At 70.9% G+C, this 203,876-nt stretch carries 172 protein-coding genes, 5 tRNA genes and 1 riboswitch; of the genes, 92 read left to right on the forward strand and 85 right to left on the reverse strand.

The window, feature by feature from the left end; genetic code table 11:
- Nucleotides 1-88: 88 nt before the first annotated feature.
- The gene (locus tag ACFVDP_RS18435) at nucleotides 89-1,612 is read right to left on the reverse strand and encodes a tetratricopeptide repeat protein (protein ID WP_383490625.1); all 1,524 of its coding nucleotides are present in this window, start codon (nucleotides 1,610-1,612) and stop codon (nucleotides 89-91) included.
- Between the two features lie 87 nt (nucleotides 1,613-1,699).
- Here ACFVDP_RS18435 and ACFVDP_RS18440 point away from each other — a divergent pair, with 87 nt between their 5' ends.
- A complete protein-coding gene (locus ACFVDP_RS18440; RefSeq protein WP_383490626.1) occupies nucleotides 1,700-3,070 on the forward strand; it encodes an FAD-binding oxidoreductase in 1,371 nt (456 codons plus the stop codon).
- 7 nt (nucleotides 3,071-3,077) lie between these two features.
- Here ACFVDP_RS18440 and ACFVDP_RS18445 read toward each other — a convergent pair whose 3' ends face one another.
- On the reverse strand, nucleotides 3,078-3,548 hold the full coding sequence (locus ACFVDP_RS18445; RefSeq protein WP_383490627.1) for an SsgA family sporulation/cell division regulator: 471 nt from the start codon (nucleotides 3,546-3,548) through the stop codon (nucleotides 3,078-3,080).
- Between the two features lie 245 nt (nucleotides 3,549-3,793).
- Here ACFVDP_RS18445 and ACFVDP_RS18450 point away from each other — a divergent pair, with 245 nt between their 5' ends.
- Together ACFVDP_RS18450 and ACFVDP_RS18455 are read left to right on the forward strand one after the other, a co-directional pair.
- Entirely contained in the window at nucleotides 3,794-5,110 is a 1,317-nt protein-coding gene (locus tag ACFVDP_RS18450) for an RDD family protein (protein WP_383490629.1), read from the forward strand.
- 325 nt (nucleotides 5,111-5,435) lie between these two features.
- Complete coding sequence (locus ACFVDP_RS18455) at nucleotides 5,436-6,122, forward strand: RDD family protein (RefSeq protein WP_383490631.1); 687 nt, start codon at nucleotides 5,436-5,438, stop codon at nucleotides 6,120-6,122.
- Nucleotides 6,123-6,179: 57 nt separating this feature from the next.
- Here ACFVDP_RS18455 and ACFVDP_RS18460 read toward each other — a convergent pair whose 3' ends face one another.
- The gene (locus ACFVDP_RS18460; RefSeq protein WP_383490633.1) at nucleotides 6,180-6,431 is read right to left on the reverse strand and encodes a hypothetical protein; all 252 of its coding nucleotides are present in this window, start codon (nucleotides 6,429-6,431) and stop codon (nucleotides 6,180-6,182) included.
- Nucleotides 6,432-6,776: 345 nt separating this feature from the next.
- Between ACFVDP_RS18460 and ACFVDP_RS18465 the strand changes: the two genes are divergently transcribed.
- Together ACFVDP_RS18465 and ACFVDP_RS18470 are read left to right on the forward strand one after the other, a co-directional pair.
- Nucleotides 6,777-9,122, forward strand: coding sequence for an immune inhibitor A domain-containing protein (locus tag ACFVDP_RS18465; protein WP_383490635.1), 2,346 nt, complete (start codon nucleotides 6,777-6,779; stop codon nucleotides 9,120-9,122).
- A gap of 134 nt (nucleotides 9,123-9,256) precedes the next feature.
- A complete protein-coding gene (locus ACFVDP_RS18470; RefSeq protein ID WP_383490636.1) occupies nucleotides 9,257-9,580 on the forward strand; it encodes a hypothetical protein in 324 nt (107 codons plus the stop codon).
- 47 nt (nucleotides 9,581-9,627) lie between these two features.
- On the opposite strand, the gene ACFVDP_RS18475 is transcribed toward ACFVDP_RS18470, so the two are convergent.
- The gene (locus ACFVDP_RS18475; protein ID WP_383490638.1) at nucleotides 9,628-10,218 is read right to left on the reverse strand and encodes an isochorismatase family protein; all 591 of its coding nucleotides are present in this window, start codon (nucleotides 10,216-10,218) and stop codon (nucleotides 9,628-9,630) included.
- 102 nt (nucleotides 10,219-10,320) lie between these two features.
- Nucleotides 10,321-11,649, reverse strand: a complete 1,329-nt coding sequence (locus ACFVDP_RS18480; RefSeq protein WP_383490640.1) for a nicotinate phosphoribosyltransferase — start codon at nucleotides 11,647-11,649, stop codon at nucleotides 10,321-10,323.
- A gap of 80 nt (nucleotides 11,650-11,729) precedes the next feature.
- Here ACFVDP_RS18480 and clpS point away from each other — a divergent pair, with 80 nt between their 5' ends.
- The 7 genes from clpS (at nucleotide 11,730) to ACFVDP_RS18515 (ending at nucleotide 16,559) form a co-directional block, all read left to right on the forward strand.
- On the forward strand, nucleotides 11,730-12,047 hold the full coding sequence (clpS, locus tag ACFVDP_RS18485) for an ATP-dependent Clp protease adapter ClpS (protein WP_383490642.1): 318 nt from the start codon (nucleotides 11,730-11,732) through the stop codon (nucleotides 12,045-12,047).
- On the forward strand, nucleotides 12,048-12,650 hold the full coding sequence (locus tag ACFVDP_RS18490) for a DUF2017 domain-containing protein (protein ID WP_383490644.1): 603 nt from the start codon (nucleotides 12,048-12,050) through the stop codon (nucleotides 12,648-12,650).
- Between the two features lie 318 nt (nucleotides 12,651-12,968).
- Nucleotides 12,969-14,429, forward strand: a complete 1,461-nt coding sequence (locus tag ACFVDP_RS18495; protein WP_383490646.1) for an amino acid permease — start codon at nucleotides 12,969-12,971, stop codon at nucleotides 14,427-14,429.
- 170 nt (nucleotides 14,430-14,599) lie between these two features.
- The gene (locus tag ACFVDP_RS18500; RefSeq protein ID WP_383490648.1) at nucleotides 14,600-15,016 is read left to right on the forward strand and encodes a Mov34/MPN/PAD-1 family protein; all 417 of its coding nucleotides are present in this window, start codon (nucleotides 14,600-14,602) and stop codon (nucleotides 15,014-15,016) included.
- 101 nt (nucleotides 15,017-15,117) lie between these two features.
- The gene (locus ACFVDP_RS18505; RefSeq protein ID WP_383490650.1) at nucleotides 15,118-15,219 is read left to right on the forward strand and encodes a putative leader peptide; all 102 of its coding nucleotides are present in this window, start codon (nucleotides 15,118-15,120) and stop codon (nucleotides 15,217-15,219) included.
- Nucleotides 15,220-15,309: 90 nt separating this feature from the next.
- Complete coding sequence (locus ACFVDP_RS18510; protein ID WP_383490652.1) at nucleotides 15,310-15,588, forward strand: MoaD/ThiS family protein; 279 nt, start codon at nucleotides 15,310-15,312, stop codon at nucleotides 15,586-15,588.
- Nucleotides 15,589-15,608: 20 nt separating this feature from the next.
- Nucleotides 15,609-16,559 carry a PLP-dependent cysteine synthase family protein gene (locus ACFVDP_RS18515; RefSeq protein WP_383490653.1) on the forward strand — a complete coding sequence of 317 codons (951 nt, stop codon included), beginning with the start codon at nucleotides 15,609-15,611 and terminating at the stop codon, nucleotides 16,557-16,559.
- A 231-nt stretch (nucleotides 16,560-16,790) separates the two neighbouring features.
- On the opposite strand, the gene ACFVDP_RS18520 is transcribed toward ACFVDP_RS18515, so the two are convergent.
- Nucleotides 16,791-17,225, reverse strand: a complete 435-nt coding sequence (locus ACFVDP_RS18520) for a type II toxin-antitoxin system PemK/MazF family toxin (protein ID WP_383490655.1) — start codon at nucleotides 17,223-17,225, stop codon at nucleotides 16,791-16,793.
- A 204-nt stretch (nucleotides 17,226-17,429) separates the two neighbouring features.
- Between ACFVDP_RS18520 and ACFVDP_RS18525 the strand changes: the two genes are divergently transcribed.
- Nucleotides 17,430-18,182, forward strand: coding sequence for an MBL fold metallo-hydrolase (locus ACFVDP_RS18525; protein WP_383490657.1), 753 nt, complete (start codon nucleotides 17,430-17,432; stop codon nucleotides 18,180-18,182).
- Nucleotides 18,183-18,282: 100 nt separating this feature from the next.
- Here ACFVDP_RS18525 and ACFVDP_RS18530 read toward each other — a convergent pair whose 3' ends face one another.
- Nucleotides 18,283-19,542, reverse strand: a complete 1,260-nt coding sequence (locus tag ACFVDP_RS18530; RefSeq protein ID WP_383490659.1) for a PTS transporter subunit EIIC — start codon at nucleotides 19,540-19,542, stop codon at nucleotides 18,283-18,285.
- Between the two features lie 248 nt (nucleotides 19,543-19,790).
- Nucleotides 19,791-21,077 carry a PTS transporter subunit EIIC gene (locus tag ACFVDP_RS18535; protein WP_383490661.1) on the reverse strand — a complete coding sequence of 429 codons (1,287 nt, stop codon included), beginning with the start codon at nucleotides 21,075-21,077 and terminating at the stop codon, nucleotides 19,791-19,793.
- 209 nt (nucleotides 21,078-21,286) lie between these two features.
- Here ACFVDP_RS18535 and ACFVDP_RS18540 point away from each other — a divergent pair, with 209 nt between their 5' ends.
- The 4 genes from ACFVDP_RS18540 (at nucleotide 21,287) to rdgB (ending at nucleotide 23,488) form a co-directional block, all read left to right on the forward strand.
- Complete coding sequence (locus tag ACFVDP_RS18540; protein WP_100593980.1) at nucleotides 21,287-21,520, forward strand: glucose PTS transporter subunit EIIB; 234 nt, start codon at nucleotides 21,287-21,289, stop codon at nucleotides 21,518-21,520.
- Between the two features lie 78 nt (nucleotides 21,521-21,598).
- Nucleotides 21,599-22,345, forward strand: coding sequence for a ribonuclease PH (rph, locus tag ACFVDP_RS18545; protein WP_383490662.1), 747 nt, complete (start codon nucleotides 21,599-21,601; stop codon nucleotides 22,343-22,345).
- 122 nt (nucleotides 22,346-22,467) lie between these two features.
- On the forward strand, nucleotides 22,468-22,860 hold the full coding sequence (locus ACFVDP_RS18550; RefSeq protein ID WP_383490664.1) for a hypothetical protein: 393 nt from the start codon (nucleotides 22,468-22,470) through the stop codon (nucleotides 22,858-22,860).
- Between the two features lie 22 nt (nucleotides 22,861-22,882).
- A complete protein-coding gene (gene rdgB, locus ACFVDP_RS18555; RefSeq protein WP_383490665.1) occupies nucleotides 22,883-23,488 on the forward strand; it encodes an RdgB/HAM1 family non-canonical purine NTP pyrophosphatase in 606 nt (201 codons plus the stop codon).
- Between the two features lie 57 nt (nucleotides 23,489-23,545).
- Here the strand turns inward: rdgB and ACFVDP_RS18560 are convergent.
- From ACFVDP_RS18560 to bcp, 4 genes are all read right to left on the reverse strand, one after another.
- Nucleotides 23,546-23,621, reverse strand: a tRNA-Leu gene (locus ACFVDP_RS18560).
- 845 nt (nucleotides 23,622-24,466) lie between these two features.
- Nucleotides 24,467-24,961: an HNH endonuclease gene (locus tag ACFVDP_RS18565; protein WP_383490667.1), complete on the reverse strand. Its 495-nt coding sequence runs from the start codon at nucleotides 24,959-24,961 to the stop codon at nucleotides 24,467-24,469.
- Nucleotides 24,962-25,227: 266 nt separating this feature from the next.
- Nucleotides 25,228-26,730, reverse strand: coding sequence for a glycine betaine/L-proline transporter ProP (gene proP / locus ACFVDP_RS18570; RefSeq protein ID WP_383490669.1), 1,503 nt, complete (start codon nucleotides 26,728-26,730; stop codon nucleotides 25,228-25,230).
- A 137-nt stretch (nucleotides 26,731-26,867) separates the two neighbouring features.
- Entirely contained in the window at nucleotides 26,868-27,335 is a 468-nt protein-coding gene (gene bcp, locus ACFVDP_RS18575) for a thioredoxin-dependent thiol peroxidase (RefSeq protein ID WP_383490671.1), read from the reverse strand.
- A gap of 160 nt (nucleotides 27,336-27,495) precedes the next feature.
- Here bcp and ACFVDP_RS18580 point away from each other — a divergent pair, with 160 nt between their 5' ends.
- The 3 genes from ACFVDP_RS18580 (at nucleotide 27,496) to sugE (ending at nucleotide 28,694) form a co-directional block, all read left to right on the forward strand.
- Nucleotides 27,496-27,831 carry a DUF3618 domain-containing protein gene (locus tag ACFVDP_RS18580; RefSeq protein WP_383490673.1) on the forward strand — a complete coding sequence of 112 codons (336 nt, stop codon included), beginning with the start codon at nucleotides 27,496-27,498 and terminating at the stop codon, nucleotides 27,829-27,831.
- Between the two features lie 43 nt (nucleotides 27,832-27,874).
- Nucleotides 27,875-28,216, forward strand: a complete 342-nt coding sequence (locus ACFVDP_RS18585) for a co-chaperone GroES (protein WP_018531818.1) — start codon at nucleotides 27,875-27,877, stop codon at nucleotides 28,214-28,216.
- A 54-nt stretch (nucleotides 28,217-28,270) separates the two neighbouring features.
- A riboswitch (guanidine-III (ykkC-III) riboswitch) is annotated at nucleotides 28,271-28,341 on the forward strand.
- A gap of 32 nt (nucleotides 28,342-28,373) precedes the next feature.
- Nucleotides 28,374-28,694: a quaternary ammonium compound efflux SMR transporter SugE gene (gene sugE / locus ACFVDP_RS18590; protein WP_383490675.1), complete on the forward strand. Its 321-nt coding sequence runs from the start codon at nucleotides 28,374-28,376 to the stop codon at nucleotides 28,692-28,694.
- Here the strand turns inward: sugE and ACFVDP_RS18595 are convergent.
- Nucleotides 28,639-30,927, reverse strand: coding sequence for a transglycosylase domain-containing protein (locus ACFVDP_RS18595; RefSeq protein WP_383490677.1), 2,289 nt, complete (start codon nucleotides 30,925-30,927; stop codon nucleotides 28,639-28,641). The two genes, sugE and ACFVDP_RS18595, sit on opposite strands and share 56 nt — an antisense overlap.
- Nucleotides 30,928-31,046: 119 nt before the next feature.
- On the opposite strand from ACFVDP_RS18595, the gene ACFVDP_RS18600 reads away from it, so the two are divergent.
- The 4 genes from ACFVDP_RS18600 to ACFVDP_RS18615 all read left to right on the forward strand — a co-directional run bounded on the left by ACFVDP_RS18600 (nucleotide 31,047) and on the right by ACFVDP_RS18615 (nucleotide 34,637).
- Nucleotides 31,047-31,859, forward strand: coding sequence for an ABC transporter permease (locus ACFVDP_RS18600; protein WP_383490679.1), 813 nt, complete (start codon nucleotides 31,047-31,049; stop codon nucleotides 31,857-31,859).
- Between the two features lie 79 nt (nucleotides 31,860-31,938).
- Nucleotides 31,939-32,715: an ABC transporter permease gene (locus ACFVDP_RS18605; protein WP_383490953.1), complete on the forward strand. Its 777-nt coding sequence runs from the start codon at nucleotides 31,939-31,941 to the stop codon at nucleotides 32,713-32,715.
- 30 nt (nucleotides 32,716-32,745) lie between these two features.
- Nucleotides 32,746-33,720 carry an ATP-binding cassette domain-containing protein gene (locus tag ACFVDP_RS18610; RefSeq protein WP_383490680.1) on the forward strand — a complete coding sequence of 325 codons (975 nt, stop codon included), beginning with the start codon at nucleotides 32,746-32,748 and terminating at the stop codon, nucleotides 33,718-33,720.
- A gap of 38 nt (nucleotides 33,721-33,758) precedes the next feature.
- On the forward strand, nucleotides 33,759-34,637 hold the full coding sequence (locus ACFVDP_RS18615) for a DUF1707 domain-containing protein (RefSeq protein ID WP_383490682.1): 879 nt from the start codon (nucleotides 33,759-33,761) through the stop codon (nucleotides 34,635-34,637).
- 254 nt (nucleotides 34,638-34,891) lie between these two features.
- Here ACFVDP_RS18615 and ACFVDP_RS18620 read toward each other — a convergent pair whose 3' ends face one another.
- Nucleotides 34,892-36,214: an SGNH/GDSL hydrolase family protein gene (locus tag ACFVDP_RS18620; RefSeq protein WP_383490684.1), complete on the reverse strand. Its 1,323-nt coding sequence runs from the start codon at nucleotides 36,212-36,214 to the stop codon at nucleotides 34,892-34,894.
- A gap of 225 nt (nucleotides 36,215-36,439) precedes the next feature.
- On the opposite strand from ACFVDP_RS18620, the gene ACFVDP_RS18625 reads away from it, so the two are divergent.
- The 4 genes from ACFVDP_RS18625 to ACFVDP_RS18640 all read left to right on the forward strand — a co-directional run bounded on the left by ACFVDP_RS18625 (nucleotide 36,440) and on the right by ACFVDP_RS18640 (nucleotide 40,876).
- The gene (locus ACFVDP_RS18625) at nucleotides 36,440-37,798 is read left to right on the forward strand and encodes a DUF445 domain-containing protein (RefSeq protein WP_383490686.1); all 1,359 of its coding nucleotides are present in this window, start codon (nucleotides 36,440-36,442) and stop codon (nucleotides 37,796-37,798) included.
- Between the two features lie 204 nt (nucleotides 37,799-38,002).
- Nucleotides 38,003-39,496 (forward strand): MFS transporter, encoded by a 1,494-nt coding sequence (locus tag ACFVDP_RS18630; protein ID WP_383490688.1) that lies wholly within the window; start codon nucleotides 38,003-38,005, stop codon nucleotides 39,494-39,496.
- A 22-nt stretch (nucleotides 39,497-39,518) separates the two neighbouring features.
- The gene (locus ACFVDP_RS18635; RefSeq protein ID WP_383490690.1) at nucleotides 39,519-40,496 is read left to right on the forward strand and encodes a GlxA family transcriptional regulator; all 978 of its coding nucleotides are present in this window, start codon (nucleotides 39,519-39,521) and stop codon (nucleotides 40,494-40,496) included.
- 5 nt (nucleotides 40,497-40,501) lie between these two features.
- Nucleotides 40,502-40,876, forward strand: a complete 375-nt coding sequence (locus ACFVDP_RS18640; protein ID WP_383490692.1) for a VOC family protein — start codon at nucleotides 40,502-40,504, stop codon at nucleotides 40,874-40,876.
- A 349-nt stretch (nucleotides 40,877-41,225) separates the two neighbouring features.
- Here ACFVDP_RS18640 and ACFVDP_RS18645 read toward each other — a convergent pair whose 3' ends face one another.
- The 5 genes from ACFVDP_RS18645 to ACFVDP_RS18665 all read right to left on the reverse strand — a co-directional run bounded on the left by ACFVDP_RS18645 (nucleotide 41,226) and on the right by ACFVDP_RS18665 (nucleotide 43,712).
- Complete coding sequence (locus ACFVDP_RS18645; protein WP_383490694.1) at nucleotides 41,226-41,534, reverse strand: hypothetical protein; 309 nt, start codon at nucleotides 41,532-41,534, stop codon at nucleotides 41,226-41,228.
- A 155-nt stretch (nucleotides 41,535-41,689) separates the two neighbouring features.
- Nucleotides 41,690-42,589 carry a maleylpyruvate isomerase family mycothiol-dependent enzyme gene (locus ACFVDP_RS18650; protein WP_383490696.1) on the reverse strand — a complete coding sequence of 300 codons (900 nt, stop codon included), beginning with the start codon at nucleotides 42,587-42,589 and terminating at the stop codon, nucleotides 41,690-41,692.
- A gap of 66 nt (nucleotides 42,590-42,655) precedes the next feature.
- Nucleotides 42,656-42,964 carry a hypothetical protein gene (locus ACFVDP_RS18655; RefSeq protein WP_383490698.1) on the reverse strand — a complete coding sequence of 103 codons (309 nt, stop codon included), beginning with the start codon at nucleotides 42,962-42,964 and terminating at the stop codon, nucleotides 42,656-42,658.
- An 11-nt stretch (nucleotides 42,965-42,975) separates the two neighbouring features.
- Entirely contained in the window at nucleotides 42,976-43,281 is a 306-nt protein-coding gene (locus ACFVDP_RS18660) for a hypothetical protein (protein WP_383490954.1), read from the reverse strand.
- A gap of 284 nt (nucleotides 43,282-43,565) precedes the next feature.
- Nucleotides 43,566-43,712: a hypothetical protein gene (locus ACFVDP_RS18665; protein WP_383490699.1), complete on the reverse strand. Its 147-nt coding sequence runs from the start codon at nucleotides 43,710-43,712 to the stop codon at nucleotides 43,566-43,568.
- Between the two features lie 228 nt (nucleotides 43,713-43,940).
- On the opposite strand from ACFVDP_RS18665, the gene ACFVDP_RS18670 reads away from it, so the two are divergent.
- The gene (locus tag ACFVDP_RS18670) at nucleotides 43,941-44,528 is read left to right on the forward strand and encodes a VanZ family protein (protein WP_383490701.1); all 588 of its coding nucleotides are present in this window, start codon (nucleotides 43,941-43,943) and stop codon (nucleotides 44,526-44,528) included.
- Between the two features lie 9 nt (nucleotides 44,529-44,537).
- Here the strand turns inward: ACFVDP_RS18670 and ACFVDP_RS18675 are convergent, their stop codons facing one another.
- The 4 genes from ACFVDP_RS18675 to ACFVDP_RS18690 form a co-directional block, all read right to left on the reverse strand.
- The gene (locus tag ACFVDP_RS18675) at nucleotides 44,538-45,461 is read right to left on the reverse strand and encodes a hypothetical protein (RefSeq protein WP_383490703.1); all 924 of its coding nucleotides are present in this window, start codon (nucleotides 45,459-45,461) and stop codon (nucleotides 44,538-44,540) included.
- 147 nt (nucleotides 45,462-45,608) lie between these two features.
- Nucleotides 45,609-46,130, reverse strand: coding sequence for a hypothetical protein (locus tag ACFVDP_RS18680; RefSeq protein WP_383490704.1), 522 nt, complete (start codon nucleotides 46,128-46,130; stop codon nucleotides 45,609-45,611).
- A 418-nt stretch (nucleotides 46,131-46,548) separates the two neighbouring features.
- Nucleotides 46,549-46,779, reverse strand: coding sequence for a DUF397 domain-containing protein (locus tag ACFVDP_RS18685; RefSeq protein ID WP_383490706.1), 231 nt, complete (start codon nucleotides 46,777-46,779; stop codon nucleotides 46,549-46,551).
- Entirely contained in the window at nucleotides 46,776-47,624 is an 849-nt protein-coding gene (locus ACFVDP_RS18690; protein ID WP_383490708.1) for a helix-turn-helix domain-containing protein, read from the reverse strand. Before ACFVDP_RS18690 ends, ACFVDP_RS18685 begins: the two co-directional genes overlap by 4 nt.
- A 194-nt stretch (nucleotides 47,625-47,818) precedes the next feature.
- Here ACFVDP_RS18690 and ACFVDP_RS18695 point away from each other — a divergent pair, with 194 nt between their 5' ends.
- Together ACFVDP_RS18695 and ACFVDP_RS18700 are read left to right on the forward strand one after the other, a co-directional pair.
- On the forward strand, nucleotides 47,819-48,427 hold the full coding sequence (locus ACFVDP_RS18695) for an ATP-binding protein (RefSeq protein ID WP_383490709.1): 609 nt from the start codon (nucleotides 47,819-47,821) through the stop codon (nucleotides 48,425-48,427).
- A gap of 156 nt (nucleotides 48,428-48,583) precedes the next feature.
- Nucleotides 48,584-51,739 carry a DUF3427 domain-containing protein gene (locus tag ACFVDP_RS18700; RefSeq protein ID WP_383490711.1) on the forward strand — a complete coding sequence of 1,052 codons (3,156 nt, stop codon included), beginning with the start codon at nucleotides 48,584-48,586 and terminating at the stop codon, nucleotides 51,737-51,739.
- 91 nt (nucleotides 51,740-51,830) lie between these two features.
- On the opposite strand, the gene ACFVDP_RS18705 is transcribed toward ACFVDP_RS18700, so the two are convergent.
- Nucleotides 51,831-52,877: a hypothetical protein gene (locus ACFVDP_RS18705; RefSeq protein WP_383490713.1), complete on the reverse strand. Its 1,047-nt coding sequence runs from the start codon at nucleotides 52,875-52,877 to the stop codon at nucleotides 51,831-51,833.
- Between the two features lie 82 nt (nucleotides 52,878-52,959).
- The gene (locus ACFVDP_RS18710) at nucleotides 52,960-53,421 is read right to left on the reverse strand and encodes a DUF3592 domain-containing protein (protein WP_383490715.1); all 462 of its coding nucleotides are present in this window, start codon (nucleotides 53,419-53,421) and stop codon (nucleotides 52,960-52,962) included.
- Nucleotides 53,422-53,565: 144 nt separating this feature from the next.
- Between ACFVDP_RS18710 and ACFVDP_RS18715 the strand changes: the two genes are divergently transcribed.
- The 6 genes from ACFVDP_RS18715 to ACFVDP_RS18740 all read left to right on the forward strand — a co-directional run bounded on the left by ACFVDP_RS18715 (nucleotide 53,566) and on the right by ACFVDP_RS18740 (nucleotide 62,837).
- Nucleotides 53,566-54,339: a class E sortase gene (locus tag ACFVDP_RS18715; protein ID WP_383490956.1), complete on the forward strand. Its 774-nt coding sequence runs from the start codon at nucleotides 53,566-53,568 to the stop codon at nucleotides 54,337-54,339.
- A gap of 11 nt (nucleotides 54,340-54,350) precedes the next feature.
- The gene (locus ACFVDP_RS18720) at nucleotides 54,351-54,572 is read left to right on the forward strand and encodes a DUF3311 domain-containing protein (protein WP_383490717.1); all 222 of its coding nucleotides are present in this window, start codon (nucleotides 54,351-54,353) and stop codon (nucleotides 54,570-54,572) included.
- Nucleotides 54,565-56,052, forward strand: a complete 1,488-nt coding sequence (locus tag ACFVDP_RS18725; RefSeq protein WP_383490719.1) for a sodium:solute symporter — start codon at nucleotides 54,565-54,567, stop codon at nucleotides 56,050-56,052. The genes ACFVDP_RS18720 and ACFVDP_RS18725 overlap by 8 nt, the downstream gene beginning before the upstream one ends.
- 404 nt (nucleotides 56,053-56,456) lie before the next feature.
- Nucleotides 56,457-57,008 carry a sigma-70 family RNA polymerase sigma factor gene (locus ACFVDP_RS18730; RefSeq protein WP_383490721.1) on the forward strand — a complete coding sequence of 184 codons (552 nt, stop codon included), beginning with the start codon at nucleotides 56,457-56,459 and terminating at the stop codon, nucleotides 57,006-57,008.
- The gene (locus tag ACFVDP_RS18735; protein WP_383490723.1) at nucleotides 57,005-58,207 is read left to right on the forward strand and encodes a hypothetical protein; all 1,203 of its coding nucleotides are present in this window, start codon (nucleotides 57,005-57,007) and stop codon (nucleotides 58,205-58,207) included. The genes ACFVDP_RS18730 and ACFVDP_RS18735 overlap by 4 nt, the downstream gene beginning before the upstream one ends.
- A gap of 46 nt (nucleotides 58,208-58,253) precedes the next feature.
- A complete protein-coding gene (locus ACFVDP_RS18740; RefSeq protein ID WP_383490725.1) occupies nucleotides 58,254-62,837 on the forward strand; it encodes an FtsK/SpoIIIE domain-containing protein in 4,584 nt (1,527 codons plus the stop codon).
- Between the two features lie 87 nt (nucleotides 62,838-62,924).
- On the opposite strand, the gene ACFVDP_RS18745 is transcribed toward ACFVDP_RS18740, so the two are convergent.
- Genes ACFVDP_RS18745 through ACFVDP_RS18755 form a run of 3 tightly spaced genes read right to left on the reverse strand, consistent with a single transcriptional unit; the run spans nucleotide 62,925 to nucleotide 64,576 of the window.
- Nucleotides 62,925-63,236: a WXG100 family type VII secretion target gene (locus ACFVDP_RS18745; protein WP_361548201.1), complete on the reverse strand. Its 312-nt coding sequence runs from the start codon at nucleotides 63,234-63,236 to the stop codon at nucleotides 62,925-62,927.
- A gap of 47 nt (nucleotides 63,237-63,283) precedes the next feature.
- Complete coding sequence (locus ACFVDP_RS18750; RefSeq protein WP_383490727.1) at nucleotides 63,284-63,595, reverse strand: hypothetical protein; 312 nt, start codon at nucleotides 63,593-63,595, stop codon at nucleotides 63,284-63,286.
- 42 nt (nucleotides 63,596-63,637) lie between these two features.
- The gene (locus ACFVDP_RS18755; protein ID WP_383490729.1) at nucleotides 63,638-64,576 is read right to left on the reverse strand and encodes a serine/arginine repetitive matrix protein 2; all 939 of its coding nucleotides are present in this window, start codon (nucleotides 64,574-64,576) and stop codon (nucleotides 63,638-63,640) included.
- A 243-nt stretch (nucleotides 64,577-64,819) separates the two neighbouring features.
- On the opposite strand from ACFVDP_RS18755, the gene ACFVDP_RS18760 reads away from it, so the two are divergent.
- The 7 genes from ACFVDP_RS18760 to ACFVDP_RS18790 all read left to right on the forward strand — a co-directional run bounded on the left by ACFVDP_RS18760 (nucleotide 64,820) and on the right by ACFVDP_RS18790 (nucleotide 81,270).
- Nucleotides 64,820-74,026, forward strand: a complete 9,207-nt coding sequence (locus tag ACFVDP_RS18760; RefSeq protein WP_383490731.1) for a hypothetical protein — start codon at nucleotides 64,820-64,822, stop codon at nucleotides 74,024-74,026.
- Nucleotides 74,023-76,656, forward strand: a complete 2,634-nt coding sequence (locus tag ACFVDP_RS18765; protein WP_383490733.1) for a right-handed parallel beta-helix repeat-containing protein — start codon at nucleotides 74,023-74,025, stop codon at nucleotides 76,654-76,656. The genes ACFVDP_RS18760 and ACFVDP_RS18765 overlap by 4 nt, the downstream gene beginning before the upstream one ends.
- A gap of 55 nt (nucleotides 76,657-76,711) precedes the next feature.
- On the forward strand, nucleotides 76,712-77,530 hold the full coding sequence (locus ACFVDP_RS18770) for a ricin-type beta-trefoil lectin domain protein (protein ID WP_383490735.1): 819 nt from the start codon (nucleotides 76,712-76,714) through the stop codon (nucleotides 77,528-77,530).
- A 111-nt stretch (nucleotides 77,531-77,641) separates the two neighbouring features.
- Nucleotides 77,642-77,959, forward strand: coding sequence for a DUF6412 domain-containing protein (locus ACFVDP_RS18775; protein WP_383490737.1), 318 nt, complete (start codon nucleotides 77,642-77,644; stop codon nucleotides 77,957-77,959).
- A gap of 88 nt (nucleotides 77,960-78,047) precedes the next feature.
- On the forward strand, nucleotides 78,048-78,812 hold the full coding sequence (locus ACFVDP_RS18780) for a YidC/Oxa1 family membrane protein insertase (protein WP_383490739.1): 765 nt from the start codon (nucleotides 78,048-78,050) through the stop codon (nucleotides 78,810-78,812).
- A gap of 133 nt (nucleotides 78,813-78,945) precedes the next feature.
- Nucleotides 78,946-79,803, forward strand: a complete 858-nt coding sequence (locus tag ACFVDP_RS18785) for a fumarylacetoacetate hydrolase family protein (RefSeq protein WP_383490741.1) — start codon at nucleotides 78,946-78,948, stop codon at nucleotides 79,801-79,803.
- Between the two features lie 81 nt (nucleotides 79,804-79,884).
- Nucleotides 79,885-81,270 (forward strand): choice-of-anchor A family protein, encoded by a 1,386-nt coding sequence (locus ACFVDP_RS18790; protein ID WP_383490743.1) that lies wholly within the window; start codon nucleotides 79,885-79,887, stop codon nucleotides 81,268-81,270.
- Here the strand turns inward: ACFVDP_RS18790 and ACFVDP_RS18795 are convergent.
- Together ACFVDP_RS18795 and ACFVDP_RS18800 are read right to left on the reverse strand one after the other, a co-directional pair.
- Nucleotides 81,254-81,730, reverse strand: coding sequence for a heme-degrading domain-containing protein (locus ACFVDP_RS18795; protein WP_383490744.1), 477 nt, complete (start codon nucleotides 81,728-81,730; stop codon nucleotides 81,254-81,256). The two genes, ACFVDP_RS18790 and ACFVDP_RS18795, sit on opposite strands and share 17 nt — an antisense overlap.
- Complete coding sequence (locus tag ACFVDP_RS18800) at nucleotides 81,727-82,809, reverse strand: Gfo/Idh/MocA family oxidoreductase (RefSeq protein WP_383490746.1); 1,083 nt, start codon at nucleotides 82,807-82,809, stop codon at nucleotides 81,727-81,729. Before ACFVDP_RS18800 ends, ACFVDP_RS18795 begins: the two co-directional genes overlap by 4 nt.
- A 56-nt stretch (nucleotides 82,810-82,865) precedes the next feature.
- Here ACFVDP_RS18800 and ACFVDP_RS18805 point away from each other — a divergent pair, with 56 nt between their 5' ends.
- From ACFVDP_RS18805 to ACFVDP_RS18855, 11 genes are all read left to right on the forward strand, one after another.
- Entirely contained in the window at nucleotides 82,866-84,038 is a 1,173-nt protein-coding gene (locus tag ACFVDP_RS18805; RefSeq protein ID WP_383490748.1) for an ROK family protein, read from the forward strand.
- 177 nt (nucleotides 84,039-84,215) lie between these two features.
- Nucleotides 84,216-84,962, forward strand: a complete 747-nt coding sequence (locus tag ACFVDP_RS18810) for a hypothetical protein (protein ID WP_383490750.1) — start codon at nucleotides 84,216-84,218, stop codon at nucleotides 84,960-84,962.
- A gap of 83 nt (nucleotides 84,963-85,045) precedes the next feature.
- Nucleotides 85,046-85,822: a GntR family transcriptional regulator gene (locus tag ACFVDP_RS18815; RefSeq protein WP_383490752.1), complete on the forward strand. Its 777-nt coding sequence runs from the start codon at nucleotides 85,046-85,048 to the stop codon at nucleotides 85,820-85,822.
- 191 nt (nucleotides 85,823-86,013) lie between these two features.
- Nucleotides 86,014-87,078, forward strand: a complete 1,065-nt coding sequence (locus tag ACFVDP_RS18820; protein ID WP_383490754.1) for an ABC transporter ATP-binding protein — start codon at nucleotides 86,014-86,016, stop codon at nucleotides 87,076-87,078.
- Nucleotides 87,071-87,943 (forward strand): 2-aminoethylphosphonate ABC transporter permease subunit, encoded by an 873-nt coding sequence (locus ACFVDP_RS18825; RefSeq protein ID WP_383490756.1) that lies wholly within the window; start codon nucleotides 87,071-87,073, stop codon nucleotides 87,941-87,943. Before ACFVDP_RS18820 ends, ACFVDP_RS18825 begins: the two co-directional genes overlap by 8 nt.
- Before the next feature lie 86 nt (nucleotides 87,944-88,029).
- Entirely contained in the window at nucleotides 88,030-88,827 is a 798-nt protein-coding gene (locus ACFVDP_RS18830) for an ABC transporter permease (RefSeq protein WP_383490758.1), read from the forward strand.
- A gap of 37 nt (nucleotides 88,828-88,864) precedes the next feature.
- Nucleotides 88,865-89,926, forward strand: coding sequence for a 2-aminoethylphosphonate ABC transporter substrate-binding protein (locus ACFVDP_RS18835; RefSeq protein WP_383490760.1), 1,062 nt, complete (start codon nucleotides 88,865-88,867; stop codon nucleotides 89,924-89,926).
- Nucleotides 89,927-90,063: 137 nt separating this feature from the next.
- On the forward strand, nucleotides 90,064-91,575 hold the full coding sequence (locus ACFVDP_RS18840; RefSeq protein ID WP_383490761.1) for an alkaline phosphatase family protein: 1,512 nt from the start codon (nucleotides 90,064-90,066) through the stop codon (nucleotides 91,573-91,575).
- Nucleotides 91,576-91,698: 123 nt separating this feature from the next.
- Entirely contained in the window at nucleotides 91,699-92,439 is a 741-nt protein-coding gene (locus tag ACFVDP_RS18845; RefSeq protein WP_383490958.1) for an HAD-IIA family hydrolase, read from the forward strand.
- Nucleotides 92,440-92,522: 83 nt separating this feature from the next.
- Nucleotides 92,523-93,104 (forward strand): hypothetical protein, encoded by a 582-nt coding sequence (locus tag ACFVDP_RS18850; RefSeq protein ID WP_383490763.1) that lies wholly within the window; start codon nucleotides 92,523-92,525, stop codon nucleotides 93,102-93,104.
- Nucleotides 93,105-93,111: 7 nt separating this feature from the next.
- The gene (locus tag ACFVDP_RS18855; RefSeq protein ID WP_383490765.1) at nucleotides 93,112-93,780 is read left to right on the forward strand and encodes a class F sortase; all 669 of its coding nucleotides are present in this window, start codon (nucleotides 93,112-93,114) and stop codon (nucleotides 93,778-93,780) included.
- 283 nt (nucleotides 93,781-94,063) lie between these two features.
- On the opposite strand, the gene ACFVDP_RS18860 is transcribed toward ACFVDP_RS18855, so the two are convergent.
- A complete protein-coding gene (locus tag ACFVDP_RS18860) occupies nucleotides 94,064-94,816 on the reverse strand; it encodes an ANTAR domain-containing protein (RefSeq protein WP_383490767.1) in 753 nt (250 codons plus the stop codon).
- Nucleotides 94,817-94,980: 164 nt separating this feature from the next.
- Here ACFVDP_RS18860 and ACFVDP_RS18865 point away from each other — a divergent pair, with 164 nt between their 5' ends.
- The gene (locus tag ACFVDP_RS18865) at nucleotides 94,981-95,985 is read left to right on the forward strand and encodes a glycoside hydrolase family 6 protein (RefSeq protein WP_383490769.1); all 1,005 of its coding nucleotides are present in this window, start codon (nucleotides 94,981-94,983) and stop codon (nucleotides 95,983-95,985) included.
- Nucleotides 95,986-96,077: 92 nt separating this feature from the next.
- Here the strand turns inward: ACFVDP_RS18865 and ACFVDP_RS18870 are convergent, their stop codons facing one another.
- The 3 genes from ACFVDP_RS18870 to ACFVDP_RS18880 all read right to left on the reverse strand — a co-directional run bounded on the left by ACFVDP_RS18870 (nucleotide 96,078) and on the right by ACFVDP_RS18880 (nucleotide 100,552).
- Nucleotides 96,078-98,018, reverse strand: a complete 1,941-nt coding sequence (locus ACFVDP_RS18870; RefSeq protein WP_383490771.1) for a galactose oxidase-like domain-containing protein — start codon at nucleotides 98,016-98,018, stop codon at nucleotides 96,078-96,080.
- A complete protein-coding gene (locus ACFVDP_RS18875) occupies nucleotides 98,015-99,976 on the reverse strand; it encodes a glycosyltransferase family 2 protein (RefSeq protein WP_383490773.1) in 1,962 nt (653 codons plus the stop codon). The genes ACFVDP_RS18870 and ACFVDP_RS18875 overlap by 4 nt, the downstream gene beginning before the upstream one ends.
- 502 nt (nucleotides 99,977-100,478) lie before the next feature.
- A tRNA-Lys gene (locus tag ACFVDP_RS18880) sits at nucleotides 100,479-100,552 on the reverse strand.
- Between the two features lie 207 nt (nucleotides 100,553-100,759).
- Between ACFVDP_RS18880 and ACFVDP_RS18885 the strand changes: the two genes are divergently transcribed.
- The 6 genes from ACFVDP_RS18885 to ACFVDP_RS18910 all read left to right on the forward strand — a co-directional run bounded on the left by ACFVDP_RS18885 (nucleotide 100,760) and on the right by ACFVDP_RS18910 (nucleotide 106,466).
- Nucleotides 100,760-102,061, forward strand: coding sequence for a peptidoglycan-binding protein (locus tag ACFVDP_RS18885; protein WP_383490774.1), 1,302 nt, complete (start codon nucleotides 100,760-100,762; stop codon nucleotides 102,059-102,061).
- A gap of 101 nt (nucleotides 102,062-102,162) precedes the next feature.
- Entirely contained in the window at nucleotides 102,163-103,284 is a 1,122-nt protein-coding gene (locus ACFVDP_RS18890) for an SPFH domain-containing protein (protein WP_383490775.1), read from the forward strand.
- A 133-nt stretch (nucleotides 103,285-103,417) separates the two neighbouring features.
- Nucleotides 103,418-104,014, forward strand: a complete 597-nt coding sequence (locus ACFVDP_RS18895; protein ID WP_383490777.1) for a lytic polysaccharide monooxygenase — start codon at nucleotides 103,418-103,420, stop codon at nucleotides 104,012-104,014.
- A gap of 132 nt (nucleotides 104,015-104,146) precedes the next feature.
- Nucleotides 104,147-104,590: a DUF3592 domain-containing protein gene (locus tag ACFVDP_RS18900; protein WP_383490779.1), complete on the forward strand. Its 444-nt coding sequence runs from the start codon at nucleotides 104,147-104,149 to the stop codon at nucleotides 104,588-104,590.
- A 67-nt stretch (nucleotides 104,591-104,657) separates the two neighbouring features.
- Nucleotides 104,658-106,328 (forward strand): AMP-binding protein, encoded by a 1,671-nt coding sequence (locus ACFVDP_RS18905; RefSeq protein WP_383490781.1) that lies wholly within the window; start codon nucleotides 104,658-104,660, stop codon nucleotides 106,326-106,328.
- A 64-nt stretch (nucleotides 106,329-106,392) separates the two neighbouring features.
- Nucleotides 106,393-106,466 (forward strand) — tRNA-Lys (locus ACFVDP_RS18910).
- A 229-nt stretch (nucleotides 106,467-106,695) separates the two neighbouring features.
- Here the strand turns inward: ACFVDP_RS18910 and ACFVDP_RS18915 are convergent.
- The 5 genes from ACFVDP_RS18915 to ehuB all read right to left on the reverse strand — a co-directional run bounded on the left by ACFVDP_RS18915 (nucleotide 106,696) and on the right by ehuB (nucleotide 110,772).
- Nucleotides 106,696-107,466, reverse strand: a complete 771-nt coding sequence (locus ACFVDP_RS18915) for an IclR family transcriptional regulator (RefSeq protein WP_383490783.1) — start codon at nucleotides 107,464-107,466, stop codon at nucleotides 106,696-106,698.
- Between the two features lie 172 nt (nucleotides 107,467-107,638).
- Nucleotides 107,639-108,463, reverse strand: coding sequence for an ectoine/hydroxyectoine ABC transporter ATP-binding protein EhuA (ehuA, locus tag ACFVDP_RS18920; RefSeq protein WP_383490785.1), 825 nt, complete (start codon nucleotides 108,461-108,463; stop codon nucleotides 107,639-107,641).
- Entirely contained in the window at nucleotides 108,453-109,100 is a 648-nt protein-coding gene (gene ehuD, locus ACFVDP_RS18925) for an ectoine/hydroxyectoine ABC transporter permease subunit EhuD (protein WP_383490787.1), read from the reverse strand. Before ehuD ends, ehuA begins: the two co-directional genes overlap by 11 nt.
- The gene (ehuC, locus tag ACFVDP_RS18930; protein WP_383490789.1) at nucleotides 109,097-109,849 is read right to left on the reverse strand and encodes an ectoine/hydroxyectoine ABC transporter permease subunit EhuC; all 753 of its coding nucleotides are present in this window, start codon (nucleotides 109,847-109,849) and stop codon (nucleotides 109,097-109,099) included. Before ehuC ends, ehuD begins: the two co-directional genes overlap by 4 nt.
- Nucleotides 109,846-110,772 carry an ectoine/hydroxyectoine ABC transporter substrate-binding protein EhuB gene (gene ehuB, locus ACFVDP_RS18935; RefSeq protein ID WP_383490791.1) on the reverse strand — a complete coding sequence of 309 codons (927 nt, stop codon included), beginning with the start codon at nucleotides 110,770-110,772 and terminating at the stop codon, nucleotides 109,846-109,848. The genes ehuC and ehuB overlap by 4 nt, the downstream gene beginning before the upstream one ends.
- Nucleotides 110,773-110,881: 109 nt before the next feature.
- Between ehuB and ACFVDP_RS18940 the strand changes: the two genes are divergently transcribed.
- Nucleotides 110,882-111,391, forward strand: coding sequence for a DUF3830 family protein (locus ACFVDP_RS18940; RefSeq protein ID WP_383490793.1), 510 nt, complete (start codon nucleotides 110,882-110,884; stop codon nucleotides 111,389-111,391).
- Between the two features lie 54 nt (nucleotides 111,392-111,445).
- Here the strand turns inward: ACFVDP_RS18940 and ACFVDP_RS18945 are convergent, their stop codons facing one another.
- Together ACFVDP_RS18945 and ACFVDP_RS18950 are read right to left on the reverse strand one after the other, a co-directional pair.
- Entirely contained in the window at nucleotides 111,446-112,843 is a 1,398-nt protein-coding gene (locus tag ACFVDP_RS18945; protein WP_383490795.1) for an amidase, read from the reverse strand.
- A 78-nt stretch (nucleotides 112,844-112,921) separates the two neighbouring features.
- Entirely contained in the window at nucleotides 112,922-113,896 is a 975-nt protein-coding gene (locus ACFVDP_RS18950) for a D-2-hydroxyacid dehydrogenase (protein ID WP_383490797.1), read from the reverse strand.
- 273 nt (nucleotides 113,897-114,169) lie between these two features.
- On the opposite strand from ACFVDP_RS18950, the gene ACFVDP_RS18955 reads away from it, so the two are divergent.
- The 3 genes from ACFVDP_RS18955 (at nucleotide 114,170) to ACFVDP_RS18965 (ending at nucleotide 117,139) form a co-directional block, all read left to right on the forward strand.
- Nucleotides 114,170-114,985: an aspartate/glutamate racemase family protein gene (locus ACFVDP_RS18955; RefSeq protein ID WP_383490799.1), complete on the forward strand. Its 816-nt coding sequence runs from the start codon at nucleotides 114,170-114,172 to the stop codon at nucleotides 114,983-114,985.
- 3 nt (nucleotides 114,986-114,988) lie between these two features.
- Nucleotides 114,989-115,720, forward strand: coding sequence for a decarboxylase (locus ACFVDP_RS18960; protein ID WP_383490800.1), 732 nt, complete (start codon nucleotides 114,989-114,991; stop codon nucleotides 115,718-115,720).
- A gap of 318 nt (nucleotides 115,721-116,038) precedes the next feature.
- On the forward strand, nucleotides 116,039-117,139 hold the full coding sequence (locus tag ACFVDP_RS18965; RefSeq protein ID WP_383490802.1) for an LLM class flavin-dependent oxidoreductase: 1,101 nt from the start codon (nucleotides 116,039-116,041) through the stop codon (nucleotides 117,137-117,139).
- Between the two features lie 52 nt (nucleotides 117,140-117,191).
- Here the strand turns inward: ACFVDP_RS18965 and ACFVDP_RS18970 are convergent, their stop codons facing one another.
- Together ACFVDP_RS18970 and ACFVDP_RS18975 are read right to left on the reverse strand one after the other, a co-directional pair.
- Nucleotides 117,192-118,607 carry an MFS transporter gene (locus ACFVDP_RS18970; protein WP_383490804.1) on the reverse strand — a complete coding sequence of 472 codons (1,416 nt, stop codon included), beginning with the start codon at nucleotides 118,605-118,607 and terminating at the stop codon, nucleotides 117,192-117,194.
- A gap of 15 nt (nucleotides 118,608-118,622) precedes the next feature.
- A complete protein-coding gene (locus ACFVDP_RS18975; RefSeq protein ID WP_383490806.1) occupies nucleotides 118,623-119,018 on the reverse strand; it encodes a nuclear transport factor 2 family protein in 396 nt (131 codons plus the stop codon).
- 79 nt (nucleotides 119,019-119,097) lie between these two features.
- Between ACFVDP_RS18975 and ACFVDP_RS18980 the strand changes: the two genes are divergently transcribed.
- Nucleotides 119,098-120,018 carry a LysR family transcriptional regulator gene (locus ACFVDP_RS18980; protein WP_383490960.1) on the forward strand — a complete coding sequence of 307 codons (921 nt, stop codon included), beginning with the start codon at nucleotides 119,098-119,100 and terminating at the stop codon, nucleotides 120,016-120,018.
- 22 nt (nucleotides 120,019-120,040) lie between these two features.
- Here the strand turns inward: ACFVDP_RS18980 and ACFVDP_RS18985 are convergent, their stop codons facing one another.
- Nucleotides 120,041-121,870, reverse strand: coding sequence for a putative bifunctional diguanylate cyclase/phosphodiesterase (locus tag ACFVDP_RS18985; RefSeq protein WP_383490808.1), 1,830 nt, complete (start codon nucleotides 121,868-121,870; stop codon nucleotides 120,041-120,043).
- Between the two features lie 319 nt (nucleotides 121,871-122,189).
- Here ACFVDP_RS18985 and ACFVDP_RS18990 point away from each other — a divergent pair, with 319 nt between their 5' ends.
- The gene (locus tag ACFVDP_RS18990) at nucleotides 122,190-123,449 is read left to right on the forward strand and encodes a M6 family metalloprotease domain-containing protein (protein ID WP_383490810.1); all 1,260 of its coding nucleotides are present in this window, start codon (nucleotides 122,190-122,192) and stop codon (nucleotides 123,447-123,449) included.
- Between the two features lie 206 nt (nucleotides 123,450-123,655).
- Here ACFVDP_RS18990 and ACFVDP_RS18995 read toward each other — a convergent pair.
- From ACFVDP_RS18995 to ACFVDP_RS19025, 7 genes are all read right to left on the reverse strand, one after another.
- Nucleotides 123,656-123,729 (reverse strand) — tRNA-Lys (locus ACFVDP_RS18995).
- A complete protein-coding gene (locus ACFVDP_RS19000; protein WP_383490812.1) occupies nucleotides 123,720-124,343 on the reverse strand; it encodes a bifunctional DNA primase/polymerase in 624 nt (207 codons plus the stop codon). Before ACFVDP_RS19000 ends, ACFVDP_RS18995 begins: the two co-directional genes overlap by 10 nt.
- Before the next feature lie 121 nt (nucleotides 124,344-124,464).
- On the reverse strand, nucleotides 124,465-124,815 hold the full coding sequence (locus ACFVDP_RS19005) for a hypothetical protein (RefSeq protein ID WP_383490814.1): 351 nt from the start codon (nucleotides 124,813-124,815) through the stop codon (nucleotides 124,465-124,467).
- Between the two features lie 302 nt (nucleotides 124,816-125,117).
- A complete protein-coding gene (locus ACFVDP_RS19010) occupies nucleotides 125,118-126,488 on the reverse strand; it encodes an AAA domain-containing protein (protein WP_383490816.1) in 1,371 nt (456 codons plus the stop codon).
- Nucleotides 126,485-128,083, reverse strand: a complete 1,599-nt coding sequence (locus ACFVDP_RS19015) for a hypothetical protein (RefSeq protein ID WP_383490818.1) — start codon at nucleotides 128,081-128,083, stop codon at nucleotides 126,485-126,487. The genes ACFVDP_RS19010 and ACFVDP_RS19015 overlap by 4 nt, the downstream gene beginning before the upstream one ends.
- Nucleotides 128,084-128,120: 37 nt before the next feature.
- The gene (locus ACFVDP_RS19020) at nucleotides 128,121-129,293 is read right to left on the reverse strand and encodes a hypothetical protein (RefSeq protein ID WP_383490820.1); all 1,173 of its coding nucleotides are present in this window, start codon (nucleotides 129,291-129,293) and stop codon (nucleotides 128,121-128,123) included.
- The gene (locus tag ACFVDP_RS19025; protein ID WP_383490822.1) at nucleotides 129,208-130,158 is read right to left on the reverse strand and encodes a phosphatase PAP2 family protein; all 951 of its coding nucleotides are present in this window, start codon (nucleotides 130,156-130,158) and stop codon (nucleotides 129,208-129,210) included. Before ACFVDP_RS19025 ends, ACFVDP_RS19020 begins: the two co-directional genes overlap by 86 nt.
- A gap of 269 nt (nucleotides 130,159-130,427) precedes the next feature.
- On the opposite strand from ACFVDP_RS19025, the gene ACFVDP_RS19030 reads away from it, so the two are divergent.
- Nucleotides 130,428-131,021, forward strand: coding sequence for a histidine phosphatase family protein (locus ACFVDP_RS19030; protein ID WP_383490824.1), 594 nt, complete (start codon nucleotides 130,428-130,430; stop codon nucleotides 131,019-131,021).
- Between the two features lie 241 nt (nucleotides 131,022-131,262).
- Here ACFVDP_RS19030 and ACFVDP_RS19035 read toward each other — a convergent pair whose 3' ends face one another.
- On the reverse strand, nucleotides 131,263-132,633 hold the full coding sequence (locus ACFVDP_RS19035) for a tetratricopeptide repeat protein (protein ID WP_383490826.1): 1,371 nt from the start codon (nucleotides 132,631-132,633) through the stop codon (nucleotides 131,263-131,265).
- Nucleotides 132,634-132,901: 268 nt separating this feature from the next.
- Between ACFVDP_RS19035 and ACFVDP_RS19040 the strand changes: the two genes are divergently transcribed.
- Together ACFVDP_RS19040 and ACFVDP_RS19045 are read left to right on the forward strand one after the other, a co-directional pair.
- Nucleotides 132,902-133,330, forward strand: coding sequence for a hypothetical protein (locus ACFVDP_RS19040; RefSeq protein ID WP_383490828.1), 429 nt, complete (start codon nucleotides 132,902-132,904; stop codon nucleotides 133,328-133,330).
- Between the two features lie 33 nt (nucleotides 133,331-133,363).
- Nucleotides 133,364-134,254, forward strand: a complete 891-nt coding sequence (locus ACFVDP_RS19045) for a spermidine synthase (protein WP_383490830.1) — start codon at nucleotides 133,364-133,366, stop codon at nucleotides 134,252-134,254.
- 91 nt (nucleotides 134,255-134,345) lie between these two features.
- Here the strand turns inward: ACFVDP_RS19045 and ACFVDP_RS19050 are convergent, their stop codons facing one another.
- A complete protein-coding gene (locus tag ACFVDP_RS19050) occupies nucleotides 134,346-134,966 on the reverse strand; it encodes a hypothetical protein (RefSeq protein WP_383490832.1) in 621 nt (206 codons plus the stop codon).
- A 99-nt stretch (nucleotides 134,967-135,065) separates the two neighbouring features.
- On the opposite strand from ACFVDP_RS19050, the gene ACFVDP_RS19055 reads away from it, so the two are divergent.
- The 3 genes from ACFVDP_RS19055 to ACFVDP_RS19065 all read left to right on the forward strand — a co-directional run bounded on the left by ACFVDP_RS19055 (nucleotide 135,066) and on the right by ACFVDP_RS19065 (nucleotide 138,762).
- On the forward strand, nucleotides 135,066-135,770 hold the full coding sequence (locus ACFVDP_RS19055) for a response regulator transcription factor (protein ID WP_383490834.1): 705 nt from the start codon (nucleotides 135,066-135,068) through the stop codon (nucleotides 135,768-135,770).
- Entirely contained in the window at nucleotides 135,767-137,167 is a 1,401-nt protein-coding gene (locus ACFVDP_RS19060) for a sensor histidine kinase (protein WP_383490836.1), read from the forward strand. Before ACFVDP_RS19055 ends, ACFVDP_RS19060 begins: the two co-directional genes overlap by 4 nt.
- 110 nt (nucleotides 137,168-137,277) lie before the next feature.
- Entirely contained in the window at nucleotides 137,278-138,762 is a 1,485-nt protein-coding gene (locus tag ACFVDP_RS19065; RefSeq protein WP_383490838.1) for a cellulose binding domain-containing protein, read from the forward strand.
- Between the two features lie 102 nt (nucleotides 138,763-138,864).
- On the opposite strand, the gene ACFVDP_RS19070 is transcribed toward ACFVDP_RS19065, so the two are convergent.
- From ACFVDP_RS19070 to ACFVDP_RS19100, 7 genes are all read right to left on the reverse strand, one after another.
- Nucleotides 138,865-140,514, reverse strand: coding sequence for a bifunctional aspartate transaminase/aspartate 4-decarboxylase (locus tag ACFVDP_RS19070; protein WP_383490840.1), 1,650 nt, complete (start codon nucleotides 140,512-140,514; stop codon nucleotides 138,865-138,867).
- A 50-nt stretch (nucleotides 140,515-140,564) separates the two neighbouring features.
- Nucleotides 140,565-142,268: an aspartate-alanine antiporter gene (gene aspT / locus ACFVDP_RS19075; RefSeq protein ID WP_383490842.1), complete on the reverse strand. Its 1,704-nt coding sequence runs from the start codon at nucleotides 142,266-142,268 to the stop codon at nucleotides 140,565-140,567.
- A 10-nt stretch (nucleotides 142,269-142,278) separates the two neighbouring features.
- Nucleotides 142,279-143,955, reverse strand: coding sequence for an aspartate-alanine antiporter (aspT, locus tag ACFVDP_RS19080; RefSeq protein ID WP_383490844.1), 1,677 nt, complete (start codon nucleotides 143,953-143,955; stop codon nucleotides 142,279-142,281).
- 126 nt (nucleotides 143,956-144,081) lie between these two features.
- Nucleotides 144,082-145,545 carry a GH1 family beta-glucosidase gene (locus ACFVDP_RS19085; protein ID WP_383490846.1) on the reverse strand — a complete coding sequence of 488 codons (1,464 nt, stop codon included), beginning with the start codon at nucleotides 145,543-145,545 and terminating at the stop codon, nucleotides 144,082-144,084.
- A 255-nt stretch (nucleotides 145,546-145,800) separates the two neighbouring features.
- Nucleotides 145,801-146,700, reverse strand: coding sequence for a carbohydrate ABC transporter permease (locus ACFVDP_RS19090; protein ID WP_383490848.1), 900 nt, complete (start codon nucleotides 146,698-146,700; stop codon nucleotides 145,801-145,803).
- A gap of 3 nt (nucleotides 146,701-146,703) precedes the next feature.
- A complete protein-coding gene (locus ACFVDP_RS19095) occupies nucleotides 146,704-147,705 on the reverse strand; it encodes a carbohydrate ABC transporter permease (RefSeq protein WP_383490850.1) in 1,002 nt (333 codons plus the stop codon).
- A 111-nt stretch (nucleotides 147,706-147,816) separates the two neighbouring features.
- The gene (locus ACFVDP_RS19100) at nucleotides 147,817-149,169 is read right to left on the reverse strand and encodes an ABC transporter substrate-binding protein (protein ID WP_383490852.1); all 1,353 of its coding nucleotides are present in this window, start codon (nucleotides 149,167-149,169) and stop codon (nucleotides 147,817-147,819) included.
- 265 nt (nucleotides 149,170-149,434) lie between these two features.
- On the opposite strand from ACFVDP_RS19100, the gene ACFVDP_RS19105 reads away from it, so the two are divergent.
- The gene (locus ACFVDP_RS19105) at nucleotides 149,435-150,490 is read left to right on the forward strand and encodes a LacI family DNA-binding transcriptional regulator (protein ID WP_383490854.1); all 1,056 of its coding nucleotides are present in this window, start codon (nucleotides 149,435-149,437) and stop codon (nucleotides 150,488-150,490) included.
- Between the two features lie 94 nt (nucleotides 150,491-150,584).
- Here ACFVDP_RS19105 and ACFVDP_RS19110 read toward each other — a convergent pair.
- The 3 genes from ACFVDP_RS19110 to ACFVDP_RS19120 all read right to left on the reverse strand — a co-directional run bounded on the left by ACFVDP_RS19110 (nucleotide 150,585) and on the right by ACFVDP_RS19120 (nucleotide 152,774).
- Nucleotides 150,585-150,657 (reverse strand) — tRNA-His (locus tag ACFVDP_RS19110).
- A gap of 134 nt (nucleotides 150,658-150,791) precedes the next feature.
- Nucleotides 150,792-151,394: an oligoribonuclease gene (orn, locus tag ACFVDP_RS19115; RefSeq protein WP_383490856.1), complete on the reverse strand. Its 603-nt coding sequence runs from the start codon at nucleotides 151,392-151,394 to the stop codon at nucleotides 150,792-150,794.
- Nucleotides 151,395-151,457: 63 nt separating this feature from the next.
- Nucleotides 151,458-152,774 carry a helix-turn-helix domain-containing protein gene (locus tag ACFVDP_RS19120; protein ID WP_383490858.1) on the reverse strand — a complete coding sequence of 439 codons (1,317 nt, stop codon included), beginning with the start codon at nucleotides 152,772-152,774 and terminating at the stop codon, nucleotides 151,458-151,460.
- 1,143 nt (nucleotides 152,775-153,917) lie between these two features.
- Between ACFVDP_RS19120 and ACFVDP_RS19125 the strand changes: the two genes are divergently transcribed.
- On the forward strand, nucleotides 153,918-154,442 hold the full coding sequence (locus tag ACFVDP_RS19125) for a universal stress protein (protein WP_383490860.1): 525 nt from the start codon (nucleotides 153,918-153,920) through the stop codon (nucleotides 154,440-154,442).
- Nucleotides 154,443-154,630: 188 nt separating this feature from the next.
- A complete protein-coding gene (locus tag ACFVDP_RS19130; protein ID WP_383490862.1) occupies nucleotides 154,631-155,221 on the forward strand; it encodes a GPR1/FUN34/YaaH family transporter in 591 nt (196 codons plus the stop codon).
- Nucleotides 155,222-155,425: 204 nt separating this feature from the next.
- Here ACFVDP_RS19130 and glmS read toward each other — a convergent pair whose 3' ends face one another.
- Nucleotides 155,426-157,243 (reverse strand): glutamine--fructose-6-phosphate transaminase (isomerizing), encoded by a 1,818-nt coding sequence (gene glmS, locus ACFVDP_RS19135; protein WP_383490864.1) that lies wholly within the window; start codon nucleotides 157,241-157,243, stop codon nucleotides 155,426-155,428.
- Nucleotides 157,244-157,289: 46 nt separating this feature from the next.
- Nucleotides 157,290-157,547, reverse strand: coding sequence for a hypothetical protein (locus ACFVDP_RS19140; protein WP_383490866.1), 258 nt, complete (start codon nucleotides 157,545-157,547; stop codon nucleotides 157,290-157,292).
- A gap of 195 nt (nucleotides 157,548-157,742) precedes the next feature.
- On the opposite strand from ACFVDP_RS19140, the gene ACFVDP_RS19145 reads away from it, so the two are divergent.
- Nucleotides 157,743-159,323 carry a purple acid phosphatase family protein gene (locus ACFVDP_RS19145; protein WP_383490868.1) on the forward strand — a complete coding sequence of 527 codons (1,581 nt, stop codon included), beginning with the start codon at nucleotides 157,743-157,745 and terminating at the stop codon, nucleotides 159,321-159,323.
- A gap of 73 nt (nucleotides 159,324-159,396) precedes the next feature.
- On the opposite strand, the gene ACFVDP_RS19150 is transcribed toward ACFVDP_RS19145, so the two are convergent.
- The 11 genes from ACFVDP_RS19150 to ACFVDP_RS19200 all read right to left on the reverse strand — a co-directional run bounded on the left by ACFVDP_RS19150 (nucleotide 159,397) and on the right by ACFVDP_RS19200 (nucleotide 173,474).
- Nucleotides 159,397-160,287, reverse strand: a complete 891-nt coding sequence (locus tag ACFVDP_RS19150; protein ID WP_383490870.1) for a DUF4429 domain-containing protein — start codon at nucleotides 160,285-160,287, stop codon at nucleotides 159,397-159,399.
- A 66-nt stretch (nucleotides 160,288-160,353) separates the two neighbouring features.
- Nucleotides 160,354-162,126 carry an IucA/IucC family protein gene (locus ACFVDP_RS19155; RefSeq protein WP_383490871.1) on the reverse strand — a complete coding sequence of 591 codons (1,773 nt, stop codon included), beginning with the start codon at nucleotides 162,124-162,126 and terminating at the stop codon, nucleotides 160,354-160,356.
- Nucleotides 162,123-162,683 carry a GNAT family N-acetyltransferase gene (locus ACFVDP_RS19160; protein WP_383490873.1) on the reverse strand — a complete coding sequence of 187 codons (561 nt, stop codon included), beginning with the start codon at nucleotides 162,681-162,683 and terminating at the stop codon, nucleotides 162,123-162,125. The genes ACFVDP_RS19155 and ACFVDP_RS19160 overlap by 4 nt, the downstream gene beginning before the upstream one ends.
- Nucleotides 162,680-163,957: a lysine N(6)-hydroxylase/L-ornithine N(5)-oxygenase family protein gene (locus tag ACFVDP_RS19165; RefSeq protein WP_383490875.1), complete on the reverse strand. Its 1,278-nt coding sequence runs from the start codon at nucleotides 163,955-163,957 to the stop codon at nucleotides 162,680-162,682. Before ACFVDP_RS19165 ends, ACFVDP_RS19160 begins: the two co-directional genes overlap by 4 nt.
- Entirely contained in the window at nucleotides 163,941-165,383 is a 1,443-nt protein-coding gene (gene desA, locus ACFVDP_RS19170; RefSeq protein WP_383490877.1) for a lysine decarboxylase DesA, read from the reverse strand. Before desA ends, ACFVDP_RS19165 begins: the two co-directional genes overlap by 17 nt.
- A 216-nt stretch (nucleotides 165,384-165,599) precedes the next feature.
- Nucleotides 165,600-166,466, reverse strand: coding sequence for a siderophore-interacting protein (locus ACFVDP_RS19175; RefSeq protein WP_383490879.1), 867 nt, complete (start codon nucleotides 166,464-166,466; stop codon nucleotides 165,600-165,602).
- A gap of 4 nt (nucleotides 166,467-166,470) precedes the next feature.
- Complete coding sequence (locus tag ACFVDP_RS19180) at nucleotides 166,471-167,520, reverse strand: ABC transporter substrate-binding protein (RefSeq protein WP_383490881.1); 1,050 nt, start codon at nucleotides 167,518-167,520, stop codon at nucleotides 166,471-166,473.
- A 184-nt stretch (nucleotides 167,521-167,704) separates the two neighbouring features.
- Nucleotides 167,705-168,865, reverse strand: coding sequence for an acyl-CoA dehydrogenase family protein (locus ACFVDP_RS19185; protein WP_383490883.1), 1,161 nt, complete (start codon nucleotides 168,863-168,865; stop codon nucleotides 167,705-167,707).
- Between the two features lie 5 nt (nucleotides 168,866-168,870).
- The gene (locus ACFVDP_RS19190) at nucleotides 168,871-169,818 is read right to left on the reverse strand and encodes a hydroxymethylglutaryl-CoA lyase (RefSeq protein WP_383490885.1); all 948 of its coding nucleotides are present in this window, start codon (nucleotides 169,816-169,818) and stop codon (nucleotides 168,871-168,873) included.
- Complete coding sequence (locus tag ACFVDP_RS19195; RefSeq protein WP_383490887.1) at nucleotides 169,815-171,836, reverse strand: biotin carboxylase N-terminal domain-containing protein; 2,022 nt, start codon at nucleotides 171,834-171,836, stop codon at nucleotides 169,815-169,817. Before ACFVDP_RS19195 ends, ACFVDP_RS19190 begins: the two co-directional genes overlap by 4 nt.
- Nucleotides 171,837-171,851: 15 nt before the next feature.
- Nucleotides 171,852-173,474, reverse strand: coding sequence for a carboxyl transferase domain-containing protein (locus ACFVDP_RS19200; RefSeq protein WP_383490889.1), 1,623 nt, complete (start codon nucleotides 173,472-173,474; stop codon nucleotides 171,852-171,854).
- A gap of 93 nt (nucleotides 173,475-173,567) precedes the next feature.
- Between ACFVDP_RS19200 and ACFVDP_RS19205 the strand changes: the two genes are divergently transcribed.
- From ACFVDP_RS19205 to ACFVDP_RS19220, 4 genes are all read left to right on the forward strand, one after another.
- The gene (locus tag ACFVDP_RS19205; RefSeq protein WP_383490891.1) at nucleotides 173,568-174,167 is read left to right on the forward strand and encodes a TetR/AcrR family transcriptional regulator; all 600 of its coding nucleotides are present in this window, start codon (nucleotides 173,568-173,570) and stop codon (nucleotides 174,165-174,167) included.
- A gap of 104 nt (nucleotides 174,168-174,271) precedes the next feature.
- Nucleotides 174,272-175,429, forward strand: a complete 1,158-nt coding sequence (locus ACFVDP_RS19210) for an acyl-CoA dehydrogenase family protein (RefSeq protein WP_383490893.1) — start codon at nucleotides 174,272-174,274, stop codon at nucleotides 175,427-175,429.
- 35 nt (nucleotides 175,430-175,464) lie between these two features.
- Nucleotides 175,465-176,334: an acyl-CoA thioesterase gene (locus ACFVDP_RS19215; protein ID WP_383490895.1), complete on the forward strand. Its 870-nt coding sequence runs from the start codon at nucleotides 175,465-175,467 to the stop codon at nucleotides 176,332-176,334.
- 20 nt (nucleotides 176,335-176,354) lie between these two features.
- A complete protein-coding gene (locus ACFVDP_RS19220; RefSeq protein WP_383490897.1) occupies nucleotides 176,355-177,353 on the forward strand; it encodes a cation diffusion facilitator family transporter in 999 nt (332 codons plus the stop codon).
- 235 nt (nucleotides 177,354-177,588) lie between these two features.
- On the opposite strand, the gene ACFVDP_RS19225 is transcribed toward ACFVDP_RS19220, so the two are convergent.
- Nucleotides 177,589-178,392 (reverse strand): phosphatase, encoded by an 804-nt coding sequence (locus tag ACFVDP_RS19225; RefSeq protein ID WP_383490899.1) that lies wholly within the window; start codon nucleotides 178,390-178,392, stop codon nucleotides 177,589-177,591.
- A 128-nt stretch (nucleotides 178,393-178,520) separates the two neighbouring features.
- Between ACFVDP_RS19225 and ACFVDP_RS19230 the strand changes: the two genes are divergently transcribed.
- Both ACFVDP_RS19230 and ACFVDP_RS19235 read left to right on the forward strand, forming a co-directional pair.
- On the forward strand, nucleotides 178,521-179,507 hold the full coding sequence (locus tag ACFVDP_RS19230; protein WP_383490901.1) for a DMT family transporter: 987 nt from the start codon (nucleotides 178,521-178,523) through the stop codon (nucleotides 179,505-179,507).
- Nucleotides 179,508-179,641: 134 nt separating this feature from the next.
- A complete protein-coding gene (locus tag ACFVDP_RS19235; RefSeq protein ID WP_383490903.1) occupies nucleotides 179,642-180,487 on the forward strand; it encodes a nitrilase-related carbon-nitrogen hydrolase in 846 nt (281 codons plus the stop codon).
- Between the two features lie 447 nt (nucleotides 180,488-180,934).
- On the opposite strand, the gene ACFVDP_RS19240 is transcribed toward ACFVDP_RS19235, so the two are convergent.
- Nucleotides 180,935-182,347, reverse strand: a complete 1,413-nt coding sequence (locus ACFVDP_RS19240; protein ID WP_383490905.1) for a helix-turn-helix domain-containing protein — start codon at nucleotides 182,345-182,347, stop codon at nucleotides 180,935-180,937.
- A gap of 193 nt (nucleotides 182,348-182,540) precedes the next feature.
- Here ACFVDP_RS19240 and ACFVDP_RS19245 point away from each other — a divergent pair, with 193 nt between their 5' ends.
- From ACFVDP_RS19245 to ACFVDP_RS19255, 3 genes are all read left to right on the forward strand, one after another.
- Nucleotides 182,541-184,019 (forward strand): sodium:solute symporter, encoded by a 1,479-nt coding sequence (locus tag ACFVDP_RS19245; protein ID WP_383490907.1) that lies wholly within the window; start codon nucleotides 182,541-182,543, stop codon nucleotides 184,017-184,019.
- 62 nt (nucleotides 184,020-184,081) lie between these two features.
- Nucleotides 184,082-185,077 carry an agmatinase gene (gene speB / locus ACFVDP_RS19250; protein ID WP_383490909.1) on the forward strand — a complete coding sequence of 332 codons (996 nt, stop codon included), beginning with the start codon at nucleotides 184,082-184,084 and terminating at the stop codon, nucleotides 185,075-185,077.
- Between the two features lie 46 nt (nucleotides 185,078-185,123).
- Complete coding sequence (locus ACFVDP_RS19255) at nucleotides 185,124-186,797, forward strand: thiamine pyrophosphate-binding protein (protein WP_383490911.1); 1,674 nt, start codon at nucleotides 185,124-185,126, stop codon at nucleotides 186,795-186,797.
- Here ACFVDP_RS19255 and ACFVDP_RS19260 read toward each other — a convergent pair.
- Nucleotides 186,794-187,606 (reverse strand): alpha/beta fold hydrolase, encoded by an 813-nt coding sequence (locus ACFVDP_RS19260; protein WP_383490913.1) that lies wholly within the window; start codon nucleotides 187,604-187,606, stop codon nucleotides 186,794-186,796. The two genes, ACFVDP_RS19255 and ACFVDP_RS19260, sit on opposite strands and share 4 nt — an antisense overlap.
- 34 nt (nucleotides 187,607-187,640) lie before the next feature.
- A complete protein-coding gene (locus ACFVDP_RS19265) occupies nucleotides 187,641-188,414 on the reverse strand; it encodes an alpha/beta fold hydrolase (protein WP_383490915.1) in 774 nt (257 codons plus the stop codon).
- Between the two features lie 137 nt (nucleotides 188,415-188,551).
- Here ACFVDP_RS19265 and ACFVDP_RS19270 point away from each other — a divergent pair, with 137 nt between their 5' ends.
- The gene (locus tag ACFVDP_RS19270; RefSeq protein ID WP_383490917.1) at nucleotides 188,552-189,451 is read left to right on the forward strand and encodes a LysR substrate-binding domain-containing protein; all 900 of its coding nucleotides are present in this window, start codon (nucleotides 188,552-188,554) and stop codon (nucleotides 189,449-189,451) included.
- Nucleotides 189,452-189,457: 6 nt separating this feature from the next.
- On the opposite strand, the gene ACFVDP_RS19275 is transcribed toward ACFVDP_RS19270, so the two are convergent.
- Together ACFVDP_RS19275 and ACFVDP_RS19280 are read right to left on the reverse strand one after the other, a co-directional pair.
- Nucleotides 189,458-190,252 carry an endonuclease I family protein gene (locus ACFVDP_RS19275; RefSeq protein WP_383490919.1) on the reverse strand — a complete coding sequence of 265 codons (795 nt, stop codon included), beginning with the start codon at nucleotides 190,250-190,252 and terminating at the stop codon, nucleotides 189,458-189,460.
- Between the two features lie 148 nt (nucleotides 190,253-190,400).
- Nucleotides 190,401-192,674: an ArnT family glycosyltransferase gene (locus tag ACFVDP_RS19280; protein WP_383490921.1), complete on the reverse strand. Its 2,274-nt coding sequence runs from the start codon at nucleotides 192,672-192,674 to the stop codon at nucleotides 190,401-190,403.
- Nucleotides 192,675-192,827: 153 nt separating this feature from the next.
- On the opposite strand from ACFVDP_RS19280, the gene ACFVDP_RS19285 reads away from it, so the two are divergent.
- From ACFVDP_RS19285 to ACFVDP_RS19295, 3 genes are all read left to right on the forward strand, one after another.
- On the forward strand, nucleotides 192,828-196,580 hold the full coding sequence (locus tag ACFVDP_RS19285; RefSeq protein WP_383490923.1) for an ABC transporter ATP-binding protein: 3,753 nt from the start codon (nucleotides 192,828-192,830) through the stop codon (nucleotides 196,578-196,580).
- 153 nt (nucleotides 196,581-196,733) lie between these two features.
- Nucleotides 196,734-197,153: a hypothetical protein gene (locus tag ACFVDP_RS19290; RefSeq protein ID WP_383490925.1), complete on the forward strand. Its 420-nt coding sequence runs from the start codon at nucleotides 196,734-196,736 to the stop codon at nucleotides 197,151-197,153.
- A gap of 126 nt (nucleotides 197,154-197,279) precedes the next feature.
- On the forward strand, nucleotides 197,280-198,674 hold the full coding sequence (locus ACFVDP_RS19295) for an aminopeptidase (protein ID WP_383490927.1): 1,395 nt from the start codon (nucleotides 197,280-197,282) through the stop codon (nucleotides 198,672-198,674).
- A gap of 46 nt (nucleotides 198,675-198,720) precedes the next feature.
- Here ACFVDP_RS19295 and ACFVDP_RS19300 read toward each other — a convergent pair whose 3' ends face one another.
- The 3 genes from ACFVDP_RS19300 to ACFVDP_RS19310 all read right to left on the reverse strand — a co-directional run bounded on the left by ACFVDP_RS19300 (nucleotide 198,721) and on the right by ACFVDP_RS19310 (nucleotide 202,771).
- Entirely contained in the window at nucleotides 198,721-199,344 is a 624-nt protein-coding gene (locus ACFVDP_RS19300) for a hypothetical protein (RefSeq protein ID WP_383490929.1), read from the reverse strand.
- 201 nt (nucleotides 199,345-199,545) lie between these two features.
- Nucleotides 199,546-201,375, reverse strand: a complete 1,830-nt coding sequence (locus tag ACFVDP_RS19305; protein ID WP_383490931.1) for a glycoside hydrolase family 3 protein — start codon at nucleotides 201,373-201,375, stop codon at nucleotides 199,546-199,548.
- Between the two features lie 487 nt (nucleotides 201,376-201,862).
- Entirely contained in the window at nucleotides 201,863-202,771 is a 909-nt protein-coding gene (locus tag ACFVDP_RS19310; RefSeq protein WP_383490933.1) for a LysR family transcriptional regulator, read from the reverse strand.
- A 112-nt stretch (nucleotides 202,772-202,883) separates the two neighbouring features.
- Here ACFVDP_RS19310 and ACFVDP_RS19315 point away from each other — a divergent pair, with 112 nt between their 5' ends.
- Nucleotides 202,884-203,813, forward strand: coding sequence for an EamA family transporter (locus ACFVDP_RS19315; RefSeq protein WP_383490935.1), 930 nt, complete (start codon nucleotides 202,884-202,886; stop codon nucleotides 203,811-203,813).
- The last annotated feature ends 63 nt before the right edge of the window (nucleotides 203,814-203,876 follow it).

Consider the following 203,876-nt stretch of genomic DNA (forward strand, 5'->3'; position numbering starts at 1 on the left):
AGTGGCTCTCCGCGCCTCCGGGAGCCTGTCTGCCCTCCCGGGGGGGGGCGGCCCCCCCCGCGACCAGCCACGACGCGACCGGTACCTTTCAACGGCGCGTGGGTGCCACCTGCTTCGAAGCGGGCGCCACCGGCGGCTTCGGGGGCCACATCTGCGGAACCCCACCCTCGGGCGGCGAGCCCACCGCGTTCAGGGCCTCCCGCGCAGCAGGCCCGTACAACGGCGAGAACCCGGGATTGATCCGCACCGCCTCCCCGAGATGCCGCCGAGCCGCACCATAGAGCCCCAACTCCCGCTCCACGGCCCCGAGATGGTACGAGTACGAAGCATTGCGCACCGTCCCGCCCTTCTGCCGATCGGTGGCCCGCCGCAAGAACCAGTGCGCCGCGTCCTCGTCCCCGGCCCGGTGATAGGCCCACCCCAGCGCGTCCGCGACAGCGATCCCCGGCGCCCGCGACCACTCCGCGCGCAACCGCGCCACCGCCGCCTCCGGATCCCCGTGATCGGCCTCGAACCGCCCGAGGACCAGCGCGTCGTCCACCCCGTGCGCCCGCTGCGCGGCGACCCGCGCCCGTAGCGCCGCGTACTGGGCGTCGGCGGCCCGCTCGTCGCCGAGCGACTCGTACAACTCGCCCAGTTCCAGCGCGTACCCCGGCTCCGGCTGCTTCGCCAGCGCGAGCTGATACGCCTTCACGGCCTCGGCCGTCCGCCCCAGCGAGGCCAGCGCCCGGGCCCGCCCCGCGAGCGCCGCGTGGCAGGAAGGATCGGCGGCGAGCGCCGCGTCCTGGTGGCGCAGCGCGTCGGCCGGCTCGCCCCGGTCCCAGGCGAGGTCACCGCTCTGCCGCAACAGCGCCGCCCGCTCCGCCGGAGTGCCGGCCCGCGCCGACGCGTCGGCCAGCACCGCGGCCGCGTCCTCCCGCCAGCCCCGGTCCCCGTACACGGCGGCCGTCCGCTGCGTCACCGACGTACCGGCGCCCGACGAAAGGCCGGTCAGCTTCTCCAGGGTGCGGTCGGCCGCCTTGTAGTCACCCGTACCGCGATAGGCGTCGACCAGCGCGACGTACGAGGACCAGCGCTTCGGCGCCACCTTGACCGCGGCCTCGCCGTACACGCGGGCCCCGCGCCAGTCGCCCCGGGCGGCCGCGAGGGCGGCGAGCCCGTCGAGCGCCTCGACGTTCCCCTTCGGCCGCGCCGCGAGCGAACTGCGCAACGCCCGCTCGGCCAGCGGATAGTCCGCGGTCCGCGCCGTCCGCGAGCCCCGCTCCACGTAGGCGGCCCCGAGCGCCGCCCACGACAGACCGTCCCGCGGATGGGCGCGCACCCGCGCCTCGCGCTCCCCGATCAGCGCGGTCAGATCCGGCAGCGCGGCCGGCGCCCCGACGGCGGCCGCGATCACCGCCCGCCCGGCGGGACCGGGCAGCGGCGCCGCCTTGTGCTCCTCGTCCGGCAGCAGCACCAGCACACCCCCGAGCACCGCGCACCCGGTGACGGCCGCGACGACCGCGCGCCGCACGGCGGGGGAGCGGCGGCGTGGGGCGGCGACGGGCTCCGGCACGGGCGCCACGGCCTGCGCGGAGGTCTGGACGTCCTCGGCGTTCTCGGCGATCTCCATGGCGCATACTGTGCGTCAATACGAAGAGCACACGGTGGAGGCCACAGACGGGTTCACACCGATGGCCCCGAGTGCGAGGCTGTGATCATGAGCCGCACCCTCATCGAACTGCTCGGCGACGGGCTGCCCGCCGAGGCCGTCCTCACCGACCCCGACATCACCGCGTCCTACGCGCACGACATGGCGAGCTTCTGCGACGCCGGGGCCCCGGCCGCCGTCGTCCTGCCCCGCACGGTCGAACAGGTCCAGCACGTGATGCGCACGGCCACCGCGCTGCGCGTCCCGGTCGTCCCGCAGGGCGCCCGCACGGGCCTGTCGGGCGCGGCCAACGCCAGCGAGGGCTGCGTCGTGCTCTCCCTCACCAAGATGGACCGCATCCTGGAGATCAACCCGGTCGACCGGATCGCGGTCGTCGAGCCGGGAGTCATCAACGCGACACTCTCGCGCGCGGTCAACGAGCACGGCCTGTACTACCCTCCCGACCCCTCCAGTTGGGAGATGTGCACCATCGGCGGGAACATCGGCACGGCCTCCGGCGGCCTGTGCTGTGTGAAGTACGGGGTGACGGCGGAGTACGTGCTCGGACTCGACGTCGTCCTCGCCGACGGCCGTCTGCTGTCCACCGGGCGGCGCACCGCCAAGGGCGTCGCGGGATACGACCTCACGCGCCTCTTCGTCGGCTCCGAGGGCAGCCTCGGCATCGTGGTGCGGGCGACGCTGGCGCTCAAGCCGCAGCCGCCCCAACAGCTCGTGCTGGCAGCCGAGTTCGAGTCAGCCGCGGCCGCCTGCGACGCCGTCTGCCGGATCATGGAGGGCGGCCACGTCCCGTCACTCCTCGAACTCATGGACCGTACGACGGTCAAGGCCGTCAACGACATGGCGAACATGGGCCTCCCGGAGACCACGGAAGCCCTGCTCCTGGCCGCCTTCGACACCCCGGACCCGGCCGCCGACCTCGCCGCCGTCGGCGCCCTGTGCGAGGCCGCGGGCGCCACCCAGGTCGTGCCCGCCGAGGACGCGGCGGAGTCCGAACTGCTGCTCCAGGCGCGACGCCTGTCCCTCACCGCGCTCGAAGCCGTCAAGGGCACCACGATGATCGACGACGTGTGCGTACCGCGCTCCCGGCTCGGCGAACTCCTCGAAGGCGTCGAGCGGATCGCCGAGAAGTACGCGCTGACCATCGGCGTCTGCGCGCACGCCGGCGACGGCAACACGCACCCCACCGTCTGCTTCGACGCCCAGGACGCCGACGAGGGCCGGCGGGCCCGCGAGTCCTTCGACGAGATCATGGCGCTCGGCCTGGAACTCGGCGGCACCATCACCGGTGAACACGGCGTCGGCGTCCTGAAGAAGGAGTGGCTGGCCCGCGAGCTCGGGCCGGTCGGCGTCGAGGTGCAGCAGGCGGTGAAGGCGGCCTTCGACCCGCTCGGCCTCCTCAACCCCGGCAAGCTGTTCTGACCGCCCCTCACTGGCCGTCCGACTCGTCCGACCCCCACGGGTCGCGCAGGTAGAGGTCGTCGGCCGGGGTGGGGGTGAGCAGCTCGGCGAGGCCGGCGTCGATACCGAGCCGCTCGGCCTCAGAGCCCGGGGGGACCGCCCGCAGCGTGCGCTCCAGCCAGGCCGAGACCTGCGCGGTCGGGGCTTCGAGCAGCGCGTCGCCGTCCGGCGAGGTCAGCGCCATCAGTACGACACTGCGCCCGTCCACCTTCGTCGGCCACACCCGTACGTCACCGTGCCCGCACGGCCGGAACACCCCCTCCACCAGCAGTTCGCGCGCGAACGTCCAGTTGACCGGGTGGTCGGACCCGACGTGGAACGTGATGTGGACGGCGTAGGGGTCGTTCGTGCGGTACGTCAGCCGGGCCGGGACGGGGATGCTCCGCTCGGGCGACAACACCAGCTTCAGCTCTAGTTCGCGTTCCACCACTGAAGTCATGTCGTGCGCTTCCTCTCGCCTTGTACGGGTCCAGGAGCGGGCCCGTACAAGGTGAGAGGCCGATGTGGCCGCGGCATTACGCGAGTTCGCCGAAGTTTTTTTCCGGCCACTCGGGAAGGGCCGCTCAAGCCGCCCGCGAATGCCCGGAAAGTGGTCCGTAACGGCGGAGCGGCACGGGCGGGCGCGGTGGTCTGATAGACGTAGAGGCCACAACAAGACCCCCGAGCAGATACGGGACGACGGACATGAGCGCCCCAACCCCGGCCCCCGGCGACGACAGGCCCCGCGAAGGCTACTACCCCGATCCGTCCATTCCCGGATATGTCCGGTACTGGAACGGAGCCGCCTGGGTCCCCGGCACCAGCCGCCCCGCGCCGTCCGACGGCGAACAGCTGCCGGCCCCGCCGGGAGCCACCGCCCCACCCGGGCCCGCGGCCCAGCAGTCCGCCGCACCCGTGGAGGAGACCGGACCGGTCTTCCTCGACGAGGAGCCCTCCGTACGGACGGAGACCGGACCGGAGACGGGCGCCGTCAGCAGCGTCGACGCCCCCGCCCCGCCCGAGCCCGCCTCCGCCTGGCAGGCCAACGCCTCGCGGCAGTCCGGATTCGGCGGTGAGCAGGACCGCCGGATCTCCTGGGGCTCTGCGGGCTCTGCGGGCTCTGCGGGCTCTCCGGACAGCGGGCAGGCCGCCCCCGAGCCGGCCGCCGACGAGTCGCAGCAGCGGCCCGACAGCACCGTCTCGATCCGGGCGGTGCGGCCGGGGGCCGCTGCTCCTGTGCGCACCGAGGGCACGATGGCGATCCGGGCCCTGCCGAAGCAGCAGGCGGCCCCGGCCCCGGCCCCCGCGCCCGCTCCGGAGCAGCCGCAGCCCCAGCAGCCGCAGGCCGGTTATGGCTACCCGCCGCAGCAACAGCAACAGCAGCCCCTGCCCACTCCGGTCACCCAGGGGCCCGGTGGCGGGCAGCCCTCCTGGGCGCAGCAGGTGCACCAGCTGGCGACGCCGGAGAGCGGCGGGCCTGTCACCCCGTTCAAGCCGGTGGCCACCGACCCGTTCCTCGCCGCCGCGCAGGCCGCGGCGAGCGCGCGGCCGGCCGGGCTCGGCAAGCGGTTCGCCGCGCGGCTCATCGACTCGGTCGTGCTGGGGGTCGTCACGGCGGTCGCCGCTGTGCCGTTGGGGGCGCGGGCGGCCGATCACATCGAGGACAAGGTCGACGCGGCCAAGGCGTCCGGGCGACAGGTCACCGTGTGGCTGATCGACGGCACCACGGGCGTGTACCTGGGCATCGTGCTCGGTGTGCTGCTGGTCTTCGGTGTCCTCTACGAGGCGCTGCCCACCGCCAAATGGGGGCGCACGCTCGGCAAGAAGGTGCTGGGCCTGTCCGTCCGGGACATCGAGGAGCACAGCTCCCCGACCTTCGGCGCCGCCCTCAAACGCTGGCTCGCCTACAGCGTCCCCGGTGTCCTGGTGATCGGCGTCCTCGGCGTCCTGTGGGGTGCCTTCGACCGCCCCTGGCGCCAATGCCTCCACGACAAACTGGCCCGCACTTTCGTAGCCGACTGACGGCCGGTGGGGGCTGGTCGCGCAGTTCCCCGCGCCCCTGAGGCAGGCGCTTCGCGCCGCCTCCCCTTTGAGGCTGCGCTGCGCGCGCCTCCGCCTTGGGCAGGTGGCGCGCCTCTGATGAGATGCCGCACGAAGTGCGCATCTCAGGGGCGCGGGGAACTGCGCGAGAAGCGGCCACCGGCCGTCAGCCGACCGACAACCCATTAAGGGGCGCGGGGAACCGCACGGTCGGCCTCACCCCCGGGTGGCCGGAACAAGGGCCCCGGGTCATCCGGACGGCGGCCCGCCGGGTGCGTTCGGCACGGGATCGCGGTCCACTCGGGCCATGAGTACCGAACCGCCGCCCAACGGACCCGGCCAGCCGCCGGACGACGACCCGTTCCGCAAGCCGCCGCCGACGAACCAGGGTGGCGGCTCGCCGTACGACAGTCAGCCGGGACAGACCCCCCAGAATCCCTACGACAACGCCTCCCAGAGCCCACCCCCGTACGGCGGCACACCTCCGCCCTACGGCAATGACCCGTACGGAGCCGGAGGCCCCGGCGCGGGCGACCCCCTCGCCGGCATGCCGCCCCTCGCCGAGAGCGGCAAACGCGTACTGGCCCGCATCATCGACATGGTGCTGATCGGCATCATCGTCGGCCTGCTGTCCTGGGCGTTCCACATCGTCAGCTTCAACACCGACGGCGACAGCATCAATTCGGGCAAACAGGCCGGCTCCTCGCTCCTGACGGCCGTCCTCTACATCGCGTACGACGTCATCCTGACGGCGAGGACCGGCCAGACTCTCGGCAAGCGGCTGATGAAGCTGCGCGTGGCCACCCTCGACAGCGGCGCGACGCCGAGCGTCCAGACCAACCTGATCCGGGCGCTCGTGCTGTGGGTCCCGTTCGCGTTCTGCTGCGCGTGCATCTGGACCGCGATCTGTGGTGGCTGGAGCTTCTTCGACAAGCCCTACAAGCAGGGCCTGCACGACAAGGCGGCCAAGACCGTGGTGGTCAGCAGCGGCTGACCGCTCGGCGAGACCGAGACGACCGAGAGGTCGCAGACAGGACGGCGGGCCCGTGTCTCACGGGCCCGCCGTCTCGTGCACCGGCTCCCGCTCGCGCGACTCCTGCGGCGGGGCGACGGGCTCCGGCGCGGGCGTCTGCTTCGGCTTGGGTACGTTGAGTGCCACGAACAGGCCCAGGATGACCGCGGACATGGCGATGACACCGACCCCCGGCCCCGAACTGGTCTGCGACAGCAGCAGCATGGCGAGGGTGGAGAGTACGACGGTGGCCGAACCGTAGGCGAGCTGTGCGACAGTCGGTCGAGGCATGGCGATGTCCGTCCTCGTGACAGCGGGGGAGCAGGGCGGGGCGTCCGGGGCTCGTGGCCCACCGTGCCCTTAACCTTAATCCGACGTGTGCCCGACTGGAACGACCAGTAAGCATGACCTTACCCACGGTGCAGGTGCATGGGGGGCGCACGGAGTCATTCAGTCCACCAAGTGGGCGTTCGAGCGCGCCCGTTGTACTGGTGGAGCCGTCCGGATACCGGATCGGCCGCGCTGCATAATGCAACGCACATGTCACAGTCAAGGTCTGTTAATTCTTTCCTACCTCCGGTCAAATGGCGTCACTTGTGATGCGTGGCTTTGCGCCACGGAGGAGGGAACACCCAAGTGACCTTGAAGAGACGGGCGTTGAGATCCGCCGCCGTACTCGTGACCCTGGCCGCCAGTGCGGCCACCGGCTCCATGGCGGCCACCACCGCGCAGGCCGACAGCCCGGCCGCACCGCCGAGCGGCTCGCACGGCGACAGCTACCAGGGCAAGGGCCATGTCATCGACGGCCCGTTCAGCCGGCAGCAGTCCGAGCAGCGGCAGACCGCCCTTGAGCAGGTGATCAAGGGCAGTTCGAAGGTCCAGGAGAAGAACGGCTCGAAGGTCGTCAAGCTCGGCAAGGACAAGTACGTCGAGCTGGGCCGCGAGCGCACCGACCAGATCTTCACGATCCTGGTCGAGTTCGGCGACAAGGTCGACAGCAAGTACGGCGGCGACACCGGCCCGCTGCACAATCAGATAGCCGAGCCGGACCGCAAGAAGGACAACAGCACGGCCTGGCAGTCGGACTACAACAGGGACCACTTCCAGGACCTGTACTTCGGCTCCGGCAAGGGCGTCGACTCCCTGAAGACGTACTACGAGAAGACGTCCTCGGGCCGCTACTCGGTCGACGGCGAGGTCTCCGACTGGGTCAAGGTCGACTACAACGAGGCCCGGTACGGCTCCAACTACTGCGGCGCCTCGAACTGCCCGACCGTCGAGGACCTGGTCCGCGACGGCGTGAACGCGTGGGTCGCGAACCAGAAGGCGGCCGGCAAGTCGGACGCCGACATCAAGGCAGACCTCGCCAAGTACGACCAGTGGGACCGTACGGACCACGACAACGACGGCAACTTCAACGAGCCCGACGGCTACATCGACCACTTCCAGATCGTGCACGCCGGCGAGGACGAGTCCGCGGGCGGCGGCGTCCAGGGCGAGGACGCGCTGTGGGCGCACCGCGGTTACGCCTACAGCCGCGACGACGGCAACACCGGCCCGTCCGGCTTCAAGGCGGGCGGCACCCCGGTCGGCGACACCGGCATCTGGGTCGGCGACTACACGATGCAGCCGGAGAACGGCGGCCTCGGTGTCTTCGCCCACGAGTACGGCCACGACCTGGGCCTGCCCGACCTGTACGACACCACGTACATCGGCGAGAACTCGGTGGGCTTCTGGTCGCTGATGTCGGCCGGTTCCTGGCTCGGCACCGGCAAGGAAGCCATCGGTGACATGCCGGGCGACATGACCGCCTGGGACAAGCTGCAACTGGGCTGGCTCAACTACGACAAGGCCAAGGCCGCCACCAACTCGGTGCACAAGCTGGGTGTCTCGGAGTACAACACCAAGCTCAAGCAGGCCCTGGTCGTCGAACTGCCCAAGAAGAACGTCACCACGAACATCGTGCAGCCCGCGCAGGGCAGCAAGCAGTGGTGGTCGGACTACGGCGACGATCTCGACAACACCCTGTCGCGCACGGTGGATCTGACGGGCAAGGCGTCCGGGTCCCTCGAACTCGACGGCTGGTACGACATCGAGAAGGACTACGACTACCTGTACACGCAGGTGTCCACCGACTCGGGCGCGAGCTGGCAGACGATCGACGGCACCGCCGACGGCCAGGCCATCCCGCGCGACGGCGGCGACAAGCCGGCCCTGACCGGCACCAACGGCAAGTTCCAGCACCTCGTGTACCCGCTGGACGCCTACGCGGGCAAGAAGATCGACGTCCGCTTCCGCTACAAGACCGACGGCGGCGTGGCCCAGATGGGCTTCGCGTTCGACAACCTCGCGGTCAAGGCCGACGGCGCGACCCTGTTCGCCGACGACGCCGAGTCCGAGCAGGCGGGCTGGACCGCGAACGGCTTCTCGCGCGTCGGCGCGTCCGTCAGTGGCGACTTCCCGCAGTTCTACATCGCCGAGAACCGTCAGTACGAGTCGTACGACAAGACCCTCAAGGTCGGCCCGTACAACTTCGGCTGGCGCGACGGCGGCGACAAGCAGAACTGGGTCGAGCACTACCAGTACCGTCCCGGCCTGGTCGTCTGGCAGTGGGACACCTCGCAGCGCAACAACAACGTCGGGCAGCACCCGGGCGAAGGCCTGATCCTGCCGGTCGACGCGCACGCGAAGCCGATGAAGTGGTCGGACGGCAAGCTGATCTCCAACAAGATCACCCCGTACGACGCCGCCTTCGGCTGGTACCCGGTGCCGGGCATGACCCTGCACAAGCTGGGCGTCGCGACCAAGATCAAGGCGCAGCTCGGCAACCCGGTCTTCGACGACCGCAAGGGCACCTACTGGTACGCGGAGAACCCGACCGGCAGTGTCAAGACAACTGACACCAACACGCGGATAACTGTCCTGAACCAGCCCCTGGACGGCTCCTCGATCACGGTGAAGGTGGGCCCCTCCACCCGCTGATCCGGTAAAACCGCAGGTCAAAGACGTATCGGCCGCGACTTTGCTAGCGAGGGCTAGCGGGTCGCGGCCGATCGTGTTTAGGTGCGTCCTGTGAGTTCCTTATTGACACGACGTCTCACGGGGGTGTGACAGGTATGTCCGCAGGAGGGTTCTGCAAGCTGCCCGGCGGCAGTGTGGTGGTGGCGCTGACGCTGCCCGCGCCCGGCCCTGGAGAGGGCGCCGTACGGGTCCTGGTCCACGCCGTGAACCGCGCCCGCGCCCTGACCCGCCTGCGCAACCTGGGCCTGCGCGCCGTCTACCTGCGGGGCAACCAGCACCCGCCGACCCCGGACGAGATCACAGCGGTCCTCCACCACCCGGACGGCCTGGTCTGGAAAGAGGCCCCGGACCTGACGGAGGCGGGCTACTGGAGCTCGATACGGACGCTGATGCGCGCACCCCACTCAAGCCCGATTTAAGCCCCTCCGGCGATTGAGGAGCGGGGTCCGGGGCAGAGCCCCGTGTCCTAGGCCACGACGGGCTGACCGGTGAGCTCGACCCCGGCATCCTTCATCTCGGCGAGCGCAGCCTCGGTGGTGGCGGCAGCGACCCCGGCGGTCAGATCGAGCAGCACCTGCGTACGAAACCCCTCCCGAGCGGCATCCAGCGCAGTGGCCCGCACACAGTGATCGGTAGCGATCCCGACCACGTCCACCTCGGAGATCTCCCGCCGCCGCAACCAGTCGCCCAGCGACACCCCGTTCTCGTCCGCCCCCTCGAACCCGCTGTACGCCGCCGCGTACGCCCCCTTGTCGAAGACGGCGTCGACCGCCCCGGAGGCGATGACCGGCGCGAAGTTCGGGTGGAACCCGACCCCCTCGGTCCCGGCGACGCAGTGCGCGGGCCACGAGTGCTGGTAGTCCGGCGCGTCCGAGAAGTGGTTCCCGGGCGCGATGTGGTGATCACGGGTGGCGACGACGTGCTGGTAGCCGCCACCGCCCGCCTGCCCGATGAGATCGGTGATCGCGGCAGCGACATCGGCACCTCCCGCCACCGCGAGGCTGCCGCCCTCGCAGAAGTCGTTCTGCACGTCTACGACGATCAAGGCGCGGCGCATGGGCGGTTTCCTTAACGAGACGAATAATCCGTGGGACTACGAGCGTAGAAGCTTCAAGTGGCTTGCGGGAGAGGGCAATTGGGGCACTGGGTGATGCGCGCCCTAGAGGTACTCCGTCGGGATCACGGCCTCGCCCCGCGAGAGCTGCGTCGCCGACAGCGGCAGCCCGTCGCGCGCGGCGATGTGCCGCTCGCGCACCGCGTCCAGCGGCTCACGGGCCACGACCTCGCCGCCCCTGACCAGCTCGACCAGGAGCTGGCGGTCGGCCAGCTCGGCCGGCACGGCGCCGGTGCCCAGGACCTCGGCCTCGGCGACCCCGCTCCGGTCGACCCGGCGCGCGGCCCACTTGCGGCCGCCGACGGACGTCTTGCCGCCCGCCGACTTCTTCGCGACCGCCGTCAGCGGCGCCTTCGGGTCGGCGGACTCGGCGCGCGCCACCAGCTTGTAGACCATGGAGCAGGTCGGGTGCCCCGAGCCGGTCACCAGCTGCGTACCGACGCCGTACGCGTCCACGGGCGCGGCCGCGAGCGAGGCGATGGCGTACTCGTCGAGGTCGGAGGTGACCACGATCTTGGTGTCCTTGGCGCCGAGGTCGTCGAGCTGCTCGCGCACCCGGTGCGCGACGAGCAGCAGGTCGCCGGAGTCGATCCGGACGGCGCCGAGCTTCGGCCCCGCGATCTCGACGGCCGTCTTCACGGCCTCCTGGACGTCGTACGTGTCCACGAGCAGCGTCGTGCCCTCGCCGAGGGAGTCGACCTGGGCCTGGAAGGCGTCTCGCTCGGAGTCGTGCACCAGGGTGAACGCGTGCGCGCTCGTGCCCACCGTCGGGATCCCGTACCGGAACCCGGCCGCGAGGTCCGAGGTCGTCGCGAAACCGCCCACGTAGGCGGCGCGCGAGGCGGCGACGGCGGCCAGCTCGTGGGTGCGCCGGGCGCCCATCTCGATCAGCGGCCGGTCCCCGGCGGCCGAGGACATCCGGGAGGCGGCCGCGGCGATCGCCGAGTCGTGGTTGAGGATCGAGAGGATCACCGTCTCCAGGAGCACGCACTCGGCGAAGGAGCCCTCGACGCGCAGCACGGGGGAGCCGGGGAAGTACACCTCGCCCTCGGGGTAGCCCCAGATGTCGCCGGAGAAGCGGTAGTCCGCGAGCCAGGCGAGGGTCGGCTCGTCCACCACGTTGCGCTCGCGCAGGAAGTTCAGGACGCCCGCGTCGAACCGGAAGTTCTCCACCGCGTCCAGGACGCGTCCGGTGCCCGCGACGACGCCGTAGCGGCGGCCCTCGGGCAGCCGGCGGGTGAAGACCTCGAAGACCGATCGCCGGTCGGCCGTGCCCCCGTGGAGGGCGGCCTGCAGCATGGTCAGCTCGTAGTGGTCGGTGAAGAGCGCTGTCGACGGAACATCCACCGGCAGGCCAAGGTCCGCTGTGTTCATGGTGAGGATGCTACCCCGAATTAGCGTCAGTGTGACGATTTCTGGGTCCGTTTGTGCGATGGACCCCTCCTGGTGGCAGCATGGGCCGTGTGACGGCTCCAGCACCCCTTGAGATCGAAAGCCCCGAGACGACGGAGGATCTCTCCGTGGTTCCCGAGCCGGACGTCCCCTGGATCACGCTCGTCCACAACGATCCGGTCAACCTCATGAGCTACGTGACGTATGTCTTCCAGACGTACTTCGGGTACTCCAAGGACAAGGCCACCAAGCTGATGATGGACGTCCACCACAAGGGGCGCGCGGTCGTCTCCTCCGGCAGCCGCGAGGAGATGGAGCGGGACGTCCAGGCCATGCACGGCTACGGCCTGTGGGCCACGCTGCAACAGGATCGGAAGTAAATGCCCGGGCACTTCGAACCGGTCACCGGCGGCGGCGCTGCCGTCGCCCTCGACGACGTCGAGATCTCCATCATCCGCTCGCTGGCCGTCCAGCTCCTGGAGCTGATCGGCCCCGGGCCCGGCGGCGAGGTGTCCGACGACCCGCTCGCCGAGCTGTTCGCCGAGGGACCCAGCGAACCCCCTGCCGACCCGGTGCTCCACCGCCTTTTCCCGGACGCGTACGGCGGCCCGGGCGCACCCTCCGGCCGGGACGCGCAGGCCGAACTCCAGGCGCATTCCTCGGAGTTCCGGCGCTTCACCGAGAACGACCTGCGGGCCGGCAAGCGCGACGACGCCCTCGCGGTGGTGCGCTCCCTCGACGGGCTCGGCGCGGCCGGCGACGGCGGCGCGGTCCTCCAGCTCACCCCGGACGACTCGGTCCGCTGGATGCGCGCGCTCAACGACCTGCGCCTCGCGATCGGCACCCGCCTCGACATCGTCGACGAAGAGGACACCGACCTCCTCTACCGCCTCCCCGACGAGGACCCGCGCAAGCCGATGGTGATGGCGTACCTGTGGCTCGGAGGGCTCCAGGAGACCCTCGTCGAGACGCTGCTGCCCTGACCCCGGCGTTCGCTCAGCGGACGCTCAAATCCGGATAACGATCAGGTCACCGCCCCTGCCTGGCTATGACGCGCCAGGGCCGCTTTGACCGCTTTTTCCTGTGCCGTAGGCCACAGTCGGCAGAGTCGATCACCGTGAACGGCGTGATAAATCTTCACGACCGCCCGGCGGACACCACCCCAGTCCGCCGGGGGCGCCCTTACCGGCTGACCCCGGTAGGCAACAGCTCCATCCGTCCAGGGCCCCACGCCCGAAGGATCGTCACAGTCGATCCGAGCCCCCCACGGCACGGATCGGCATGGAGAAAGGCGCAGCACCATGACCTCAGCGCAGGTCGAGCAGCACGGCAAAGACTCTGCCGGCAATGAGGCCGTACGGGACGACGAGACGTCCCCCGGGTCCGGCGAGGGCTATCAGCGGGGCCTCGGGTCCCGCCAGATCCAGATGATCGCCATCGGCGGCGCCATCGGGACCGGCCTCTTCCTCGGCGCGGGCAAGGGCATCTCCAAAGCGGGACCCAGCCTGATCCTGGCGTACGCCGTCGCCGGCGTCGTCATCTTCTTCATCATGCGGGCGCTCGGCGAGCTCCTCATGTACCGCCCGGTCTCCGGCTCGTTCTCGGAGTACGCGCGTGAGTTCATCGGCCCCTTCGCGGGCTTCGTCACCGGCTGGACGTACTGGCTGTTCTGGGTCATCACCGGCATGACCGAGGTGACGGCCGCGGCCGTCTACATGACGTTCTGGTGGAACATCCCGCAATGGCTGTCCGCACTGGTCTTCACGATCATCCTCTACGGCGCCAACCTGATCTCCGTGAAGCTCTTCGGTGAGCTGGAGTTCTGGTTCTCCACGGTCAAGGTCACCGCCATCATCGGCATGATCCTGATCTGCGCCGGCATCCTCACCATCGGTTTCTCCGACCTCGGTGACACCGCGTCCGTCACGCACCTGTGGGACCTCGGCGGCTTCTTCGCCGGCGAGAACGGCATCGGCTCGACGCTGATGACCCTCCAGATGGTGATGTTCGCGTTCCTCGCGGTCGAGCTCGTCGGCGTCACCGCGGGCGAGGCCAAGGACGCCAAGACCGTCCTGCCGAAGGCCATCAACACCGTGCCGTGGCGCATCGCCGTCTTCTACGTCGGCGCCCTGATCATGATCCTCTCGGTCGTGCCCTGGACGTCCTTCAAGGCCGGCGAGAGCCCGTTCGTCCACGCCTTCGACGAGATGGGCCTGGGCATCGGCGCCGCCATCGTCAACTTCGTCGTGCTGACCGCCGCGCTGTCCTCCTGCAACTCGGGCATGTACTCCACCGGCCGCATGCTGCGCGACCTCGCGCAGAACGGCCAGGGCCCGCGGCTGTTCACCAAGCTCAGCAAGAACGGTCTGCCGGTCATCGGCACCACGTTCTCCGCCGCGATGATGCTGGTCGGCGTCTGGATCAACTACCAGTGGCCGGGCGAGGCGTTCAACTACGTCGTCTCCTTCGCCACCATCTCCGGCATGTGGGCCTGGATCGTCATCCTGATCGCCCAGATCCGCTACCGCCTCAAGTCCGACCGCGGCGAACTGCCCAAGTCCACGTTCCGCGCCCCGGGCGGCATCTGGGCGAGCATCCTCTCGCTGGCCTTCATCGCCCTGGTCATCGTCACGATGGGCATGGACAAGGACAACCGGGTCGCCCTCTACGGCGCACCGGTCTGGGGCGCGATCCTCGCGGTCGCCTACCTGATCCTCAAGTCGCGGAAGCCCGCCGGCGCCGCGCCCGTGAAGCGCCCCTAAGGGGCGCGGGGCTGTATCGATCAGCGGCTCCGCCGCGGGGCGCGAGCAACCACGACGAGACGGTCGGTCGCACACGAAACGGAAGTCCCCGCCCCCATAGGCGTCTCACCAGCCGGGCTGTCACATATCGCACACCGATACGTGGCAGCCCGGCTGCTTATGCTGACGGCATGCTGACAATCTCCCAGAAGCTGTACGACCAGATCGTGGAACACAGCCGCAAGGACCATCCCGACGAGGCCTGCGGCGTAGTGGCGGGACCGGCCGGCGAAGGCCGCCCCGAGCGCTTCATCCCGATGCTCAACGCGGCCCGCTCGCCCACGTTCTACGAGTTCGACTCCGGCGACCTGCTCAAGCTCTACCGCGAGATGGACGACCGCGACGAGGAGCCGGTGATCATCTACCACTCGCACACGGCGACCGAGGCCTACCCCTCCCGCACCGACATCTCCTACGCCAACGAGCCGGGCGCCCACTATGTCCTGGTCTCCACCGCGGACACCGACGACGCGGGCCCCTTCCAGTTCCGCTCGTTCCGTATCGTCGATGGCACGGTGACCGAGGAAGAGGTCGAGGTCACCGCCTGATCCGGCCCTTTTGGCCTCCCGGTCTCGACCGGCGGACGCATTTCGACCGCATCGTGAGATCACACTCGGGAGACCCGGGCGGGAATCGATACGATGAGCCCATGGTTTTCCACGACGTGAGCGAAAAGACGCCGGGCATGCTGCTCGTGGCGCGGCTGCACGTCGACCTGTGCCGCCTCGCCGGCGCCATCTGTCCGCGCTGAGCCGCACCGCCGTACGTCCGGTCGCCCGCCTGTACGGAAAGCGCCCACGCGCGCACCCACTCGACTTCCGACTCCTGACAGGAGCCCAGCATGGCCATCGAGGTCCGCATCCCGACCATCCTCCGCACCTACACCGACGGCGCCAAGGCCGTCGAGGCGAGCGGGGACACCCTCGCCCAGCTCTTCGTCGACCTGGACACCCGGCATGCGGGCATCGCCGACCGCATCGTGGACAACGGCCAGCTGCGCCGCTTCGTGAACGTGTACCTGAACGACGAGGACGTCCGCTTCCTCGACGGCATCGACACCAAGGTCGCCGACGGCGACAACGTCACCATCCTGCCGGCCGTGGCCGGCGGCATGCGCTGAGCGCGGGAACGTAGCAACCCATGCGCTACGACAGCCCGTTGGCCGCGGTCGGCAACACCCCTCTGGTGCGCCTGCCGCGGCTCAGCCCGTCCGACGACGTACGGATCTGGGCGAAGCTGGAAGACCGCAACCCGACCGGCTCGGTCAAGGACCGCCCCGCGCTCCACATGATCGAGCAGGCCGAGAAGGACGGCCGGCTCAAGCCCGGGGACACCATCCTCGAGCCCACCTCCGGCAACACCGGCATCTCGCTGGCGATGGCGGCCCGCCTCAAGGGCTACCGCATCGTCTGCGTCATGCCGGAGAACACCTCGCAGGAGCGGCGCGACCTGCTCGCCATGTGGGGCGCCGAGATCATCCCCTCGCCGGCCGCGGGCGGCTCGAACACCGCCGTCCGCATCGCCAAGGAACTGGCCGGGCAGCACCCGGAGTGGGTGATGCTCTACCAGTACGGCAACCCGGACAACGCGGGGGCGCACTACGCGACGACCGGCCCGGAGATCTTCGCCGACCTGCCGTCCGTCACCCACTTCGTCGCGGGCCTCGGCACCACGGGCACGCTCATGGGCGTCGGCCGCTATCTGCGCGAGCAGAAGCCGGACATCAAGATCGTCGCGGCCGAGCCGCGCTACGACGACCTGGTGTACGGCCTGCGGAACCTGGACGAGGGGTTCGTCCCCGAGCTGTACGACGCCTCCGTGCTGACCACGCGCTTCTCGGTGGGGTCCGCCGATGCCGTGACGCGTACGCGGGAGCTGTTGCAGCAGGAGGGCATCTTCGCCGGGGTCTCGACGGGGGCCGCGCTGCACGCCGCCATCGGGGTCGGCAAGAAGGCGGTGAAGGCCGGTGAGTCCGCCGACATCGTGTTCGTCGTCGCCGACGGCGGCTGGAAGTACCTGTCGACGGGCGTCTACACCGCCGCCACCACGGAAGAGGCCATCGAGGTCCTCCACGGCCAGCTCTGGGCCTAGCCTCTCGCCGACGGGTGCGGGTGCGTGGGGGCTGGTCGCGCAGTTCCCCGCGCCCCTGGGCAGTTCTTCACGCGCGGGCCGGTGGCCGCTTCTCGCGCAGTTCCCCGCGCCCCTGAAGCGAGCTCCGCTCGCTCAGGGGCAGGGGAAGGCGCGCGCAGCGCAGCCTTCAGGGGCGCGGGGAACTGCGCGACCAGCCACGACGAGAGCCGCACCCGGCAACGCGCCCCCGGCTCACCACCCCAGACGCCGCACCTGATCCCACAGCACCGGATCAGCCACCCCGGCCCGCCGCCGAAAGTCCCGCACAGGCACCTCGCGCAGCTCGTCGGTCTCCAGGAAACTGGCCCGCCCCCGCGCATCCCCCACGGCCCCCGGCGGCAACGGAATCACCCCGGGCCGCTCCTCGTGATACCGGCTGGTGATCTTCGCGACGAGCACGGTGCGCCCCCGCGGATCGAGGACCAGGCAGGGCCGGTCCTTACCCCCGGGCCCGTCCTCGTACGGCACGAGCGCCCACCAGATCTCCCCGGCCGCGGGCCCACCCGCCACCCGCCCCCGCCGAGCGCCCCGCCGCACCCGCGTGCCGCGTCCCCAACCGTCCACCAGCGTGGCGACGAGCGCGAGCAGAACGACGGCCGCGAGCGCCAGCCACCATGACGTGTCCATACGGAGACGGTACCGGCGGGGCGCACGGGGCGCGCTGCCGGACCACCCCGCAAACGCACGCCCCCCGAACCGGTGACACCGCAGGTGAGTTCGCCCACAACAGCCGGTGACGGAGGAGCCACCCGCGCTTTTGCGCCTTACGCTCGACAGAATCCACAGGTTCCACCCCGCATCCCGACCGCCAGCGCGGAGGTTCCAGCTCCTATGAAGCTCACCGTCGTCGGCTGCTCAGGGTCGTTCCCGTCCGCGGAATCGGCCTGCTCGAGCTACCTCGTAGAGGCCGACGGCTTCCGGCTGCTCCTCGACATGGGCAATGGCGCCCTGGGCGAGCTGCAGCGCCACTGTGGTCTGTACGACCTCGACGCGATCTTCCTGTCCCATCTGCACGCCGACCACTGCATCGACATGTGCGCGTACTTCGTCGTGCGCTACTACCGCCACGACGGCGGCCGTTGCGCCCCGATGCCCGTCTACGGACCCGAGGGCACCGAGCAGCGCCTGACCACCGCGCACGCCGACACCCCCTCGGCCTCCGCCTTCAGCGAGGTCTTCGACTTCCACACCGTGAAGCCGGGCTCGTACGACATCGGGCCGTTCTCCGTACGGATGGAGAAGGTCTGCCACCCGGTCGAGTCGTACGCCATCCGCATCGAGCACGGCGGCCGCTCCCTGACGTACTCGGGGGACACCGGCCCGTGCGAGGCGCTGGACGAACTGGCCACGGACAGCGACCTGTTCCTGTGCGAGGCCGCGTTCACGCACGGCAAGGAGAACATCCCGGCCCTGCACCTCAACGGCGTGGAGGCGGGCGAGGCCGCGCAGCGCGCCGGCGCCCGCAAGCTGGTCCTCACCCACATCCCGCCGTGGACCGACCCGCAGGTGAACCTGGCGGACGCGCGCGGGGTGTACGACGGCCCCGTGGAGCTGGCCGCCCCCGGCCGGTCCTACGAGATCTGACCCCGGACACCGCACGGCGAAGGCCCCGGAACCTCATCGGTTCCGGGGCCTTCGCCGTCGTGCAGGTCGTACAGGGGGAGGGGTCACGCGTGAGCGGGGCTCACTTGGTGATGTCCTCGATCTCCTCCTCGGGCTCGCGGCCCGGGGTGGTGAGGTTGAACTTGGTGATCGCGAAGCGGAACAGCGTGTAGTAGATCGCCGCGAAGACCAGGCCGATCGGGATGATCAGCCATGGCTTGGTCGCCAGGTTCCAGTTCAGCGCGTAGTCGATGAAGCCCGCGGAGAAGGTGAAGCCCGCGTGGACGCCGAGCGCCCAGGTGATCGCCATCGACAGGGCGGTCAGCACCGCGTGGATCGCGTACAGCAGCGGCGCGATGAACATGAACGAGAACTCGATCGGCTCGGTCACACCGGTGACGAACGAGGTCAGGGCCAGCGAGACCATCATGCCCATCACGGCCTTGCGGCGCTCGGGGCGGGCGCTGTGCGCGATGGCGAGGGCGGCGGCCGGGAGGCCGAACATCATGATCGGGAAGAAGCCCGACATGAACTGTCCTGCGGTCGGGTCACCCGCGAAGAAGCGGTTGAGGTCGCCGTGCACGACCGCGCCCGTGGCGTCCTTGAAGTCGCCCAGCTGGAACCAGGAGACGGTGTTCACGAACTGGTGCATGCCGACCGGGATCAGCGCGCGGTTGATCAGACCGAAGAGGCCGGCACCGGCGGCGCCGAGACCCGTCATCCACTCGCCGAAGTTGGAGATGCCCTCACCGATCGGCTCCCAGATGAGGCCGAAGAAGACACCCATGATCACGCCGACGAAGGCCATGATGATCGGGACGAGGCGGCGGCCGTTGAAGAAGCCGAGCCAGTCGACCAGCTTGGTGCGGTGGAACTTCTGCCACAGCATCGCGGCCAGCAGACCCATGATGATGCCGCCGAGGACACCCGGGTTGTTGTACGTCGCCGCGACGTCGACGCCCTTGTTCGCGGTCGTGTTGACGACGGCGTCGGTGACCGGGAACGCCTTCAGCACGTTGCTGTAGACGAGGAACCCGACGAGGGCGGCGAGTGCGGTGGAGCCGTCGGACTTCTTGGCGAAGCCGATGGCCACGCCTATGCAGAACAGCATCGGCAGGTTGTCGAAGACGGCGCTGCCCGCGGTCGCGAAGACGGCGGCGACCTTGTGCCAGCCCAGGCCGTCGTCACCGAACACGTCCGGCTGCCCGAGACGGAGCAGGATGCCGGCGGCCGGCAGCACCGCGATCGGCAGCTGCAGGCTGCGACCCACCTTCTGGAGGCCCTGGAACAGGCCTGATCCCCGCTTCTTTGCGGGGGCCGCCGTAGCGGTGGCGGAGCTCATCAACTTCCTCCATGTGCTGGGGTGCTGCCGGGGACGGAAAGGAAGAAAAGGGGTGGGCAGCAGCCAGATGGTCTACACCACCTCAGTGGTGTAGACCTGTTGTAGCACGGTGAAGGTGAGATAAGGAACCCGTGTTTTTTGTGGTCTGGAACATATGTGGGGCGTACGACTCAAACGTGACGAAGGGCCCCCGGACCGATGGTCCGGGGGCCCTTTCGTTCAGGGGCGCCTGCCCTGTCAGGCCTGGCTCAGGCCTTGGTGATGTCCTCGACCTCTTCCTCGGGCTCACGGCCCGGGGTCTTCAGATCGAACTTCGTGATCGCGAATCTGAAGATCGCGTAGTAGAGCGCCGCGAAGACCAGACCGATCGGAATGATCATCCATGGCTTGGTCGCCAGGTTCCAGTTGATCAGGTAGTCGATCAGACCCGCGGAGAAACTGAAGCCGTCCTTGACGCCGAGCGCCCACGTCACCGCCATCGACACACCGGTCAGCACCGCGTGCACCGCGTACAGCAGCGGCGCGATGAAGACGAAGGAGTACTCGATCGGCTCGGTGATACCCGTGACGAACGAGGTCAGCCCCAGCGAGAGCATCATGCCGCCGACCGCCTTGCGGCGCTCCGGGCGCGCGCAGTGGTACATCGCCAGACAGGCCGCCGGCAGGGCGAACATCATGATCGGGAAGAAGCCCGTCTGATAGATGCCCGCGTGCGGGTCACCGCTCAGGAACATGTTGATGTCACCGTGCACGGTCGTGCCGTCCGGCTTGGTGTACGAGCCGAACTGGAACCACAGCGGCACGTTCAGGAACTGGTGCAGGCCGATGACCAGCAACGCACGGTTCGCGACGCCGAAGATGCCGGAACCGATGGCCCCCAGGTCCTGAAGCCAGTTGGAGAAGCTCTCCAGGCCGTCACCGATCGGCGGCCAGATCCACAGGCAGATCACGGCGAAGATGATGCCGACGAACGCCATGATGATCGGCACGAGCCGGCGGCCGTTGAAGAAGCCGAGCCAGGAGACCAGCTTCGTACGGTGGTAGCGCACCCAGAAGAACGACGCCAGGAAGCCCATGATGATGCCGCCGAAGACACCGGGATTCTGGAACGAGAACGCCGAGACGGTGTTGTCCGCGGCCTGACACCCCGTCGCCACCGCCTTCGCCCCGTCGGCGCAGTCGATCGGGAACTGGTGCAGCACACCCCGGTACACGAGGAAGCCGGCCACGGCCGCGAGCGCCGTGGAACCGTCCGCCTTCTTGGCCATGCCGATCGCCACACCGATGCAGAACAGCAGCGGCAGACCCAGGTCCGAGTCGAGCAGCGCGCCACCCGCACCTGCAAACACCTTGGCGACATTGGTCCAGCCGAGGCCGTCGTCACCGAAGACGTCCGGCTGGCCGAGCCGGTTGACGATACCGGCCGCCGGGAGCACGGCGATGGGCAGCTGAAGGCTGCGCCCCATCTTCTGGAGCCCCTGGAAGAAGCTGCTCCAGGGGCTCGGCCGAGGTGCGGCGGCAGCGTTCGTGCTCATGGGCGTCCTCCCGGAACAAGCCATGTGGGGCGGTTGTTGGATACTCTGGCAACTGGTGTAGACCAGTTGCACCAGTTGCGGGACGATCGGTCCGCGTGCTCGTCATCATTCGTCACGGGTGGGACAACCGCTCGTGAAGATGGGCCAACCGTGGGTTACCGTGACAAAGCGGCCCAAAGGCGGGCCCGGGACACAACAGGGAGAACGAAATGGCCACCAAGGCTGAGAAGATCGTCGCCGGGCTCGGCGGGCTCGACAACATCGAAGAGGTCGAGGGCTGCATCACCCGACTGCGCACCGAGGTCATCGACCCCTCCAAGGTCGACGAGGCCGCTCTCAAGGCCGCCGGCGCCCACGGCGTCGTCAAGATGGGCACCGCGATCCAGGTCGTCATCGGCACCGACGCCGACCCGATCGCCGCCGACATCGAAGACATGATGTGAGCGACACCAGCCACCGCTGAAGGCCCCACCCCTCCTGACGGGGGTGGGGCCTTCGCCGTACCGGATACGCTCGACCCCATGTCTCGCATCGACGGCCGCACCCCCGAACAGCTCCGCCCGATCACCATCGAACGCGGCTGGAGCAAGCACGCAGAAGGCTCCGTCCTCGTCTCCTTCGGCGACACCAAGGTCTTCTGCACCGCCTCCTTCACCGAAGGCGTCCCGCGCTGGCGCAAGGGCAGCGGTGAAGGCTGGGTCACCGGCGAGTACTCGATGCTCCCGCGCGCCACCAACACCCGCGGCGACCGCGAATCCGTCCGCGGCAAGATCGGCGGCCGCACCCACGAGATCAGCCGCCTCATCGGCCGCTCGCTGCGCGCCGTCATCGACTACAAGGCGCTCGGCGAGAACACCATCGTCCTCGACTGCGACGTCCTCCAGGCCGACGGCGGCACCCGCACCGCCGCCATCACCGGCGCCTACGTCGCCCTCGCCGACGCCGTCGCCTGGGGCAAGTCCAAGAAGCTCATCAAGGCCGGCCGCGAGCCCCTCACCGGCACCGTCTCCGCCGTCTCCGTCGGCATCGTCGGCGGCGTCCCGCTCCTCGACCTCTGCTACGAGGAAGACGTCCGCGCCGACACCGACATGAACGTCGTCTGCACCGGCGACGGCCGCTTCGTCGAGATCCAGGGCACCGCCGAGGCCGAGCCGTTCGACCGCGCCGAGCTCAACTCCCTGCTCGACCTCGCCGTCGCCGGCTGCGACGACCTCGCCGCCGCCCAGCGCAAGGCACTCGAAGGCGCCCTCGGAAAAGACCTCGCCTAGGTAAAGAACTCCCCAAGCAGGGTGGCAACCGCACAGCCACCGACTGCGTCACTACGGACAAGTGCACGGCAACGACACCGCACCGCCGCGCACTTGTCCGTACTTAAGGGGAGGACCGTTCCATGGCCGCGCGCCGTCACCGTCGCACCGCACTCTTCGCCGTCCTGGCGGCACTGATCGCGGTCCCGGCCGCCGTCGGCTGCTCGGCCGTCGACAAGGCGCTCGACTGCGTCCAGACCGCCGACTCCATAGCCGACAGCGTCAACGACCTCCAGCAGGCCGTCGACAACGCGTCGAACGACCCCGGCCAGGCCGACGAGGCGCTCGCCTCCATCGACCAGAACCTCGACAAGATCGGCGACAAGACCGACAACGCCGACGTGTCCAAGGCCGTCGGCGACGTCAACAAGGCCGTGGACAACGTCCGTACGGCGATCAGAAACGGCGACGAGACACCCGACGTCACCCCGGTCATCGACGCCGCCGGCGAACTGACCAAGGTCTGCACGCCGTAGCACTCCTCGTAGGCTGGGCTGCATGACCCGCCTCATCCTCGCCACCCGCAACAACGGCAAGATCGTCGAACTCCGCGCCATCCTCGCCGACGCCGGCCTGCCCCACGAGCTGGTCGGCGCCGACGCCTACCCGGACATCCCCGATGTCCGGGAGACCGGCGTCACCTTCGCCGAGAACGCCCTCCTCAAGGCCCACGCCCTCGCCAAGGCCACCGGCCTGCCCGCCGTCGCCGACGACTCCGGCCTCTGCGTCGACGTCCTGGGCGGCGCCCCCGGCATCTTCTCCGCCCGCTGGGCCGGCCGCCACGGCGACGACAAGGCCAACCTGGACCTGCTCCTCGCCCAACTCGGCGACATCGACGAGGACCGCCACCGCGGCGCCCACTTCACGTGCGCGGCGGCCCTCGCCCTCCCCGACGGCACGGAGCGCGTCGTGGAAGGCCAACTCCGCGGCGTCCTGCGCCACGCCCCGGAGGGCTCGGGGGGCTTCGGCTACGACCCGATCCTCCAGGTGGAGGGCGACACGCGCACGTGCGCGGAGCTCTCGGCGGACGAGAAGAACGCGATCTCCCACCGGGGGAAGGCGTTTCGGGCGCTGGTGCCGGTGGTGCGGGAGCTTTTGGGCTGAGGCCCGGGGGACGACGAAGGGCGCTCCCGGTTGTGTGGGGGAGCGCCCTTCGGTGCGTGGGCCCGGTGGGACTCGAACCCACGACATACCGGATCTAAACCGGCATCCTCTTAACCAGCTGGGATACGGACCCCTCCTGCCCACTGTACTGGGTGTGGCGGTCGCGGTTCGAGAAGGTTCGGGTCTGGCTGTGGCATGAGGGGCATAGGTACTGGAGGTTCTCTCGGCAGTTGTTCAGAGGGTCTCCGTCGATGTGATCGATCTCCAGGACCAGTCGCTTCCCCTGCCACAACTCGCCCTGGCCACAGGCGGAGCAGGCATGCGGCATGTTGATCTCGTCGAGAGCTCTACGCAGCAGGGTTGCTCGACATCGCGACGAGGCTGCCGGACGACGCACGAGAACTTCGTCGGCGGATTTGCGTGTTGGCGACGCGGCTCCGGCCTGATGCCCCTGCCCGGTGAAGTGTTCTGTCGAGAGCCCGTACTCATCGATACTGCGCTTTAGTTTGGCGCGGGCGGATCCGTTCGTCGGCGACAGCCCGAGGTGGCGCAGTACGTCGGCCAGCCCGCTGGACTCCGCGACGGCTTGCGTGAGTTCCGCCACCGGGAAGAGACTCTGGCCCACAGTTCCTCGACGCCATGTGAAGTGACTGGTCTCGATTCCGAACCTTTCCAGCTTGGTCTTCACCAGCCCATACGGTCCGTCCTCCGGTGGAATGCCCATGTACTCGAACATGCCCCGGATGCTGGTAGAACGGGCCGCCGCTTCGGCCAGAACCTCCTTCGAGTACGACCGCTTCGGACGCTCGGGCAGTGATTCGCCCTGGAAGTGGGACGTGTCGATGCCGTAGAAGAACAGCCGCTCGCCCAGGTAGCGACGAGGACCACTACACATGGGGGCACCGATCCGGCGCATGAGGTCGACCAGGCTGCGGGACTCGGCCGCAGTTCGCTCCAGGAGTTCTTGCGGATACTTGCTCATGCGAGTGCCCTCTTTCGGCCGCGATAGGTGTCGGTCACCGCATGGCAGTTGGGGCAGAGCAGGCGCAGGTTGTCCGGGCGGTTGTCCCACCAGTCCCCGCTGATGTGGTCGACTTCCAGGCACAGCGGCTTGCCGTTCCACTCCGGGCCCGTACCGCACGATGCGCACTTCTCCGGGACTCCGTGGCGCAGCAGCGCTCGACGGAGACGGGAACCGGGCACGCGGCCTTCGTCGCGTGAACGCAGGGCCAGCACCTCTCCGCAGGAGCCCTTCGGCCTGCCGCGCTGCACTACGAAGTGCGAGGTGTCGATGCCGAGAGCGGCGATCCGGCGGGCGATGTGGGCCTGATTACCTCCGACGTTGCTGATGCCCAGCCGCAGCACCACATCCTTGATGCTCCGCGATTCGATGACGGCAGCTCGCAGCACCGCCTCCGTATGCCGTACACCCCCGTGCTGAAAGTGCGAGACGTCGATCCCGGCCTCGGCCATCTTCCCGCTCAGGTACCGCTTGCTGTACCGCGTCGGCTCACCCCCGCACCACCGCACCGCCTCATCCCAAGACCCCGCATTCCGAGCCGCCTCCACCAGCAGCTCCCGCGTATACCGCTGCCCCGCCATGAGAACCTCCCCGATCCGATCCTCGGCCGTCAGTTCGCGGCCTCGTACGGGTCAACGAAATGAAAATCGGACTGTCACGCACGAAATGCGGGACAGTCCGATTTATGTGGCCGGGCCACATGAGGCGGGAAGAGCGGTCAGAACTTCGGGGCAGGCGCCTGGGATTCGACCATTTCCGCTGCCTCTTCATCCGTTTCCACCGAGGGCGGGGAACCGGCGAGGGGCTTCTGGGCCGTTTCCTTCATGCAGGCCACCGCGATGACGCCGACGAGGGCCGCGGCCATCGCGTAGTAGGCGGGCATCATGTCGGAGCCCGTCAGGCCGATCAGGGCGGTGATGACCAGGGGGGTCGTGCCGCCGAAGATCGAGGCCGAGAGGTTGTAGCCGACCGAGAGGGAGCCGTAGCGGACCTGGGTCGGGAACAGCGCGGGCAGGGCTGCCGACATGGTGCCGAGGAGGCAGACCAGGGACAGGCCGAGGAGCAGCATGCCGAGGGAGACGGCCCACAGGGCGCCGTTCTGGACCAGGAGGAAGGACGGGATCGACAGGACGAAGAAGCCGAGCATGCCGGTCATGAGGAGCGGCTTGCGGCCGAAGCGGTCGGAGAGCTTGCCGATCTGGCTGATGATGCACATCAGGAGCACCATCGTGGCGATGAGGATCAGCAGGCCGTGCGCCTCGGAGTAGCCCATCTCGTCCGAGAGGTACGTCGGCATGTAGGACAGGAGCATGTAGTCGGTGATGTTGTACGCGCCGACCAGGCAGATGCACAGGATCAGGGTGGGCCAGTAGTCGCGGAAGATCCTGGCCAGGTCGCCCTTGGCGGTGGTCTCCACGGCGGAGGCCGCGTCGGTGGCCTTGTGGGCGGACTCGTCCTCCAGCTTCTGGAAGGCGGGGGTCTCGTCCAGCTTCAGTCGCAGGTAGAGGCCGACGAGGCCGATGGGGCCCGCGACGAGGAACGGGACGCGCCAGCCCCAGGACTCCATGCCGTCGCTGCCGAGCCAGGTGGTGAGGATCGTGACGAGGCCGGCCGCGCCGACGTATCCGGCGAGGGTGCCGAACTCCAGGAAGCTGCCGAAGTAGCCGCGGCGCTTGTCGGGCGCGTACTCGGCGATGAAGGTGGACGCGCCGCCGTACTCGCCGCCGGTCGAGAAGCCCTGGATCAGGCGGAAGAGGATGAGGAGGACCGGCGCCCAGAAGCCGATGGTGGCGTACGACGGGATCAGGCCGATGGCGAAGGTACCGATCGCCATCAGGATCATGGTCATCGCCAGGACCTTCTTGCGGCCGATCTTGTCACCCATCGGGCCGAAGACCATGCCGCCGATCGGCCGCACCAGGAAGGAGACGGCGAAGGTGGCGAACGACGAGATCAGCTGGACCGTGTCGTTCCCGGACGGGAAGAAGACATGGCCGATGGTCACGGCGAGGTAGGAGTAGATGCCGAAGTCGAACCACTCCATGGCGTTGCCGAGCGAGGCCGCCTTGACCGCCCGCTTGACCGCCGTCTCGTCGGTGACGGTGATGTCGGTGCGGCGCAGGGGCGGGTTCTTGCGCCTTCTGACGGCGCGGAAGAGCGCCCGGTGACGCTTGACCGCCTCCGGGTCGGGCGCCTGCCCTTCCTCGGTGTCGGTGGTCATGGGGTGGATCCCTTCTGTGGACATGGAACGTATCCAGGGGATCACTTGCTCGATCGTGGCGCTTGCAAACGAAAGTCCCCGCCTGAGGGGACTTTCGTCACAACGTGGGTACCCGGCCGGGCTGGTTCAGATGCGGTTCAGATGCCGAGATCCTTGATGATCTTCGCCACGTGGCCGGTCGCCTTCACGTTGTAGAGCGCGTGCTCGACCTTGCCGTCCTCGTCGACGACGATCGTGGAGCGGATGACTCCGGTGACGACCTTGCCGTAGAGCTTCTTCTCGCCGAAGGCGCCGTAGGCCTCGAGGACCTTCTTGTCGGGGTCGCCGACCAGGGTGACCTTGAGGTTCTCCTTCTCGCGGAACTTGGCGAGCTTCTCCGGCTTGTCGGGGGAGACGCCGATGACGTCGTAGCCGGCCTCGGTGAACACGTCGAGGTTGTCGGTGAAGTCGCAGGCCTGCTTGGTGCAGCCCGGGGTGAGCGCGGCCGGGTAGAAGTAGACGATGGTCTTGCGGCCCTTGTGGTCGGCGAGGGAGACCTCGTTGCCGTCGGCGTCGGGCAGGGTGAAGGCGGGGGCTGTGTCGCCGGGCTGCAGTCGCTCGCTCATGTCGCTCGCTCTCCTCGCGGTGTGGGGGGTCGTACGTGGACTCCCGTCGGACTCCCGTTGAGCGTAATGGGGGTGCCGAGGGGTATCCGTGGCGGCGAGCTGACAGACTGTCCATCACCACACACACAGCTAGTTACGCAGCGACCACGGAGGCAGCGCGGTGTCGGACACGGATACGCCGGATACGCGGACGCCGGCGCAGATCGAAGCGGACATCAAGCGCCGCCGCGAGACCCTCGCCGAGACGCTCGACGAGCTCGGGGTGCGGGTGCACCCCAAGACGATCGTCGGTGACGCCAAGGCCAAGTTCGCCGCCCAGGTGGACCACACGGTCGGCCGGGCCTATGTCAGTGCCAATCGGCTGGTCTCGGACGTGAAGGGGCAGCTGGTCACGGAGGAGGGCGCGCCGCGCCTGGAGCGGCTGGTGCCCGCCGCGCTCGTCGTGGTCGGTGTGGTCGGGGTGCTCGCGCTGAGCGCGCGGCGTCGCAAGGGCTGACCCGAGGGCACCCCGCGCCGCGCCGGGCAGGTATTTTCGTGGCGTGAGCGAGAAGACCCAGCACGACAAGTTGCCCATCCGGATGCTGCACGACCGTGTGCTCGTGCGGCAGGACTCCGCCGAGGGCGAGCGGCGCAGTGGCGGCGGCATTCTGATCCCCGCCACGGCGGCGGTCGGCAAGCGTCTCGCCTGGGCCGAGGTCGTGGCGGTCGGGCAGAACGTGCGGGCGGTGGAGCCGGGTGACCGGGTGCTGTTCGATCCGGAGGACCGGGCGGAGGTCGAGGTGCGCGGTGTCGCGTACGTGCTGATGCGCGAGCGGGATCTGCACGCGGTGGCGGCCGACCGGTTCGAGGGGTCCGAGGACTCGACGGGCCTGTATCTGTAGCGGGCCGCGAAGCTGAGTGCGAGGGGCTGGTGACCATCGTCACCAGCCCCTTTTGCATGCTCTTTGCTACCTTTATGAGTACCCGACGAGACGCGCCGTACCGGGATCCGCAAAGACGACGCACCCCTGTTGAGAACCACTGACGGAGGTGCCAGTCATGGCCTGGATCCTGATCGTGATCGCCGGACTTCTCGAAGTCGCCTGGTCGATCGGTATGAAGTACACGGACGGTTTCACCCGGCTCTGGCCGAGCGTGTTCACGGGCGCGGGGATCGTCGCGAGCATGATGCTGCTGTCCTACGCCGCCAAGTCGCTGCCCATCGGTACCGCGTACGGCGTATGGGTCGGCATCGGGGCCGCGGGTGCGGCCATCGTCGGCATGTTGCTGCTGGGGGAGCCGGCGACGGCCGCGCGGATCTTCTTCATCGGCCTGCTGCTCGTGTCGATCGTGGGTCTGAAGGTGACGTCAGGTCATTGAGGACGCCGTTGCCGTCGCCGTCTCCGGGCTGGAACTCGTCGGGGCCGTCGGTCTGCGGGGCGTCGGGGGACTGGGGTGACTCGGTCGTGGGGGAGGCCGGTTCGCCGGTGGGTTCCCCGGGCGGCTCCTCGGTGGCGGAGGGTTCCTCCGACGCCGGGGCGGACTCGGTCGCGGGTGTGGAGACCGTCGGGACGGGCAGTTGCTCGGCGCCGCTCTCCAGGTTCAGGTCGAAGTCGGTGGCGGTGGTGCCGGTGAGGGCCTGCTTCGTGAACTGGGCCCAGATCTGTGCGGGGAATCCGCCGCCGTTGATCCGGGGCAGGCCCGCGGCCCCGTACAGCGAGGTGTGGGCGCCGGACTGCGGGTCCTGGCCCATGACGGAGACGACGGTGGCGAGGTCGGGGGTGTAGCCCGCGAACCAGGCCGCCGTGTCCTCCTCGGCGGTGCCGGTCTTGCCGGCGGCGGGGCGGCCGGCGGCCTGTGCGGCGGTGCCGGTGCCGGAGTCGACGACGGACTGGAGCATCGAGGTGGTGGTGTCGGCGGCTTCGCGGCTCACCACGCGGCGGGTGTCCCGCGCGGGCAGGTCGACCTTCTCGCCGTCCTTGGTGACGGAGGCGAGGATCGTGTACGTGCCGTGTTTGCCGTGGTTGGCGAGGGTCGCGTACGCCTCGGTCATGTCGAGGACGCTGGCGGTCGCCGGGCCGAGCGCGATGGACGGGGACGCGGTGAGGTCCGGGGTGTTCTCCGGGAGGCCGAGGTCGACGGCGGTCCGCTTGACCTTGGCGGGGCCGACGTCGACGGCCATCTGCGAGTAGACCGAGTTGACGGACTTGTCGGTGGCGGTCTGTACGGTGATGTTGCCGTAGGAGACGCCGTCCTCGTTCTCGGGGGCGTAGGTGCCGCCGTCCCAGCCCTGCACGGGGCGTTTGTCGGTGCCGTCGTAGATGGTGTTGGGCGTGATGGTGCGGCCGTCCTGGGTCGTCGAGCCGTTCTCGACGGCGGACGTGAAGACGAACGGCTTGAAGGTGGAGCCGACCTGGTAGTCGCGGCGGGTGGCGTTGTTGACGTACTGCTTCGTGTAGTCGACGCCGCCGTACATCGCGACGACCTTGCCGGTGGCGGGGTCGATGGCGGCGCCACCTGCCCGTACGTTCTTGTCGACGTCGCGCGTCTTCTTGTCGAGCTGGGACATCAGCTGGTCGTCGACGGCCTCGACGAAGGCGTCCTGCTTCTTCTTCTGCAGGGTGGTGGTGATGCGGTAGCCGCCGGTGGCGAGGGTGTCCTCGTCGAGGATCTTGTTGCTGGTGATGTAGTCCTTCACGGCCTGCACGATGTAGCCGCGCTGGCCGGACATCCCGGCCGCTCCCTTGGCCTCCTTCGGCACCGGGAACGTCATGTTCTGGCGGTCGGAGGCGCTGAGCCACTTCTTCGTGACCATGCCGTCGAGGACGTAGTTCCAGCGGGCGACGGCGCGGGCCTTGTTCTCCGGGTGGGCGACCACGTCGTAGGCGCTGGGGGCATTCAGCAGGGCTGCCAGATAGGCGCCCTGAGCGGTCGTCAGGTCCTCCACGTCCACGCCGTAGTACGCCTGGGCGGCGGCCTGGATGCCGTACGCGTTGCGTCCGAAGTAGCTGGTGTTGAGGTAGCCGGTGAGGATCTCGTCCTTGGACGCCTCGCGGTCCAGCTTGATGGAGATGAAGAACTCCTTCACCTTCCGCGAGACCGTCTGCTCCTGCCCGAGGTAGTAGTTCTTCACGTACTGCTGCGTGATGGTCGAGCCGGACTGCTTGCCCTTGCCGCGCAGGGTGTTCCAGGCGGCGCGGATCATGGCCTTCGGGTCGACGGCCGACTCGGAGTAGAAGTCCCGGTCCTCGGCGGCGAGCGCCGCGTGCTGGACCGCTTTGGGGATCTGGGCGAGCTGGACGTTCTCGCGGTTGACGTCGCCGTCGCGGGCGATCTGGGAGCCGTCCGCGTACAGGTACACGTTGCTCTGGGCGGTCGCCGCGGAGTTCGCCGGGGGGATGTCCACGAGGGCGTAGCCGAGGGCGAAGAGGCCGCAGCACAGCACGACGAAGGCGATGAGCGTGCCGAGCACCATCCGCCAGGTGGGGATCAGCCGCCGCCAGCCCTTGCGCTTGGGGCGCTTCGCCTTGCCCTTCGCCTTGCCCTCGGCGGGGGCCTGGTCCGGCCCGGGTCCTTGCCCGGGGCCCTGCGGGGGCGGCTCGTCGCTGCTCATGTCCTGTGGAACTCCTGATTCGCGTCGTACGTCACGTACGCCTCGTATGACACATAAGCCTCCTACATCACTGGAAAAATGCATGGCAGGCGAGGCCAGGCCGCCCTAGGCTGCCGCCAGTGGGAGCTCTTCGGCTGTACGCGGCGGTCGTCGCCAGTGGACTGCGGCGGTACGCCACGTATCGCGCGTCCACCGCGGCCGGCATCGTCACCAACACCGTCTTCGGCGTGATCATCGCCTACACCTATGTGGCGCTGTGGGACGAGCGCCCGCACCTCGGCGGCTACGACCAGTCGCAGGCGCTCACGTTCGTCTGGATCGGGCAGGCGCTCTTCGCCGTGATGATGCTCGGTATGCCGTCCGGTGTCGAGGCCGAGCTGATGGCGCGGATCCGCAGCGGGGACATCGCCGTCGATCTGTACCGGCCCATCGACTTGCAGTGCTGGTGGCTCGCTCTGGACCTCGGGCGGGCGCTGTTCCAGCTGGCCGGGCGCGGGGTGGTGCCGATGGTCGTCGGGGCGCTCGCCTTCCAGCTCGCGCTGCCGCACGACGTCCTGCGGTGGCTGGCCTTCCTGGTCGCGGTGGTGCTCGGCTGCGTGGTCAGCTTCGCGCTGCGCTATCTCGTGGCGATGTCCGCGTTCTGGTTCATGGACGGCAACGGCGCGGTGCAGATGTACGGCATCGTCGGCACGTTCTTCTCCGGGATGCTGCTGCCGCTGAACGTCTTTCCGGGCGCGATCGGGGACGTGGCCCGGGCCCTGCCCTGGTCGGCGCTGCTCCAGGTCCCGGCGGACGTGCTGATGGGCACGCATCCGGGCCGGGGCGTGCTGGGCAGCCTCCTCTTCCAGGCCTCCTGGGCGGCCGGGCTGCTCGGCGCGGGGCGGCTGTTGCAGCGGGCGGCGACGCGGAGGGTGGTGGTGCAGGGTGGCTGAGGGTGCGGTGGCCGAGGCCGAGTACGGGTCGGGCGAGCGTGTTCCGGGCCGGGCGCTGACGGCGTGGCGGGTGTTCCGCATGGTCAGCGGGGCGTGGATCCGCTCCACGATGACGTACCGGGCGTCGTTCGCGCTGACCGCCTTCGGCAACTTCGCGATGACGGGACTGGAGTTCTGCTCCATCCTGCTGATGTTCTCCCAGGTCGACCGGCTCGGCGGCTACACGCTCCCCGAGATCGCCTTCCTCTACGGCACCGCGGGCGCCTCCTTCGGTCTGGCCGATCTGGCCGCCGGTTCGCTGGGGAAGACCGGGCAGCGGGTGCGGGACGGGACGCTGGACGTGTTCCTGGTGCGGCCCGCGCCGGTGCTGGTGCAGCTGGCCGCGGACCAGTTCGCGCTGCGCCGGATGGGGCGGATCAGCCAGGGGCTCGTGGTGCTGGTGTGGTCGGCGGTGGCGCTGGACGTGACCTGGACGCCGGTGAAGGTGCTGCTCGTGCCGTTGCTGGTGATCAGCGGGGCCGCGATCTTCGTCGCCGTGTTCATCGCGGGCGCGGCCTTCCAGATCGTGGCGCAGGACGCGGCCGAGGTGCAGAACGCGGCGACGTTCGGCGGCAACACGCTGCTCCAGTATCCGCCCACCGTCTTCGGCGACAACCTGCTGCGGGGCGTCACGTTCGTCCTGCCGCTGGCCTTCGTGAACTGGGTACCGGCGCTCTACATCCTGGGCCGCCCCTATCCGCTGGATCTGCCGTGGTGGGTCGCCTTCGCGCCGCCGCTGGTGGCCGCGGGGTGTCTGGCGGCGGCGGGGTGCGCATGGCGGGTGTCGTTGCGGGGCTATCGGAGTACAGGGAGCTGAAGTCTGTTGTTGCGCAAGGAAGTCCGGCCGATGGCCGGGGAGCCGCTCATCGAGGTGGACGGCGTCGAGAAGGTCTTCGACGTGCGCCGCAAGGCGGGGTTCCTGCGCCGGGAGCGGCGCGAGGTGCGGGCGGTGGACTCGCTGACGTTCATGGTGCCGCGCGGCGAGATGGTCGGCTACATCGGTCCGAACGGGGCCGGGAAGTCGACCACCATCAAGATGCTGACCGGCATCCTGACGCCGAGCGCGGGCCGGCTGCGCGTCGCGGGCATCGACCCCTCGCGCGAGCGCGCCAGACTCGCGCACCGCATCGGCGTCGTGTTCGGGCAGCGCACCACGCTCTGGTGGGACCTGCCGCTCATCGACTCGTACCGGCTGATGCGCCGCATGTACCGCATCCCCGACGCCCGGTACACGGAGAACCTCGACCGCTGCGTCGAACTCCTGGAAATGGCGCCGCTGTTGGACGTGCCCGTGCGTCAGCTCTCGCTCGGCCAGCGGATGCGCGGCGACATCGCGGCGGCGCTGCTGCACGACCCCGAGGTGCTGTACCTGGACGAGCCGACGATCGGCCTGGACGTCGTCTCTAAGGTCAAAGTCCGGCAATTCCTGCGGGACTTGAACGCGGAGCGCGGCACGACGGTCCTCCTCACCACCCACGACCTCACCGACATCGAGCAGCTGTGCCGTCGCGTCATGGTCATCGATCACGGGCGTCTGATGTACGACGGTGATCTCGACGGGCTGCACGAGCTGGGCGGCGGTGAGCGCACCCTCGTCGTGGACCTGGAGCGTGAACTCCCGCCGATCGAGGTGGAGTCGGCGCGGGTGGTGAAGGTGGAGGGGGTGCGGCAGTGGCTGGCGTTCCCCGCCGCCGACTCCGCGGCGCCGCTGGTCGCCGCGATCGCCGGGCGCTATCCGCTGGCCGATCTGTCGGTGCGCGAGCCCGACATCGAGAGTGTGATCGCACGGATGTATGCCGGGAGCGCTTCTTTAACGTACTGACGCCGGTATCGGCGCGCTGACGCCCGTACGCTGAAAACATGACGGACGCAACGCTCCCGGACCGCCCCGACGAGTCCGGCCGCCCCCAGGACGACGGCCTCGATCTGCGGGCCTCCGATGCCGACCGCGAGCAGGTCGCCGAGCGGCTGCGGGACGCGCTGGCCGAGGGGCGCCTCGACATGGAGGAGTTCGGCGAGCGTCTTGAGGAGACGTACAAGGCGCGTACGTACCGGGAGTTGCTGCCCGTCACCCGCGATCTGCCCGGGGCCGGCACTCCTGCCCCCGCGCCCGCTCCGGTGAACCTGATCAAGGGCCCGCTGCCCGAGGGGGCGGTCGACTGGTCGACGCGGATCGGCGGCTCGGCGGGCGGTTCGGCGTGGGGCGTCGGCATCCTCTCCGGGTTCGAGCGCAAGGGGCGGTGGACGGCGCCGAGCCGGTTCGACTGCGTCGCCGTCATGGGCGGTGGTGAACTCGACCTGCGCGAGGCGAACTTCGAGTCCCGCGAGATCGTCATCAACTGCGTCGCGATCATGGGCGGCGTCAATGTGATCGTGCCGCCCGGTGTCGAGGTCGTCGTGCGCGGCATCGGCATCATGGGCGGTTTCGACCACAGCGAGTCCGGGGTACCCGGTGATCCCGGGGCGCCGCGAGTGGTGATCACCGGGTTCGCGTTCTGGGGCGGTGTCGGCGTCGAGCGCAAGCTGCCCAAGGCCGAGCGGCAGCGCCTTCGCGAGGAGCGGCGCCGTGAGCGGCTCGATCGCCGGGAGGAGCGGCGTGAACTCCTGGGCCGCCACGGTGACCGGCACCGCGGCCTCCACGACGACCACCTCGACCGCCACCGCGAACGCATCGAGGAGCACCTCGACCGCCTGGAGGAACGCCGGGAGCGGCGGCATCGGGGGCGGCACGGGGAGTAACGGTGCCTTGAGCGCGGGGCGCTTTCGGATGCGGGCTGCTATCAGCCCCGCCGGGGCACTGCGGGTGCGGGCTACTACCAGCCCGGCCAGGGGCGCGGGGAACTGCGCGAGAAGCCCCCACCGGGGCGCACCCGCGAACGGCGCTGTACTGGCCGCCGATTAGGCGCTGACCCCGCGCCGGGGTGCCGCCTTGCCCACCCTGCCGCCCCAGGCGGCAGATTGCCCAAAGCGGCGGGGGTCGGCCGACAGGCCGCCTACAGCTCGGCCCCGGTCGACCCCTTCAGTGAGGACAGATCGAAGGATTCGGCCATCTTCCGGTACCCGGCGTCGCTCGGGTGCAGATGGTCGCCCGAGTCGTACTGCGGCAGCAGCTTGCGCGGGTTGTAGGGATCCCGCAGAGCCCGGTCGAAGTCGACGTAACTGTCGTACACCTTCCCGGCCCGGATCTGCGCGTTGACCCCTTGCCGAACGACCTCGAGCCGAGGCTCGTACCCCCGGTGCCCCTGGAACGGCATGAGCGTCGCCCCGACAACCCGAAGCCCGCGCGCATGCGCCTGCCGCACAAGCTCCCGCAGCCCCTCGACGATCTTGTCGGGGTTCGTCTGCTGCGGATTGCGCAGGATGTCGTTGATCCCGAGGTCGATGACGACGGCCCGCACCCCGGACCGGTCGAGCGCGTCCCGCCCGAAGCGGGACAGCCCGCTCGGATTGTTGGCGGGGCGCCCGAGCCCGTCGGACAGCACGCGGTTGCCGCTGATGCCCTGGTTCACGACGCCGTAGCGCGGGGCACCCGACTCGGAGCGCAGCCGGTCGGCGAGGACGTCCGTCCAGCGGTGGTTGGCCCCCATGGTGGAGGTGATGCCGTCGGTGAGCGAGTCGCCGATGACGACGACGGTGCCCGCCGCCTCGTTGCTGAGCACGTCGAGCGCGGTGAGGTAGCGCCAGTACGGGCTCTGCTCGGTGTACCGGGTGCCGGTCGGGTCCTCCACGAGGTCGCCGCTCGCCACGTACGACATCTGCCGGGCCTGCGGGTGGTACGTGACCGGTCCCGACGCGGTCGGCGAGTACGTGGTGACGAGCATGTCCGAGTCGCCCGGAACCTGTATGCGTACGGCGTCGCTGACGATCTGCGAGCCGGCCGCGACGACCACCGAGGTGTTCCCGGAGAACGTCAGGCGGCGCACGGTGCCGGCCAGCGCCGTGGGGCTGTTGGGCGCAGAGGCCACGGCGATCGACGCGTGCGTGATGCTGAGCGGCTGCTGCCCGTAGAGATTGGAGAGCGTGACGCGGGCACCGGTGCCGCCGATGCTCGTGTGCACGATGTTGCGGACGGAGCGGCCGGAGAAACCATTCGTCTCCGTGCCGGGCTCGGCGCCCGCGGGGGCTGCCGACCAGCTGCCGGCCCAGGTGCCGGTGGAGGCGGGCGCGGCCGAGCTGCGCGGGTGGGCGCCACCCGCCTGAACGTTGTCGTCGCCGCTCCGAAGGACGCCGGAGAAGCCGACGTAGATAGCGGCAGAGATCACTACGGCGACCGCGACGAGCGCGGCCAGCAGCACATAACCGTGACGCCTGGTCATGCGGTGTGTCTCCTCGGGCAGGGGGAGCCCGAGGCTCCGGTGTGATCATCCCATGATGCGTCATGGGGCGGGACGGGGCCGACACTGCCCCCCTCCGCACATTCAGACGCCGGGAACTTGTGGTTCGTTCCGTTAGTAGGTCAGGAAGGGACAATGTGTGAGGGGGATGACATGGGAACGACGGATGCCGAAGCCGACAGTGGCGATGAGTGAGGCGGGCAGGCGATGAGCGATTTGGACAAAAGGGGTGAAGTGGACAGGGGTGGTTCTGGGCAGTATGCCCCTGAGCCCCCCGTCGAACCCCGTACCGCCCGCCGCTCCGTCACCGAGTTCACCGCAGCCGACGAGGAGAAGCGGCGCGGCGTACGCCGGATGAAGGCGACGGCGACGGGCCTGCTCGTCCTCGTCGCGGTCGTCTACGCCCTGACGACCTGGGCGGAGCACTCCGGGGCGGGCGCCTGGACGGGCTATGTCGCGGCCGCCGCCGAGGCCGGCATGGTCGGCGCGCTCGCCGACTGGTTCGCCGTCACGGCCCTTTTCCGCCATCCGCTCGGCATCCCCATCCCGCACACGGCGATCATTCCGCGCAAGAAGGACCAACTGGGTCTGTCGCTGGGTGAGTTCGTCGGCGAGAACTTCCTCTCCGGGGACGTGGTCCGCGAGCGCCTGCACTCCGTCGGCATCGGTTCCCGGCTCGGCGTCTGGCTCGCCGAGCCCAAGAACGCGGACCGGGTGACGGCCGAGCTGGCCACGGCGCTGCGCGGCGCCCTCACCGTGCTGCGCGACTCCGACGTCCAGGCGGTCGTCGGCGAGGCCATCACGCGCCGCGCCGACAACGCCGAGATCGCGCCCGGCATCGGCAAGATGCTGGAGAAGGTCGTCGCGGACGGCGGCCACAAGCGCGTCGTCGACCTGGTGTGCACGCGGGCCCACGACTGGCTCGTCCTGCACTCCGACTCGGTGATGGACGCGGTGCAGGGCGGGGCCCCCGGCTGGACGCCGCGCTTCGTCGACAAGCGCGTGGGCGAGCGGGTCTACAAGGAACTCCTCCGCTTCGTCACCGAGATGCGCGACATGCCCGAGCACCCGGCGCGCGGCGCCGTGGACCGTTTCCTGCGCGACTTCGCGGGCGATCTCCAGGGCGACTCCGACACCCGGGCCCGCGTCGAGCGCCTCAAGTCCGAGGTGCTGGGCCGCTCCGAGGTGCAGGACCTGATCGCCTCCACCTGGTCGGCGGTCCGCTCGATGATCGTGGCGGCGGCCGAGGACGAGCGCAGCGAGCTGCGCCTGCGCGTGCGGGCGTCGCTGCTCTCGCTCGGGCAGCGGATGGCGTCGGACCCGAAGGTGCAGGGCAAGGTCGACGGCTGGGTGGAGGGCGCCGCGGTGTACGTCGTGACGACGTACCGGGCCGAGATCACCTCCCTGATCACGGACACCGTGGCGAGCTGGGACGCCGAGCACACGTCCCGCAAGATCGAGGCCCACATCGGCCGCGACCTGCAGTTCATCCGGATCAACGGCACGGTGGTGGGTTCGCTGGCGGGGTTGGTGATCTACACGGTGTCGAAGGCGTTCGGGGCGTAGCGCCTCTGCGGCGGGCGGGGGTGCCGTGTTCGCCCGCGGGCCGGTGGCCGCTTCTCGCGCAGTTCCCCGCGCCCCTGGCGGGGCGCTCCGGCAGATCAAGCCCCTCCGGCGCTTGAGGAGCGGGGTCCGGGGCGGAGCCCTGTGGCGTGAGCCTCGATCGGCGGGGAACCCGGGGCGGGCCCATTCCCCCAGCGAGGAGGGCCCATGTCCCCGGAGCACCCAAAGGCCCCCGGCACCGACGGAGCCCCCGCCACCGTCACCACCGCGGTCCCGGCCCGCCTGGACCGCCTCCCCTGGTCCCGCTGGCACTGGACGGTGGTGATCGGCCTCGGCACGGTCTGGATCCTCGACGGCCTCGAAGTCACGGTCGTCGGCAACATCGCGGGCCGCCTCTCGGAACCCGGCAGCGGCCTGCCCATCTCCTCCGCCCAGGTCACCGGCACCGCGGCCGCCCTCTACGTGGCCGGCGCCTGCGTGGGCGCCCTCTTCTTCGGCTGGCTGACCGATCGCTTCGGCCGCAAGAAGCTCTTCCTCGTCACCCTCGCGGTCTACCTCGCGGCGACGGCCCTCACGGCGTTCTCGTTCTCCGTCTGGTGGTTCTTCGTCTTCCGCTTCTTCACGGGCTTCGGCATCGGCGGCGAGTACGCGGCCATCAACTCGGCGATCGACGAGCTGATCCCGTCGAAGTTCCGCGGCCGCGTCGACCTGATCATCAACGGCAGCTTCTGGCTCGGCGCGATCGGCGGCTCGCTGCTCTCGATCGTGGCGCTCGACACGGACCTGTTCGCGATCAACATCGGCTGGCGCCTCACCTTCGGCCTCGGCGTCGTCCTCGGCCTGGTCATCCTCCTGGTGCGCCGCAACGTCCCCGAGAGCCCCCGCTGGCTCTTCATCCACGGCAGGGGAGAGGAGGCGGATTCCCTGGTCACGGGGGTGGAGGACAAGATCCGTACCGAACGCGGCGGCGAGGCCCTCCCGCCGCCCGCCGGCGAGATCACCATCCACCCGCGCAAGAGCATCGGCTTCCTGGAGATCGCCCGTACGGTCTTCCGTTCCTACCCGCGCCGCACGACCCTCGGCCTCTCCCTCTTCATCGGCCAGGCGTTCCTCTACAACGCGATCACCTTCGGTTTCGGCGCGATCCTGACGACGTTCTACGACGTGCCGACCGGCTCGACCGGCTACTACTTCGCGGTGATCGCGGCCGGCAACTTCATCGGCCCGCTGCTGCTGGGCAAGCTCTTCGACACGCTCGGCCGCCGCATCATGATCTCCTCCACCTACCTGCTGTCCGGCCTGCTCCTCTTCGGCACGGCCTGGCTCTTCGACCGCGGCTCGCTCACGGCGACGACCCTGACGGCCTGCTGGTCGGTGGTCCTGTTCTTCGCGTCGGCGGGCGCGTCGAGCGCGTACCTCACCGTGTCGGAGATCTTCCCGATGGAGACGCGCGCGATGGCGATCGCCTTCTTCTACGCGATCGGCACGGCGGCCGGCGGCATCAGCGGCCCGCTGATCTTCGCGGACCTCACCAAGAGCGGCAAGGTCGCCGACACGGTGCTCGCCTTCCAGATCGGCGCCGGGCTGATGTGCGCGGCGGGCCTGGTGGCGGTGGCGTTCGCGGTACGGGCGGAGGGAAAGTCGCTGGAGGACGTGGCCCGCCCGCTGTCGGCGGTGACGCCGTCGGGCCCGTCCGGCTGACTCTGGTGGCAGCATCTGCTCCATGAGTACGCGGCACGCACGACGCACCTCGGTGGCGGTCCTGGTCAGGGACGGTGTCCTGCCCATGGAACTGGGCCTGGTCCACCAGCTGTTCGGCACGGCCCGCGATCCGTCGACGGGCGAGCCGCTCTACGACGTCCGTACATGCGCGCCCCGGCCGGGCAGGATCCGTACGGACGCCGATTTCCCGATCTACGCGGAACACGGCCTGGAGGCGGTGACGGCGGCGGACACCGTCCTCGTCCCGGCCTCGCACGAGACGGACGAGACGCTCCAACCGGGCGGCCTGGAAGGCGACTTGGCGTCGGCCATCGCATCATCGCGGGGCCGGGTGGCGTCCATCTGCACGGGGTCGTTCGTCCTGGCGGCGGCGGGTCTGCTGGACGGCCGCCGGGCGACGACGCACTGGATGTCGTCGGCGCGCTTCGCCCGTACGTTCCCGGCCGTCACGGTCGATGCCGACGTTCTGTACGTGGACGAGGGCCGGGTGCTGACCTCGGCCGGTGAGGCGGCGGGCATCGACCTGTGCCTGCACATGATCCGCGCGGACCACGGCGCGGCGGTGGCGGCCGAGGTCGCGCGGCGCACCGTGGTGCCCCCGTACCGGGAGGGCGGCCAGGCGCAGTACATCCGCCGCCCGGTCGAGGAGGAGGGCCTGACCTCGACGTCGGCCTCGCGGACCTGGGCGCTGGAACGTCTCGCCGAACCCCTCACCCTGGCCGACCTGGCGGCGCGCGACGGCCTGTCGGTACGCACCTACAACCGCCGCTTCCGCGAGGAGACGGGCGTCACCCCCATGACCTGGCTGACCGCCCAACGCGTCGACCGGGCAAGGGAGTTGCTGGAGCGGACCGACCACACGATCGACCGCGTAGCGGCCGAGACGGGCTTCGGCACGGACGTCTCGCTGCGCCAGCACTTCCGGCGGACGCTCGGGGTGTCGCCGGGGGCGTACCGGGCCACCTTCCGGGGACGATGAACGGCATGACGCAGATCCGCAGAGCTGTCCCGAACGTACAAGTGGAGCCCGGCGAGAAGGCCGCCGAGGCCAACCGCGCCTTCTACGGCACGCTCGGCTTCGAGGAGGTCATGAACCTCGGCTGGGTGACGACCCTGGCGTCCCCGAGCCACCCCGCCGCCCAGCTCACCTTCCTCACCCACGACGAGACGGCCCCGGTGGTCCCGGACGTGAGCGTGGAGCTGGGCACGGTGGAGGAGGTGGACACGGCATACGCGGCGATGCGGTCGGCGGGCGCCGAGATCGTCCACACCCTGCGCGACGAGGACTGGGGCGTCCGCCGCTTCTTCGTACGGGATCCGCAGGGCCGGGTGGTGAACGTACTGGCCCACCGGGCCTGACCCGGGTCCCGCCGAGTCCTCGGGATGCCGCACCTTCCCCGCGCCTCCCGGGATGCCGCCCCCTCACGGCACCTCTCGGGATGCGGCACCCTCACGGCACCCCTTGGGATTGTGGCACCCTCACCGCGCCCCCTGGGATGCCGCCCCCTCATCGCGCCCCCTGGGATGCCGCACGAAGTGCGCATCCTGGGGGCGCGGGGAACTGCGCGCCCAGCCACGACGAAACCCGCGCTGGACACCGCTTTCCAGGGGCGCGGGGAACTGCGCGAACACCCCCACCGCCCCGCGGGCGAACGACAACCCGGACCACGCCGGGCCGGACCCGGACCCGGACCCGGACCCGCCAGGCTCAGGAGGCCCGTCGATCCACCACGACATAGGACGCGGCGGCAACGGCCCCGGCCACCCCGAACACGGCAGGCCAGGCCCCCACCTTCTTGGCCAACGGATGCGACCCGGCGAACGCGGCGACGTACGCCCCGGTCAGAACCCCGGCGACCTTCCCACCCCGCACTTTGGTCCACTGCGTGGCGGCGGCCGCCCCGGCGACGGCGAGCACGGCCCCGCCCAGCTGCCGCTTCTTGGTGAAGCGCGCGGTGGCGTAACCGCCGATGAGGCCGGCGGCGGCGAGCGGAGCGGTGGGCAGGGTGCGGGCCATGGAATCTCCTGGTGGGCGGAGCGCCGGACCGGATGCCCGGCAATGCACTGAAGGGCGCCGCTTGGCGCCGTTTGCGAGGTTACGCCGTACGCCCGCAGGCGGGGCCGAGGGGGCGGCCTCTGTGCTCCGGCTCACTCGCCCCGGCCTACTGGACCTTACGTAGACCGGCCGAGCCCGGAACCCTCCCCGCCCGGAGCCGGACAACACCCGGCGGCGCCGGAGGCCGCCCAGGGCGCGGGCGAGGGAAGGTACCGATCGAGCAGCGGGGCGTCCCCCCGCACCCTCAACTCGCTGCGCGGAACGCGCTGCCAGAGATGCAGCATCAGATCGGACACCGACCCCGCCAGCTCGACCACACAGCACCCGCTGCCCTGATTGAGCAGCACGTCATCGGCGTCGACCTGGACGATCCAGCTGCGGAACCCGTCGAGCTGTGTGATCCGCAGCCGCTCGCCGCGCCCCGGCGGCGTCTGCCCCCAGGCCTGCCGCGCCGGGAGCATCACCTCGAAGGCGTGACTGACCGCGTCGGCGGCGAGCCAGGTCTCCACGGGCGCGGGCTCCCCGACGGCGGACTCGGCGTCCCACCGGTGCACGGCGGCCTCGATGGCCTGCAACCGCAGCCAGAACCCGAGAGTGCGCCCGCCGAACTCCGCGCCCTCCGGCACCCCCACCGCCCAGGACCACACGGGCTCCCCGGGGTCCCGGGCAGTGAACACCTTCTCCAGCCGGTCGGCCCCGTCCCGGAACCAGTCGAGCAGCCCCCGAGGCATCGGCCCGACCAACGGCCCCCGCCCCACCTCGGGCAACTGGAGCAGGGCCGGATCCCCGAGCCCCTCGGGCCGTTGCGCGGCCCCGGCCCCGACGATGTGAGCGACCTGCCGGTGCACACCCCCGAGATGCAGCACAAGATCAGCGACGGACCACCCGGGACACCCCGGCACGAGCGGAACGTCCCGCCCTTCCCAGGCCTCCACGCACCGCTCGAAGGCCGACACTTCCCGCCGAAAACTCACGACATGATCGACGCCCCACACCGGTGCCTCCTGCCCCTCCACACGGACCCGCCTCTTACTGAAGCTACGACTCCGGGCTCACCGGGATAACTGCTCCGACGAGTTTGCTCAACGCCAGAAACACTCGTCGATCACGATCTGTGGATCGGTCTCCCGCCTGGTGAACTCGTATCGCAGCCATCCCCGCCCATGATCGAAGTAGAAGACGTGCAGACCGCCGGGGCGGGTGGACTGGACGGGTTCGACGCTCATCCCGGAGGGGAGGTCCCGGTCGGCATCGAGGCCTCGGAAGTATGGGTCGGTGGCGGTGACCAGCTCGGCCCTTGCCGCCAGAACGAGGTCTCGTGCGACGTCCGGAAGGGCGTCCCGGTCTGCCTCGGCAGCTGTGGTCCAGTCGTCCTGCCAGGGCGGTCCCATGAATCCGTCGGTCACCGGCCGGGCTCGGCTTTCGCCGCTTCACGGCGCAGCTGACCCGCCTCTTCGATGAAGGCCTTCGCACGGGCGTAGTCGGCTTCCCGGCCCGCCGCGTCCTCCAGGTCGTGAACCCTCGCGGTCAGCTTCGGATCGCGGGCGAGCGCGTACTCGGCCCACCAGCGCGCCATGAAAGCGGGGACCGGCGCGAGGTCGTAGGCGTCGGCGATGTCCCGGCGCCAATGACGGTCGAAGTCGACAAGGAGCTGTGGAGCGTACTGAGCGATGGCGGCGCGCAGCGCCTTCGGCGTTCTGTCCGGCATCGGGGGCACGGCCTCCGATCCGGTGGGGGCGGTGGTCACAGGCGCTGATCCTCCGGCGGCGGTCGGGATGGCACGGGCTGGGGCGAGCGCCATCCCGTGATGCGTTGTGGACTCGTTCGTCCTGCTTCTCGCAACGGTATTACGAATCGGGGCGGCGGCGACGGGATACGCCGGGTGTTCACCCCCTCGACCGGCCGGGCGCCGGCCGCGTCCCGATGCGGTCCCCCTTGCGGCCTCTCTGACCAGCGCAGATGGCGTCGGCGTCGCTACCCGTCCGATCACGATCACCGCACCCCCACGCGCTCCCGCAGCACCCGCCGTACTTCGCCGTACCCACCACCGCTGCCCACGCCGATGTCCTTCTCCGGTCGGCCCGCGCACGACCGCCACGCCGTCCCCGCCTTCTGCCCCAGGGCAACGGATCGCGGCACTCGGAACACTCGAAGACCTCGCGCCAGACCCGCTCACGGCTCCCGGCCCGGCCGGATAACCGCTTCGACGAGTCTGCTCGCAGGCCGGGGCCGTATCTCCCCCGGTCGGGTGGTCCTGCACGTGAACGGCGACGACCACCGGCGCCCGACCACAACCATCTGCACCATGCCCCCACCCCGGACCACCAAGACCACCTCGACCACCTGGACGACACGCGAACGCCCCGCATGTGGCGCGTAGTTCTCTACGTCACTCCGCTGACGACCGGCCTGTTCGTCGTAGCGGCGGCAGCCCTGACGCTCGTACTGGCCCTGTGGCGCTCCCACGCCCCCGAGGCCGTCCGCCGAACGTCTCGCGCGCTGGGCTCGGCCTGGCTGCTCCTGGTCCTCGCGGCGACACTGCTCCCCACGCAGCCGCTGGGTTCGGGCGGCATGTCCGTGTTCCTGACTCCGGGGGAGGGCTTGTGGGGAGCGGAGATGTCCTTCGTCGACGCCGGCGAACGGCACATGATCCTGGCGCTCCAGATCGCCAACGCGGCCATGTTCGTCCCGCTGGGCATCCTGGCATCGACGTCCGCACGCCAACCGTCCGCGCCGAGAACCACCCTCCTGTGCACCGCGCTGAGCCTGTGCATCGAACTGGCCCAACTGCTGATGGCTGCGGGCCGGGTGGTCGACGTGGACGATGTCATCTTCAACAGCGCGGGAGCCCTGCTCGGAGCAGCTCTCGTCACACTGTCGACGCGCATGACGGCTGCTGCGAAGCCCTCGGGCAGACACGCGGCCCGACAGCGGCCGTGGCCGTTCCGAGTATGAGACGCCCGTCTACCGCACACGCTCCCGCAGCACGCGCCGCACCTCCCCGTACCCACCGCCTCCCGCGGCCGAGCACTGTGCGACGACGAATCCACCGGCCCTCGCCCCCGCCCCTGTCTCGCACGACGCACACCGGCCCGCCTCCTGCCCCCACGGCAACGGATCACGGCACTCGGAACATTCGAAGACCTCCCGCCAGGCCCGCTTGCGGGCGGGCCGCTTCCGCGTGAGCCGATCGGCGACGAGCCTGGCAGCCGAGTACACCTTGGCGGGCAGCCCGTCGGTGACGGCATCGACGACCTGGGCGGCGGAGGCCCCCCGATCGAGCCAGTCACAGACCTCGGGCACCAACTCCCGCACACTCCGCTCGGACAACCGCAGCCGCGCGTCCACGGCCCCGAGCTTCCACAAGATGCGGGCGCCTTCCGCGGCGCGGGGATCGGAGGCAGCCTCGGGCTGGCCCGGTTCGCTGGGCGCGGCGGGCGCGGCTGGTGCGGCCGCCTCGGCGGGAGGGAGGGGAGGGTTCTTCCTCCCGTCCTTTTCGCAGTAGTCCTCCCCGCCAGGGGAAAACGCTCCCGAGTCCCCGGTTCCCACCCGCCCGGGAACCGGCTCACCGGCACTCACGGAAGCGCGCAGCTCAGGATGCTCATACACGTCAACGCTGGACACGATGCGCTTGCTGCGACACTCGCGCTCGGTCCGAGTGACCCAATACCCCAGCTCCCGCAGCTCCTTGACCGCCTTGGACACGGCAAGCCGCCCCTGAGGGAAGCCGTCACTGAGGGTGCGAACGTTGACCTGGGCGCCGCTGGGCAGCGACAGAACGTAGACGAGGATGCCGCGAGCGGTATGGGAGAGCCGCGGATCGCGGATGGCTTTGTTGGCGATGACGGTGAAGTCCCGCTCATGCCGATGGATACGATGAACCTGCATGGGGAGTTGCTGCTCCTTGTGCCGGACCCCCGGAGGTTGCCGCCTCGCGGGGGTCGCCTGCTTAGTGTGAAGTTGTGTAGACGGAGAGTGACACAGGGATGGCCGAGCAGGCAATCTCTGCCCAAGGCTCATCCCGTGGCTGGCAGGTCAACAGGCATCGGCGACCGCGTCATCGAACTCCTTGCGCGACATGGCCCGATCGGCAGCCCAGACCTGCCCGGGCTTCAGCCCCTTGAGGTCCTCTGTCGAGAACCCTCCAATTCCGTTGTAGCTACGGAACACACCCCGCCCGCCGTAGAACATCAAGTCGTACTCGTACCCCGGCTTCAGTCGCTGCGAGCCATCCTTCGAGACGCGCCACGCCGAGGGCGGAGCGAACAGGGGAAACTCGAACGCGCCGCCCCGATGGGGATCTGCATTGGCGTCCCACGTCGTGAACGCGGCCGGGTCATCCGCGTCGGCTCCCTTCGAGCTGTCCGATGTGGCGGATTCCGTACGCTCACTGCCGAGCAGGTACATGCCCTTGACCTTGTCGTCCCCGCAGGGCTTGGCCAGCACCATCGGTGTTCCGTCGTCGTCCAGCCACCCGGCGATCATCGGGTACTGCGCCGGTGTACATCCCGACAGCAACACCCCACCGATGGCCGTGCCCAGCACCGACCACAACACACGCCGCATCATCGCCCCGCCCCCAGTCGACCATGTGCATCGCGCAAGTGTCCGCGAGTATCCAGGTCGCTCGCCCCACCAGTCCAGCCCCAGGCGAGGATGAGCACATGGCCCCCAACTGCGCCTGAAGCAAGCAGCATTGCAAAGCTCAACCCCAAGCCAACCCGCACCGGGCCCACCACGGCGAGTGGCGCTCAGCCCCCGAAGGCGCCCCTGTCCGGCTGACCCGCGCCCTGTCCCCAACGAATCCCAAGCCGACGAAAGCCAGCCCCAACCGGCCGTCAGCCAGCCGCGATACGGAGGGAGGCATCAGCAACCCCCCACCGTCACCAGCCAAGCAATCCAAGAGAAACCCACCGGCGTGCACCCGACTTGGCCCCACGCCCACCACCCCACCGGCGCCGGGCGCCGGACCCAGCTACTCCACGCTGCCGAGGCCGCCCAGGAAGCGAGCCCAGGCGCCCCCTCCAACGACGAGCACGGCCCCGTCCGCACACTTGGAGTCCCGCACAAAGACGGTGCTGTCCGCCCCGGAAGCACACTCGACGCACTCGCCCCCGGCGCCGTTGCTGTACGACGACTTGCGCCAGACAAGCCGCCTGGCGGGCACCGAACGAACTGCACCCTCGGAATGGCAATGTGCGGTCATCCTGCGAACTCCTTGACCAGGTTCTTGATCAGCAAGAGGGAGCGCTGCGGACTCTGGGCGGCAGCCATCAACCCGTCGAACGCTCGCGTGTACTCACGGACATGATGGTCCCCTTCGAGGTACACCGCATCGGTGATGCCGTCCCGATAGACCACGTCAGGGTCTTCCTGATCGGGGAATCCGAGGATCGTGAACGACCCGGTCACCGGCCGCGTACCGGAGTCGAAGGGCAGAACCTGCAAGGTGACGGACTTCAACTGAGCGACGTTCAGCAGGTGTTCGAGCTGATCGCGCATGACGGCCCGATCACCGACGACGTTCCGCAACGCCCCCTCGCTCATGATGAACCAGACGTCCGGAGCATCCGCGCGGGTCAGCATCTCCTGACGTTCCTGCCGTACGCGAATGGCGCGCTCCGAGTCCTCGGGCGTCATGTGTGAACCGGCGCTGTGCAGTTCGGTCATATAGGCGGTGGTCTGCATCAGGCCGGGGATGAGCTCGCACTGGTACTGCCGGAAGGCGGACGCTTCCTGCTCAAGCCCGATGTAGATGTTGAACCACTCGGGAACCCCCGACCCGTGAACCTGCCACCAGCCCTTCGTCTTGGCCTGCCTGGCAAGGGACTTGAGGAAGTCCCGCATTTCGTCGCTGGTCTCGTACAACCGACACAACGCATCGACGTCGGACGGCTGTACGCGCCCGTGGCCGGTCTCCATCCGGTTCACCTTGGAGCCGCTCCAGTCGACCGCTGCGCCCACCTGGGCGCAGGTCAGACCACTGGCCTCACGCAGCTTCTTCAGCTCGATCGAAAGCCGCCGACGCCGTGCGGTCGGAGATCCAGCCATGTCGCACCACCTCCCTGCTAGCGGCTCTCAGTCTCCGCGCCAAGACGTGGGCCTGCCAATCACTCGATAGTGGGAATCCCGTTCTGCAAATTGCACGAAGGGATCGGATGCAGTCACGCTGTGTTGCATGGGGCGGCGACGAACTCGTCTCCTCGAAGCGGGAGTTGTTGCACCTCTACGGAGAGGACGAGCCTGTGCTCCAGCAGAACTGTGTATGTCGAAAGCCCTGGGAGCTGGCCTTCACGGCCGAGCCCGAAGAACTGGCCGGCCTGCGCCGCATCGTGCGGCTGCACCTCATGCACTGGGGCCTGCCCGACCTGGTCGACTGCGCTCAACTGTGCGTGTCAGAAATGGTCTCCAACGTCATCACCCACGTGGGCACCGGCACTCCCACCGAACTCAGCCTCCTGATGAACGGCCCGTTCCTCCGCATCGAGGTCCAAGACCCGGACCTCCGCGCCCTGCCCACCCTCCTCCACGCCGCAGACGACGACGAAAGCGGACGGGGCATGAAACTGCTCGATGCGCTGGCGGTCCGCTGGGGCGTCCAGATCAAGGCGGACCGCAAGGTGACGTGGTGCGAGCTGGCCACTGGGATCGACGTGCCGGGAGGCCACGTCCGTAGCGCCGCCGTTGATCGAGCTGAAGGGCTGCTCCAACTGTATGGAGTGGGTTTGGACAAGCTGGCAGCGGTTGCTTTGATCACGGATCTGCTGTGCTGGGCTCGCGCTCATGGGCACGACACGGATGACCTCTTGGAGAACGCCGAGACGCGCTTTGATCGCGAAGTGACTCGTCGATGATGTGATGCGCGTTCCCGGCGGAGGCGTTGAGGGCAGCGTTCCAGGAGGGGCTTCCCGCTGTGGCCTGTTGGCAACGCCTGATCAGGCCCCTCTGGCCTTAGCTTGGGATGGGTAGTTCCCGAGGACGGTGTCAGCGTCCGCCTCTACAGTGCACTCATGCCCAGACGACTTGCCTCCGGCCTCTACGAGCACATTGTCACCAATGAACTTGACCAAAGTATGGTCGAGGCGGCGGCTGAGGGCCGGGTGCAGCGCGAACCTCTGGACCCAGACGACGCTCCGGAAATCCTGGGTCGCTACGTCGGGGAACTGGTTCGCAGGACGCTGCGGGCACACGCTAAGCAGACGGGTTCAGATGGGGCTGCTCAGCGCCTGGCAGACCAGGTCGCAGCGGTCAATCGGATTGTCGAGGAGCTGGGGCGCCTCTCGCCGCTGCAGGCAGGAGACGAGGCCGCAGTTGCACACACGAATGACTTGCTGCTGGCCGTGGCGGAGCGGGCGCCTTTGCCTGGCGAGAATGTCTTTCCCCAGCGTCCGCATGTTCCCCTGGCGACTAGTGCGCTCTTCGCGAATCGCTCACGAGAGAACGTTGGCCATGCACTTCAGCGGGAGCTGGAGTCGGCTGACCGCGTCGATCTGATCTGCGCCTTTATAAAGTGGTCTGGTCTGAGGATTTTGTTGAGGAAACTCAAAGAGGTCCATCGTCGCAACAGACGTCTGCGAGTCATCACGACAACGTACATGGGTGCCACGGATCAGCGTGCCATTGATGCACTGGTCGAACTAGGCGCTGAAGTGCGGATCTCTTATGAGACGCAAGCGACGCGACTGCATGCCAAGGCGTGGCATTTCTATCGTGAGAGCGGTACATCAACTGCCTATGTTGGCTCATCCAACATGTCGAAGGCTGCCCTCGTTGACGGGCTGGAGTGGAACGTTCGTCTTTCTCAGCTAGAGTCCCCAACGCTCGTCACGTCGATCACGGATACGTTCGAGGAGTACTGGGAGGATCCGGCATTCGAGCCGTACGACCCTAGGAGTGACCGAGACCGCACGCGGCTTGCCGGTGCATTGAAGGCCGAGCGTAACGGCCCGGCTCAGCTCCCCATTGAGTTTGCCCCGTTCGACATTCAGCCTCACCCGCATCAGCGCGAGGTCCTGGATGAACTGCAGGTACAACGGGAACTCCATGAACATCACCGCAACCTCGTTGTCATGGCGACTGGTACCGGAAAGACAGTGGTGTCCGCCCTTGATTACCGTGCCCTGAGGCAGGCAGGGAAAGTGGACAGCCTGCTCTTCGTTGCGCACCGAGAGTCGATCCTGAAGCAGAGTCGGTCAGTCTTTCGGCACGTGCTGAAGGATGGAGAATTTGGCAGGTTGTACGTCGGAGATGAACGCCCTGAAGAGTGGCGTCATGTCTTTGCTTCGATTCAGTCCCTTAATAGTTCGGGGTACGAGCGACTGCACCCGGAACACTTCGACATGGTGATTGTGGACGAGTTCCACCACGCGGGCGCTCGTACGTATGGCGAGCTCCTCGATCACATTGAACCGAAAGAACTGCTAGGCCTCACAGCCACCCCGGAGCGTGCCGATCAGTTCGACATCACGCGGTGGTTCGAAGGTCGTACTGCAGTCGATCTGCGGTTGTGGGAAGCTATCGAGCGCGGCCTACTGGTGCCCTTTCACTACTTCGGCATCAATGATGAGACTGATCTCCGGAGCTTGCGCTTCAGTCGCCGAAGCGGATATCAAATCCGTGAGCTGGAGCAGCTCTACACCGGAGACGATGCCCGCGTCCGCATCATTCTGAATGAGATCCGAGAGAAGGTCCTCGACCCGAGCGCGATGCATGCCCTCGGCTTCTGCGTATCTGTCGCTCATGCCCGCTACATGGCAAAGAAGTTCACCGAGGCAGGCTTGCCGTCCCAGGCGCTGACCGGTGAGTCCAGTTCGCAGGAGCGCGAGCAAGCAGTGTCGGCGCTCATCCGGGGGAGTATCAAGGTGCTCTTCACTGTGGAGTTGTTCAACGAAGGCGTTGACATCCCTTGCGTCGATACGGTCCTGCTCTTGCGCCCCACGGAGAGCGCTACGGTCTTCCTGCAGCAGCTTGGTCGTGGTTTGCGCCATGCGGAGAACAAGACCAGCTTGACCGTGCTGGATTTCATTGGTGCCCAGCACGCTGGCTTCCGATTTGAGCCGTCGATGCGTGCACTGACCGGAGCTGGCCACCGCCAGGTCGCCCAGGAGGTTGAGCAGGGCTTTCCTACACTTCCTAGTGGCTGCGCAGTTCAACTGGACCACGTGGCGCGGAAGTACGTGCTCGACAGCCTCAAGCGCACACTGAAGCCGCGCTGGGGGCAGTCGGTCGAGGAGCTGAAGCAGCTGGGGAACGTACCGCTGGGTAAGTTCCTGGAGAGTACGAGTACCGAGATCGAGGACCTGTATCGCTTCGGGCGAGGCACGTGGAGCGAACTCAGAGAGCAAGCAGGCCTGCCCGTACTTGCGCCGGGCCCTGCTGACAGCAAGCTCTCCAATGCGCTGCGCCGTTCCCTGCATATCGACGATCCTGAACGCCTGACCTACTTTGCTCTCCTAGCTGAGGCCGAGAGCCTGGACGATCTAGAGGTTGGCGTTCGCGACTGGCCCGCAGAGCGTCTACAGCGGCTTGCCGCCATGGCGAACAGCGTCCTGTGGGGCGACGCTCTGCTAGCTAGTCCTGCTGAGTCGGCCGTAGAGCGGATTCTGGCTGAGCATCGCCGGAGAGAGGAACTGCAGCAGCTTGTACCCGAGCTTCGCGAGCGACTGCAGCGAATTACTCGGCCACTCGATCCGGATGGGGCAAACCCGTTGCACGTCCACGCCCACTACACCAGGGCAGAGGCTGAGGCGGCGTTCGGCGGTGAATACAAAGGTCAGCCCACGGGGGTGAAGTGGTTCGCGGGCGAGCAGGCCGACGTGTTCTTCATCGACCTGGTCAAGTCCGAGAAACTTCTCTCTGAGGCGACCAGGTACGAGGATCGCGTCATCAGCCCGAGACGCTTCCAATGGGAAACGCAGAACCGGACATCGGAGAGCTCCGAGACGGGCGAGCGTTACATCAACCATCGGGACCGCGGTAGCAGCCTGCACCTGTTCATCCGCGAGACGAAGAAGGCCGACGGTTTGCTGGGTGCACCTTCGTACGTGTACGTGGGCCCGGCCACGTACGTATCCCACCAGAACTCCCGCCCGATGCGGCTCACTTTGGAGCTGGAGCACACGCTTCCGGTGGACCTTTACCGTCGGTGGTCTCAGCTCTCTGGGTAGGCGACGCCTCCTGCAAACAACCCTTCAGCGCTTCAACCGTTGTCACCGGCCGGGAGCTGACAGCCGTCCCGGCCGGTGTTCCGGTTCGTCGCTACAGGGCCTGTGCGCCGCCCCCATGGCACCCCGAGTAGGGGCTCCCCGACCCGCACCAACAAACCGCCCCCTGCGCAGGCGGCCACTCCGTAGCCAGCCCCCGAGCGGCCAGCGTCGTCGCGTACTGCGGCAGCAGCGACGTGTCGTTCGGGGACGAGGCCTCCGATGCCGCGAAGGCCTCGTAGGAAGGGACCGTGCCCGTGACGATGCCCAGGTTTGCCGTGCCGGAGGCCGACAGTTCGCGCAGGGAGGCCTCTATCGACGTCAAGTGCGCCTCGTAGGACGGGTATTCGGAGGTCAGCGCGGGGTACGCCGCGATCAGTTCCGCGTACTCCGTCGACGGCCAGTGGAGGACGGCCACCGGGAACGGGCGGGACAGGGCCTCGCGGTAGGTGCCCAACTCGGCGCGGAGGCGGGAGATTTCGGCCTGGAGTTCTGCCGGGTTCTCCGAGCCGAGGGACCACAGGCGCTTGGGGTCGTGGAGTTCGTCGAGGGAGACCGGGGTGCGGTTGGCCTGGTCGGCGAGGGCGTCCCACTCGTCGTGCTCGGCGCCCAGGAGGCGGCGGACGCGGTGCCGGCCCAGGAGGAGGGGGTGCTTGGCGAGGGGGACGCCCGCCTCCCGCTCCGACGCCGGGACGAGGAGTTCCAGCGCCTCCGTGAACGTCTCGTGGGCCTGCTCCAGCTCGTCGTGCTGCTCCAGGGACTCGGCCACGATCACCCACGGCGCCGGTTCGCGCGGAGCGGTCGCGCGCAGGCCCGTGATGATGGCGTTGGCCTCCGCCTCGTGACCGTACTCCCACAGGTTCGCGGCCTTGAGGGCGCGGATCAGCGACGGGTCGTGGACGTCCGGCGCGGCGAGCAGGCCGTCGTAGAGCGTCGTGGCGCGCTCGCGGTCGTCGGCGAGTTCGTAGTGGGCCGCGGCCTGGAGGAGCAGGGGTTCCGCGTCCTCGGGATACATGTCCGCCGTGCGCTCCAGGCGCTCGGCTTCCGCTACGTGGTCGGCACGGTCGTTCTCAGCGGGCGTGGCAGGCGTGTCGGGGCGCATGAGGGACACCGTACTGCCGGAATCCGCAGGGCGGACCTCCCGTATCGAGCGGGGTGGGTGGCCGCGCCGCGGGGGAGCGCCCTCAGTAATGCGAGAGAGCGCCCCAGTAGTGCGGGCGCAGGTCGTTCACGACGTACGCCAGGCGGCAGACCACCACGATCAGGGTTCCGGCCCACAGGAAGGTGCCCAGGTACATGCCGCGGACGCAGGAGCGGTACCAGGTGTCCGTCTCCAGGGCGGCCAGCTCCGGCCGGGAGGGGTCGAAGCGGACGCGGACCCGGGCGCCCTCCGGCAGGGCGTGCGCGCCGGAGGCGTCGGGGAGGGCCACCTCGCGGGCGGTGCCGTCGTCGGCCGTCCAGGACACCACCGGGTGCAGCGTCGCGTACGTGGCCTCGCGCGACGCCGTGTGGCCGGTGACCGTCGCCTCGGCCACCGTGCCCGTCGTGCGGCGCAGGGTCTCCTTCGCGAGCCGGACCACGGACCCCGCCGTCAGGGCTATACCGGTGAGGAACGGGAGCAGGGCGAGGAGCCAGAGTGTGGTCATGGGCGCCACAGTAGGGGCGCACGCCGGAGCCTGTTCGGGCTTTGGTCCGGAGAGGGTTCGGGCTTCGCTCTGGATAGTTCGGGCCGCTCGATCTATCTTGCGCGCGTGCCGCAACGTACGCGTACGGACAGCAGGCCCCAGGTCGTGGCGCAGGGGCGCCGCGCCCGGCCGACGCCCGTCCGCGTCCTGTGGGGCGGCGCCGAGGTCGCCGTCACCGTCGGGCTGGTCCTGCTGCTGCTCGTCGTGCACCAGCTGTGGTGGACCAACCGGCAGGCCAGGGCCGGGGCCGAGCGGCAGGTGCAGTCCCTTGAGCGGCAGTGGGGGCAGGAACAGGGAGGGGGCGAGCCGTCCCCGAGTGAAGAGCCCGCCCCGGCAGGCGGCGGCGCCGACGACGATCCCGCCGTGAGCCGTAGTCCCGCGAAGGGACAGGCCGGCCGGACCGCGGCCGCCGCTCCCCGGCCCGACTACGACCAGGCCTACGCCATCATCTCCATCCCGCGGCTCGGGCTGCGGGCGCCCGTGGCGCAGGGCGTCAGCAAGCCGAACGTCCTCAACCACGGCTACGTCGGCCACTACCCGGGCACCGCGCAGCCGGGCGGCGCCGGGAACTTCGCGCTGGCCGGGCACCGCAACACGCACGGGGAACCGTTCCGCTACATCAACCGGCTGCGCCGCGGCGACACCGTGTCCGTGCAGACCAAGAGCGCCACGTACACGTACGTCGTCGACAAGACCCTCGGGCAGACGTCGGCGAGCGACGGCGGTGTCATCGGTCCCGTGCCGCGCAGCCGGGTCGTGCCGTCCGCCGGGTACAGCCAGCCCGGGTACTACATCACCCTCACCACCTGTACGCCCGAGTTCACCTCCAAGTACCGGCTGGTGGTGTGGGGGAAGCTGAGCCGGATGACGCCCCGATAGGCTCCGTTTCCGTGATCAAACGGCCTCATCTGCTCTGGCTCCTCGTGCCCTTCGTGCTGTACATCGGCGCGCTCCCGTTCGTGAACCGCGTCGAACCGGTGCTGCTCGGGCTGCCGTTCCTGTTCGTGTGGCTGCTCGGCGCGACGCTGCTCACGCCCGTCGCCGTGTGGCTGACCTGGCGCGGCGACCAGAAGCTTCGCGGCGAGCAGGGGAAGGGGACCGGGCATGAGTGACGGAGCCGTCGCCACCACCGTCTTCGGGTTCTTCATGGCCGTCACCGTCGCCCTCGGGCTGCTCGCCGTGCGCGGCAAGGGCCGGGGCGGCGGGCTCGCCGAGTGGTCGGTGGGCGGGCGGTCGCTGGGGGCCGTGTTCATCTGGGTGCTGATGGCGGGGGAGGGGTACACCAGCTTCAGCTATCTCGGGGCCGCCGGGTGGGGGTACAACTTCGGCGCCCCGGTGCTGTACGTCGTCGCCTACATGTCGTGCGGATACGCCGTCGGCTACGTCGTCGGGCCGATGCTCTGGGCGTACGCGCGCCAGCACGGCCTCGTCAGCATCACCGACATGGTCGCCCACCGGTTCGGGCGGCCGTGGGTCGGCGCCGCGGTCGCCGTGCTCGTGACCGTCTTCCTGCTGCCCTACATCCAGTTGCAGATCACGGGGATGGGGGTGGTCGTGTCCACCATTTCCTACGGTGCCATCAGCCTCAACTGGGCCTATTTCATCGGCTTCGCCGTCACGACCGGGTTCGTGGTGGTGAGCGGGCTGCGCGGCAGCGCCTGGGTGTCCGTACTGAAGGACCTGCTGGTCATCGTGACGCTCGCGTTCCTCGCGCTGTACGTTCCCGTGCACTACTTCGACGGGTACGGGGACTTCGTCGGGCGGCTCGTCGACGAGAAGAGCGCGTGGCTGACGCTGCCGGGGAGCGGCGGATCGCCCTATGGGGAGGCCTGGTTCGCGACTACGACCTTTCTGAACGCGCTGACCGTCGTCATCTTCCCGACCACCGTCGCCGGGTATCTGGGCGCGCGCAGCGCCGACGGGCTGCGGCGCAACGCCATCTGGCTGCCCGCCTACAACATCCTGCTCTTCGTGCCGATGCTGCTGGGGATGGCCGCGCTGTTCGTCGTGCCCGGGCTGACCGGCGCCGACTCGAACCTCGCGCTGTTCAAGCTGGTCGTCGACTCGCTGCCGGCCTGGGCCGTCGGGGTCATCGGGGTCGCGGCCGCGCTGTCCTCGATCGTGCCGATGGCGGTGTTCATGCTGGTCATCGGCACGATGTGGGGGAGCAGCGTGTTCTCGCTCGTGCCGCGGTGGCGGGAGTCGTCGCAGGCGCAGAAGACGTGGTCGCAGGTGGTCGTGGTCGTCGCCGGGGGGCTGGCTCTTGTGCTGACGTACGGCGCGCCCAACACGCTGGTGCGGCTGTCTCTCATCTCGTACGAGGGGATGGCGCAGTTGGTGCCGATGTTGTTGGTGGGGTTGTTGTGGCGGCGGTTGAGTCTGGTGGGGGCGCTCAGTGGGCTTGTGGTGGGGGTGGGGGTCGTCTGTGGGCTGGTGTTCAGCGGGCGCGATCCTGTGTTCGGGGTGAACGCCGGGATCGTTGCCCTCGGGGCCAATGTTGTGGTCATGCTTTTGGTGACGTACGGGCGTTCGGCTGATCGGGATTCGCGGGCCGACCGGGATGTGCTGGCCCGGGATCCTGTTGTCGGCTGACGGTCCGGTGGCCTCTTCTCGCGCCGTTCCCCGCGCCCCTGGAGCGTGCGCTTCGCGCTGCTCCTCCCGTTGTCGGGTGCCGGTCGGTGGCCGCTTCTCGCGCAGTTCCCCGCGCCCCTGCGGGGCGCATGCCCGAACGGGCATTCATATCTTGCTGAGCGGTGGTTTCGGGCGCGGCGTCGTGGAACCCGCCGGCCTAATTCCGAAGCGAACTGCCGATGAATTTCCGGGTATTGCGGACCGCTCCGACCAGGCAGGACGGCGTGTCGGCGGGCTCAAAGGCGGCTCGCCGAGGCGAACTTGTAAAATCTGCGCATCATTTGAGGTTTTCCGTAGTCGGCTATTCCTATTATGGGCCGGTGTTCTTGGTAGATCCCCCACCCATGAGCCGTTCAGGAGCAAGCATGCGCACCGCTCGGACCTCCTCACCTCTGCGCGAGGGAAACATCACGCCGCGAAGAACGTCCGACGGCGGCGTCCCGCCCGCCGAGCCGCACCGCGCCAGGCTGTTGCGCTACGTCCTGCGGCTCACCGCGGGCGACGCCCACCGGGCCGAGGACATCGTGCAGGAGACCATGCTGCGGGCCTGGCTCTTCTGGGACCGCGGCGCCCTGCGGGACGAGGAGCACCGCCAGGCCTGGCTGTTCACCGTCGCGCGCAACCTCGCCGTCGACGCCCACCGCCGTGAGCGCTGCATACCGGTGGGCGCCGTGCCCGAACCCCTGCTGACCCGGCCCGCCGGCACCGACATCGCTGACAACGTAGTCAACCGCCAGCTCATCGCGACGGCCATGGCACGGCTCTCGTCCGAACACCGCGAGGTACTGGCGCGGGTGCACCTCGGTGACGAGTCGGGCGAGGACACCGCGCGGGCGCTCGGCGTACCGAAGGGCACCGTCAAGTCCCGTACCCACTACGCGCTGCGGGCCCTGCGGCGGGAGGTCCAGGCCGCGTGAGGAACGTCGACCCCTTCGCGTTCTTCCGCGAGCACCAGGACACGATCTTCCGCTGGCTCGGCCTGGCCGGGGCGCTGCTGGTGATCTTCCTGCTGCTGCGGATCGTCGCGAGGCGCCTGGGCGGCTGGCGGCGCGCGTGGCGCCGGGCCCGGCGCGAGACCGCCGTGACCGCCTACGCCTTCGTGGCGCCGATGCGCACCTGGTACGTCCACCACAAGGACCGCAGACTGCTGCGCCGCCTGCTCGGCGACCCCGTGACGTGGCGGGACGCGGAACGCGCCCTGACCGCGGCCCGCCTTGCCGCCGCCCCGGCCCGCCCCTACGCCGTCCTGGTCAGTGCCGAGTCGGTGAGCGTGCTGCTCGCCGGGCGTGAGATGCCGGAGCCCACCGGCTGCTGGCACGAGGCGCCGGACGCGACAGGGGAGTGGCGGGCCAACCGCGACGAACTGCCGCTGGTGACACCGGAGGCCGACGCCGTACCACCGCTGCTGATCGCGCTCGGCGCCACCGACACGCAGGCGGCGTTCCTGGACGCGGCGACCGGCCCGGCCTCCCTCTGCGTCGAAGGCCACCCGCAGGCCGCGCCGCCCCTGCTCCAGGCCATCGCGGCGCAGCTCGACGCGCGGCTGCCCGCCTCGCTCGTGATCGTCGCCGAGGGCGTCCACCGCGACTTCGACGGCCCGCCCGTGCGAGAGGCCTACCGCACGGCGGAAGAGGCGCTGCCGCGGCTCAACATCCCGCCGTTCCTCATCGCCCGCGAACTCCCCGACCCGCTGCCCGCGGGACTCGCCTCGCCCCGCCCGCCCTGCCGCGTCGTGCTGCTCGGCGCCGGACGCGGCCACACCCGGACGCTGCTGACCGACCGCCACGGCCAGGTCCTGCTGACGGGCACGCCGCTGCTCGTGCGGGCCAAGGCACTGGGACGGGCGCTGCCGAAGGTGCTGTGGCGGCTGCCCGCGGTCCTGCCGCCCGCGCCGATGGGCTCGCGCTCGCCCGAGCGGCAGAGCACCGACCTCTTCGAGGAAGAGCCCGTGGCAGCCTGGACGGCCGAGCCCGGCACGGGCGTGCCCGCGCCGTGGGAGGCGTCCGCGGGCGTCCCCGCCCCGCAGGAGGTGGGCGCGGTGCAGCACGCACCCGCGCCGGCCCCCGCGCCGCTGAAGTCGGTTCCCCCGCCGCCGCGTCACAGCCCCGGCAGCTGAGCCCCGTAACCCTCCCCCACTCGAACCACGACCCCGTTGGACCGACGTGAAACTCATAGTCACCACCGCCGACCCGAGCGGCAGACGCGCGGACCACATGCTGGACGTGCCGGACGGCGCCACCGTCGGCGACCTCGGTGAGGCGCTCGGCGCCGAACCCCTCTTCCTCGACGGGAAGCGCCTGACCCGCGAGACGCCCCTCGCGGGCAGCGGAGTGCGCGACGGCTCCGTGCTGGGCGCGGGCGAGCCCGTGGCCGTGCCCAGCGCCACCCGGTCCTGGGAACCGCCGGACGCCGAACCGGTCATCGCCGAGATCCACCACGTCGGCGGCCCCGGCGCCGGCCGGGTCTGGCGGCTCGGCCCCGGCAGCCACGAAGTCGGCACCGACCGCGGCTGCGCGCTGCGCCTCACCGGCGGCGACGCCCCGGAGAACGGCGTGTGGATCACCGTCGCCACCGACGGCACCGCCACCTTCCGGCTCCCCAAGGACGCCGACCCCGACACGTGCGGGCTGCGCAGCCTCACGCCGCCACCGCCCGTCGACCCGGAGACGGGCACGCCGCTGACCGCGGAGGAACCCGCGGGCCGGCAGGACGGCGGCCCCGGCGGACACACCGCCGACCCCGAACCCGCGGGACCCGACGGCCTCCCGGAGGAACCCCCGCTCCCGCCGGTCTCCCAACTCCCGCCGCCGCAGGACGAGTCGGCGCCCTGGCCCGCGTACGCCGACCTCTCCCTCGGCGACCACCTGCTGCGCCTGGGCACACCCTTCGAACCGGACGCCGCCGTCAACGCGGCGCCGGACGGCGTGGGCGTGGAGTACAACCGGCCGCCGCGCATCGCGCCCCACCTGGACCAGGAGTCGCTGACGATGCCGGGCCCGCCCGGCAAACAGGGGCCGCGGCCGTTCCCGTTCCTCATGATGATGGCGCCGCTGGCGATGGGCCTCGTCATGATGAGCCTGTTCCGGTCCTTCTACTTCGTCATCTTCATCTTCTTCACGCCTGTCATGGCCGTGGGTAACTGGGTCATCGGCCGCCGTACCGGACGCCGCCAACAGGCCGACGCACTGCGGGTGTTCCGCATCCGCCGGGCCGCCCTCGAACGGGAGATGCGGCGCTCCACCGTCGACGAGCGCGAGGTGCGCGGGGAGACCTTCCCCGACCCCGCCGGGATCCTGCTGACCGCGGTCGGTCCGGGCCACCGGCTGTGGCAGCGCAGGCGCCGCGACCCCGACTGGCTGACGCTGCGCCTCGGCACCGTCACCCGGCCCTCCCTCAAGCGCATCCACGACCAGGCCCGCGACACCAACCACCGCGAGGTGCACTGGCGCCTGGCCGACGTGCCGTTCGGCGTCGAACTCGCGGACTTCGGCGTGGTCGGCGTCAGCGGCGGCTCCGGCACCCCGCGCACCGTCGCGCGCTGGGCCGTCGCCCAGGCGGCCGCCCTGCACAGCCCGCGCGACCTGCGCATCGTCGTCCTCACCACCGACGCCCACGCGAAGGACTGGGACTGGGTGCGCTGGCTGCCCCATCTGCGGCCCGCCCGCACCGAGGCGGCCGTCATCGCGCTCGGCAGCGACCCGGAATCCACCGCGCACCGCGTCAGCGAACTCGTCGGCGACGTCCAGGCGCGCCTCGCGGCCGCCGCCTCGCCGCTCGCCGACGCGCTCGCCCGCGAGCCCGACGTGCTCGTCGTGATGGACGGCGCGCGCCGGCTGCGGGACGTGCCCGGCGTGGTGCAGGTCCTCACCCAGGGACCGCAGGTGCGGATCTTCAGCCTCTGCCTCGACGAGCGGGAACGACTGCTGCCCGAGGAGTGCCACGTCGTCGTCACCGCGTCCGGCAGCCGCCTCAGCGTCCGCGCCTCCGGCGTGCCCTCCGTCACCGACGTCCGCGCCGACCTGGTCGACACCGACTGGTGCGAGGAAGTCGCCCGCGCCCTGTCCCCGGTCCGCGACGTCACGCTCGACAGCGACTCCGGACTGCCCGACGGCGTACGGCTGCTGCCGCTGCTCGACCTGGAGCCGCCGGAGGCCAACCGGCTGGTGCGCTCCTGGGCCCGCCACCCCGCCTCGACCACGTTCACCCTGGGCAGCGGCTACGAAGGGGCGCTCCGCGTCGACCTCGTCCGCGACGGCCCGCACGTGCTCATCGGCGGGACGACCGGCTCCGGCAAGTCCGAACTGCTCCAGACAATGATCGCCTCGCTGGCCGCGGCCAACCGCCCGGACGAACTGGCCTTCGTCCTCGTCGACTACAAGGGCGGCAGCGCGTTCCGCGAATGCGCCGAACTGCCGCACGCCCTCGGCATGATCACCGACCTGGACGGCCACCTCGTCCGGCGCGCGCTGTCGTCACTCGACGCCGAACTCAAGCGCCGCGAGCGGCTCCTCGCGGAGGTCGGGGCGAAGGACCACCCCGAGTACCGGGCCAAGCGCGCCCGCGACCCGAAGCTCGCGCCACTGCCCCGACTGCTGCTCGTCATCGACGAGTTCGCGACCCTGGTGCGGGAACTGCCCGACTTCATCCCCGGCCTGGTCAGCCTCGCGCAGCGCGGCCGCTCGCTCGGCATCCACCTGGTGCTCGCCACCCAGCGGCCCAGCGGATCGGTGTCGAACGAGATCAGGGCCAACACCAACCTCCGCATCGCGCTGCGGGTCACCGACCGCGCGGAGAGCCAGGACATCATCAGCGCCCCCGACGCCGCCGGCATCTCCGCCCACACCCCGGGCCGCGCCCTGCTGCGCCGGGGCGCGGGCGCGCCGACACCGTTCCAGACCGCGTGGGTGGGCGCCGAGCGCCCCGGCGCCGAGGACGGCGAGGCCGACGAGGAGCGCACCCGCACCGTGCGGGGCACCGAGCTGACCTGGGGACGCCTCGGCCGCCCGCCCCGCGAGGACGACGACGGCGAGGGCGACGACCTGTTCTCCGCCGAGGAACGCCCCACCGACCTGCGGGCGCTGGTCGACGCCGCCATCGCGGCGACCGTCCGGCTGGACGACTTCGAGCAGCAGCCCAGCCCGTGGCTGCCCTCGCTGGAGGACCGGCTCAGCCTGGACGAGCTGCCGCCCGCCGAGGAACCCGCCGGTGACCTGCCGCCGGTCCCGTACGGCCTGCTGGACCTGCCCTCGTCGCAGGAACGGCGCCTGGGAACCATCGACTTCGCCACCTTCGGACACCTCTACGTCATCGGCTCCCCGCGCTCGGGCCGCACCCAGCTGCTGCGCACCGTCGCCGGTTCCGCGGCGAACACGCTCTCCAGCGCCGACCTGCACCTCTACGGCATCGACGCGGCCGGCGGCGGGCTCTCCGCGCTGGAGTCGCTGCCGCACTGCGGCGCGGTCGTCTCCCGGCACGACGCGGAGCGCCTGGAACGCCTCATCGGACGCCTCGGCGCCCAGCTCACCGCCCGCCAGCGCCTCATCGCCCAGGAGGGCTGCGCGAACATCACCGAGGTGCGCCGGCGGGTACCGGCCGACCGGCGGCCCGCGCACCTGCTGCTGATGATCGACGGCTGGGACGCCCTCAGCGGCATGCTCGACGACTACGACGGCGGCCGCCTCCACGACGAGGTCGTACGGCTGCTGCGCGAGGGCGCCGCCGCCGGCATGCACGTCATGGCCACCTCCGAGCGGCTGCTCCTCGGCGGCCGCCTCGCCGCGCACAACGACCGCCGCCTGCTGCTCCGCCAGGCCGACCCGAGCGACTACAACCTGGCGGGCATGCCCCGCAATCAGGCACCCACCCATGTGCCGCCGGGCCGCGGCTGGCACGCGCCCAGCGGCGTCGAGACCCAGGTGGCGCTGCTCGGCGCGGCCGGTGACGGCGAGCCGGGGGCCGACGTCGACCAGGCCTCCGCGCTGCGGGCCATCGGCAAGGCGGCGACCGACCGGGACCGGACGGTATCCGCCGCGCGGCGCCCCTTCCGGGTGGAGGCGCTGCCCGGCGGCGTCACCTTCCAGGAGACGATGGCCGCGGTGCCGACCGCGCGCCGCAAGCCGCTGACCGCGCTGCTCGGCGTCGGCGGCGACGAGGCGAAGCCGCTGCTCGTCGACTTCGCCGAGGGCGGCGGCTCGTTCGTCGTGGCGGGCCCGCCCCGCACCGGGCGGTCCACGACGCTGGTGGCGATGAGTGTGTCGCTGCTGCTCTCCGGCACGGCGCTGATCATCCTCACGCCGCGGTCCTCGCCCCTGCGCGGTCTCGCCGGACACGACCTGGTCAACCTGCTGCCCGATCCCGACCCGTCGGCGGACGCGGTGAGCGCCGCGCTGAAGGAGGTACGGGACCGGCCCGCGGTGGTCGTGGTGGACGACGCCGACCTGATGCTCAGCTGCGCGGCCGACAAGGTCCTTCGGGAAGTGGCCAGTTCGGGCCGCGACCGGGGGCTCGGGCTGCTGCTCGCCGGTCTGCCCGAGTCGATGTCGACGCTGGGCTGGGTGGGCGTGGCCCGCCGGGCGCGTCAGGGTGTGCTGCTCGGCCCGAAGAGCATCGGCGAGGGCGACCTCATCGGCACCCGGATCTCCGCGGAGCAGGTCCGGATGGCGCTGCCGGTGGGCCGGGGCTGGACGGCAGGAGAGTCCGGCGCGGCCGTCGCGGTCCAGGTCCCGTTCACGACGCTGAGCGACTGAGCCGAGCGACCGACGGGCGGGCCCCGACGCCCGGCGACACGAGAGGGCCGGTACCCCGGTAAGGGGTGCCGGCCCTCTCGCTCGCGGTCACTTGCCGGCGTTCTGCACCGAGGTCGTGATGTCGGAGTCCGCCTGCGCAAGGCCTTCGGCGATCTTGGAGAAGGTGTCGGCGAACGACTGGATGCCCTGCGAGGACTCCTTCAACTGCCTGCTGAAGTCGTCGTAGGAGTCCTGGAGCGCCTTGCTGGCCTTCTCGAGCACCAGGCCGTCCTGGAGGAGACCCGAGACGGTCGTCTCCAGGTTGGCCAGCTCGTGCGAGATGTCGGCGAGCTTGTGGCTCATCGTGGAGGCGGTCGTCGCCACCTGGTCGTAATCGGCGTAGATGTCGGTGTTAGCCATCGTGCTCAGTCTCCGTCCTGATGTGGGTGGGTGGTGCCGGCCGTGACCTACTTGCCGCTGCTGGCGACCTTCTCCGCGATGTCCGCGTCCATCGACTCGAAGCTCGTCTTGATCTGACGGAACTGGTCGGCGAAGGACTTGATCGCGTTCATCGCGTCGGTGAGCTTGGTGTTGAAGTCGTTGTACTGGTCGGTGAGCTGGGGGCTGGACTTGCTCAGCACCAGACCGTTGGTGAGGAGGTTCTCCACCTCCTGCTTGGCCTCGCTCATGCGCGGCACCAGCGTGGAGTCGACACTGGTGTCGAGCACGCCGGAGACCCGCTCGATCTCGGGGTAGCTCAGGGCGATGTTGCCGGCCATGGGTTTTCCTCTCCTGTGGGTGAAGCGGGGTGCGGGGGATGGTCAGTCGTCGTCCCCGTCGTCCTGTTCCTCCCAGTCGGCGTCGGGGCCGCTGCGGGTGGAGACGGTGGTTTCCCCGTCGTCGTCGGTCTCCGTCATCGTTCCGGAGCCGTCGTCGTCGATGACGACCTTCGTGGTGGTCGTGGAGCCGTCGGCGTAGTCCGTGGTGATGGTGTAGTCGCGGGCGTCGAACTGATCGCCCTCGGGACCGACCATCTTCGGCGCGCTGTCGTAGACAGTGGTCGAGGTGTAGGACTGGCCGTCCGTGCTCGTGATCTTCTGGGTCTCTTTCATGACGTTGTTGTCGTCGTCGAGTTCGACCGTCACGTCGACCTTGCCCTTGCTGTCCTCGTACGAGTACGAGGTGGGCGGGTTCTCCGCGGGCTTGGGCGGTTCCTCGCCGGGGTTGATGGGCGCCGTACCGGCCGCGTCGTCCGCCTTCCACGCGGTGCAGAAGGCGGGCGCGTCCGGGCTGGTGCACACCATGCGGATCGAGTCGTCGGGATGTTCCGCGAAGTAGTCGTCGGCGCCGATCTTCTCCAGATAGGCGTCCCAGTCGGACTTGTCCTGCACCCACTCGTCGTGGGCCGCCTTCTCGTTGCGCCAGTCGCCGAGCCCGATGCTCTGGCCCATGAGGCCGGCCGAGCCCGCGAGTTGCGCGTCGGCGTCGAAGAAGGTGTTCGCGACCGAGGCGAACATGTCGGCCAGCTGGTTCAGGCCGTCCTTGGCGTCCTTGGTGCGGCTGGAGGAGCGCCGGTAGAAGAGATTGAACGAGGTGGAGAGCCCGGCGTGACCGAGCGTGCCGCGCCGGTCCGAGGCGCTCGCCTCGCCCATCTCCTTGAACGCGCCCGTGGCGCCGCCCGAGTCGGCCTGGTCGGCCAGGGAGTGCATCTTCTGCTGGACCTGCTGCAGAAGCGAATAGTCGATAGAGAAGTCCGCCACCTGTTCGCCTTCCCCTCGCGGAGCCTCACGGGTCTGTGCCGCCCCGTCCACGCACCACGGGCCCCTGTGGTTCACCTCCCGCCCCGACGGATTCCGCGGCCCGCGGAAAATCCGGATTCCGGCCGCATTCCGCGGCCTCTCGAAAATTCCGTGTGCCGGGGGTGAACCGCCCCCGCCTCCCGTGCGTGGACGGGACAGCCAACCCAGGCGACTGTGCCGGTGAGACCGAGGAGGAAGCGGCCGATGCCCCGCCCCGGAGACTGGAACGCCCTCCGCATGGACTCCGATCCCACCCCCGGCGACCCGGTGGGCATCGACGCGGTGATCACGTCGCAAGGCGATCTGGTCGACCTCGCCGACCTCATCGACAAGGGACTCACGGAGGTCCGCGACACCACCGGCGGCGCCTTCGTCGGCAAGACCGGCGACGCGCTGCGGAAGATCATCGACGATGATCTGCGCAAGTACGTGACGACGTTCCGGCAGGCCCAGGAGGACGCCAGGAGCGCCCTGCGCACCTACGCGGGCGTGATGCGCGAGCAGCAGCGCAGGGCCGACGACGCGCTGTCGCAGGCGGCGGCGCTCGACGAGGACGACGAAGACGGCCGCAACGCGCACAAGGCCACCGCGGACGACGCGAAGGACATCCTGGAGCAGGCCGCGCAGACGGCGGCGAGCGCGCTGGAGACGGCGGCGGAGTCCATCGCCTCGCCGATCGACGAGTGCGAGGAGATCTGGAAGGCGCTCGGCTGGCTGGCGCTGATCCTGGTGATCCCGGCGATCCTCGTGGGCGGCCCGGTGGCGCTGTTCGCCATCGCCCTCAACGTGGCGCTGCTGATCAAGACGGCGGTCGACTTCGCCAACGGCGACGCCAGCGTCACCGACCTGATCATGTCGATCCTCGGTGTCATCGCGCCCACCACCAAGGGCCTGAAGGTCGGCCAGCTCTGGAACGGCCTCAAGGGCCTCGGCACCAAGGGCTTCGCCGGCGGCAAGAACCTGCTGACGGGCGGGCCGAACGCGCTCGGGCTCTTCGGCCGGCTCACCCTCGGCCTCGACGACTCCTTCAAGGCCACCAGCGTCTGGCTGAACGGCCTCAAGGGCATGAAGGGCTTCGGCGGCCTGCACTTCTCACCCGGTCTGAACGGCCTGAACGGGCTCAAGGGCCTGAACGGGATCCGCTTCGACCCTGCGTCGCTCGGCAAGAGTTTCGGGTTCTTCCCCGCCGCCGTCGACCTGATGATCATCAACACGGCGGGCGCGAAGTCCTTCTTCGGCCTGCGGGCCCTGGCCACCGGGATCAACGGCATCAAGGGCCTCGGCAGCGGCATGGCGGCCGGGCTGAGCGGCCTGAAGGGGCTGCGGCTCTTCCTGCCCGTCGCGGCGGACGAGATGGGCCATGGCCTGGCCGTGGCGTTGAAGATCGGCTTCATCGACCGCGGCATCTTCGGCATGTACCGCTACGGCGCCTTCGTCAACGGCGAGTTCATCGGCGCGGCCAGCAAGGTCTCCGGCGGTGTGGCGTCCGGCTTCACGCTCTTCACACCCGGTACGGCGCTCACCAGCCTGCCGCACGTCGGCCTCGGCGGCATGCGCACCCCGCCCACCCACGCCGCGGCCGACATCGGCGTGAACGTCGGCTCGGTCGGCATGCACGGCGTGAACATGCCGCCGATGAACCTGGTGCCGGGCGGTGGCCTGCCGGGCTTCGGCGGCGGCGCGGCCATTCCGATGCCGGTGGCGGTCAACTTCGGTTCGCTGCCCGAGTTCGGCGTCTCCTTCGACCTGGCCCCGCCCTCCGTCGGCACGAAGATCGTCGACATCTCCGCGCCGGGCGCGCTCGGCATGTCCGGCGGCGCGCTGAACATGCCGCTGCCCCAACTCGGCCCGGTGCAGAGCATCACCGCCGCCCCGGACGTCTCCGGCCTCACCCCGGGAGCGGCGGCGCCGGGCATCGGCGCGGTGTCCGTACCGGCGGTGGCGATGCCGAACCTGGGGTCGGCCGCCCCTGCTGTCGGCGCCGTGAGTGTGCCGGGGGTGTCGATGCCGAACCTGGGGTCGGTGGCGACGCCGGGTGTCGGCGCGGTGTCCGTGCCCGGAGTGGCGATGCCGCAGCTCGGCGCGGTGCCGCACGTCGGGGCCGTCGCCGGTGGCGTGCAGATGCCGTCGCTCGGGGCCGTCACGGCGCCCTCGGTCGCGTTCGGCGGCGGGGTGGCCCCCGGCGGCCTCTCGGTGAACGTGCCGAACGTGGCGCCCTCGGTCACGTCGCTGGACGCCCCGACGCTCCACGTGAGTTCGCCGAACGCGATCCAGATGAACCTGCCGTCGCTGGGCGCGCAGATCACGGACCTGCCGGGCGCGACGGGCCTGGTCGGGCGGGAGAGCCTGACCGTGCCGGTCGGTGGCCTCAACGCCGCCACGGCCCCGATCACCATGCCCGCGCTCTCCCACCTCACGCCGAACGTGACGCAGATGGAGGTGCCGCCGGTCACCGCCGTCACCGCGGGCGGCCTCACGGGCGCACCGGCGGTCAACCTCGCGCCGCCGACGGCGCCCGTGGTGAACACCGTCGGCCTGACACCGCCGGCCGTGAACCTCGGCACGTCGAACGTGACGGGCGCGGTGGTCAACGCGCCGACCGTCAACGCCTCGGGTGTGTCCGTTCCGTCGGTCGGCGCGGTGACGGCACCGACCGTCAACGCCTCGACGGTGTCGGTCCCTTCGGTGGGTGGGGTGACCGGGGCGGCCGTCAACGTACCCACGGTCAACGCTTCGACGGTGTCGGTCCCGTCGGTGGGCGGGGTGAGCGCGGGGGCGGTCGACGCGCCGACCGTCAACGCTTCGGCCGTGTCCGTTCCTTCGACCGGTGGGGTCACCGCGGGGGCCGTCAACGTACCCACCGTCAACGCCTCGACGGTGTCGGTGCCTTCGGTGGGCGGGGTGACCGGGTCGGGCGTGAACGTGCCCACCGTGAATGCTTCGGCGGTGACGGTTCCCCCGACGAGCGCGGTGACCGCTCCGACCGTCAACGCCTCGGCCGTCAACGCGCCGACCGTCAACGCCTCTTCCGTCTCGGTCCCTTCGACGAGCGGCGTGACCGCGCCGACCGTCAACTCCTCTGCCGTGTCCGTCCCTTCGGCCGGCGGAGTCGACACGCCGGGGCTGGGCGGGGTCGACACGCCGGGCGTGGGCGCCGTCACGGGTGGGGTCGACGCCCCGCCGGTCGCCGGTGCGGTGCCGACCGGGGCCGCCGCGCTGCCGAGCGTCGCGCCGACGGCCCTGCCGCAGCCCGCCGTCGTCCCGGTCGCCGCCGCGCAGTCGGTGCCGTCGACGACGGTTCCCACCCCCGCCTCCGGTGCCCTCACCACCCCGCCCGCCGGGGCCGTGGAGACACCCGCCGCGCCCGGTACCGCCTCCGTCAACGAGGCGCCGGCCGCCTTCGACGGCAGCAGCGTGTCCATCGCGGGCCTCAACGCCCTCTTCCGCGGCGACGACCTCACCCTGGCCGGGTTCGGCGGGGCGAAGTCCGTCTTCACCCAGGACATCCGGGTGAACATGGTCCACGTCGCCTACGACCTCCAGCACACCTTCACGAACATCCCGCACCTGCCCGGCGTACGGGTGGACGTCACCCCCGCCACCCCGGGAGACGGCCGGCTTGTCGACGTCACGGTCCGCGGCAACGGCTCCACCGACGTGCGCACCTCGTCGTTCACCGTCGGGGACCAGCGGATCCTGCGCCTGGAGTACGACCTCCCGAACGGTGGCGGCGTCCGGCGGCTCGACTACGGGCTCGACGCGGCCCAGGGCCACCCCCTCGTGAACGAGGAGGTCATCGACGTACAGGTGACCGGAGGCTCGAACACGGTCTCCATGGAGATGGTGCCGAGCGGCTCCACGCTCCCCGGCGGCACGGGCGCCTCCGCGAACGTCGCCGTCCCCGCGGTCGCCCCGCCCGCCCACCTCACCGTGCACGTGCCGGGCCTCACCGGCGTCCAGCTCCAGGTCCACGCAGGCGGCGCGGCACAGCCCACGGTCACCGTCGCGGGCGCGGCCGGCGGACAGCCCGTCAGGGCCTGGACGGACACGAACGCGGACGGCGTCGTCCAGCTGCACGCCGAGTGGACCCAGGGAGTGCGCTCCTTCCGGTCCGACTTCGCCTTCGACGGGACCGGCTACCACTTCACCGGCGGGGAGCAGACGTTCGCGCTGCGCGGCGGCCACTTCGGCGACTCGACGGTCGTGCTCCGGCTCGACGCGCACAACGCGCCGGTGGGCGTCCAGCACCTCGACGCGGGCGGCCTGCCGCTCGGCGGCGGCCCCGTCCGCCTGGTCGACAACGGTCTGCACGTGCCCACCCCGAACGGCTTCCAGACGCACAGCCCCGTCACCGGCCTGCCCACCCACGACGGCCTGCGGCTGCACGGCAGCGGCGGCCACGGCACGGACCTGCACGTCGTCGCCCCGCACGGCGGCGGCGCCGGGCCGCTGGCCCTGACCGACGAACTGGGCGCGCCCACCCCCGGCACGGTCACCGCACCGGCCGACGGCGGCGGCGTCTACCACGTCACCCGCACCGGCGGCGGCAACCTGGTCGACGTCCACCGCCCCGACGGCGCCTTCTCCCACCAGGCGCTGCCCGTCACCGGCGGCCCCGACGGCGCGTTCGTCCGCCCTGCCGCCGGGCCCGGGCAGGCGCCGACGCTCGTCCACTCCGACGGCACGCCGTTCGACGGCGCCTCGGTGACCGCGCTCGACGGCGGCGGCTTCCGCATCGAGCACGGCGGGCAGCACCTCGTCGTCGACGCGGGCGGCATCCACACCCACGACGCGGTGCCGCTCCCCGGCGCGGGCGGGCAGTCGGTCTTCGCCCACATCCCGGCCGGTGGCCAGCACCCGGTGGCGCACCCGTTCACCGCCACCGGCACCCCCGTCCCCGCCACGACCCTCGTCCGGCACGGCGACACGCTGCACCTCTCGCAGCCCGACGCCACGGTCGCGGTGCACGACGTCCACAACGGCGCCCCGCTCTTCACCGGCCTCCCGGTGGGCGGCGGTGGACTCGGCGGCGCCCTCGTGCGGTTCGGCGACGACGGCCTGCCCACGGGCCTGGTGCGGCCCGACGGCACCCCGATGGCCGGGGCGGGCGTCACCGCGCTGACCGGCGGCGGCTTCCGCGTCGAGCACGGCGCGGTGCACATCGCCGTCGACCCCCGGGGCGGCCTCACCCACCAGGTGGTCACCCTGCGCGGCCCCGCGGGCCCGGGCGCCGACACCTTCGCCTTCACCCGCACCGACGGCACCCTCGAAGCGCACCTGCGGACCGGACTCGGCACGGACCTCATGGGACACGGCGTCGTCCGCGCCCCGGACGGCACCTTCCACATCACCGACGTACGCGGCGACATCCGGGTGCACGGCGCGAACGGCGCGTACTCCTTCGACGCCACCGCGCTGCACGCGCCCGGACTCGACGGCAGGCTCTTCGGCACGCTGCCCGGCGCCGGTGGGCCGCAGCTGCTCGACGGGGCGCTGGCCCCCGTCGCGGGCGGCCGCGTCGTGCCGCAGACCGGCAACCCGGCGGGCGGCTTCCGCGTACAGGACGGCGGACACCACGTCCTCGTCGACGGAGCGGGCGACCTCACGCACCAGGTGGTGCGCCTCGGCCGCGACGACCGGCTCGCGACGGTCCCGACCGTCGCCGGGGGACCCCACACGCTGCGCGGTCCCGACGGCGCCCCGGTCGCGGGCACCACGCTGGCGCCGCTGCCGGGCAACCAACTGCTCGTCACGGACGCCACCACGGTGACCGTCCACGCCGCCGACGGCACCACCAACCTCGAAGCTCTACGCCTCGCCGACGGAAACGGCCTGCGCGGCGCGGAGCACCTCCAGACCGTCGGCAACCCCGTGCCGCGCGTCCTGGACGCCAACCTCCGGCCCGTCGCGGGCCACACGGTCGACACGCTGACCGGCGGCGGCTTCCGCGTCACCGACCCGGGCGGGGACGTACGGCTCTTCGGGGCCAACGGCGACCTGCACGCCACGATCCGCCCGGCGGACAACACCGGCCTCGGGGCACACGTCACCGACGGCGTCCGCGGCACCACCTACGACCTCGCCCGGCTCTCCGACGTGACCCCCGGCACCCCGAACGCCTCCCGCTACCTGGTGACCACCGACGGCCCGCCGCGCGTGGTCGACGGCAACCTCCGGCCGGTGCCCGGCGTCCAGGTCGCCGCGCAGGGCACCGACTTCCGCGTCACCGACGGAGCCGGGGCGCGCGCCGGCGAGTTCCGGACGTACGAGGGCGGGGGCCGCCTCTCCGGCGAGCGGATCGTGCCGTTCCACAAGGGTGCGGTCCAGCCGGGCCGGCACTACGACCTGACCTACCCCGCGGACGGCTCGACCGGCACCTGGCAGCTGGTCAAGCAGACCCCGGGCGGCGTGCCGGCGCACAACGCCAACGCGTGGTTCGAGAGCGGCACCATCGGCGCCAAGGGCCTGGACAACGGCCGCGTCAGCCTCGTCAGCCACTCCGGCAACGACGTGTACGAGCGCCGGCCGCTCCCGGGCGGGCACACCCTGTACGCCTTCCACGGGACCGGCGGGGCGGGCGACTTCTCGCGCACCGGCCAGCGCGGCACCTGGGCCGAGGTCGACGCGGGCGGCACCGTCGTCCGGCACGGCACCCGGCACTGGGGCGAGAGCGGCCGCAGCTGGTTCGACGTGCGCAGCGTCAACGGACTCGACGTCCGCGTACGGCACTTCCAGCTCAACCCCGACGGCGGGCACGTCCTCGGCACGCTGGACAACCACCCCGCCACCCAGTCCCTGGCCACCGGCACCTGGCACCGCTACGACGAGGACTTCCAGCACCTCGCGCAGGGCACCCGCGACTGGGGTGCCGGCCGCGGCTTCACCGACCGGATGCCCGACCCGAACAACGCGGGCCGGACGATCGTCGTGCACGAGAAGTTCGGCCGCTTCCAGGCCAGTCCGCACGACGTGCGCCGCTACTTCCAGCTGGAGATGAACGCCGACGGCACACCGAAGACCAGCTGGGTCTCGCACTCGCCGCAGGCCAAGGAGACCGGCGCGTTCAAGGATCTCGCGGACGGCTCCAGCCTGGAGGTGCGCCGCCTCGCCGAGCAGCGCCCGCCGGTCAACTTCCGCCGCTTCATGACCTTCGACTACCGCACCAGCCAGCTGGAGCACGCCGCGCCCTGGCTCGCCGGGGACAGCAGGCTCCAGGTCGCGCGGTTCACGCAGACCCCGGCCGGCGGCGGGGCGCCGCTGAGCGGCATCCGCTTCACCTCGATGGACTCGACCGTCACCGACATCGTCACCACGCCGGGCGCGGCCAACGTCGGCGAAGTGGTGCGCGAGACGCGGAAGCTGGGCAGCGGCAACGACCTGAAGACCGGCGACGTCGCGCTGCCCACCACCGGCGCCCACCCGAACGGCGTCCCGGCGCAGCCCAACCACCTGCCGTGGTCGGAGGGCGAGGGCAAGCTCCAGGGCACCCGCACCTACGTCAACGGCGAGTTCCAGGTGACGCCGGGCGGCAGCGCCGGCCTCACCGTGAAGTGGCAGGACCAGTTCCACCCCAACCGCCAGGACGGCGACTGGTACACCTCCGGTGGCGGCGGCTGGCACGTGGCGCGCACCGGCCTGTCCGACGGCTCGATGGTCGAGTTCCGCCCCCGTCCGGCGGTGCGGCCCGACGGCAACGCGGGCAGCGGCGACCGGGACTTCCGCGTGCAGGTGCACTCGGGCACCGGCGACTGGACCCGCTTCGACCACCAGGGCTTCGTCCTCTCCCGGTCCGACACCTGGCCGACGCCGAACGGCGCCGGAACCGTCCAGATCACGTCGACCGGCCACGCCGACGGCACCCACTTCACCTGGAACGACGGCAACGGCAACACCGGCGTCCGCTACACCGCGAACAGCCGGGACGTGGACCGCTGGGGCTGGGACAAGGAGTCCTACCAGGACTTCGACGGCGGCCTGCTGGTGCGCGAGCACCGCATCCTCTCCGACGGCGACGTCGCGGACGCCTGGCGCGTCTCGCGGGACGGCAACGGCGTCGAGGTGTGGAACTGGAACAAGATCGACCGGCACGGCAACATCAAGGAGTTCGGCACCGGACAGGGCGACCGCGTCCGCACCTGGTTCGACGGCAACACGGCCCTCACCTCGTGGAAGCCGGGAGCGCGCTGGGAGGACAGCGTCCCCAGCCTGAACCAGAACATCCAGGTGATCCCGGTCAAGCAGACCACCGGCGCCGTCCGCTCCTTCTTCACCGACCAGCCCTTCCGCGTACGGGAGTACACCGCGAACCCGGGCGACGTGTTCAACGCGCACGTCTGGAAGGAGTTCGACACCGGTGTGATGGTCCGCGAGAAGAAGCTGCTGACCAACAACACGTTCCTGGAGAGCGAGGAGTGGGGCAAGCACTGGCGTCAGTACGGCGCCGACGGCATCACCGTCATCAACGAGCGCTCCCTGTCGGGCTACGTCTGGAACACCGACGCCTTCGGCCGGACGACGCTGCTGGACCGCGTCACGCCCGACTGGGCCCACACCCCGGTCGGCCGCGAGACGAACTTCACCGGACTCGCCAACGAGTACCGGGGCTTCAGCCGGATGCTGCGCGAGCCCAACCGGTGGAAGTTCGGCCCGTCGGTCGCCGGTGAGGCCACCTACGCGCCGTTCGTCACCAAGGCGTTCCAGCAACTGGCCATGGAGATGGGCCAGGAGTGGATCGTCGACTTCGTGCTCAACCTCGCCGTCTACGGCATCGCCTCCGCCGCCACCGGGCAGCCGTTCACACCGATGGACGTGGCGAAGGCCGCGTTCGGCGCGACCATCGCCGCCGGCAGCAAGGGCGTCTTCACCACCGGCCACCTGATCGCCGGGCGCGGCGGCGCCTGGAAGAACGGCCTCTCCAACGTCGACGCGGGCAAGCCCTACGGCCTGCGCCCCAACGACGACAGCTGGGGCGCCGAGTGGGCCGGCAACGAGAAGGTCATGCGCTGGCGCTCCGGCGTCTACGACTTCGCCAACAGCTCCATCAGCGGCGCTGTCGGCGCCTTCGCGAGCGGCGCCGCGACCGCCGCCGTCTTCGGAGTGAAGGACGCCAACGGCAACACGGTGTACCTCAGCGGCGCCGACGCCGCGGCGTACGGCGGGGCGGGAGCGCTCGGCGGACTCATCGGCGGGGCGAGCATCGGTGCGGCCCGCAACCTGATGCAGAACAACATCGCCGGCCGCTGGTACCACCGGCAGGGCGTCATGGACATCTTCGTGATGCCGGCGATCGGCAAGATGATCGACAAGTCCTTCTCCACGTTCTTCTTCGGCGCCCAGGTGCGCGACTGGCTCGGCATCACCGCGCCCGCGGCCCCGCCGGAGACGACTGGGGACGGCGGAGGAACCACATGAACCAGCAACCGGTGATCCGAGTCGGCCCCCGCGGCCGGGGCAGCCACCGCACCCTCGCCGACGCGCTCGCCGCCGCCCCGTCCGGCGCCGTGGTGGCGATCGCCCCCGGCGAGTACGAGGAGGAGCTGCACCTGCGCCGCCGGGTCACGCTCGTCCCCGAGTTCGGCGAAGGGTCGGTCGTGGTGCGGCCGCCCGCAGGCGGCGCCGTGACCATCGCCGCGCCCGACTGCGTGCTGCGCGGCCTGACGGTGCGCGGCGCCGACCCCACGCAAGTACTGCTGCGGGTGGCGGAGGCGTCCGCGCTGGCGCTGGACGACTGCGAGGTCGCGCACGGCCGGGTGGAGGTGCTCGGCTCGACCAGGCCGGTGGCCCCCACCGCGCCGGGCGGCTTCCCGGAGATCCCCGACGACATGGCCCCGCTGCTCGACGACCCCACCTCCGGCGGGGTGCTGTGGCTGCGGCGCGTACGGCTGCACGGCGCGCACCACGCGGCGCTGCACCTGCGCGGGGACGCGCGGGCGCACCTGGAGGACACCGTCATCGAGTCCGTGCAGGGCATCGGGGTGGTGCTCTCGGACGCGGCGACGCTCACCGCGGAGCGCCTGCGGGTGCGCGACCACTCCGGCTCCTCGGTGCGGGCCCGCGGCGGGGCGCGGCTCATGATCCGCGACGGCCTGCTGACCGGTGCGGGACGCAACGGGCTGCTGGCCCAGGACGGTTCGACCGCCCTCCTGGAGGACTGCCGGGTCGTGGCACCGGCCCGCGCGGGCGTGCACGCCGAGCACGGCGCGGTCGTGGAACTGCGGGACTGCCGGGTCGTCGACGCGGGCGAGGACGCGCTGGTCGCGGCCGGTGAGGCCCGCCTGCGCGCCGACTCCTGCCGCCTCACGGGCGCGGGCGGCGCGGGCGTCACCGGCGGCGAGCGCTCCACCGTCGAGCTGACCGGCGCCACCGTCGCCGACTGCGCGGCGGGCGCGGTACGGCTCGGCGGCGCGTCCCGGGCCCGGCTGACCGGCAGCGGACTGCGCGGCGGCGGAACCCATCTCCTGACGGTCACCCAGTCGGCGCGCGCCGAGATCGACACCTGCGCGCTGGTCGGCGCGCGGATGGACGGCATCCACACGTCGGGCGAGAGCGCGCTGGTGCTGCGCGACTCGACCGTGACGGGCGGCGAGGCGGGGCTGCGGCTCACCTCGACCGAGCCGTGCGAGATACGCGGAACCCGGCTGGCCGGGCAGAGCGGCGACGGCCTCGTGGTGGCGACGGGCGCCGTCGTGGAGCTGGCGCACGTCGACGTGGTGGCGGCCGGCGGCGCCGGTGTCACCGTGGACGGCGGGGCGCGGCTGGCCATGGACGGCGGCTCGGTGACCGACGCGGCGGGCAGCGGCATCGTCGTCCGCGACGGCGCCGAGCCGGAGCTCCGCGGCGTACGGGTGAGCGGCGCGGGCAAGAACGGTGTGCTGTTCGGCGCCGGTTCGGGCGGCACCCTCACCGACTGCGACCTGTCGGGCAGCGGCTTCCCCGCCGTGCACGTCGGCGCGGGCGCCGCGCCGACGCTGCGCCGCTGCCGGGTCCTGGACTGCGCCCGGGACGTGGGGCTCGCCGACGGCGCGGCCCCCGTCTTCGAGGAGTGCGTCGCCGTGGACGTCACCACCCCGGTGCTGCCCACGAACCTCAGCGGCGCGGCCAAGGCGGGCGGCGCGCCGCCGGTCCGCACCGGCACCGGCGTCCCGGCCGGACCCGTCGCCGGTGCGCCGGTGGCCACGGGCGAGGCCGAGCCGTCCCTGGAGGGCGAGCCGGAGCCCGAGCCCGAGACGCTCGCCGACCTGCTGGGCGAACTGGACGAACTCGTCGGGCTCGACGGCGTGAAACGCGACGTCAGCGGCATGGTCAAGCTGATGCAGACCGTGCGGATGCGGCAGGAGGCGGGCCTGCCCGCGCCGCCGCTCAGCCGCCACCTCGTCTTCGCCGGCAACCCCGGCACCGGCAAGACGACGGTCGCGCGGCTCTACGGCCGGCTGCTGAAGGCACTGGGCCTGCTCGGCCACGGCCACCTCGTCGAGGTCGACCGGTCCGCGCTGGTCGGCGAGTACGTGGGCCACACCGGCCCGAAGACGACCGAGGCGTTCCAGCGGGCCCGGGGCGGAGTGCTCTTCATCGACGAGGCCTACGCGCTCGTACCGGCCGCCGTCGGCAACGACTTCGGCACCGAGGCCATCGCGACGCTGGTGAAGCTGATGGAGGACCACCGCGACGAGGTCGTCGTCATCGCCGCCGGCTACCCCGCCGACATGAACCGCTTCATCTCCTCCAACCCGGGCCTGGCCTCCCGCTTCACCCGCACCCTGCTGTTCGCCGACTACACCTCCCAGGAGGTCGTCTCCATCGTCGAGCACCAGGCGCAGCGCCACCGCTACGAGCTGAGCGAAGGCGCCCGCAAGGCGCTGTCGACGCACATCGAGTCCATCCCGCGCGACGCGGCGTTCGGCAACGGCCGCACCGCGCGCCAGCTCTTCCAGCAGATGACCGAGCGGCAGGCGCTGCGCATGGCCGAGCTGGTCGACCCCGGCACGGCCCAGCTGATGGTCCTGGAGGAGGCCGACCTGCCCGTGCCCAGCGCGCTGCGCTGAACCAGCCGCCCCCGCTCCCGTCCCCCGTCCGACCGCAGCCACCGCCGGAGGTCCCGTGCCACCGACCCGTTTCTCCCAGACGTACACCGACAAGCCGTCCCGCGTGCGGATCGGGCTGATGCCCGGCCGCCGGGTCTTCGTGACGGTGGGGTCGGTCGCCGCCGTCACCGGCGCGGTCCTCGGCGGCACCGCGCTCGCCCACGGGCTCTCCTCGGGGCCGGACAGCTCGCGGTCGGTGCCGCCCCCCGTGCCGTCGGCCTCCGTGTCGCAGAGCCCCACCTCGGCGCCGACGCCCGACGGCTCGGCGAGCGCGACGGCCGCGTCGAAGAGCCCCGAGGAGAAGAAGAAGCCGGCGCCCACCGTCACCGTCCACGCGGGCGCCCCCGCGGCCGGGAGCAGGCCGACCACCGGTTCCGGGAGCTCGGGCTCGGACACGAAGTCGGGGTCGAAGAGTGACGACTCCTCGTCGGACACCACCAAGAAGGCACCCGCGACGACGAAGCTCACGGGCCCCAAGGGGCCGGTCAAGGGCCTCGCCGGCAAGTGCGCCCAGCGGATGTCCGGCGGCCTGCAGCTGCGCGCCTGCGACGGCGGCGCCGACCAGGTCTGGTTCTTCGCCTCCGACGGCACCCTGCGCAACCAGGGCACGTGCCTGTCGACGGCGGGCAACTCGACCAAGGACGGCTCCCGCCTCGTGATGGTGCGCTGCGACACATCGAACGTGCGCCAGTGGCGCATCTCGCCCAACGCGGACGTCGTCAACGTCGCGGCCGACAAGTGCCTGGACGTCGCCAACGCCGCCACCGCGGACGGCACCCCGCTCCAGATCGCCTGGTGCTCGGGGAACACGGCGCAGAAGTGGCAGACTCCCTGAGCGTGCCCCGCCTTCTTCAGCCGCTCGTGACCGAGCCTGTATAACTGGCAGGACGCCTGTTCGGCCGGACACCCGTACGGAACTGATCCGCACGCGAGAGGAGGACGCCGCATGAGTCGCACGAGCACCTGGTCCACGACCCTGCGCCCGGCCGCCCTGCTGCTGTTCCTCCTCGTCGAGTCCGTCCTCGTCGACACCGGCAGCCTCGCCGGGGCCGTCGCGCTCGCCGCGACCGCCGCCGCGGGCTCCGCGCTCGCCGTCTGCTCCCTGCTCACCGCGCGCTCCGCGCCCGCCGTGCCGCCCACCAGCGTGCGCACGGCGATGCGGGACCGCGAGCAGCGCACGGCCTTCCTGCCGCAGCGCGACCCCGACGCGTCGGGGCGCCCCCGCCCCCGAGCACCCGGCCGTCTCGTCCCGACGGCTCGCTGACCGGCGCTCTCCTCCTGCCGGGCCCGCGGTCCGTCACGCCGAAATCCTTTACGTTTCCGGCACGACGAGACCCCCGGAGGGCTCACCCATGTCGTCGTTCATGTCCGTCTTCGCCAGCCTGGTCGAGCACCTGGCCACGCTGCTCCAGCCGCTGTTCCACGCCTCGGCCACCGCCGCCGCGATCGTCCTGTTCACCGCGCTCGTACGGCTCCTCGTGCATCCCCTGTCGCGGGCCGGCGCCCGGGGCCAGCGTGACCGGCTCAAGCTTCAGCCGCGCATCGCCGAGCTCCGGAAGAAGCACAAGAAGAGCCCCGAGGCACTCCAGAAGGCGATCATGGAACTGCACCGCGAGGAGAAGGTCTCCCCGCTCTCCGGCTGCCTGCCGATGCTGTTCCAGATGCCGGCGTTCTTCCTGACCTACCACCTGTTCTCCAACAGCAGCATCGGCGGCGAGCCCAACGGCCTGCTCGGCCACACCCTGGGCGCCGCCCCGCTCGGCGGACGCTTCAAGGACGCGCTCGCGCACGGCGGGCTGTTCGGGGCGCAGGGGCTGGTGTACGTGGCGCTGTTCGTGCTCGTCGCGGTCGTGGCGACCTTCAATTACCGCCGTACGAAGCGGCAGATGGCGCTGTCGGCGGCCGCGACGCCCGCCGCGGACCAGCCGCAGATGCCGGGCATGGGGGCGATGGCGAAGTTCATGCCGCTGATGTCGTTCATGACCCTGTTCTCGGTGGCCTACGTGCCGCTCGCCGCCGCGCTGTACATCGTCACGTCGACGACGTGGAGCTCCGTCGAGCGCGCCGTCCTCTACCGCGACATGCCGTACGCGGGCGCGGCGGCGCTCCCCGTCTGAGCCGGGCGCCGGGTCCAGTCCGTGAACGGGGTATTGCGGACTGGACGCCGAACTTGGAGGATCGACCAGACCTCCGATGGCTGAGGCCGCACCTTGCCATGGAGGCTCCTCCTAGATCAGAGGGAGTTACACCATGAAGCTGCTGCGAGTCGGACCCGCCGGAGCCGAGCGCCCCGCGCTCCTCGACGCCGAGGGAACCCTCCGCGACCTGTCGGGACTCGTCACCGACGTCGACGGGGCGCTGCTCGCGGACGACGCCGCGCTCGACCGGGTACGGGCGGCTGCCGCCTCCGGGGAGCTGCCCGCCCTTGACTGCGCGGGCCTGCGCGTCGGTCCGCCGGTGGCCCGGATCGGCAAGGTCGTGTGCATCGGCCTGAACTACCACGACCACGCCGCCGAGACCGGCGCCGAGCCGCCCGCCGAGCCCGTCGTCTTCTTCAAGGCGGCGGACACGGTGGTCGGCCCGGACGACACCGTGCTCGTCCCGCGCCGCTCCACCAAGACCGACTGGGAGGTGGAGCTGGCCGTGGTCATCGGACGTACGGCCCGCTACGTCGAGTCCCACGAGGCCGCGCTCGCCTGCGTCGGCGGCTATGCGGTCGCGCACGACGTGTCGGAGCGCGAGTTCCAGATCGAGCGCGGCGGCACCTGGGACAAGGGCAAGAACTGCGAGACGTTCAACCCGCTCGGACCGTGGCTGGTGACCCCGGACGAGGTGCAGGACCCGCAGGCGCTCGGCCTGAAGCTCTGGGTCAACGGCGAACTCAAGCAGGACGGCAGCACCGCCGACCAGATCTTCCCCGTGGCGGAAGTGGTCCGTTACGTCAGCCAGTTCATGACCCTCTACCCCGGCGACGTCATCAACACCGGCACACCGGCGGGCGTCGCCATGGGCCAGCCCGAGCCGAAGCCGTACCTGCGGGCCGGTGACGTGGTGGAGCTGGAGATCGAGGGGCTGGGGCGGCAGCGGCAGGAGCTCAAGCCGGCCTAGGCGCTCCGCTCGGGGGCCCGTTCGGGGGTGCCGGGGGCGTGTCTGCTCCCGGGCGGGGCGGGGACTTCACATAGTGCGCTCATGGGAAAAATCAGCGCGCGCATGTCCGTCGCCGCCATGGCCGCCCTGCTGGTCGGAGGCGCGGCCGGGGCCGCCGTCGCGGATCCGCTGCCCGGCGGGCTCGGTCCCTGTCTGGGGAGCCAGTGCCCCGACGCGTACCCGGACCCGAACAACGGCGCCCCGGCCGGGCGGGACAGCAACATCAACGTCTTCGTCGGCGGGGACATGCTCGTCCGGCGCTCCGCGGCGGAGGCGGAGGGCAAGGTCGTCGTGCTCGGCGACTTCGACCAGGACAAGGACGCCGGGGTCTCGCAGCTCTACAACGTGGGCGTCGCGGGCGTCGGCTCGCGCGTCCCGCCCCCCGACGGCACCGACTTCCTCACCGTCGGCGGGAACGTCACCGTCGACTCCGGCGAGCGTCTCGCCGTGGAGGACGCCAGCGCCCACGGCGACGTACGGTACGGCGGCACGCTCACCGGGACCGTCGAGACCGACCACGTCCGCGACGCCGACGCCACGAAGCCCTACACGGCACTGCGCAAGCAGTTGCAGGACGCCAGCCACTGCTACGCGTACGACGGCGCCGCCCACCGCACCGCGACCGGCACGGCCGTGAACGACGGCAGCAGCACCGTCTTCACCGGCGACGGCCGGTCCCCGATCCAGGTCTTCGACGTCGACTTCGACCTCGTCGGCAGGAGCGGCGGCCAGGAGGGTTTCTCGTTCTCCGGGATTCCGTCCGGCGCCACCGTCCTCGTCAACGTCTACGGGGACGCGCGCGAGATCAACACGTACGAGGCGATGCTCCCGGCCGCGCTCCGCGACCGGCTGCTGTGGAACTTCCCCGACGCCACGGACGTGACCCTCGCCGGCAGCACCCAGTTCTCCGGCAGCACCCTGGTGGGCAACCCGGCCAGTACGACCACGGTGACCATGTCCGGGTTCAACGGGCGGTTCTACACCGCCGGTTCGCTCACCCACGCCTCATCGGCCGGGGGTGGCGGGGGCCAGGAGTTCCACGCCTACCCGTTCGTGGGCGACCTGCCGTCCTGCGACGACGTCAGCCCGACGCCGACGCCGACGCCGACGCCGACTCCCACCCCGACCCCGACGCCTACTCCCACCCCGACTCCTACGCCGACGCCCACGCCTACTCCCACACCCACGCCGACGCCGACCCCCACTCCCACCCCCACTCCGACGCCCAGCCCCACTGACAGCACGCCCGGCACGACAAGCGGTGGCAGCGGCGGTGGCAGTGGCGGCACCGGGGGCGGAGAGCTGGCCGAGACAGGGTCGCCCGGGGGAGTGGTGGTGCTCGGCGGGATTGCCGCGGCCACGCTGACGGCGGGCGCGGCGATCGCCGGTGCGGCGCGCAGGCGGCGCGGGATCAGCTCGCGTCGATGAAGCGGCCGAGGGCCTCCACCACGAGGGCGTGGTCCTCCAGCTGGGGGAGGCCCGAGACCACGACCGTGCCGACGACTCCCGTGCCCCGCACGGCGATCGGGAACGCGCCGCCGTGGGCCGCGTACGTGTCCGGGTCCAGGCGCGAGGAGTCCTCGAACGTCGTGCCCTTGGCGCGGAAGCGGGTGCCGACCAGCAGGGACGAGACCTGATAGCGCTCCACCACGCGGCGCTTGCGGGCGATCCACGCGTCGTTGTCCGGCGTCGAGCCGGGCAGCGCCGCGTGGAAGAGCTGCTGGCCGCCGCGCGAGATGTCGATCGCCACCGGCGCCCGGCGCTCGCGGGCCAGCTCCACCAGCAGGTTCCCGAGCCGCCAGGCGTCGTCGTACGAGAACCCGTCGAGGACCAGGCGGCTCTCCTGCTCCTCCAGGGTGGCGATGTCGGGAGCGGAAGGGGTGCTCACAGGGTCACCGTCACCTTCTGGTCGGCGGAGCGGCGGGCCGCTTCCAGGATGTCGAGGGCGTCCGCCGCCTGCGTGGCGGGCACCGGGTTCGGGGCGCCGTCGCGCAGGGCGGCGGCGACGGCGGCGTAGTACGCGGGGTAGTCACCGTCGACCGTGGGCCGCGGGCTGCCGCCGCCGGTCGCCGGGGACTCCCCGGAGCCGACCCGGCCCCACATCGACTCGCACTCCACACCCCACGGCTCACAGGCGACGGGCCGCTTGCCGTCGCGCAGGGCCGCCTCCTGCGGGTCGAGGCCGTACTTCACGTAGCCCGCCCGCGAGCCGAGCACGCGGAAGCGCGGGCCGAGCTGGGCCGTGGTCGCGGAGACGTAGAGGTGCGAGCGGACGCCGTTCGCGTGCGTGATCGCGATGAACGTGTCGTCGTCGGCCTCGGCGCCCGCGCGCCGCACGTCGGACTCGGCGTAGACGGCGACGGCCGGGCCGAACAGCACCAGCGCCTGGTCGACCACGTGGGAGCCGAGGTCGTAGAGCAGGCCGCCGATCTCCTCCGGGTTCCCGGACTCGCGCCAGCCGCCCTTGGGCTGCGGGCGCCAGCGCTCGAAGCGCGACTCGAAGCGCCAGACGTCGCCCAGCTCGCCGTCCTTCAGCAGGGCCTCGATGGTCAGGAAGTCGTTGTCCCAGCGGCGGTTCTGGAAGACCGAGAGCAGCAGCCCGCGCTCGTCGGCCAGCGCCGCCAGCTCGCGGGCCTCGGCGGCCGTGCCCGCCACCGGCTTGTCGACGACGACGGGCAGGCCCGCCGCGAGCGCGGCCTTCGCGAGGGGTACGTGCGTCTTGTTCGGGGACGCGATGACGATCAGGTCGAGCTCGTCGGCCCGCTCCCACAGCTCGTCGGGGGAGGCCGCGAACCGCAGCCCGTCGCCGTGCTCGGCGCGGGCCTGGGCCTGCCGCTCCGGGTTCGAGGTGACGACCGTGTCGAGGGTCAGGCCCTCGGTCGCGGCGATCAGCGGGGCGTGGAAGACGGAGCCCGCGAGGCCGTAGCCGATCAGGCCCACGCGAAGAGAAGCACTCGTACCAGTCATGCCTCCCACTTAAACAACGCTGTTGCCAAAGTGCAAGCGGGAGGGACAATGGAGCGGTGAACACCCATGTCCCGCACGCCCCGCACGTCAGGCCCGCCCCCGCAAGGCCCACCGCGGGCGTGAACCTGACCGCCCTGCGCGGACACAACGCCGCCCTCGTCCTCGACCTGCTGCGCACCGCGGGGCGGACCGGGATCAGCCGGCTCGAACTCGCCGAGCGCACCGGTCTCACCCCGCAGGCCGTCAGCAAGATCACCGCACGGCTGCGGGAGGAGGGCCTCGTCGTGGAGGCGGGCCGCCGCGCCTCCACCGGCGGCAAGCCGCGCACCGTCCTCGGCCTGGTGGCTGGCGCCGGGCACGCGATCGGCCTGCACCTGGACCGCGACGAACTGCACGCCGTCCTGACCGACCTGACGGGGACGGTCGTCGCGAGCCGCCGGGTCCCGCTCGACCTGGGCGCGGGCGCCGGGGCCGTCCTCACGGCCGCGGCCTGCGAGGTGGACCGGCTGCTCGACGGGGTCCCCCAGGGGCAGGCGCTCGGCGTCGGCGTCGCCGTGCCCGGCCCGCTCGACCACACCGACGGCGTGCTGCACCGGGTGACGGGCTTCCCGCAGTGGGACGGCTTCCCGCTGCGCGACGCGCTCGCCGAGCGGCTCGGGCTGCCGGTCGTCGTCGACAAGGACACCAACGCCGCCGCGCTCGGCCTCGCCCTCGGGGCCGACGGCGACGGCGCGCGCTCCTTCGTCTACCTCCACCTCGGCACCGGCCTCGGCGCCGGGCTCGTCCTCGGCGGCAAGCCGTACCGCGGGGCGCGGACCGGGGCGGGGGAGTTCGGCCACCAGGTGATCCAGCTGGACGGCCCGCGCTGCGACTGCGGCAACCGCGGCTGCATCGAGGCACTGTGCCTGGCCGCCGTCGCGCGGGGCACCGACGCCGGCCTCGACGAGGCCGCGCGCGTGCTCGGCGAGGGCGCGGGGAACCTGGTGAGCCTGCTCGACATCGACGCCGTCCTGCTCGGCGGCCGGACCGTCCTCGCCGCCGAGGACCGGTTCGTGGACGGCGTCGGCGCGGTGCTCCGGGCGCGGGCGCGGCGCGGGGGATGCGGGCCGGCGATACCGGTGCGCGGGGCGCCCGGCGGCGCCACCCTCGTCGTCGAGGGCGCCGCGCAGCTGATCCTCGCGCCGCTCTTCGGCCGGGGCGACGGGGCCTTCCCCGCCCACCAGAGCTGACCGGCCGGGAGACGGCTCGAACTGGGCCGACCGAGGGCTCTTCGCGGGCTATTTGATGGTTATGGGCTTGTAGACGGCCGTGGCGCGGCCGTCGCGCCGGGCGGGAGTGGCATGGTGCGGGGCCACGGCTGCGGCCGTGCCCGCGACCGCTCGACCCCGGACCAGCAAAGGCCCCGCATGCGACTGCGCCGTCCGATCGCTCTCGCCCTCACCGCGACCGCCGCCACCCTCGCCCTCGCCGGACCGCCCCCGGCGATGGCGCACGGCGAAGCCCCGGCCGTACGCGAGAGTCTCCGCGACATCTCCTGCGACGCGGCGGCGGACGGAACGCGCTTCCCCGTCGACGCCCGTATCGACCCGGGGCCGGACGCCTACCACCCCGGCGACGGCTACCGCCGCTGGTCGATCGAGCTCACCAACACCACCGGCACGAGCTGCGCGGCCATCCACCCCGTCCTCGTACTCGTCGACAAGGACCGGAAACTGAAGGCCCGCCAGATCCGGATGGAGTTCCACGACGGCTCCCGCTGGCGGCCCGTGCCCTTCGAGCACACCGACCAGGACGAGAACATCGGCGTCCTCGACGACGGCTTCCCCGGCTTCCCCGTCGGCGCCGGAAAGACGGTCACCGCCGAGGTCCGCCTCGCCTTCACCGCGGGCACCCGCCCCGGCCGCGTCGTCGCCGACGCCGCCGTCGTGCAGCGCCGGGGCGACGACGGCGACTGGGTGGGGGAGTCCGGCAGCTACCCCTTCGCCATCACCCCCGCCGACGGGACGGGCCCGTCCCCGGCCCTGCCCGACCAGCTCGCCGCGACGGGCCGCGACGCCTCCCTGCTCGGCCTCGGGGCCACCGCCTGCGCCCTCCTCGCCGCGGGCTGCGCCCTCATGATCGGCTCCCGCCGGATGCGCGCACCGAGGCACTGAAACCGGCCGTCCCGTACCCGCTCCGCACCCGCCCCGGGACCCGCCGACCCGGTCCGTTCACCCGCGTCTGGGACCATCCCCGCGTGGACCACCCGAACTACCCGCACGCCCAGGCCCCCGGCGCCCCCGTGCGCGACGGCATTCCCGAGCACGGCCGGATCCCCAAGTACTACGCAGTGAAAGCGCAACTCGGCGCACTCATAGCCGAGTTGGGCGAAGGCGAGGCGCTGCCCACCGAACGCGACCTGGCCGTCCGGCACAGCGTGTCGCGCGAGACCGTCCGGCAGGCGCTGCGCGAGCTGCTGCTCGAAGGGCGCCTGCGCCGTCGCGGCCGGGGCACCGTTGTCGCGGGTCCCAAACTGGAGCAGCCGCTCTCCCTGGCCTCGTACACCGAGGGCGTGCGCCGCCAGGGCCGACGGCCCGGCCGCACGCTCATCGGGCTCGACCGCTTCCCGTGCCCGCCCGCGCTCGCGCCCGAGATCGGCCTGGAGCGCGGCGAACCCGTCTGGCACATGGAGCGGGTGCTGCTCGCCGACGACGAGCGGGTCGGCCTGGAGTCCACCTACGTCTCCGTGGCCCGGATGCCGCACCTCGACCGCGACTTCGACCCCGACTCGTCCTTCTACTCGTACGTCCACGAACGCCTCGGCATCGACTTCGGCTCCGCCGACGAACGCATCGAGACGGTCCTCGCGACACCCCGCGAGGCCCTGCTCATCGGCACCCCGCCCGCGCTGCCCATGCTCCTGATCCACCGCGTCTCCTACGACCCCGGGGGCGACCCCACCGAGCGGGTGCGGACGCTGTACCGCGGCGACCGGTTCTCCTTCACCACGCGGCTGGGCGGAAACGAGCGGTAGGGGCGACAACTCCCTTTTCAGCCAGGCCGCTTGAGCCATTTCGACGCGCGATGATAACGGGAATGTAACGGGTCTAGGCCAACCTTGGGAGCCCGTTCACCGTCCCGTTGCCGAGTGGACCGGCCCGGGACACCCGCCTTGAGGAGCGTGGGCGCCGTGAGAGCACTGGAAGACAGAGAGGTTGAGGCCTGATGACGCAGGGCCGCAGCGGCATCCGGTTCGACCGGGTCTGTGTCGCGTACGGCGGGAACACCGTGCTCGACTCCCTGGAGCTGACCGTCGAGCCCGGTGAGGTGATGGCCCTGCTCGGGCCGTCCGGATCCGGCAAGACCACCGCCCTGCGCGCCGTCGCCGGGTTCGTGAGACCGGCATCCGGCCGGGTGTTCATCGGGGACCGCGACGTCACCGACCTGCCGCCGCACCGGCGCGGGATCGGCATGGTCGTGCAGAGCTACGCGCTCTTCCCGCACCTGCGCGTCGCCGACAACGTCGCCTTCGGGATGCGCGCGCAGAAAGTACCCAAGAGCGAGATACCCGGACGGGTCACCGAGGCCCTCGAACTCACCGGCATGGCGGAGTACGCGCGCCGCTACCCGCGCGAACTCTCAGGCGGCCAGCAGCAGCGCGTCGCCATCGCACGTGCCCTCGCCATCCGCCCCGGGGTGCTGCTCCTCGACGAGCCGCTCTCCGCGCTCGACGCCCAGCTCCGCTCCGGCATGCTCGGCGAACTGGCACGGCTGCACCGCGAGTTGCCCGACGTGTCGATCCTCTACGTCACCCACGACCAGGTCGAGGCGCTGACCCTGGCCGACCGGATCGCCGTCATGGACAAGGCGCGGCTCCAGGACGTCGGCACCCCGCAGGAGCTGTACCGCACCCCGCGCACCGAGTTCACCGCGTCGTTCGTCGGCGGCGCCAACCTCCTCCCGGTACGCGTCGGTTCGGGCTCGGTGGCCTTCGGGCAGGCCGAGCTGAAGGTGCCCACGGACGGCGTCGCGGCCGGCGCCTCGGCCACGCTCTGCGTCCGCCCGCACCTCGTCGGACTCGGCGACGGGCCCAACGCGCTCACCGGCACGGTCGCCGACGTGCAGTGGCGGGGCTCCACCCACCGGCTGTACGTCGAGGTGGACGGACGCCAGGTCAAGGCGGACGTCCGCGAGCTGCGGCAGCCGCCCGCGCTCGGCGAGCGGGTCACCGTGCACTTCGCGCCCGAGGACGCGGTGCTGCTCCGCGCGGGGGTGGCCGAGGATGACTAGCGTCACGCTCGACGCCCCGGCCGAGGCCGCCCCCAAAACCCGCCGTTCCGTGGGCGGTTGGGTGTGGGCGCTGCCGCCGGTCGTCGCCCTCGCCGTCGTCTTCCTCTACCCGCTCTTCCTCGTCGTCCAGCAGTCCCTCCAGCCCGACACCGGCGGGACCTCCCTGAAGCCGTACACCGACGTCTTCGCCTCGACGGCGTTCCGCGAGGCGCTCGGTACGACCGTGTGGCTCGCGGTCGGATCGACGGCCGGATGCCTCGTCCTCGGGTTCACGCTCGCGCTGATCATCGCGTTCGTGCCGTTCCCCGGCGGCAGGGCCGTCGCCAAGTTCATCGACGTCTTCCTCTCCTTCCCGTCCTTCCTCATCACGCTCGCCCTGCTCTTCGTGTACGGGCAGGTGGGCATGGCCAACGGCCTGTGGCGGGACGCGACGGGCGCCGCCACCGGGCCCTTCCAGTTCCTCACCACCCCGTGGGGCGTGCTGCTCGCCGAGATCACGTACTTCACGCCGTTCGTGATGCGGCCGCTGCTCGCCGCGTTCTCGCAGGTGGAGACCGCGCAACTGGAGGTCGCCTCGTCGCTCGGGGCGCGGCCGGGCCGGATCGTGCGGCAGGTGATCCTGCCCGAGGCGTTGCCGGCGCTGGCCGCCGGGGGGTCGCTGGTTCTCGTGATGTGCCTGAACGAGTTCGGGATCGTGCTGTTCACCGGGGCCAAGGGGGTCACCACGCTGCCGATGCTCGTGTACAGCAAGGCCATTTTGGAGTCGGACTATCCGGGGGCCTGTGTCGTGGCGGTCGTCAATGTGGCCATCTCCGTTGGGCTGTACGGGATTTATCGGGTGGTGAGTCGCCGTGTGGGTGCGTGATGCGTTGCCGAGTGCGGCTTGTGGTGGGTTGCTCGCGCAGTTCCCCGCGCCCCTGAAGGGGCGCCTTCACTCAGGGGAGTTTTCTCGTGCTGGTGCATAGCCGTACAGGCAAGTGGGCCACCTGGGGTGTCTTCTTCGTTCTCTTCCTGCCCCTCTTCGCCCTTCCCCTTCTCGTCATCGTCGCCGCCTCCTTCGCCACCAACTGGTCCGGGGCCTTTCCCTCCGGGGTCACCGGGAGCCACTACTCCGCCGCCACCAGCGGGGACTCGCTCACCGCGTTGACCACCAGTCTGGTCACCGCCGTCACGGCCAGCGTGCTGGCGCTGCTGGTCGGCGGGTGGGCCGCGCTGGCCGCCGCCTCGCTGAAGAAGGGCGGGCGCCGGGCCATGGACGCGCTGTTCATGCTGCCCGTCGCGGTGCCGTCCGTCGTGGTCGGACTCGCGGTGCTCGTGGCGTTCAGCAAGCCGCCGATGCTGCTCAACGGCACCCGCTGGATCGTCATCATCGCGCACACGATTCTTGTCACGGCGTTCGCCTACCAGTCGGTCTCGGCCGCCATCGTGCGTCTCGACCCGGTCTACGAACAGGCCGCGGCGTCGCTCGGCGCCCGGCCCGCGTACGTCCTGTGGAAGGTGAAGCTGCCCCTGCTGCTGCCGTCCCTGAACGCGGCGGCCGGGCTCTGCTTCGCTCTGTCCATGGGTGAGTTGAGCGCCACGATGATGCTCTACCCGCCGGACTGGATGCCGCTGCCGGTACAGATCTACGCGACCACCGACCGCGGCTCGCTGTTCACCGGTTCCGCGATCGCGGTGGTCCTGATGGCCGCGACGCTGATCGTCCTGCTCGCCGTGTCGCGGATCCGCACCAAAGCCTCGTACCGCTGACCCTCCCTTCCCACAGCCCAACGGAGTTCACCTCGCCATGCGCAGAAACACGCTCACCGCCGTAGGCGCCGTCACCGGCAGCCTCGCCCTCGCCGCCTCCCTGACCGCCTGCGGCGGCAGCTCCGCCGCCTCCGACGAGAAGGTCGTCACCGTCTACAGCGCCGACGGCCTCAAGGGCGAGAACGGTGACGGCTGGTACGACAAGGTCTTCAAGGACTTCACCGCCAAGACCGGCATCAAGGTCAAGTACGTCGAGGGCGGCTCGGGCGAGGTCGTCCAGCGCGCCGTCCGCGAGAAGACGAACACGCAGGCCGACGTCCTCGTGACGCTGCCGCCGTTCATCCAGCAGGCCGACGGCAAGGGCCTGTTGGCGAAGTACGGCCCCGAGGGCTCCGACCAGGTCGACGGCGCCGACAAGGGCGCCGACGGCACCTGGACCTCCGTCGTCAACAACTACTTCGGCTTCATCTACAACAAGAAGGAGCTGAAGACACCGCCCACCACGTGGGAGGAGCTCCTCGACGGCTCGTACAAGAACAAGCTCCAGTACTCCACCCCGGGCGTCGCCGGCGACGGCACCGCCGTCGTCGTCAAGGCCCTGCACGACTTCGGCGGCAAGCAGGCCGCCATGGACTACCTGAAGAAGCTCCAGGCCAACAACGTCGGCCCGTCCGCCTCCACCGGCAAGCTCGCGCCCAAGGTCGACAAGGGCGAACTCCTCGTCGCCAACGGCGATGTGCAGATGAACTACGCCCAGGCCAAGACCATGCCCAACCTCGGCATCTGGTTCCCGAGGACCACGTCGGGCAAGCCCACCTCCTTCGCCCTCCCGTACGCGGCCGGGCTCGTGAAGAACGCCCCGCACACCGCCAACGGCAAGAAGCTCCTCGACTTCATGCTCGCCGCGAAGCAGCAGCAGGAGGTCAGCGCCATCGGCGGCGGCTTCTCCGCCCGCGCGGACGTCAAGGCCACCGACGAGAACGCCATCGCCCTCGCCAAGATCATGGACGGCGTGGAGATCTTCGAGCCGGACTGGAACGACATCGACAAGAACCTGACGGCGTACGTGGACGACTGGAAGTCCGCGACCGGCAGCTGAGTCCATCGCACGGTGACGAATGTCCATGGGCATTCGCGTCCGTGTCACCAAAAGATAACGGGTCTGGTCCAACTCCCCGCTGGAATGGGGGAGTCGGACCAGACCCGTCGCACGCCCCCACCAACCGGAGGACCCGCATGTCGCGCACCACCCCCGGCATCTCCCGACGCACTCTCCTCATCGGCACCGCCACCGCGGCCGCCGCCCTCGCCGCCTCCACCACCGTCCCCACCGCCGCCCTCGGCGCCGCCAGAACCCCCAAGGTCCTGGTCATCGGCCTCGACGGCACCCTCCTGAGCCGGATCAAGGACGCCGACGCCCCGCGCCTGAAGGCCCTGATGGCGGCCGGCCTGACCGCCCCCAGCCCGATCTACGCCAACCCGCTCGCCCCCACCCTGTCCGGGCCCGGCTGGTCCACCCTCATCACCGGCGTGTGGCCCGACAAGCACAACGTGAAGGACAACACCTTCACCGGCCACAAGTTCTCCCAGTACCCGGACTTTCTCACCCGGATCGAGACCGCGAAGCCCGCCCTTTCGACCTACGCCGTCTCCTCCTGGGCGCCGCTCACCGACACCGTCTTCTCCGCGAAGGTCGACACCCGCGTCTCCACGCCCAGCGCCGAGTACGACACCGGCACCACCAGCCGCGCCGTCGCCCAGCTCAAGAGCGCCAATCCCGACGCGGTCTTCCTCCAGCTCGACAACGTCGACCACGCGGGCCACAGCTACGGCGCCGCCAGCCAGCAGTACCTGGACGCGATCCACGGCGTCGACGGACAGGTCGGCCAGCTGGTCGACGCGGTCAAGTCCCGTGCCACGTACGCGAACGAGGACTGGCTGATCCTGATCACCGCCGACCACGGGCACACCGACGCGGGCGGCCACGGCGGCTCGACCTGGCCCGAGCGGCAGACCTTCATGATCGCCGTCGGTGGCACGGTCACCGCCGGGTCCACCCGCTACGACGTGAAGATGCCCGACATCGCGGCCAGCGCCCTCGCCCACCTCGGCGTCGCCATCGACCCGGCCTGGGGCCTGGACGGCCGCCCGATCCAGCAGCCGACCCCGGACGCCTTCGACAGCCTGCGCGCCAAGCTCACCGGCCCGGTCGACGAGAGCGGCATCGGGACCGGCGTCATCGGCTTCACGCACACCCCGCCCAGCGGCTGGTCGGTCGACAACACGGCGATGGGCACCGGCGGCGTCACCGAGTGGCGCGGCTGGACCTTCACCACCGACGAGTTCTGGACCAAGGCCGAGCGCGACCAGCAGCGCGAGTCCAACGTGCGGGCCCGGAACGTCTTCGCGGTCGCCGACGGCGACGAGTGGTCCGACAAGACCGTGACCGGCACCTTCGACTCGACGCTGATCAGCCCGGCCTACCCGGTCACCGGCGGCCGCACGGCCACCCTCACGTACACGACCTTCTACCGCCAGGAGTCCCCGCAGAAGGGCGAGGTCCTGGTCTCCTACGGCGGCGCCGCCCCGGTCTCCGTGAAGACGTACACGTCGGACGTCCCCTCGCGCACCGAGACCGTGACGCTCCAGGTGCCCAGCGGCGCGAGCACGGCGCAGGTGCGTTTCCGGTACACCGGCGGCAACAACTGGTTCTGGACCATCGACGGGGTCGCGATCACCCAATCCTGATTAGGCTGAGGGGCGTCGGCACAGAGTCGTCCCGGCGCCCCTCCAGTTCACTTGTTTCGCAGCGACACCGCAGGAGTGCACCCCATGGCAGAGCGCAAGCCCATCGATTCGTGGCTCACCGACATGGACGGCGTGCTCATCCACGAAGGGGTGCCGATCCCCGGCGCCGACGCCTTCATCAAGAAGCTCCGCGACTCCGGCAAGCCCTTCCTGGTGCTGACGAACAACTCGATCTACACCGCCCGCGACCTCCAGGCCCGCCTGACCCGGATGGGCCTGGAGGTCCCGGTCGGCAACATCTGGACGTCCGCGCTGGCCACCGCCAAGTTCCTGGAGTCCCAGCGGCCCGACGGCACGGCGTACGTCATCGGCGAGGCGGGCCTGACGACGGCCCTGCACGACATCGGCTACGTGCTCACCGACCATGCCCCCGATTACGTGGTTTTGGGCGAAACGCGCACCTATTCCTTCGAGGCCATGACCAAGGCCGTGCGCCTGATCAACGACGGCGCCCGCTTCATCTGCACCAACCCCGACGAGACCGGCCCCTCCACCGAGGGCCCGCTGCCCGCCACCGGCGCCGTCGCCGCCCTCATCACCAAGGCCACCGGCAAGCAGCCGTACTTCGCGGGCAAGCCGAACCCGCTGATGATGCGCACCGGGCTGAACGCGATCGGGGCGCACTCCGAGACCAGCGCCATGATCGGCGACCGGATGGACACCGACGTGCTGGCCGGCCTGGAGGCGGGCATGCAGACCTTCCTGGTGCGCACCGGGCTGACCAGCGACGCCGACATCGCGAAGTACCCGTTCACGCCGTCGCACGTCGTCGACTCCATCGCGGACCTCGTCGACCTGGTGTGACCGCCTGATCTCCGCCGCACGGCGGCTCCCGGGATGCGGAATGCCGCCGGGCGCGTGAACCTGCCAGTAACAGGAGGTTCACGATGCGTACAGGTCTGCTCGCTCTCCGTGCCGCGGGCGCGGCCGCCGTTCTGGTGACGCTGCCGGCCGGCGCGGCCCACGCGGCCCCGGCGAAGGACGGCGGATCCGTCACCGTCACCCCCTACGGCGTCTCCCCGGGCACCGAGGTCGACCTGCGGGTCTCCGGCTGCGACGGGAAGACCGGTAAGGCGTCGTCGGCGGCGTTCGTGGCGGCCGTGCCGCTCTCGCCCTCCGCCGATCAGCCGACGCTGTTCGGCGAGGCCCGGGTGAAGTCGTCGGCGGCCCCCGGCACCTACGAGATCCTCGTGGTCTGCCCCGGCCACGACATCGTCTCCGAGATCAAGGGCAGCGTCCGGGTGCTGCCGGGCGGCCACACCCCGGCCCCGACGCCGACCGCGCCCGTGCACGCCGGGGGCGGCGGCACCGCGGCCCACCCGGCGGCCGCCCCGCTCACCGGCCAGGCGGCCGTGCCCGGCGAGGGCCCCGGCACCCGGCACGCCGTCATCGGACTCGTCCTCGCCGCGGTCGCCGCCGTCGCCGTGGCCTTCCGCAGCGTCCGGCGCCGCCGGTCCGCCCGGCAGTGAGCCCGCCATGAGCAAGCACTCCGGCACCGGTCGGCTGATCACCGGGTTCGCCTGGGCCGTGCTCCTGCTCGGCCTGTGGCTGTGGGGCCGCGGCGCCACCGACGTGTCCCTCTCGGGGCCCGCGACCGGCGACGCCGCCGCCGTCGGCCGCCCCTTCGGGGCCGAGCTGCCCGCCGCCCACAAGCCCGTCAAGGGCGCGAAGCCGCAGCGCGTCGACGTCGCCGCGCTGCGCATCCAGGCGCCCGTCGTCGCCCGCGGTCTGGACGGCGGCGGCGCGATCGACCCGCCGCCCTACGACCAGGCGGGCGTCGTCGGCTGGTACGGCGCGGGCGCCCGCCCGGGGGAGCGGGGCACGTCCCTGTTCGTCGGGCACGTCGACACCGAGACCCGGCCGGCCGTCTTCTACCACCTCAGCGAGGCCAAGCCCGGCGACACCGTGAAGGTGGTCCGCGACGACGGCTCCATCGCCGCGTTCACCGTCGAGGAGGTCGAGGTCTACGACCGCGCCCACTTCGACCCGGCCAAGGCGTACGGCCCGCACGACCCCGCCCGCGCCGAACTGCGCCTGATCACCTGCGGCGGCACCTTCGACAAGGCGTCGCGCACCTACACGGCGAACGTCGTCGTCTCCGCGTACCTGTCGGGCATCGAAGAGCCGGCCCGCGCCAAGAGCTGACGGTGGGCCGCACCTGGCCGGCCGGCGGCCCGCTCCCCCCGGAGCCGCCGGCCGGACTGGTCCTCGACCGCGCGCGCAGCGGGCTGCGGGAGTAACCCGGCGCCGGCGCAGGAGGCTTGAAGGAGACATTCCCCGAGGCGGGGAGCCTTCCCGGTCCTGAAGGCCGAGGTCTGGGGCCACCGGCACCGACTCTAGGACGGATGCGGCGGCCAGGATAGAGGCCGTTTGACGCCAAGTACGAGGATGGTTGCGCTGCGTGGTCGAAGCAGGTCAGAGCCCCTGATCAGCCAGGTCCGGACCTGTCGGGGTGCAGCTGTACGTCGGTCAGGGCACGGTGCACCACGGCGCGGGCGACCTGGTCGAGCGGCAGCCGGTTCCGCCGCGCGTACTGCCGCAATGTGTCGAACGCGCCGTCCGGTGACGTTCCCCAGCGCTCGGCGAGCATCCCCTTTGCCTGTTCGATCCGCACACGGCTTGCAAGCGCTTCTCTCAGCTGCCCCGCCAGCTTCCTGTACTGGGCGTAAGCACGATGATTGAGCAGCCCCACGGTCGTTGCGTCGGCAAGTGTCTGTGCGATCGCCAACTCGCCGCCGGCGGACGGCGGGTGCGGGGCGTAGACGCTGAGCGCGCCGAGCAGCATCTCGTGCCGGCGCAGCGGGACCGCGTACGTCGAGGCGATCCCGAACCGGCGGGCGGCCGCGGTGAACTCGGGCCAGCGGGCGGCGGCCTCCCGCGACGCCAGCGGGACCGCCCGCGCCGCCTTCCCGGACGCCAGGCTCTCGCGCACCGGACCGGACTCCTGCTCCCACTCCAGCAGCTCTCTGACGGACGGCTGCTGGCCGGCGCTGTGCACCACGGGGCCCGGCCGGCCGCTCCCCTCCAGCAGGGTCACCCCGGCGCCCCGCGCGCCCAGGAACTCCACACAGCGGTCGGCCAGCCGGCTCAGGTGGAGCGCGGGGTCGAAGTCACCGATGAGGGTGTCGGCGAACTCCACCAGCGTTGCGGCGAGCCGCAGTTCGCGGGTCTCCTGTGACATGTGTGCCACCTCTTCCCCCCGCACGGGCAAGGCCCCCGACGCCCGAGCCCCTACCCTGCTCCCGCGTGCTGTAACAGGTCTTTGACAAGCGCTGTCCGGCCTCGTGGTCGTGCCGGGACGTATGTCACGATTGAGGGCCAGACAGTGCACCCAAGGGGGAGTGGATGTACCGGAAACTGAGGGCAGGCGCGGTCGTCGTGGGGGCGGCGCTGCTCGTGTCCGCGTGTTCCTCCGGAGGCGACAAGGAGGGCGACGACGGCTCGGCCCGTCCGGTCGGGCAGCAGCCGAAGGGCGCCGATCCGTTCTGGGTCAATCCGGACAGCAAGGCGGCGGAGGCCGTGGCCGCGCTGGAGAAGGACGGCAAGGACACCGCCGCGTCCGCGGTGCGCAAGATCGCCGAGCAGCCGAGCGGCGAGTGGCTCCTGCCGGAGAACGCGGAGTCGCAGGCGCGCGGTTACACGGAGGCCGCCCAGAAGGCGGACCGGGACGCGCTGCTCGTCGTCTACAACATCCCGCACCGCGACTGCGGCAACTACTCGCAGGGCGGCGCCGCGGACGGCGACACCTACCGCGCGTTCATCGACCAGGTCGCCGCAGGCATCGGCGACCGGCCCGCGACGGTGATCCTGGAGCCGGACGCGGTGCAGCACATGGTGGACAACTGCACGCCCGGCCAGTTCCACGAGGAGCGCTACGACCTGCTCAAGGGCGCCGTCGCCAAGCTCAAGTCGCTGAAGGACACCAAGGTCTACCTGGACGCGGGGAACGCGGGCTGGGGCAAGCCCGAGCAGATCTTCCAGCCGCTCCAGCGGTCCGGCATCGACCAGGCCGACGGCTTCTCGGTGAACGTGTCGAACTTCTACTCCACCGAGGACTCCATCACCTACGGCAAGGAGCTCTCGGCGAAGGTCGGCGGCAAGCCGTTCGTCGTCGACACCAGCCGCAACGGCAACGGGCCGTACACGGGCGGCGATCCGAACGAGCGCTGGTGCAACCCGCCGGGGCGGGCCCTCGGCGAGACCCCGACCACGAAGACCGGCGACCCGCTGGTGAAGGCGTATCTGTGGGTCAAGCGGCCGGGCGAGTCCGACGGCACCTGCAAGGGCGGGCCCAAGGCCGGCGCCTGGTGGGGCGCGTACGCCGTGAAGCTGGCCAACGCCGGTAACTGACAAAGCCGCGGTCGCGTCTGCTCGGTTGATGAGCGGACGCGACCGCGGCTTTCGTCGTGGCTGATCGCGCAGTTCCCCGCGCCCCTAGGGGGCTACGGCACGTGCACCCACTGCGCCTTGCTGGGCGTGCCCTGATCGTCCGTCACGAACAGCATGTACCAGCCCGATTCGACCAGTGACCGGCTCTTGGGGACCGTCACCGTGACCGAGTCGTCGGACTTCTTCAGGTCCAGCGCGATCGACGTCTGGTCGACGTCGGTGACGTGCGTGGACGCGCTCGGCCTGATCAGCCGCGCCGTCTTGATGGACGAGGCGTGGGCCGTCTTGTACGTGGCCGAGGCGCCGCGCGCGATGGTCTTCTCGCCGCTCTCCAGGGTCGGCCGCGAGTCCCGGTACAGATACGGCGGCGTGTACATCTCGAGGCGCTGCTCGAACACGCCCGGCTTGGTGTCGGCCTTGTCCGCGTAGAGCGAGTCCGAGCCGAAGAACAGCACCCGGCCGTCGGGCAGCAGCAGCGATCCCGAGTGGTAGTTGCGGCCCACCGCCGGGTCGGCGACCCGCTTGAAGGAGTTGGTCTTCGTGTCGTAGAGCCGGGACTGGAGAATGTTGGAGTCACCGCGGCCGCGGTAGTCCTCCGAGCCGCCCGAGACGAGGATCGAGTCGTCGGGCAGCACCGACGCCTGCGGGTAGCGGGTGCCCTTCTCCAGCGTCGGCCCGTCGGTGAACGCCGGGTTCTTGTCCTTCAGGTCGACGATCCGGGTCTTGTTGCTGGACAGCTTGGACTCGCCGACACCGCCACCGCCGATCACCATGTACTTCTGGCTCTGCGCGGGCGGCAGCTCGACCGTGTTCGACGTCTCCAGCCGGTCGGCGTCGGACAGGCCGGGGATCTTCTGGAACTTGTTGTTCGTCAGGTCCCAGACGCCGGGCTTGCGGCCGACGTTGTCCGGGCCGTACCCCGCGTTCGACCCCGAGTAGAAGATCTTGCCGTTCTCCATCTGGAACAGCGCGGGGTAGGTGGGGAACTGGCGGACGTCCTTGGTCAGGTACGTCCACTTCTTCGTCTTCGGGTCGTACACCTCGTTCTTGCCGGGCACCAGCTGCCCGATCTCGTCGAGGCCGGAGACGGAGAGCACCCTGCCGTCCGAGAGCGTGGTCAGCGTGGGGTACCAGCGCGCCTCGTTCATCGGGTCGACCTTGATGTACTTCTCGGCGACCGGGTCGAACTCGAAGGAGTCGCGGATCCCCTGGAAGTCCTTCTTGTCGAGCGCGAGCTTCTGCGCGATGCCGTACACGTTGCGCGCGTCGGCGCCGGAGAGGCCCTGCACCCGGTAGTTGTCCTGGGTGCCGGTCTCGTACTTGGTGCCGGAGCGCTGCGCCTCGACGTAGACGCGGCCGAGCCCGGGGTCGTTGCGCTGGAAGGCGCCGGTCGCCGGGTCGAAGACCTTCTTGGCGCGCGGGACGACGATGTTGTCCTTGGCGACGAACGTCTTGCCGTTCTCCTTGCCGGTGAACTTCGTGCCGGCCTTGATGGTCTTCGGCGCGTCCGGGTCCTCGTTGTGCACGATCATCAGGCCGCCGGCCTTGGTGACGTCGCCCTTGAGCTTCTCGTAGCGCTTGGTGCCGCCCGCGATCAGCAGGTTCCCGTTCGCCAGCTGCGTGTGGCCCGTGCAGAACAGGTCGGCCGGCGTGTGGATCTTCTTGATGGTGTTCTTCACCGGGTCGTAGAGCCGGGTGTCGAACTTCTTCGCGTCGAAGTTCTTCTGGTTGTTGCCCGACCCGGCGATCAAAAGGATCTTCCCGGTGTGCAGCAGTGCCGCGTGGATCGTGTTGAGGCGCAGGTCCTTGGGGAAGTCGATGACGTCCCAGTGCCCGTTCTCGGCCTTGTACTCCGGTCTGTTGATCTTGTAGTCGTGGTACTTGGCCGATCCGAAGCGATACAGCCAGGGTCCGTTCATCCCGGCGAGCGCCAGTACCACCACCGTGCCGATGGCTATGCGTCGGGCACGGCGGCGGCTCGCACCGTCTTTCACTTGTTACGTCCCCCCAGGGAGATCTGCATGGTCTGGTCGTTGCCGCCGTCGGCGTCGCCGCGCTGAGCGGCGGCCCAACTGGGCTTCTGCTGCGGCACGCCGTGCGGCTGCGCGGCCGGGTGCGGCGGCTGCTGTTGCTGCTCGGCGGGGGCGCCTGCGGGCGGCTTCGGCTTCTTCTTGTCCTGGCGCAGCATGTAGCGCCAGGCGAACATCGGCAGCGCGGTGATCAGCAGCGCGAAGCAGGCCCAGGTGATCATCGCGGGGTGCGCGTGCCCGAGGACGAAGCCGGCCGTGATCGAGGCGCCGAAGATGACGATGAAGTACCAGTGGTAGCGGAACGTCCCGAACCACCGGTCGGGGCTGGCCGAGTCGCCCTTCGGGGTCACCACGAACTTGCTCTTGCGGCGCAGCAGCGAGTCGACCAGCGCCTTCGCGTACAGCGGCGCGGACAGCGCGGACATGACCATACCGGCCACACCGCCGGAGCCCTCGGGCTCGTGCGGCGAGACGTTGTGCCGGCGGTTCCAGATGTAGAGGCCGATCTGCAGCGCCGACGCGTTGCCGTACAGCATCAGCCAGACCGTCGGGTCGATGTTCACGCCCGATGCGCCGAGACCCAGGAACAGGGCACAACTCAGCGCCGCCAGAATCCAGTTCATGGCGGCCATCGGGTAGAAGATGATCATCATCGTGTAGTTGAAGAGCTTGCTCGGCGGGAGCGTGAAGAAGCCCTTCCAGTACTGCTTGAGGATCGTCTCGTACGTACCGCGCGACCAGCGCATCTGCTGCGTGAAGAAGTCGGTCCAGGCGCTGGGGCCCTCGCCCACGGCCAGCACGTCCGGCGTGTACACCGAGCGCCACTTCCTGCCCGTCGCCGGGTTCTTGTGGCGGTGGATCTCGAAGCCGGTCGCCATGTCCTCGGTGATCGAGTCGTACAGGCCGCCGATCTGCTTGAGCGCGCTGATGCGCACGGCGTTCGACGTGCCGACGAACATGGGCGAGCCGTAGCGGTTGCCCGCGCGCTGGATCAGCGCGTGGAAGAGGAACTGCTGGGACTCGGCGGCCTTGGTGACGAAGTTGTCGTAGTTGCCGTAGACCTGCGGGCCGATGACGAACCCGACGTTCGGATCGCGGAAGAAGCCGAGCATCCGCTCCAGGTAGTTGGGCATCGGCACGTGGTCGGTGTCGACCGAGGCGAAGAAGTCGTAGTCGCCGCCGTGCGCGTCCAGCCAGGCGTTGTAGTTGCCGTGCTTGGTCTTCGCGCGGTGCGGGCCCTTGGCCTGGTTCCACTTCGCGACGCCTTTGCGGGAGAAGTGGTGCACGCCGAGCCGCGCGCAGACCTCCTTGACCTCGGGGTCGTCGCCCTCGTCGAGGAGCCAGACGTGAAGAAGGCCCCGGTGACGGAGCTTGACCGCCGCCTCCAGGGTCTTCGTTACCATCTCGATCGGCTCCTTGCCGGGCACGAACGAGGTCAGGAACGCCACTCTCGTGCCGGTCTCGGGCACGACTGGGATCGGGTCCCGGGCGACGAGCGTCGCGTGCGCGTTCGACAGGACGTTCATGCAGCGGAAGAGCTCGATCAGGCCGATCGCGACGAGCATGACGATGTCGAGCGCGGGCAGGAAGTCGTACTTCACGTAGTCGCGCTTGGTCCAGTGCTCGGGCTGGAGCAGCCAGAACAGCAGGACGAGCGAGAGCAGTGGGGCCGCACCCAGCATGAGCGCCGCGCGGATCCGGTGCGGCTCCTGCGAGAGCAGTGAGCGGTACTGCACCGTGTACGGCTTGCTCGGATCGGGCTGGGTGAGGGGCCCGGCGAGCCGGCTGTAGTGCTCGTAGTCGTAGCGCGGCAGCGTCTTCTTTATTCGCTTGAAGCCGCCGGTGCGGTGCGGTGGCACCCGCAGCTGGGTCGTCTCGGACGGGTCGAACTGCCCGCGGGCGCCCGTCGGCGTCGACGTCATGTTGAGTCATCCCCCCGCACGCGAGTCACCGCGTGGTCGTCGGTCCTGCGCCCGTGACCGGTCCCCCTCGACCATCCCGGGCGTCTCAGTGGCTGGCCACCGTCCCACCCTCTCTAAGACTGGAACGACAACCTTCCGGTTGCATGATGCCCCCCTCGGCATCGCTTCATGAACGGGGCCCCCGTCCCCGCGCCTTGAGCAACCGGATCGCGCCGTACTCCCGCCGAACCCCGCCTCGGCACCCCCGCCGAGCGGGCGGCAACTACCGTGCACCGTAAGTCTCTTTGGAGCCAAAGCTCCAACATAGGGTGCTGCGCCCCACCTGATGATCGCAAGGGCGATACGGAGCGAAACACGGTGTTTACCGGTCTTACTGCGGGCTTGCCTGCTATCGCCTGTGAAAGTTTCCGAAGCATTCCGAACGGACCGCGCGCCCCGCACCTGTGAGAACCCTGTGAACGACGAAGGCCCCCCACGCTGGTGGGAGGCCTTCGTCTTGCTGTGCGCCATCAGGGACTCGAACCCCGGACACGCGGATTAAGAGTCCGCTGCTCTAACCAACTGAGCTAATGGCGCCCGCTGACCTGCATAACTTTACCCGAACTCCCGGGGTGCTCCGGACCGCCGTTGGCCAGTCGCCGCGCCGGGGAGGATGGTGATTTGTGCCGATTTCCATCATTCGGACCGTCAACATGCGGTTTGTCCGGACAGTTGAGACGCTGCCTGCGTGCGAAGGCGAGGCTCGTCAGTTCGTTGGCGGCTCTGGAGTGTGAGGGGAATCGCATGGAGGCTCCGGTATTCGAGGACTACGACCCGGCGGGCGGCTGCCGCTGCGCGGGGTGCGTCCAGTGGCGGCGCACCGCGCCGCCGGGACGCACCAAGCTCGGCGCGCGGCACGCCCTGGCCGTCGCCGCGGCGGCCGGCACCGTCATCGGCGGTGTCCAGCTGACCCCGGCCACCGCGGCCGGGCAGCACGAGGCACGACCGGGTGACCCCGCACCGGGCGACGACGACATCACCCCGCAGGGCGGCACCAGCGCGCTGCACGGAGCGCCGGGCCAGGCCGCGGGCACGGTGGACCTGGCGCAGCAGACGGCGCTGCGCAGCACGACCCGGTCGGCGATCATCAACCGCGCCAAGATCTGGGTGACGGCCAAGGTCCCGTACAGCATGGACAAGTACTACAAGGACGGCTACCGCCAGGACTGCTCGGGCTTCGTCTCCATGGCGTGGGACCTGCCGGGCAACGAGTGGACGGGCAGCCTCGCGGCGTTCGGCACCCGGATCACGAAGGCGCAGCTCCAGCCCGGCGACATCCTGCTCTTCCACAACCCGTCCGACCCGGAGAAGGGCTCGCACGTCACGATCTTCGGCGGGTGGACGGACTACACGCGCAGCTATTACATCGCGTACGAGCAGACCCGCCCCGGCACCAGGAAGCAGTCCACCCCGTACGCGTACTGGAGCAATTCCAGCAAGTACCTCGCCTACCGCTACAAGGGCGTGAAGGCGGGCAGCACCTCCGGCGCGGGCACGTCGACGACGAAGTTCCCGGGCGCCGGGTCCTTCGGCCCGGGGGCGAACAACGCCTACGTCACCCAGCTCGGGAAGCTGCTCGTGGAGCGCGGCGGCAAGCGGTTCTACAGCCAGGGCCCCGGGCCGCGCTGGAGCGACTCGGACCGTAAGGCGACCCAGGCGTTCCAGCGGGCCCAGGGCTGGAGCGGCTCCGACGCCGACGGGATTCCCGGGCCGACGACCTGGTCGTACCTGGTCACCGGGAAGGGCAAGGACATCCCGGGCGCGAGCAAGGGCGCCTCGGGCGCCAAGGGCTCCGGCGCCACGAAGGTGCCGGCCTTCCCGGGCCGGGCGGTGTTCCGCCCGGGCGCGAGCGACGCCGCCGTGACGAAGCTCGGGAAGCAGCTCGTGAAGAAAGGATTCGGCAAGTACTACGCGCAGGGCCCGACCCCGCGCTGGGGCGAGGCGGACCGACGGGCCGTCGAGGCGTTCCAGCGCGCCCAGGGCTGGCGGGGCGCGGCGGCCGACGGCTATCCCGGGCCGGAGACCTGGCGGCGGCTCTTCTCATGACCATGACCGGAGCCGAGACGACGGGTGACCGTGCCGGGGACCGCGGCGGCGGCCGCGACCGTGAGTATGCCGGGGCAGAGCGAGAGAACGACGAGGTAGCGATGAGCGAATCCACCGAGACCGGGGAACGGCCGCGCGGCGCGCGGCTCATCCACAACGAGGCGACCACCGAGATCCCGGTCCACCTGCTCTTCCGTGACGACCCGGACCCGGTGGCCGTGCCGCTGCGCCCCGCGGTGGTCGGCACGGGCGCCGTCAAGGGCGGCAACGGCAGGACCATGGCCCCGCGCCGGATGCCGCCGCGCGCCCCCGCCCGCCCGGCGCCCGCCATCGACTACGAGCTGGCGGAGCGCGGCGGACGCGCGCTGCCCGGCGCGCTCGGGGTGCTCGGCGGGCTGGCCGGTGCGGCCGGTGCGGTGGCCTCGCTCGGCTGGGCCGGGGCGCTGCCGCAGATCGTCACGGAGGTCGCCGGGCTGTCCCGCTACGAGGGCACCGGGCTCGGGCTCACGCAGTGGGCGGCGGTCGCGGGCTCCGGCGCGCTCGCCCTGTTCGGCTTCGGCGGACTCGCGCGCGGGCGCGCCGGGAAGGCCTGGGTGCTCACCCTCTTCGGCCGGTACCGGGGCACGGTGCGCAAGTCGGGGCTGCTGTGGGTGAACCCGCTGCTGCTGCGCCGCCGCACCGACGTACGCCTTAGGCACTGGCGCAGCGAGCCGATGCCCGCGGTCGACGCGAACGGGGTCGCGCTGCGCGTCGTCGTCCTCGTGGTGTGGCGGATCAAGGACACGGCCCGCGCCACGTTCGGGGTCGAGGACCACGAGACGTATCTGCGCGAGTGCGTGGAGGCGGACATGGCGCGGGTGCTGTCGCAGCTGCCCGCCGACGCCTTCCACGAGGACGCGCCGACCCTGCGCAACGCCGAGGCCGTCGGCGACCGGCTCACCCGCAGGCTGGCCGCGGACGCCGAGCCGGTCGGCATCGAGGTGTTCTCCGCGCAGCCCACCCGGATCGAGTACGCGCCCGAGGTGGCGGCCGCGATGCAGCGCCGCCGGATCGCGGCGCTCGACGCGCAGCACCGGGACAGCGTGCTCACCTCGGTCGTGGACTCGGTGGAGGACACGGTGACGCGGCTGACCACGCGGGGCCTGGTCGAGCTGGACGACTACGAGCGCAAGGCGCTGGTGAAGGATCTGACGGTCGCGTTCTACACCGGCCGCGGGGAGTGACGCGGAGCTTCCGGAAACCCGTGATTGGTATGGACATGTTCAACTCCCGGCAATACATTGGGAGTTGGTCTAGACCTAGTACTTTGCTGTGCGCACGGCTTCCGGAAGTCCCCACACCCCCAGGAGCGGCAGCATGCGAAAGAAGATCTACGCGGCCCTGCTCGGCCTCACCACCGCCGGGGCGTTCGCCCTGTCGGCGGGCGGCGCGAGCAGCCACGGGTACACCGATCTGCCCATCAGCCGGCAGAAACTCTGCGCCAACGGCACCGTCGCCAACTGCGGCAACATCCAGTGGGAGCCGCAGAGCGTCGAGGGCCCCAAGGGCTTCCCGGCGGCCGGCCCCGCCGACGGTCAGATCTGTTCCGCGAACCACAGCGAGTTCGGCCAGCTCAACGCCGCCAAGCAACCCAACGGCTCGGCCTGGCCGACCACCAAGGTGACGGGCGGTCAGAGCTACACCTTCAGATGGCAGTTCACCGCGCGGCACTCCACCACGGACTTCCGCTACTACGTCACCAAGAACGGCTGGAACGACAGTCAGCCGCTGACCCGCGCCGCCCTGGACACCACCCCGTTCCTCACGGTGCCCTACAGCGGCCAGCCCCCGGCGACCCTCTCGCACTCCGGCACCCTGCCCTCCGGCAAGTCCGGCCACCACGTGATCCTCGCGGTGTGGACGATCGCGGACACGGCGAACGCGTTCTACTCGTGCTCGGACGTCACGTTCTGAGCGCGGACGTTCCGAGCAGGGATGTTCTGAGCTTCCCTTGAGCGAATCCGGGCCCGGCCCCGGGTAGCTTCCCCGTACGCCGGTGAGCTCTCGCCGGCGTGCGGGGGAGTGTCCTGTCACGGGGGTGGGGACGTGGGTCTCATTTTCTGCGCCGTAGCGGCGGTCATCGCGTGCGGCGCCCTGGCGATGGGCGGAGTGCTGCTGCGCCGCGCACTGCGGCTGCGCGCCGCCTGGCGCGGCGGGCTCACGGCCGAGGCGCGCTGTCTGCGCGCGTACACCACCACGAGCGGCGGCGACAGCCCGATCACGCACCAGCACCACGTGTACGAGTTCACCACCGGCGACGGCCGGCAGATGCGGGTCAGCGAGGAGGACGGGCCCGCGACGATCGTGGAGGGTGACATCGTCGTGCTGCGCTACGCCGCCGACGCCCCCGAGCGAGCGACGGCCAAGCCGTACCGGCCGGTGGCGCTCGCGGTGGGCATGGGGTGCGTCGCGCTGTTCGTACTGTTCGTGGTGGGGTTCTGCGTCTTCTTCGCCGTCACCGCGCTGGCGGTCACGTCCGAGGATTTCTGATCTGCCGATCCGCTCCTTCGATCCGCGCTCTCCCTTTCTGACGGTACGTCAATTATGGTGCGCGGCCATGGGATCCGACACGCGCACCTTCGCCGAACTGGTCCAGGCCCGGTGGGACGACCACCGGCCGGGACTCGCGTACGAGGACCGGTCGCTCAGCCACCACCAGGTCACCGCGGGCGCCGCCGCCCGCGCGGCGCTCCTCGGCGACCTGCTGCCCCGGGGCGCCGAGCCGCACATCGGCGTGCTGCTCGACAACACCCCGGAGTTCCCGCAGTGGCTCGGCGCCGCCGCGCTGTCCGGGGCCGCCGTCGCCGGTCTCAACCCCACCCGCCGCGGCGCCGAACTCGCCCGCGACATCACCCACACCGAATGCCGGGTGCTGGTCACCGACCGCGCCCACCTGCCGCTGCTCGACGGGCTCGGGCTGCCCGGCGTCCGCGTCCTGGTCACCGACACCGGCGCCTACGCGGAACTGCTCGCCCCCTACCAGGGCGCCGAGCCGGAGATCGCCGCGCGCGTCGGGCCCGGCTCGCGCATGCTCCTCTACTTCACCTCGGGCTCGACCGGCGCCCCGAAGGCCGCGCTGTGCAGCCAGGGCCGGCTCGCCGCCGCCGGACACTCCCTGGTCGACACCTTCGGCATACGCGCCGACGACGTGCACTACATCTGCATGCCGCTCTTCCACGGCAACGCGGTCATCGCCGACTGGGCGCCGGCCGTCGCGGCGGGCGCGGGGGTGGCGCTGCGGCGGCGCTTCTCGGCGACCGGGTTCCTGACCGACGTACGACGGTTCGGCGCGACCTACTTCACTTACGTGGGGCGGGCCGTGCAGTACCTCCTCGCCACCGAGGAACGGCCCGACGACAAGGACAACCCGCTGCGGGTCGGGTTCGGGACCGAGGCGGGCGCGGTGGACGCGGCCCGCTTCGAGGCGCGGTTCGGCGTGCGGCTCGTCGAGGGGTACGGCTCGTCGGAGGGCGGCGCCGCCGTGCAGCGCACCGCCGACACCCCGCCCGGCGCGATCGGGCGGGCCGCGCCCCGCGACGACCTCGTCGTCCTCGACCCCGCGACCGGGGCGGAGTGCCCGCCCGCCGCCTTCGACACCGGCGGGCGGCTGGTCAACGGGGCCGAGGCGATCGGCGAGCTGGTCAACCGGGGGCGCTCGCCCTTCGAGGGGTACTGGCGCAACGACGCCGCGTACGCGGAGCGGGTGCGCGAGCACGGCTGGTACTGGACCGGCGACCTCTTCTACCGGGATGCCGAGGGATTCCTGTACTTCGCGGGGCGCGGCGACGACAAGATCCGCGTGGACAGCGAGAACCTCGCCCCCGCCATGATCGAGAACATCCTGGCCCGCTGGCCGGCCGCGGCCGCCGTCGCCGTGTACGGGGTGCCCGACCCGGTCGCCGGGGACCAGGTGATGGCGACGCTGGCGCCGCGCGACGGGGTGTCCTTCGACCCACTCGCGTTCGGCGAGTTTCTGCTCGGCCAGGGGGACCTCGGTACGAAGATGGCGCCCCGCTTCGTGCGGGTGGTGGACCGGATGCCGGTCACCGCGACGAACAAGGTGCGGCGGGGGGAGCTGCGGCGGGAGGGGTTCTGGGGCGGCGCCGACGAGCTGTGGTGGCGGCCGCCCGGCGCGGCGGCGTACCGGATTCTGACCCCGGCCGAGCGCGATGCCCTTGCCGGGGCCTTCCGGGAACGGGGCCGCGACCATCTCCTCCGCCCGAGCTGACGCCCCGCCCCGCGCCTGGTTCGGAGCACCCCCTCGGACCAGGTAGTATTTACCTCGTTGACCGGCGCCATTAGCTCAGTTGGTTAGAGCAGCGGACTCTTAATCCGCGTGTCCGGGGTTCGAGTCCCTGATGGCGCACAGCAAGGCAAAGCCCTCCACCGATGTGGGGGGCTTTCGTCGTTCCCGGACGTGCGGCTCTCGCTGTGGCTGGTCGCGCAGTTCCCCGCGCCCCTGGAGATGCGCACTTCGTGCGCTACCTCCATCGATGAAGGCATGCGGCGAAGCCGCAGCCTTCAGGGGCGCGGGGAACTGCGCGAGAAGCGGCCACCGGCCCGCGGACGAAGAACCACAACGGCGCCCCGCACCCTTAGATGGCCAGAGACAAGAGCACCGGTGCCGCGCTCCGGTTGAGGCGGTCGGCCGCGTGGTGGAGGCGGTGGGCGTGCTCCACCGGGAGCGAGAGGGCCAGGCAGCCGACGGAGGCGCCGGCCGTGATCGGGACAGCCGCACAGACCGTGCCCACCGCGTACTCCTGAAGGTCCAGGACCGGCACCGTCGCCGGCTGAGCGGCGAGCTTGGACAGCAGCACCTTCTCGTTCGTGATGGTGCGCGAGGTGAGACGGGCCATCTTGTGACGGGAGAGATGATCACGCCGTCCGTTGACATCCAGCTGTCCGAGCAGGCTCTTGCCCACGGCGCTGGCGTGTGCCGAGACGCGGAAATCCACCCACTCGTTCACCGGAGGCGCCTCGGGCCCCGCCGCGTACTGCGTGATCCGGACCTCGCCGTCGATGTACCGGCTGATGTAGACGGCGGCGCCCACGGTGTCGCGCAGCTCGTCCAGCGTGAGCTGGAGCTTCGCGGTGAGAGCGGCCTCGTGGTCGTCGGCCGCGCCGAGCCGGTCGAGCGTGGTACCGGCGACGTACGCGCCGTCGGCCGCCTGCTGGACGTACCCCTCGCGCCGCAGCATGCGCAGCATCTGGGTCAGCTGGTCCACGGGCAGACCGGTGACGCGCGCCAACTCCGTGTCGGTGATGCCGACGCCCCGGTGGGCGACGGCCTCCAGCACGCGCAGAGCGTGCTGCACCGACTGGTGCGGCTGGTGTGACGACGCGTCCTTGTCGTGCTTCAGCGCCACGGCATCCCCCTGCATGGAACGGTTCCGGACAGCTGGCTTCGTCCACGATAGCCGCCAACGCACCCAATCGGGGCGGCGGTTGAGGAGATTGGTGGCGCGTTCCGTACCCTCTCAGCAGGAACGCGCCACCCTGGCATATGCCAAAGTCATGCCCCGTTCGGTGAACGGCTGGTCACAGGACCGCGCTCAGGAACTCCCGGGTGCGCTCGTGCTCCGGGTCGCTGAAAATCTTCTCCGGCGATCCGGACTCGATGACCCGGCCCGCGTCGAACATCAGAACCTGGTCGGAGATGTCCCGCGCGAAGTTCATCTCGTGGGTCACGCAGAGCATGGTGATGTCGGTGGTGCGCGCGATGTCGCGCAGGACGTCGAGGACGCCCGCGACCAGCTCGGGGTCGAGCGCGGACGTCACCTCGTCGAGCAGCAGCACCTGGGGACGCATCGCGAGCGCCCGCGCGATGGCCACCCGCTGCTGCTGGCCGCCGGAGAGCTGCGAGGGGTACGCGTCGCTGCGGTCGCCGAGCCCCACCAGGTCGAGCAGCTCGCGGGCCCGCTGCTCGGCCTCGTCCTTGGACAGGCCGAGCACGGTGACCGGCGCCTCCATGATGTTGCGCAGCACCTTCATGTTCGGGAAGAGGTTGAACTGCTGGAAGACCATCCCGATGTTCTTGCGGACCTCGCGGATGTGCTTCTCGCCGGCCGGCACCAGCTTGCCGTTCTTCTCCTCGTGGGTGAGGTACTCGCCGCCCACTCTGATCGTGCCCTCTTCGGGCTTGAGCAGCGTCATCAGCAGCCGCAGGATCGTCGTCTTGCCGGAGCCCGACGGGCCGATCAGCGTCACGTGCTTGCCGGAGGCGACCGAGAAGTCCAGCTCGTCGAGGACGGTGTTGTTCCCGAACCGCTTCACGACCTTGTCGAAACGGATCAGCTCGCTGCCGTCGACCTTGGGATTGGTCTGTTCCTGGGCGGTGTTCGTGGAAGTCGTGTCAGCGGGCAAGGCGGCGCTCCAGGGCTCGGAGAAGGAGAGAAGAGGGATAGGCGATGACGAGGAAGGCGAGGCCGACGACGGTCAGCGCCTCGGTCGTGAAGGTCTCCTGGCTGAATCCCTGGGCCTCGCCCAGCATGTCCAGGGCGCCGATGACGTAAATCTGCGGCGAGTCCTTCAGCATCGAGACGACGTAGTTGCCGAGCGCCGGCACCACACGCCGGATGGCCTGCGGCAGGATCACGGCGGTCCAGGTGCGGCTGCGCGAGAGGCTGAGCGCCGTGGCCGCCTCCCACTGGCCGACCGGCACGCCTTCGATGCCCGCCCGGTACACCTCGGCGGTGTACGTCGAGTAGTGCAGACCGAGTCCGACGATGCCCGTGGTGAGCGGCGACATCGTCGGGCCCCACTGCGGGACCACGTAGAAGAGGAAGAAGAGCTGCACCAGCAGCGGGGTGTTGCGGATGAACTCCGTGACGGCCGTCACGGGGATGCGCACCCACGCGGGGCCCGAGCGCTGGGCGATGGCCCAGACGAGGCCCAGGGCGAACGCGATCAGCGTGCCCCAGCCGAGCGCCTGGAGGGTGACGAGCACCCCGTCCCAGAAGCGCGGCATGAAGTCGTCGACGACACTCCAGTCCCAGTTCACTTGTCGGCCCCCGTTCCCGTGGTGACGCCGCTGCCGGTGAGGGCGTCGACCTGGCCCTTGCTGCGCAGACCGCCGAAGAGCACCTTCTTCTCAGGGCTCCGGCCGACCTTCGCCTTGGCGCGGCGCTCCAGCATCCGCATGCCGCGCGTCAGGATGAACGCGAGGACGAAGTAGAGGACGAGGAGCAGCGTGAACGACGGCGCGCTCTCGTTCTTCGCCTGGCGCAGCAGGTTCCCCGCGAAGGTCATGTCGGCGACCGAGATCGCCGAGACGAGCGAGGTGCCCTTCATCAGCTCGATCAGCAGGTTGTTGAACGGCGGGATCATCTCCGGCCAGGCCTGCGGCAGTTCGATCAGACGCAGCCGTTGCATCGGCGTGAAGCTCAGCGCGACCCCCGCCTCGCGCTGAGCGGCGGGTACGGCGTTGAGCGCGCCGCGCACGATCTCGGAACCGTACGCGCCGTAGGTGAGGCCGAGTGCGAGTACGCCCGCGGCCATCGGCTGGAACTGGATCCGGAGCAGCAGCGGCACCGCGAACGCCATCCAGATCATCAGGATCAGCGCCGACGTGCCGCGGAAGATCTCGAAGTAGGCGCCGGCCAGGAATCGTACGATCCACAGGCGCGAGCGGCGCAGGATGCCGATCGGCACGGCGACCGCGAACGCCAGCACCGTGCTGAGGACCAGGACCTGAATGGTGATCCAGATCGCGGGCAGGAACCAGGAGGTGAAGAACTCCGACGACATCATGACGAGGAGCCCCCTGAGGCCGGCGGACAGAGTTTCTCGACCGTGAGGTCGGTCATCTCCTGCTCGGTGAAGCCGAACGGCCGCACGATCCTGAGGAGTTCGCCGCTCTTCTTGAGCTTGTGCAGCTCTTGGTTGAAGGCGTCGCGGAAGTTCTTCTCGGAGGGCCGGAAGGCGAACCCGCCCGCGCCGTACGCCGGTTTGCCGTCCACCATGGGCTGGAACGGCTCGGTGGACTCGGTCTTGGTGCTGTTCTTCACCACGCCCTTGACCGTGATGTTGGTGCCGGCGAAGGCGTCGACACGGCCCTGGGCGACCGCGTCGCGGCCCGCCACCGGGTCGGGCAGGATCAGGACGTCCTTCACCCCGGCCGCCTTGGCGTAGTCGATCTCGGCGTAGGCCGTGCCGCTCGCCAGCTTCAGGCCCTTCTTGGCGATGTCCTCGTAGGACTTGATGCCCTTCGGGTTCCCCTTGGGGACGACGAAGGAGTCCAGCATCAGATAGTCGGGGTCGGAGAACAGCACCTGCTCGCAGCGGACCGGGTTGATGTACATCCCGGCCGAGACCACATCGAACTGGAGCGCCTTCAGGCCGGGTATGAGGGCACCGAACTGGGTGGGTATGGGCTTGATGTTCGGTATGCCGAGGCGCTTGAAGATGACGCGTGCGATGGCCGGGGCCTCGCCGGTCGCCCTGCCGTCCGAGTCGATGTAGCCGAAAGGCTGCTCACCTGCGACACCGACCCTGACGGTGCCCGAGGAGCGGAGCCGGTCCAGGAGGTCGCCGCCTTCGATCGCGCCTTCTTCGGGTGCCAGGCTGCAGCCCGTGACACCGACAGCGCCCACGGCTGCGGCTCCCATCAAAAAGGAGCGGCGACCCAGAGGGCTGACTTTTCGTCTTTCGTTTGTTCCTCGTGGTGGAGCCATGGGCGCGCGGCTACCCGAGTTGACTCGAACTATTCCCATCGAATTCAGCCCCTGATGCAAGTGAGGCGCTCTTGACCCGAGGGGGAGCATGGGGCGGACCATGGAGGGCATGGCTGACTCTCAGGACCGATTCATCGAAGTCTCCCTGGCCAAGAGGGGAGTTGCCTGCACGGCCAAGCTCCTCGACGACCGCGCTCCACTGACGTGCGCGGCGGTCTGGGACGCGCTCCCGCTCGTCTCCGACGTCTACCACGCCAAATACGCGCGCAACGAGATCTATGCCCTGTTCCCGGCATTCGCGGAACAGGAGCCACCGTTGGAGAATCCGACGGTCACTCCCATTCCCGGTGATCTCTGTTATTTCTCCTTCAACGGGACACAGTTGGGATCGCAGTCCTACGGCTACGGCACGGGCGCGGGCCTGAGCGCCGGGTCACCCGTGATCGACCTCGCCCTGTTCTACGAGCGGAACAATCTCCTCATGAACGGGGATGTGGGGTGGGTGCCGGGGATCGTGTGGGGCCAGGTGGTGGAGGGCCTGGACGAGATGGCGGCCGCGTGCCAGGACCTTTGGCGCAGTGGGGCGGTGGGGGAGACCTTGGGCTTCCGCCGGGTCTAGCAAATTCAAGGCCCTCCGGCGATTGAGGAGCGGGGTCCGGGGCGGAGCCCCGCGTCACGGGGCGGCGATTCCGGCGATCCCGGCCTCGTACAAGGTGTGCGCCACCCGGAGGACCAGCGCGTCCTGGTGCCGGGCGCCGACGACCTGGAGCCCCACAGGGAGACCGTCCCCGTCCACCCCGACGGGGACGGTCGCCGCCGGCTGCTGTGTCAGATTGAAGGGGTACGTGAACGGTGTCCACCCCGTCCACCGCCGCAGCCCCGACCGCACCGGCACCTCGACCCCCGCCGCGAACGCGGTGACCGGCAGCGACGGCGTCACCAGCACGTCGTACGCGGAGTGGAAAACCCCCATCCGCCGCCCCAGCTCCATCCGGGCATCGACGGCGGCGAGATAGTCGAGCGCGCTGAACCGCGCCCCCTGCGCGCAGATCTCCCGCAGCCCGGGATCGAGCAGCTCGCGCTGCGCGGCCGACAGCCGCTGCGTCACCCGGGCCGCCCCGCTGAACCACAGGGTGTGGAAGGCCTCCACCGGATCGGTGAAGTCCGGGTCGGTCTCCTCCACGTACGCGCCGAGCCCGGCGAGCCGCTCGACGGCGGAGCGCACCGCGGCGGCGACCGGCGCCCGCACCGCGACCTGCCCGCCCAGCGACGGCGAGAAGGCGACCCGCAGTCCGCGCACCCCGCCCTGTATCCCCTCACGGAAGCTGCCGACCGCCGGGCCGAGCCCCGACCAGTCCCGCGGGTCCGGGCCCGAGATCACGTCCATCAGCAGCGCCGCGTCGGCCGCCGTGCGGGTCATCGGCCCCACGTGCGCGAGCGTGCCGAACGCGGACGCCGGATACAGCGGCACCCGCCCGTACGTCGGCTTGAGCCCGAAGATCCCGCAGAAGGCGGCCGGGATGCGCACCGACCCGCCGCCGTCCGTGCCCAGCGACAGCGGCCCCGCGCCGACCGCGACCGCCGCCGCGCTGCCGCCGCTCGAACCGCCGGCGGTGCGCGAGGTGTCGTACGGGTTGCGGGTCACGCCCGACAGCGGCGAGTCGGTGACGCCCTTCCAGCCGAACTCGGGCGTGGTGGTCTTGCCGACGAACACGGCGCCGTGCTCACGCAGCCGCGCGACGGACGGCGCGTCCTCCTCCCAACTCCCCTCCGCCCGAGTCGTCTTCGACCCCTTCAGGGTGGGCGCCCCGCGCTGGAGCAGGATGTCCTTGACCGTCACCGGCACCCCGTCGACGAGCCCCGACGGCTCGCCGCGCCGCCAGCGCTCCGCGCTCTCCCGCGCCGCCGCGAGCGCCCCCTCGGCGTCGACGCGCACGAACGCGTTCAGCCCGGGCTCGGTCTCCTCGATCCGGGCGAGCACGGCACGGGTGGCGTCGACGGGGCTGAACTCGCCCTTGCGGTAGCCGTCCAGCAGGTCCTGCGCGGTCAGTCCGGTGAGCTCGGCCGTCATCCGTCCTCCAGAGTCAGGGGCCCGGTGCGTCAGTGATCCATCGATCCATCGATCGGCTGTCCCGGCGGCTGCCGTCGATCAGCTGCCGGGGACATACCCACGTTTCTTGTCGACTACATTCACCAGCGGCCTTCCGTTCTCCCACCGGCCGAACAACTCCACGAACTGGAGCCCCAGTTCGTCCCGCCAGCCCACCGTGTCGCCGCTCATGTGCGGCGACACGAGCAGCCCCGGAGCGGTCCACAGCGGGCTGTCCTCGGGCAGCGGTTCGTGCTCGAAGACATCGAGCGCGACGCCCGCGATCCACCGCTTGCGCAGGGCGTCCACCAGGTCGGACTCCACGACCAGCGGCCCACGGCCCACGTTGATGAACCGCGCCGACGGCTGCATCACGCCGAACCGGCGGGCATCGAACATGCCGCGCGTCTCGTCGGTCAGCGGCGCCGCGCACACCACCCAGTCGGCCCGGGCGAGCAGCCGGTCCAGATCGGCCGGGCCGTGCACCCCGGCGCGTGCCCGCCGGCCGACCAGCGCGGTGGTGATGCCGAGCGCCTTGAGCTGCTTGACGATCGCCTGCCCGATGGGTCCGGTGCCGACGACGCAGGCCCGCGTCCCGCCGATCCGCTGCGTCTCGCGGTGCTGCCACCGCCGGTCCGCCTGGAAGCCGATCGTGGCGGGCAGATCCTTGCCCATCGCGAACACGAGCGCGGCGACGTACTCGGCGATCGGCTGGTCGAAGACGCCCCGCGCGTTGGTCAACACCGCGTCCGAAGAGACCAGTTCGGGGAACATCAGCCGGTCCACGCCCGCGCTCGCCGTGTGCACCCACGACGGGCGCGAGCCACGGCCCGGCCACGCCTCGCGCACCGCGTCCGACAGGAAGTTCCACACCAACAGAACATCCGCGTAGGGGAGTTGCTCACGCAGTCCGGTGGCGTCCGCGGCGTGCAGCACCCGGGCCCGGCCGGTGAGCACGCCGAGGCGGGGCGCCGGCGCGGGCGGCGCGGCGTCCAGGACGAGCACGGTGGGCCGTCGCGCGTCCGGACCGGACATCGAGGGGTAATCGTTTCGCAACGAAAGTCCGCTTTCCTGGTGGTGAATAAGTCGGGAACATCGGGATCATGAGCTGTGGGCGGTGTGCGCCGTCTCACGGCATCCCATCTGACATGCGCGGATTGACCACGCTGGCACCTGAACCTACCTTCGTCAACAGCGGTACCCCGTACACGGGTTCCCGCCCTCGTCGCTGTCCCGACGTCCCGGCGTATCGCCGGCTCAAGCACCGCATCGGCACTCATCACGTCAGCTGAACCTGGGGCATGCTCTATGGACGTCTCATTCCTGGGGGGACCGCAGCCGCAGCGCGGCGTCGGCGTTGTCGCACCGTTCGACTTCGCCCTCGACCGTGAACTGTGGCGCTGGGTACCCGACACCATCTCCCTGCACCTCACCCGTACCCCGTTCGTGCCCGTCGAGGTCAGCCTCGACCTGGCCCGCCTGGTCAGCGAGCACGAGACGCTCGGCGAGGCGGTCCGGGCGCTCGGCGCCGCCGAACCGCAGGTCCTCGCGTACGCCTGCACCTCGGGCAGTTTCGTCGGCGGCATCGCCGGTGAGCGTGCCATGTGCGAGGCCATGCGCAGGGCCGGGGAGCTTCCGTCCGTGACCACGTCGGGGGCGCTGCTCGACGCCCTCGCCGACCTCGGCGCGCGCCGTATCGCGCTCGTCACCCCGTACACCCGCTCCGTCACCGAGTCGCTGGAGGAGTACCTGGCGGAGGCGGGCATCACCGTCGTCGGCCGGGCCTATCTCGGCCTGACCCGGCACATCTGGAAGGTCCCCTACCGGGACGTGGCCGAGATGGCGCGCGCGGCGGTCGGCTCCCGCGCCGACGCGCTGTTCATCAGCTGTACGAACCTGCCCACCTACGACGTCATCCCGCAGCTGGAGGCCGAGCTGCGGATGCCGGTGATCTCGGCGAATCAGGTCACGATGTGGGCAGCCCTCGCCCGGCTGGGTACGCGAGCAGTGGGCCCCTATCAGGCGCTGCTCGACCCGGCGGCGCGTCGGCAGTGGCCCGTGCCAGGACGACAGGCAGAGCAGCCTCTTCCGGAACTTCCGGAGGGCCAGGAAGGGTGGGCCTAGAGCATGACAGCGCTCGGATTTCTCTACCCCGGACATTCCGCGGAGGACGACTATCCGCGGATGGAGATGCTGATCGACAGCGACGTGCGCCTCGCCGTCGTGCACACCGACATCGGCGAGGACGCGCACCGCGTCGACGCGCTGCTGCGCATGGGCGCGCCCGAGCGCCTCGCGGCCGGAGTCGAGGAGCTCCGACTCTCCGGAGCGGAGGCGGTGGTCTGGGCGTGCACGTCCGGCAGCTTCGTCTTCGGCTGGGACGGCGCCCACGACCAGGTCCGCGGGCTCGCACAGGCCGCGGGGCTGCCCGCGTCCAGCACGTCCTTCGCCTTCGCGCACGCGCTCGGTGAGCTGCGTGTGCGGCGGGTCGCGGTCGCGGCGACCTATCCGTCGGACGTCGCGGATCATTTCGCCACGTTCCTGAAGGCGGCCGGGGCCGAGGTGCTCTCGGTGCGGGGCAGCGGCATCATCACGGCCGCCGAGGTCGGTACGTGGGGCTGGGACGAGGTGCTCGCCATGGCCAGGAACGGCGACCACCCGGACGCCGAGGCGGTCCTCCTCCCGGACACCGCCCTGCACACCGCCGCGTACATCTCCGATCTCGAACGGGAACTGGGCAAGCCGGTGCTCACCGCCAACCAGGTCACGGTCTGGGAGGCCCTGCGCCTGGTCGACCGCCGCCTGAACGCTCTCGCTCTGGGGGCACTGTTCACGAAGGAGCCCGTGATCCAGGCGTAGTCGTTCGGCCGCGGCCCGGTGGGGGCTGGTCGCGCAGTTCCCCGCGCCCCTGGAAGCGAGCTCCGCTCGCCCAGGGGAGGCGGCGCGTAGCGCCTGCCTCTGATGAGATGGCGCACGAAGTGCGCATCTCAGGGGCGCGGGGAACTGCGCGAGAAGCCCCACCGGCCGTCAGCCGACAAACAACCCAGGGGCGCGGGGAACTGCGCGAGAAGCGGCCACCGGCCCGCAGCCGACGATGGTCCGGGAATAAAGCGGAGTACGCCTCCGTTACGCCGGGGTCCAGCCCAGACAAGACGTTAAGCCCCGCAGGAGGACCCCGTGCCGGCCACCCAAGACGAGATCCGCGGCGCAGCCCACGGCACCGCCCCCACCCCCCTCTCGGTCCTGGACCTGGTCACCGTAGGAGCGGGCCGCACCGCATCCGAGGCCCTGTCCACCGGAGTGGACATCGCCCGCCTCGCAGAGAAGCGCGGCTACCACCGCTACTGGGTCGCCGAGCACCACTCGATGCCCGGCGTCGCGTCCAGCAGCCCCGCCGTGATCCTGGCCCACCTGGCCGCCCACACCAGCCGCATCCGCCTCGGCTCCGGCGGCGTCATGCTGCCCAATCACGCCCCCCTGGTCATCGCGGAGCAGTTCGGCACCCTGGAAGCCCTCGCCCCGCACCGCGTCGACCTCGGCCTCGGCCGCGCCCCCGGCACCGACGGCGCCACGGCCGCCGCCCTGCGCCGCTCGGACCGCCTGAACGAGGGCGCCGACGACTTCCCGAAGCAGCTCGCGGAGCTGACCCGCTTCCTGGACGACGACTTCCCCGACGGCCACCCGTACTCCCGCATCCACGCGGTCCCGGGCCCCGTCCAGGCCACGTCGCCGGGCGGCGTCCAGGACCCGCACCGCCCGCAGGTCTGGCTGCTCGGCTCCTCCGGCTTCAGCGCCCGCCTGGCCGGCGTCCTCGGCCTGCCCTTCGCCTTCGCGCACCACTTCTCCGCGCAGAACACCATCCCGGCGCTCGACCTGTACCGCGAGTCCTTCCAGCCCTCCGAGGTCCTCTCCGAGCCCTACGCCCTGATCGGCGTCTCGGCGCTCGCGACCGACGACGACGGCACGGAGGCCCGCCGCCAGGTGCTGGCCGCGGCGCTCAACATGGTCCGCCTGCGCACCGGCCGCCCCGGCCTGGTCCCGACGCCGGAGGAGGCGGAGGCGTACCAGTTCAACGAGATGGAGCGCGACTTCATCGACTCCTGGAACGCCAACGTCATCCACGGCACCGCCGACGAGGTCCGCTCCGGCCTCGACGACCTCCAGAAGCGCACCGGCGCCGACGAGCTGATGCTCACGGCCAACGCGCACACCGGCGAGGTCCGCCTGCGCAGCTACGAACTCATCGCGGACGCCTACGGGTTGCCCACCCAGGCCTGACCGAAGGCGCCGCCCCCGACTCCGGGGGCGGCGCCTTCTTTCTCGTAGGAGATCACCGGCGGCGGCGCAGGAAGAGCGCGGTCACCGGCAGCGCGGCGGCCGTGACCAGCCCGGCCGTCAGGAAGGCGTGGTGCAGCCCGCCGAGCACCGAGCCACCGGTGGAGGTGGCCACCGCGGCGAGCACGGCCGTCCCGATCGCCCCCACGTACAGCGGCATCTGCGCCAGCGAACCGCCCACGCCGCGCTCCTCCTCGCTCAGCCCGGACGTGATCGTCGCCACGAACGACACCACGCTCAGCACATGCCCGAAGCCCATCGCCGCCGAAGTGGCCAGCAAGAGTGGTGTGTTGGCGTTGGCCGGCAGCAGGACCATCAGCGCGGTGCCGAGCGCCTGCACGGTCAGACCGGTCAGCAGACCGCCGGCGGTCCCGTGCCGCACGATGATCCGCGAGGCCACGGCGCCGCCCGCGACCGCCGCCAGCCCCTCGCCGAGGAACCCGAACCCGGTCTCCAGCGGAGACCAGCCGAGCACGTCCTGCATGTACAGGGTCAGGAGCAGAGTGGCGCCGCCGCACATCCCGTACGTGACCGTGCCGACGAGGAACGCCCACTTGACCGTACGCCGCTTCAGCAGCCCGAGCGGGACGAGCGGCGCCGGGTGACGGGCCTCGACGAGGAAGAACCCGGCGAGCGAGACCACGGCCACGAGCAGCGAACCGACGGTCGCCGCGGCGGTCCAACCGGCGTCCGTGCCGGTGGAGATGGCGTACACGAGGGCGACGAGCCCCACGCCCGACAGCGCCGCGCCGGGCACGTCGAGCCGGTTCGCGCGCCGTACGTCGTCGTGGCGCGGCAGTACGGTCAGCGCCCCGGCGAGCACCACGGATCCGAGCGCCACGAGCAGCGCCATCGTCCAGCGCCAGTCCAGACCACTGGTGATGACACCGCCGCCGATCGTGCCGACGACGAAACCGAGGGAGAGCAGGGCGCCGTTCACCGCCAACGCCCGCGTGCGCCGCGGGCCTTCGGGGAAGACGGACGTCATCAGCGCGATCGCGGTCGGCGCGATCATCGCGGCCGCGACACCCTGCCCGGCCCGCGCGGCGATCAGCATGCCGGGCGAGACGGCGGCCGCCGCCACCAGCGAGAGGGCGGTGAACAGGAAGGTGCCGAGGACGAAGAGCCGGCGCCTGCCCAGCAGATCGGACAGCCGCCCGAACAGCGGCAGCAGCCCCGCCGTCGGCAGCAGGCACGCGGTCGCCACCCACTGCAGCGCACTCGCCGACCCGAAGGAGAGATCACGGCCGATCTCCGGCAGCGCCACCATGACGATGGAGTAGTCGAGGCCGGTCATGAACGTGGCACCGGCGAGAGTGATGAGGATCAGCCACGAGCGAAGCCCGAAACCATCTGCATTCGGGAGGAGTTGCTCGGCTGTGGGCACACGGGTGTCCAGGGAATTGGTCATCAGGTTTTCCTCGGCTCAGCTGTAGTGACGGCGGAAGAACGTGTCCGCCTGCGCCTGATCGGCCGGGTGCTTACGGATCCCGGTGATCCGCTCACCGCCGTCCGCGGCGGATTCGATCCGGAAGAAGAGCACCCAGAGGGTGTCGAGCGTGCCGTCGGCGGACCGGCAGTGGTGCACCTCGGTCACGTACGGGCCGGCGTGATGGCGGAAGAGGACGTCATTGCGGAACTCGGCCTCGCCGAGCCGTTCGAGATAGTCGACGATGCTGTCGGCGCCGTGCCGGACACCGGCGAGCGGATGGTCGCCGTCGATCTGCCAGACGGCGTCGGGGGAGAGGATCGCGGTGCGCAGCGTGTGCAGGTCGCCGGTCGCGTAGGCGGAGTAGAAGCGGTCGACGATGTCTGTCGTCATGCGTCGAGCTTCCCGCCGCGAACCGGCACCGGTCCAATACACGCATCCATAACCTGTGGGCATGGACAAACCTGTGGGCATGGACATCGACACCCGGCTCCTGCGCTACTTCACCGCCGTCGCCGAGGAGGGCCATCTCACGCGCGCCGCCGAGCGCCTGTTCATCTCCCAGCCCGCACTGACCAAGCAGATCAGGCAACTCGAGACCCTGCTCGGCGTCGACCTCTTCACCCGCTCCCGCTCCGGCATGTCCCTCACCGCCGCCGGACAGGCCCTCGCCGAGAGCACCCCGGCCGTCGTCGACGCCTGGGACGCGGCGCTGCGCGAGACCCGGGGCGCCGCCGGCCGCGCGGCCCGGGTGCTGCGCGTCGGCTTCGTGGCGAGCGCGGCCAACGAACTCACCCAGGGCATCGTCGCCGAGTTCGCGCGCCGCCGCCCCGGCTGGAAGGTGGAGCTGACCCAGACGGCCTGGGACGATCCGACGGCCGGCCTGGCGAGCGGCGCGGCGGACGCGGCCCTGATCCGCCTCCCCGTCCCGCGGCAGGACTCCTTCCACCTGGAGGTCCTGATCACCGAACCCCGCTGGGTGGGACTGCCGTTGAACCACCGCTTGGCGGACCGCTCCGAGATCGACTTCGCCGATCTCCTCGACGAGCCGTACGTCGCGGCCCCCGCCGGCACCGGCCGCTGGCGCGACTACTGGATGGCTCTGGACGAACGCGCGGGCCGCCCGGTCACCGTCGGCGCCACCGCCCACAACCCCGACGAATGGCTCACCGCCATCGCGCACGGCCACGGCATCTCCCTCACGCCCGAGGCCACGGCCCGCTTCTACCAGCGCCCCGACGTGGTCTACCGCCCGGTGCGCGGGGTGAGCCCGAGCGAGGTCGCGGTGGCGTGGGCCCGCACCCCGCATGTCCCGGAAGAGATCGGGGACTTCGTGACGGCGTGCAGAATCGTCCGAGACGGCACGGTCACCCCACACCGGCCCGCCAGTTGAGCACGAGCCGCCCGTCTCCCGCCTACCTCTCGACCAGCAGCCGAGAGATACGATCCGGTGCCACCGGCCGTGAGTACAGCCACCCCTGCCCCGTGTCGCAGCCGATCCGCCGGAGCCGCTCCGCCTGTTCCGCCGTCTCCACGCACTCCGCGGTCACGGTGAGGCCGAGCCGGTGGGCCAGCTGTACCAGCGCCTCCACGATCACCGCGTCGGCCGGATCGGTGGGCGGCGCCCCGTCCTCGTTCTGGAAACCGCGCACGAACGACCCGTCCAGCTTCAGGACGGACACCGGGAGCCTGCTCAGGTAGGCCAGGTTCGAGTACCCGGTCCCGAAGTCGTCGATGGCGATGCGTACGCCCATGTCGCTGAGGGCCTGGAGCGCCTGCAAGGGGCGCCCGGCCGAGCCCATGACGGCGGACTCGGTCAGCTCCAGTTGCAGCAGTTCGGGGGCGAGGCCGGTGTCGGCGAGGATCCGCGCGACGTCGGCCACCAGATCCGAGTCCCACACCTGCCGCACCGCGACGTTCACACTGACGAAGACGGGCGGACCGGCCGGGTTCTCCAGCTGCCAGCTGCGCGCCTGCTCGCACGCCGTGCGCAGCACCCAGTGCCCCAACTCCACGATGGAGCCGTCCTCTTCGGCGAGTCCGATGAACCGATTCGGCGTGAGCAGCCCGAACTGCGGGTGCCGCCAGCGCACCAGCGCCTCGACGCCGCGCAGCGCACCGTCCTCCAACTGCACGAGCGGCTGGTACTCCAGGACGAACTCGCCGCGCTCGACGGCGGGCCGCAGCCCCGACGACAGGGCCTGCCGGGTCATGCGGTGGGCGTTGCGCTCCGGGTCGAAGAGGGTCCAGCGGGCCTTGCCGTCGGCCTTCGCCCAGTACAGCGTGGTGTCGGCGGCCTGCATCAGACCGGTGGTCGTCGTCCCGATGGCCTGCCGCTCGACGACGCCGACCGACGCGGAGACCGACAGGCGCTGCCCGGCCAGGTCGAACGGCTCCCGCAGCGCGCTCAGCACGGACCGCGCCAGATCGGTCACCTGCTCGGTGCCGGTCGACTCCTCCACGAGCAGCGCGAACTCGTCGCCGCCGAGCCGGGCCACCAGCGGGGCGCCGGTGGTGTGCCGGGCCCGCTCCGCGCAGTGCGCGAGCCGCTGCGCCACGGCGGCCAGCAGCCGGTCGCCGACATGGTGGCCGAGGGTGTCGTTGACCGCCTTGAACCCGTCGAGGTCGAGATAGCACAGGCCCACCCGGCCGGTCGTGCCCGTCTCGTCGTACGCGCCGGCCTCCAGGGCGGCGGTGAGCCGCTCGAAGAACAGGGCCCGGTTGGGCAGCTTCGTCACCGGGTCGTGCATCTCCAGGTGGCGCAGCCGGGACCGCAGCTCGCGGTGGGCGCTGAGGTCGTGCAGCGAGACGAGGACGACCTCGGTGTCCGGCACCGGAGCGACGGTGACCCGGGTCCACATCGCGTGGCCGACGGGGTGCTTGAGGCGGCGGGTGCGCGAGAGCCGGGCCTGCCGGCCGTGCAGCACCTCGTGGTACGCGTCCCGGGTGCGCGGGTCGGAGGAGAGGTCGAGCAGTTCGGCGGCGAGGCGTCCGACGACCTGCTGCTCGTCCTCCCCGCCGAGGAGGGCGAGCGCCGCGCTGTTGGCCCCGACGACCAGCCCGGCGCGGTCGACGACCGCCATGGGGAGGGGAGCGGCGAGGAACGCGGACCGATAGGCGGCGTCCGGCGCCCGCTGCCAGGCGTGACCACTGTGCGTGAGCGGATCGGGGCGCCGGCCCGGTGGGGACGCCTCGGTCGCCGTCGTGGGCCCATAGGGCTGTGCGCTCACCGTTCGCTCCCGCATGCGTCGTCTGGTTGCGTGGTCTGGTGCGGCCGGGTCCCGGCAGGAAAGTGTGCCGATCATAGAGGCAGGTCGGACGGCCTATCCAGCCTGTCTCGTACGCCGGTGCGGTCCCGGCGGGGGCACCGGAGGGTCGGCAGATCGTTTCTGCCCGGGCCGGGCCGGGCTTCTTCCGAGCGGCGACCGGCCTGGATCATCTGTGACGTTCGGTGACCGCCGGGGTGTCGGCCGCTCACTCGTCCGGGCCAGATAAACAGGGCGAAGTGGAACAAGTACACACAGTCTGGGTGGGGTGTCCCGCATTCCCCGTCCGGAGGTCGACTTGCCGCGTCCGCAGCCACTCGGGGGAGTGGACAAGCGCCGTCTGCGTGCCGCCGCCGCCGCGCTGACCGCTCTCACCGCCCTGGCCGCCACCGGCCTGGTCGCGGGTCCCGCGGCGGCCGCGCCGCCCTACGCCGGCCCGTGCGCCCTGGAACGCACCGCCGACCACCACTCCGAGGGCCTGGACTCCTGGCACTCCGGCTACCCGCGCCCCACCAGGCCCCTCAACGCGGTGATGGTCTTCCTCTCCTTCCCCGACTGGACGCCGACGACCACCCCGCGACAACTGGCCGCCGACTACTTCCCGGCGACCAGCGACTTCTTCGAGCGGGCCTCGTACGGCAGGTTCCGGCTCGCTCCGCACCCGCAGCGGACGTGGATCGAGATGCCGCACGCCTCGACCTCGTACGCCATAAAGCGCGACTGGAGCGCGGCGCACCGCAGCGCCTATCTGCGCGACGCCCTCGCGGCGGCGGATCCGAAGACCGACTTCAGCAAGTACGACGTCGTCTACTTCGTCGCCGACCCGGACGCGCCGGGGGTCGACTCGGACGCGACGAAGGTCGTGAACTTCGACCGGCCGATGCGCGCGGACGGCACCGACATCCGCCGGATCGTCACGGTCTTCGAGCACCACCCGCCGGACCGCAACGTCCTCGCGCACGAGACCGGCCACGTCTTCGACCTGCCCGACCTCTACCACCGGCCGACCGACGGCAAGGGGGACTGGGACACGTACGTCGGCGACTGGGACGTCATGGGCAGCCAGTTCGGGCTCGCCCCCGACTTCTTCGGCTGGCACAAGTGGAAGCTGGGCTGGCTGCAGTCGCGGCAGGTGGCGTGCGTGACCCGTACCGGGGACACCCGGCTGACCCTGGAGCCGCTGAGCACGGCGCCGCGGGTGCCGGGGGCCGCGTTCGGTACCGGGGGCGGTACGAAGCTGGCCGTCGTGCGCACCGGGCCGTCCAGCGCGATCGCCCTGGAGGCCCGGGGTGCGGGCGGCAACGACGACGCGACCTGCACCCAGGGCGTCCTCGTCTACCGCATCCGCAGCGACTCCGCCTCCGGCGCGGGCCCGGTCCAAGTCCTCGACTCCCACCCGTCCACGGAGGCCTGCTACGGCGACTCGGTCTACCCACCCCTGGCGGACGCCCCCGTCCAGGAGGGCGAGAGCTTCTCGGTCCCCGGGGAGAAGATCCGCGTGGAGGTGGGGGACCGGACGTCGTCGGGATCGTGGACGGTGAAGGTGACGACCGGGTAGTCGGCGGGTGCGGGCCGGTGGGGCTTCTCGCGCAGTTCCCCGCGCCCCTGAAGGCTGCGGCTTCGCCGCATGCCTTCATCGATGGAGGTAGCGCACGAAGTGCGCATCTCCAGGGGCGCGGGGAACTGCGCGACCAGCCACAGCGAGAGCCGCACGTCCGGGAACGACGAAAGCCCCCCACATCGGTGGAGGGCTTTGCCTTGCTGTGCGCCATCAGGGACTCGAACCCCGGACACGCGGATTAAGAGTCCGCTGCTCTAACCAACTGAGCTAATGGCGCCGGCTGACGTCGTAGACATTAGCACTGAGATCGGCGGCAGGAAAAATCGATACCTGGACCGTCGAATGGGCGGCGGCCCGGGCCGCTCGGACGCAGGCCCACAGCAGCACCTCGGCCCCCGGCAGCCAGGGATGACGGGTGTCGGGGGCGACGACCCAGCGGGACGGATGACGCGGCTCGGCGGGCGCCGACGGCGCCGGCACGGTGACCGCGTCCCCGCTGCCGTGACAGAGCAGCGGAGGCACCGCGGGCCCCCACTCCTCCCAGCGGAGCAGCGACGGCAGCCGCTGGGCGGTGCCCGGGGCGGTGAACAGGAGCATGCGGCCACGGTGCGCGGCGACCGGGCCGGACCCGGGCCCCTCGTCCCAGAGTCGGTCTAACATCCGCCGCCCGAAGATCGCGGGCACGTTCACCACGTCGAACACGGAACCGCAGGGCAGCACCACGGGAGCGGTCGGCCGGGACTCCCAGTGGGCGAGGGCGGAGCGCGGATACGTTCCTGCGGAGGCGAGCCAGGCGGCGCCCTCGGGTGTCACGCCCGAGACGTCGAAGCGGTCGTGGGCCGCGGCCTGGGTGGCGGGGACGGCGGCGATGGGGGAGTGCGTGGCGCTCATGTTTCTACATCTACAGGGGGTGAGGGTGCAGCTCCAAAGGGTTGCGAGAAATCAGGACAGGAGGGGGCGGGGTGGAGTATCTTGCCCCTCTGGCATATGCCAAAAGATCTTGACCGGTGCCTCAGGCCGTCGGCTCGACGGTGCCGCGCAGCAGGTCACGGCCGAACTCGACCATCTTCTTGGCGTAGTCCTCGGTCCACTCCGCGCGCTCCGCGATGTCCGCCGCCGTCAGCCGGTCGAACCGGCGCGGGTCGGCGAGCTGGGCCGCAGCGATGGCCTGGAACTCCACGGAGCGGTCGGCCGCGGCGCGAAACGCATGGGTCAGTTCCGTGGCGCGGGAGAGCAGTTCCCGGGGGTCCTCGACGGACTCCAGGTCGAAGAAGTGCTCCGGGTCGGCGGTGGCCTCCGCGGGCTCGAAGATCAACGGCGCGGGCCGCAGTCGCGGCTGTCGCTGCCGCTCGGGCTCCGCCATGGTGTTCCTCCTCGTACTCGACATACGGCCTGCCTCATGGCCCAGGCCACCCTCCATTCTCCGCGCTTCCGCAAGGGGGCCCGTCCGTAGCCCGGTGCGGGCCGGTCGCGGTGGTCGGTCGGGTGCGGGCCGGTGGGGCTTCTCGCGCAGTTCCCCGCGCCCCTGAAGGCTGCGGCTTCGCCGCATGCCTTCATCGATGGAGGTAGCGCACGAAGTGCGCATCTCCAGGGGCGCGGGGAACTGCGCGACCAGCCACGACGCAACCCGCACCCGACCGACAACCCCACAAGGCCCCAGCGCCCTCAGCCCCCGAAAGCGACCCGATGCTCCGACAACCGGCTCAACACGGAGTGATTCGCTTCCCAGCCGTCCGGAAACTTCACCGTCACCCCCAACTGCACCGGCTCCGCCGAAGGATGCGCGTCGAGGAGGTCCGCGACCCCGTCCCGGCACACCACGATGCACGCGTGCCGATGCCGCGAGGCAAGCACGCACAGCCGCCCGGTCTCCAAGTGGAACGCCGTCGCGTCGGGCCGCCCCGACAGCGGATGCAGCACCACGGTGACGTCGAACTCCCGGCCCTGCAGACGGTTCGCCGTGTCCACGGTGACCCCCCGCACACCGAGCCCGCCCAGCGCCGAGCGCACGGCGGCGGCCTGGTCGCGGTGGGCGGTGCCGACGCAGATCCGGTCCGCCGTCAGCGGCGTCTCGTCCGGCCCGCGCTCGGACGTCGTCACCCCGTCGCGGTCGAGGAGGCGCCGCACCACGAGCGCGACGGCCCGCACCGCCTCCGGATCCGTGCGCGGCGTGTGCGCGGCGGGCAGCTCCAGCAGGCCCCAGCCCGCCCGCGCCGCCTCGTCGATGACCCGGTCGACCCCCGAACCGTCCGACGCCGCACGGAAGTCCAGCGTGCGATCGCCCTCCGACGTACCGCTGCGGAACGGCGTGTACGGGTAGAACGCGGCCGAGACGAGCGGCGCCGCCGACGCCGGAAGCCGCCAGGAGACGGGGAGTTCGTGCTGGGGCAGTTCCGGGTTGTGGGCGAGCAGCGTCGACACCGCCGACGCCGACGGGTCGTAGGACAGGCCCGCCCACTGCTCCGCGCCGACCGTCGAGAACGGGTCGAGCTGCCCCGGGTCGCCCACGAACAGCGCCCGCTCGAACAGCCCGGCCACGGCCAGCAGCGCGTCCCCGCGCATCTGGTACGCCTCGTCGACGATCGCGTGCCGCCACGGGCCCCCGGCGTCCTCGACCTTCACGTGCGCCCACTTCGCCGCCGTCGAGATGACGACGGGGAGCGGTGCGAGGTCGCCCGCCTTGGTCGACAGGCGAACGGTCGGCAGATCGTCGAGCGTCTTGTCGTACGCGTCCGGGTCGCTGCTGTGCAGTCGGCCGACGGGCAGGTCCGGGCGCTTCTCGTGCAGGCGCAGGACGAGATCGTCCACCTGCGCGTTCGTCTGCGCGACGATCATCAACGGGCGTCCCGCGTCGGCCAGTTCGAGCGCGGCGCGCACGACGAGCGTCGACTTGCCCGCCCCGGGCGGGGAGTCCACGACGACGCCGCGCGCCTCGCTGTGCAAGGTGTCGTGAAGGATCGCGGCGGTGGCCCGGGCGGCCTCGGCGCCGGGGTCGAAGACGTCGTCGGCGGGCGGCGAAACACTGGTCGTCGTCACAGGATGTCCTCCGTCGTCACGCGGTCCGGCGTCTCGGCCCCGGCGCCCGGCGGGCCGCCATGGGTCCACGGGGTCTCCTCCGGCTCCGGCAGCTTCGGGCCGCCGCGCTGCTCGTGCTCGAACAGCGTCCAGCACACCCGCTCGCCCTTCTCCGGCACCGAACCCGGGTCCGGCTCCTTGCCGCGCCCCATCTTGTCCAGCAGCCGCAGCACGACCGTGCCCCCGGCCGTGCCCTCGCCCTCGCCCTCGTATCCGACGAACTCCGCCGTCTGCGCCTTGCCGTCCAGCGAGCGGTACACCTTCACGCGCTCCCCGAGGTGCGGGCGGTCGTCCGTGCTCAGGGTGATCAGCGGGCGTGGGCGCTTCTTCTCGTTGTACGCCGGTACGACCTCCCTCACCTCGCCGGCCAGCGCCTCCCCGGCGAGCCGCCGGCCCGCCATGACGAGGGGGTCGTCGAGCGCCTCCTGGGCGTCCAGGCGGGCCTGCTCGCGCTCGCGCGTCGCCAGCTTGTTCGCCGCCGTCACCGCGTCGTCGCGGCGCGGCTGCGGGGGCTCGCCCGCCGCGACCCGGTCGCGGTGCCCGGTGAACGACCAGCGGTCGCGGGTCCAGCGCTCCGTGGCGCGCGGGCCCTCGGGCAGCGTGCACAGGGCGTCGAGGCCCCGCCACACCGCGTCCCAGGTGGGCCGGGTGCGGGACTCGACCAGGGCGTGGATCTCCCGCTCGGCCGCGGTCAGTTCGGCCAGGCGGCCGTCGGCCTCCACCGCGTCCTCGGCGGCCGCCAGGCGCGTACGGGCCTTGTCGTAGCGCTCGATGGCGGGCGCGAGCAGCTTGTTGTCGAAGGCCGGGTCGGTGGCCGGGCCGGCCGGCGGGCACAGCAGCTGGCCGTGCGCGTCCCGGCCGCGCTCGGCGCGGAACGCGGCCTCGGCGCCCGAGGTGCCCTCCGGCGCCTCCACCCACGCGAGCAGCGCGCCGAGGTGCTGGTCCTCCAGGCTGGACTGGCCCGTCGCCCAGTGCCGGGAGAGCAGGTCCGTCATGGCCAGCAGCAGCGCGGAGCCCGGGACTCTCGCCCGCTCGCCGAAGTGCGTCAGCCAGCGGCCGAGCAGCGGGACGTGCGGGGGAGCGGGGTAGGGCGTCTCCGGGTCCTGCTCGGCCGTGCGCCGAAAACGCATCGAGCGCCCCAGCAGCCGGACGAATTCGATGCCCGCCCGGCTCGGCACGATCAACTGCGGCGCGTCCGCGCACAGTTCGACCTCGACCTTGATCCGCTTGTTCGTCGCCGGGTCGGTCTCGGCGCGCTCGGTCAGCTCGACGTCGCCGGCGAACCCGTCGACGTACGGCAGGACCGTCTCCGCGAGCTGGGTCAGGAACGCGAAGCGCAGATCGCGGTCGCGGGGCTGCGCCACGACCAGCAGGCGCGGCGAGGTGCGCTCGGTGCCGACGAGGGCGCCGAGCGGGGCGCCCGTCTCACCCGCGGTGATGAGCGGGACCAGGACCAGGGGCCGCTGGGAGAGATGGCGGTGGCGGACCGTGGCGGTGGGCTGGGCGCGGCCGGTGCCGGTCGCCTCCAGCCGGGCCAGGTGGTTGATCAGGCTCACGCGGCTGACTCCTCGCGGCGGACGGTCGTGTACGGGATCAGCACCGGGCGCCTCCGAGGGCCTCCGCGCGCAGCGCCGCCGCGCGCCGCAGCGCCGCCACCGTCGGGTCCTCGGGGTCGCCCGCCTCGCCGTGCGCGGCGGCGAGCACCGCGTCCACCGTCGTCAGGCCGCCCAGCTCGGCGCGGAGCGGACGGCCCAGGCTCGTCACCGCGCCCGCCGCGCGGGAGCGGTCCCGGCAGTGGAACGCCAGCTCGCACGCGGCCAGGCACTCCGGCGCGTACGCCGCGGGCACCGACTCGACGGCCGCCGTCAGCTCTCCCGGCGGCTGCTCGGGGTCGAAGACGGTGCCGGGCGGCAGGGCCGCCGCGATGTCCTCGATCCGGGTCAGCCGTGTCAGCTGGCGCCGGGTCACCGAGCACTGCTTGCGCACGTCGACCGCGGACGCGGCCGGCAGGTTCGTGAAGTCCTTGGGGCAGACGAGCACGATCCGGTCCCGGACCCGCGCCCCCGGCGTGCGCTCCGCGACCTGCTCCAGCGCCAGTACGTACACCGCGGCCTGGCGGGCCGCCGCGCCGACCTTCGCCGCGTCGGCCGCGCCGTCGATCATCGGGAAGGACTTGATCTCGACCACCGTCCAGCTGCCGTCGGGGTGCACGACCACCGCGTCCGGCTCCAGGAACGCCGGGCTGCCCGCCACGTCCAGCATCACCATCGGATGGTCCAGGAACGTCCACGTACCGGACTCGGCGGCCGACTCGACCGCCTCGCGCAGCGCCAGCGCCGTGCGCGCGGTGCGCCCCTCGGGGCCGATCGCCGACAGGTCGGGAGTCCGTACGAGCTCGGGGGCCGGCTCGGCGGTACCGGCCGCGCCCACGCGTGCGTGCACCAGCCGCAGCAGCTCGCCGCCGCCGTCGGCCTTGACTCTCGCCTCGAACGCGTTCCCCCGCGTCAGGGCGAACTGGGACTGGCCGAAGGTGGCCGGCGCGCCCAGCACGTCCGCGATCCGGCCCTTGTCGACGCCCGCGCCGTCCAGGAGCGCGCGGCGACTGCACCCCGGGTTCGCCGCGAGGGCGGCCAGGGCGCGGGCGTCCAGCGGGCGGGGCGGGGTGTCGGGGCCGCGCAGCTCAGCGAGCCGGTGCCGTAGCCCCGTCGCCTGTGTCGCGGGGCTGCGAACGGGCTGCGGCCTTGCGCTGTCGGGGAATTCGCTCACCCGGGGAAGTCTGGCATTCCTCACTGACAATTGAGGAACGTGTGGCGGAAGGGGCGGCCACCGGGGCGCCGCGCCCGCCCGCGAGCAGACCGGCGGCCCACTCCTTGACCAGCGCCGCGACCCGCCGGACGGGCCGGGTGAGCAGGAAGCCGACACCCATCACCGCGGCTCCGGCGAGCGCGTCGAAGAAGTAGTGGTTGGCGGTGCCCATCACGACGATCGTGGTGATCAGCGGGTAGGCGACGCCCGCGGCCTTGGCCCAGCGGCTGTCGCTGTGGCGCCACAGCATGATGCCGCACCACAGCGCCCACCCGACGTGCAGGCTGGGCATGGCCGCGTACTGGTTCGTCATCCCGCCCATGCCCTTGGGCGCGCTGGCCGCGCCGCCCCACCAGCCGTAGGAGCTGTACTGGGCCATCGTGTCGACGAACCCGTACGACGCGTTCAGCAGCCGGGGCGGGCAGGTCGGAAGCAGGGTGAAGCCGACGAGGCCGATCATCGTCGAGGTCATCAGCCAGGTGCGGGCCGTGCGGTAGATCTGCGTACGGCGGCGGAAGAGCCAGATCAGCACGGCCGGAGTGACCACGTAGTGCAGCGAGCCGTACCAGAAGTCGGCGGGGACGCCGATCCAGGTCTCGCGCGTGAAGAGACGGTTCAGCGGGTGTTCGAGATTGAGGCGGACCGCTTTTTCGGCCCGGAGGATCGACACGCCGTGGTCCACGGCGGTCTGCACATCACCCCGGGCCAGCAGCCGGCCCGCGGTGTACGCGCCGTACACGAGCAGGATCAGGGGAAGCTCGGTCCACCATCGAAGCCGTACGCCCGGTATCGCCTCCGTGCGCGGTGCGTGGTGCGTCTGCGACATGCGGGCCGCTCCCCCTCTTCCTCGTCCGGCGGCCTCTGGCCACACGTGCCCACCCTAAGGCGTATGTGGGGGTCTGCGTGGGCGACCCCTGATCCTCGTAGACGCTGGGATCAGGCGGCGGGTTGCCCGACGGGCCGTCCCTGTTGCGGTTGCGCGATGATGGAAGTGGCGACACTCCCGTCGCTTCCTGTTCATCCTGTTCTCTCCCGGCCTTCCCCGGCGCGCTCTTCACATTCCTCGCGCCCTTCCTGACGAAAGGTTCATTCCGTATGGCACCGCGCATCCTGTTGGCCCGGCACGGACAGACGGAGTGGTCCCTGTCCGGACGGCACACCGGCAGGACGGATATTCCGCTCCTGGAAGAGGGCCGCCGCGGGGCGAAGCTGCTCGGTGAGCGGCTGCACCGGGCTCCGTACGACGGGCTCGACGGGGTCGAGGTGCGGACGTCGCCGCTGGTGCGGGCGAGCGAGACGTGTGAGCTCGCCGGGTTCGGGGAGCGGGCCTCTGCGTGGGACGCGCTGATGGAGTGGGACTACGGCGCGTACGAGGGGCTCACGCCGGCGCAGATCCAGGAGATGCGGCCCGGGTGGTTCATCTGGCGGGACGGGGTTCCCGACGGGGAGAGCATCGCCGAGGTGACGGCGCGGGCCGACGAGGTCGTCGCGTGGGCCCGGGACGCCGACCGTGACGTCCTGGTCTTCGCCCACGGCCACATCCTGCGCTCCATCGGCGCCCGCTGGCTCGGCCTCCCCCTCGACTTCGCGTCCCGCATCCGCCTGAACCCGACCTCGCTGTCGGCACTGGGCTGGGCCTACGGCGACCCGGCGATCGAATCGTGGAACGAGACGGGCCACTTGTCCTGAGCCCGCGCCCTTGAGGGTTGTCGGTCGTGCGCGGGCCGGTGGGGGCTGGTCGCGCAGTTCCCCGCGCCCCTGGAGATGCGCACTTCGTGCGCCATCTCCAGGGGCGCGCGCAGCGCAGCCTCAGGGGCGCGGGGAACTGCGCGAGAAGCCCCACCGGGCCGCAGACGAACGACAAACCAAGGGGCGCGGGGAACTGCGCGACCAGCCACGACGCGAGCCGCGCCCGACGGACCACCCCACCTCAGCGGCGCGACTCCGCGTGGGCGGACAAGAACGCCGAAACTCCCGACGCCCGGCGATGCGGCAGCAGCACACGCGCCGTCGTGGCCAGCATGGCCTCGATGCGGGACGAGCGGACGTCCCGGAGCAGGGCCAGGGCCCGCCCCCCGGCGGCAGCCGCCTCGTCCGGCTGGCCCGCGCGGGCCAGGTCGTCGGCCAGCTCGGCGGTGTACAGCGCCATGTTCCGGGTGAAGTGCGGATCCTGGAGCGCGACGGCGCGGCGCGCGTGCAGGGCCGCCCGGTCCCAGGAGCCGAGCGCCGACCAGCACTGCGCCTCCAGGCCCTCCAGCTCGGCCGCGCCGTAGAAGGACATCCACTCAGGGTCGGCGTCCGCGCCACCCCGCGCGAACAGTGCCTGCGCCCGCGCAAGCGACCGCTCGCAGGACCGCTGGTCGCCGAGACCGGCCCACCCCCCGGCCTCCCGCAGCGCCAGCAGCGACAGCAGCCGCGGCGAGCCGAGACGCGCCCCCACCCGCGCCGCGGCCTGCGCCGCCCGGACCGCCTCGCGCGGGCGCCCCGCGTCCCGGGCGAGGAACGCCGTGTTGCAGAACGCGTGCGCCTCCAGCGCCTCGTCCCCCGCCATCCGCGCCGTCGCGAGCGCCTCCGCGTAGTGCGAGCGGGCGTCGTCGAAGCGGCCCGAGTCGTGTGCCAGCCAGCCCACGGAGATGGCCAGTTCACCGGCGCCGGTCTGCAACCGGTCGGTGTCGTCGCGCGTGGCCGTGCCCGCGTCGAGCAGCTCGAAGGCGGTGCGCAGCGGGGCCGCGGCCCGCCGGTACAGACCGTCGCCGCCGTGCCGGTCGTCGAGCAGCCGGATCCGCCGGATCGCCTCCTCGACGGCGCCGACCCCCGCGCGCGCGGGATGCCGCTCCAGGGGTGTCTGCTGCGGGGCCGCGCCGAAGGGCGCCAGGGCGGCGACGGCCACGGTGGCCGTCGAGCCGGTCATGCCGGTCATGAACGCGCGACGTCGCACGTCGCTCTCCTCGTGGTGCGGGGGATCGTGCAGGGGGCTGTGCTGGGCCGGGACGACGGGGCGCGCCCCCCGGCCCCGTACCGCGGAGCGGGGTGCGAACCCCAGGTCCGCGAGGGTCCGGCCGGGAAACATGTGCAGGAACACCCGCTCGTACGCGTAGTTGGGGCAGCGGATCTCGCCGGCCTCCACGCGTCCGATGTAGCGCGCGTCGCAGCTGACCCGCTCGCCGATCTCCCGGGCCGCCCGCCGCACCGCGGCCGCGAACTCGCCCGGTGAGCGCTGACCGCGCAGCTCCCGGAAGCTGAGATTCGGCCGTGGGGGCGGCGGCGCCGAGGTTTCCGAGAGTTTCGGATTCGACGTCATGAGCAGGTCCTCCCGTGCGAACCGTGCCGGACACCAAGGGAGCGAGGTGCCGAGGTGACGGGCGGCGTGCTGGCCCTTGTTCCGGCGAGGCTCGAAGGTACCGGCTGCGACGGGTCCGACACGCAGAGTTTGGCTACAAACCGGATATCTCACCCACGATCCGCCATGAACTGCCATCCTTTGCGGCGGCGTGCCGCCGTAGCTGTTGACGGGCCCGACGCGTTGAACCACGCGGCGAAACCCCATCTGGACACGAGGAGGGGCCGACGTGTTGGACGCGGCACAGCCCACGACATCGACGGCGCAGCACTGTCCGACCGAGGAGCACAGCGCTCAGCCACCGGGCGCCTGCGACCTGGTCACCGTCCCGTCCCGGCAGGGACTGGAGGCGGTCGACATCCTGCGCCGCGGATGCGCGGAACCGGTCGGCCCGGTGCTGCACGACGGTGGTGGCGACACCCTCGGTTTCCTCGTCCCGCCCGGCACCGCCGACGGCTGGGACGTACCGGGCAGCGCCTGCACCCACACCGAGGGGCGCGGCGCCCGGCTCGCCCCGCCGGTCGAGGGCACCGGCTGGCTGCTGCCACCGGACTCCGACGGCACCGGGGCCGCCGACCTGGTCACCGACCCGGCCGTGCTGCGCGCCGCCCTCGACGAGGCCGCCCGGCTGATCGAGGCCGCCGACAACTGCCGCTGAGCCGAAGCCGCGCCGCCCGCGGATAATGGCCGGATGGCGAGGTCACGCGGGAAGCAGCAGGCGCGCAGGGGTGAGAGCGGTGGCCGGGGTGTCCGGGAGCCCGTCGTGGAGGGCGTCGACGGAGGGCTCGCCGAGCTGATACCCGACCGGGACCGGCCGGCCGGCTGGACCCTGTACCTGGACGGCGCCCCGCAGTCGCACGTCGACCTCGACGATCCCGGACACCTGTCCTTCGAGTACCAGCGCCGCATCGGCCACGTGCTCGATCTCGCCGCGGACCCGGGCCGCCCCGTCCAGGCCGTGCACCTCGGCGGCGGTGCCTTCACGCTCGCCCGCTACGTCGCCGCGACCCGGCCGCGCTCCACCCAGCAGATCGTCGAGCGCGACGGCCCCCTCGTCCAACTGGTGCGCACCGCGCTGCCGTTGGATCCCGGTGCCCGCATCCGGGTGCGTACCGCCGACGCCCGTGAGGCGCTGGCCAAGCTGCCCGACGCCTGGGCCGACGTGCTCGTGGCGGACGTCTTCAGCGGGGCCCGCACCCCGGCCCACCTCACCAGCACGGAGTTCCTGACCGAGGTACGGCGCGTGCTGAAGCCCACGGGAACGTACGTGGCGAACCTCGCCGACGGCCCGCCCCTCGCGCATCTGCGCGGCCAGATCGCGACCGCCGCCGCCGTCTTCCCCGAGCTGGCCCTGATCGCCGACCCGACGGTGCTGCGCGGCAAGCGGTTCGGCAACGCGGTGCTGGCCGCCTCGGCGCTGCCGCTGCCGGTCGCCGACCTGACCCGCAGAGCCGCCGGTGACCCGCATCCCGGACGGGTCGAGCACGGGCGCGGGCTGCTCGACTTCACCGGGGGAGCGGTCCCGGTGACGGACGCCTCGGCGAAGGCGTCCCCGGCGCCGCCGCCCTCCGTCTTCCGGTAGCGCGACAGCGTCTGCCGGGCGCTGTTCGTCCCGCGGGTGCGGCTCTCGCCGTGGCTGGTCGCGCAGTTCCCCGCGCCCCTGAAGGGCGCGTTCAGTACTGTGCGATCTCCACCGACGGCTCGTGGTCGTGCCACGTGCAGAACACCGACACCTTGTCCGTCCCCGAGGTGAACTCCACCCGGATCCACGTCGTCTGCTTCCACACCTGCACCGACCAGCCGGCGCCCGGCGTCGCGGAGACGAGCGTCGCCGAGGTGTCGCCGAGGTCGAAGACGGCCCGCCCGCCGGCCGTCGCGTAGCTCTTCACGGTGCCGGAGGAGGAGGTGCCGGGCGAGGACCCGGGCGAGGACGCCGGCGGTGCGCCGGTCGACGTACGGCTCGGCGACGCGGGCTTCGACGAGGCCGGGCGGGAGGGTTTCGCGGACGTCGTGGAGGACGACGCCGACGGTGACGGCTCCGGCCGGTGCGTGGACGAGGCGAGCGGCGAGGGCCCGTCCTGGCCGACCACCGGCAGCGCCTTCGGCGGGTCGTAGGCCGTGCCCGCCATCACCGTGTGCACGCCCCACCAGGACAGGGTCACCGCGGCGCCGGTCGCGAGCAGCCACGCCACCGCGTGCACCAGGCCGCGCCGTACCGGGTTCCCGGCCGCCTGCGCCGAGTGTGCGTCCGGCGGAGCGGGCAGGGCAGTGGGTGGGGGCGGCGTCGATGGCATCGCGGGCCATACTGCACCACACCTGCCACCGCTGTCCCCCGAGGTCCACAGCCACCCGGAAGAGGCTCGTAAACGTCCGGATGGCGTACGGTGCCGCCCATGGCAAGTGTGCTCGTGGTCGAGGACGACCAGTTCGTGCGCTCCGCTCTCATCCGGCACCTGACCGACGCCGCACACACCGTGCGCAGCGTCGGCACGGCCCTGGAAGCGCTGCGCGAGGTCGCCCATCTCCGGTTCGACGTGGTGATTCTCGACCTCGGTCTGCCCGATCTGGACGGGGCCGAGGCGCTGAAGATGCTGCGCGGGATCACCGACGTACCCGTGATCATCGCCACGGCCCGGGACGACGAGGCGGAGATCGTCCGGCTGCTCAACGACGGCGCCGACGACTACCTCACCAAGCCGTTCTCGCCCGAGCACCTGTCCGCGCGGATGGCCGCCGTGCTGCGCCGCTCGCGGGGCACCACGGCCGCAGAACCGCCGTCCCGCGTCCTCCAGGTCGGCGGGCTCTCCATCGACCCGCTGCGCCGCCAGGCCGAGCTGGACGGAGCCCGCCTCGACCTGACCCGGCGCGAGTTCGACCTCCTGGCGTTCCTCGCCGGGCGGCCCGGTGTCGTCGTCCCGCGCAAGGAACTCCTCGCCGAGGTGTGGCAGCAGAGCTACGGGGACGATCAGACCATCGACGTACATCTGTCGTGGCTGCGCCGGAAGTTGGGCGAAACGGCCGCGCGGCCCCGCTATCTGCACACCCTGCGCGGTGTCGGCGTGAAGCTGGAGCCGCCCCGGCCGGAGCCCGCCCCATGAGGTGGGCGCTGGTCAAGGTCTGTCTGGCCGTCACCACCATGGTCGTCGTCGCGTTCGCGATCCCGCTCGGGCTCGTCATCAAGGAGATGGCGCGCGACCGGGCCTTCTCGAACGCGGAGCGGACCGCCGCCGCCCTCGGCCCCACCCTCTCCATCACCACCGACCGCGACCAGCTCGCCCGCGCCCTCGCCACCGCGCAGACCGGCGGCGAGGACCGGATGTCCATCTACGTCCCGGCGGGCGACGGCGACCCCGCCATCCGGCTCGGTGAACAGCGGCTCGCCGAGGACCGGCTGACCGGGGTGCAGCGGGCGACCGTGCACGACGTGCCCGGCGGCTCGGTGTGGCTCCAGCCGATCGCGGTGAGCGCCGTGAAGACCGCGGTCGTCGAGGTGTACGTCCCCGAGGCCGAGGTCACCAACGGCGTCACGACCGCCTGGGTGGTCCTCGCGGGCGTCGGGATCGCCCTGATCATCGGGTCCGTGGCCGTCGCCGACCGGCTCGGGGTGCGCATGGTGCAGCCCGCCCAGCGGCTCGTCGGCGCCGCCCACGACCTGGGCGAGGGCAAGCTCGGCGCGCGGGTGCCCGAGGACGGGCCGACCGAACTGCGGCTCGCCGCCGTCGCGTTCAACTCCATGGCCGACCAGGTCGTGCAGCTCCTCGCCAACGAACGCGAGCTGGCCGCCGACCTCTCGCACCGGCTGCGCACCCCGCTCACCGTGCTCCGGCTGAACGCCGCGTCGCTCGGCGCCGGGCCCGCCGCCGACCAGACCCGGGCCGCCGTCGAGCAGCTGGAGCGCGAGGTCGACACCATCATCCGCACCGCGCGCGACGCCAAGCCGCAGACCGCCGCGGCCGGACCGGGCGCCGGCTGCGACGCCGCCGAGGTGATCCGGGAGCGGATGGACTTCTGGTCCGCGCTCGCCGAGGACGAGGGGCGCAAGGTCCGGGTCGCCGGCGTCGACCGGCCGGTCCGCATCCCGGTGGCCCGCGGCGAGCTGGCCGCCGCCCTCGACGCCCTGCTCGGCAACGTCTTCCGGCACACCCCCGAGGGCACCGCCTTCGCCGTCGACGTGCACAGCGGCGAGGACGCCGTGATCGTGCTGGTCTCCGACGCCGGTCCCGGCATCGTCGACCCGCAGGCGGCGATGGCCCGCGGCTCGGCCGACGGCCGGGTCGGCTCCACCGGCCTCGGCCTCGACATCGTGCGCCGCCTCGCCGAGTCGACCGGCGGCGACGTGACGATCGGCGCGTCCGTGCTCGGCGGCACCGAGGTCCGCATCTGGGTCCAGCTGGACCGCAGGGCTCCCGCCGAGGGTCGCCGGGGACGCGGGCATCGGGGCCGGGAACGTAAAGGACTGGTCTCGACCTTTAATCGGTCCCGATCCCTTCCTTAAGCCAACCCTAAGATCCGCAACTGCCTTCCTTCTTGCCCGAATTGACGGGTTCCTGATCGCTAGCGTGCTGCTCACCCCCAACACCCCCGTTCAGGTAAGGCAGGCACGTGATGAGCAGTACGCACCGGCGCAGGATCAGCGGCAGGAACAAGGCGATCGGCGGGGTGGTCGCGGCGGCCGTGGTGGGCGGCGGTGCGTTCTTCTTCACCTCCACCGCGTCGGCGGCCTCGGTCGGCGCCGCGTACACCAAGACCAGCAGCTGGTCGGGCGGGTACACCGGCCAGTACGTCATCACCAACGACACGGACGCGGCCCGGTCCGACTGGACCCTGGAGTTCGACCTGCCGAAGGGCGCGAAGCTCAGCTCGCTGTGGAACGCCGAGTCGAAGACCGACGGGCAGCACGTCACCGTCACCCCCTCCTCCTGGGACAAGCAGGGCATCGCGGCGGGCAAGTCCGTGACCGTCGGTTTCGTGGTCGCCGGTGACGACGACCCGACCGGCTGCAAGATCGACGACACCGCGTGTTCCGTCGACGACGGCGCGACCCCGGAGCCGAGCGGCCGCCCGACCGAGTCCGCGACCCCGTCCCCGACCGCCTCGGCGTCGGCCTCGCAGAGCGCCGAGCCGACCAAGACGGCCACCTCCTCGGCGAGCCCCTCGCAGTCGGCCACGTCCGGCACGGGCTCCGGGTCCGCCGCGAGCGGCGCCGCCTTCGCCCCGTACGTCGACACGTCGCTGTACCCGAAGTTCGACCTGGTCGCCTCCTCCAAGGCCACCGGCGTCAAGGAGTACAACCTCGCCTTCATCACCTCCGGCGGCGACTGCGCCCCGAAGTGGGGCGGTGTCACCGACCTCGGCAGCGACGAAGTCGCGGCGCAGATAGGCGACTTGCGCTCGGCGGGCGGTGACGTCCGGGTCTCCTTCGGCGGTGCCTCCGGCACCGAGCTGGCGCAGGCCTGCTCCTCGGCGTCCGACCTGGCGGCGGCCTACCAGAAGGTCATCGACCAGTTCAAGCTCACCAAGGTCGACTTCGACGTCGAGGGCGGCGCGCTGCCGGACACGGCCGCGAACACCAAGCGCGCCCAGGCGATCGCGACGCTCCAGAAGGACAACGCGGACCTGAACGTCTCCTTCACCCTCCCGGTCATGCCCGAGGGCCTGACGTCCGACGGCGTGAACTTCCTGAAGAACGCCAAGGAAAACGGTGTGAGGACGGACCTCGTCAACGTCATGGCGATGGACTACGGGGCGTCCTACAGCGGCGACATGGGCGACTACGCCGAGCAGGCCGCGACCGCGACGCAGGCGCAGATCAAGACGGCGCTCGGGCTGTCCGACGCGGCCGCCTGGAAGGCCGTCGGCATCACGCCGATGATCGGGGTCAACGACGTCTCGTCCGAGATCTTCAAGGTCGACGACGCGACCCAGCTCGTCTCCTTCGCCAAGGACAAGGGCCTCGGCGGTCTGTCGATGTGGTCGGCCACCCGCGACAAGCAGTGCGAGGGCGGCGCCTCGAACTCGGCGCAGCCGACCTGCTCCTCCGTCGAGCAGAGCGCGAACGCCTTCCAGAAGGCGTTCGCCGCCTTCAACTAGAGGCCCGACAGCGGCACGTGAACCATCTCCCCACGGGGGCAGCAGCCCCGGCCGGATCGCATCCCCCCACCCGGCCGGGGCCGCTGTCATGCGGTCACGAGATCACGAGGTCACTGACCGCCACTCCGCCGCGTACCCGTCGAAGATCGCCCGCAGATGGTGGCCGATCTTCAGGTAGTCCAGGTCGTCGAGGTTGGCGAGCGAGACGCGCACCGACCACTCCGGGCCCTCGAACCCGCCGCCGTTCAGGAGCACCACGCCCGTCTGCTGGGCGAGGCGGAACAGTGGGTCGACGGGCTCGAACTCCGTCTTCAGGTAGGCCGCGAACTCCTCGCCGTGCTCCAGTTCGGCCTGCGCCATCAGGTCCAGCTCGATGTAGTACCCGGCGCGGTGCGGATCGTCGGCGACCTTCATCCGGGCGCCCTCCAGGAGGAGTTCGAGGCGCTGCTGGACGATCCCGCGGATCTTCTCCTTGTACGCCTGGCCCTCCTCCAGCATGTCGAAGAGCGAGAAGAGACTCAGCATGACCTGCTGGGGGAGGGAGAGGCCCGCCGTGTGGTTGAGCGCCACCTGACGGGAGTCGGCGACGAGCCGGTCGATGAACCTGATCTTCTCGGGTTCCAGGGTGAGCGTCCCGTACCGCTTGTTCAGCCGCTCCTTCTCCGCCGCCGGGAGCCCCGCGATCATCTCGTCGATCACGTTGTCGTCGTGCAGCCCGATGACGCCGAGCCGCCAGCCGGTGCAGCCGTAGTGCTTCGAGTACGAGTACACGAGCAGCGTGTTGCGCGGCAGGTCCGCGGCGATGGAGCGGAAGCCCTCCACGAACGTGCCGTACACGTCGTCGGTGACGATCAGCAGGTTCGGGTTCTTCGTCGCGACGATGTCCTTGATCTGGTTCGCGACGCGCTGCGACAGGGCGAGGGACGGCGGGTTGGAGGGGTTCACCAGGCAGACCATCTTGATCTCCGGGTCCTCCAGCTTGGCGACCTCCTCCTCCGGGTAGCGCCACTCGCGCACGCCCGCCTCGGCGAACATGCTGGCCTCGACGTACGTGACGTCGAACTCGTACGTGTCCAGCTCGGGGATCTCGATGTACGGCGTGAACACCGGGACCATCAGTGCGATCTTGTCGCCCTTGCGCAGGACCCCGTTCTTCATGAGCGAGTCGAAGATGTAGCACATGGCGGCGGTGCCGCCCTCGGTCGCGAAGTATGAGATGTCACCGGCCGGCGGCTTCTTCGCGAACATCTCGTCGGCGATGTAGCCGCGCACGATCTCCTGCGTGTGGTGCAGGATCCGGTCCGGCACCGGGTAGTTGTCGCCGATCGAGCTGTCGGTCAGCTCGTGCACGAAGGCGTCCTTGTCGAAGCCGAAGCGCTGGATGCCCATCTGCACGCACTGGGCGAGCATCTCGATGCCGGGCAGATCCGGGTGGCGGCGCACGAACGTGTCGAAGCGCTCGTAGGAGCCCTTCTCCTCCGGCATGCCGCCGAGGTTGTCGGCCGTCCACACCCGGCGCGACTCCTCCAGGGAGAAGTAGCCGAGCGCGTAGAAGGCCTCGCGGGGGCCGGTCGCCGCCCAGTTCGGGTTGCCGCGGCCCGCGTTGAGCATCTGGACGCTCGACTTGCCCTTCTGCCCGGGCTGGTCGGCCTGCGCCTCCTTGGCCAGGTCGATGAAGACGTTCTTCAGCTCGAAGGGGGAGAGCTGGGCGTAACTCTTGATCTGCTCGCGGGTCAGGTTCGTCTTCGGCATGAGGTCTCTGCTTCCTTACGCGCTTCAGTGACGGTGCTCGGTGACGGAGCTCAGTGGTGGAGGAGGACGATCACGGCGCCCCAGATGGTCAGCAGCACGTTCCCGACGGCGTAGGGGATCGTGTAGCCGAGCGTCGGCACCTGCGATCTGGACTGCTCGTTGATCGCGCCGATCGCGGCCGTGGTGGTCTGGCCGCCCGCCAGGACGCCCATCAGGATCGGGAAGCGGATCTTCTGGATGTAGTGGCCGACCAGGAAGCCGACGATCAGCGGGATCACGGTCGCCACCGCGCCGAAGATCAGCAGACCCCAGCCCGCCGTCGACAGGCCGGACGTGAAGCTCGGGCCCGCGTTGATGCCGACGACCGCGACGAACAGGCACAGGCCGAGCGTGTCCATGAACCACTGGGCGCCGGGCGGCACATTGCCGAACGTCGGGTACTTGCCGCGGATCCAGCCGAAGACCAGGCCCATGATGAGCGCGCCGCCCGAGGTGGACAGCGAGATCGGGACGCCGCCCGCGGTCAGCGCCGGGATGCCGATGCAGCCGCCGAGGAAGATGCCGAGGCCGACCCAGATCATGTCGGTCGCGAAGGAGGTCGGCACGGGCTTTCCGAGGGCCTTGCCCGCCGGGTCCACCAGCCGCTTGGGACCGGTCAGGATGAGCGTGTCGCCGCGCTCGATCTTCGTGGAGAGGCGGTAGGGGAAGTCGGCGCCGGAGCGGTAGATCTTGTCGATGTAGACGCCGACCATGAACGGCTCCTTGCGCAACTCGGCCACGGTCTTGCCGAGTTGGGCCTTCTCCGAGGCGACGACGTGCAGCGTCTCGGTCTGGTAGCCGAGCAGTTCGACGTCGTCGGTCTCGCCGCCGATGTGGGTCCGGGCGTCGTACTCGACGAGCGAGCCGCGCAGCGCGCTCAGCGCCACGATGTCGCCCTCGCGCAGCACCGTCTGCTGGTCGTGGTCGAGGATCTGTCCGTCGCGGCGCACCCGTGTGAGGTAGATGCGGTGGCCGAGCTGCTGTTGCTGCTGCTCGAAGTCGTCGATGGTGCGGCCGACGATGTCGGGGCGCTGGATCGTGTAGGCCCGCAGCACGACCTCGTAGTAGCCCTCGTTGAGGTCGGGGTTGTCGTCCGGCGCGTCCAGCTCCTTGGCCAGCGCCGCCGACTCGGCCGCCAGGTCCTTGCGGTACAGCTTCGGCAGGACGTTGGCGAGCAGCATCGCGCACAGGATCGTGCCGAGGGGGTACGTCACCGCGTAGCCGATGGCGACGAGGTTGCTCTCGTCCTTGATCTGGGCCGAGGACAGGCCCGGCAGGTTGCCGATGGCGTCCTGCGCGACACCGATCACGGCGGACTGGGTGAGGGCCCCGCCGAGCAGTCCTGCGCTGAGCCCGGGACCGTAGCCGAGCAGGGCGGCGAAGCCCCAGCAGACCAGCAGGCCGGTGACGCAGACGACGATCGCGTTGACGACCTGCGGGAGGCCGTCCTTCTTCAGGCCGCGGAAGAACTGCGGGCCGACCTTGTAGCCGAGGGCGAACAGGAACATCGTGAAGAACAGGTTCTTCACGGTCCCGTCGATCGTCACCTTGAACTGCGCGCCGAGCAGCAGCCCCGCCACCAGACAGCCGGTGACGGCGCCGAGCGCGATCGCCTTGTAGCGGATCTTCCCGAAGAGGAAGCCGATCGCGACGGTGATGAAGACCAGCAGTTCGGGGTGGGGCTGGAAGATGTTCCGGTTGAGGAAGTCGATCACTGCTTGCCTCTCAGTGTCCGAGTACGCCGACGAGCACGGGGCCCGTCAGAGGGAGCAGGAAGTTGGAGAGGGCGTAGGTGATCGTGTAGCCGAGCAGCGGCACCGACGACTGCGCCACCTGGGTGACGGCGGTGATCGCGGGCGTCGAGCACTGCTGCCCGGCGATGGCGCCGATCAGCAGCGGCTTCTCGATCTTCAGCAGCCGGCGGCCGACGATCAGCGAGATCGTGGCGGGGATCAGCACCATGGCGATCCCGGCGAACGGCAGCAGCGCGCCGTACTCCTTCAGCAGCGGCCAGGCCTGCGGCCCGGACACCAGACCCGTACAGGCGATGAAGACCGCGAGCCCCATGTCCTTGATCGTGGACGCGGCCTGCGGCGGGAACGCGCCGAAGGTCTGCGACCGCGAGCGGAACCAGCCGAAGAGCAGCCCGGAGATCAGACAGCCGCCGCCCGTGCCCAGCGACAGCGGGACGTCGCCGAACTTGACCACGATCTGTCCGAGCAGCGAACCGACCGCGATGCCGAGGCCCAGGTAGATGAAGTCGGTGGCGTCGTTCTTGACCACCGAGCCGATCTTGGCGACCAGCTTGTTCAGGCCCGAGCGGGCGCCGACCAGGGTGAGCACGTCGCCCTGGTGCAGCACCGTGTCGCCGTTGGCCGGGATGTCGGTGTCGCCGCGGGTGATGTCGGTGACGTAGACCCCGTCCTTGAGGAACTCGGGGTTGGCCCGCTGGAGCTCGTCGACCGTCCTGCCGTCGAGCGCCTTGTCGGTGATCGAGACCTCGCGGCTGGCGAGCGGCGAGTCGAGGCCGGGCACGCCCGGGGTCTCGGGGCCGATCATCCGGCCGGCCTCGATCACATTGGCCCGCCGGCCGACCAGGAGCACCAGGTCCGAAAGGGTGAGTTCGAGCTCGGGCGTGACGGTGAGGATCTTGCTGCCGCGCTTGACGTTCTCGATCGTCACCCGCTCGTCGAGATGGTCCTGGAGATCACTGACCGTGCGGCCGTCGGCGGTCGTCACCAGGTAGGTGCGGCCCACCATGCCGGGCAGCGCCGGGCGTTCGTCCGACTCCAGGCTGCCGCTGCTCTTGGTGCGCTCCCACAGCTCGCGGGCGGCGTCGCGCAGGTTGATGCGCAGCATCATCGGCATGATCTGGCTCGTGTAGAGCACGATCGTGATCAGGCCGAAGAGGTAGCAGACCGTGTACGCGGTGGCGACGTTGCCCTGGTACTCGGTGATCTGCGCGGCGGTCAGATTGCTCAGCTTGCCGATGGACTCGGTCGCGGTGCCGACCACGGCCGACTCGGTGGCGGCGCCGGCCAGGATGCCGGAGGCCGTGCCGACGTCCAGGTCGAACGCCTTGGCGAGGCCGAAGGCGATGCCGAGGACACAGACCAGCTCGATGCCGCAGAGTGCGAAGAACCGCAGCGACTTCTTGTTGAGGTTCCGGAAGAACTGCGGCCCGGCCATGTAGCCGAGCGCGAAGATGAACAGCGCGAAGAACACGGTCTTCACGTCGTCGGAGACCTGCGCCTTGGTCCAGGCGCCGAGCAGCAGCGAGACGATCAGCGTGCCGCAGATGCCGCCCAGCGTGAGCGGCCCCACGCGCAGCTTCCCGACGAGGTAGCCGAGCGCCAGGCTCGCGAACAGGACGAGTTCCGGGTGGTCCTTGAGTACGCCCATGGCGACTCAGTGGCTCTCGTGGGCGGACATACGTGACTTATCAGGCATAGCCGAAAAATAAGGGCCGGTACGCCGCTCCGCCACATGAGTGGCGTTCGGCGTACCGGCCCTCCCCCCGGCCTGTGGTCAGTCCTGCGCGGGCAGCCCCCCGCTGCGGGCGGCCCTGGAGTACCAGGTGGCGCTGGACTTCGGGATGCGGGCCTGCGTCTCGTAGTCGACGTAGACCGCGCCGAACCGCTTGGTGTATCCGTACGCCCACTCGAAGTTGTCGAGGAGCGACCAGAGGAAGTAGCCGCGGACGTCCGCGCCCCGGGCGATCGCGTCGTGCACGGCGCCGAGGTGGGCGTGCAGATAGCGGACCCGCTCGGGGTCGTGCACCGCTCCGTCCACCACGACGTCGTCGTACGCCGCGCCGTTCTCCGTCACGTAGAGCGGGACACCGGGAGCCTGCGCCGTGTAGTCGAGGAGCAGGTCGCTCAGGCCGGTCGGGTCCACCGACCAGTCCATCGCGGTGACGTCCTCGTTCACGCGGTGGAACTCGATCTCCTCCGAGCCCGGCCACGGGGAGTGGTCGCTGGCGCCGTGCCCGTCGCGCCGGGGGCCGGTCCGCTCGCCGCGGGGGGCCGAGACGACGGCCGGCGTGTAGTAGTTCAGGCCGATGAAGTCCAGCGGCTGATGGATGATCTCGGTGTCGCCGTCCTGCACGAACGACCAGTCCGTGAGCCGCGCGGTGTCGGCGATCAGGTCCTCGGGGTAGGCGCCCTTCAGCAGCGGCCCCGTGAAGACGCGGTTCGCGAGCGCGTCGATCCGGCGCTTGGCGTCCAGGTCCGCGGGGTCGTCGGTGAGCGACCTGACCACACTCGGGTTGAGGCTGAGACCGATCTCGGCGCGGCCCGGCAGGATGCTCCGCAGCGCCGAAGTGGCGAGCCCGTGACCGAGGTTGAGGTGGTGCGCGGCGCGCAGGGCGGCGGCCCCGTCGGTGCGGCCCGGCGCGTGCACGCCCGAGCTGTACCCCAGGAAGGCGCTGCACCACGGCTCGTTGAGGGTCACCCACTGCTCGACCCGGTCGCCGAGCGCCTCGCCGACGAGGGCGGCGTACTCCGCGAACCGGTAGGCGGTCTCCCGCTCCGGCCAGCCGCCCGCGTTCTCCAGCTCCTGCGGCAGGTCCCAGTGGTAGAGGGTCGCCACGGGCTTGATGCCGTTGGCGAGCAGCTCGTCGACCAGGCCGCGGTAGAAGTCGAGCCCGCGCTGCACGGCGGGCCCGCGCCCGGTCGGCTGCACCCGCGGCCAGGCCACGGAGAAGCGGTACGCGGTCAGGCCCAGGTCCGCCATCAGCCGTACGTCGTCGCGCCAGCGGTGATAGTGGTCCACGGCGACGTCGCCGGTGTCACCGTTCAGCACCTTGCCCGGGGTGTGGCTGAACGTGTCCCAGATCGACGGTGTGCGCCCGTCCTCCCGGACGGCGCCCTCGATCTGGTACGAGGCGGTGGCGGACCCCCACAGGAACCCGGCGGGGAAGCGGGTCACCGCCGCGGCGCCGGTCGTGGTCGCGGCGGCCGCGAGGTCGGTGGTGTTGTTCGTAGTGGTCATATGGGGCGCTCCCAACGCGGAAGTGTGCAGGGGGAAGTGACGAGACGTCAGGGCGAGGGCCTGCGGCGACGCTGCCGGGGTCCCGTCCCCGCCCCGGACGGTTCCGGGGCGGAGACGGGGTGTCGGCCCGGCGCCGGGCGGGGCGGTTCGACGGTGCCGGGCCGGTCCGGGGGCGGGGCTTCCACGAGCCGGGGGAGCCCGGGCCGTGGAAGCGCTCCCACCGGCGCCGGCCGCACGGATGCGGACAGCGGTGGGTCAGCTCTTGACGGCACCCGCCGTGATGCCGCCCACGATGTGCTTGCCGAGGAAGGTGAAGACCACCAGCAGCGGGACCGTGGAGATGAGCGCGCCGGTCAGCACGACCGCGGTGTCCACCGTGTGGTTGCCCGCTCCGAGGTTCGCCAGCGAGACCTGGAGCGTCGGGGTGCCCGTGTCGGTGAGCACGATGAACGGCCAGAAGAAGTCGTTCCACGCCTGGACGAAGGTGAGCATCGCGAGCACCGCCATCGCGGGCCGCGCCACGGGGAAGACCACGTGCCAGATGACCCGCAGGCTGTTCGCCCCGTCCACCCGGGCCGCCTCGACCAGCTCCACCGGCAGCGCCTCGACGAGGTACTGACGCATGAAGAACACACCGAAGGCGGCGACCAGCGACGGCATGATGACCGCCTGGAGGGTGTCCGTCCACTGCAGGTCCGTGATGATCTGGTAGAGCGGGATGACCGTGAGCTGCGGCGGCACCGTCATGGTGGCGACGACCAGGGCGAGCAGCATGTTGCGGCCCTTGAAGTGCAGCTTGGCGAAGGCGAAGCCGGCCAGCGTCGCGAACAGCACGGTGCTGGCACTGATCACACTCGCCACCACGGTGGTGTTGATCAGGGCCACCCCCATGTGGACCTGGTTCCACGCGACGTCGAGGTTCTCCAGCAGGTGCGAGCCGGGCAGCAGCGGCGCGGGGGCCTGCTGCACCCGCGTGCTGTCGTGCGAGGCCGCCACCACGTTCCAGTACAGCGGGAACAGGGAGACGAGGGCCGCCACGACCAGCAGGACGTACGCGAGCGGTCCGGCCTTGCGCTGGTCGCCCGCGCCGGGCGCGAAACGGCGGCGACGCACCGTGGGAGGCGCTGCGGGGGGCGCCGGGAGTTGGACGGTCATGGGTCAGCCTCCCAGCTTCGTGCGGTTGCGGCGGGCCGCGAGCGCCTGGACGGCGCCGACGAGCAGCAGGATCAGCAGCATCACCCAGGCGATGGCCGAGGCCCGGCCCAGGGAGTTGTTGGTCCAGCCGGTCTGGTACATCAGCAGCGAGAGCGTCTGGTACTGACCGCCGCTGCCGCCGCCGATCCCCACACTGCCGCCGTACAGCATCGGCTCACCGAACAGCTGGGTGGCGCCGATGGTCGAGACGATGATGGTGAACAGGATCGTCGGACGGATCGAGGGGATGGTCACGGAGATGAACTGCCGCCAGCGCGACGCCCCGTCGAGCGCGGCCGCCTCGTAGAGGTCGTTCGGCACGGCCTGCATCGCGGCCAGGTAGATGAGCGCGTTGTAGCCGGTCCAGCGCCAGATCACGATCGTCGAAATGGCGATCTGCGAGGGCCACTTGGACGACTCCCACTGGATCGGACCGATCCCGAAGACGTCGAACAGCGAGTTGATCATGCCGTAGTCGGTGTTGAACAGCTGGGCGAAGACCAGCGTGGCCGCGGCGATCGACGTGGCGTACGGGGTGAGGACCGCTATCCGCAGGAAGGCGCGGCCGCGCATCTTCGAGTTGAGCAGGTGCGCGAGGCCGAGGGCCATCATCAGCTGCGGAACGGTGGAGATCACACCGATGGTGAACGTGTTGGACAGCGCCCGCCAGAAGAATTCGCTGTCCAGCAGGCGGCTGTAGTTGTCGAAGCCCACCCATGAGGCCTGGTCCTCGGCGCCGAGCTGGACGCTGTGCAGCGAGAGCCAGCCCGTGTAGATCAGCGGGAAGAGGCCGAAGGCCGCGAAGCAGAGGAAGAACGGAGCGATGAAGGCGTACGGGGACCCTTTGAGGTCCCAGCGGTAGATCCTGCTGCGCCAGGTCGATGAGGCGGGCCGCTGGACCGGTGCGGCGGAGGGAGGGGCGGACGGCGGGCTGCCGCCGGCGTCCGCCTTGACGGAGGTGGCCACGCGGGCTTTCCTTCCGGTTCGGTGGTGGTGCATGGCTGGGGAACACGGGCCGGGGACGGGGCCCGACGCCCGCTCGTCGCGGGCGTCGGGGCCACCGTCAGCGGCCGTCCGTCACTGCTCGATCTTGTCGTCGACCAGCTTCTTGACGTTGTCCCACGCCTTCTTGGGGTCCGTGCCCCGCTGCTCGACGTCGAGGATGCCGTTGTCGGTGAGGAAGGTCTTCACCTGGCCGTCGTGGGCACCGATCGGCGCCGACGTGATGCCCGCCGCGATCTTCGAGTAGATCTGGCCGACCGGGGTGTCACCGTAGAAGTCGACCTTCGCGTCCTTCACGGTGGCGGAGTCCAGGCCGTCCTTCGTGGACGGGATGTTGCCGAGCGCCGTGAAGACCTTCTCCTGCTGCGCCGCGCTGGTCAGCCACGCCGCCAGCTCGGTGGCCTCCTTGACGTGCTTGCCGGAGGCCGGGACGCCGAGGAAGGAACCGCCCCAGTTGCCGTTCTGCGGGGGCAGGGCGACGTCCCACTTGCCCTTGTTGCTGTCGCCGGCCTGGCTCTGGATCTGGCCGAGCATCCAGCTCGGGCAGGCCACGGTCGCGAACTTGGAGTTCTTGAAGCCGGCGGCCCAGGTGCCCTTCTCGTCGAACTGGCGCAGCTTGGCGGTGTAGCCGTCCTGCGCGGCCTTGACGGCCAGGTCCCAGGCGGTCTTCACGCCGGTGCTGGTGTCGTAGATCAGCTTGCCGCTGTCGTCGGAGTACTGCTGCGGCTGGCTGGAGAGCACCGCGTTGAACAGACCGCTCGCGGAGTCGGTGAAGACGGTGCCGCTCGGCGCCTTCTTCTTGTAGTCGCCCGCGACGTCGAGGAACTTCGACCAGTCGCCCTGCCACAGCTTCGCGACCGCGTCGCGCTCGGTGGGCAGCCCGGCCTTCTTGAAGAGGTCCTTGTTGTAGCAGACGGCCATCGGACCGATGTCGGTGCCGAAGCCGATCGTCTTGCCGTCGGCCGTCGTGGCCTGCTTGGTCTTGAAGTCGAGGAAGTCCGACACGTGGGTCTTGTCGGCCTTGCCGAGGTCCTCCCACTTGCTCGCCATGGTCGGGCTCGTGGCCTCGGCGATGTAGCCGACCTCGATGGCCTGCACGTCGGCGAGACCGCTGTTGCGCGACATCCGCAGCTTGAGGGTGTCCCAGTACTTCTGGCCGTCGGTGGTGTGGTCCTCGACGATCTTGATGTTCGGGTGCAGCTTCTCGTACGCGGCGTAGAGCTTGGCGCTGCCCTTGCCGTTGTCGAAGCCGAAGGTGCCGAACGTGCCGACGTGCAGCGTGATCTTGCCGCCGGCGGAGCCCGAGTCCGAGTCGGTGTCGTCGCTGGCGCTGCATCCCGTGGCGAGAAGCGCGGCGGCGGCGACGCCTGCGGCGGTGGCCAGTGCGGTGCGGCGGGTGCGGCCGCGGGAGTTGCCCGAAGTGCGCATTGCGTCCTCCAAATGCTTCGGTTGCTCATGTGTGCTGTGCCCCGGCCAACTGCCTTGCTGGGCCCGTTCTTTGTGCTGCGGCTCGGGCGGGGAGTGTGCAGGGTATGTAAGAACCAGATACGGTGGGAGCGCTCCCATCCGTGATGAGTTGAAGATTCGCCTCTCGGGCGATGGGTGTCAAGACGTAGGACCGTGCCAACTTGCCGCGGTTATCGGGCTGTTAGATTCCACTAGATTTCGCGTGGGACTCGGGGAGGTAGAAGCCATGGTGGGTCACGGCACTCACGGCAGGCGTCCGACGCTGGAGGAGGTCGCCGCCCGGGCCGGGGTCGGACGCGGCACCGTCTCCCGCGTGATCAACGGGTCGCCGCGGGTCAGCGACGCCACCCGCGCGTCCGTCGAGGAGGCGATCGCCGAGCTCGGCTACGTGCCGAACACGGCGGCCCGCGCCCTCGCCGCCAACCGCACGGACTCCATAGCCGTGGTGGTCCCGGAGGCCGAGTCCCGGTTCTTCTCGGAGCCGTACTTCTCCGGCATGGTCGGCGGCGTCGGCATGGCCCTCGCCGAGTCCAACCTGCAGCTTCTGCTGACCTTCGCCCGGGGGGAGCGCGAGCGCGACAAGCTCGCCTCGTACCTCGCGGCCCACCGCGTCGACGGCGTCCTCCTCGTCTCCGTCCACTCCGACGACCCGCTCGCCGACCGGCTGCTGCAGATGGACATCCCTACGGTGATCAGCGGCCCCCGCTCGGCCGACGAACCGCTGCCCTCGGTCGACAGCGACAACTACACGGGGGCCCGCTCCGCCGTCGAGCACCTGGTCTCCCGCGGCCGGCGCTCGATCGCGATCATCACCGGCCCGCTCGACGTGTACGGAGCCCAGCGCCGACTCGTCGGATACGAGGACGAACTGACCGCGTCCGGAATCGCGTACGACGAGAAATTGGTGGCCTACGGAGACTTCACCGAGGAGGGCGGCCGGCGCTGCATGACTGATCTTCTTGAACGCAGCCCCGGCTTCGACGCGGTCTTCGCCTGCTCCGACCTGATGGCCTCCGGCGCCCGCCAGGTCCTGCGCGAGGCAGGCCGCCGCATCCCCGACGACGTGGCCCTGGTCGGCTTCGACGACTCGATGATCGCCCGCCACCTGGAGCCGGGCCTGACCAGCGTCCGCCAGCCCACCCGCGACATGGGCCGCGCGATGACCGAGCTCCTCCTGGACGAGATCGCCCTCGCGGCGGAGGGCAAGCGGTCCTCGGCCCGGCGCGGGGCCGAGCGGCACCTGGTGCTGCCCACGGAGCTGGTGATCCGGGCGTCGTCGTAGCGCGCGGGCGCCCGGGGGTGCCTGCGGGCACCGCCAGGCACCCGGAAATGCCGAAGGCCCCGGTTCTCGCGAACCGGGGCCTTCGGGCCTTCAGGGTGAGTGACGGGACTTGAACCCGCGGCCACCTGGACCACAACCAGGTGCTCTACCAACTGAGCTACACCCACCATGTCCGGTCTTTTGTCGTTCTTCTGACCGGCCGAGAAAAAGTGTACAGGGTCCGACGGGGTGCTCGCGCACCCCTTTTGGCGCCTCTCTCCCCGAGGGGATCCGGACCCCGTACTGGCGGGCCTGGGAGCGGCTACTCCGCAGGCAGGACGTGCTTCGCCGCGATGGTCTTCGCGGTGTCGGAGTCGGGCCCGGGCTGCGGGACGAAGATCGCCTCGCGGTAGTAGCGCAGCTCCGCGATGGATTCGCGGATGTCGGCGAGCGCCCGGTGGTTGCCGTTCTTCTCCGGACTGTTGAAGTACGCCCTCGGGTACCAGCGCCGGGCCAGTTCCTTGACCGAGGACACATCGACGATCCGGTAGTGGAGGTACTCCTCCAGCGTCTGCATGTCCCGCAGCAGGAATCCGCGGTCGGTACCGACCGAGTTCCCGCAGAGCGGGGCCTTGCCCGCGTCCTTGACGTGTTCACGTACGTACGCCAGGACCTGCTCCTCGGCGTCGGCGAGCGTCGTGCCGCCCGCCAGCTCGTCGAGGAGACCCGAGGTGGTGTGCATCTGCCGCACCACCTCGGGCATCTGTTCCAAGGCCTCGTCCGGCGGGCGGATCACGATGTCCACCCCTTCACCCAATACGTTCAGCTCGGAGTCGGTGACCAGTGCGGCCACCTCGATGAGCGCGTCGTTCGCCAGCGAGAGTCCGGTCATCTCGCAGTCGATCCACACCATGCGATCGTTCATGCGGCCAACCCTACGGGTCAGACCTTCTCGCTGGCAGACGACGGGCGTCAGCTCCTGTACGGGTTACTGGGGCGCGATCCGCGGCCCGGGCAGACTGGCGCGCCCCGGAGCGAACGCGTCGGACGGCGGCTTGCCGCCCTCCAGGTGCCCGGAGTGCCCGGTGTACCCCCCGTGCCCCGTGTGCCCCGGCGGCCCCGTCGGCAGGGACGCCGCATGGGCGCCAAGCCCCGACGCGGCCGCGGCCGTGCGCCGGGACTGGCTCGGCACGCCACCGGGGCCCGCCGGGTCGCCCTGCATGGCGGCCAGGTCGACCGGCGGCCTGTCGGTCGGCTTGCCGTTCGCCCCCGGGCCGTCGCCCGACTGCGGCCGGCGCGCCCGGTAGGCCGCGCGGTACGCCGCCGGGGACGAGCCCAGCTGCCGCCGGAAGTGACCGCGCAGTGCCACGGGGGAACGGAACCCGCAGCGCCCCGCGACCTCGTCCACCGAGTAGTCGGACGTCTCCAGCAGCCGCTGGGCCTGGAGGACCCGCTGCGTGATCAGCCACTGGAGCGGGGCGGACCCCGTCAGCGACCGGAAACGGCGGTCGAAGGTCCGGCGGCTCATATAGGCACGGGCCGCCAGAGTCTCCACGTCGAACTGTTCGTGTAAATGTTCCAGCGCCCAGGCGACGACCTCGGCCAGCGGGTCCGCACCGATCTCCTCGGGCAGCGACCGGTCGAGATAACGCTCCTGGCCGCCACTGCGGCGCGGTGGTACCACCAGGCGGCGGGCGAGCGCACCGGCCGCCTCGTTGCCGTGGTCCGTGCGCACGATGTGCAGGCACAGATCGATACCGGCGGCTGTGCCGGCGCTTGTCAGTACGTCGCCGTCGTCCACGAAGAGCTCGCGCGGGTCCACATGGACGGACGGATATCGCTTTGCCAGTGTCGGTGCGTACATCCAGTGCGTGGTGGCCGGGCGGCCGTCGAGCAGGCCCGCCGCGGCGAGCACGAACGCGCCGGTGCACAGTCCGACGATGCGCGCTCCTTCCTCATGGGCGCGACGGATCGCGTCCAGCGCCTCCTCCGGGGGCGGCGAGGTGATCGACCGCCAGGCCGGCACGACGACCGTGCCTGCCCGCGAGATCGCCTCGAGCCCATGGGGCGCTGTGAGTTCAAGCCCTCCGGTGGTCCGCAGGGGTCCCTCTTCACCGGCGCACACGAGCAACCGGTAACGGGGAACTCCCGCGTCCTGACGGTCGATTCCGAACACGGAGAGCGGTATGGAACTTTCGAAGATGGGTCCGCCGCTGAACAGCAGCACCGCGACGATCTCGCGTCGCCGGCGCCCTGACAGCTTGCGAGCCGCCGCCTCCGGCGCAGTGGTGGAGTCGTGGCTCATCCTGCTAAGCCCCCCTCGGTGATCGCGGCTCCCTCAATACTTTGACGGGCTGTTCGCTCCTGCACGTTTCCCCTCGGTCCTGCTGAAGTCCCCCGCCGCCAAAAACTCGACCAGTCATGATCGAATCTACTGTGTCTCCGGCTGCCCCTGTGACCAGTTAAAGACCTGGCACATTGTCGACATGGCAACTTGGCGTGAAGCATTCGATCACGAAGCGTTGCACTCGCGGGCGTTGGTGGGAAGTGCGCCTCAACTCAGTGGCCGGTCCCCGTAGGGTGCGCGGGGCTTTTGCGACCCTTTCAGCCCTGGTGGAACGGGGGTTGAGGGCACCGAAGGGCAAGGAAAGCCTGTGTGGCCGAAGTTGGCTGAAAATATACGGGGTAGCGCGTTGAAACGGATCAGTCCACCGGCGCACTCTGCTCGGCGCGGTGTCCGCCCCTGTGCGCCCCCTGCCCCGTACGGCCGTGCCTACCACGATGCGTGCAGCATTGTTCAGTGTGCAACCGTGCGGCGCCACGTTCGGACTGACGCAGGAGCAGTCGGCACGCCGCGGTGACGGCGGCGAGACCCAGAGCGGCCCCGGCGGCGCCGGCCGCCGAGATGCCGTACCCGACGAGAACCAGAGGCACCAGAACACAGCTGAACGCCGCCCAGCGGACGACATCGCCCGCTCCGTCGGTCCCCACGGGTGGCTTGTCATGGGTGTGTGGGGTCGGCCGTGTGTGCGACTCCGGCGCGCGGGCGGGGGCCGGGATGCTCCGGCGCGAGCCGGTGGTCCGGTGCGCGGTGGACGGTCCGGGCACGTGGTGCTCCTCGGTGCTCCCTGGGTCGTGACGGTCGGGAGTTCAACGCGCGGTGTGCGTCCCGGTCACTCGATCCGCACGCGAGTGGCCCACAAGAGTGCGCAAACCGCCTGTACGGGGCAGCAACCATTGCCATACGGTCGGCGCCTCGTGCATGCTCCCCTGAACGCTGCGGAGCGGACGTGCATACAGGCCTGAGAGCGGGCCGGAGTCTGGGCAGAGGAGGAGTGTCGCCGTACCCTTGGGGGTATGGGGTTGGGAAGATGATTCCCGGACACAGCTCCGCCGATCAGATGTCGTCCCCTCATTTGAGGCCCACGAGGTACACGCCGAGACACTCATGGCCGGTCACGAACTTCCTGAACCCGAAGGCCGCAAGCGGCAGGTCGCCGATCCCACGACGACCCCCCGAGCGGCGGAAGAGCCCCGTCACGCCTGTGACCCCGCCTTCAAGCACGGTGTCGTCGTCGGCTTCGACGGCTCGACATCGAGCGAGCGGGCACTCGCGTACGCGATCGGCATGGCGCACCGCTCGGGCTCCGGTCTGATCATCGTGCATGTCGCCAATCGGCTGCCGACCACGGTGTGGGCGGGCTGTGAGCCGCCTGTCTTCGTGGATGTGCCCGACCACCGCACCGAGGTCCTCGGGCTGGAACTCGCCTGCGCGGAGTATCTCTCCGAAGTCCCCTGGATCCTCGTCGAGCGCGGTGGCGACATCTGCCACGAGCTGGAGGAGGTCGGACGGGAGTACTCCGCCGACGCCATCGTCGTGGGCTCGACCCACGGTCTCGTCGGGCGGATCTTCGGCTCGGTCGCGGGACGGCTCGCGCGGCGCGCGCAGCGGCCCGTGATCGTCATTCCGTAGGTTTCCGCGCGCCTGGGTCCCCGGCTCTTTTCCGTCATTCAACTTGCGGGTGGGGCAGTGCTGTTGAATTTCGCAGCGATTGATGAACCTACTGACGCGTAGAGGTGCTTTGTGCCTTTGTGAAGGGTACATACCGGTCGCTGGACAACAACACGGAGCACCCGCACATTGCATGAAGGGAGCCCGCTGTGGACAACGACGTCTCCGCGGGAAACAGGGCGATCGCCTCGCCCGTCTCGACTCTCGGTCAACTCGCGCTCGGACTCACCCTGTTGGCATTCGGTCTCGGTCACACCACGGTGATCGACGGTGTCACGGCGGCCGACGCGGTTTCCCTCGCGACGTACGTGGGCGGGATCGCCCTCTTCGTCGCCGGTCTCCTCGCGCTGCGCGAGGACGGCTTCACCGGTACGGCCTTCGCCGGGCTCGGCGCCTTCTGGTTCACCTGGGGGGTCGGGGCGGGGAGTGCCGTATCGGCGACCTCGGCCAACGCGGCGGGGCTCTTCCTGCTGCTGTTCGCCCTGCTCGCGCTCAGCCTGACGCTCGGTTCCGCGGGGGCCGGGGTGTTCGTACGGGGCACGTACGGGGCGCTGTTCGTGGCGTTGCTGCTGCTCGCCGTCGCCGCGTTCGGGGGTCCGGACGGGCTGGCCAAGGTGGGCGGCTGGTTCGCCGTGGCCGGTGGGCTTGCCGCCTGGTACGGGGCAACTGCCGTCATGGCGGGGTTGCCCACGGTGTTGCCCGGGCGGGCTGCCGGTCGGGGCGTGACGGCCGCCGGCTGACAGCCATCTGGGCCGGGGCAATGGGCGGCTTCGGCCCTGCGGGAACGGGTCCCCTTCGTGTGTGGTGGCGCGCGGAGGGGGCCCGTTCGTGTGCCGGGGGCGGTCTCGTTGCCGGGTGCGGGTCGCGTCGTGGCTGGTCGCGCAGTTCCCCGCGCCCCTGATGCGAGCTTCGCTCGCCCAGGGGCGTTCACCGGGCCGCAGTGTCTACTCGACCGTCACGGACTTCGCCAGGTTGCGGGGCTTGTCGATGTCTCGGCCCAGGGAGAGGGCCGTGTGGTAGGCGAGGAGTTGGAGGGGGATGCCCATCAGGATGGGGTCGAGCTCGTCCTCGTTCTTCGGGACGACGATGGTGCGGTCCGCCTTCTCCTGCTCCTGGTGCGCGACAGCGAGGATGCGGCCGGAGCGGGCCTTGATCTCCTCCATCGCGGCGCGGTTCTTCTCCAGGAGGTCGTCATCGGGGACGATCGCGACCGTGGGGAGCGCGGGCTCGATCAGGGCGAGCGGGCCGTGCTTCAGCTCGGAGGCGGGGTAGGCCTCGGCGTGGATGTACGAGACCTCCTTGAGCTTCAGGGACGCCTCGCGGGCCACGGGGTAGCCCCGGACGCGGCCGATGAACATCATCGAGCGGGCGTCCGCGTACTCCTCGGCGATCTTCTTGATCTCCGCCTCCTGGGCGAGGATCTCCGTGATCTGGGCGGGCAGCTTGCGCAGGCCCTCGATGATGCGCTTGCCGTCCGCCACGGACAGGTCGCGGATGCGGCCGAGGTGCAGGGCGAGCAGCGCGAAGGCGACCGTGGTGTTCGTGAAGCACTTGGTGGAGACGACGCAGACCTCGGGGCCCGCGTGGACGTAGACACCGGCGTCGGACTCGCGGGCGATCGCGGAACCGACGACGTTCACCACGCCGAAGACCCTCGCGCCCTTGCGCTTGAGCTCCTGGACCGCGGCGAGGACGTCGTACGTCTCGCCCGACTGGGAGACCGCGATGTACAGGGTGTCGGGGTCGACGACCGGGTTGCGGTAGCGGAACTCGGAGGCCGGCTCGGCGTCCGCGGGGATGCGGGCCAGCTCCTCGATCATCTGGGCGCCGATCAGGCCCGCGTGGTACGAGGTGCCGCAGCCGAGGATCTTCACGCGGCGCACCGAACGGGCCTCGCGGGCGTCCAGGTTGAGGCCGCCGAGGTGCACGGTGGAGAAGCGGTCGTCGATGCGGCCGCGCAGCACGCGGTCCACGGCGTCGGCCTGCTCGGAGATTTCCTTGTGCATGTACGTGTCGTGGCCGCCCATGTCGTAGGAGGCCGCCTCCCACTCGACGGTGGTCGGGGAGGCCGTGGTGCGGGTGCCCTCGGTCGTGTACGTACGGAAGTCGTCGGCCTTCAGGGTCGCCATCTCGCCGTCGTCGAGGGTGACGATCTGGCGGGTGTGCGACACCAGCGCGGCGATGTCCGAGGCGACGAACATCTCCTTGTCGCCGATGCCGAGGACGACCGGCGAGCCGTTGCGGGCCACGACGATGCGGTCCGGGAAGTCGGCGTGCACGACCGCGATGCCGTACGTGCCCTCGATCAGCCGGAGCGCCTCGCGGACCTTGTCCTCCAGCTCGGCGGCCTGCGAGCGGGCGATGAGGTGGGTGAGGACCTCGGTGTCCGTCTCGGAGAGGAACTCCACGCCTTCGGCGGTCAGCTTCACGCGCAGCTCGGAGGCGTTGTCGATGATGCCGTTGTGCACGACGGCGACCTTGTTGTCGCCGGACATGTGGGGGTGTGCGTTCTCGTCGGAGGGGGCGCCGTGCGTGGCCCAGCGGGTGTGCGCGATGCCGGTCGTGCCCTTGAAGCGGGCCGGGACCTTCGCCTCCAGGTCACGGACGCGGCCCTTGGCCTTGACCATTTTCAGGCCACTCGCCTTGGGGCTCGTGATGACGACGCCCGCGGAGTCGTAACCGCGGTACTCCAGGCGCTGGAGGCCCTCCAGGAGCAGTGGCGCCACGTCACGCTTGCCGATGTAACCGACAATTCCGCACATAAGTGTTGAAAGTCCCCTCTGGTTGGTGGAGCGGCCCGAGACCGGGTCAGCCGTAGACGATGCGCCGCAGCTGGCGCAGCGACAGGTCCGGCGGGGCCACCGCGCGGTAGCGCAGGTCCGCCAGGATCTGTTCGAAGATCGCCGCGTTCACCAGGCCCTGAGCCTGGAGCTCGCGGTGTCTGCGGCGGACGAACCCTTCCGTCGGCTCGTCGAAGTACGCGAGCACGTCCTGGATCACCCGCAGCGCCTCGCCCCGGCTCAGGGCGGTGGTCCGCGTCAGATGATCGACAAGTTCCTCGTGCACTCGGTAGATCCTGAGGGACGGTCGAGGGTTTCGCAAGAAATCTGCCCGATATCGGGCAAGGGTCGTGCGGTCGGAGGGTGGGACGAGGCGACCGGGGCGGAAACGGAGAAGGTTTGAAGGGTGCCATGCCGCTTGTTCCGCCCTCGTTCACCCGGCGTATCCGACCGGGATGGTTGCCACCAGCACCTTTCAGCCATGGACATTCCACGTATGGGCGTACCCGCCGAACTGGCCGAGCGGAGCCTCGCCGAGCAGCACGAGTACCTGCGCAGCACCTTCTCCCGCCGCACGATGATGCGCGGCGGGGCCGTCACCCTCGGCGCCGTCGCCGGCGGGGTCTTCGTGCCGGGCGCCGTCGCCCAGGCCGCCCCGGCCGCCGCGCCCGTCTCCGCCACCGCCGACATCGACGGCGCCCTCGTCGCCCCCTTCGGCCGGCACCTCTCCTACGGCGAGGACCCGCGCACCGAGATGACGGTCTCCTGGCAGGTGCCGGTGCCCGTCAAGAACCCGTTCATCCGGATCGGCTCCAGCGCCGGTGAGCTGTCGCGGAAGATATCCGCCGAGGTCCGCGCCCTGTACACGCCGGCCGGCGTCGGGACCAGCGCCGACCACACCCAGTACTACGTGCACGCCAAGCTGTCCCACCTCAAGCCGGGCCGCACCTACTACTACGGCGTCGGCCACCAGGGCTTCGACCCGGCGTCGCCGAAGTTCGCGGGCACCATCGGCACCTTCACCACGGCGCCCTCCCGCGCGGAGTCCTTCACCTTCACCGCCTTCGGCGACCAGGGCGTCAGCTACCACGCGCTCGCCAACGACTCCCTGATCCTGGCCCAGGGCCCGTCCTTCCACCTGCACGCCGGTGACATCGCGTACGCGGACCCGTCGGGCTCGGGGCAGACCACGGACACCTTCGACTCGCGGACCTGGGACCAGTTCCTCGCGCAGACCGAGTCCGTCGCCAAGACCGTGCCGTGGATGGTGAGTTACGGCAACCACGACATGGAGGCCTGGTACGCGCCGCACGGCTACGGCAGCCAGCAGGCCCGCTTCGAGCCGCCGGCCAACGGCCCCGACCCGGAGAACCTGCCCGGCGTCTACTCCTTCGTGCACGGCAACACGGCGATCATCTCGCTCGACGCCAACGACGTGTCGTTCGAGATCCCGGCCAACCTCGGCCTCTCCGGCGGCACGCAGACCAAGTGGTTCGAGGCGCAGCTGAAGAAGTACCGGGCGCACAACTCCGGCGTCGACTTCGTCGTCGTCTTCTTCCACCACTGCGCGTACTGCACCGCCACCGCGCACGCCTCGGAGGGGGGCGTGCGCCAGGAGTGGGTGCCGCTGTTCGAGAAGTACACCGTCGACCTGGTGATCAACGGCCACAACCACGTCTACGAGCGCTCCGACGTGCTCAAGGGCGAGAAGGTCACCAAGGAGCTGCCGATCGGCGGCACCGTCTACCCGGAGACCGAGGGCGTCGTCTATGTCACGGCCGGCGCGGCGGGCAAGAGCCTGTACGCGTTCCCGGTCACCGACTCGTACGAGGGCAACGAGAAGGACACCGACCCGTTCGCCTCGTACGTGACCGAGAAGGGCGGCGAGAAGAAGGCCGTCACCGTCGACTGGTCGCGGGTGCGCTACACCAACTACTCGTTCCTGCGAGTGGACGTGAAGCCCGCCTCCCCGGGGCGCACGGCGACCCTGACGGTCCGCGGCATCGCCGAGACCGGGGCCGAGATCGATCGGTTCGTGGTGGCCCGCAAGACCAAGCGCTAGGGCCTGTCCGGCGGATCGGAACGCGTCCCGGAGGGCCGGCGGGGGCCGGGCGGGGCCGTGGTCGCCGAGCGGATCAGAGCCGTTTGAGCACGGCCTGCTTCGCGGCTGCGAACTCTTCGGCGGTCAGGATTCCGGCCTGGTGCAGCTCGCCCAGTTCGCGCAGCCGGCGCAGCAGTGCGTCGTGGTCGTCCTCCGGCACCTTCGCGGGTGCCGGAGGCGCGGCCGCGGGCGCCTTCCCCAGGGCGGGGGCCGCGGCGCCGCCCGCCCCCGGGTGCGGCAGCCGGGCCTGCACCGCCGCCGCGACCAGGGCCATCAGCGGGTCCTTCTTGAAGCCCCACAGCTCGATGGAGTTCGGGTCGTACTTGGCCGGGGCCTTGGTGGGCGCGGAGCGGACGGTGAAGCGCAGGCAGCCGTTCTCCAGGCCCGCGGCCGGCTGCCACTCCACCGCCGCGATGTCGGCGAGCGGGATCTGCCGGGTACCGGCGGTCGCCTTGGCGTCCTCCGTCTTCCAGTTCCACTCCAGACGGACGTGCTCCCCGTCGAAGCTCGCCGTGCCGTCGCCCGCGGAGACCGAGAGCGGCACGGCCGGGCCCGGCAGCAGATACTCCGTGCAGGCCGAGGAAGGGACCTGCTCCAGCAGCAGCGCGCCCCGCACCTCGTCCACGAGGTACTCCGCGACGCCGTAGCGGTCCGACTCGACCGTGAGCTGGTAGGGGTCGGTGCCCTCGGCCAGCTTGCCGCCGGTCGCCTGGAGCAGCGGGTCCGCGCCGTCGCGCAGCCGGAGCCGCAGGCGGCCCGACTTCCTGCCCTGCTCGAAGGAGAGGCCGGCCAGGGCCGCGAGCGGGACGGTCAGTTCACCCAGCGTCCTGCGCAGCAGGGTCACGGCCTTGTCGCGCCCCGGGACGAGCCGCAGCGTCTCGCCGTCGAACGTCCACGTCCCGTCGCGCTGGATGATTTCCGCCATGGAGCAATTCTGGCAGGGGCTCGGGGGGACCGTCCCCCGAGCCCCTGCCGGTCTGTGCGCCCGTTCCTACGCGATCGGGTTGTCCAGGTCGCCGACCAGTTGGAGGGCGCCCGAGGGATCGGCGAGGTCCACCATCTGCTCGTTGTTGCGCAGTTGGAGCCGGTTCAGGCAGGACAGCGCGAAGCTCGGGGCGAACATGTCGAACCGGGCGAACTTGTCGGCGAGTTGGGGCGCCGACGCCTGGTAGTCACGTACGCAGTCCGCGACCGCCGCCCAGAACGTGTCCTCGTCGACGACGCCGTCCGTGACCAAGTTCGCCGCCAGGAAGCGGAAGAAGCAGTCGAAGACGTCCGTGAAGATCGACAGGAGCTTCATGTCGTCGGGGACGTCGGCGCGGATGCGGTCGACCTTCGGCGGCAGCACCGCGTCCGGGTCCATCACCGCGATCTCCTCGGCGATGTCCTTGAAGACGGCCCGCTGGACCGTGCCGCGCTCGTCCAGGACCAGGATGACGTTCTCGCCGTGCGGCATGAAGACGAGGTCGTAGGCGTAGAAGCTGTGCAGCAGCGGGGTCAGGTACGCGCGCAGGTACGGCTTCAGCCACTCCTTCGGCGTCAGCCCCGAGCGCTCGATCAGGGCGCCTGCCAGCGAGCGGCCCTCGCGGTCCACGTGCAGCAGCGACGCCATGGTGGCCAGGCGTTCCCCGGGGGCCAGGGACGGCACCGGGGACTCGCGCCACAGGGCCGCGAGCATCTTGCGGTACGGCGAGTAGCGGTCGGTGGCCGCCTCGTACTCCAGGTGCCGGTAGCCGACGGCCGCCCGCTCGCGGATGATCGTCAGGCCGGTGCCCTTGAGCACCTCGTCGTTCTCGATGAGCGCGGCGAGCCAGTCGTTGATCGCGGGCGTCGCCTCCATGTACGCCGCCGAGAGGCCGCGCATGAAGCCCATGTTGATGACCGACAGGGCCGTCTTCACATAGTGCTTGGCGGGGTCGGTGGTGTTGAAGAACGTACGGATCGACTGCTGGGCCAGATACTCGTCGTCGCCCTCGCCGAGGCAGACGAGGTGCCGCTGGGCGACCTCCGCCGCGAAGGTGACCGACAGCTTGTTCCACCACTGCCAGGGGTGCACCGGCATCAGCAGGAAGTCCGCCGGGTCGAGGCCCTGCCCGCGCAGGGTCGCGTCGAAGCGGTCGAGCGTCTCCCGGCTCAGCTCGGCGCGGAGGAAGGACTCGTACTCCAGGCCGGCGCCGGCCGTGAACGCGGCCCGCTCGCGCGTCGCCGCCAGCCAGATCAGCCGGACCGGGCTCGCGGTCTCGGGCGCGTACGACAGGTACTCGTGGATGCCGAAGCCGAGCCGGCCGTTGTTGGCGACGAAGCAGGGGTGGCCCTCGGTCATCCCCGTCTCGATGGCCTGGAAGTCGTCGGTGGCCGCCAGCTCGGCGGCCGTCAGGTCCGGCTTGGCCAGCTTGTAGCAGGTGCCGGACAGGGTGGAGGAGATCTCCTCCAGGTACACGGGCAGGATCGACTCGCTCAGGCCGAGGGAGTCCTTCATCTCGATGAAGAACTCCAGCGCGTTCAGCGAGAGTTCGGCGCCGTCGCGGTGGCGGGTGATCGAGCCGGGGGACACCTGCCAGTGGTCGAGGCGCAGCCTGCGGGCCGCGAACCGGTAGGCGGTCTTGCCGTCGTCGCTGCGGACGACGAACCGGTCGCCCGCCTCGGGCTCCGGGGTGAGCAGCCGCTCGTGGGTGAACTCGGCGAGCGCCTTGCGGATCAGGAGCCGGTTGGCCTCGGCCCAGTGCTCGGGGGTCAGATGGGAGACGGCGTCCGCGATGCTCATGCTCGCGCGCTCCTTCCGGTGGCCTTCTCGAACTGTTCGCGCGTGCAGAAGCTCAGCAGCGCCTTCTTCTCCGGCTTGTCGAGCTCGCGCTCGGGGACGAAGCCGACGGCCTCGTTGAGCGCGTGGACCGCCGTGTTGCGCACGTCGGGCTCGACGACGACGCGCTCGACGGCCGGGTCGGTGAAGAGGTGCTCCATGACCGCGGTGATCACGGCCCGCGTGAAACCGGATATGGGTGTCTCGGAGGGCGCGGTCAGGAAGTGCATGCCGATGTCGCCGGGCTCGGGCTCGTACAGGCCGGCCAGCTCGACGTACCGCGGGTCGTAGCGCTCCATCAGGAACGCGGGCTCCCCGTCGTGCAGCCCGAGGAAGGCGTCGTGGTGCGGGTGGGCCGCGATGGACATGTACTCCCGCTCGACGTCCTCCAGCTTCGCGTCCTGCATCAGCCAGAACGCGGCCTTCGGATCGGTGACCCAGCGGTGCAGCAGCTCGGCGTCGTGCTGCGGGTCGACGGGGCGCAGGGTCAGCCTGCCGAGCGTGCGGGTGGTGGTGCTCATACGGAGAACTCCTGGAAGGCGATGGTCTTCTCGACGGGGTAGTACTCGGTGCCGAGCAGCTCGCCGATGATGTAGCTGTTGCGGTAGGCGCCCATGCCCAGGTCGGGGCTGGTGATCGAGTGGGTGTGCACGCCCGCGTTCTGCAGGAAGATGCCGCTCCCGGTGGTGTCGATCGCGTAGTTGCGGGCGACGTCGAAGCGGCCCTTGCCGTCGAGCCGGATGCGGTCCTTGACGGGCTCCAGGAACGCGGGCGTCGCGTACTTGTAGCCGGTCGCGAGGATCAGGCCCTCGGTCTCGATCTCGTACGCCTTGTCCTGCTCCTCCTGGTGCAGGCCGAGGGTGTACGTGCCGTTGTCGTCGTACGAGGCCGTGCGCAGCGCCGAGTTGGTCAGCAGCCGCGTCGGCACGGGGCCGTCGAGGCCCTTCTGGTAGAGCAGGTCGAAGATCGCGTCGATCAGCTCGCCGTCGATGCCCTTGAAGAGGCCCTTCTGCCGCTCCTCCAGCGAGTACCGGGTGGCTTCCGGCAGCGCGTGGAAGTAGTCGATGTAGTCCGGGGACGTCATCTCCAGCGTCAGCTTGGTGTATTCGAGGGGGAAGAAGCGGGGCGAGCGGGTGACCCAGTTCAGGCGGTAGCCGTGGACGTCGATCTCGCCCAGCAGGTCGTAGTAGATCTCGGCGGCGGACTGGCCGCTGCCGACCAGCGTGATCGACTTCTTCTGCTGGAGGGCCTGCTTGTGCTGCATGTACCGGGAGTTGTGCAGGACGCCGTCGCCGCCCAGCTCCGCGCAGGACTCCGGGATGTACGGCGGGGTGCCGGTGCCGAGCACGAGGCGGCGGGCGCGGTAGGTCTCGCCGGTGTCGGTGGTGACGACGTAGGTCTCGGCGTCGTCCTCGTAGCGCACCTCGGTCACCGTGGTGCTGAAGCGGATCGAGGAGAGCTTGGCCGCCGCCCAGCGGCAGTACGCGTTGTACTCCACGCGCAGCGGATAGAAGTTCTCGCGGATGTAGAACGAGTACAGCCGCCCCGATTCCTTCAGGTAGTTGAGGAAGGAGTAGGGGGAGGTCGGGTCGGCGAGGGTCACCAGGTCCGACATGAACGGGGTCTGGAGGTGGGCGCCGTCGAGGAACATGCCCGAGTGCCACTCGAAGTCCGGCTTGGACTCCAGGAAGACACCGTTCAGCTCGGCTATGGGCTCGGTCAGGCAGGCGAGGCCGAGGTTGAAGGGGCCGAGCCCGATCCCGATGAAGTCGTGTGTCTCAAGAGGCGCGGTCAAGGCTGTCTCCCAGGTACTGCTCGGCGTGGCCGGCGATGAGGTCGAGGACGGCCCGGATGTCGTCGAGGGTCGTCTCGGGGTTGAGCAGGGTGAACTTCAGGTACTGGCGGCCGCCGGTCTTGGTGCCCGCGACGACCGCGTCGCCGGAGGCGAACAGGGCCTTGCGGGCGTACAGGTTGGCCCGGTCGATCTCCGCCGGGTCGGTGGCGGTCGCGGGGATGTAGCGGTAGACGAGCGTGGACAGGCTCGGCTCGACGACCACGTCGTAGCGCGGGTCGGCGGCGAGCAACTCCCATGCCTGGTGGGCCAGTTCACAGACCTCGTCGAAGAGGCCGCCGATGCCGTCGGCGCCCATCACGCGCAGGGTGAGCCACAGCTTCAGGGCGTCGAAGCGGCGGGTGGTCTGGAGCGACTTGTCCACCTGGTTGGGGATCCGCTCGGCGACGGTGCGCCGGGGGTTGAGGTACTCCGCGTGGTAGGTGGCGTGCCGCAGGGTGGCGCCGTCGCGGACCAGCACGGCGCTCGAACTCACCGGCTGGAAGAAGGACTTGTGGTAGTCGACGGTGACGGAGTCGGCGCGCTCGATGCCTTCGAGGCGGTCCCGGCGGGTGCGCGAGGCGAGCAGACCGCAGCCGTAGGCCGCGTCGACGTGCATCCAGGTGTCGTACTGGGCGCAGAGCTCGGCGATCTCCGGCAGCGGGTCGATGGAGCCGAAGTCGGTGGTGCCCGCGGTGGCGACGACGGCCATGGGGACGAGCTTCTCGGCGCGGCAGCGCTCCAGCTCGGCCGCGAGGGACAGGGTGCGCATCCGCTGGTCCTTGTCGACGGGGATCGTCACGACGCAACTGGCGGGCAGGCCGAGGAGTTTGGCGGACTTCTGGACGCTGAAGTGCCCGGCCTCGGAGGCGAAGATGCGCAGTCTGGCGAGGTCGTCGGTCTTGCTCTCCTCGCGGGCGAGCAGCAGCGCCTGGAGGTTGGACTGCGAGCCGCCCGAGGTGAAGATGCCGTCGGCGGCCGGGCCGAGCCCGATGCGGGCGGCGGTCCAGTCGATCAGCTTGCGCTCGATGAGCGTGCCGCCCGCGGACTGGTCCCAGGTGTCGAGCGAGGAGTTGACCGCGGACAGTACGGCCTCGGCGAGCACGGCCGGGATCACGACCGGGCAGTTGAGGTGGGCGAGATAGCGGGGGTGGTGGAAGTAGACGGCGTCGCGGAGGTAGACGTCCTCCAGCTCGTCGAGCGCGGCGATGGTGTCGTGCAGCGGTTCGTCGAGGTCCACGGCGTCGACGGTGGGGGAGAGGGCGTCGGGTGTGATGCCCGTGAACGGCCGTGCGGTGGTGGCGAGTTTGGCCGCCACCCGCTCGATTCCCTCGGTCACGGAGCTGCGGTACAACTCCGCGGTCGTGTCATTGAGCAGGTGCGAGCGCATGAACGGTTCCTCCGGGTGGGGATGAGGTGGTTCCCGGGTGGGGCAGGAGTGCCGCGGCCATGGACAGGGGCGGGGCCGCGACGCTCGACTTAGGTTAGCCTAACCTAATTTCCACGTGCGACCCCGCCCCTGTTTATGGCGGAATGTGTAGTTGTTTGGCGGGAATTGGATCTGTGCGGTGGTGGGTCTACGGGGTGGTGGCGCGAGGCATGGGGCCTACGCGGCGGCCTGCGCCCGCAGCGCGTCCTCGCTCAGGCCGCGCCGCCAGTACCCGACGAACTTCACCGCCCGCTTGTCGTAGCCGCGCTCGCGCACCAGGTGGCGGCGCAGCTCCTTCATCGAACCGGACTCACCGGACAGCCAGGCGTACGGCCGTGCGGTGTCGGGGAGCCGGGTGGCGCGGATGGCGTCGAGCGCGCTCGGCGCCTGCTCGTCGCGGACCAGCCAGTGCACGGTGAGATTGGCCGCCGTGAGGATCGGCTGGATGTCGGCGCGGTGCGGGACCTCCAGCCACACGTGCGCGGAGACGGACGCGGGCAGCCAGGCCAGGATGCCGAGCGCGGCGGGCAGCGCCGTCTCGTCGCCCCACATCAGGATGTGGTCGAAGTCCGCCGGGGGCTGGCAGCGCACCGCGGCGTTGTCGGCGATCGCGGGGCCGAGCACCACGACCTTGTCGCCGGCCGTCGCGGCCTCCGCCCAGCGGCAGGCGGGGCCCGTCGTCGCCGGGTCGTCGTTGTGCAGCACGAAGTCGATGTCGACCTCCTGCGCCGGGTACCGGCGCTGGCCGCTGAGCGTGTACGAGCGCATGACCGCGCGGACGTCGTCCGGCAGCGCCCGGTACGCGGTGTGCCAGCCGTGCCCGTCGTCGCCGGGCACGATGGGCGGCAGGACGGGGGCGTCCTGGCCGGGCTGCGGCAGGAACAGGGAGAGGGACTGGTCCCGGCCGCCGCCGTGGAAGTGCTCGAGGGCGGGGCCGGTGAAGGTCACCCGGAGCAGCGACGGGCCGAGCCGCCGCGTGCGGACCACTTGCAGATCGAAGAATCGGAAAGGGGCTACAGCGGGGGCTTCGGCCGTCGCGGTCATGGGGTTACGACACCTTCTTCGCGGTCTCGATCGCCTTGGCGAGGTTCTCCAGGAGCGGGGCGCACTTGTCGTAGGACAGGATCGGCTCGGGGGAGCGGGGGATGACCTGGCCCGCCTTGACGGCCGGCAGCTTCTTCCAGGTGCCCTCTTCGATGGCGTCGGGCTGGATGGCCTGGGCGCGGTCGTCCATCATGATGATGTCGGCCGGGTACTTGTCGACGTTCTCCCAGCTCAGGTTCTCGAACCAGCCGCCGGAGTCCTTCTTGGCCTTCGCCGGGGGCTCGACGAAGTTCACGCCGAGGGCCTTGAAGTACTCCAGGTCGATGGAGAGGTCCGTGCCGGACACGTAGAAGATGTCCGCGCTCGCCGAACCGGCCAGCACCTTGATGTCGGGGTGGGCCTTGGCGGCCTTGCGCAGCCGGGCCGCGGCGTCCTCGAAGCGCTTCTTCGCCGTGACGACCTTGTCGGCCTTCAGGTCGGCGCCCAGCGACTCGGCCAGCGCGTACATCCGCTCCAGGGGCTGGGTCAGCTGGCGGTCGAAGACGGAGATGCCGACGCTCGGGGCGAGCTTGGCGATCTTCGCCGCGGACTCCTCGGGGACGTACCAGAGGGTGCCCGCGGAGTCGAACATCGTGGTGATCAGGACGTCGGGCGCCAGGCCCGCGTACTTCTCGATGTTGAACTGGCCCCAGGCGTTGCCGATGACCGTGACCTTGTCGACCGGCATGTCGCCGGCCTGCACGTCCGGCTTGCCGCCCTTGACGGTGGTCGGGCCGAAGACGCCCTTGACCTGGATGCCGTAGTCGTAGAGCGCCGCGCCCACGCCGGTGAAGGCCACGATGTTCGCCGGGGTCTTGTCCAGCTTCACGGTCGTGCCGCGGTCGTCCTTGAAGGAGAACGGGCCGGCCTTCTCCGCGGCCTTCGTCGAGTCCGAACCGCTGTCTTTCGAGCCGCTGTCGCTGCCGCACGCGGCGAGCGCGGCGCCGAGGCCGAGGGCTCCGCCTGCGGCGAGGATGCCGCGGCGGGTGGGGCGGGACAGGCGGGCGTTGGGCATCACGGGCTGCTTTCGGACGTGCCGGAACTTTGGCCGGGCGGGGTCGCAGAACTGAGGGTAGGTTAACCTAAGTTCCTGGCATGTCCAGGGGGCGGGGGTGCCTGTGGTCAAGGACACGGGGCTCTGCCCCGGACCCCGCTCCTCAATCGCCGGAGGGGCTTGATTTGGCCCCGGTGGGGCTTGTTCAGATGGTCAGGCCCAGTTCCCTCGCGATCAGCATGCGCTGGACCTCGCTGGTGCCCTCGCCGATTTCCAGGATTTTGGAGTCTCGCCACATCCGGGCCACCGGGTATTCGTTCATGAAGCCGTAGCCGCCGTGGATCTGGGTCGCCTCCCGGGCGTTGTCCACCGCGATCGTCGACGAGTACAGCTTCGCGAGCGCCGCCTCCTTCTTGAACGGCTCCCCGGACACCAGCCGCGACGCCGCGTCCCGCCAGGCCAGCCGCGAGGTGTGCGCCTTCATCTCCATGTCGGCGATCTTGAACTGGATCGCCTGGTAGCCGCCGATGCTCCGCCCGAACGCGTGCCGCTGCTTGGCGTACTTCACCGATTCGTCGACGCAGCCCTGCGCGAGGCCGGTGGCGAGCGCCGAGATCGCGATCCGGCCCTCGTCGAGGATGCGCAGGAACTGGGCGAAACCGCGGCCCTCCGTACCCAGCAGGTTCGCGGCCGGTACGCGGACGTCGTCGAAGTGCAGCTCACGCGTGTCCGACGCGTTCCACCCCACCTTCGAGTACGGGGCCGCGACCGTGAAGCCGGGCGTCCCGGACGGCACGATGACCGACGAGATCAGCGGCTTGCCGTCCGCCGTGCGGCCGGTCACCGCCGTCACCGTCACCAGACCCGTGATGTCCGTACCGGAGTTGGTGATGAAGCACTTCGTGCCGTTGATGACCCAGTCGCCCGTCTCCGGGTCGCGGGTCGCCGTGGTGCGGGTGCCGCCCGCGTCCGAGCCCGCCTCCGGCTCGGTCAGGCCGAACGCGCCGAGCATCTCGCCCGCGCAGAGCCTCGGCAGCCACTCCCGCTTCTGCTCCTCGGTGCCGAAGAGATGGAGCGGCATCGCGCCCAGCGAGACCCCGGCTTCGAGGGTGATGGCGACGGAGGAGTCGACGCGGGCCAGCTCTTCGAGTGCGATGCCGAGCGCCAGATAGTCGCCGCCCATGCCGCCGTACTCCTCGGGGAACGGCAGCCCGAACAGGCCCATCCGCCCCATCTCGCGCACGATCTCGTACGGGAACTCGTGCCGCTCGTAGTAGTCGCCGATCTTCGGCGCCACGACCTCGTGCGCGAACTCCTCGACGGTGCGCCGCAGTTCCTCGTGCTCGGGGGAGAGGTGGTGATCCATCGTTCTCACTGCTCCTGTGGGTTCGCGGAGAGGGCGCGCACGGTGCGGGACGGGCTGGGCCGGCCCAGGTGTCCGGCCATCCACGTGCTGGTGTCGGTGAGCAGGCCGAGGTCGACGCCGGTCTCGATGCCGAGTCCGCGCAGCATCCAGACGAGGTCCTCGGTGGCGAGGTTGCCGGTGGCGCTCTTCGCGTACGGGCAGCCGCCGAGGCCTCCGGCGGACGCGTCGACCGTGGTGACTCCGTGCTGCAGCGCCGCCAGGGTGTTGGCGAGCGCCTGTCCGTAGGTGTCGTGGAAGTGCACGCCGATGGTGTCGGTGGGGACACCCTCTTCGTTCAGCTCCGCGAGCAGTGTCTGCACGTGGCCGGGGGTGGCCACGCCGATCGTGTCGCCGAGGCTCAGCTCGTCGCAGCCCAGGTCCATGAGGGACTTGGCGACGGAGACCACCTGGTGGACCGGGACCCGGCCCTCCCACGGGTCGCCGAAGCACATGGAGAGGTACCCGCGCACGTGCGCCCGCGCGTCCTTGGCGCGGGCCACCACCGGCTCGAACATCGCCAGGGACTCGGCGACCGTGCGGTTGAGGTTGGCCTTCGCGAAGGACTCGGTGGCGCTGGCGAAGACGGCGAGGTGGCTCGCGCCCAGGGTCAGGGCTCGGTCCAGGCCCCGCTCGTTCGGGACCAGGACCGGGAGACGGACTCCGTCGGCGGTCAGGTCCTGGAGTTCGGGGAACAGGGTCTCCGCGTCCGCCAGCTGGGGGATCCACTTGGGGTGGACGAAGCTCGTCGCCTCGATGGTGGTCAGGCCCGCGCGGGCCAGGCGGTGGATGAACTCCGCCTTGACCTCCGTGGGGACCGTGGTCTTCTCGTTCTGGAGGCCGTCGCGGGGGCCCACCTCGTGGATCCGGACCCTTGCCGGGAGGCCGGGAGCGGGGCTGATCATCGGGAGCGTCATCGGGCGGCCTCCTTGGGATCCCCGTCGCCGGTGGTGGTTCGGCCGTCAGCGGGCTGCTCCGCCGTCGTGGCTGGTCGCGCAGTTCCCCGCGCCCCTTCGGGCGCGATTCCCTCGGCGGGGCCGGAAGGTTCGACGACCGCCAGAATCTGGTCCATCGCCACCGTCGTGCCCGGGGAGACGTCCAGTTCTGTGACCGTGCCCGCGTGCGGGGACGCGATGACGTGTTCCATTTTCATGGCCTCTACTACCAGCAGGCTCTGGCCTGCGGTGACCTCGTCGCCCACCGCCACCTTCACCACGGTCACCGTGCCCGGCATGGGGGCGGTGAGCGAACCGGCGCCGCCGGAGCCCGCGCCGGTCAGGGTCGCCGCCACCGGGTCGTGGTCCCGGACCTGCCAGGCGTCGCCGTCGCGGGCCAGCCAGTCGCCCGCGGTGGCGGTCGGCCGGCCGGGGGTGGTGGGGGCGCCGTCGACCAGGACCTCCGCGCCGCGGACGCGGATCTCCACCGGGTCGTGGCCGGGGACGCGGACATGGTGGACGGTCCAGGCGGGGCTGCCGCCCAGGCGCCAGCCGTCGGGGTGGGCGAACGGGTCCACCCAGCCGGTCGCCGGCTTCGGGGCGAGTGCCTGCTGGCGCAGCACGCCGGCCGCCGCGTACACCTCCGGCGGGACGTCCGCCGGGACCAGGCTGTCCGCCTCCCGCTCCACGAGCCCGGTGTCCAACTGGCCCGCCACGACGGCCGGATGGGCCAGCAGGCGGCGCAGGAAGCCGGCGTTCGTCGGCACGCCCAGCGTCACCGTGCGCGCCAGCGCGGCGCGCAGGCGGCGCAGTGCCGTGTCCCGGTCGGGGCCGTACGCGATGACCTTCGCGAGCATTGGGTCGTAGAGCGACGAGACCTCCGTGCCCTCGCTGAGCCCGGAGTCGGTGCGCACCCCGTCGCCCTCGGGTTCGTGCAGGGCGAGGATCGTGCCGCCGGAGGGGAGGAACCCGCGTGACGGGTCCTCCGCGCAGAGACGGGCCTCCACCGCGTGGCCGGTGAGGGTGATGTCCGCCTGGGCGAACGGGAGCTGTTCGCCAGCCGCCACCCGGACCTGCCACTCCACCAGGTCCAGGCCCGTGACCAGCTCGGTGACCGGGTGCTCGACCTGGAGGCGGGTGTTCATCTCCATGAAGTAGTACGAGGACGGATCCTCGCCCGGCACGATGAACTCCACCGTGCCCGCGCCCCGGTAGCCGCAGGAGCGCGCCGCCTCCACGGCCGCCGCGCCCATCGCCTCCCGCGTCGCCTCGTCCAGGAGCACGCTGGGCGCCTCCTCGACGATCTTCTGGTGGCGGCGCTGGAGCGAGCACTCGCGCTCGCCGAGGTGCACGACGTTGCCGTGTCCGTCCGCGAGGACCTGGATCTCGATGTGCCGGGGGCGGTCGACCCACCGCTCCACGAGCAGCGTGTCGTCACCGAAGGAGGCCCGCGCCTCGCGCCGGGCCGCCGCGATCTCCTCCTCCAGCGTCGTCAGGTCGCGGACCAGGCGCATGCCCTTGCCGCCGCCGCCCGCCGACGGCTTGAGCAGTACGGGGGCGCCCAACTCGTGGGCGGCCCGGGCCAGATCGGGATCGCGGCCGCCCGGCACCACCGGGACACCGGCCGCCTCGACCGTCTCCTTGGCGCGGATCTTGTCGCCCATCAGCGCGATCGCGTCGGGGGACGGGCCGATGAAGGTCAGGCCCGCGTCCTCGCAGGCTCGCGCGAACGTCGCGTTCTCCGCGAGGAAGCCGTAGCCCGGGTGCACGGCCTGCGCTCCCGTGCGCAGGGCCGCCTCGACGATCCGCTCCACCGACAGATAACTCTCGGCGGCCGGCGGCGGGCCGATGCGCACCGACTCGTCGGCCTCGCGGACATGCCGGGCGTCCGCGTCGGCGTCGCTGTGGACGGCCACGGCGCGGATGCCGAGCTGCCGCAGCGTACGGATGACGCGGACGGCGATCTCGCCGCGGTTGGCGACCAGAACTGTGTCGAACACTTACCTAAGCTCCCCTCACATCCGGAAGACGCCGAAGCCGCCGGACTTCTCCGGGAGCGGCGCGTGGGCACAGGCGGTCAGGGCCAGGCCGAGGACCTGGCGGGTCTCCATGGGGTCGATCACGCCGTCGTCCCAGAGCCGGGCCGTGGCGTAGTACGCGTTCCCCTGGGTGTCGTACTGGGTGCGGATCGGGGCCTTGAACGCCTCTTCGTCGTCGGCCGCCCAGTCCTCGCCCCGCGCCTCCAACTGGTCGCGCTTGACCGTCGCGAGGACCGAGGCGGCCTGCTCGCCGCCCATGACGCTGATCTTCGCGCCGGGCCACATCCACAAGAAGCGGGGCGAATACGCGCGGCCGCACATCGAGTAGTTGCCCGCGCCGTACGAGCCGCCGATCACCACCGTCAGCTTCGGTACGCGCGTGCAGGCCACCGCCGTGACCATCTTGGCGCCGTGCTTGGCGATCCCGCCCGCCTCGTAGTCCTTGCCGACCATGAACCCCGAGATGTTCTGCAGGAACACCAGGGGGATGCCGCGCTGGTCGCACAGCTCGATGAAGTGGGCGCCCTTCTGGGCGGATTCGGCGAACAGGATGCCGTTGTTCGCGACGATGCCGACCGGGTGGCCGTGGATCCGGGCGAAGCCGGTGACCAGCGTCTGCCCGAACTCCGACTTGAACTCCGCGAACCGCGAGCCGTCCACCACGCGCGCGATGACCTCCCGGACGTCGTACGGGGTGCGCGAGTCGACCGGGACCGCGCCGTACAGACCCGCCGGGTCCACCTTGGGCTCGACGGCCGCCCGCACCGACCACGGCAGCGGGCCGCGCTCCGGGAGGGTGGAGACGATCGTCCGCACGATGCGCAGCGCGTGCGCGTCGTCCTCGGCGAGGTGGTCGGTGACGCCCGAGACCCGCGAGTGGACCTCGCCGCCGCCCAGCTCCTCGGCCGTGACGACCTCGCCGGTGGCGGCCTTCACCAGCGGCGGGCCGCCGAGGAAGATCGTGCCCTGATTGCGGACGATCACCGCCTCGTCGCTCATCGCCGGGACGTACGCGCCGCCCGCCGTGCACGAGCCGAGCACCGCCGCGATCTGCGGGATGCCCGCGCCGGACATCCGCGCCTGGTTGTAGAAGATCCGCCCGAAGTGCTCGCGGTCGGGGAAGACCTCGTCCTGCATCGGCAGGAAGGCGCCCCCGGAGTCCACCAGGTAGACGCACGGCAGGTGGTTCTCCAGCGCCACCTCCTGGGCGCGCAGGTGCTTCTTCACCGTCATCGGGTAGTACGTGCCGCCCTTGACGGTCGCGTCATTGGCGACGATCACGCACGCGCGGCCCGACACCCGCCCGATGCCGGCGATCACTCCGGCGGCCGGTGCCTGGTCCTCGTACATCCCGTCCGCCGCGAGCGGTGCCAGCTCCAGGAACGGGGAGCCCGGGTCGAGCAGGGTGTCCACGCGGTCGCGCGGCAGCAGCTTGCCGCGCGCGGTGTGCCGGGCGCGGGACCGCTCGCCGCCGCCGAGCCGGGCGGCCGTCAGCTTCTCGCGCAGCTCGGCCGCGAGCGCCCGGTGGGCCGCCTCATTGGCCCGCCAGGCCTCCGACGCGGGATCGGCCGCGCTCGTCAGCTCAGGTGCCTCCTGCATCCTGCGGTCCCCTCACCACGTCGCCATGTTAATGACCGTTAACTGTCTGGGTTCAGGTTAACGGTCGCTAACCCCGCTGTCTAGAATTGACGCATGGTCTCCAGAGCCACCAGAACCGATGCCCCCACCCGTCGCGAGCAGATCCTCAAAGAGGCCGCCCGGCTCTTCGCCGAGCGCGGGTTCCACGGCGTCGGGGTCGACGAGATAGGCGCCGCGGTCGGCATCAGCGGCCCCGGCCTCTACCGCCACTTCGCCGGCAAGGACGCGATGCTCGCCGAGCTGCTCGTCGGCATCAGCGGGCAGCTGCTCACCGGCGGCAGGCGCCGGGTCGCCGAGGCCGAGCACGGCGCCGACGCGCTGCTCGACTCGCTCATCGAGGGGCACATCGACTTCGCCCTCGACGACCGCGACCTGATCACGCTGCACGACCGCGAGCTGGACCGGCTGCGCGACACCGACCGCAAGCTGGTGCGCTCGCTCCAGCGCCAGTACGTGGAGCTGTGGGTGGAGGTCGTCCGCAAGGTCTGCCCCGACCTGGTCGAGCCGCAGGCGCGGGTGGCCGTGCACGCGGTCTTCGGTCTGCTGAACTCCACGCCGCACCTGAGCCGCCCGGGTTCGTTGCCCGGACGGGAGGCGACCGCGCGGATGTTGCACAAGCTGGCGCGCGGGGCGTTCGCGGCTGCCGCAGAGTGATGTGTATCTCTGGACGCTCCGGTGACCGGCCGGTAACGTTGTTCTGAGCAAGCGCTTAGTAGTTGTACTGAGTCGTCGCAGACGCCGTAGAGGGAGAGTTTTCCGTGCGCCGTACCGTTTTTGATGAGGACCACGAGGCGTTCCGGGAGACCCTGCGCGCCTTCGTCGAGGCCGAGGTCGTCCCCCACTACGACGAGTGGTTCCAGGACGGCATCGTCCCGCGCGAGCTGTACACGAAGCTCGCCGACCTGGGCCTGTTCGGCATCAACGTCCCCGAGGAGTTCGGCGGCGCGGGCCTGGAGACGCACAAGTTCGAGGCCATCCAGTACGAGGAGACCGCCCGCGCGGGCGTCACCTTCGGCGGCTCGGGCGTCCACGTCCTGCTCGCGCTTCCCTACATCAAGATGCTCGGCACCGACGAGCAGAAGAAGCGCTACCTGGAGAAGTTCGTCACCGCCGAGGAGATGTGGGCCCTCGCGATGACCGAGCCGGGCACCGGCTCCGACCTCGCCGGCATGAAGACCACGGCGAAGCTCTCCGAGGACGGCACGCACTACGTCCTCAACGGCTCGAAGACGTTCATCACCGGCGGCGTGCACGCCGACCGCGTCATCGTCTGCGCCCGCACCGCCGCGCCGACCGCCGACGACCGCCGCTTCGGCATCTCGCTCTTCGCCGTCGACACCAAGTCCGAGGGCTACTCGATCGGCCGCAAGCTCGACAAGCTGGGCCTGCGCACCTCCGACACCGCCGAGCTGGCGTTCGTCGACGTGAAGGTGCCCGTCGAGGACCTCCTGGGCGAGGAGAACAAGGGCTTCTACTACCTCGGCCAGAACCTCCCCTCCGAGCGCTGGGGCATCGCCTACGGCGCGTACGCGCAGGCCAAGGCCGCCGTGGCGTTCGCCAAGCAGTACGTGCAGGACCGCACCGTCTTCGGCAAGCCGGTCGCGTCCTTCCAGAACACCAAGTTCGAGCTGGCCGCCTGCCAGGCCGAGGTGGACGCCGCCGAGGCCGTCGCCGACCGCGCCCTGGAGGCCCTCGACGCCGGTGAGCTGACCGCCGCCGAGGCCGCGAGCGCCAAGCTGTTCAACACCGAGGTCGCGCACCGCGTCATCGACCGCTGCCTCCAGCTGCACGGCGGCTACGGGTTCATGAACGAGTACCCGATCGCCCGCCTGTACGCGGACAACCGCGTCAACCGCATCTACGGCGGCACCAGCGAGGTCATGAAGATGATCATCGCGAAGAACATGGGCCTGTAACCCACAGGACCCTGGCCTCGCATACAACTAGTGGCATGAACAAGGCACTTCAGTCCCTCCTCGATCTGCTCGATCTCGAGCGGATCGAGGAGGACATCTTCCGCGGCCAGTCCCGGTCCGCCGTCGTCCCCCGCGTCTTCGGCGGACAGGTGGCGGCCCAGGCGCTGGTCGCCGCCGGACGCACCGTCCCGGCCGACCGGCACGCCCACTCCCTGCACGCGTACTTCCTCGTCGCGGGGGACCCGGGCGCGCCCATCGTCTACACCGTCGACCGGATCAGGGACGGCCGCTCCTTCACCACCCGCCGCGTCGTCGCGATCCAGCACGGGCAGCCGATCTTCCATCTTTCCGCGTCCTTCCAGACGTACGAGGACGGCCTGGAGCACCAGGCCGACATGCCGCCCGCGCCCGACCCCGCGTCGCTGCCGACGGCCGCCGAGATGCTGCCGCGCTATGCCGACGCCCTCGGGGCCGATCGCGTACAGCGCATGCTCGAAGCGCGCGAGGCCATCGACCTGCGGTACGTGGACGCGCCGCCGTTCGCCTTCGTCGGCGAGCCGCAGCAGCCGCGCTCGCAGGTCTGGTTCCGCACCGCCGGCAAGCTCGCGGACGACCCGCTGCTCCACGTCTGCCTCGCCACCTACGTCTCCGACATGACCCTCCTCGACTCCGTGCTGCTCGCGCACGGGCGCGGCGGCTGGGCCGTCGGCGACGTCGTCGGGGCCTCGCTCGACCACGCCATGTGGTTCCACCGGCCCTTCCGCGCCGACGAATGGCTCCTCTACGACCAGCAGTCGCCGTCCGCCTCCGGCGGCCGGGGCCTCGGCCAGGCCCGCATCTACACCCAGGACGGGCGGCTCGCGATCACCGTCATCCAGGAAGGCGTGGTTCGCATTCCGCGCTGATCGGACATATGGTCCCGTACGTGGATGTACGGGATGGTGCTTCGGTGGCGGACGGGTTCGACGACGCGGAGCAGGGCGGTGGGGAGAGCGTCTTCACGGTGCTCGTCGCCGCCGCGGCGAATCTCGGCATCGCCCTCGCCAAGGTCGTCGCCGGTGTCATCAGCGGGTCCAGCGCGATGCTGTCGGAGGCCGCGCACTCGTTCGCGGACACCGTCACCGAACTGATGCTGCTCGCCTCCCTGAAGCGCGGCGCCAAGCCCGCCGACGAGGACCATCCGCTGGGCCACGGCGGCGAACGGTACGTGTGGGCGCTGCTCGCCGCCGTCGCCACGTTCGTCGGCGGCGCCGTCTTCTCCCTCTACGACGGCATCCACACCCTGATCGCCGGCGAGGACCTCGGCGATCCGCTGGTCTCGTACATCGTGCTCGCCGTCGCCTTCCTGCTGGAGGGCTTCTCGCTGCGCACCGCCGTCAAGCAGGCGCGGGGTGAGGCCGCCCGGTTCAAGGCGCCCGTCGGTACGTATCTGAAGCACACGCCCGACACCGCCGTGAAGGCCGTCGTCATGGAGGACAGCGCGGCCCTCGCCGGGCTGCTGCTGGCCGCCGGTGGACTGCTGGGCGGGCAGCTCAGCGGGTCCGGCGTCTGGGACGCCATCGCCTCGCTGTGCATCGGTGTGCTGCTGCTGTGGGTGGCCTGGGTGCTCGGGCGGTCCAATGCCGAGCTGCTCGTCGGGCGGCCGTTGCCGCGGTCGATCCGGGACGAGATCCGGACGCTGCTGCTCGGCATCGAGCACGTCGAGGCCGTTCTTGAGCTGACGACGCTCGTGCAGGGGCCTCGGGAGGCGCTCGTCGCGGCCAAGGTCGATTTCCGCGACGCGTCTACTGCTGCGCAGATCGAGTGGGCCTGTGAGGATGCCGCTCGGCGGTTGCAGGAGCGGTTTCCCGCGGTGCGGCGGGTGTACCTGGATCCGACGCCCGGGTTCGCCCAGCGACGTGAGGCGGGGCTCGAGCCCTGGTAGGGCCGGTCCGCTCTCGGGTGCGGCTCTCGTCGTGGCTGGTCGCGCAGTTCCCCGCGCCCCTCAAAGGGTTGTCGGTCGGCTGACGGCCGGTGGCCGCTTCTCGCGCAGTTCCCCGCGCCCCTGAAGCGAGCTGCGCTCGCTCAGGGGCAGGGGAAGGCGCGCGAAGCGCATGCCTTCAGGGGCGCGGGGAACTGCGCGACCAGCCACGACGAGAGCCGCAGTCGCAGGGCGGGCGCTAGTCCAGCAGGCCCGCCGCGTCCAGCAGGTACGCCGTCATCGGGTCGTAGTGGCGGGGGCTCGTGACGTGGTCGTCCAGGGGGATCGTCACCTGCATCGTGCCCTCGGCCTCGCCGACGAACAGCGCGGGGTCGTTGCAGTCCGCGTAACCGACGGAGTCGAGCCCGCGCTGGGCCGCGCAGCCCGCCCACCCGTGGTCGGCGACGACCAGGTCGGGCAGCGGCCGGCCCTCGCGCTCCAGGGCGTCAAGGGTGCGCGTCATCGGGTCGGGGGAGTGCGTGTGCCACAGCGTCGCCCCGCGCTCCAGCATCGCCACGTCCGCGAACTGGAAGACCATGCCTTCCTCGGTGGCGAGCCCCTCGGGGATGACGACGATCTCGCAGCCCGCCGCGCGCAGAGCGGCAGCCGTCGCCCGGTGCACGTCGAGCAGACCGCCCGGATGCCCCGTGGCGAACAGCACGCTCTGACGGTCCTCGGCCGCCTTGCGCAGCCGCGCCGCCATCCGCTCCAGGGCGTCGACCGTCAGCTCCGGGTCGATGGTGTCCTGCCCGTACCGGTGCTCCGGGTCGTCGACGACACCGCAGCGCTCGGCCATCACCGAGAGCACGTCCTGCTCGTCCGTCCAGCGGTCACCGAGTTCCAGGCCCAGCCAGAAGTGCCGGTCGCCGTTCGCGAGCTTGCGGTAGTGGCTGAGGTTGTTCTCGCGGGGCGTGGCCACGTCGCCCGCGATGCGGGTGCGGACGAGGTGGTCGATCAGGGCGGCGCGGGTCGGACTGTCGGTGGGAATCCCGGGTATCGGCATGGCTCCCATTGTGCCCGGGGGACGCCGGAGGATGCTGATCGGTTCGCGGACTGGGACCAGGGCCACTGCCGCTCCGGCCTCCGATATTTCGGTGCTCACCGAACGGATTTCTCCGTACGCTCCCCCCTATGACCTCATCGGACCCGCGCCCCGCCGCCCCCGGCCTGCTCACCGTCGGCGCCGTCTGTTTCACCGTGCTCGCCTGGGCCTCCGCCTTCGTCTCCATCCGCAGCGCGGGCGCCGCCTACTCACCGGGCGCGCTGGCCCTCGGGCGGCTGCTCGCCGGGTCCGTGGTGCTGGTCGCGCTGGTGCTGATCCGCCGCGAGGGGCTGCCGCCGCGCGGCGCCTGGCGCGGAATCGTGATCTCGGGCGTCGTCTGGTTCGGCGGGTACATGGTGGCGCTGAACTGGGGCGAGCGCCTCGTCGACGCCGGCACCGCCGCGCTGCTGGTGAACGTGGGCCCGATCCTGATGGCGCTGCTCGCCGCCCGGCTGCTCGGCGAGGGGCTGCCGCCGCGGCTGCTCGCCGGGATGGGGGTGTCGTTCGCGGGCGCGGCCGTGGTCGGCCTGTCCATGTCGGCCGGGTCCTCGGGCTCCGGGGACGTGGAGGGCAGTTCGGGGGCGCTGATCGGGGGCGTCGCGCTGTGTCTGCTGGCCGCGGTCGCGTACGCGGTCGGTGTCGTGTCCCAGAAGCCCGCCCTGTCGTACGGCTCCCCGCTCCAGGTCACCGCGTTCGCCTGCCTGATCGGGACGGCGGTCTGCCTGCCGTTCTCCGGACAGCTGGTCTCGGAGGTGTCCAGGGCGCCGATGTCCGCGACGCTCAACATGGTCTACCTCGGCGTCGTGCCCACCGCGCTGGCCTTCACCACCTGGACGTACGCGCTCGCCCGCACGCCCGCCGGGAAGATGGGCGCGACGACGTACGCCGTGCCCGCCATCGTGGTCCTGCTGAGCTGGCTGTTCCTGGACGAGGTGCCCGGCTGGCTGACCCTGCTCGGTGGCGCGCTGTGCCTGGCCGGTGTCGCGGTCTCCAGGTCGAGGGCGCGGGCGCGGGCCGCCGTTCGGGAACCGGAGATCGTCCCCGGCCCCGAGAAGCAGGAGAGCGCCGACTGCTGACCCCGGGCCTTCGGGGCCGGGCTCCGTACGCCGTGTCCAGGTGCGTGATCCGCATTTGGCCGGATGGGCGGAGACGGGCCGTGGGGGTGCGGGTTAGGGTCCAGCCGTCAGCAGTGAGAGGGAAGGGCTCCGCGATGAACGGCTCCACGGAGCGCGACGGCCGGCCGATGACCACCGTGGCCTGCGCCCAGCTCGCCCTCGGGGTCGGCGACGTCGCCGAGAACCTGGCCGCCGCCGAGGAGGCCGTCGAGGCCGCCGCCCGCGCCGGCGCCCGGGTCGTCGTGCTCCCCGAGCTCGCCAACAGCGGCTATGTCTTCGACTCCGTCGCCGAGGCCCGCGCTCTGGCCGAGCCGCTCGACGGTCCTACCGTCACCGCCTGGTCGGCGGCGGCTCGGCGGTACGGGGTCACCCTCGTCGCGGGGCTCGCCGAACTCGACGGTGACCGCGTCCGCAACTCGGCCGTCGTCATCGACCCGGCCGGTGAGCTGCGCGCCGTCTACCGCAAGGCCCACCTCTTCGGCACCGAGAAGGACTTCTTCGTCTCCGGGGACGAGGCGCCGCCCGTCGTCGACATCGAGGGGGTCGGGCGGATCGGCGTCATGGTCTGCTACGACCTGGAGTTCCCCGAGTGGGTGCGGCGCGTCGCCCTCGCCGGTACCGAGTTGCTGTGCGCTCCCGTCAACTGGCCGCGCTTTCCTCGGCCCGAGGGGGAGCGGCCGGCCGAGGTGATCAAGGCGCAGGCCGCTGCCGCGGGGAACCGGATGTACGTGGCCGTGGCCGATCGGGCCGGGGACGAGCGCGGGGTCGTCTGGACCGGGGGGTCCGTGATTGTCGACCCCGACGGGTTTCCGGTCGCCGGGCGCAACCCGACCGAGGGGCCGGCCCTTCTGCTTGCCTCCTGTGATCTGGCGCAGGCCCGCGACAAGTCTCTGGGCGCCCACAACGACGTCTTCGGAGACCGGCGGCCGGAACTTTACTGAGCCCGGGCCCCTTATCGGGTTGTCGTTCGTCTGCGGGCCGGTGGCCGCTTCTCGCGCAGTTCCCCGCGCCCCTTTTCGGGTTGTCGTTCGTGCGCGGCCCGGTGGGGGCTGGTCGCGCAGTTCCCCGCGCCCCTGGAGATGCGCACTTCGTGCGCGACCTCCATTGAGGCGCGCCATCTGCCCAAGGCGGAGGAGCGGCCCCTGCCTCAGGCGGAGGCGCGCCCCCTGCCCCGTGTGGAGGCGCGCGGAGCGCAGCCTCAGGGGAGGCGGCGCGCAGCGGCTGCCTCAGGGGCGCGGGGAACTGCGCGAGAAGAGGCCACCGGCCGTCAGCCGACGGTCAACCCGTTAAGGGGCGCGGGGAACTGCGCGAGAAGCGGCCACCGGCCCGCAGCTGACGGTCAACCCATCAGGGGCGCGGGGAACTGCGCGACCAGCCCCCGCCGGGTCTCACGGCAGGTCCCGTAGGGCGAACCACAGCTCCATTCGGGTGTCCGGGTCGTCCAGGTCCGCTGATACCAGCACCCCGCACTTGGCGATCCGTTGGCGGACCGTGTTGCGGTGGACCCCCAGCGCGTTCGCGGTGCGGTCCCAGCTTCCGTGGAGGGAGAGCCAGGTGCGCAGGGTCCGGCGGAGTTCGGGGTGGTCGGACAGGGCGGCCACGTCCGGGGCGGGAATGTCCGCGCGGTGCCGGACCAGCGGGGTGCGCAGAGCGCGGGCGCGGGCCAGGGCGTGCGCGGCCTGGGAGTCGGCGGCCGCCAGTTCACCGGGCGCGGCCGGGGCCGAGACACCCAGGGTCCAGCCGTCGTGCGCGGTGACGTCCTGGTCGGCCGGAACCAGAGCGCGGACCAGCGCATCCGTGGCGTCGACCAACGGAGTGCCGAGCACCGGCACCGGCCGCCCGCCCGGCGACTGCGCGTGCACCACCCGCCAGGCGCCCGGCGCTCCGAGCAGCTCAGCCGTGTCCTGGGGGCGCTCTCCGAGCAGCAGCCGGACCAGCGCCGCCGAACGCCGGGCGTCCCCCGTCGACCGGTGTTCGCCCTGCAACAGCGAGAGCAGGACGACCGCGACACCCGCGATGGTGTGGTCGCCGGGCGCCCGCGCCCCGGTGGCGAGGCCGAGCGCCCGGCCGCCGGGACCGCCGAGCGCGTACGCCGACAGTTGCACGCCGCCCACCTCGTCGGAGGCGGACGCGGGCGTCGGGAAGAGCCGGGTCGTCGCGGGCCGCACCACCCGCACCAGATCGGCGAGGGCCGCCTCGGCAGCCTCCGACGGCGGGGTCCCGGCGCGCTGCGGCTCGGTGCCCTCGGGACCGAGCAGGACCGCGAACCCGCCCGTGCGCTGGGCGAGTTGGCGCAGCACGGCCGGAACGGGGTCGGGCCGGGCGGCCGCGGTGGCGAGGCCCTGCTGCGCCTCGGTGACCCGGCGCAGTTCGAGATGGCGCACCGCGGTCATCAGGTCCCACAGGGCGCGGCCGACCGCGCTGAACGTCGTCCGCTCCGGCACCTCCACCAGTGCGAGACCGCGCCGCTCGCACGCCGCCAGCAGGCCGGACGGCACCGTGTCGTGCACCGGCGCCACCCCGAACCCCAGGGCCGCGGCGCCCGCCGCGACGATCCGCTCCACATAGGCGTCGTAGTAGGCGTCGGTGCCGGTGTCCGCCGGCGCGTGCACGCCCGCCGTCAGCAGCAGCTCGCCGCCCAGCAGATACGGGTACGGGTCCGACATCTCCGAGGTGTGCGCCGAGTACACCGGCATCGCCTCGGCCGGCGGCCCCGCGATCTGCCGCAGCCCCAGCTCGGCGCGGGCCAGCAGCGCGCTCAGCGGAACGGCGGGCAGCGGGGGCACCGGCGGGGACGACATGGTGTGCGTTTCCTCTGGTTCGTACGCGATGAGTAGAGGAAACGTACACTTCAGCGACGCTTTCCAGCCACCTAGTGTCGTCCCGACCGGTGAGTACGGGTACGGGCGGATGTCCCCGTGTCGAGATCCGGGTCCGTTTCCGTCCGATTCCCCGCACGACACGCCACCGAAGTGTGTGAAGGAGGGCTGCCCCATGGCCGTCGACTACATCGTGATCGTCCTTTACCTGGCCGGCATGCTGGCCATGGGCTGGTGGGGCATGCGCCGCGCCAAGTCCAAGAGTGACTTCCTGGTCGCCGGCCGGCGCCTGGGCCCCGCCATGTACTCCGGCACGATGGCCGCCGTCGTCCTCGGCGGCGCCTCCACCATCGGCGGCGTCGGCCTCGGCTACCAGTACGGCCTGTCGGGTGCCTGGATGGTGTTCACCATCGGCCTCGGCATCCTCGCGCTGTCGCTGTTCTTCTCCGCGCGCATCGCCCGCCTGAAGGTCTACACCGTCTCGGAGATGCTCGACCTGCGCTACGGCGGCAGCGCCGGGATGATCTCCGGCATCGTGATGTGGGCGTACACGCTGATGCTGGTGGTCACGTCCACGATCGCGTACGCCACGATCTTCGACGTCCTGTTCGACGTGCCGCGCTGGCTGGCGATCGTCATCGGCGGCGCCATCGTGGTCGCCTACTCGACGCTCGGCGGCATGTGGTCCATCACCATCACCGACATGGTGCAGTTCGTCGTCAAGACGATCGGCGTGCTGCTGATCCTGCTGCCGGTGGCCGTCGTCAAGGCGGGCGGCTTCAGCGAGATGAAGGCCGCGCTGCCCACCTCGTACTTCGACCCGCTGGGCATCGGCGGCGAGACGATCTTCACGTACGTGCTGATCTATACGTTCGGCATGCTCATCGGTCAGGACATCTGGCAGCGCGTGTTCACCGCCCGCAACGACAAGGTGGCCCGCTGGGGCGGCACCGTCTCCGGTGTCTACTGCCTGCTCTACGCGATCGGTGGCGCCGTCATCGGCACCGCCGCCAAGGTCATCTACCCCAAGGGCCTGGGCCAGGCCGACGAGGCGTTCGCCCAGATCGTCAAGGACGAGCTGCCCGTCGGTGTCCGCGGTCTGGTGCTCGCCGCCGCGCTCGCCGCCGTCATGTCGACGTCGTCCGGAGCCCTGATCGCCTGCGCCACCGTCGCCAACAACGACATCTGGAAGCGGCTGCGCGGCATCCGGCCGGACACCGCCCCCGACAGCGAGCACGACGAGATCAAGGGCAACCGGATCTTCATCCTCGTCCTCGGCATCGTCGCGATCATCACCTCGATCATCCTCAACAACGTCGTCGAGGCGCTGACCGTCGCCTACAACCTGCTCGTCGCCGGCCTCCTCGTGCCGATCCTCGGCGGGCTGATCTGGAAGCGCGGCACCGGCAACGGCGCCCTCGCCGCCGTCGTCGTCGGTGGTCTCTCCGTCATCGGCCTGATGTGGAAGTTCGGCATCCTCGCCAACGAGCCCGTCTACTACGGCCTGTCGGCGTCCCTCGTCGTCTACGTCGTCGTGTCCCTGGCCACCCCGCCGACCGACGCCGCCGTCCTCGCCCACTGGCGGGAGCGGCTCGCCGGACGCGGCGCCCCCGAGGCCGAACCGGCCGCGTCCCCCGCGGCGGCGGCGCAGTAACCCCGCAGTACCCCTCCGCAGGAAGACCTCAGGAAAGACCGCAGGAAAGAAGGCACCCGCGCATGAACCCCAACGACACGCCCCGCGTCCAGCCCGACCCGAACGGTCCGGTCGGTCCCGTCGACTCCTCGCTCGTCCCGCGCTACGCGGGCCCGGCGACCTTCGCCCGGCTGCCGCGCCTGGACGAGGTCGACTCGGCGGACGTCGCGGTCGTGGGTGTGCCCTTCGACACCGGTGTCTCCTACCGTCCCGGCGCCCGCTTCGGCGGCAACGCGATCCGTGAGGCGTCCCGGCTCCTGCGCCCCTACAACCCGGCGCAGGACGCCTCGCCGTTCGCCCTCGCGCAGGTCGTGGACGCCGGTGACGTCGCCGCGAACCCGTTCAACATCAACGAGGCCGTCGAGACGATCGAGGCCGCGGCCGACGGCATCCTCGGCTCGGGCGCCCGCATGATGACGCTCGGCGGCGACCACACCATCGCGCTGCCGCTCCTTCGCTCCGTCGCCAAGAAGCACGGCCCGGTCGCGCTGCTCCACTTCGACGCGCACCTGGACACCTGGGACACGTACTTCGGCGCCGAGTACACGCACGGCACCCCGTTCCGCCGCGCCGTCGAGGAGGGCATCCTCGACACCTCGGCCCTCTCCCACGTCGGCACGCGCGGCCCGCTCTACGGCAAGAGCGACCTCACCGATGACGAGAAGCTCGGCTTCGGCATCGTCACCTCGGCCGACGTCTACCGGCGCGGCGCCGACGAGGTCGCCGACCAGCTGCGCCAGCGCATCGGCGACCGGCCGCTGTACATCTCCATCGACATCGACTGCCTCGACCCGGCCCACGCGCCCGGCACCGGCACCCCGGAGGCGGGCGGCATGACCTCCCGCGAGCTCCTGGAGATCCTGCGCGGTCTGGCATCGTGCAACCTGGTGTCCGCGGACGTCGTCGAGGTGGCCCCCGCCTACGACCACGCCGAGATCACCGCCGTCGCCGCCTCGCACACCGCGTACGAGCTGACGACGATCATGGCGCGGCAGATCGCGGCGTCCCGCACCGCCTGACCGCACCACCGGACCGCCTCCGGCACCTCAAGGAGAGACCCCCGCGATGACCCACGACCACGACCTCGAACTGCGGCCCACCGCGGCCCAGACCGAAGCGGCCCTCAACCCGCCGCCCGGGCGGACCGGCGGCGACCTGGTCGTGGAGACCCTCGCGGGGCTTGGCGCGTCCACCGTCTTCGGCCTGCCCGGCCAGCACGCGCTGGGCCTGTTCGACGCGCTGGGCCGCTCGGACCTGCGCTATGTGGGCCTGCGCGTGGAGAACAACGCCGGGTTCGCGGCGGACGCGTACGGCCGGGTCACCGGCGAGGTCGCGCCGCTGTTCCTGTCCACGGGGCCGGGCGCGCTGACCTCGCTGTCCGCGCTCCAGGAGGCGGCCGCGGGCTCCGCGCCGGTGCTCACGATCGTCAGCCAGGTGCCGGTGGCCGGGCTCGGCGGCGGCCGGCACGGCTACCTCCACGAGCTGCGCGACCAGCAGGCCGCCTTCCGTGACGTGGTCAAGTCCGTCCACACCGTGCGTACCCAGTCGCAGATCCCGTCCGCGATCGCCGCGGCCTGGGAGTCGGCGCTCAGCGCGCCGCACGGCCCGGTCTACGTCGAGATCCCGCAGGACGTCCTCCTCGCCCCGGCCACCCTGCCCCAGGTCACGGCGGTCGACGCGACCCCGCACGAGCTGGTGCCGCGCCCCGAGCTGACCGCCGTCGCCGCCGACCTGCTCGCGAAGGCCGAGCGCCCGGTGATCATCGCGGGCGGCGGTGTGGTCCGCGCCGACGCGGCGGGCAAGCTCCGCGCGCTCGCCGAGCGGGTGAACGCCCCGGTGGTGTGCACCTTCGGCGGCAAGGGCGCCTTCCCCTGGGAGCACCCGCTCTCGCTCCAGTCCTGGATGGAGGACCGGCACGTCACCGACTTCCTGGAGGACGCGGACGTCCTGCTGGTCGTCGGCTCGGGCCTCGGCGAACTCTCCTCGAACTACCACACGTTCGCCCCGCGCGGCCGGGTGATCCAGATCGAGGCGGACGCGGGCAAGCTGGAGTCCAACCACCCGGCGCTCGGCATCCACGCGGACGCCCGCCTCGCCCTCCAGGCCCTCGTCGAGACGGTCGGGGAGCGTTCCGACGAGAAGGCTCCGGCGCGCGTCGCCGAGGTACTGAACGCCGTACGGGAACGCATCGCCTCCCAGGAACTCACCCTGGAACAGGACGTGTTGGCGTCCGTCCGGGCCGCGCTCCCGCCCAAGTCCCCGTCCTTCTGGGACATGACGATCCTCGCCTACTGGGCCTGGTCGGCCTGGCCCGGACCGCTGCACTCGGCGCAGGGCGCGGGCGGCCTCGGCTACGGCTTCCCGGCCGCGCTCGGCGCCGCGGCGGCCGACCCGACGACGCCCGTCCTCGCGGTCTCCGGCGACGGCGGAGCCCTGTACTCGATCGCCGAACTCGCCACGGCGAAGCAGGAATCCCTGAACGTCACCTGGCTGATCGTCGACGACGGCGGCTACGGCATCCTGCGCGAGTACATGAACGACACCTTCGGCCGGGCCACCGCCACCGAGCTGACCCGCCCGGACTACGTGGCCCTCGCCGAGTCCTTCGGCGTGCCGGCCGTACGTACGTCCCCGGAGGCCCTCCGCGAGGACCTGGCCGCCGCGCTCGCCACCCCCGGCCCGAGCGTGGTCGTGCTGCCCGCGTTGCTGCGGATGTTCGCGCCGACGCACCTCGGCTAGGCCCCGAGGGCGTCGAGAAACTCCGCGACCTTGGCCGTGAGCAGGGCCGGGTTCTCGCCGGGCAGGCCGTGGCCGCCGGGGACGCGCAGCAGGCGGGCGTGCGGGATGCGCTCGGACAGGTCGAGCTGGTGGTGCGGCGGGACGAGCCGGTCGTCGGCGCTGGACAGCAGCAGCGTCGGCGCGGTGATGTCGGGGAGCAGGCCGGTGAGGTCGACGGCCGTGTCCGTCGCGGTCTGCCGCACGAAGCCGTCCAGGCCGCCCGTGATCATCTCGGCGAATCCGGCCGCCGCCTGCGCGAACGTCTCCTCGTCCCAGGTGCGCAGGGTGTCCTTGCCCAGCGCGGTGAGCAGGATCAGCCGGGCCAGCGCGTCCGGGTCGCTGCCGGCCAGCTGCCGCCACAGGTCGAACTGGAACGCCATGTGGGCGTCCGTGCGCACCCAGCCCGCGTGCGCGGTGAGCGAGGCGACCAGGTCCGGGTGCAGGGCGGCCGCCGCCGTCGCGACCACGGCGCCCAGCGAGTGGCCCACGAGGTGGAACCGGTCGAGCCCCGCGTCCCGCGCCGCCGCGACGACGACGGCCACCATGTCGGTCACGGCGACCGGACCGCCCGGGTCCGTGGTCTCGCCCGCACCCTGGAGGTCCGGGGCGACGATGGTGTAGCGGTCGCTCAACTCGGCTGTCAGCGGCGCCCAGTTGCCCTCCGCGGTGGCACCGGTGCCGTGCACCAGGACCAGGCCGGGACCGCTGCCGGTGACGAGGTAGTGGGCCTTGGTGATACCGCCCGAGGTGGGGACGTCGACGAAAGGCATGCGTAACTCCTGCGTAAGTAGGGTGGGTTGTGGGTCAGTGCAGGTCGGCGAGGGCCGCACGCAGGGCGGTGGTGAACCGGTCGGCCTGGTCCTGCTGCGACATGTGGCCCGCCCCGTCGATCACCGTGAGGCGGGCGCCGGGGATCAGCGTGGTGAGTTCGCGGGGCACCGACAGCGGGACCTCGGTGTCGAGTTCGCCGTGCAGGAAGTGGGTCGGCACGCGCAGGTTCGCCACCCGGTCGCGCGGGTCGTAGCCGGCCTGGTCGACGACGAGTCCGTCGATGCGGAAGGTCGACTCCAGGAGCTGGCGCACCGTCCAGTCGATCATCGCGGCGCTCGCGCCGGGCCGGTACCAGTGCGGCACGAAGTCGGCGAGCGTCCCCGCCCGGTCGGCCCGCAGGTCCGTGAGCAGCTTGTCCATGGCGTCCTGGAGCCCGGAGAAGTGGTGGACGCCCGCGTCGACCGGGATGATCGCGCCGATCCGGTCCGGGGCCGCGAGGGCCGCCTCGACGGTGAAGGCGCCCGCGATCGACGAGCCGATCAGCACCGGCCGGTCGAGTTCCAGAGCGTCGACGAACGCCAGTACATCACTGGTGAGTTGGGCGAGGCTGTAGCCGTCGGCGGGCCGCTCCGAGCGCCCGCAGCCCCGCCAGTCGAGGGTGATCACGCGGTGGTCGGTCATCAGGTCGGCCGCCTGCGCGTCCCACACCCGGCCGCTGGTGCCCCAGCCGTGCAGGAACACCAGAGGACGGCCCGCGCCGAGGTCCTCGTAGTGGAGCGTGATGCCGTTGACCGTCGTGTACGCCATGGGGAGCTGCCTTCCGGGTGCGCTGGGGTGATGGGTGAATTCCAGCGGACGGACGGCCGTCGACCAATGAGTGATCCGCTCCTAGACTCATCACGAATCGTGATGGGTGATGGTTGAGGGGTCCGGGGGCGGGCGGCGTGGAGCTGCGGCAGGTGAAGTACTTCGTGGCGGTGGCCGAGGAGCTGCACTTCGGGCGGGCCGCCGAACGGCTGCACATCGTGCAGCCCGCGGTGAGCCAGCAAGTGCGGCGCCTGGAGCGGGAGTTCGGCGTCGACCTCTTCGACCGCAGCAAGCGGGCCGTGCGACTGACCGACGCGGGCCGGGCCCTGCTGCCGCACGCCCGTGCGCTGCTCGCGGCCGAGCGGGCGGCGGCCGAGGCGATGGACACCGTGCGCGGCGAGCAGGAGTCCATGCTGCGCGTCGGTACGAGCGTCGGGCTCGGCCTGCGCCTGGACGGGGTGCTGACCGCGCTGTCCGAGCGGGCGCCGAAGCTGCTGGTCGAGCTGGTCAGCGGCCCCACGGCGACCAGGCTGCAACAGGTGCGCGACGGGGATCTGGACGCCACGTTCGTCCGCGGCGCCGACCGCGCCCCGGGCCTCGAACTGCTGCCGCTGTGGCGGGACGAACTGGTCGCGGCGCTGCCCGCCGGGCATCCGCTCGCCGGGCGGGACCGGGTCGGGCTCGCGGACCTGGTGGGGCTGCCGCTGCGGATCGCGCCCCGCGAGAGCAATCCGCATCTGGTCGACGCGGTCGTGGACGCCTGCCGGGCGGCGGGGTTCGAGCCGGTCATGGGCCCGGCGTTCACCACCGACCAGGACACCCTGGCCGCGATCGCCTCGGGCCGGCCGTCCTGGACGGTCTACTTCGCCGCGCAGGCCGCCGTGCAGCCCGCGCACCGGATCGCCTTCCGGCCCTTCGCCGACCCGGCCGGGGCGCCGTCCTTGCCCACATATCTGGCGGTGCGCCCCGACCCGCCGTCCCGCCGGCTCGCCGCACTGCTGGACGCGTGCGGCGAGGTGGGGGACGGGGCGCCGTAGCCGCGGCTACCAGATCGACTCGACCCACTCCGGGTGGTCGATGAACGGGTTGCGGTTGTGCTGGTAGGTGTCGTAGATGACCTGGTTGCGCTTCTCCTCGAAGGCGCTGGGCGGGTCCTCGTCGCTCCACTGCTTGAGCACGGAGAGCTTGCCCATGAAGGCGGCGCTGCCGTTGTTGACCTTCTCGTTGGGCTCCAGGTCGGCGAAGCCGTCGCCGCCGTCGTAGCGCACCGCCATGTAGAGGATCATGCGGGCCACGTCGCCCTTGTCCGCGTCGCGCGGCTCGAAGGAGTCGGAGTCGGTGAGGCTGCCGCCGCCGCCCGAGACGGCGCTGCCGCCGTCGTCGAAGTCCTTGTTGCCGCGGACGCTGTTGACCTGCACGTCGGCGGGGCGCAGGTGGTGCAGGTCCGTGCCGGGGCCCGTCGCCTCGCCGAAGTCGCCGTGGGACTTGGCCCAGGTGTGCTCACGGTTCCAGTCGCCGAGGTCGCCGCCGTTGAGGGACTTGGCCCGCGAGACACCGCTGTACAGCAGGATCACGTTGTTGCTGTTGTTCGGATCCTGGTCGGTGACCTTGAGCGCGTCCCAGACCGCGGAGTACGAGATCTTGGTCTGGCTGCTGATGATCGTGTGCAGCGAGGACTTGAGGGCGGTGCCGGACTTACCGATCGCGTTCTTGTAGTACGTCGAGTCGTAGTCGGTGGTGGTCGCGGAGGTGGGGCCCGCGGTGACCAGGGGGAGGGCGACAGCCGTCATCAGGGCGGCTGCGGTGAGGGCGGCGGTGCGTATGGGGATTCCGGGCATGAGGGGTGTCCGTCCGTTCTACGCGGGTCGACTGAGATGCAACCCGCGTAGAATGACATGGACACGAGGAGTTCGGGTGAATAATTCGCGTCAATTGTGTGACGTGGAAGCGGCCCATGACGTTTCGTCAGGGGCCGCTTCGTGCGCGTCAGTTCACGTCTGACGGGTCCAGCCGGTAGAGCGACGCCGAACTGTCCGAACCGGACGAACTCTCCGAGTCCGACGAGCTCTTGGAGTCCGAAGAGCTCTTGCTGTACGCGCTCGCCTTCACCGCCGTGCCGTGCTTCTTCACCCAGGCGGTGACCGCGGAGCTGACGTCGTCGCCGCCGCCCATGCCCCCGCCCATGCCGCTCTCGCCGACCTGGATGTAGTGCAACTTCCCGCTCTTCACCAGCTTCTTGAGCTTGGCGACGGTCATGCCCTTGTCGGAGCCGGTGAAGCCGTACATGGAGATGACGGGCTTCTTGGTGCTGAGGATGATCTGCGCGGCGGACTGCGAGTTGGACACCGCGAGCAGCCACTCGGCGCCGTCCTGGTGCTTCTCCAGGTACGAGATCAGGTCACTGTCGACCGAGCCGCCCATGCCGCCGCCGCCCGTGCGACCGCCGCCGGTACCGCCGGGCATCTCACCACCGTTGGGCATCTCGCCACCGGCCTGACCGCCCGGCATTTCGCCGCCACCGGGCATCTCGCCGCCGCCCGGCATCTCGCCACCCCCGGGCATCCCGCCGCCACCGCTCGGTGGCGTGAAACCGCCCTCCTGGCCGCCTTCGTCCGGCGCGCCGCCTTGCTGCCCGTCCTGCTGCCCGTCCTGCTGTCCTTCCTGGCCCGAGCCCTGCTGCCGGCCCCCGCCGGGCAGCTCGCCGCCGCCGGGGAAGCCGCCGCCACCGCCCCCGCCGGGGCCGCCCATGCCGCCGCCCGTCGTGGGTCCGGCCGTCGGGTTCGTGCCGCCCATGCCGCCGGCCCCGCCGGACGAGAACGGCTCCGCGAAGGAGTACGCCGCCGGGCCCGCCACGGAGGCGACGACCGCGGCCGCCACCGCCGCCGCGAACAGCCGCAGCCGCCTGCCCGACGCCGTACGGAACACGAGCAGGCCCGCGATCGCGGCCGCCATGACGAGGGCGACCAGCGGCCACAGCCAGCCGTTCCAGCCGGAGGCCCGCCGCAGCAGCACGACCGCCCAGATCCCGGTGACGCCGAGCGCGACCGGCAGCACCCACGCCCAGCGCCTGTCGGTGCGGAAGGCGCGCAGCAGCATCACGCCGCCGCCTCCGCACAGCGCCGCGATGCCCGGGGCGACCGCGGTCGTGTAGTACGGGTGCATGGTGCCCTCGGCCGTCGCGAACGTGACGTAGTGCAGGAGCAGCCAGCCGCCCCACAGCACCAGCGCGGCCCGCGTGAGGTCGGTGCGCGGGGCGCGCCCGCGCAGCACCAGACCGCCGACGAGGGCGATCGCCGCGAACGGGATCAGCCAGGAGATCTGGCCGCCGAGCGTGTCGTTGAAGAGCCGGCCGAGCCCGGCGGTGCCGGAGAAGCCGCCGCCTCCGCCGCCACCGCCCCCGCCGTTGCCCTCGCCGCCGAGGACCCGGCCCAGGCCGTTGTAGCCCATGATCAGGTCCCAGGCGGAGCCGTCCGTGGAGCCGCCGATGTAGGGGCGGTCGTCGGCGGGGACGAGGGAGACGGCCGTCGCCCACCAGAAGCTGGAGACCGCGAGGACCACGGCGGCCAGCACCAGGTTGCGGATCTTCTTCGCCCAGCCGAGCCGGGACGCGTACAGGTACACGGCGAAGACGGCGGGCAGCGCGATGTAGCCCTGGAGCATCTTGGTGTTGAAGGCAAGGCCGAAGCAGACGGCCGAGCCGAGCAGCGGCAGGAGCCGGCCGTCGCGGGTGGCGCGCAGCGCGAGGGCCGCGCCGCCCACCATCAGCAGGAGCAGCAGGGTGTCCGGGTTGTTGTCCCGGTTGATCGCGACCGTGATCGGGGTCAGGGCCAGGACCAGCGCGGCGATCGCGGCGGCCGCGTGGCCCCACACCCGCTTCACGGAGGAGTGCAGGATCCAGATCGTGCCGAGCGCGGCCCCGATCTGCGGCAGCATCATCTGCCAGGTGCCGAAGCCGAAGATCCGGCAGGACAGGCCCATCACCATCAGCGCGAAGGGCGGCTTGTCCACGGTCAGGAAGTTGCCCGCGTCGATGGAGCCGAAGAACCAGGCCTTCCAGCTCTGGGTGCCGCTGTAGATCGCGGCGCTGTAGAAGCTGTTCAGCCCGTTGGACGAGAGGTTCCAGGCGTACAGCACGGCGGCGAGCGCCAGGATGCCGAGCAGCGCGGGCAGCGACCAGCGCGGGGCGCGGTGCGCGGTCGGCGCCGCGGCCGGTGGCGGCGGGGCGGGGGCGTGGGGGAGCGGTTCGGTCGCAGAGGTCACCAGTGAAAGGTGCACGGCGCGGGTGGGCGCGGGCTGTGGCGAAGCTGGGCGCCGCCTGTGAAAGCCGGTGAAAGCCGGGGAACGCCCGTCGGATTGTTGCGGCGGGATGAAATCCGCCCCCGGCCGCGTTGGTCATCACGGCACAGCAGCAGGATGGCGAGAGGCGACGGTGTGACGGCGGACGAACAGGTCGGGCGGGGCTGGGCGAAGCGGCTCGTGGGGTATGCCTGGCGCTATCCCAAGGACGTCGTGCTCGCGCTCGGGGCCTCGCTCGGCGGCATGGCCGTCATGGCGCTGGTCCCGCTGATCACGAAGGTGATCATCGACGATGTCGTCGGCGACCACACACGCTCCATGGGCCCGTGGGCGGGCGCGCTGATCGGCGCGGCCGTCGTCGTCTACGTACTGGCCTACATCCGCCGCTACTACGGCGGCCGGCTCGCCCTCGACGTCCAGCACGACCTGCGTACCGAGATGTACGGCACGATCACCCGGCTCGACGGACGGCGGCAGGACGAGCTGTCCACCGGGCAGGTCGTCGGCCGTGCCACCAGCGACCTCCAGCTCATCCAGGGCCTGCTCTTCATGCTCCCGATGACCATCGGGAACATCCTGCTGTTCCTCATATCCCTGGTGATCATGGCGTGGCTGTCGCTGCCGCTGACCCTGGTCGCGCTCGCCGTCGCCCCCGCCCTGTGGTTCATCGCCAGGCGCAGCCGCTCCAAGCTGCACCCCGCCACCTGGTACGCGCAGGCGCAGGCCGCCGCCGTCGCCGGGGTCGTCGACGGCGCGGTGAGCGGCGTGCGCGTCGTGAAGGGCTTCGGGCAGGAGGAGCAGGAGACCGGGAAGCTCAGGGAGGTCGGGCGGCGGCTGTTCGCCGGGCGCCTGCGCACCATCCGGCTGAACTCCAAGTTCACCCCCGCCCTCCAGGCCGTGCCCGCGCTCGGTCAGGTGGCGATGCTGGCCCTCGGCGGCTGGCTCGCGGTGCGCGGGCAGATCACGCTCGGCACCTTCGTCGCCTTCTCCTCGTACCTGTCCCAGCTGGTCGGCCCGGTGCGCATGCTCGCCGTCGTGCTGACCGTCGGGCAGCAGGCCAGGGCCGGTGTGGAGCGCGTCCTCGAACTCATCGACACCGAGCCGTCCCTCGTCGACGGCACCAAGGAACTGCCCGCCGACGCACCCGCGACCGTCGAGTTCGACGACGTCGCCTTCGAGTACGCGGGCGGCGACCGGCCCGTCCTGGACGGCCTCTCCTTCGAGATCCGCGCGGGCGAGACCCTCGCCGTCGTCGGCTCCTCCGGCTCCGGCAAGTCCACCGTCTCGCTGCTGCTGCCCCGCCTGTACGACGTCACGCGCGGCGCCGTCCTCGTCGGCGGCCACGACGTGCGCGAGCTGAGCCTGGCCTCGCTGCGGGCCGCCATCGGTCTCGTACCGGAGGACTCGTTCCTCTTCTCCGACACCGTGCGCGCCAACATCGCCTACGGGGTCCCGGACGCCACCGACGAGCAGATCGAGGCCGCCGCGAAGGCCGCGCAGGCCGACCGGTTCATCGCCGAGCTGCCCGCCGGGTACGACACCAAGGTCGGTGAGCACGGGCTGACCCTCTCCGGCGGCCAGCGCCAGCGCGTCGCGCTCGCCCGCGCCATCCTCACCGACCCGCGGCTGCTGGTCCTGGACGACGCCACGTCCGCCGTGGACGCGCGCGTGGAGCACGAGATCCACGAGGCGCTCAAGCACGTCATGGCGGGCCGCACGACCCTGCTCATCGCGCACCGCCGCTCCACGCTGAACCTCGCCGACCGCATCGCCGTCCTCGACGGCGGCCGGCTCGCCGCCATCGGCACGCACAAGGAGCTGGAGGCCGGCTCGCCGCTGTACCGGCGGCTGCTGACCGACCCCGACGAGCTGGGCGGCGTATCGCCTGGGCACGCGCTGCCGACGGCCCCGGCCGAGGACACCTCGGTGCGCGACGAGCTGGACGCCGAGTTCGACGCCGAGCGCGGGGTCACCCCCAGGCTGTGGACGGGCGACCGCGAACCCAAGGATTCCGCGCTGTCGGGGATGCCCGCGACGCCCGAGCTGCTCGCGCAGGTGGACGCGCTGCCGCCCGCCACCGACACCCCCGACATCGACGAGTCGCGGGCCGTCACGCCCGAGGACTCCTACGGCCTGCGCCGCCTCCTGCGCGGCTTCGGGCCCGTGCTGCTGATCAGCCTGGGCCTGGTCGCGGTCGACGCGGGCATGGGCCTGCTGCTGCCCGTCCTCATCCGGCACGGCATCGACGAGGGCGTCAGCCAGCTCGCGCTCGGCGCCGTCTGGGCGGCGTCCGGGCTGGCCCTGGTCGCCGTGCTCGTGCAGTGGGCCGCGCAGATCGGCGAGACCCGGATGACCGGCCGCACCGGCGAGCGGGTCCTGTACTCGCTGCGGCTGAAGATCTTCTCCCAGCTCCAGCGGCTCGGGCTCGACTACTACGAGCGCGAGCTGACCGGCCGGATCATGACCCGGATGACGACGGACGTCGACGCGCTGTCGTCGTTCCTCCAGACCGGCCTGGTCACCGCGTTCGTCTCCGTCGTCACCTTCTTCGGCATCATGGTCGCCCTGCTCGTCATCGACGTACAGCTCGCCCTCGTCGTCTTCGTGACGCTGCCGCCGCTGATCATCGGCACGTTCTTCTTCCGCCGCGCCAGCGTCAAGGCGTACGAGCTGGCGCGCGAGCGGATCTCCGTCGTCAACGCCGACCTCCAGGAGACCGTCGCCGGACTGCGCATCGTGCAGGCGTTCCGGCGCGAGCAGGACGGCCGGGACCGGTTCGCGGCGGGCAGCGACAGCTACCGCAGCGCGCGCATCCGCGGCCAGTGGCTGATCTCCGTCTACTTCCCGTTCGTGCAGCTGCTGTCGTCGGTGGCGGCCGCCGCCGTGCTGATGGTGGGCGCCCACCGGGTCGACGCGGGCACGCTGACGACCGGCGCGCTGGTCGCCTACCTGCTCTACATCGACCTGTTCTTCGCCCCCGTGCAGCAGCTCTCCCAGGTCTTCGACGGCTACCAGCAGGCCACCGTCTCGCTGGGCCGCATCCAGGAACTGCTGCGCGAGCCGACCTCCACCAAGGGCGCCGCCGAACCGCTGGACGTGCTGTCCCTGCGCGGCGAGATCGCCTTCGAGGACGTCGACTTCGCGTACGGAACGGACGAGACGGCCCTGAGCGACGTACGGCTGCGGATCCCGGCCGGGCAGACCGTCGCGTTCGTCGGCGAGACCGGCGCGGGCAAGTCGACGCTGGTCAAGCTGGTCGCCCGGTTCTACGACCCGACCGGCGGCCGGGTCACCGTCGACGGCACCGACCTGCGCGACCTCGACCTCACCGCGTACCGGCACCGGCTCGGCGTCGTCCCGCAGGAGGCGTACCTCTTCCCCGGCACGATCCGCGACGCCATCGCCTACGGGCGCCCCGAGGCGACCGACGCGCAGGTGGAGGCGGCGGCCCGGTCGGTCGGCGCCCACGAGATGATCGCCACCCTCGACGGCGGCTACCTCCACGAGGTCGCCGAGCGCGGCCGCAACCTGTCGGCCGGCCAGCGCCAGCTGATCGCCCTGGCCCGCGCCGAGCTCGTCGACCCCGACGTCCTGCTGCTCGACGAGGCCACCGCCGCCCTCGACCTCGCCACCGAGGCCCAGGTCAACCAGGCCACCGACCGTCTCGCCGGCCGGCGCACGACCCTGGTCGTCGCCCACCGGCTGACGACCGCGGCCCGCGCCGACCGGGTCGTCGTGATGGACCACGGGCAGGTCGTGGAGGACGGCACGCACGACGAACTGCTGGCCCTCGACGGCACGTACGCGCGGCTGTGGCGCACCTTCATCGGTGAGGACGACGCCGCGGACGTCGTGAGCGCGTCGACGTGAGCGCGTCGACCTGAGCGGGCGGCGGGGAGCCGTCGACTTGTCCCAAACATGGCAAAGAATCCGGTATTCGTGCAGGTCGCGCGCAACCGCGCAGCCCCCGTGTCGCGTCAGTTCATCAGTACGCTGATGCCAATGTGACCGGAGGGATCTGTGGTGCGAAGAGACGGAGAGGCGGGCGCCGGCATACGCCGCGGGCCGCGCCGCCCGGCCGCGCTTGCGCTGGCCGCGCTGCTCGGCTCGGGACTGCTGGTCGTCGGCGGCCCGGCCGTCGGCAGCGCGCAAGCGGCCGCGCTGTGCTCCGGGCACAAGGTCCGCACCCTCACCTTCGCCACCGGCCGGACGGTCGTCTACAAGGGCAACGGCTATGTCTGCGCCGTCACTTACCCCAAGCGCGGCGGCACCCGCCAGTACATGTCGGTCGGCGTCCAGGCCCGCGGCAACCGCGCGGTCGTCGACGCGGGCCGCTTCACCCACCACGCGGGACCGGTCACCGTGCACGCCGGGCACCGCTGTGTCCGGGTGACGGGGAAGGTCGGCTCGAAGTCGGTCAGCACGGGCTGGATCCTGTGCTGAGCCCGCTCGGCCCGTGGTGCCGCTGAGCCGGTTCTGCTGAGCGGACACCAAGTACCTCTGGTGGTACGCGTATTGCTCCGATAGTTTCCGGGGCGCCGTTGTACTCGCGTTACCAGGGGAGTGTGTATGCACAAGGTGCTCAGATGGTTGCTGTCGCTCGTCGTGCTGATAGGCACGGTGGCCGCGGCCGGCACGACGACGGCCACCGCCGCCGCGGACGCCACCGACATCAAGGACCGGCTGCTCGCCGTACCCGGCGTGAGCCTCGTCGAGGAGAAGCCGTACGACGGCTACCGCTACTTCGTCCTGAACTTCACCCAGCCGATCGACCACAAGCATCCGTCCAAGGGCACGTTCCAGCAGCGGATCACCGTGCTGCACAAGGACGTCAGCCGCCCGACGGTCATGTTCACCAGCGGCTACAACGTCTCGACGAACCCCTCGCGCAGCGAGCCGACGCGGATCGTCGACGGCAACCAGGTCTCCGTCGAGTACCGCTTCTTCACCCCGTCGAGGCCGCAGCCCGCCGACTGGTCCAAGCTCGACATCTGGCAGGCGGCCAGCGACCAGCACGACATCTATGAGGCCCTGAAGCCGATCTACGGTGCCAACTGGCTGACCACCGGCGGCTCGAAGGGCGGCATGACCGCCACGTACTACGAGCGCTTCTACCCGCGCGACATGGACGGCGTCGTCGCCTACGTCGCCCCGAACGACGTCGTGAACGACGAGGACTCCGCGTACGACCGCTTCCTCGCGAACGTGGGCCCGAAGGACTGCCGCGTCGCCCTCCAGAAGGTGCAGCGCGAGACGCTCGTGCGCCGCACCGCGCTGGAGAAGAAGTACAAGGACTACCTCGCCGCGAACGACTACACCGTGAACACCGTCGGTTCGCTGGACAAGGCGTACGAGGCGACCGTCCTCGACCTCGTGTGGGGCTTCTGGCAGTACCAGCCGGAGTCGGCCTGCGCGGACGTCCCGGACGCGAAGACCGTCACCGACCAGGCGCTGTTCGACTACGTCGACGCCGTCGGCGGCTGGTCGTCCTACGCCGACCAGGGCCTGGAGCAGTACACGCCGTACTACTACCAGGCGGGCACCCAGCTCGGCTCGCCCGACATCAAGCAGCCCTGGCTCGGCAAGCTGTCGCGCTACGGCTACCAGCCGCCGCGCAACTTCGTGCCGCGCTCCATCCCCATGAAGTTCGACCGGCGGGCCATGCCCGACGTGGACAACTGGGTGCGCCACCACGCGACCCGGATGCTGTACGTGTACGGCGACAACGACCCGTGGGGCGCCGAGCGCTTCCGCCTCGGGTCCGGGGCCAAGGACTCGTACGTCCTGACCGCGCCGCACGCCAACCACGGCGCGAACGTCGCCGCGCTGACGGCCGGCGACAAGGACCTCGCCACCCAGCGGATCCTCGCGTGGGCCGGTCTGTCCGGTACGACGGCCAAGGCGCCGCACGACGCGAAGCTGGACCGCGTCGACCTGCTGCGGGAGCCGACGCTCCGGCCGTGACCCGGCCGATGCCGTGACGGGGCGGCGGCGGCCTGCCGCCGCCCCCTCACAGCTTCACCGCGCACCCCACCGGGTCGCCGCCGCCCAGGGTCACGTACAGCGCCGTCGACGACGGGCACCGGGTGCGTGCCGTCACCGCCGACGTCACCCGGTACTGCGGGGCGCGCTCGCCCGAACCGTCGCAGGCGGTCTCCCGCACCTGGCCCGCACCGGCCGCGTAGACGCAGTCGCCGACGACGGTGCGCGGCCCGCCCCCGCCGCCCGGATCGCCGGGGTGCGGCGGCTCCAGATTGCGCATGCAGGCATAGCCCTGGGCCACGGCCGCGGCATCGGTGGCGCCGGTGCCGGCCGTCGCGGGCCGGTTCTCGCCGATGTGCAGCACGAAGTCGGTGCTGGCCGGGCAGGCCGGGCCGCCGGACGCGCCGCCGTCGTACCGGGCGATCACCCGGGCGACGGCGCTCTCGCTGCGGCACGGCACCTCGCCGAACGAGGCCCGCCCCCGCGAACTGCACTCGTGCAGCGCCAGGAAGACCGCCCCGTAACCGGACGGCGAGCGGGACACCTGTGCCGTCGGGGACTCCACCGTGTCTCCCGTCGCGTTCTGACAACCGGCCAGCGCGAGTGCCGACAGCAGCACCGCGCACACCGCTTCAACCGTTCGCGCACGCATGGCAGTCCCCCCGGGTATGCCCGTCAAGCCTGACCCGTGGACACGGGAGCACGCCAGAGGTACAAGACGCTTTGCGCCGGTTGGGGGTGGTGCGCCGGTAGTGCGGACGTACGTCCCGTACGGACAGGATGGTAACGACCTGTCCCTGCCCGTACGGGAGGCCGGTACGTCAGTGCGTCAGCACACCGGTGAATACTCCGGTCAGTACTTCAGGCCGTACCCGATCGGGTAGAGCACCTGCGTCGGGTCGTCGGCCTTCTGCACCGGCACCGGCAGCCTGCCCCGGGGTGTGGCCGCCCCCGTCAACACCCGTACGGCAGCCCGTAGTTCGACGTCGATCCACGAGTACGCGGCCACATGCGCGTCGACGGCGCCGAGCTGGGCGACGTCGTAGGGATTGCGCAGGGACAGGGTGACGACCGGTACGCCGGTCGCGGCGACCGCGTTCACCAGCTTCTGCTGGGCGCTGCCCGCCGTCACGTTGTACGTGCCGATGACGACGGCGTCCTTGCCGGCCGCCGCGGCGACGGCCTGGTCGATGACGGCCTGGCTCGGGGCCGTGCCGGTCGCGAGGACCGTTGCGGAGAAGCCGCGTTCGGTGAGGGCGGCGCCGATCACGGTGGTCGGCGGGCCGTCGCTGAGCGAGGGCGAGGCCGGGTTGGCGCCGAGCACGAGGACGTTCCTGTGGGTGCGGCGGGAGAGCGGGAGCAGCCGCTCCTTGTTCACCAGGAGAGTCGTGGTGCGCTCGGCGATCCGGTCGGCGGCGGCCAGGTGCGCGGCCGTCCCGACGGTCCGGTCGACGTCGCGGTGCGAGACGTAGGGGTCCTTGAAGAGCCCCAGCTTCGCCTTCAGGCGCAGGATGCGCAGGATCGACTCGTCGAGCCGGTCCTCGGCCAGCTCGCCGCTCTTCACCGCGCTCAGGACCGCGTTCCAGGACACGTCCAGGGTGGGCGGGTTGAGCAGTTGGTCGACACCCGCCTGGAGCGCGAGCACGGGCACGCGGGCGTCGCCGTACTTCGTCCGCACGCCCTCCATGCCGAGCGAGTCGGTGATGACGACGCCGTCGTAGCCGAGCTGCTCGCGCAGGATGCCGGTGAGGATCGGGTGCGAGAGGGTCGCCGGGTCCTCGGCCGGGTCCAGGGCCGGTACGACGATGTGGGCCGTCATGATCGAGTCGATCCCGGCGGCTATCGCGGCCCGGAACGACGGCCTGTCCAGCTCCTCCCACTGCTCGCGCGTGTGCGTGATGACGGGGAGTCCGGTGTGCGAGTCGGTGGCCGTGTCGCCATGTCCGGGGAAGTGCTTGGCCGTTGAGGCGATGTGGGCCGACTGGTACCCCTTGACCTGGGCGGCGACCATACCGGCGACGGCCTCGGGGTCGGCGCCGAACGAGCGGACGCCGATGACCGGGTTGGCCGGGTTCACGTTGACGTCCGCGTCGGGTGCGTAGTCCTGGACGATGCCGAGCGCGCGCAGCTCGGCGCCCGCTATCTGCCCCGCCCTGCGCGCGTCGCCGTGGCTGCCGCCCGCGCCGAGCGCCATCGCGCCGGGGAACAGGGTGGCCGGCTTGCCGACCCGGCAGACGATGCCGTGCTCCTGGTCGGTGGCGATCAACAGCGGTATGCGGGAGGGCTGTCGCTGTCCGGCGCGCTGGATGCCGTTGCTGAGGTCGGCTATCTGGTGCGGGTCGCGGACGTTGTGCGCCCACTGGAAGTAGATGATGCCGCCGAGCTTGTACTTGTCGATCAGCTCGTCGGCCGTGCGCACCCCGATCTCTTTGAGGTTCGCGTCGATGTCGGCCTGGTCCGGGGTGGTGGCCGAGTGGCCGTACACCCGCATCACGAAGAGCTGGCCGACCTTCTCCTCCAGGGACATCCCCGAGATGACCTTCTTGAGGGACCGGTCGCTCGGCGCGGCCGCCTGGGCGGGTGCGGCGCTCAGGGTGACGGCGGCGGCGCCGGCCGTGGCGGCGGCGAGCAGGGTGCGTCTGGGGAAACCGTTACTGGGCTGGCTGGACTGGCGGTGGTGCACGTGCGCTCCTTCCGGGGGAGGGGCGGGGCATGCTGCTGAAGGAAACTTCCGCGCGTCATGGATATGGGGAAAGTTTCTGCCAGTCAAGAGAGCGGGAGTGAAAGCGGGCATGAAAAGGGGCCGTCACCGGCGCTGTTGGAGGGGGGCGCGCCGGTGACGGCTTGCTGCCGGCCGCATGCGGCGGAGAGGGTGGTCAGCGTTCGCAGCCAGCAGCGAGGCCGACACCGCACTGCGGAGACTCACCGGCAGCTTGCCCGTTGGACGGACGGGCCCGCGCCCGGGTTCCCATCCGGCCGGAGGTTTCCTCACGCGGTTCCGGGTGCGGCTTTCGTCGTGGCTGGTCGCGCAGTTCCCCGCGCCCCTGAGATGCGCACTTCGTGCGGCATCTCATCGGGGAGGCGGCGCGAAGCGCCTGCCTCAGGGGCGCGGGGAACTGCGCGAGAAGCGGCCACCGGCCGGCACCCGAAGAACTGCCCAGGGGTGCGGGCTACTGAAGGAGGCAGGTGGAGCCCTGGTCGTGTAGGGACTGGACGGTTGCCGTGATCGCGGGGCGGCGGGACACCCCGGTGCGCCAGAGCGCGTACACGCGTCTGCGCGGCACCGGATCAAGCCCCACCACAACCACCCCGCCCGGCAAGGGCCCCCGCCCGAGCCGCGGAATCACGGCAACCCCCAGCCCCGCCGCGACCAGCGCGACCAGCGTCGGATTCTCGTCGGCCCGATGCACGATCTCCGGCTCGAACCCGGCCCCCCGCATCGTCCGCACCAGCCAGTCGTGACACACCCGCCCCGCCGGCTGCGAAACCCACCGCTCCCCGCCCAGTTCAGCCCGCCGCACGGCGCTGCGTCCGGCCAGCGGATGCCCGACCGGCACCAGCAGATCGCACAGGTCGTCCCCGATGACCGCCTGCTCGACCCCGGCCGGGGCCGGCAGCGGCGCGATGTCCCAGTCGTGGGCCACGACGAGATCGACGGCGCCCTTCGCCACGAGATCGACCGACAGGTGCGGGTCGACCTCGGTGAGCCGGATGTCGAGCCCGGGATGCCGCTCGGCCAGCGCCGCGAGCGCCCCGGGCAGCAGCCCGCGCGCCGCCGAGGCGAACGCGGCGATGGTCAGCCGCCCCGCCGGCACCCCGCGCCGCTCTTCGAGCTCGGTCTCCGCCCGCTCCATGACGGCCATCAACTCATGTGCCGTACGCGCGAGTTGCCGGGCCTCCTCGGTCAGCTTGACGCCCCGCCCCTCCCGTTCGAGGAGGACGGTCCTGGTCTCCCGCTCCAGTTTCGCGATCTGCTGGGACACGGCCGACGGCGTGTAGCCGAGCGCGGCCGCGGCGGCGCCCACCGTGCCGTGCACGGAGACGGCGTGCAGGGCGCGCAGTCGCTGGACATCCAACATCCCGGACCCCTCTTCCGTACGCATCCCTACGCACTCTCATTAGCGGTGCTTCATCCCACCATGCAGGAATCATCGCTGGTGCTACACGGTCGCGGGGCGTGATCCTCGACGCATGAGACCCGCACACACCGGCCTCGCCGTGCTCGTCGCCGCCCTGTGGGGCGTGAACTTCGTCGTCATAGACATCGGCCTCGCCCACTTCCCGCCGCTGCTCTTCTGCGCCCTGCGCTTCCTGCTGGCCGCGCTCCCCGCGGTGTTCCTGGTCGGCAGGCCGTGCGTGCCGTGGCGCTGGATCGTGGGGCTCGGACTCGCCCTGGGCGTCGGCAAGTTCGGGCTGCTGTTCGTCGGCATGAACGCCGGGATGCCGGCCGGGCTCTCGTCCCTGGTGCTCCAGGTTCAGGCGGTGTTCACGGCGATGATCGCGTTCACGTTCCTGGGGGAGCGGCTGCGGCCGGTGCGGGTGGTGGGCATGGCGGTGGCGCTCGGCGGGATCGTGGTCGCCGCCGTCGACGAGGGGGGCTCGGGCCCGCTCGGCGCCTTCGCGCTGGTCCTCGTCGCCGCCGCGTTCTGGGGCGTGGCGAACGTCCTGACCCGCAAGGCGGCTCCCGAGGCGCCCTTCAACTTCATGGTGTGGTCGAGCGCGGTGCCCGTGCTTCCGCTGTTCGGGCTCTCGCTCGTCTTCGAGGACCCGGCGACGGATGCCCGCGCGCTCGCGTCCCTCGACCTGCCCGGCGTCGGCGCCATCGTCTACGTGGCCCTGGTGACGACCCTGTTCTGCTTCAGCGCCTGGAGCCGGCTGCTGCGCCGCTACGACGCCTCTACGGTCGCCCCGTACTCACTCCTGGTCCCCGTCTTCGGGATGTCGTCGGCGGCGCTGTTCCTGGGCGAATCGGTGAGCCCCCTGCGCTGGTGCGCGGCCGCCCTGCTCGTCGCCGGGGTCGCCCTGACGTCCTTCGGCACGGGAATTCGCCTGCGGCCCGGCGGGGCTTCTCGCGCAGTTCCCCGCGCCCCTGAGGCAGTCGATCGAGTGCGGCTCTCGTAGTGGCCGGCCGCGCAGTTCCCCGCGCCCCTGAGATGCGCACTTCGTGCGCCATCTCATCAGGGG

Source organism: Streptomyces sp. NPDC057694 (genome assembly GCF_042799415.1).
GTDB lineage: Bacteria > Actinomycetota > Actinomycetes > Streptomycetales > Streptomycetaceae > Streptomyces.

Coding starts and splice junctions, on each gene's coding strand:
- ACFVDP_RS18525 (WP_383490657.1), top strand. CDS start 17,430: ATGAAGCTCACCGTCGTCGGCTGCTCAGGGTCGTTCCCGTCCGCGGAA.
- ACFVDP_RS19245 (WP_383490907.1), top strand. CDS start 182,541: ATGGCCGTCGACTACATCGTGATCGTCCTTTACCTGGCCGGCATGCTG.
- ACFVDP_RS19200 (WP_383490889.1), bottom strand. CDS start 173,474: ATGCAGGAGGCACCTGAGCTGACGAGCGCGGCCGATCCCGCGTCGGAG.
- ACFVDP_RS18520 (WP_383490655.1), bottom strand. CDS start 17,225: ATGGACACGTCATGGTGGCTGGCGCTCGCGGCCGTCGTTCTGCTCGCG.
- ACFVDP_RS18655 (WP_383490698.1), bottom strand. CDS start 42,964: ATGGGACCGCCCTGGCAGGACGACTGGACCACAGCTGCCGAGGCAGAC.
- bcp (WP_383490671.1), bottom strand. CDS start 27,335: ATGAGCGAGCGACTGCAGCCCGGCGACACAGCCCCCGCCTTCACCCTG.
- ACFVDP_RS18510 (WP_383490652.1), top strand. CDS start 15,310: ATGGCCATCGAGGTCCGCATCCCGACCATCCTCCGCACCTACACCGAC.
- ACFVDP_RS18970 (WP_383490804.1), bottom strand. CDS start 118,607: ATGACCAATTCCCTGGACACCCGTGTGCCCACAGCCGAGCAACTCCTC.
- ehuB (WP_383490791.1), bottom strand. CDS start 110,772: ATGGCTCCACCACGAGGAACAAACGAAAGACGAAAAGTCAGCCCTCTG.
- ACFVDP_RS19205 (WP_383490891.1), top strand. CDS start 173,568: ATGGTCTCCAGAGCCACCAGAACCGATGCCCCCACCCGTCGCGAGCAG.
- ACFVDP_RS18975 (WP_383490806.1), bottom strand. CDS start 119,018: ATGACGACAGACATCGTCGACCGCTTCTACTCCGCCTACGCGACCGGC.
- ACFVDP_RS19180 (WP_383490881.1), bottom strand. CDS start 167,520: ATGCCCAACGCCCGCCTGTCCCGCCCCACCCGCCGCGGCATCCTCGCC.
- ACFVDP_RS19160 (WP_383490873.1), bottom strand. CDS start 162,683: ATGAGCACCACCACCCGCACGCTCGGCAGGCTGACCCTGCGCCCCGTC.
- ACFVDP_RS18625 (WP_383490686.1), top strand. CDS start 36,440: ATGAGCGATTTGGACAAAAGGGGTGAAGTGGACAGGGGTGGTTCTGGG.
- ACFVDP_RS18850 (WP_383490763.1), top strand. CDS start 92,523: ATGCGTACAGGTCTGCTCGCTCTCCGTGCCGCGGGCGCGGCCGCCGTT.
- orn (WP_383490856.1), bottom strand. CDS start 151,394: ATGAACGATCGCATGGTGTGGATCGACTGCGAGATGACCGGACTCTCG.
- ACFVDP_RS19125 (WP_383490860.1), top strand. CDS start 153,918: ATGGCCGGTCACGAACTTCCTGAACCCGAAGGCCGCAAGCGGCAGGTC.
- ACFVDP_RS18705 (WP_383490713.1), bottom strand. CDS start 52,877: ATGCGCCCCGACACGCCTGCCACGCCCGCTGAGAACGACCGTGCCGAC.
- ACFVDP_RS18710 (WP_383490715.1), bottom strand. CDS start 53,421: ATGACCACACTCTGGCTCCTCGCCCTGCTCCCGTTCCTCACCGGTATA.
- ACFVDP_RS19295 (WP_383490927.1), top strand. CDS start 197,280: ATGCACAAGGTGCTCAGATGGTTGCTGTCGCTCGTCGTGCTGATAGGC.
- desA (WP_383490877.1), bottom strand. CDS start 165,383: ATGCGCTCGCACCTGCTCAATGACACGACCGCGGAGTTGTACCGCAGC.
- ACFVDP_RS18455 (WP_383490631.1), top strand. CDS start 5,436: ATGAGTACCGAACCGCCGCCCAACGGACCCGGCCAGCCGCCGGACGAC.
- sugE (WP_383490675.1), top strand. CDS start 28,374: ATGGCCTGGATCCTGATCGTGATCGCCGGACTTCTCGAAGTCGCCTGG.
- ACFVDP_RS18840 (WP_383490761.1), top strand. CDS start 90,064: ATGTCGCGCACCACCCCCGGCATCTCCCGACGCACTCTCCTCATCGGC.
- ACFVDP_RS18605 (WP_383490953.1), top strand. CDS start 31,939: ATGGTCAGCGGGGCGTGGATCCGCTCCACGATGACGTACCGGGCGTCG.
- ACFVDP_RS18505 (WP_383490650.1), top strand. CDS start 15,118: ATGGTTTTCCACGACGTGAGCGAAAAGACGCCGGGCATGCTGCTCGTG.
- ACFVDP_RS19150 (WP_383490870.1), bottom strand. CDS start 160,287: ATGGCGGAAATCATCCAGCGCGACGGGACGTGGACGTTCGACGGCGAG.
- ACFVDP_RS18985 (WP_383490808.1), bottom strand. CDS start 121,870: ATGCGGGAGCGAACGGTGAGCGCACAGCCCTATGGGCCCACGACGGCG.
- ACFVDP_RS18615 (WP_383490682.1), top strand. CDS start 33,759: ATGACGGACGCAACGCTCCCGGACCGCCCCGACGAGTCCGGCCGCCCC.
- ACFVDP_RS19100 (WP_383490852.1), bottom strand. CDS start 149,169: ATGCGCACTTCGGGCAACTCCCGCGGCCGCACCCGCCGCACCGCACTG.
- ACFVDP_RS19045 (WP_383490830.1), top strand. CDS start 133,364: ATGGCGAGGTCACGCGGGAAGCAGCAGGCGCGCAGGGGTGAGAGCGGT.
- ACFVDP_RS18860 (WP_383490767.1), bottom strand. CDS start 94,816: ATGTCACAGGAGACCCGCGAACTGCGGCTCGCCGCAACGCTGGTGGAG.
- ACFVDP_RS18825 (WP_383490756.1), top strand. CDS start 87,071: ATGACTAGCGTCACGCTCGACGCCCCGGCCGAGGCCGCCCCCAAAACC.
- ACFVDP_RS18855 (WP_383490765.1), top strand. CDS start 93,112: ATGAGCAAGCACTCCGGCACCGGTCGGCTGATCACCGGGTTCGCCTGG.
- ACFVDP_RS18670 (WP_383490701.1), top strand. CDS start 43,941: ATGTGGCGCGTAGTTCTCTACGTCACTCCGCTGACGACCGGCCTGTTC.
- ACFVDP_RS19025 (WP_383490822.1), bottom strand. CDS start 130,158: ATGTCGCAGACGCACCACGCACCGCGCACGGAGGCGATACCGGGCGTA.
- ACFVDP_RS18515 (WP_383490653.1), top strand. CDS start 15,609: ATGCGCTACGACAGCCCGTTGGCCGCGGTCGGCAACACCCCTCTGGTG.
- ACFVDP_RS18440 (WP_383490626.1), top strand. CDS start 1,700: ATGAGCCGCACCCTCATCGAACTGCTCGGCGACGGGCTGCCCGCCGAG.
- ACFVDP_RS18955 (WP_383490799.1), top strand. CDS start 114,170: ATGGACGTCTCATTCCTGGGGGGACCGCAGCCGCAGCGCGGCGTCGGC.
- ACFVDP_RS19145 (WP_383490868.1), top strand. CDS start 157,743: ATGGACATTCCACGTATGGGCGTACCCGCCGAACTGGCCGAGCGGAGC.
- ACFVDP_RS19255 (WP_383490911.1), top strand. CDS start 185,124: ATGACCCACGACCACGACCTCGAACTGCGGCCCACCGCGGCCCAGACC.
- ACFVDP_RS19090 (WP_383490848.1), bottom strand. CDS start 146,700: ATGACCGTCCAACTCCCGGCGCCCCCCGCAGCGCCTCCCACGGTGCGT.
- ACFVDP_RS18885 (WP_383490774.1), top strand. CDS start 100,760: ATGGAGGCTCCGGTATTCGAGGACTACGACCCGGCGGGCGGCTGCCGC.
- ACFVDP_RS18945 (WP_383490795.1), bottom strand. CDS start 112,843: ATGACGGCCGAGCTCACCGGACTGACCGCGCAGGACCTGCTGGACGGC.
- ACFVDP_RS18435 (WP_383490625.1), bottom strand. CDS start 1,612: ATGGAGATCGCCGAGAACGCCGAGGACGTCCAGACCTCCGCGCAGGCC.
- ACFVDP_RS19230 (WP_383490901.1), top strand. CDS start 178,521: ATGACCTCATCGGACCCGCGCCCCGCCGCCCCCGGCCTGCTCACCGTC.
- ACFVDP_RS19225 (WP_383490899.1), bottom strand. CDS start 178,392: ATGCCGATACCCGGGATTCCCACCGACAGTCCGACCCGCGCCGCCCTG.
- ACFVDP_RS18490 (WP_383490644.1), top strand. CDS start 12,048: ATGCCCGGGCACTTCGAACCGGTCACCGGCGGCGGCGCTGCCGTCGCC.
- speB (WP_383490909.1), top strand. CDS start 184,082: ATGAACCCCAACGACACGCCCCGCGTCCAGCCCGACCCGAACGGTCCG.
- ACFVDP_RS18685 (WP_383490706.1), bottom strand. CDS start 46,779: ATGACCGCACATTGCCATTCCGAGGGTGCAGTTCGTTCGGTGCCCGCC.
- ACFVDP_RS18980 (WP_383490960.1), top strand. CDS start 119,098: ATGGACATCGACACCCGGCTCCTGCGCTACTTCACCGCCGTCGCCGAG.
- ACFVDP_RS18845 (WP_383490958.1), top strand. CDS start 91,699: ATGGACGGCGTGCTCATCCACGAAGGGGTGCCGATCCCCGGCGCCGAC.
- ACFVDP_RS19070 (WP_383490840.1), bottom strand. CDS start 140,514: ATGCCGAAGACGAACCTGACCCGCGAGCAGATCAAGAGTTACGCCCAG.
- ACFVDP_RS18535 (WP_383490661.1), bottom strand. CDS start 21,077: ATGAGCACGAACGCTGCCGCCGCACCTCGGCCGAGCCCCTGGAGCAGC.
- ACFVDP_RS18865 (WP_383490769.1), top strand. CDS start 94,981: ATGTACCGGAAACTGAGGGCAGGCGCGGTCGTCGTGGGGGCGGCGCTG.
- ACFVDP_RS19215 (WP_383490895.1), top strand. CDS start 175,465: ATGAACAAGGCACTTCAGTCCCTCCTCGATCTGCTCGATCTCGAGCGG.
- ACFVDP_RS18775 (WP_383490737.1), top strand. CDS start 77,642: ATGAGTCGCACGAGCACCTGGTCCACGACCCTGCGCCCGGCCGCCCTG.
- ACFVDP_RS18875 (WP_383490773.1), bottom strand. CDS start 99,976: ATGACGTCGACGCCGACGGGCGCCCGCGGGCAGTTCGACCCGTCCGAG.
- ACFVDP_RS18565 (WP_383490667.1), bottom strand. CDS start 24,961: ATGGCCGAGGCCGGGATCGACGTCTCGCACTTTCAGCACGGGGGTGTA.
- ACFVDP_RS18810 (WP_383490750.1), top strand. CDS start 84,216: ATGCGACTGCGCCGTCCGATCGCTCTCGCCCTCACCGCGACCGCCGCC.
- ACFVDP_RS18450 (WP_383490629.1), top strand. CDS start 3,794: ATGAGCGCCCCAACCCCGGCCCCCGGCGACGACAGGCCCCGCGAAGGC.
- ACFVDP_RS18750 (WP_383490727.1), bottom strand. CDS start 63,595: ATGGCCGGCAACATCGCCCTGAGCTACCCCGAGATCGAGCGGGTCTCC.
- ACFVDP_RS18785 (WP_383490741.1), top strand. CDS start 78,946: ATGAAGCTGCTGCGAGTCGGACCCGCCGGAGCCGAGCGCCCCGCGCTC.
- ACFVDP_RS19185 (WP_383490883.1), bottom strand. CDS start 168,865: ATGGATCACCACCTCTCCCCCGAGCACGAGGAACTGCGGCGCACCGTC.
- ACFVDP_RS19260 (WP_383490913.1), bottom strand. CDS start 187,606: ATGCCTTTCGTCGACGTCCCCACCTCGGGCGGTATCACCAAGGCCCAC.
- ACFVDP_RS18475 (WP_383490638.1), bottom strand. CDS start 10,218: ATGCGCCGCGCCTTGATCGTCGTAGACGTGCAGAACGACTTCTGCGAG.
- ACFVDP_RS18730 (WP_383490721.1), top strand. CDS start 56,457: ATGCGCACCGCTCGGACCTCCTCACCTCTGCGCGAGGGAAACATCACG.
- ACFVDP_RS18905 (WP_383490781.1), top strand. CDS start 104,658: ATGGGATCCGACACGCGCACCTTCGCCGAACTGGTCCAGGCCCGGTGG.
- ACFVDP_RS19055 (WP_383490834.1), top strand. CDS start 135,066: ATGGCAAGTGTGCTCGTGGTCGAGGACGACCAGTTCGTGCGCTCCGCT.
- rdgB (WP_383490665.1), top strand. CDS start 22,883: ATGACCCGCCTCATCCTCGCCACCCGCAACAACGGCAAGATCGTCGAA.
- ACFVDP_RS18480 (WP_383490640.1), bottom strand. CDS start 11,649: ATGAACACAGCGGACCTTGGCCTGCCGGTGGATGTTCCGTCGACAGCG.
- ehuC (WP_383490789.1), bottom strand. CDS start 109,849: ATGATGTCGTCGGAGTTCTTCACCTCCTGGTTCCTGCCCGCGATCTGG.
- ACFVDP_RS18595 (WP_383490677.1), bottom strand. CDS start 30,927: ATGAGCAGCGACGAGCCGCCCCCGCAGGGCCCCGGGCAAGGACCCGGG.
- ACFVDP_RS18630 (WP_383490688.1), top strand. CDS start 38,003: ATGTCCCCGGAGCACCCAAAGGCCCCCGGCACCGACGGAGCCCCCGCC.
- ACFVDP_RS19035 (WP_383490826.1), bottom strand. CDS start 132,633: ATGACGTCGAATCCGAAACTCTCGGAAACCTCGGCGCCGCCGCCCCCA.
- ACFVDP_RS18780 (WP_383490739.1), top strand. CDS start 78,048: ATGTCGTCGTTCATGTCCGTCTTCGCCAGCCTGGTCGAGCACCTGGCC.
- ACFVDP_RS19275 (WP_383490919.1), bottom strand. CDS start 190,252: ATGCCCGGAATCCCCATACGCACCGCCGCCCTCACCGCAGCCGCCCTG.
- clpS (WP_383490642.1), top strand. CDS start 11,730: ATGGGCCGTGTGACGGCTCCAGCACCCCTTGAGATCGAAAGCCCCGAG.
- ACFVDP_RS18645 (WP_383490694.1), bottom strand. CDS start 41,534: ATGGCCCGCACCCTGCCCACCGCTCCGCTCGCCGCCGCCGGCCTCATC.
- ACFVDP_RS19085 (WP_383490846.1), bottom strand. CDS start 145,545: ATGACCACTACGAACAACACCACCGACCTCGCGGCCGCCGCGACCACG.
- ACFVDP_RS19030 (WP_383490824.1), top strand. CDS start 130,428: ATGGCACCGCGCATCCTGTTGGCCCGGCACGGACAGACGGAGTGGTCC.
- ACFVDP_RS19155 (WP_383490871.1), bottom strand. CDS start 162,126: ATGAGCATCGCGGACGCCGTCTCCCATCTGACCCCCGAGCACTGGGCC.
- ACFVDP_RS19315 (WP_383490935.1), top strand. CDS start 202,884: ATGAGACCCGCACACACCGGCCTCGCCGTGCTCGTCGCCGCCCTGTGG.
- ACFVDP_RS18620 (WP_383490684.1), bottom strand. CDS start 36,214: ATGACCAGGCGTCACGGTTATGTGCTGCTGGCCGCGCTCGTCGCGGTC.
- proP (WP_383490669.1), bottom strand. CDS start 26,730: ATGACCACCGACACCGAGGAAGGGCAGGCGCCCGACCCGGAGGCGGTC.
- ACFVDP_RS18765 (WP_383490733.1), top strand. CDS start 74,023: ATGAACCAGCAACCGGTGATCCGAGTCGGCCCCCGCGGCCGGGGCAGC.
- ACFVDP_RS18640 (WP_383490692.1), top strand. CDS start 40,502: ATGACGCAGATCCGCAGAGCTGTCCCGAACGTACAAGTGGAGCCCGGC.
- ACFVDP_RS18745 (WP_361548201.1), bottom strand. CDS start 63,236: ATGGCTAACACCGACATCTACGCCGATTACGACCAGGTGGCGACGACC.
- ACFVDP_RS18760 (WP_383490731.1), top strand. CDS start 64,820: ATGCCCCGCCCCGGAGACTGGAACGCCCTCCGCATGGACTCCGATCCC.
- ACFVDP_RS18470 (WP_383490636.1), top strand. CDS start 9,257: ATGTCCGCAGGAGGGTTCTGCAAGCTGCCCGGCGGCAGTGTGGTGGTG.
- ACFVDP_RS18635 (WP_383490690.1), top strand. CDS start 39,519: ATGAGTACGCGGCACGCACGACGCACCTCGGTGGCGGTCCTGGTCAGG.
- ACFVDP_RS18540 (WP_100593980.1), top strand. CDS start 21,287: ATGGCCACCAAGGCTGAGAAGATCGTCGCCGGGCTCGGCGGGCTCGAC.
- ACFVDP_RS19005 (WP_383490814.1), bottom strand. CDS start 124,815: ATGGCGGAGCCCGAGCGGCAGCGACAGCCGCGACTGCGGCCCGCGCCG.
- ACFVDP_RS19190 (WP_383490885.1), bottom strand. CDS start 169,818: ATGACGCTCCCGATGATCAGCCCCGCTCCCGGCCTCCCGGCAAGGGTC.
- ACFVDP_RS18950 (WP_383490797.1), bottom strand. CDS start 113,896: ATGTCCGGTCCGGACGCGCGACGGCCCACCGTGCTCGTCCTGGACGCC.
- ACFVDP_RS18725 (WP_383490719.1), top strand. CDS start 54,565: ATGAGTGACGGAGCCGTCGCCACCACCGTCTTCGGGTTCTTCATGGCC.
- ACFVDP_RS19265 (WP_383490915.1), bottom strand. CDS start 188,414: ATGGCGTACACGACGGTCAACGGCATCACGCTCCACTACGAGGACCTC.
- ACFVDP_RS19065 (WP_383490838.1), top strand. CDS start 137,278: ATGAGCAGTACGCACCGGCGCAGGATCAGCGGCAGGAACAAGGCGATC.
- ACFVDP_RS19235 (WP_383490903.1), top strand. CDS start 179,642: ATGAACGGCTCCACGGAGCGCGACGGCCGGCCGATGACCACCGTGGCC.
- ACFVDP_RS18800 (WP_383490746.1), bottom strand. CDS start 82,809: ATGACTGGTACGAGTGCTTCTCTTCGCGTGGGCCTGATCGGCTACGGC.
- ACFVDP_RS19240 (WP_383490905.1), bottom strand. CDS start 182,347: ATGTCGTCCCCGCCGGTGCCCCCGCTGCCCGCCGTTCCGCTGAGCGCG.
- rph (WP_383490662.1), top strand. CDS start 21,599: ATGTCTCGCATCGACGGCCGCACCCCCGAACAGCTCCGCCCGATCACC.
- ACFVDP_RS19310 (WP_383490933.1), bottom strand. CDS start 202,771: ATGTTGGATGTCCAGCGACTGCGCGCCCTGCACGCCGTCTCCGTGCAC.
- ACFVDP_RS19060 (WP_383490836.1), top strand. CDS start 135,767: ATGAGGTGGGCGCTGGTCAAGGTCTGTCTGGCCGTCACCACCATGGTC.
- glmS (WP_383490864.1), bottom strand. CDS start 157,243: ATGTGCGGAATTGTCGGTTACATCGGCAAGCGTGACGTGGCGCCACTG.
- ACFVDP_RS18820 (WP_383490754.1), top strand. CDS start 86,014: ATGACGCAGGGCCGCAGCGGCATCCGGTTCGACCGGGTCTGTGTCGCG.
- aspT (WP_383490844.1), bottom strand. CDS start 143,955: ATGGGCGTACTCAAGGACCACCCGGAACTCGTCCTGTTCGCGAGCCTG.
- ACFVDP_RS19120 (WP_383490858.1), bottom strand. CDS start 152,774: ATGAGCCACGACTCCACCACTGCGCCGGAGGCGGCGGCTCGCAAGCTG.
- ACFVDP_RS18835 (WP_383490760.1), top strand. CDS start 88,865: ATGCGCAGAAACACGCTCACCGCCGTAGGCGCCGTCACCGGCAGCCTC.
- ACFVDP_RS18895 (WP_383490777.1), top strand. CDS start 103,418: ATGCGAAAGAAGATCTACGCGGCCCTGCTCGGCCTCACCACCGCCGGG.
- ACFVDP_RS18550 (WP_383490664.1), top strand. CDS start 22,468: ATGGCCGCGCGCCGTCACCGTCGCACCGCACTCTTCGCCGTCCTGGCG.
- ACFVDP_RS19285 (WP_383490923.1), top strand. CDS start 192,828: ATGGCGAGAGGCGACGGTGTGACGGCGGACGAACAGGTCGGGCGGGGC.
- ACFVDP_RS18790 (WP_383490743.1), top strand. CDS start 79,885: ATGGGAAAAATCAGCGCGCGCATGTCCGTCGCCGCCATGGCCGCCCTG.
- ACFVDP_RS18660 (WP_383490954.1), bottom strand. CDS start 43,281: ATGCCGGACAGAACGCCGAAGGCGCTGCGCGCCGCCATCGCTCAGTAC.
- ACFVDP_RS19050 (WP_383490832.1), bottom strand. CDS start 134,966: ATGCCATCGACGCCGCCCCCACCCACTGCCCTGCCCGCTCCGCCGGAC.
- ACFVDP_RS18610 (WP_383490680.1), top strand. CDS start 32,746: ATGGCCGGGGAGCCGCTCATCGAGGTGGACGGCGTCGAGAAGGTCTTC.
- ACFVDP_RS19000 (WP_383490812.1), bottom strand. CDS start 124,343: ATGAGCGCCACGCACTCCCCCATCGCCGCCGTCCCCGCCACCCAGGCC.
- ACFVDP_RS18700 (WP_383490711.1), top strand. CDS start 48,584: ATGCCCAGACGACTTGCCTCCGGCCTCTACGAGCACATTGTCACCAAT.
- ACFVDP_RS18890 (WP_383490775.1), top strand. CDS start 102,163: ATGAGCGAATCCACCGAGACCGGGGAACGGCCGCGCGGCGCGCGGCTC.
- ACFVDP_RS18675 (WP_383490703.1), bottom strand. CDS start 45,461: ATGCAGGTTCATCGTATCCATCGGCATGAGCGGGACTTCACCGTCATC.
- ACFVDP_RS18495 (WP_383490646.1), top strand. CDS start 12,969: ATGACCTCAGCGCAGGTCGAGCAGCACGGCAAAGACTCTGCCGGCAAT.
- ACFVDP_RS18530 (WP_383490659.1), bottom strand. CDS start 19,542: ATGAGCTCCGCCACCGCTACGGCGGCCCCCGCAAAGAAGCGGGGATCA.
- ACFVDP_RS18460 (WP_383490633.1), bottom strand. CDS start 6,431: ATGCCTCGACCGACTGTCGCACAGCTCGCCTACGGTTCGGCCACCGTC.
- ACFVDP_RS18960 (WP_383490800.1), top strand. CDS start 114,989: ATGACAGCGCTCGGATTTCTCTACCCCGGACATTCCGCGGAGGACGAC.
- ACFVDP_RS18690 (WP_383490708.1), bottom strand. CDS start 47,624: ATGGCTGGATCTCCGACCGCACGGCGTCGGCGGCTTTCGATCGAGCTG.
- ACFVDP_RS18445 (WP_383490627.1), bottom strand. CDS start 3,548: ATGACTTCAGTGGTGGAACGCGAACTAGAGCTGAAGCTGGTGTTGTCG.
- ACFVDP_RS19175 (WP_383490879.1), bottom strand. CDS start 166,466: ATGACCGCGACGGCCGAAGCCCCCGCTGTAGCCCCTTTCCGATTCTTC.
- ACFVDP_RS19105 (WP_383490854.1), top strand. CDS start 149,435: ATGGTGGGTCACGGCACTCACGGCAGGCGTCCGACGCTGGAGGAGGTC.
- ACFVDP_RS19300 (WP_383490929.1), bottom strand. CDS start 199,344: ATGCGTGCGCGAACGGTTGAAGCGGTGTGCGCGGTGCTGCTGTCGGCA.
- ACFVDP_RS18500 (WP_383490648.1), top strand. CDS start 14,600: ATGCTGACAATCTCCCAGAAGCTGTACGACCAGATCGTGGAACACAGC.
- ACFVDP_RS18940 (WP_383490793.1), top strand. CDS start 110,882: ATGGCTGACTCTCAGGACCGATTCATCGAAGTCTCCCTGGCCAAGAGG.